This is a genomic window from Stenotrophomonas sp. FBCC-B152, from assembly GCF_059134105.1.
Genome location: NZ_CP101442.1, coordinates 1,288,559 through 1,518,764 on the forward strand (window position 1 = coordinate 1,288,559; position 230,206 = coordinate 1,518,764).

At 67.4% G+C, this 230,206-nt stretch carries 194 protein-coding genes, 1 tRNA gene and 1 pseudogene (2 of these 196 cut by a window edge); 113 read left to right on the forward strand and 83 right to left on the reverse strand.

Annotated elements, in window-relative coordinates:
- From queA to fabV, 6 genes are all read left to right on the forward strand, one after another.
- Nucleotides 1-585, forward strand: the 3' portion of a protein-coding gene (queA, locus tag NMB40_RS06290; protein ID WP_282247768.1) for a tRNA preQ1(34) S-adenosylmethionine ribosyltransferase-isomerase QueA. 483 nt of this gene lie to the left of the window's left edge; the window shows 585 of its 1,068 coding nt (coding positions 484-1,068); its start codon lies beyond the left edge, outside the window; the stop codon is at nt 583-585.
- Nucleotides 586-643: 58 nt separating this feature from the next.
- Entirely contained in the window at nt 644-1,774 is a 1,131-nt protein-coding gene (gene tgt / locus NMB40_RS06295; RefSeq protein WP_494360481.1) for a tRNA guanosine(34) transglycosylase Tgt, read from the forward strand.
- A gap of 152 nt (nt 1,775-1,926) precedes the next feature.
- A complete protein-coding gene (yajC, locus tag NMB40_RS06300; protein ID WP_068851197.1) occupies nt 1,927-2,271 on the forward strand; it encodes a preprotein translocase subunit YajC in 345 nt (114 codons plus the stop codon).
- Nucleotides 2,272-2,332: 61 nt separating this feature from the next.
- Nucleotides 2,333-4,189, forward strand: a complete 1,857-nt coding sequence (secD, locus tag NMB40_RS06305; RefSeq protein WP_494360482.1) for a protein translocase subunit SecD — start codon at nt 2,333-2,335, stop codon at nt 4,187-4,189.
- 16 nt (nt 4,190-4,205) lie between these two features.
- Nucleotides 4,206-5,186, forward strand: coding sequence for a protein translocase subunit SecF (secF, locus tag NMB40_RS06310; protein WP_068851203.1), 981 nt, complete (start codon nt 4,206-4,208; stop codon nt 5,184-5,186).
- A gap of 170 nt (nt 5,187-5,356) precedes the next feature.
- Nucleotides 5,357-6,613, forward strand: coding sequence for an enoyl-ACP reductase FabV (gene fabV, locus NMB40_RS06315; protein ID WP_494360483.1), 1,257 nt, complete (start codon nt 5,357-5,359; stop codon nt 6,611-6,613).
- Between the two features lie 459 nt (nt 6,614-7,072).
- On the opposite strand, the gene NMB40_RS06320 is transcribed toward fabV, so the two are convergent.
- From NMB40_RS06320 to NMB40_RS06330, 3 genes are all read right to left on the reverse strand, one after another.
- Nucleotides 7,073-9,142, reverse strand: coding sequence for a GGDEF/EAL domain-containing response regulator (locus NMB40_RS06320; protein WP_494360484.1), 2,070 nt, complete (start codon nt 9,140-9,142; stop codon nt 7,073-7,075).
- Nucleotides 9,143-9,232: 90 nt separating this feature from the next.
- Nucleotides 9,233-10,417: a BaiN/RdsA family NAD(P)/FAD-dependent oxidoreductase gene (locus NMB40_RS06325; protein WP_282247524.1), complete on the reverse strand. Its 1,185-nt coding sequence runs from the start codon at nt 10,415-10,417 to the stop codon at nt 9,233-9,235.
- Nucleotides 10,418-10,427: 10 nt separating this feature from the next.
- Nucleotides 10,428-10,982, reverse strand: coding sequence for a YaeQ family protein (locus NMB40_RS06330; RefSeq protein WP_282247525.1), 555 nt, complete (start codon nt 10,980-10,982; stop codon nt 10,428-10,430).
- Between the two features lie 42 nt (nt 10,983-11,024).
- Here NMB40_RS06330 and NMB40_RS06335 point away from each other — a divergent pair, with 42 nt between their 5' ends.
- The 5 genes from NMB40_RS06335 (at nt 11,025) to NMB40_RS06355 (ending at nt 15,506) form a co-directional block, all read left to right on the forward strand.
- A complete protein-coding gene (locus NMB40_RS06335) occupies nt 11,025-11,915 on the forward strand; it encodes a pseudouridine synthase (protein WP_494360485.1) in 891 nt (296 codons plus the stop codon).
- 407 nt (nt 11,916-12,322) lie between these two features.
- A complete protein-coding gene (locus NMB40_RS06340) occupies nt 12,323-12,532 on the forward strand; it encodes a cold-shock protein (RefSeq protein ID WP_068851222.1) in 210 nt (69 codons plus the stop codon).
- Between the two features lie 101 nt (nt 12,533-12,633).
- Nucleotides 12,634-13,326: a glutathione S-transferase family protein gene (locus NMB40_RS06345; protein ID WP_494360486.1), complete on the forward strand. Its 693-nt coding sequence runs from the start codon at nt 12,634-12,636 to the stop codon at nt 13,324-13,326.
- Between the two features lie 37 nt (nt 13,327-13,363).
- Nucleotides 13,364-14,929 (forward strand): protein adenylyltransferase SelO, encoded by a 1,566-nt coding sequence (locus NMB40_RS06350; RefSeq protein WP_494360487.1) that lies wholly within the window; start codon nt 13,364-13,366, stop codon nt 14,927-14,929.
- Between the two features lie 40 nt (nt 14,930-14,969).
- A complete protein-coding gene (locus NMB40_RS06355) occupies nt 14,970-15,506 on the forward strand; it encodes an adenine phosphoribosyltransferase (protein WP_282247528.1) in 537 nt (178 codons plus the stop codon).
- 32 nt (nt 15,507-15,538) lie between these two features.
- Here the strand turns inward: NMB40_RS06355 and dbpA are convergent, their stop codons facing one another.
- Nucleotides 15,539-16,915 carry an ATP-dependent RNA helicase DbpA gene (gene dbpA / locus NMB40_RS06360; RefSeq protein ID WP_494360488.1) on the reverse strand — a complete coding sequence of 459 codons (1,377 nt, stop codon included), beginning with the start codon at nt 16,913-16,915 and terminating at the stop codon, nt 15,539-15,541.
- Between the two features lie 193 nt (nt 16,916-17,108).
- Nucleotides 17,109-18,185, reverse strand: coding sequence for a YeiH family protein (locus tag NMB40_RS06365; RefSeq protein ID WP_494360489.1), 1,077 nt, complete (start codon nt 18,183-18,185; stop codon nt 17,109-17,111).
- A gap of 102 nt (nt 18,186-18,287) precedes the next feature.
- Between NMB40_RS06365 and NMB40_RS06370 the strand changes: the two genes are divergently transcribed.
- On the forward strand, nt 18,288-19,190 hold the full coding sequence (locus NMB40_RS06370; protein ID WP_494360490.1) for a LysR family transcriptional regulator: 903 nt from the start codon (nt 18,288-18,290) through the stop codon (nt 19,188-19,190).
- A 36-nt stretch (nt 19,191-19,226) separates the two neighbouring features.
- Nucleotides 19,227-21,122 carry an ATP-binding cassette domain-containing protein gene (locus NMB40_RS06375; protein ID WP_494360491.1) on the forward strand — a complete coding sequence of 632 codons (1,896 nt, stop codon included), beginning with the start codon at nt 19,227-19,229 and terminating at the stop codon, nt 21,120-21,122.
- A 206-nt stretch (nt 21,123-21,328) separates the two neighbouring features.
- Here NMB40_RS06375 and NMB40_RS06380 read toward each other — a convergent pair whose 3' ends face one another.
- Nucleotides 21,329-21,790 (reverse strand): c-type cytochrome, encoded by a 462-nt coding sequence (locus tag NMB40_RS06380; protein WP_282247531.1) that lies wholly within the window; start codon nt 21,788-21,790, stop codon nt 21,329-21,331.
- 8 nt (nt 21,791-21,798) lie between these two features.
- Nucleotides 21,799-22,194, reverse strand: a complete 396-nt coding sequence (locus NMB40_RS06385) for a c-type cytochrome (RefSeq protein ID WP_282247532.1) — start codon at nt 22,192-22,194, stop codon at nt 21,799-21,801.
- A gap of 206 nt (nt 22,195-22,400) precedes the next feature.
- Between NMB40_RS06385 and NMB40_RS06390 the strand changes: the two genes are divergently transcribed.
- From NMB40_RS06390 to NMB40_RS06400, 3 genes are read left to right on the forward strand one after another with little or no spacing between them, the layout of a single operon-like run.
- Nucleotides 22,401-23,549 (forward strand): efflux RND transporter periplasmic adaptor subunit, encoded by a 1,149-nt coding sequence (locus NMB40_RS06390; protein ID WP_494360492.1) that lies wholly within the window; start codon nt 22,401-22,403, stop codon nt 23,547-23,549.
- The gene (locus NMB40_RS06395; protein ID WP_494360493.1) at nt 23,546-27,061 is read left to right on the forward strand and encodes an efflux RND transporter permease subunit; all 3,516 of its coding nucleotides are present in this window, start codon (nt 23,546-23,548) and stop codon (nt 27,059-27,061) included. The genes NMB40_RS06390 and NMB40_RS06395 overlap by 4 nt, the downstream gene beginning before the upstream one ends.
- Nucleotides 27,058-30,153 carry an efflux RND transporter permease subunit gene (locus tag NMB40_RS06400; protein WP_494360494.1) on the forward strand — a complete coding sequence of 1,032 codons (3,096 nt, stop codon included), beginning with the start codon at nt 27,058-27,060 and terminating at the stop codon, nt 30,151-30,153. The genes NMB40_RS06395 and NMB40_RS06400 overlap by 4 nt, the downstream gene beginning before the upstream one ends.
- A gap of 57 nt (nt 30,154-30,210) precedes the next feature.
- Here NMB40_RS06400 and NMB40_RS06405 read toward each other — a convergent pair whose 3' ends face one another.
- The 6 genes from NMB40_RS06405 to ykgO form a co-directional block, all read right to left on the reverse strand.
- Nucleotides 30,211-31,446, reverse strand: coding sequence for a TraB/GumN family protein (locus NMB40_RS06405; protein ID WP_448142513.1), 1,236 nt, complete (start codon nt 31,444-31,446; stop codon nt 30,211-30,213).
- Nucleotides 31,439-31,969 carry a GNAT family N-acetyltransferase gene (locus tag NMB40_RS06410; RefSeq protein WP_210132333.1) on the reverse strand — a complete coding sequence of 177 codons (531 nt, stop codon included), beginning with the start codon at nt 31,967-31,969 and terminating at the stop codon, nt 31,439-31,441. The genes NMB40_RS06405 and NMB40_RS06410 overlap by 8 nt, the downstream gene beginning before the upstream one ends.
- Nucleotides 31,970-31,992: 23 nt before the next feature.
- On the reverse strand, nt 31,993-32,880 hold the full coding sequence (locus tag NMB40_RS06415) for a carbon-nitrogen hydrolase (protein ID WP_282248021.1): 888 nt from the start codon (nt 32,878-32,880) through the stop codon (nt 31,993-31,995).
- A 565-nt stretch (nt 32,881-33,445) separates the two neighbouring features.
- Nucleotides 33,446-34,483 carry an agmatine deiminase family protein gene (locus tag NMB40_RS06420; RefSeq protein ID WP_494360495.1) on the reverse strand — a complete coding sequence of 346 codons (1,038 nt, stop codon included), beginning with the start codon at nt 34,481-34,483 and terminating at the stop codon, nt 33,446-33,448.
- Nucleotides 34,484-34,527: 44 nt separating this feature from the next.
- Nucleotides 34,528-34,854, reverse strand: a complete 327-nt coding sequence (locus NMB40_RS06425; protein ID WP_282248445.1) for a hypothetical protein — start codon at nt 34,852-34,854, stop codon at nt 34,528-34,530.
- A 184-nt stretch (nt 34,855-35,038) separates the two neighbouring features.
- Nucleotides 35,039-35,164 (reverse strand): type B 50S ribosomal protein L36, encoded by a 126-nt coding sequence (gene ykgO, locus NMB40_RS06430; RefSeq protein ID WP_017355593.1) that lies wholly within the window; start codon nt 35,162-35,164, stop codon nt 35,039-35,041.
- A gap of 193 nt (nt 35,165-35,357) precedes the next feature.
- Here ykgO and cmk point away from each other — a divergent pair, with 193 nt between their 5' ends.
- From cmk to galU, 8 genes are all read left to right on the forward strand, one after another.
- On the forward strand, nt 35,358-36,038 hold the full coding sequence (gene cmk, locus NMB40_RS06435; RefSeq protein ID WP_068851276.1) for a (d)CMP kinase: 681 nt from the start codon (nt 35,358-35,360) through the stop codon (nt 36,036-36,038).
- Nucleotides 36,039-36,232: 194 nt separating this feature from the next.
- Nucleotides 36,233-37,918, forward strand: a complete 1,686-nt coding sequence (rpsA, locus tag NMB40_RS06440; protein ID WP_070209366.1) for a 30S ribosomal protein S1 — start codon at nt 36,233-36,235, stop codon at nt 37,916-37,918.
- An 89-nt stretch (nt 37,919-38,007) separates the two neighbouring features.
- Nucleotides 38,008-38,313 (forward strand): integration host factor subunit beta, encoded by a 306-nt coding sequence (locus tag NMB40_RS06445; protein WP_017355596.1) that lies wholly within the window; start codon nt 38,008-38,010, stop codon nt 38,311-38,313.
- Between the two features lie 37 nt (nt 38,314-38,350).
- Nucleotides 38,351-38,635 carry a hypothetical protein gene (locus tag NMB40_RS06450; RefSeq protein WP_282246968.1) on the forward strand — a complete coding sequence of 95 codons (285 nt, stop codon included), beginning with the start codon at nt 38,351-38,353 and terminating at the stop codon, nt 38,633-38,635.
- A gap of 6 nt (nt 38,636-38,641) precedes the next feature.
- Nucleotides 38,642-39,820 carry a lipopolysaccharide assembly protein LapB gene (gene lapB / locus NMB40_RS06455; RefSeq protein WP_282246967.1) on the forward strand — a complete coding sequence of 393 codons (1,179 nt, stop codon included), beginning with the start codon at nt 38,642-38,644 and terminating at the stop codon, nt 39,818-39,820.
- A 21-nt stretch (nt 39,821-39,841) separates the two neighbouring features.
- Nucleotides 39,842-40,798, forward strand: coding sequence for an MraY family glycosyltransferase (locus NMB40_RS06460; protein WP_494360496.1), 957 nt, complete (start codon nt 39,842-39,844; stop codon nt 40,796-40,798).
- A gap of 16 nt (nt 40,799-40,814) precedes the next feature.
- On the forward strand, nt 40,815-42,722 hold the full coding sequence (locus NMB40_RS06465) for a polysaccharide biosynthesis protein (RefSeq protein ID WP_494360497.1): 1,908 nt from the start codon (nt 40,815-40,817) through the stop codon (nt 42,720-42,722).
- Nucleotides 42,719-43,609 carry a UTP--glucose-1-phosphate uridylyltransferase GalU gene (gene galU, locus NMB40_RS06470; protein ID WP_494360498.1) on the forward strand — a complete coding sequence of 297 codons (891 nt, stop codon included), beginning with the start codon at nt 42,719-42,721 and terminating at the stop codon, nt 43,607-43,609. Before NMB40_RS06465 ends, galU begins: the two co-directional genes overlap by 4 nt.
- 99 nt (nt 43,610-43,708) lie before the next feature.
- Here the strand turns inward: galU and NMB40_RS06475 are convergent, their stop codons facing one another.
- The 3 genes from NMB40_RS06475 to NMB40_RS06485 all read right to left on the reverse strand — a co-directional run bounded on the left by NMB40_RS06475 (nt 43,709) and on the right by NMB40_RS06485 (nt 48,055).
- A complete protein-coding gene (locus NMB40_RS06475; RefSeq protein ID WP_068851296.1) occupies nt 43,709-44,917 on the reverse strand; it encodes an acetyl-CoA C-acyltransferase in 1,209 nt (402 codons plus the stop codon).
- A 32-nt stretch (nt 44,918-44,949) separates the two neighbouring features.
- Nucleotides 44,950-47,322: a 3-hydroxyacyl-CoA dehydrogenase/enoyl-CoA hydratase family protein gene (locus NMB40_RS06480; protein WP_494360499.1), complete on the reverse strand. Its 2,373-nt coding sequence runs from the start codon at nt 47,320-47,322 to the stop codon at nt 44,950-44,952.
- A gap of 70 nt (nt 47,323-47,392) precedes the next feature.
- Nucleotides 47,393-48,055, reverse strand: a complete 663-nt coding sequence (locus tag NMB40_RS06485; RefSeq protein ID WP_282246962.1) for a TetR/AcrR family transcriptional regulator — start codon at nt 48,053-48,055, stop codon at nt 47,393-47,395.
- A gap of 276 nt (nt 48,056-48,331) precedes the next feature.
- Between NMB40_RS06485 and ndk the strand changes: the two genes are divergently transcribed.
- The 14 genes from ndk to NMB40_RS06555 all read left to right on the forward strand — a co-directional run bounded on the left by ndk (nt 48,332) and on the right by NMB40_RS06555 (nt 63,797).
- Nucleotides 48,332-48,757 carry a nucleoside-diphosphate kinase gene (gene ndk / locus NMB40_RS06490; RefSeq protein ID WP_068851305.1) on the forward strand — a complete coding sequence of 142 codons (426 nt, stop codon included), beginning with the start codon at nt 48,332-48,334 and terminating at the stop codon, nt 48,755-48,757.
- Between the two features lie 10 nt (nt 48,758-48,767).
- A complete protein-coding gene (gene rlmN, locus NMB40_RS06495; protein ID WP_093534407.1) occupies nt 48,768-49,973 on the forward strand; it encodes a dual-specificity RNA methyltransferase RlmN in 1,206 nt (401 codons plus the stop codon).
- Complete coding sequence (gene pilW / locus NMB40_RS06500; protein ID WP_494360500.1) at nt 49,960-50,757, forward strand: type IV pilus biogenesis/stability protein PilW; 798 nt, start codon at nt 49,960-49,962, stop codon at nt 50,755-50,757. Before rlmN ends, pilW begins: the two co-directional genes overlap by 14 nt.
- 6 nt (nt 50,758-50,763) lie before the next feature.
- A complete protein-coding gene (locus NMB40_RS06505; RefSeq protein ID WP_494360501.1) occupies nt 50,764-51,624 on the forward strand; it encodes a helix-turn-helix domain-containing protein in 861 nt (286 codons plus the stop codon).
- Nucleotides 51,625-51,696: 72 nt separating this feature from the next.
- A complete protein-coding gene (locus tag NMB40_RS06510; protein ID WP_448142518.1) occupies nt 51,697-52,335 on the forward strand; it encodes a YfgM family protein in 639 nt (212 codons plus the stop codon).
- Nucleotides 52,335-53,543: an outer membrane protein assembly factor BamB gene (gene bamB / locus NMB40_RS06515; protein WP_282246958.1), complete on the forward strand. Its 1,209-nt coding sequence runs from the start codon at nt 52,335-52,337 to the stop codon at nt 53,541-53,543. Before NMB40_RS06510 ends, bamB begins: the two co-directional genes overlap by 1 nt.
- Nucleotides 53,544-53,555: 12 nt before the next feature.
- On the forward strand, nt 53,556-54,953 hold the full coding sequence (gene der, locus NMB40_RS06520; protein ID WP_282246957.1) for a ribosome biogenesis GTPase Der: 1,398 nt from the start codon (nt 53,556-53,558) through the stop codon (nt 54,951-54,953).
- Between the two features lie 124 nt (nt 54,954-55,077).
- Complete coding sequence (gene moeB / locus NMB40_RS06525) at nt 55,078-56,217, forward strand: molybdopterin-synthase adenylyltransferase MoeB (RefSeq protein ID WP_494360502.1); 1,140 nt, start codon at nt 55,078-55,080, stop codon at nt 56,215-56,217.
- 125 nt (nt 56,218-56,342) lie between these two features.
- The gene (locus tag NMB40_RS06530) at nt 56,343-58,169 is read left to right on the forward strand and encodes a monovalent cation:proton antiporter-2 (CPA2) family protein (protein WP_282246955.1); all 1,827 of its coding nucleotides are present in this window, start codon (nt 56,343-56,345) and stop codon (nt 58,167-58,169) included.
- Nucleotides 58,170-58,280: 111 nt separating this feature from the next.
- On the forward strand, nt 58,281-59,156 hold the full coding sequence (folD, locus tag NMB40_RS06535; protein WP_282246954.1) for a bifunctional methylenetetrahydrofolate dehydrogenase/methenyltetrahydrofolate cyclohydrolase FolD: 876 nt from the start codon (nt 58,281-58,283) through the stop codon (nt 59,154-59,156).
- 214 nt (nt 59,157-59,370) lie between these two features.
- Complete coding sequence (gene guaB / locus NMB40_RS06540) at nt 59,371-60,825, forward strand: IMP dehydrogenase (RefSeq protein WP_282245539.1); 1,455 nt, start codon at nt 59,371-59,373, stop codon at nt 60,823-60,825.
- A 110-nt stretch (nt 60,826-60,935) separates the two neighbouring features.
- Nucleotides 60,936-62,501: a glutamine-hydrolyzing GMP synthase gene (gene guaA / locus NMB40_RS06545; protein WP_339445369.1), complete on the forward strand. Its 1,566-nt coding sequence runs from the start codon at nt 60,936-60,938 to the stop codon at nt 62,499-62,501.
- A gap of 123 nt (nt 62,502-62,624) precedes the next feature.
- The gene (locus tag NMB40_RS06550; RefSeq protein WP_494360503.1) at nt 62,625-63,212 is read left to right on the forward strand and encodes a TetR/AcrR family transcriptional regulator; all 588 of its coding nucleotides are present in this window, start codon (nt 62,625-62,627) and stop codon (nt 63,210-63,212) included.
- 84 nt (nt 63,213-63,296) lie between these two features.
- Entirely contained in the window at nt 63,297-63,797 is a 501-nt protein-coding gene (locus NMB40_RS06555) for a hypothetical protein (protein ID WP_494360504.1), read from the forward strand.
- A 5-nt stretch (nt 63,798-63,802) separates the two neighbouring features.
- Here the strand turns inward: NMB40_RS06555 and NMB40_RS06560 are convergent, their stop codons facing one another.
- Nucleotides 63,803-64,795, reverse strand: coding sequence for a helix-turn-helix domain-containing protein (locus tag NMB40_RS06560; RefSeq protein WP_494360505.1), 993 nt, complete (start codon nt 64,793-64,795; stop codon nt 63,803-63,805).
- A gap of 168 nt (nt 64,796-64,963) precedes the next feature.
- Here NMB40_RS06560 and NMB40_RS06565 point away from each other — a divergent pair, with 168 nt between their 5' ends.
- From NMB40_RS06565 to NMB40_RS06605, 9 genes are all read left to right on the forward strand, one after another.
- Nucleotides 64,964-67,519: a TonB-dependent receptor plug domain-containing protein gene (locus tag NMB40_RS06565; RefSeq protein ID WP_494360506.1), complete on the forward strand. Its 2,556-nt coding sequence runs from the start codon at nt 64,964-64,966 to the stop codon at nt 67,517-67,519.
- Between the two features lie 11 nt (nt 67,520-67,530).
- Nucleotides 67,531-68,103, forward strand: coding sequence for an FMN reductase (gene msuE, locus NMB40_RS06570; protein ID WP_494360507.1), 573 nt, complete (start codon nt 67,531-67,533; stop codon nt 68,101-68,103).
- 160 nt (nt 68,104-68,263) lie between these two features.
- On the forward strand, nt 68,264-68,626 hold the full coding sequence (locus tag NMB40_RS06575) for a DUF3088 family protein (protein WP_448142524.1): 363 nt from the start codon (nt 68,264-68,266) through the stop codon (nt 68,624-68,626).
- 10 nt (nt 68,627-68,636) lie between these two features.
- Nucleotides 68,637-69,632: an MsnO8 family LLM class oxidoreductase gene (locus NMB40_RS06580; RefSeq protein ID WP_494360508.1), complete on the forward strand. Its 996-nt coding sequence runs from the start codon at nt 68,637-68,639 to the stop codon at nt 69,630-69,632.
- A gap of 17 nt (nt 69,633-69,649) precedes the next feature.
- Nucleotides 69,650-70,993 carry an LLM class flavin-dependent oxidoreductase gene (locus NMB40_RS06585; protein ID WP_494360509.1) on the forward strand — a complete coding sequence of 448 codons (1,344 nt, stop codon included), beginning with the start codon at nt 69,650-69,652 and terminating at the stop codon, nt 70,991-70,993.
- A 10-nt stretch (nt 70,994-71,003) separates the two neighbouring features.
- The gene (locus tag NMB40_RS06590) at nt 71,004-72,215 is read left to right on the forward strand and encodes a M20 aminoacylase family protein (RefSeq protein ID WP_494360510.1); all 1,212 of its coding nucleotides are present in this window, start codon (nt 71,004-71,006) and stop codon (nt 72,213-72,215) included.
- Nucleotides 72,212-72,757, forward strand: coding sequence for a GNAT family N-acetyltransferase (locus tag NMB40_RS06595; protein WP_494360511.1), 546 nt, complete (start codon nt 72,212-72,214; stop codon nt 72,755-72,757). Before NMB40_RS06590 ends, NMB40_RS06595 begins: the two co-directional genes overlap by 4 nt.
- Nucleotides 72,754-74,493: an amino acid ABC transporter permease/ATP-binding protein gene (locus NMB40_RS06600; protein ID WP_494360512.1), complete on the forward strand. Its 1,740-nt coding sequence runs from the start codon at nt 72,754-72,756 to the stop codon at nt 74,491-74,493. Before NMB40_RS06595 ends, NMB40_RS06600 begins: the two co-directional genes overlap by 4 nt.
- Nucleotides 74,494-74,515: 22 nt before the next feature.
- Nucleotides 74,516-75,484, forward strand: a complete 969-nt coding sequence (locus tag NMB40_RS06605) for an ABC transporter substrate-binding protein (RefSeq protein WP_494360513.1) — start codon at nt 74,516-74,518, stop codon at nt 75,482-75,484.
- A gap of 54 nt (nt 75,485-75,538) precedes the next feature.
- On the opposite strand, the gene NMB40_RS06610 is transcribed toward NMB40_RS06605, so the two are convergent.
- Complete coding sequence (locus NMB40_RS06610) at nt 75,539-78,604, reverse strand: galactose-binding domain-containing protein (RefSeq protein ID WP_494360514.1); 3,066 nt, start codon at nt 78,602-78,604, stop codon at nt 75,539-75,541.
- 280 nt (nt 78,605-78,884) lie between these two features.
- Between NMB40_RS06610 and NMB40_RS06615 the strand changes: the two genes are divergently transcribed.
- The 4 genes from NMB40_RS06615 (at nt 78,885) to NMB40_RS06630 (ending at nt 84,027) form a co-directional block, all read left to right on the forward strand.
- Nucleotides 78,885-79,409: a hypothetical protein gene (locus NMB40_RS06615; protein WP_494360515.1), complete on the forward strand. Its 525-nt coding sequence runs from the start codon at nt 78,885-78,887 to the stop codon at nt 79,407-79,409.
- A gap of 66 nt (nt 79,410-79,475) precedes the next feature.
- A complete protein-coding gene (locus NMB40_RS06620; RefSeq protein WP_494360516.1) occupies nt 79,476-80,687 on the forward strand; it encodes a helix-turn-helix domain-containing protein in 1,212 nt (403 codons plus the stop codon).
- Nucleotides 80,684-82,888 (forward strand): hypothetical protein, encoded by a 2,205-nt coding sequence (locus tag NMB40_RS06625; RefSeq protein ID WP_494360517.1) that lies wholly within the window; start codon nt 80,684-80,686, stop codon nt 82,886-82,888. The genes NMB40_RS06620 and NMB40_RS06625 overlap by 4 nt, the downstream gene beginning before the upstream one ends.
- Before the next feature lie 89 nt (nt 82,889-82,977).
- Entirely contained in the window at nt 82,978-84,027 is a 1,050-nt protein-coding gene (locus NMB40_RS06630; protein WP_494360518.1) for a phosphotransferase enzyme family protein, read from the forward strand.
- A 3-nt stretch (nt 84,028-84,030) separates the two neighbouring features.
- Here NMB40_RS06630 and NMB40_RS06635 read toward each other — a convergent pair whose 3' ends face one another.
- The 7 genes from NMB40_RS06635 to amaB are packed head-to-tail and all read right to left on the reverse strand — an operon-like array spanning nt 84,031 to nt 90,475.
- Nucleotides 84,031-84,918 carry a DMT family transporter gene (locus NMB40_RS06635; protein ID WP_494361049.1) on the reverse strand — a complete coding sequence of 296 codons (888 nt, stop codon included), beginning with the start codon at nt 84,916-84,918 and terminating at the stop codon, nt 84,031-84,033.
- Nucleotides 84,919-84,950: 32 nt separating this feature from the next.
- The gene (gene murB, locus NMB40_RS06640) at nt 84,951-86,000 is read right to left on the reverse strand and encodes a UDP-N-acetylmuramate dehydrogenase (RefSeq protein WP_494360519.1); all 1,050 of its coding nucleotides are present in this window, start codon (nt 85,998-86,000) and stop codon (nt 84,951-84,953) included.
- Entirely contained in the window at nt 85,997-87,052 is a 1,056-nt protein-coding gene (locus NMB40_RS06645) for a quinone-dependent dihydroorotate dehydrogenase (RefSeq protein ID WP_282245497.1), read from the reverse strand. The genes murB and NMB40_RS06645 overlap by 4 nt, the downstream gene beginning before the upstream one ends.
- 9 nt (nt 87,053-87,061) lie before the next feature.
- A complete protein-coding gene (locus tag NMB40_RS06650; RefSeq protein WP_494360520.1) occupies nt 87,062-87,832 on the reverse strand; it encodes a class I SAM-dependent methyltransferase in 771 nt (256 codons plus the stop codon).
- A 7-nt stretch (nt 87,833-87,839) separates the two neighbouring features.
- Entirely contained in the window at nt 87,840-88,124 is a 285-nt protein-coding gene (locus NMB40_RS06655; RefSeq protein ID WP_494360521.1) for a DUF4190 domain-containing protein, read from the reverse strand.
- Nucleotides 88,125-88,175: 51 nt separating this feature from the next.
- On the reverse strand, nt 88,176-88,943 hold the full coding sequence (locus NMB40_RS06660; RefSeq protein ID WP_494360522.1) for an SDR family NAD(P)-dependent oxidoreductase: 768 nt from the start codon (nt 88,941-88,943) through the stop codon (nt 88,176-88,178).
- Nucleotides 88,943-90,475: an L-piperidine-6-carboxylate dehydrogenase gene (gene amaB / locus NMB40_RS06665; protein ID WP_494360523.1), complete on the reverse strand. Its 1,533-nt coding sequence runs from the start codon at nt 90,473-90,475 to the stop codon at nt 88,943-88,945. Before amaB ends, NMB40_RS06660 begins: the two co-directional genes overlap by 1 nt.
- A gap of 179 nt (nt 90,476-90,654) precedes the next feature.
- On the opposite strand from amaB, the gene kdsA reads away from it, so the two are divergent.
- The 4 genes from kdsA (at nt 90,655) to NMB40_RS06685 (ending at nt 93,138) form a co-directional block, all read left to right on the forward strand.
- Nucleotides 90,655-91,500: a 3-deoxy-8-phosphooctulonate synthase gene (gene kdsA, locus NMB40_RS06670; RefSeq protein ID WP_093534453.1), complete on the forward strand. Its 846-nt coding sequence runs from the start codon at nt 90,655-90,657 to the stop codon at nt 91,498-91,500.
- Between the two features lie 124 nt (nt 91,501-91,624).
- Nucleotides 91,625-91,701, forward strand: a tRNA-Arg gene (locus NMB40_RS06675).
- A 545-nt stretch (nt 91,702-92,246) separates the two neighbouring features.
- Nucleotides 92,247-92,696, forward strand: a complete 450-nt coding sequence (locus tag NMB40_RS06680; protein WP_494360524.1) for a PA2169 family four-helix-bundle protein — start codon at nt 92,247-92,249, stop codon at nt 92,694-92,696.
- Between the two features lie 157 nt (nt 92,697-92,853).
- The gene (locus tag NMB40_RS06685) at nt 92,854-93,138 is read left to right on the forward strand and encodes a hypothetical protein (RefSeq protein ID WP_494360525.1); all 285 of its coding nucleotides are present in this window, start codon (nt 92,854-92,856) and stop codon (nt 93,136-93,138) included.
- Between the two features lie 6 nt (nt 93,139-93,144).
- Here the strand turns inward: NMB40_RS06685 and NMB40_RS06690 are convergent, their stop codons facing one another.
- Complete coding sequence (locus NMB40_RS06690; RefSeq protein ID WP_494360526.1) at nt 93,145-93,630, reverse strand: GNAT family N-acetyltransferase; 486 nt, start codon at nt 93,628-93,630, stop codon at nt 93,145-93,147.
- Between the two features lie 143 nt (nt 93,631-93,773).
- Between NMB40_RS06690 and NMB40_RS06695 the strand changes: the two genes are divergently transcribed.
- The 6 genes from NMB40_RS06695 (at nt 93,774) to thrC (ending at nt 100,648) form a co-directional block, all read left to right on the forward strand.
- Nucleotides 93,774-94,502 carry a helix-turn-helix transcriptional regulator gene (locus NMB40_RS06695; RefSeq protein WP_494360527.1) on the forward strand — a complete coding sequence of 243 codons (729 nt, stop codon included), beginning with the start codon at nt 93,774-93,776 and terminating at the stop codon, nt 94,500-94,502.
- 73 nt (nt 94,503-94,575) lie between these two features.
- Nucleotides 94,576-95,523 carry a DMT family transporter gene (locus NMB40_RS06700; protein ID WP_494360528.1) on the forward strand — a complete coding sequence of 316 codons (948 nt, stop codon included), beginning with the start codon at nt 94,576-94,578 and terminating at the stop codon, nt 95,521-95,523.
- Between the two features lie 126 nt (nt 95,524-95,649).
- Complete coding sequence (locus tag NMB40_RS06705) at nt 95,650-95,787, forward strand: hypothetical protein (RefSeq protein WP_481505684.1); 138 nt, start codon at nt 95,650-95,652, stop codon at nt 95,785-95,787.
- An 87-nt stretch (nt 95,788-95,874) separates the two neighbouring features.
- Entirely contained in the window at nt 95,875-98,397 is a 2,523-nt protein-coding gene (gene thrA, locus NMB40_RS06710; protein ID WP_448142544.1) for a bifunctional aspartate kinase/homoserine dehydrogenase I, read from the forward strand.
- Nucleotides 98,394-99,326, forward strand: coding sequence for a homoserine kinase (locus tag NMB40_RS06715; protein ID WP_494360529.1), 933 nt, complete (start codon nt 98,394-98,396; stop codon nt 99,324-99,326). Before thrA ends, NMB40_RS06715 begins: the two co-directional genes overlap by 4 nt.
- A 32-nt stretch (nt 99,327-99,358) precedes the next feature.
- Complete coding sequence (thrC, locus tag NMB40_RS06720) at nt 99,359-100,648, forward strand: threonine synthase (protein ID WP_494360530.1); 1,290 nt, start codon at nt 99,359-99,361, stop codon at nt 100,646-100,648.
- A gap of 28 nt (nt 100,649-100,676) precedes the next feature.
- Here thrC and NMB40_RS06725 read toward each other — a convergent pair whose 3' ends face one another.
- Nucleotides 100,677-101,426 carry a Crp/Fnr family transcriptional regulator gene (locus tag NMB40_RS06725; protein ID WP_282245461.1) on the reverse strand — a complete coding sequence of 250 codons (750 nt, stop codon included), beginning with the start codon at nt 101,424-101,426 and terminating at the stop codon, nt 100,677-100,679.
- Between the two features lie 142 nt (nt 101,427-101,568).
- Between NMB40_RS06725 and hisS the strand changes: the two genes are divergently transcribed.
- From hisS to NMB40_RS06795, 14 genes are all read left to right on the forward strand, one after another.
- A complete protein-coding gene (hisS, locus tag NMB40_RS06730; RefSeq protein ID WP_494360531.1) occupies nt 101,569-102,966 on the forward strand; it encodes a histidine--tRNA ligase in 1,398 nt (465 codons plus the stop codon).
- A gap of 806 nt (nt 102,967-103,772) precedes the next feature.
- The gene (locus NMB40_RS06735; protein ID WP_282247999.1) at nt 103,773-104,099 is read left to right on the forward strand and encodes a YerC/YecD family TrpR-related protein; all 327 of its coding nucleotides are present in this window, start codon (nt 103,773-103,775) and stop codon (nt 104,097-104,099) included.
- A gap of 11 nt (nt 104,100-104,110) precedes the next feature.
- A complete protein-coding gene (gene hisG / locus NMB40_RS06740) occupies nt 104,111-105,022 on the forward strand; it encodes an ATP phosphoribosyltransferase (protein WP_282248000.1) in 912 nt (303 codons plus the stop codon).
- A complete protein-coding gene (hisD, locus tag NMB40_RS06745) occupies nt 105,019-106,314 on the forward strand; it encodes a histidinol dehydrogenase (RefSeq protein ID WP_494360532.1) in 1,296 nt (431 codons plus the stop codon). Before hisG ends, hisD begins: the two co-directional genes overlap by 4 nt.
- The gene (hisC, locus tag NMB40_RS06750) at nt 106,311-107,399 is read left to right on the forward strand and encodes a histidinol-phosphate transaminase (RefSeq protein WP_494360533.1); all 1,089 of its coding nucleotides are present in this window, start codon (nt 106,311-106,313) and stop codon (nt 107,397-107,399) included. Before hisD ends, hisC begins: the two co-directional genes overlap by 4 nt.
- Complete coding sequence (gene hisB / locus NMB40_RS06755; protein ID WP_282248003.1) at nt 107,396-108,469, forward strand: bifunctional histidinol-phosphatase/imidazoleglycerol-phosphate dehydratase HisB; 1,074 nt, start codon at nt 107,396-107,398, stop codon at nt 108,467-108,469. Before hisC ends, hisB begins: the two co-directional genes overlap by 4 nt.
- Nucleotides 108,466-109,068, forward strand: coding sequence for an imidazole glycerol phosphate synthase subunit HisH (gene hisH / locus NMB40_RS06760; protein WP_494360534.1), 603 nt, complete (start codon nt 108,466-108,468; stop codon nt 109,066-109,068). The genes hisB and hisH overlap by 4 nt, the downstream gene beginning before the upstream one ends.
- On the forward strand, nt 109,065-109,799 hold the full coding sequence (hisA, locus tag NMB40_RS06765) for a 1-(5-phosphoribosyl)-5-[(5-phosphoribosylamino)methylideneamino]imidazole-4-carboxamide isomerase (protein WP_494360535.1): 735 nt from the start codon (nt 109,065-109,067) through the stop codon (nt 109,797-109,799). The genes hisH and hisA overlap by 4 nt, the downstream gene beginning before the upstream one ends.
- Nucleotides 109,793-110,569: an imidazole glycerol phosphate synthase subunit HisF gene (gene hisF / locus NMB40_RS06770; RefSeq protein WP_093534485.1), complete on the forward strand. Its 777-nt coding sequence runs from the start codon at nt 109,793-109,795 to the stop codon at nt 110,567-110,569. The genes hisA and hisF overlap by 7 nt, the downstream gene beginning before the upstream one ends.
- Nucleotides 110,559-111,182 carry a bifunctional phosphoribosyl-AMP cyclohydrolase/phosphoribosyl-ATP diphosphatase HisIE gene (hisIE, locus tag NMB40_RS06775; protein WP_494360536.1) on the forward strand — a complete coding sequence of 208 codons (624 nt, stop codon included), beginning with the start codon at nt 110,559-110,561 and terminating at the stop codon, nt 111,180-111,182. The genes hisF and hisIE overlap by 11 nt, the downstream gene beginning before the upstream one ends.
- Before the next feature lie 89 nt (nt 111,183-111,271).
- On the forward strand, nt 111,272-112,870 hold the full coding sequence (locus tag NMB40_RS06780; protein WP_494360537.1) for a calcineurin-like phosphoesterase C-terminal domain-containing protein: 1,599 nt from the start codon (nt 111,272-111,274) through the stop codon (nt 112,868-112,870).
- Nucleotides 112,871-113,094: 224 nt separating this feature from the next.
- Nucleotides 113,095-114,054 (forward strand): glucokinase, encoded by a 960-nt coding sequence (locus NMB40_RS06785; RefSeq protein WP_494361050.1) that lies wholly within the window; start codon nt 113,095-113,097, stop codon nt 114,052-114,054.
- A 23-nt stretch (nt 114,055-114,077) separates the two neighbouring features.
- Nucleotides 114,078-115,076, forward strand: coding sequence for a glycosylasparaginase (locus NMB40_RS06790; protein WP_494360538.1), 999 nt, complete (start codon nt 114,078-114,080; stop codon nt 115,074-115,076).
- A 2-nt stretch (nt 115,077-115,078) separates the two neighbouring features.
- A complete protein-coding gene (locus NMB40_RS06795; RefSeq protein ID WP_494360539.1) occupies nt 115,079-115,816 on the forward strand; it encodes a copper homeostasis protein CutC in 738 nt (245 codons plus the stop codon).
- A 629-nt stretch (nt 115,817-116,445) separates the two neighbouring features.
- On the opposite strand, the gene NMB40_RS06800 is transcribed toward NMB40_RS06795, so the two are convergent.
- The gene (locus NMB40_RS06800) at nt 116,446-119,526 is read right to left on the reverse strand and encodes a TonB-dependent receptor (RefSeq protein ID WP_494360540.1); all 3,081 of its coding nucleotides are present in this window, start codon (nt 119,524-119,526) and stop codon (nt 116,446-116,448) included.
- Between the two features lie 354 nt (nt 119,527-119,880).
- Between NMB40_RS06800 and NMB40_RS06805 the strand changes: the two genes are divergently transcribed.
- From NMB40_RS06805 to NMB40_RS06830, 6 genes are all read left to right on the forward strand, one after another.
- Nucleotides 119,881-122,343: a GH92 family glycosyl hydrolase gene (locus tag NMB40_RS06805; protein ID WP_494360541.1), complete on the forward strand. Its 2,463-nt coding sequence runs from the start codon at nt 119,881-119,883 to the stop codon at nt 122,341-122,343.
- A 72-nt stretch (nt 122,344-122,415) separates the two neighbouring features.
- Nucleotides 122,416-123,483 carry a LacI family DNA-binding transcriptional regulator gene (locus tag NMB40_RS06810; protein WP_494360542.1) on the forward strand — a complete coding sequence of 356 codons (1,068 nt, stop codon included), beginning with the start codon at nt 122,416-122,418 and terminating at the stop codon, nt 123,481-123,483.
- A 43-nt stretch (nt 123,484-123,526) separates the two neighbouring features.
- Nucleotides 123,527-124,837 carry an L-fucose:H+ symporter permease gene (fucP, locus tag NMB40_RS06815; protein WP_448142555.1) on the forward strand — a complete coding sequence of 437 codons (1,311 nt, stop codon included), beginning with the start codon at nt 123,527-123,529 and terminating at the stop codon, nt 124,835-124,837.
- Nucleotides 124,838-124,844: 7 nt separating this feature from the next.
- The gene (locus tag NMB40_RS06820) at nt 124,845-125,843 is read left to right on the forward strand and encodes a carbohydrate kinase family protein (RefSeq protein WP_494360543.1); all 999 of its coding nucleotides are present in this window, start codon (nt 124,845-124,847) and stop codon (nt 125,841-125,843) included.
- A complete protein-coding gene (locus NMB40_RS06825; protein ID WP_494360544.1) occupies nt 125,840-127,033 on the forward strand; it encodes an AGE family epimerase/isomerase in 1,194 nt (397 codons plus the stop codon). The genes NMB40_RS06820 and NMB40_RS06825 overlap by 4 nt, the downstream gene beginning before the upstream one ends.
- Before the next feature lie 24 nt (nt 127,034-127,057).
- Nucleotides 127,058-129,685, forward strand: a complete 2,628-nt coding sequence (locus tag NMB40_RS06830; RefSeq protein ID WP_494360545.1) for a beta-mannosidase — start codon at nt 127,058-127,060, stop codon at nt 129,683-129,685.
- A gap of 34 nt (nt 129,686-129,719) precedes the next feature.
- Here the strand turns inward: NMB40_RS06830 and mtnC are convergent, their stop codons facing one another.
- The 5 genes from mtnC to NMB40_RS06855 all read right to left on the reverse strand — a co-directional run bounded on the left by mtnC (nt 129,720) and on the right by NMB40_RS06855 (nt 134,886).
- Nucleotides 129,720-130,418, reverse strand: a complete 699-nt coding sequence (mtnC, locus tag NMB40_RS06835) for an acireductone synthase (protein ID WP_494360546.1) — start codon at nt 130,416-130,418, stop codon at nt 129,720-129,722.
- A gap of 3 nt (nt 130,419-130,421) precedes the next feature.
- Nucleotides 130,422-130,979 carry a 1,2-dihydroxy-3-keto-5-methylthiopentene dioxygenase gene (locus tag NMB40_RS06840; protein WP_494360547.1) on the reverse strand — a complete coding sequence of 186 codons (558 nt, stop codon included), beginning with the start codon at nt 130,977-130,979 and terminating at the stop codon, nt 130,422-130,424.
- Nucleotides 130,980-131,070: 91 nt separating this feature from the next.
- Complete coding sequence (locus NMB40_RS06845) at nt 131,071-131,709, reverse strand: methylthioribulose 1-phosphate dehydratase (protein ID WP_494360548.1); 639 nt, start codon at nt 131,707-131,709, stop codon at nt 131,071-131,073.
- A 272-nt stretch (nt 131,710-131,981) separates the two neighbouring features.
- Nucleotides 131,982-133,406 carry an amino acid permease gene (locus NMB40_RS06850; RefSeq protein WP_494360549.1) on the reverse strand — a complete coding sequence of 475 codons (1,425 nt, stop codon included), beginning with the start codon at nt 133,404-133,406 and terminating at the stop codon, nt 131,982-131,984.
- A 4-nt stretch (nt 133,407-133,410) separates the two neighbouring features.
- Nucleotides 133,411-134,886 (reverse strand): amino acid permease, encoded by a 1,476-nt coding sequence (locus tag NMB40_RS06855; RefSeq protein ID WP_494360550.1) that lies wholly within the window; start codon nt 134,884-134,886, stop codon nt 133,411-133,413.
- A 208-nt stretch (nt 134,887-135,094) separates the two neighbouring features.
- Between NMB40_RS06855 and NMB40_RS06860 the strand changes: the two genes are divergently transcribed.
- Entirely contained in the window at nt 135,095-135,679 is a 585-nt protein-coding gene (locus NMB40_RS06860) for an NUDIX hydrolase (RefSeq protein WP_193069370.1), read from the forward strand.
- Between the two features lie 411 nt (nt 135,680-136,090).
- On the opposite strand, the gene serA is transcribed toward NMB40_RS06860, so the two are convergent.
- Nucleotides 136,091-137,332, reverse strand: a complete 1,242-nt coding sequence (serA, locus tag NMB40_RS06865; protein ID WP_494360551.1) for a phosphoglycerate dehydrogenase — start codon at nt 137,330-137,332, stop codon at nt 136,091-136,093.
- 203 nt (nt 137,333-137,535) lie between these two features.
- Here serA and NMB40_RS06870 point away from each other — a divergent pair, with 203 nt between their 5' ends.
- From NMB40_RS06870 to NMB40_RS06885, 4 genes are all read left to right on the forward strand, one after another.
- The gene (locus NMB40_RS06870; RefSeq protein WP_494360552.1) at nt 137,536-138,924 is read left to right on the forward strand and encodes an FAD-binding oxidoreductase; all 1,389 of its coding nucleotides are present in this window, start codon (nt 137,536-137,538) and stop codon (nt 138,922-138,924) included.
- Between the two features lie 62 nt (nt 138,925-138,986).
- Nucleotides 138,987-139,283, forward strand: a complete 297-nt coding sequence (locus NMB40_RS06875; RefSeq protein WP_214905713.1) for a DUF2388 domain-containing protein — start codon at nt 138,987-138,989, stop codon at nt 139,281-139,283.
- Nucleotides 139,283-141,118 (forward strand): DUF7844 domain-containing protein, encoded by a 1,836-nt coding sequence (locus NMB40_RS06880; RefSeq protein ID WP_494360553.1) that lies wholly within the window; start codon nt 139,283-139,285, stop codon nt 141,116-141,118. Before NMB40_RS06875 ends, NMB40_RS06880 begins: the two co-directional genes overlap by 1 nt.
- A gap of 26 nt (nt 141,119-141,144) precedes the next feature.
- Nucleotides 141,145-141,882, forward strand: coding sequence for an MliC family protein (locus tag NMB40_RS06885; protein ID WP_494360554.1), 738 nt, complete (start codon nt 141,145-141,147; stop codon nt 141,880-141,882).
- 131 nt (nt 141,883-142,013) lie between these two features.
- Here NMB40_RS06885 and yeiP read toward each other — a convergent pair whose 3' ends face one another.
- From yeiP to NMB40_RS06915, 6 genes are all read right to left on the reverse strand, one after another.
- Nucleotides 142,014-142,580, reverse strand: coding sequence for an elongation factor P-like protein YeiP (gene yeiP / locus NMB40_RS06890; RefSeq protein ID WP_282245578.1), 567 nt, complete (start codon nt 142,578-142,580; stop codon nt 142,014-142,016).
- A gap of 38 nt (nt 142,581-142,618) precedes the next feature.
- Complete coding sequence (locus tag NMB40_RS06895) at nt 142,619-143,389, reverse strand: SDR family NAD(P)-dependent oxidoreductase (protein ID WP_494360555.1); 771 nt, start codon at nt 143,387-143,389, stop codon at nt 142,619-142,621.
- Between the two features lie 79 nt (nt 143,390-143,468).
- Nucleotides 143,469-146,033: a sensor domain-containing protein gene (locus NMB40_RS06900; protein WP_494360556.1), complete on the reverse strand. Its 2,565-nt coding sequence runs from the start codon at nt 146,031-146,033 to the stop codon at nt 143,469-143,471.
- The gene (locus NMB40_RS06905; protein WP_494360557.1) at nt 146,030-146,923 is read right to left on the reverse strand and encodes a hydroxymethylglutaryl-CoA lyase; all 894 of its coding nucleotides are present in this window, start codon (nt 146,921-146,923) and stop codon (nt 146,030-146,032) included. Before NMB40_RS06905 ends, NMB40_RS06900 begins: the two co-directional genes overlap by 4 nt.
- 155 nt (nt 146,924-147,078) lie before the next feature.
- Nucleotides 147,079-147,465, reverse strand: a complete 387-nt coding sequence (locus NMB40_RS06910; protein WP_494360558.1) for a VOC family protein — start codon at nt 147,463-147,465, stop codon at nt 147,079-147,081.
- An 11-nt stretch (nt 147,466-147,476) separates the two neighbouring features.
- Nucleotides 147,477-148,265, reverse strand: a complete 789-nt coding sequence (locus tag NMB40_RS06915) for an enoyl-CoA hydratase-related protein (protein ID WP_282245588.1) — start codon at nt 148,263-148,265, stop codon at nt 147,477-147,479.
- Nucleotides 148,266-148,382: 117 nt separating this feature from the next.
- On the opposite strand from NMB40_RS06915, the gene NMB40_RS06920 reads away from it, so the two are divergent.
- The 11 genes from NMB40_RS06920 to NMB40_RS06970 all read left to right on the forward strand — a co-directional run bounded on the left by NMB40_RS06920 (nt 148,383) and on the right by NMB40_RS06970 (nt 160,308).
- Nucleotides 148,383-148,637: a FeoA family protein gene (locus NMB40_RS06920; protein ID WP_093536239.1), complete on the forward strand. Its 255-nt coding sequence runs from the start codon at nt 148,383-148,385 to the stop codon at nt 148,635-148,637.
- Complete coding sequence (feoB, locus tag NMB40_RS06925; protein ID WP_494360559.1) at nt 148,634-150,490, forward strand: ferrous iron transporter B; 1,857 nt, start codon at nt 148,634-148,636, stop codon at nt 150,488-150,490. The genes NMB40_RS06920 and feoB overlap by 4 nt, the downstream gene beginning before the upstream one ends.
- On the forward strand, nt 150,490-150,744 hold the full coding sequence (locus NMB40_RS06930; RefSeq protein WP_494360560.1) for a DUF6587 family protein: 255 nt from the start codon (nt 150,490-150,492) through the stop codon (nt 150,742-150,744). The genes feoB and NMB40_RS06930 overlap by 1 nt, the downstream gene beginning before the upstream one ends.
- A 43-nt stretch (nt 150,745-150,787) precedes the next feature.
- The gene (gene dapB, locus NMB40_RS06935) at nt 150,788-151,516 is read left to right on the forward strand and encodes a 4-hydroxy-tetrahydrodipicolinate reductase (protein ID WP_494360561.1); all 729 of its coding nucleotides are present in this window, start codon (nt 150,788-150,790) and stop codon (nt 151,514-151,516) included.
- Between the two features lie 226 nt (nt 151,517-151,742).
- Nucleotides 151,743-152,873, forward strand: a complete 1,131-nt coding sequence (gene carA, locus NMB40_RS06940; RefSeq protein WP_494360562.1) for a glutamine-hydrolyzing carbamoyl-phosphate synthase small subunit — start codon at nt 151,743-151,745, stop codon at nt 152,871-152,873.
- A gap of 68 nt (nt 152,874-152,941) precedes the next feature.
- A complete protein-coding gene (gene carB / locus NMB40_RS06945) occupies nt 152,942-156,184 on the forward strand; it encodes a carbamoyl-phosphate synthase large subunit (protein WP_494360563.1) in 3,243 nt (1,080 codons plus the stop codon).
- An 8-nt stretch (nt 156,185-156,192) separates the two neighbouring features.
- Complete coding sequence (gene greA / locus NMB40_RS06950; protein ID WP_282245607.1) at nt 156,193-156,657, forward strand: transcription elongation factor GreA; 465 nt, start codon at nt 156,193-156,195, stop codon at nt 156,655-156,657.
- Nucleotides 156,658-156,664: 7 nt separating this feature from the next.
- Nucleotides 156,665-157,582, forward strand: a complete 918-nt coding sequence (locus NMB40_RS06955) for a phosphoglycerate mutase (protein ID WP_447785094.1) — start codon at nt 156,665-156,667, stop codon at nt 157,580-157,582.
- A 51-nt stretch (nt 157,583-157,633) separates the two neighbouring features.
- Nucleotides 157,634-159,367 (forward strand): single-stranded-DNA-specific exonuclease RecJ, encoded by a 1,734-nt coding sequence (gene recJ, locus NMB40_RS06960; RefSeq protein WP_494360564.1) that lies wholly within the window; start codon nt 157,634-157,636, stop codon nt 159,365-159,367.
- Between the two features lie 87 nt (nt 159,368-159,454).
- The gene (locus NMB40_RS06965; RefSeq protein ID WP_494360565.1) at nt 159,455-160,003 is read left to right on the forward strand and encodes a hypothetical protein; all 549 of its coding nucleotides are present in this window, start codon (nt 159,455-159,457) and stop codon (nt 160,001-160,003) included.
- A complete protein-coding gene (locus NMB40_RS06970; protein WP_494360566.1) occupies nt 160,000-160,308 on the forward strand; it encodes a hypothetical protein in 309 nt (102 codons plus the stop codon). The genes NMB40_RS06965 and NMB40_RS06970 overlap by 4 nt, the downstream gene beginning before the upstream one ends.
- Before the next feature lie 13 nt (nt 160,309-160,321).
- Here NMB40_RS06970 and NMB40_RS06975 read toward each other — a convergent pair whose 3' ends face one another.
- Complete coding sequence (locus tag NMB40_RS06975) at nt 160,322-161,371, reverse strand: DUF1176 domain-containing protein (protein WP_494360567.1); 1,050 nt, start codon at nt 161,369-161,371, stop codon at nt 160,322-160,324.
- A gap of 94 nt (nt 161,372-161,465) precedes the next feature.
- On the opposite strand from NMB40_RS06975, the gene NMB40_RS06980 reads away from it, so the two are divergent.
- The 6 genes from NMB40_RS06980 to NMB40_RS07005 all read left to right on the forward strand — a co-directional run bounded on the left by NMB40_RS06980 (nt 161,466) and on the right by NMB40_RS07005 (nt 171,695).
- Entirely contained in the window at nt 161,466-164,387 is a 2,922-nt protein-coding gene (locus tag NMB40_RS06980; RefSeq protein ID WP_494360568.1) for a DUF2135 domain-containing protein, read from the forward strand.
- Nucleotides 164,388-164,432: 45 nt separating this feature from the next.
- Nucleotides 164,433-165,344, forward strand: a complete 912-nt coding sequence (locus tag NMB40_RS06985; RefSeq protein WP_494360569.1) for a LytTR family DNA-binding domain-containing protein — start codon at nt 164,433-164,435, stop codon at nt 165,342-165,344.
- A gap of 55 nt (nt 165,345-165,399) precedes the next feature.
- Nucleotides 165,400-166,525 (forward strand): peptide chain release factor 2 gene (gene prfB, locus NMB40_RS06990; protein ID WP_494361051.1). Its coding sequence is split into 2 segments (ribosomal slippage): nt 165,400-165,474 and nt 165,476-166,525, totalling 1,125 coding nucleotides; the frame shifts between segments, so codons are not numbered across the junction.
- Between the two features lie 96 nt (nt 166,526-166,621).
- A complete protein-coding gene (gene lysS, locus NMB40_RS06995) occupies nt 166,622-168,139 on the forward strand; it encodes a lysine--tRNA ligase (RefSeq protein ID WP_494360570.1) in 1,518 nt (505 codons plus the stop codon).
- A gap of 201 nt (nt 168,140-168,340) precedes the next feature.
- Complete coding sequence (rpfG, locus tag NMB40_RS07000; RefSeq protein WP_282247201.1) at nt 168,341-169,480, forward strand: cyclic di-GMP phosphodiesterase response regulator RpfG; 1,140 nt, start codon at nt 168,341-168,343, stop codon at nt 169,478-169,480.
- Nucleotide 169,481: 1 nt separating this feature from the next.
- Nucleotides 169,482-171,695 (forward strand): ATP-binding protein, encoded by a 2,214-nt coding sequence (locus NMB40_RS07005; protein WP_494360571.1) that lies wholly within the window; start codon nt 169,482-169,484, stop codon nt 171,693-171,695.
- A 59-nt stretch (nt 171,696-171,754) separates the two neighbouring features.
- Here NMB40_RS07005 and NMB40_RS07010 read toward each other — a convergent pair whose 3' ends face one another.
- Nucleotides 171,755-172,624 carry a crotonase/enoyl-CoA hydratase family protein gene (locus NMB40_RS07010; protein ID WP_282247214.1) on the reverse strand — a complete coding sequence of 290 codons (870 nt, stop codon included), beginning with the start codon at nt 172,622-172,624 and terminating at the stop codon, nt 171,755-171,757.
- A 314-nt stretch (nt 172,625-172,938) separates the two neighbouring features.
- On the opposite strand from NMB40_RS07010, the gene NMB40_RS07015 reads away from it, so the two are divergent.
- On the forward strand, nt 172,939-173,265 hold the full coding sequence (locus tag NMB40_RS07015; protein ID WP_494360572.1) for a hypothetical protein: 327 nt from the start codon (nt 172,939-172,941) through the stop codon (nt 173,263-173,265).
- 64 nt (nt 173,266-173,329) lie between these two features.
- Here NMB40_RS07015 and NMB40_RS07020 read toward each other — a convergent pair whose 3' ends face one another.
- Nucleotides 173,330-175,006, reverse strand: coding sequence for a long-chain fatty acid--CoA ligase (locus NMB40_RS07020; RefSeq protein WP_448142579.1), 1,677 nt, complete (start codon nt 175,004-175,006; stop codon nt 173,330-173,332).
- 165 nt (nt 175,007-175,171) lie between these two features.
- Entirely contained in the window at nt 175,172-177,925 is a 2,754-nt protein-coding gene (gene acnA, locus NMB40_RS07025; protein ID WP_494360573.1) for an aconitate hydratase AcnA, read from the reverse strand.
- A gap of 233 nt (nt 177,926-178,158) precedes the next feature.
- On the opposite strand from acnA, the gene NMB40_RS07030 reads away from it, so the two are divergent.
- The 3 genes from NMB40_RS07030 (at nt 178,159) to acnB (ending at nt 181,436) form a co-directional block, all read left to right on the forward strand.
- Nucleotides 178,159-178,383 carry an AbrB/MazE/SpoVT family DNA-binding domain-containing protein gene (locus NMB40_RS07030; protein ID WP_494360574.1) on the forward strand — a complete coding sequence of 75 codons (225 nt, stop codon included), beginning with the start codon at nt 178,159-178,161 and terminating at the stop codon, nt 178,381-178,383.
- Nucleotides 178,384-178,390: 7 nt separating this feature from the next.
- Nucleotides 178,391-178,789 (forward strand): type II toxin-antitoxin system VapC family toxin, encoded by a 399-nt coding sequence (locus NMB40_RS07035; RefSeq protein WP_282247208.1) that lies wholly within the window; start codon nt 178,391-178,393, stop codon nt 178,787-178,789.
- 61 nt (nt 178,790-178,850) lie between these two features.
- Nucleotides 178,851-181,436: a bifunctional aconitate hydratase 2/2-methylisocitrate dehydratase gene (gene acnB / locus NMB40_RS07040; protein ID WP_282247209.1), complete on the forward strand. Its 2,586-nt coding sequence runs from the start codon at nt 178,851-178,853 to the stop codon at nt 181,434-181,436.
- Nucleotides 181,437-181,495: 59 nt separating this feature from the next.
- Here the strand turns inward: acnB and NMB40_RS07045 are convergent, their stop codons facing one another.
- Nucleotides 181,496-182,749 (reverse strand): LysR family transcriptional regulator, encoded by a 1,254-nt coding sequence (locus NMB40_RS07045; RefSeq protein ID WP_494360575.1) that lies wholly within the window; start codon nt 182,747-182,749, stop codon nt 181,496-181,498.
- A 100-nt stretch (nt 182,750-182,849) separates the two neighbouring features.
- On the opposite strand from NMB40_RS07045, the gene NMB40_RS07050 reads away from it, so the two are divergent.
- From NMB40_RS07050 to NMB40_RS07075, 6 genes and pseudogenes are all read left to right on the forward strand, one after another.
- A complete protein-coding gene (locus NMB40_RS07050; RefSeq protein WP_448142585.1) occupies nt 182,850-183,521 on the forward strand; it encodes a 4-carboxy-4-hydroxy-2-oxoadipate aldolase/oxaloacetate decarboxylase in 672 nt (223 codons plus the stop codon).
- A pseudogene (locus NMB40_RS07055) lies at nt 183,514-184,577 on the forward strand (4-oxalomesaconate tautomerase). Before NMB40_RS07050 ends, NMB40_RS07055 begins: the two are co-directional and overlap by 8 nt.
- 42 nt (nt 184,578-184,619) lie before the next feature.
- Nucleotides 184,620-185,933, forward strand: a complete 1,314-nt coding sequence (gene dctA / locus NMB40_RS07060; RefSeq protein WP_494360576.1) for a C4-dicarboxylate transporter DctA — start codon at nt 184,620-184,622, stop codon at nt 185,931-185,933.
- Nucleotides 185,934-186,012: 79 nt separating this feature from the next.
- Nucleotides 186,013-187,293: a carbohydrate porin gene (locus NMB40_RS07065; protein ID WP_494360577.1), complete on the forward strand. Its 1,281-nt coding sequence runs from the start codon at nt 186,013-186,015 to the stop codon at nt 187,291-187,293.
- Nucleotides 187,294-187,315: 22 nt separating this feature from the next.
- Nucleotides 187,316-188,338 carry an amidohydrolase family protein gene (locus NMB40_RS07070; protein ID WP_494360578.1) on the forward strand — a complete coding sequence of 341 codons (1,023 nt, stop codon included), beginning with the start codon at nt 187,316-187,318 and terminating at the stop codon, nt 188,336-188,338.
- An 11-nt stretch (nt 188,339-188,349) separates the two neighbouring features.
- The gene (locus NMB40_RS07075) at nt 188,350-189,225 is read left to right on the forward strand and encodes an amidohydrolase family protein (RefSeq protein WP_494360579.1); all 876 of its coding nucleotides are present in this window, start codon (nt 188,350-188,352) and stop codon (nt 189,223-189,225) included.
- An 8-nt stretch (nt 189,226-189,233) separates the two neighbouring features.
- Here the strand turns inward: NMB40_RS07075 and NMB40_RS07080 are convergent, their stop codons facing one another.
- From NMB40_RS07080 to fliF, 38 genes are all read right to left on the reverse strand, one after another.
- On the reverse strand, nt 189,234-190,301 hold the full coding sequence (locus NMB40_RS07080; RefSeq protein ID WP_282248260.1) for a protein-glutamate methylesterase/protein-glutamine glutaminase: 1,068 nt from the start codon (nt 190,299-190,301) through the stop codon (nt 189,234-189,236).
- The gene (gene cheD / locus NMB40_RS07085) at nt 190,298-190,894 is read right to left on the reverse strand and encodes a chemoreceptor glutamine deamidase CheD (protein ID WP_282248259.1); all 597 of its coding nucleotides are present in this window, start codon (nt 190,892-190,894) and stop codon (nt 190,298-190,300) included. Before cheD ends, NMB40_RS07080 begins: the two co-directional genes overlap by 4 nt.
- The gene (locus NMB40_RS07090; RefSeq protein ID WP_282248258.1) at nt 190,891-191,757 is read right to left on the reverse strand and encodes a CheR family methyltransferase; all 867 of its coding nucleotides are present in this window, start codon (nt 191,755-191,757) and stop codon (nt 190,891-190,893) included. The genes cheD and NMB40_RS07090 overlap by 4 nt, the downstream gene beginning before the upstream one ends.
- A 53-nt stretch (nt 191,758-191,810) precedes the next feature.
- Nucleotides 191,811-194,078: a methyl-accepting chemotaxis protein gene (locus NMB40_RS07095; protein ID WP_494360580.1), complete on the reverse strand. Its 2,268-nt coding sequence runs from the start codon at nt 194,076-194,078 to the stop codon at nt 191,811-191,813.
- A gap of 200 nt (nt 194,079-194,278) precedes the next feature.
- The gene (locus NMB40_RS07100) at nt 194,279-196,645 is read right to left on the reverse strand and encodes a methyl-accepting chemotaxis protein (RefSeq protein WP_494360581.1); all 2,367 of its coding nucleotides are present in this window, start codon (nt 196,643-196,645) and stop codon (nt 194,279-194,281) included.
- Nucleotides 196,646-196,739: 94 nt separating this feature from the next.
- Nucleotides 196,740-197,123: a hypothetical protein gene (locus NMB40_RS07105; protein ID WP_392917203.1), complete on the reverse strand. Its 384-nt coding sequence runs from the start codon at nt 197,121-197,123 to the stop codon at nt 196,740-196,742.
- A gap of 147 nt (nt 197,124-197,270) precedes the next feature.
- Entirely contained in the window at nt 197,271-197,762 is a 492-nt protein-coding gene (locus NMB40_RS07110; protein ID WP_068851606.1) for a chemotaxis protein CheW, read from the reverse strand.
- A 486-nt stretch (nt 197,763-198,248) separates the two neighbouring features.
- On the reverse strand, nt 198,249-199,025 hold the full coding sequence (locus tag NMB40_RS07115; protein WP_282248428.1) for a flagellar brake protein: 777 nt from the start codon (nt 199,023-199,025) through the stop codon (nt 198,249-198,251).
- A gap of 167 nt (nt 199,026-199,192) precedes the next feature.
- A complete protein-coding gene (locus NMB40_RS07120; protein ID WP_494360582.1) occupies nt 199,193-201,427 on the reverse strand; it encodes a methyl-accepting chemotaxis protein in 2,235 nt (744 codons plus the stop codon).
- 623 nt (nt 201,428-202,050) lie between these two features.
- Nucleotides 202,051-204,033, reverse strand: coding sequence for a chemotaxis protein CheA (locus NMB40_RS07125; RefSeq protein ID WP_494360583.1), 1,983 nt, complete (start codon nt 204,031-204,033; stop codon nt 202,051-202,053).
- Between the two features lie 48 nt (nt 204,034-204,081).
- Nucleotides 204,082-204,447 (reverse strand): response regulator, encoded by a 366-nt coding sequence (locus tag NMB40_RS07130; protein ID WP_038688521.1) that lies wholly within the window; start codon nt 204,445-204,447, stop codon nt 204,082-204,084.
- Nucleotides 204,444-204,752, reverse strand: coding sequence for an STAS domain-containing protein (locus NMB40_RS07135; RefSeq protein WP_095363812.1), 309 nt, complete (start codon nt 204,750-204,752; stop codon nt 204,444-204,446). Before NMB40_RS07135 ends, NMB40_RS07130 begins: the two co-directional genes overlap by 4 nt.
- A gap of 168 nt (nt 204,753-204,920) precedes the next feature.
- Entirely contained in the window at nt 204,921-206,081 is a 1,161-nt protein-coding gene (locus NMB40_RS07140; RefSeq protein WP_494360584.1) for a chemotaxis protein CheW, read from the reverse strand.
- Nucleotides 206,078-206,860, reverse strand: coding sequence for a ParA family protein (locus NMB40_RS07145; RefSeq protein WP_282248119.1), 783 nt, complete (start codon nt 206,858-206,860; stop codon nt 206,078-206,080). The genes NMB40_RS07140 and NMB40_RS07145 overlap by 4 nt, the downstream gene beginning before the upstream one ends.
- Before the next feature lie 4 nt (nt 206,861-206,864).
- Nucleotides 206,865-207,857 (reverse strand): flagellar motor protein MotD, encoded by a 993-nt coding sequence (motD, locus tag NMB40_RS07150; protein ID WP_494360585.1) that lies wholly within the window; start codon nt 207,855-207,857, stop codon nt 206,865-206,867.
- 1 nt (nt 207,858) lies between these two features.
- Nucleotides 207,859-208,599: a flagellar motor protein gene (locus tag NMB40_RS07155; protein ID WP_068851628.1), complete on the reverse strand. Its 741-nt coding sequence runs from the start codon at nt 208,597-208,599 to the stop codon at nt 207,859-207,861.
- A 112-nt stretch (nt 208,600-208,711) separates the two neighbouring features.
- A complete protein-coding gene (locus tag NMB40_RS07160) occupies nt 208,712-210,544 on the reverse strand; it encodes a chemotaxis protein CheA (RefSeq protein WP_494360586.1) in 1,833 nt (610 codons plus the stop codon).
- Between the two features lie 4 nt (nt 210,545-210,548).
- Entirely contained in the window at nt 210,549-211,163 is a 615-nt protein-coding gene (locus NMB40_RS07165) for a protein phosphatase CheZ (RefSeq protein WP_494360587.1), read from the reverse strand.
- A complete protein-coding gene (gene cheY, locus NMB40_RS07170) occupies nt 211,163-211,555 on the reverse strand; it encodes a chemotaxis response regulator CheY (RefSeq protein ID WP_282247230.1) in 393 nt (130 codons plus the stop codon). Before cheY ends, NMB40_RS07165 begins: the two co-directional genes overlap by 1 nt.
- A 16-nt stretch (nt 211,556-211,571) precedes the next feature.
- Nucleotides 211,572-212,318, reverse strand: a complete 747-nt coding sequence (locus NMB40_RS07175; protein WP_214903450.1) for an RNA polymerase sigma factor FliA — start codon at nt 212,316-212,318, stop codon at nt 211,572-211,574.
- Nucleotides 212,315-213,202 (reverse strand): MinD/ParA family ATP-binding protein, encoded by an 888-nt coding sequence (locus tag NMB40_RS07180; RefSeq protein ID WP_068851643.1) that lies wholly within the window; start codon nt 213,200-213,202, stop codon nt 212,315-212,317. Before NMB40_RS07180 ends, NMB40_RS07175 begins: the two co-directional genes overlap by 4 nt.
- Nucleotides 213,189-215,063 carry an AAA family ATPase gene (locus NMB40_RS07185; RefSeq protein ID WP_494360588.1) on the reverse strand — a complete coding sequence of 625 codons (1,875 nt, stop codon included), beginning with the start codon at nt 215,061-215,063 and terminating at the stop codon, nt 213,189-213,191. The genes NMB40_RS07180 and NMB40_RS07185 overlap by 14 nt, the downstream gene beginning before the upstream one ends.
- A gap of 151 nt (nt 215,064-215,214) precedes the next feature.
- Nucleotides 215,215-217,320, reverse strand: a complete 2,106-nt coding sequence (flhA, locus tag NMB40_RS07190; protein WP_494360589.1) for a flagellar biosynthesis protein FlhA — start codon at nt 217,318-217,320, stop codon at nt 215,215-215,217.
- The gene (gene flhB, locus NMB40_RS07195) at nt 217,317-218,447 is read right to left on the reverse strand and encodes a flagellar biosynthesis protein FlhB (RefSeq protein WP_494360590.1); all 1,131 of its coding nucleotides are present in this window, start codon (nt 218,445-218,447) and stop codon (nt 217,317-217,319) included. The genes flhA and flhB overlap by 4 nt, the downstream gene beginning before the upstream one ends.
- A gap of 100 nt (nt 218,448-218,547) precedes the next feature.
- Entirely contained in the window at nt 218,548-220,689 is a 2,142-nt protein-coding gene (locus tag NMB40_RS07200; protein WP_494360591.1) for a putative bifunctional diguanylate cyclase/phosphodiesterase, read from the reverse strand.
- A 208-nt stretch (nt 220,690-220,897) separates the two neighbouring features.
- Entirely contained in the window at nt 220,898-221,689 is a 792-nt protein-coding gene (fliR, locus tag NMB40_RS07205) for a flagellar biosynthetic protein FliR (protein ID WP_494360592.1), read from the reverse strand.
- 7 nt (nt 221,690-221,696) lie between these two features.
- Nucleotides 221,697-221,966, reverse strand: coding sequence for a flagellar biosynthetic protein FliQ (locus NMB40_RS07210; protein ID WP_017356083.1), 270 nt, complete (start codon nt 221,964-221,966; stop codon nt 221,697-221,699).
- Nucleotides 221,967-221,973: 7 nt separating this feature from the next.
- The gene (gene fliP / locus NMB40_RS07215) at nt 221,974-222,756 is read right to left on the reverse strand and encodes a flagellar type III secretion system pore protein FliP (protein ID WP_448142603.1); all 783 of its coding nucleotides are present in this window, start codon (nt 222,754-222,756) and stop codon (nt 221,974-221,976) included.
- 2 nt (nt 222,757-222,758) lie between these two features.
- A complete protein-coding gene (gene fliO, locus NMB40_RS07220; protein WP_068851659.1) occupies nt 222,759-223,160 on the reverse strand; it encodes a flagellar biosynthetic protein FliO in 402 nt (133 codons plus the stop codon).
- Nucleotides 223,157-223,498, reverse strand: a complete 342-nt coding sequence (gene fliN, locus NMB40_RS07225; protein ID WP_448142604.1) for a flagellar motor switch protein FliN — start codon at nt 223,496-223,498, stop codon at nt 223,157-223,159. Before fliN ends, fliO begins: the two co-directional genes overlap by 4 nt.
- Complete coding sequence (gene fliM, locus NMB40_RS07230) at nt 223,495-224,502, reverse strand: flagellar motor switch protein FliM (protein ID WP_282247238.1); 1,008 nt, start codon at nt 224,500-224,502, stop codon at nt 223,495-223,497. The genes fliN and fliM overlap by 4 nt, the downstream gene beginning before the upstream one ends.
- Nucleotides 224,503-224,511: 9 nt before the next feature.
- On the reverse strand, nt 224,512-225,045 hold the full coding sequence (locus NMB40_RS07235) for a flagellar basal body-associated FliL family protein (protein ID WP_494360593.1): 534 nt from the start codon (nt 225,043-225,045) through the stop codon (nt 224,512-224,514).
- 343 nt (nt 225,046-225,388) lie between these two features.
- Nucleotides 225,389-226,525 carry a flagellar hook-length control protein FliK gene (locus tag NMB40_RS07240; RefSeq protein WP_494361052.1) on the reverse strand — a complete coding sequence of 379 codons (1,137 nt, stop codon included), beginning with the start codon at nt 226,523-226,525 and terminating at the stop codon, nt 225,389-225,391.
- Complete coding sequence (gene fliJ, locus NMB40_RS07245; protein ID WP_494360594.1) at nt 226,525-226,980, reverse strand: flagellar export protein FliJ; 456 nt, start codon at nt 226,978-226,980, stop codon at nt 226,525-226,527. Before fliJ ends, NMB40_RS07240 begins: the two co-directional genes overlap by 1 nt.
- Before the next feature lie 3 nt (nt 226,981-226,983).
- A complete protein-coding gene (locus NMB40_RS07250; RefSeq protein WP_214903414.1) occupies nt 226,984-228,366 on the reverse strand; it encodes a FliI/YscN family ATPase in 1,383 nt (460 codons plus the stop codon).
- A complete protein-coding gene (locus tag NMB40_RS07255; RefSeq protein ID WP_095363804.1) occupies nt 228,363-228,998 on the reverse strand; it encodes a FliH/SctL family protein in 636 nt (211 codons plus the stop codon). Before NMB40_RS07255 ends, NMB40_RS07250 begins: the two co-directional genes overlap by 4 nt.
- Nucleotides 228,995-230,011 carry a flagellar motor switch protein FliG gene (fliG, locus tag NMB40_RS07260; RefSeq protein WP_282248265.1) on the reverse strand — a complete coding sequence of 339 codons (1,017 nt, stop codon included), beginning with the start codon at nt 230,009-230,011 and terminating at the stop codon, nt 228,995-228,997. Before fliG ends, NMB40_RS07255 begins: the two co-directional genes overlap by 4 nt.
- Nucleotides 230,004-230,206, reverse strand: partial view of a flagellar basal-body MS-ring/collar protein FliF gene (gene fliF / locus NMB40_RS07265; protein WP_494360595.1) — the final stretch only. Its footprint extends 1,444 nt past the window's final position; 203 of the gene's 1,647 nt are visible here — the last part of the coding sequence; its start codon lies off the right edge, out of view — the gene reads right to left on this strand; its stop codon occupies nt 230,004-230,006. The genes fliG and fliF overlap by 8 nt, the downstream gene beginning before the upstream one ends.

Below are 230,206 nucleotides of genomic sequence, written 5' to 3' on the forward strand. Positions count from 1 at the left end.
TACATCCAGCGCGAGCCGGGGCTGGACGACCGCGAGCGCTACCAGACCGTGTTCGCCCGCGAAGTGGGCGCGGTGGCTGCGCCGACCGCCGGCCTGCACTTCGACGAAGGGCTGCTGGCGGCGCTGGCCGCGCAGGGCGTGGGCTTCGGCCACGTCACCCTGCATGTGGGCGCGGGGACCTTCCAGCCCGTCCGTGCCGACGACCTGAAGGACCACGTGATGCACCGCGAATGGCTCAACGTGGGCCCGGAACTGGTCCAGCAGGTGCGCCGCACCCGCGCCGCGGGCGGCCGCGTGATCGGCGTGGGCACCACCGTGGTGCGCGCGCTGGAGAGCGCGATGCGCGACGGCGAGCTGCTGCCGTATGCCGGCGAGACCCAGATCTTCATCACCCCGGGCTACCGGATCCGCAGCGTGGACGCGATGGTCACCAACTTCCACCTGCCTGAAAGCACCCTGCTGATGATGATTTCCGCCTTCGCCGGGCAGGCGCGGGTGTTCGAGGCCTACCGCGCCGCGATCGAGGAAAAGTACCGGTTCTTCAGCTATGGCGACGCCATGTTGTTGTTCCCGCAGGGGGATTGAGCGCGTCGGCGGCGGTTTTCGGCGATAATCGGCAATTATTTGCCCGAATGCCCGCTCCATGTCCCGACTCCAGTTCCAGCTCCAGACCACCGACGGGCGCGCCCGCCGTGGCCGCCTGACCTTCCCGCGCGGGACGGTGGAAACCCCGGCCTTCATGCCGGTGGGTACCTATGGGTCGGTCAAGGGCATCCTGCCGGAGCAGATCCGCGCCCTGGGCGCCGAGATCATCCTGGGCAACACCTTCCACCTGTACCTCCGCCCGGGCCTGGACGTGATCGCCGACCATGGCGGCCTGCACGGCTTCGCGCGCTGGAACGGTCCGATCCTGACCGATTCCGGTGGTTTCCAGGTGTTCTCGCTGGCCCACCGCCGCAAGATCACCGAGCAGGGCGTCACCTTCGCCTCGCCGACCGACGGCGCCCGGGTGTTCCTAGGCCCGGAAGAGAGCATGAAGATCCAGAAGGTGCTCGATTCGGACATCGTGATGATCTTCGACGAGTGCACTCCGTACCCGGCCACCGAGCCTGTGGCACGCACCTCGATGGAGCTGAGCCTGCGCTGGGCCCAGCGCAGCCGCAACGCGCACGACGCACTGGGCAATGACGCGGCGCTGTTCGGCATCGTCCAGGGCGGGGTCCACCACGACCTGCGCAGCCGCTCGGCCGAAGGCCTGCAGCAGATCGGCTTCGACGGCTACGCCATCGGCGGCCTGGCCGTGGGCGAGCCCGAGCACGAGCGCAACGCGATGCTCGACCATATGCACCCGATCCTGCCGGCCGACCGCCCGCGCTACCTGATGGGCGTGGGCCGGCCGGAAGACCTGGTCGAAGGCGTCGCCCGCGGCGTGGACATGTTCGATTGCGTGATGCCCACCCGCAACGCGCGCAACGGCCACTACTTCACCTCGTTCGGCACCGTGCGCATCCGCAACGCCCGTTATGAACGCGACATGGACACGATCGAGCCGGGCTGCGGCTGCCACGCCTGCACCAGCGGCTACACCCGCTCGTACCTGCGCCACCTGGACCGCTGCAACGAGATGCTGGCACCGATGCTGGGCACCATCCACAACCTGTATTACTACGAGAAGCTGATGGCCGACATGCGCGCGGCCATCGCGGCGGGAACCTTCGAGGCCTTCCGCGAGTCCTTCTATGCGGCCCGGGGCATGGCCACGCCGCCGCTGTAAGCGGCCGGCCCGACCCCGATCCGGCGCGCGGACCCTGCCAAACGGCCCAAGGACGAACTCCCGGGGCCGTGGCATACTTCGCGGCTGACCCCTGTTTCGCGGCGACACCCGACCCCATAAGGGTAGGGCGCCTCCCAACCCAAGGACACACCATGAACCTGATCGCCTTCCTGATTCCCGCCGCCCACGCCCAAGCCGCTGGTGGCCAGCCGCAGGGCATGGGCCTGACCACGCTGCTGTTCCCGATCATCCTGATCGCGATCATGTACTTCCTGATGATCCGCCCGCAGATGAAGCGCCAGAAGGAACACAAGGCGATGCTGGAGAAGATCAAGATCGGCGACGAAGTGCTGACCAACGGCGGCATCGCCGGCACCGTCAAGGCCATCGGCGACAACTTCGTCACCATCGAAGTGTCCGACAACGTGAACATCCGCGTGCAGAAGGGCGCCGTGGGCAACGTGCTGCCGACCGGCACCCTGAAGTCGGCCAACTAAGCCACTCCCTTTCCGAAGCACAACCGCGGCGCCGGGACTGGCGCCGCGCAGGAACCTGGCAATGCTTGAATTTCCACGCTGGAAGTACGTCGTCATCCTGATCGTACTGGCGCTCAGCGCGCTGTACGCGCTGCCCAACATCTACCAGAAGGACCCCGCCGTCCAGATCACCGCCAACCGTGGCGGCCAGGTCGATGACGCCCTTCGCACGCGCGTGCTGGCCGACCTGAAGCAGGCCGGGATCAACACCATCGGCGCGGAGAAGGAAGGCGAGAGCCTGATCGTGCGCCTGCCGGACCTGCAGACGCAGGCCGCGGCCAGTGCCAAGCTGCGCGACAGCGTGGGCGAGAACTACACGGTGGCCCTGAACCTGGCCTCGACCGTGCCGGACTGGCTGCAGCGCCTGGGCGGTCGCCCGATGGTGCTGGGTCTGGACCTGCAGGGTGGCGTGCACTTCGTGCTGCAGGTGGACCAGAAGGCGGCCATCGACAAGCGCATGGATGCCTACGCCGAAGACGTGCGCGGCACGCTGCGCGAAGCGCGCGTTCCGTTCCAGTCGGTGGAGCGTCGTCCGGACAATTCGATCGTCGCCACGCTGAGCCCGTCGGCTGATGATGCCGCCGCCGAGCGTGCCCGCCTGGCGCTGGTCAAGGCGCAGCCCACCCTGGGCTATGACGTCTCGGGCAAGCGCCTCACCGTGACCGTGCCGGACGCCGAGCTGAGCCAGATCACCAACGGTGCGATCGAGCAGAACATCAACACGCTGCGCAACCGCGTAAACCAGCTGGGCGTGGCCGAACCGATCATCCAGCGCCAGGGTGCCGACCGCGTGGTCGTGCAGCTGCCGGGCGTGCAGGACACCGCCGAAGCCAAGCGCATGATCGGCGCGACCGCGACGCTGGAGTACCGCGCGGTGGTCGATGGCAACGCGCAGGATGCGATCGACACCGGCCGCATTCCGCCGGAAGCCAAGGTCTACAAGCGTCGCGACAGCGGCGTCCCGATCCTGCTGAACAAGCGCGTGATCGTCACCGGTGACCAGATGGTGGCCGCGCAGGCCGTGACCGACCAGACCACCGGTACCCCGTCGGTCAGCGTGACGCTCAACAGCGTCGGCGGCCAGCGCATGTTCGATTTCACCAGCGCCAATGTCGGCAAGCCGATGGCGGTGGTGTACACCGAGCGCGTGCCGACCGTGACCATGGTCGATGGCAAGGAAGTGCGCAGCTTCCGGGTCAACGAGGAAGTGATCTCGGTGGCCAACATCAACGGCGTGTTCGGCAAGAACTTCCAGACCACCGGCCTGGAAAAGAAGGAATCCGAAGACCTGGCCAAGCTGCTGAAGTCCGGCTCGCTGGCCGCGCCGATGGACTTCGTCGAAGAGCGCGTGGTCGGCCCGAGCCTGGGTGCGGAGAACGTGGAGCGTGGCATTACCGCAGTGGTCTACGCCTTCATGTTCACCCTGGTCTTCTTCACCATCTACTACCGCATGTTCGGCCTGATCACCTCGGTGGCGATGCTGTTCAACCTGCTGATCGTGGTGGCGGTGATGTCGCTGTTCGGTGCCACCATGACCTTGCCGGGCTTTGCCGGCCTGGCGTTGTCGGTGGGCCTGTCGGTCGACGCCAACGTGCTGATCAACGAGCGCATCCGCGAGGAACTGCGTGCGGGCATGCCGGGCAAGACCGCAATCGTGACCGGTTATGAACGCGCCAGCGGCACCATCCTCGACGCCAACCTGACTGGCCTGATCGTCGGTGTGGCGCTGTTCGCCTTCGGCACCGGTCCGCTGAAGGGCTTCGCCCTGACGATGATCATCGGCATCTTCGCCTCGATGTTCACCGCGATCACCGTATCGCGCGCACTTGCGACGCTGATCTACGGCCGTCGCAAGAAGCTCCAGAACGTGGCCATCTGACGGGACGACACGCACAATGAAACTGTTTCCGCTGCACATCCTCCCGAACGACACCAAGATCGACTTCATGCGTTGGCGCCATGTCGCCATGGCGGTAACGATCGCGTTGTTCCTGGCCTCGGTTGCCATCATCGGCATCAAGGGCTTCACCTTCGCACTCGACTTCACCGGCGGCACCCTGATCGAAGCGCGCTTCGATCGCCAGATGGACGTCGAGGAGGTCCGCTCGCGCCTGGAAGCCAATGGCTTCGAGGGCACCCAGGTGCAGAGCTTCGGTGGCAACACCGACGTGCTGATCCGCCTGGCCCCGCACGGCGAACATGCACCGGGTACCGGTGCGGCCAGCGCCGAAGACAAGGCCACCGGCGACGCGGTCCTCAAGGCGATCACCACCAGCGAGAATCCGGCCACGATCCTGCGCAACGAGTTCGTGGGCCCGCAGATCGGCAAGGACCTGGCGTTGAACGGTCTGTACGCGACGATCTTCATGCTGGCCGGCTTCCTGATCTACATCGGCTTCCGCTTCGAATGGAAGTTCGCGGTCACCGCGAGCATCGTGGCGTTGTTCGATCTGCTGGTGACGCTGGCCTACATGTCGCTGATGGGCCGCGAGTTCGACCTGAACCTGCTGGCCGGCCTGTTGTCGGTGATGGGCTTTGCGATCAACGACATCATCGTGGTGTTCGACCGTGTCCGCGAAAACTTCCGCAGCCTGCGTGCCGACCCGCTGGAAGTGCTGAACCGCTCGATCAACCAGACGCTGTCACGTACAGTGATCACCGCGGTGATGTTCTTCCTGTCGGCACTCGCCCTGTACATGTACGGCGGCGCCTCGCTGGAAGGCCTGGCCGAGACCCACATGGTGGGTGCGGTGATCGTGGTGCTGTCCTCGATCCTGGTGGCCGTGCCGATGCTGACCATCGGCTTCCTGCGCGTGAGCAAGCAGGACCTGCTGCCCAAGGCCAAGGACGTCGAAGCCCTGGAACGCCGTCCTTGATGGAGTGCCGGGCAGAGCCCCGGCACTACACCAGCGAAGACGCCGCGCCCTGCGCGGCGTTTTCGTTTCCACCGTACCGGGGCGTCGGTTGTGCTGTCTGGCCGTGCGCACTACGATTCCCGGGTTGCGTGCGGCCGTTCCCGAGGCCCACCATTCCCATCGAGGTCATCATGGTCATCAAACCGCGTGTGCGCGGCTTCATCTGCGTCACCACCCATCCGGTCGGCTGCGACGCAGCCGTCAAGCAGCAGATCGATTACATCCAGGCCCAGCCGAAGGTGCCGAACGGTCCCAAGCGGGTGCTGGTGCTGGGTGCGTCCACCGGTTACGGCCTGGCCGCGCGCATCACCGCGGCGTTCGGCAGTGGTGCGGCCACGCTGGGTGTGTTCTTCGAACGGCCGGGCACCGAAACCAAGCCGGGCACGGCAGGCTGGTACAACTCGGCCGCGTTCCAGAAGTACGCCGAGCAGGCGGGCCTGTACGCGCGCAGCGTGAACGGCGATGCGTTCTCGGACGAGGTCAAGGCCAAGGTCATCGAGCTGATCAAGCAGGACCTGGGCCAGGTCGACCAGGTGGTGTACAGCCTGGCGGCGCCGCGCCGCAAGCACCCGAAGACCGGTGAGGTGATCAGTTCCACGCTCAAGCCGATCGGCGCGCCGATCACGCTGCGCGGGCTGGATACGGACAAGGAAGTGATCACCGAAACCACGATCGAGCCGGCCACACCGGAAGAGATCGCGGGCACGGTGGCGGTGATGGGCGGCGAAGACTGGCAGATGTGGATCGACGCGCTGCTGGAAGCCGGTGTGCTGGCCGATGGCGCCACCACCACGGCCTTCACCTATGTGGGCGAAGAGATCACCCAGGCGATCTACTGGAACGGTTCGATCGGTGCGGCCAAGAAGGACCTGGACGAGAAGGTCGTGGGCATCCGTGCCAAGCTGGCGCCGATCAACGGTGACGCGCGCGTGTCGGTGCTCAAGGCGGTGGTGACCCAGGCCAGTTCGGCCATTCCGACCATGCCGCTGTACCTGTCGCTGCTGTTCAAGGTGATGAAGGAGCGCGGCACGCACGAGGGCTGCATCGAGCAGCTCGACACGCTGTACGACATCATCTACGGCGGCAAGGACAGCGGCGCTGCGGTCGAACGCCTGCGCCACCAGCTGCTGGCCGATGGCCGCACGGTGGAGCTGGTCGACGAAGCCGGCCGCCTGCGTGCGGACTACAAGGAAATGGCGCCGGACGTGCAGTCCGAAGTGGTTGCGCTGTGGCCGCAGGTCACCAACGAGAACCTGTACGAGATCAGCGACCTGGCCGGTTACAAGGCCGACTTCCTGCGCCTGTTCGGCTTCGGCGTGGACGGCGTGGATTACGAAGCGGACGTCGCTACCGATGTGGCCATTCCGAACCTGGTTGATCTGACCTGAGTTCGGTCTGCTGAAAGGCTGAAAAGCGAAATGCCGCCCGGTCTGGGCGGCATTTTCGTTTGTGGGTTCCGCGTAGAGCAGCGTCTCGATCCCTGCGAGTGGGTCGGCTGGCGGGCAGCCCTCTACGGGACACGCCGTAAACCCATCCATGGGGGCTTGGCAAAAACATCCATGTTTTTGACAGTCCCTACGAGGGCTGCCCGCCAACCGCCCCCGACAGATGGCCGCATGCGGTTGGGAGATCAAGATCAGGAGCAGCGACGCAGGGCGTCGCTCTACGGCTCCGCTCTTGGCCACCGACCAACCGTCAATGGGTCGGCGGGGGTGGGTTTGCGGGGGTGTGAGCCGCATGGATGCGGCGACCAAGCCCCCATGGATGGGTTTACGGCGCCCCCCGCAAACCCACACCCGCCGGCCCAATACAGTGAAACCGCAGGCCCCCGCCTTTGACGTCAGCAATCAACCAAAATCAAAGTTCATCGCAGGCGCGGCCGGCCCCACGAACTCACCCTGCACGTAATCAACGCCGGCACTGAACAGCAGGCTCATCGAGCCGTTGTCTGCCACGAACTCGGCGATCGTGCGGATGTTGGCTTCCTGCGCGCGGGTGGTGATTTCGGCGATCTTCTCGCTGTTCTCGCGGGTGCGGGCGAAATCGCTGGTGAAGTCGCGGTCCAGCTTGAGGAACTGCGGCTGGAAGTGCGCCAGCAGCTGGAACGAATCCAGGCCCGAACCGAACTGCTCCAGCCCGATCCGGCAGCCCAGCGGCGCCACGTCGGCCAGGAACTGCTGCGCGTTGCGCAGGTGGGTGAACACCTTCGCTTCCGGCGCGTGCAGCCACAGCCGCTCGCCCGGTACCCCGTGCGCCTGCAGCTCGCGGCGGATGGTGGCCACCATCTGCGGGTCGTTGAACGACTCCGGCGTGATCTTCACCATCATGTGCGTGGCATGGCCGGCGCGCTCGCGCTCGCCCAGCACGCTGATCGCGTGCGCCACCACCCAGCGGTTGATGTCCGCCAGCAGCCCGTGCTCCTCGGCGATGCCCAGGAAGGCGGTCGGGCTGAGCAGCTCGCCGTTGTTGTCCAGGCGCAGGTACGCCTCGTACAGCTCCAGCGCCTCGCCGCCCAGGTTCAGCACCGGCTGGTAGTGCAGCTGGAAGCCGTCGCCGGCCAGTGCCTCGTTGATCCGGGCCACCCAGCGCTGGATGCGTTCCTCTTCCACGCGGTCCACTGCCGCCGGATCGAAGATGCGGCTGGTGTTGCCCAGCTCCGATGCGGCCTGCTGGCATTCGGTGGCGCGCGCCAGCACCTGGCCGATGCTCGCGATCTTCTCGCCCACCTGCACGCCGCCGATGCTCACCGTGACGGTGGCCGAACGCTCGCCGATGCTGAACACCTGCGCCGCGAAGGCCTCGCGGATCCGGTCCGCCAGTGCCTCGGTGTGCGCGAACGCACCTTCGGTCAGCACTGCCAGGCTGTGTTCGCCGAAGCGGGCCACCTGCGCGGTGTCGCCGACCGTGTCGGCCAGCACCCGTGCCAGCGCCGCGATCAACGCATCGGCCGAGTCCAGCCCGATATCCGGCAGCAGGCGTGCGTAGTGGTCCGGTTCGACCAGCAGCAGGCCGAACCGGCCCTCGCTGCGGCCGGCCTGGGCCACCGCGTTTTCCACGTGCAGCATGAAGGTCTGGCGGTTGAGCAGGCCGGTGACCTGGTCGCGCTGGCGCAGGTCCTCGACCTCGCGGGCCAGCTCCGGGTCGAATTCCATGCGGCGGCGGAACACCACCTGCAGGCAGCTTTCGCCCTCATAAGTGGCCGGGGTGAATTCCATCGTGGCGGCGAATACCGCCCCGTCCTGGTTGCGCGCGTCCACCTGGTACTGCGGCGGCGGCGCCTCGCCCTTGCTGAGCGACTTGAGCAGCTGCTTGAAGCCGTCCACGTGCTGCGGGGCGACCATGTCCAGCAGCGAAATGCCTTCCACGTCGTCGAACGATTCGAACCCGAACATCTCCAGGTACGCCTCATTGGCGCGGATGTGCATGCCTTCATGGACGTAGGCGATCGGGTCGCGCGAGGAGGAGATCAGCGCGTCGCAGCGGCGCTCGGTCTCGCGCATCTGCGCCTCGATGCGGCGCAGGCCACGGCGTGCGTGCAGGTCGGTCCACTCGTTGCGCACCACCGCCAGCAGGTGCTCGGGGCGGCTGCGCAGGGCCACCGCACGGATGCCGTTGGCACTGGCTTCCACCCATTCGGATTCGTTGATGGTCTCGGCCAGCAGGATCATCGGAATGTCCTTGCCGCTGGCCGCGATCTGCTGGGTCACCTGCAGCAGCGGGATGCTCTGCGCTGGCGCGGCCAGCACCAGGTCGATCGGCTGGCCGCCGATGATCTGGCCCAGCTCCTCGGCGTTCTGCGGGCGCGCCGGGCGCACGGCAATGCCGCTGTTGCGCAGCATGCTGACGATGGTTTCGGCGTTCTCGCCGCTGTCATCCACGATCAGCAGGCGGACGGTGATGTCATTCGCGTTCTGCATTCACTACTCCCCGGACTGCAAACTTGATACACGATGCATGTGACTTCGTCCATGCCGGCGGCGGGCGCCGATCACGGAATGAAAGGACGGCTACACGACCTGGCCGGCGGCATGGCCGCTGGCCCAGGCCCACTGGAAGTTGTATCCCCCCAGCCAGCCGGTGACATCCAGCACTTCGCCGACGAAGTGCAGGCCCGGCACCCGTTGCGATTCAAAGGTACTGGACGACACCTTGCGGGTATCCACGCCCCCCAGCGTGACCTCGGCGGTACGGTACCCTTCGGTGCCGCTGGCCACCAGTGGGAAATCCTGCAGCAGGGCGGCGGCCTGGCGCAGCTCGCGCTCGTCGATCTGGCGCACCGGGCGGTCCGGCAGCCAGTGTTCGCACAGGCGCAGCGCCAGCCGGCGCGGCAGGACCTCGGACAGTACCGTGCGCAGCTCGGCCGCACCCCGGTCGCGTTTCATCGTGCGCAGCCAGTCTTCGGCGTCCTGGCCTGGCAGCAGGTCCAGGCGCAGGTCGTCGCCGGGCTGCCAGAACGAGGAAATCTGCAGGATCGCCGGACCGCTGATGCCGCGATGGGTGATCAGCATCGAGTTGCGGAACTCCACGTCGTTGCAACGCGCCGCGATCGGCAGCGCGACCCCGCTGAGGTCGTGGAAGCGCTCCTGGTGCTTGCCGCTCAGGGTCAGCGGCACCAGCCCGGCGCGGGTCGGCAGCACCTCGTGGCCGAACTGGCGGGCCAGCTCATAGCCGAAGCCGGTGGCGCCCAGGCTGGGAATGGACAGCCCGCCGGTGGCGACCACCAGCGAGGCGGCATGGAAGCGGCCCTGCGCGGTCTGCACGTGGAAGCCGTCCGCGCCGCGCTCGACCTTCTCCACCGCGCAGTCGGTGCGGATCTGCGCGCCGGCGGCGGTGCATTCGTCCACCAGCATGCGCACGATCTGCTTGGACGAGATGTCGCAGAACAGCTGGCCCAGTTCCTTTTCGTGGTACGCGATGCCGTGCCGCTCGACCATGTCGATGAAGTCCCACGGCGTGTAGCGCGCCAGCGCGGACTTGCAGAAGTGCGGGTTGGCCGACAGGAAGTTGGCCGGGGTGGTGCCGGTGTTGGTGAAGTTGCAGCGGCCACCGCCGGACATCAGGATCTTCTTGCCGACCTTGTTGGCGTGGTCGATCACCTGCACCATGCGCCCGCGCCGGCCGGCGGTGAGCGCGCACATCAGCCCGGCAGCGCCGGCACCGATCACCAGGACATCGCAGCGGATCGTACTCATCGGCGCGCGATCAGGCCTGCGGCTTGCGCTTGCGCCAGGTCGGGGTGACCGTCAGGTGTGCCTTGTCGGACATCAGCTGGACTTCCCCGTCTTCGATGATCACGCTCCAGGTCATGGTGCGCTCGATCAGCTTGCCCCACTCGGTGACGAAGTCACCCGGCAGGTCCATGACCTCAAGCGACGACAGCTTGTTCAGCGCTGCGCCATTGCGCTTCCACCAGGTGTCGGTGAGATTGCTGCTGCCAAACATCACCAGCTGCACTGCGCGGGCGCGGCCACTGGCCTTGCGCAGGCGCGATTCGTCGGGTTGCCCCACTTCGATCCACTGCTCGATCTCGCCGGTGTAGTCGCGGCGCCACAGGTCGGGCTCGTCGTCCACGCTCAATCCGCGGCCGAACTCCAGGCGCTCGTCGGCGTTCAGCGCGAAGGCCAGCAGCCGCACCATCAGGCGCTCGTCGTTCTCGGACGGGTGCTGGGCCAGGGTCAGGTTATGGGTGGCGTAGTAGCCGCGATCCATGTCGCTGATCTGAAGTTCGGCCTTGCGGATGGTGGCGGTGAGGGCCATGGGGGTACCGTAAACAAAGAGCGCCATGATAATGCGTGGGGTATGCACCCGTCCGATCCGATTACCGGCCACGTTGCCGCCAGCCGCCTGCAGTTGCCCCCGGGCGACTGGAGCTGCCTGTTGGAGGGGCTGTGCGCGCGGTTCCCGCGCATCGACCGCGGCCAATGGCAGGACCGGTTCGCGCGCGGCCGGGTGCGAGATGCGCAGGGCAGGGCGCTGGCGGCCGACCACCCCTGGCAGGTGGGGCTGGAGATCCACTACTTCCGTGAAGTAGTCGACGAGCTGGTGATCCCGTTCCAGGAGGCGATCCTGCATGTGGACGCGCACCTGCTGGTGGCCGACAAGCCGCACTTCCTGCCGGTGACCCCGGCCGGCGGGTACGTGCAGCAGACCCTGCTGGCCCGGCTGGTGGCGCGGACCGGCAATCCCGACCTGGTGCCCCTGCATCGGCTGGACCGGCTGACGGCGGGGCTGGTGCTGTTCTCTACGCGGCCTGGGACGCGCGATGCGTACCAGCGGCTGTTTCGTGAGCGGCGCATCGTGAAGGCCTATGAGGCCATTGCGCCGGCGCTGCCCGGACAGGCCTTCCCGCTGGAGCGGCACAGCCGCCTGGTGCCGGGCGAGCCGTTCTTCCGCATGGCCGAGGCCCCGGGCGAGCCGAATGCGCGGACCCGGATCGAGGTGATCGACGGAGAGGGGCCGTGGTGGCGCTATCGGCTGCACCCCGAAACCGGCCGCAAGCACCAGCTGCGCGTGCATATGGCCGCGCTGGGGGCGCCGATCCGGGGGGATGACCTGTATCCGGAGCTGAATACGGCCGGGCAGGGCGATGCGGCACCGGCGCTTCAGCTGCTGGCGAAGGCCCTGGCGTTCGAAGACCCGCTGACGGGAGAATCCAGACAATTCAGAAGCCAGCTGGCGCTTGGGCGGTAGAGCCACGCCCTGCGTGGGTGGTGGCGCCGGAACGAGGGGCAGCCACGCAGGGCGTGGCTCTACGGCAGATCTGCCCCGTTCCTTAGCCTCTGCCTGCCTGCCGTTTGGCTGCAATTAAGGCGGAAAATACATGAATAGGCCGTAGGAATTCGTGTAGCATTCCCCAATCCCTTGTCCTGTCAGGCGGGAGGGGGGAGGTGGCTGAATAACCCAGCTATCGCTTTTTCGGTAAAAGACGCGTATCGTCCCCCACACTGTGTTTGCTAGGGTCACCGTGAATCGTGGCCTGATGCGGTTGATCTCACGATCCGCTCATCGATCCGCTTTACCAACGCCTGCAACTCAGTCTCGGCTCCGGAAATCCGGTGGTCGCGATTATTTCAACTTATGTTTCAGGAGTTAGTTACATGTCTGATCGTCAGAGCGGTACCGTCAAGTGGTTCAACGATGCCAAGGGCTTCGGCTTCATCACCCCGGAAAGCGGCCCGGACCTGTTCGTGCACTTCCGTGCCATCCAGGGCACCGGCTTCAAGTCGCTGCAGGAAGGCCAGAAGGTGACCTTCGTCGCCGTGCAGGGCCAGAAGGGCATGCAGGCTGACCAGGTGCAGGCCGCCTAATAGGCGCCTGCCACCGCAAGGTGCCAGGAACGCCGGAAGCGAAAGCTTCCGGCGTTTTTTATTGGGGGTAGCATGGGCGTTTGCCCCCTGCGGACCTGTCGATGATCAAGGTGCACCATCTGGACCACTCGCGCTCCCAGCGCGTGCTGTGGATGCTTGAAGAGCTGAACCTGCCGTACCAGCTGGTTACCTACCAGCGCGACCCGAAGACCTGGCTGGCGCCGCAGGCGCTGCGCGACATCCATCCGCTGGGCAAATCGCCCGTGCTGCAGGACGATGCCCTGGTCCTGGCCGAATCCGGCGCGATCCTGGAATACCTCGCCGACCGCTACGACAGTGGCCGCCAGTTGTCGCCCGAGCCGATGCCGGCGCAGGCCGCCGAGCGCGTGCGCTACCGCTACTGGATGCATTACGCCGAAGGATCGGCGATGCCGCCCTTGCTGATGAGCCTGGTGTTCGCGCGCGTACGCAAGGCGCCGATGCCGTTTTTCGCCAAGCCGATCGCGCGCGGGATTGCCGACAAGGTGATGAAGGGCTTCGTAGGCCCGCAGTTGAAGCTGCACCTGGACTGGATGGAGCGCGAACTGGGCGGCTCGCCCTGGTTCGCCGGCGAGCGCTTCACGGCCGCCGACATCCAGATGAGCTTCCCGATCCAGGCCGCTGCCTCGCGCGCGGGCAGCATGGAGCGCTACCCGAAACTGCAGGCCTTCCTGGCCCGGATCGCGCAGCGACCCGCGTTCCAGCGTGCCGTGGAGCGCGGTGGTCCGCTCGACCTTGGGGCAGGCGCGGCCTGAGCTTGCAGGGGCGTGCCGGCGCCCCCACCTTGTCGTGATGAGCACTGAACCGCTGCGCTTCGATAACCGATTCATCCGCGACCTGCCCGGCGACGACGAAACCGGCCCCCGCGTGCGCGAAGTGCGCGGCGCGGCGTGGTCGGCGGTGATGCCGACGCCCGTGGCCGCGCCTACGCTGCTGGCGTACTCGCCTGGACTGGCCGCGCAGCTTGGACTGGATCAGGCGCTGCTGGACAGCCCGGATTTCCCCCGCGTGTTCGGCGGCAACGCCCTGTATGAAGGCATGCAGCCCTGGGCCGCCAACTACGGTGGCCACCAGTTCGGGCACTGGGCCGGCCAGCTCGGCGACGGTCGCGCCATCTCGCTGGGCGAGCTGGTGGCGCCGGAGGGGGCGCGCTGGGAGCTGCAACTGAAAGGGGCGGGGCGCACACCTTACTCGCGCGGGGCTGATGGCCGTGCCGTGCTGCGCTCGTCGATCCGCGAATTCCTGTGCAGCGAGGCGATGCATCACCTCGGGGTGCCGACCACGCGCGCGCTCAGCCTGGTGGCCACGGGTGACAGCGTGGTGCGCGACATGTTCTACGACGGCCATCCTGAAGCGGAACCGGGCGCGGTGGTGTGCCGGGTTGCGCCCTCGTTCCTGCGCTTTGGCAGCTTCGAACTGCCGGCGTCGCGCGGTGACGTGACGTTGCTGCGGCAGTTGGTCGACCTGTGCATCGCGCGCGATTTTCCCGAACTGGTCGATGCCGGCGAACAACGGTACGCCGCCTGGTTCGCGCAGGTCTGCGAGCGCACGGCGGTACTGATGGCGCACTGGATGCGGGTCGGTTTCGTGCATGGGGTGATGAACACCGACAACCTCTCCATCCTCGGCCTCACCATCGATTACGGTCCGTATGGCTGGGTGGACGACTACGATCCCGACTGGACCCCCAACACCACCGATGCGCAGGGCCGGCGTTACCGCTTCGGCACCCAGCCGCAGGTGGCGTACTGGAACCTGACCCGGCTGGCGCAGGCGCTGTCGCCGCTGTTCGAGGACGTCACCCCGCTGCACGATGGCCTGGCGCGTTTCCAGTCCGTGCATGCGCGTTGCGAGCGTGATGACATCGCCGCCAAGCTGGGCCTCGACCAGTGCCGGGATGCGGACCTGGCGTTGATGGCCGACTGGCTGACGCTCCTGCACGACGGCGAGATGGACATGACGCTCGCGTTCCGTGGCCTGATGGAACTCGATCCGCAGGCGCCCCGGCTCGCCGTGCTGGAAGCGGCGTTCTACAGCGAGGCACGGCGTGACGCCGTGCTGCCCGCGCTCGAGCAGTGGCTGCAACGGTACGCGGCCAGGCTGCAGGCCGATACGCTCGAACCGGTGCAGCGCCGGCAGCGGATGGCCGCGGCCAATCCGCTGTACGTGCTGCGCAACTGGCTGGCGCAGGAAGCCATCGAGCTGGCGGAGCAGGGCGACCTCAGTGGCGTGCACACGCTGCAGGAGGTCCTGCGTCGTCCGTATGAGGCGCAGCCCGGTCGTGAACACTACGCCGCCAAGCGGCCGGAGTGGGCGCGCGACAAGGCCGGCTGCTCGATGCTGTCCTGCAGTTCATGAGGCCGGGTTACCCTATGCCACCCATTCGCTGTCTCCCGCCATGACCGATCTTCCCGCCACGCCCGCCTGGGCCGGCCGCCTGCGCGACGTCGCTGATTTCCCCAAGCCGGGCATCCTGTTCAAGGACATCATGCCGCTGCTGGCCAACGGCGATGATTTCGCCGCCGCCATCGATGCGATGGTCGCGCCGTGGCGTGAGGCACGGCTGGATGCGGTGATGGGCATCGAGTCGCGCGGCTTCATCCTTGGCGCGGCGATGGCCCGCGTGCTGGGCGTGGGCTTCGTGCCCGTGCGCAAGCCGGGCAAGCTGCCCGGCCGCACGCTGAAACAGGACTACACGCTGGAATACCGCACCGACAGCATCGAAGTGCATGCCGATGCATTGCCCGCCGGCGCGCGTGTACTGGTGGTGGATGACGTGCTCGCCACCGGTGGCACGCTGCTGGCAGCGCTGTCGCTGGCCAGGCAGCTGCAGGTCGAGGTGCTCGGCGCCGCCGTGCTGGTCGAACTGGCCGGCCTGGGCGGCCGCGAACGCTGGACCAGCGATGTGCCGCTGGTCGCGAACCTGGTGTATTGACCACGCAGGACACGCATGGCGTGTCCCTGCCATTACATCCTGCGTACGCGGAAACGCCGGCCCTTGATCTTGCCGGCTTCCAGGCGGGCGATCGCCTTGCCCACGTGTTCGCGGGCGATCGCCACGTAGGAACGGGTGGCGTAGATGTCGATCTTGCCGATCACCTTGGCCGACAGCCCGGCATCGCCGGTCAATGCACCCAGGATGTCGCCCGGACGCAGCTTGTCGGTCTTGCCGCCGTCGATGCGCAGCGTCTCCATCGCCGCCTGCGGCAGGACCGCCGGGCGCGCGGTGGCCAGCGGGGTCTTCTGCCAGTCCAGCGGCTTGCCTTGGGCCGCTTCCAGCGCGTCGGCGCGGTTGCGCTCGCGGTGGGTCACCAGGCTGATCGCCAGGCCGGTGGCGCCGGCGCGGCCGGTGCGGCCCACGCGGTGCTCGTAGGTTTCAATGTCGGTGGGCAGCTCGTAATTAATTACCGCCGCCAGGTCCTGCACGTCCAGCCCGCGCGCGGCCACGTCGCTGGCCACCAGCACGTTGCAGCTGCGGTTGGCGAAGCGCACCAGCACTTCATCACGGTCGCGCTGTTCCATCTCGCCATGCAGCGGCAGTGCGGAGAAGCCGAACTGCTGCAGCGACACGGCTACGTCATCCACGTCGCGGCGGGTGTTGCAGAACACCACGGTCGATTCCGGCGTGTACTTCAGCAGCAGGCCGGCCAGCGCCTTCTGCTTGCTGGCCAGGTCCACTTCGCAGAACAGGTGGCGGATCGCCGGGGCGTGGTCGGCGCCTTCCACGGTCACTTCCACCGGATCGCGCAGCAGCACGCGCGCGATCTCGCGGATCTCGTCGGGGTAGGTGGCCGAGAACAGCAGCGTCTGGCGGTCCTTGCTGGTGCGCCCGGCAATTTCGCGGATCGGTTCTTCAAAGCCCATGTCGAGCATGCGGTCGGCTTCGTCCAGCACCAGCGTGGTCACCCCGCCCAGCTTCAGGGCGCGCTTGCGGCCCAGTTCCTGGATGCGTCCGGGCGTGCCCACCACCACGTGCGGGTCGTGCGCTTCCAGCGACGCCAGCTGCGGCGCCAGCGGCATGCCGCCGGTCAGCACCACCAGCTTGAGGTTGGGAATGCCGGTGGCCAGCTTGCGGATCTGCTTGCCGACCTGGTCGGCCAGTTCGCGGGTGGGGCACAGCACCAGCGCCTGCGCGCGGATCACCGCCGGGTCCAGGGCCTGCAGCAGGCCGAGCCCGAACGCGGCGGTCTTGCCGCTGCCGGTGGGCGCCTGGGCGATCAGGTCGCGACGGGCGAGGATGGCCGGCAGCGCCTGCGCCTGCACGGGAGTCATCTGGGTATAGCCCAGCGCGTCGATGCCCGCCGCCAGCGAGGCCGACAGGGGCAGTTCGGAGAATTCGTTCATGCCACATTCTACCCGTTGCGCCGGCCCGCCGCCGCCGCCACGACCAACGGTCGTGGCCTACCGGATTGCTCGGTATCGCCGCCGCCACGACCAACGGTCGTGGCCTACCGGATTGCCCGGGATCGCCCCCGCCACTGTCGATGGTATCTGCGTCATTCCAGCCGTCGGGGTAGGGCACGACCGTTGGTCGTGCCTAGCCGATCAGCCGGTGAACCCCGAGGTTGATCGCCAACCCACCGCCCAGCAGCCAGCCAAACAGCAGCAGCGCCAGCAGCAATGGCTTCGGCCCGGCCCGGCGCAGGGCGGAGACGTGGGTGGTCAGGCCCAGCGCGGCCATGGCCATGGCCAGCAGCACGGTATCCACCTCGATGGCCGCCCCGACCACGGCGGGCGGCAGCAGGTGCAGTGAGTTGATGCCCGCCACCGCCACGAACCCGAACGCAAACCACGGCACCACGATCTTCGCCCGTGCCACGCCGGGCTGCGCCGCACGGCCACGGGCCAGCAGCAGCGACAGCGCCACCAGGAACGGGGCCAGCATCATCACCCGCACCATCTTGGCGATCACGGCGGTATCGGCGGCGCCTTCGCTGACCGCGCGCCCGGCCGCCACCACCTGGGCTACTTCATGCACGGTCGAGCCGGTGAACACCCCATAGGCCTGTTCCCCCAGCGGCAGCCAGGCGTGCTCCAGGTTGAGCTGGTACAGCGCCGGATACAGGAACATCGCCAGCGTGCCGAACACCACCACAGTGGACACCGCCACGGTGGCCTGCTCGGCGCGACCCCGCACCACCGGTTCGGCGGCCATCACTGCGGCTGCCCCGCAGATCGCGCTGCCGGCGCCGATCAACATCGCGGTATCGCGGTCGATCCCGAACCAGCGGGTGCCGGCCCACCACGCCAGCCCGAAGGTGCTGGCCAGCACCAGTGCGTCGATCAGGATGCCGCCGGCACCGACCTGGCCGATGTCCTGGAAGGTCAGGCGCATGCCGTACAGGACGATGCCGGCCCGCAGCAGCCAGTGCTTGGCGACGCCCACGCCCTCTGCCGACGAGGCCGCCAGGTGCGGGTAAACGGTGTTGCCCACGGCGATGCCCAGCACGATCGCCAGGGTCAGCGCGCTGATGCCGTGCGCCTGCAGCCACGGCACGGACGACAGAGCGATGGCCGCCGTCGCCAGGCCGGCGGTCAGCAGCAGGCCGGGCGCGCGACCGCGCCAGCGTTGGAGGGCGCCCGGGATGGGCAGGCTTGCAGGGGAAGGAGTCACGGCGCGTTCTCGTCGAAACAGGACGACAGCGTGCGCTTGACCGATCAACTGGTAAAACGCATTCTCATCGTTGGATCAACCTATAAAGGTGGTTAATGCCCGATGCGCCTGACGCTCCGCCAATGGCAGGTGTTCGTGAGCGTGGCCGATGCCGGTTCCACCGCTGCGGCGGGCGCCCAGCTCCAGCTGTCGCAGTCGGCCACCAGCGCCGCCCTCAACGAACTGGAAGGGCAGTTGCCCGCACCGCTGTTCGACCGGATCGGGCGCCGGCTGGTACTCAACGCCACCGGGCGTGCACTGCTTGACCCGGCGCGTGCGCTGCTGGTGGCGGCGATGGAGTTGGAACGGCAGGCCGGGGCAGGGCAGGCGCACGCGGCCGGCACACTGCCCCTGCAGTTGCGGATAGGCGCCAGCACCACCATCGGCAATTACCTGCTGCCCACCCGGGTGGCCTCCCTGCTGGCGGCCAACCCGCAGGCCCAGGTGGACCTGCGGATCGGCAACAGCGCCGACGTGGTGGCGGCCGTGCAGCGGCTGGAGGTCGACCTGGGCCTGATCGAGGGCCCATGCCACGAAAGTGGCCTGGAGGTGTTGCCGTGGCAGCGCGATGCCCTGGTGATCGTGGCGGCTGCGGCCTCGCCGTTGCCCGATACGGTGGACGTGGCTGCCCTGGCCGCGGCGCGCTGGCTGCTGCGCGAACCCGGTTCGGGCACCCGCGAGGCCGTTGAACAGGCCCTGCTGCCGCACCTGCACCACTTCGGGCGCGCCATGCAGCTGGGCAGCACCGAGGCAATCAAACAGGCGGCGGCGGCGGGGTTGGGCCTGGCCTGCCTGTCCAGGCACGCGGTGGCCGACCTGGTCGCGCTGGGCAGCCTGCGGATCCTGCAGACCCCACTGCCGCCCCTGTCGCGCCAGCTCTGGGTGGTCCACCACCCGGGCAAGCGGGTGCCGGCGGAACTGGCCGTACTGCTGGAGCTGCCGGCATCCGCTTTTGCGTCCGGCTGAGCGACGCCGCAGGCCGCCAGCCCGTACAATGGCGGGATGCCTCTGATTACTCTGCAAAACGTCGACTTCAGCGTCGGCGGCCCGCTGTTGCTGGAAAAAGCCGAACTGTCGATCGAGCCGGGCGAACGCATCGCCCTGATCGGCCGCAACGGCGCCGGCAAATCCACCCTGCTCAAGTTGCTGTCCGGCGACCACAAGCCCGACGACGGAGAAGTGCGCGTACAGCAGGGGGTGCGCATCACCCGGCTGGAGCAGGAAGTGCCGCACGGCGCGGCCGGCAGCGTGTTCGACGTGGTCGCCGATGGCCTGGGCGAGCTGGGCCAGTGGCTGGCGGAATTCCACCACCTGAGCGTGGCCGACGAGTTCGATGGCGATGCGCTGTCGGCGGTGCAGGCCAAGATCGATGCCGCCAACGGCTGGGGCCTGGACCAGCGCGTGAGCGAAACGCTGACCAAGCTCGACCTGGACGGCGATGCCGAGTTCGCGCGCCTGTCCGGCGGCATGAAGCGCCGCGTGCTGCTCGGCCGCGCGCTGGTGTCCGCGCCGGACCTGCTGCTGCTCGACGAACCGACCAACCACCTCGACATCGAAGCCATCGACTGGCTGGAAATGTTCCTCAAGAACTGGAACGGCAGCGTGGTGTTCGTCACCCATGACCGCCGCTTCCTGCGTGCGCTGGCCACCCGCATCGTCGAGATCGACCGCGGCCAGGTCACCAGCTGGCCGGGCGACTGGGCCAACTACGAACGCCGCCGCGAAGAGCGCTTGAATGCGCAGGCGCAGGAAAACGCGCGCTTCGACAAGATGCTGGCGCAGGAAGAAGTCTGGATCCGCCAGGGCATCAAGGCCCGCCGCACCCGCGACGAAGGCCGCGTGCGCCGCCTGAAGGCGATGCGCAGCGAACGTTCGCAGCGCCGTGAACTCGGTGGCAACGTGCGCATGGAAGCCTCGCAGGCGGAGAATTCCGGCAAGAAGGTCATCGACGTCAAGGACATCTCGTTCGCCTTCGGCGATCGGGTGATGGTCAAGGACTTCAGCACCACCATCCTGCGCGGCGACCGGATCGGCCTGATCGGCCCCAACGGCAGCGGCAAGACCACGCTGCTCAAGCTGCTGCTGGGTGACCTGGCGCCGGACAGCGGCGAAGTGCGCGCCGGCACCAACCTGCAGATCGCGTACTTCGACCAGTACCGTTCGGTCCTGCGCGAAGACTGGACCGCGATCGAGAACGTGGCCGAAGGCCGCGATTTCCTCGAGGTCAACGGCAAGCGCAAGCACGTGCATGCATACCTGCAGGATTTCCTGTTCACGCCGGAACGTGCGCGCGCGCCGATCACCCGCCTGTCCGGTGGCGAGCGCAACCGCCTGCTGCTGGCCAAGCTGTTCGCGCAGCCGTCCAACCTGCTGGTGATGGACGAACCGACCAACGATCTCGATGTGGAAACGCTGGAACTGCTCGAAGAGCTGCTCGGCGATTACACCGGCACGCTGCTGCTGGTCAGCCATGACCGTGACTTCCTCGACAACGTGGTGACCTCCACGATGGTGATGGAAGGCGACGGCGTGGTCGGCGAGTACGTCGGCGGCTACACCGACTGGCAGCGCCATGTGGCGCGCGTGGAAGCGGCTGCTGCCGCCGCGCCGGCAGCGGTTGCCACGCCGCGCGCCGCTACGGCACCGGCACCGGTGGCCAGCGCCGAACCCGCCGCGCCCAAGCGCAAGCTCAGCTACAAGGACGCGCGCGAGCTGGAACAGCTGCCGCTGAAGATCGAAACGCTGGAGAAGGACGTCGAGGGCCTGACCGCCGCGATGAACGACCCGGCGTTCTACCAGCGCAGCGCGGCCGACATGGCCGCACACACCCAGAAGCTGGGTGCGGTGCAGGCCGAACTGGATGCCGCCTACGCGCGATGGGAAGAGCTGGACGCCTGATTTTGGCTTCGGATGGGTTAAACGTCGGCCCCATTGTTGGGGTCGGCGTTGGAATGCCTTCGGATGGATGTGCCGCGCTGCGCGCGGTTGACACGCATGGCGTGTCCCTACGAACTCTTACGTGCGCAGGACGATGGTGTTTTTCGCGTAGCGACACGCCATGCGTGTCCCACGTAACGCGTGGGATCACGCACAGCGTGCAACCATCATTTCACCCCGTGCAGGTCCCGCAACTGGCTCGGCCGGCTGCCGAAATACGCGGCCAGGTCGGCAATATCCTGGTCGCTCAGGTCGGTGGCCTGTGCGGTCATCAGAGGATGCTGGCGGTCGCCGGCGCGGTAGGCCTGCAGGGCGTGGGCCAGGTAATCGCCGTACTGCCCACCCAGTTTCGGGTAGGTCGGGTCGATCGGCTGGTTGCCGTCGGCACCGTGGCAGTCGATGCAGCTCTGCCCGGTCGCTTTGCCTTTGACCTTGGCCCGCGCCTCACCGGCGGCGATGCGGCCCGCCGGCAGGCCGGCGGAGGAGCCTGACCCGTGCTCGCCACTGGCGTGGCCCGGGTCGGCGGCGGAATCTGCGCTGTTTTCCACCTGCGACTGCGAACAGGCAGCCAGCAGCAGGGCAACGGACAGGGCGATGGCGTGACGCTTGAAGGGCGTGGCTTTCGTCATGAGCGCGCTTATTTGACGGTGGACAGGTAAACAGCGAGATCGGCGATCTCCTGTTCAGAGAAACTCATGGACTGCGCCTGCATCGTCGGATGCCGGCGCTTGCCGTGGCGGTACTCGCTCAGCGCCTGGCTGAGGTACTGCTGGGTCTGCCCACCGATCTTGGGCACCCGATAGCTGGGATACGCGTTCTTGTACCCGGTGATGCCGTGGCACCCCTGGCAGGTGTAGGCCAGTACGCGGCCATTGTCGAAGCTGCCGGTCAGGGCAGGCGGGGCGGCGGGCGCGGCTGCCGGGGCAGCGGCGGGTGACGCGGGTACGGCAGGAGCAGGTGCGGCCTGGGCGGCAACCCCGAAGGGCAGGAGGACGGCCAGAGCAAGACAAGCGGCGAGCGGCTGCGGGCGCATGATGTCGTTTCCGGTATACGGGTTCTGGTCGTTCCGGCGTGGGGTACGGAACTGACCCGAGTATAGCCTGCGTTTTCATCTAGCTGAAACCGGGGCCGGCCGACGGGCGGCCGCAGGTCACCATGACCTTTGGGATATGGTGTAGTCGTGACGTGGTGCATTACTTTGCTACCACACCTGCCCACGCATCCTTCAGGGACACGACGATGTTGCGAATCTCTCTTCTGCCCGGCCGCACCGGAACCTGCGCCGCGGCGCTGCTGATCACTACGACCCTGCTGCTGGGCGGTTGCGGCGCGGGTGGCCCCGCCGGCGATGCCGCGGCGGCCGAAAAGGATCCCAAGGCCGAAAAAGCCCCCGACGCCGTCCCGGTGGAGGCGGTGGCGGCCAGCCGCCGTGCGGTTGCCGCCAGTTACACCGGCACCGCCGCGCTGGAAGCGCGCGCCGAATCGCAGGTGGTGGCAAAGACGTCAGGCGTGGCCCTGGCGGTGATGGTCGAAGAAGGCCAGCAGGTCCGCGCCGGGCAGCCGCTGGTGCGGCTGGACCCGGATCGCGCACGGCTGGCCGTGGCCCAGAGCGAAGCGCAGATGCGCAAGCTGGAAAACAGCTTCCAGCGCGCCCAGAAGCTGGTGGGCCAGCAGATGGTCAGCGCCGCCGACGTCGACCAGTTGCGCTTCGACCTGGAAAACGCCCGCGCGCAATACCGCCTGGCGACCCTCGAACTGTCCTACACCACCGTGGTGGCACCGATCTCCGGCGTGATCGCATCGCGCTCGATCAAGACCGGCAACTTCGTGCAGATCAACACGCCGATCTTCCGCATCGTCGACAACTCGCGGCTGGAAGCCACGCTCAACGTACCGGAGCGTGAACTGGCCACGCTGCGTCCCGGCCAGCCGGTGACCCTGGTGGCCGATGCGCTGCCGGGTAAATCCTTCCCCGGCACGGTGGACCGTATTTCCCCGGTGGTCGATGCCGGCAGCGGCACCTTCCGCGTGGTCAGCGGCTTCGGCGAAGATGCCGCCGGCCTGCAGCCGGGTATGTTCGGGCGTATCCGCATCGACTACGACCAGCGCGCCGACGCGCTGGTGGTGCCGCGCCTGGCGCTGCTCGACGACGGCGACCCGGCCGTGTTCCGCGTGCGTGGCGGCAAGGTCGCCCGCGTGCCGGTCAAGCTGGGCTACGCCGAAGGCCCGTGGGTGGAAATCCGCGATGGCCTGGCGGTGGGCGACAAGGTGGTGACGGCCGGCAAGGTCGCCCTGCGCGATGGCACCGCCGTGCAGGTGATCGGCGACAAGCCGGCCACCGCGGTGGCCAGCAAGGCCGCCCCGGCCAAGGCGGAGACCCGTCAATGAGTTCGGCCGGCCACGACCACGGCAACGAACCGCGGCCGGGCGAAGGCCCGGCGGCGCCTGGCGGCGGCCTGGTGGAATTCGCCACCCGCCGCCGCGTCACCATCTTCATGTTCATGATCACCCTGGTGCTGTTCGGCCTGATCGCGCTGGGCAACCTCAAGGTCAACCTGCTGCCGGACCTGAGCTATCCGACGTTGACCGTGCGCACCGAATACACCGGCGCGGCACCGACCGAGATCGAAACGCTGATCACCGAACCGGTCGAAGAGGCCGTGGGCGTGGTCAAGAACCTGCGCAAGCTCAAGTCGATCTCGCGCACCGGGCAGAGCGACGTGGTGCTGGAGTTCGCCTGGGGCACCAACATGGACCAGGCCAGCCTGGAGGTGCGCGACAAGATGGAAGCGCTGAACCTGCCACTGGAGGCCAAGGCCCCGGTGCTGCTGCGCTTCAATCCGTCCACCGCGCCGATCATGCGCCTGGTGATCGCGGCCAAGGACGACCCGGCCAGCGATGCCGACGCCGTGCGCCAGCTCACCGCGCTGCGCCGCTATGCCGATGAAGACCTGAAGAAGAAGCTCGAACCGGTGGCCGGGGTGGCGGCGGTGAAGGTGGGCGGTGGCCTGGAAGATGAAATCCAGGTCGACATCGACCAGCAGAAGCTGGCCCAGCTCAACCTGCCGATCGATACCGTCATCAAGCGGTTGAAGGAAGAGAACATCAACATTTCCGGTGGGCGCCTGGAGGAAGGCTCGCAGCGCTTCCTGGTGCGCACCGTCAACCAGTTCGCCGACCTGGAAGACATCCGCAACCTGCTGGTGACCACCCAGGGCAGCAACGGCAGCGCTGCCGACGCGGCCATGCAGCAGATGTTCGCCATCGCCGCCTCGACCGGTTCGGATGCTGCGGTCGCCGCCGCGTCGGCCGCGCAGAGCGCCTCCAGCAGCAGCTCCACCACCGTGGCCAACGGCGTGCCGGTGCGGCTGAAGGACGTGGCCACGGTGCGCCAGGGCTTCAAGGAACGCGAAGCGATCATCCGCCTGGGCGGCCGCGAAGCGGTGGAACTGGCCATCTACAAGGAAGGCGATGCCAACACGGTGGCCACCGCCGAAGCACTGCGCGCCAAGCTGGAGCAGATCAAGGCGCAGATTCCCGGTGATGCCGAACTGACCACCATCGAAGACCAGTCGCGCTTCATCGAGCACGCCATCAGCGACGTCAAGAAAGACGCAGTGATCGGCGGCCTGCTGGCCATCCTGATCATCTTCCTGTTCCTGCGCGATGGCTGGAGCACGTTCGTGATCAGCCTGTCGCTGCCGGTCTCGATCATCACCACGTTCTTCTTCATGGGCCAGCTTGGGCTGAGCTTGAACGTGATGTCGCTGGGCGGGCTGGCGCTTGCCACCGGCCTGGTGGTGGACGATTCCATCGTGGTGCTGGAAAGCATTGCCAAGGCGCGCGAGCGCGGCCTGGGCATCCTGCAGGCGGCCATCACCGGTACCCGCGAAGTGAGCATGGCCGTGGTGGCGTCGACCCTGACCACCATCGCGGTGTTCCTGCCGCTGGTGTTCGTCGATGGCATCGCCGGCCAGCTGTTCCGCGACCAGGCGCTGACCGTGGCGATCGCCATCGCGATCTCGCTGCTGGTGGCGATGACCCTGATCCCGATGCTGAGCTCGCTCAAGGGCCGCCCGCCGCTGGCGTTCCCGGAAGAGCCCGCGCATGCCGCGTGGCAGCCGCAGCGCCGCTGGCTCAAGCCGGTTGCCGGGGGCCGTCGCGGCTTCGGCGCGCTGGTGCGCTGGACCGTGTTCGGCATCGCGTGGGCCATCGTGCGCGTGTGGCGCCTGCTGGTGGCGGTGATCGGCCCGGTGATGCGCAAGGCCAGCGACCTGGCCATGAAGCCGTATGCCGGCGCCGAGCGCGGTTACCTGCGCCTGCTGCCGAACGCGCTGGCCCACCCGGGCAAAGTGCTGGGCATGGCGGCACTGGCCTTCGTGGCCACGCTGGCCCTGGTGCCGATGCTGGGCGCGGACCTCATTCCGCAGCTGGCCCAGGACCGCTTTGAAATGACCGCCAAGCTGCCGGCCGGCACGCCGCTGAAGCAGACCGATGCGCTGGTGCGCGAACTGCAGCTGGCCCACGCCAAGGACGACAGCATCACCTCCCTGTACGGGGTGAGCGGCAGCGGCACGCGGCTGGATGCCAGCCCGACCGAAAGCGGCGAGAACATCGGCAAGCTCACCGTGGTGATGGCCGATGGCGGCAGCGCCCGCACCGAGGCGGCGATCACCGAGCGCCTGCGCGGTTCGATGCAGGGCCACCCGGGCGTGCAGGTCGACTTCGCGCGGCCGGCATTGTTCAGCTTCTCCACGCCGCTGGAAGTGGAGCTGCGCGGCCAGGACATGGCCACCCTGGAACGTGCCGGCCAGGCGCTGGCCGCCCGGTTGCGCAGCAACCCGCACTACGCCGATGTGAAGTCGACCGTGGAAGAGGGTTTCCCGGAAATCCAGATCCGCTTCGACCAGGAACGCGCCGGTGCGCTGGGCCTGACCACGCGGCAGATCGCCGACGTGGTGGTCAAGAAAGTGCGTGGCGACGTGGCCACGCGCTACAGCTTCCGTGACCGCAAGATCGACGTGCTGGTGCGCGCCCAGGAAGGCGACCGCGCCAGCGTGGAGAGCATCCGCCGGTTGATCGTCAACCCGGGCAGCACGCGCCCGGTGACGCTGGACGCGGTGGCCGACGTGGTGGCCACCAATGGCCCCAGCGAGATCCACCGTGCCGACCAGACCCGCGTGGCGGTGGTGTCGGCCAACCTGCGCGACATCGACCTGGGCGGTGCGGTGCGCGAAGTGCAGGACATGGTGGCCAACGATCCGCTGGGTGCCGGCGTCAGCATGCACATCGGCGGGCAGGGCGAGGAGCTGGCCGAATCGGCGCGCTCGCTGATCTTCGCCTTCGGCCTGGCGATCTTCCTGGTCTACCTGGTGATGGCCTCGCAGTTCGAATCGCTGCTGCATCCGTTCGTCATCCTGTTCACCATTCCGCTGGCGCTGGTCGGCGCGATCCTGGCGCTGATGCTCACCGGCAAGCCGATCTCGGTGGTGGTGTTCATCGGCCTGATCCTGCTGGTGGGGCTGGTGACCAAGAACGCGATCATCCTGATCGACAAGGTCAACCAGCTGCGCGAGGCCGGCGTGGCCAAGCATGAGGCGCTGGTGGAAGGCGCACGCTCGCGCCTGCGCCCGATCATCATGACCACCCTGTGCACGCTGTTCGGCTTCCTGCCGCTGGCGGTGGCGATGGGCGAGGGTGCCGAAGTGCGCGCCCCGATGGCGATCACCGTGATCGGCGGCCTGCTGGTGTCCACGCTGCTCACCCTGCTGGTGATCCCGGTGGTGTACGACCTGCTCGATCGCCGTGGCGATGCCTATTACCGCGAGCGCGGCCGCCATCACCATCGCGGCACTTCCGATGCCCACACCGCCGGCGGTGCGGCACAGGAGCCGGCATGAGCATTGCCGAGTTTTCCATCCGCCGCCCCATCACCACCATCATGTGCTTCGTCTCACTGGTGGTGGTGGGCCTGATCGCCTCGTTCCGGCTGCCGCTGGAGGCGCTGCCGGACATCTCCGCGCCGTTCCTGTTCGTGCAGGTGCCGTACACCGGCTCCACGCCCGAAGAAGTGGAGCGCACCATCATCCGGCCGAGCGAGGAAGCGCTGGCCACGATGACCGGGATCAAGCGCATGCGCTCCCAGGCCACCGCCGAAGGCGCCAGCATCTTCATCGAGTTCACCGACTGGGACCGCGACATCGCCATTGCCGCCTCGGATGCGCGCGAGCGCATCGACGCGATCCGCAGCGACCTGCCCGATGACCTGCAGCGCTACAACGTGTTCAAGTGGTCCAGCACCGACGAGCCGGTGCTGAAGGTGCGCCTGGCCAGTGCGTCGGACCTGACCGGTGCGTATGACATGCTGGACCGCGAGTTCAAGCGGCGGATCGAGCGCATTCCCGGCGTGGCCCGGGTGGAGATCTCCGGTGCGCCACCGAATGAAGTGGAAATCGCGATCGATGCCGATCGCCTGACCGCGCACAACCTGAGCATCAACGAGCTCAGCGACCGCCTGCGCACGCTCAACTTCTCGATCTCGGCCGGGCAGATCGACGACAACGGCCAGCGGGTGCGGATCCAGCCGGTCGGCGAGATCACCGACCTGCAGGAGCTGCGCGACCTGGTCATCGATACCAAGGGCCTGCGCCTGGGCGACATCGCCGATGTCCGGCTCAAGGCCGCGCGCATGAACTATGGCCGCCGCCTGGATGGCAATCCGGCGGTGGGCCTGGACATCTACAAGGAGCGCAGCGCCAACCTGGTGGAAGTCTCGCGTGGCGCACTGGCCGAGGTGGAAGCCATCCGCCGGCAGCCGTCGATGCGCGATGTGAACATCAAGGTGATCGACAACCAGGGCAAGACGGTGACGTCGTCGCTGCTGGAGCTGGCCGAAGCCGGTGCGGTCGGCCTGCTGCTGTCGGTGACGGTGCTGTTCTTCTTCCTGCGCCACTGGCCGTCGACGCTGATGGTGACCCTGGCGATCCCGATCTGTTTCGTGATCACCCTGGGTTTCATGTACTTCGTCGGCGTGACCCTCAACATCCTGACCATGATGGGCCTGCTGCTGGCGGTGGGCATGCTGGTGGACAACGCGGTGGTGGTGGTGGAGAGCATCTACCAGGAACGCGAGCGCATGCCCGACCAGCCGGTGCAGGCCTCGATCATCGGCACCCGCAACGTGGCCATCGCGCTCAGCGCCGGCACCCTGTGCCACTGCATCGTGTTCGTGCCCAACCTGTTCGGCGAAACCAACAACATCAGCATCTTCATGGCGCAGATCGCGATCACCATCTCGGTCTCGCTGATGGCCTCGTGGCTGGTGGCGGTGAGCCTGATCCCGATGCTGTCCGCGCGCATGCAGACGCCCAAGCTGGTGCACTCGCAGACCGGGGTGATCGCGCGCCTGCAGCGCCGTTACGCCCAGCTGCTGCAATGGACGCTGGAACACCGTGGCTGGAGCGTGTTCGGCATCATCATGGTGGTGCTGGTCAGCCTGGTGCCGATGAAGCTGACCAAGATCGACATGTTCGGCGGCGAAGGCGGAACCGATGTGTTCATCGGCTACAACTGGAAGGGCGCCTTCACCCGCGCGCAGATGTCCGACGAGATCCTGCGCGTTGAACAGTACCTGGACCAGAACCGCGAGAAGCTGCACATCACCCAGGTGTATTCCTGGTACAGCGAACAGGAAGGCAGCAGCACCATCGTGACCCTGGACGCCAAGCACGCGGGCAACATGGCCGCCGTGCAGGAGTCGCTGCGCAAGGGGCTGCCGCGTTCGGCGCGGGCCGACTACATCGTTGGCAACCAGGGCGGCGATGGCGGCGGTGGCGGTGGCAGCAAGGGCGTGGAGGTGCAGCTGGTCGGTGATTCGACCCAGATGCTGCAGGAGATCGGCGAAGACGTGGTGCCGTTGCTGGCCCAGCGCAAGGAACTGCGCGATGTGCGCATCGACAATGGCGAGAAGGGCAGCGAGCTGTCCATCCACGTCGACCGCGAACGGGCCGCCGCGTTCGGCTTCAATGCCGAGCAGGTCGCCAGCTTCGTCGGCCTGGCGCTGCGCGGTGCACCGCTGCGCGAGTTCCGCCGCGGTGACAGCGAAGTGCCGGTGTGGGTGCGCTTCGCCGGCGCCGAACAGAGCAGTCCGGAAGACCTGGCCAGCTTTACCGTGCGCACCGGCGACGGACGTTCGGTGCCGCTGCTGAGCCTGGTCGACGTCAGCATCAAGCCGTCCGCCACCCGCGTGGGCCGTACCAACCGCCAGACCACGTTGACCATCAAGGCCAACCTGGCCGAGAAGGTGACCGCGCCGGAAGGTCGCAAGGCGATGGAGGAAACGCTCAAGCCGATGAGCTTCCCGGCCGGCTACACCTTCACCTTCGACGGTGGCGACTTCGGTGACGACAACGAGGCCATGCAGCAGATGCTGTTCAACCTGATCATCGCGCTGGTGATGATCTACGTGGTGATGGCGGCGGTGTTCGAATCGCTGCTGTTCCCGGCGGCGATCATGAGCGGGGTGCTGTTCTCGATCTTCGGGGTGTTCTGGTTGTTCTGGCTCACCGGTACCTCGTTCGGGATCATGTCCTTCATCGGCATCCTGGTGCTGATGGGGGTGGTGGTGAACAACGGCATCGTGATGATCGAGCACATCAACAACCTGCGCCGGCGCGGCCTGGCCCGCACCCAGGCGCTGGTGGAAGGCTCACGCGAGCGCCTGCGCCCGATCATGATGACGATGGGCACGGCGATCCTGGCGATGGTCCCGATCTCGCTCACCGACACCCAGCTGCTGGGCGATGGGCCGCCGTACTACCCGATGGCGCGTGCCATTGCCGGCGGCCTGGCGTTCTCCACCGTGGTCAGCCTGCTGTTCCTACCGACCATCTACGCCATGCTCGACGACATGAGCATCAACGTGGCCCGCATCGTGCGGCGGGCGAGGGGGCTGCCGCCCAAGGGCAGCAATGCGGTGATCGAACCGGCATGAACGAAAAGGGCCACGCAATGCGTGGCCCTCTTCACAACAGACATCGGTTGGGCGTTATCAGCCGCCGACCTTGTTCCACACCTGGAAGCCGGTCAGCCACAAGCCCAGCATGCTGCCCAGGTTGGTCAGCATGAAGGTCAGCACCACCCGGGTGACGCGGTTGCGGTACCAGCCGCGCACGCTCTGCGCGTCATCGCGCAGCTTGAGGAAATCCTCGTACGCCGGCTTGCGCAGGCGCGCCTCGACCAGCGCGGCAAACGCGCCGGTCGGGATGCTCAGGCGGAACGGCTTGAACGGCGCCACCACGATCGCGGTGAGGATGCTCAGCGGATGGCTGCCGGCCAGCAGGCAACCCAACCCGGCCAGGCCACCGGTGTACATCGCCCACACCGCCAGCAGCTCGGTGCCCACGCCCAGCCCACCGCGATAGAAACCCACGGCAATACCTGCCAGCACCACCGCCAGGATGGTCAGCGTGATCCACGGAATGTTGCGCTTTTTCGGCACGTCTTCCAGCGATGCGCGCAGCGGGCCGGGCGCTTCGGTGTCCGATTCCAGGTACTTCGCCAGCCCGGCCAGGTGGCCGGCACCGACCACGGCCAGCACTTCGCGCTGCGCCGGATCATGCACTTCGCGCAGGCGGGTGGCCATGTAGCGGTCACGCTCGCCGATGATGGTTTCGTACAGCGCCGGGCTTTCGCTGGCGAACTCGCCGAAGCTCGCTTCCAGCATGTCACCCTGCTTGAGCTTCTCGATCTCGTCTTCGCCGACGTCTTCGGAGGCGAACAGGCCGGCACCCAGGCCCATGACCAGCTTGATCTTGCCGAAGAAGCCCAGCCGCTGCGAGGCGCGCTTGAAGGTCAGGCCCACTTCGCGGTCGATCAGGTGCACCGGCAGGTTGTGCGCGTTGGCCAGGCCGACCGCGCGTTTGAGCTCAGCGCCGGGCTCGATGCCCAGCTGTTCGGCCAGCCGCCGCTGGTAGGCGGCCAGGGCGAGGTTGGCGGCGAACAGCGCCACGCGGCCCTTGCGGATCACTTCGACCAGGTCCAGCTTGGCCAGTGCATCGGGATTGGTCAGCGCCTGCAGGCGCTGCGGATCCAGCTCCACCGCGACGGCATCGAAGCGGCCGCTGTTGATGGCCCGTTCCACCACCTCCACGCTGGCCTGCGAGACGTGCGCGGTGCCCAGCAGGGTGTAGCGCACGCCGTCGCGCTCGACCACGCGCACGGGCTGGCCGGCGAACAGGGTGTCGCCGTTGTCGTCCATCAGGTTTTCAGTCATTTCATCATTCATTCGAAGGGGCGCTGTCGACACCGTCGCCGAGCGCGCGCTGCATCTGCACCGTATCCAGCCAGCGCCCATGCTTGCGGCCCAGGCCACGGAAAATGCCGACCAGGTGGAAGCCGAAGCGTTCGTGCAGCTTGATCGATGCGGTGTTGGTCGGTTCGCCGATCACCGCCACCATCTGCCGGTAGCCACGCGCGACGCAGGCGTCGATCAGGCCCTGCATCAGTGCGGTGCCGACGCCCTTGCCCTGGAACGCGGCATCGACGTAGACGGAGTTTTCGACCGTCCACTGGTAGGCGATGCGGCCACGGTAGGTGTTGGCATAGGCGTAGCCGGCCACGTGGCCATCGACCTCGGCCACGATGTACGGAAAGCCGCGTGCGACGATGTCGTGCATGCGCCGCTGCATCTCGGCCGCATCCGGAACGTCGTACTCATAGGTGTTGACGAAGTCGGTTACTTCCACCGCATAGATCGCGGTGATGGCCGCAATGTCGGCATCGGTGGCGTCGCGCAGCAGCACGGTCACGGGGCAGGGTTCCTGTGGGGAAATCAGTCGATGTAGCGCTTGAGCAGGTCGCCGTAGGCGTCGATGCGGCGGTCGCGCAGGAACGGCCAGATGCGGCGCACGTGTTCGCTGCGCTGCAGGTCGACATCGCAGACCAGCACGGTGGGTTCGCCACCGGCTTCGGCGATGAACTCACCCTGCGGGCCCAGCACGTGGCTGTTGCCCCAGAACTGGATGCCGGAGGCGCCGATCGGCGAGGGCTCATGGCCGACGCGGTTGCAGCTCAGCACGGGCACGCCGTTGGCCACGGCGTGGCCACGGTGGCTGAGCACCCAGGCATCGCGCTGGCGGCCCTGTTCGTCCTTCTGGTCGTCCGGATCCCAGCCGATGGCGGTGGGGTAGAGCAGCAGTTCGGCACCCGCCAGCGCCATCAGGCGCGCGGCTTCGGGGTACCACTGGTCCCAGCAGACGAGCACGCCAAGGCGGCCCACCGAGGTATCAATCGGCTTGAAGCCGATGTCGCCGGGGGTGAAGTAGAACTTCTCATAGAAGCCGGGATCGTCCGGGATGTGCATCTTGCGGTACTTGCCCAGCAGGGTGCCGTCCTTCTCGAACACCACGGCGGTGTTGTGGTACAGGCCGGCGGCGCGGCGCTCGAACAGCGAGCCGACGATCACCACGCCATGCTTCTTCGCCAGCGCGCCGAGACGCTCGGTGCTCGGCCCGGGGATCGGTTCGGCCAGGTCGAACTCATCCACCGATTCGTGCTGGCAGAAGTACGCGCCGTTGTGCAGTTCCTGCAGCAGGACCAGCTTGGCACCCTGGGCAGCCGCTTCAGCCACGCGCGTTTCGATCACGGCCAGGTTGGCGGCCGCGTCACCGTGGTTGCGCTCCTGGATCAGGGCGACGGAAAGGGTGTGGCGTGAGCTCATCCGGGGCGGGTCCTGCAGGGGGAAAGACGCAGTTTATCGCGGATGGGTGTGTGCGGCGTGCTGGGTGATAAATGGGGTGCTTGGTTGGTCGCCAAGAGCAGCTGTTCACCTTTACGGGCTGGGCCAGCCGGCGGGCAGCCCACTACGGGACACGCCGTAAACCCATCCTTGGGGGCTTGGCAAAAACATCCATGTTTTTGACAGTCCCTACGTGGGCTGCCCGCCGGCCGTCCCCCACAGTGGGTCGCGCGCGGATGGAAGGGCAGCTACGCAGGGCGTGGCTCTACGCGGCTTCCACCAATTATTCATGACAAAGATCGGCGCCGCCGTTGATCTCCGTGGCCACCGACGCACTGTCGGGGGTCGGCGGGGGCGGGGGTACGGGGGCTTTGCGAAACATGGATGTTTCGCAAGAGCCCCCAGGGATGGGTTCACGGCGCCCCCCGTACCCCCGCACCCGCCGGCCCAGCTCAGACCAAGCGATGGCCACCGGCTGTTCGCCCAAAACCAAAAAGCGCCGGGCAAAAAGCCCGGCGCCAAGGAAACCATCGAATGCCGACGTGCTTTACGCAGCCAACAGTCCGGAAGGCAACTGCATGGTGATGCAATGCAGGCTGCCGTTCTGCCAGATCAGCGAGCGGCAGGGTACCTGCACGATCTCGTGGTCCGGGTAGGCCTGGGCCAGCACGTCGCGTGCCGCGTCGTCGGCCACGTCGCCGTAGGCCGGCATCAGGACTGCGCCGTTGAGGATCAGATAATTGGCGTAGGACGCGGCCAGGCGGCGGCCTTCGTCGATCACCGGGCGTGCCCAAGGCAGCGGGAACAGGCGGTACGGCTGGCCGTCGGCGGTGCGCAGCGCGGCCAGTTCGTTGCCCATCGCCTGCAGCTCGGCATGGTGCGAATCGGTGGCGTCATCGCAGGCCTGGTAGACGATGCTGTCCACCGAGGCGAAGCGCGCCAGCGTGTCGATGTGCGCGTCGGTGTCGTCGCCTTCCAGGTAGCCGTGGTCCAGCCACAGCACCCGGTCCTGCGCCAGCCAGCTCGCCATGTCCGCGCTCAGCGACGCCCGATCCCGGTCCGGGTGGCGTTCGTGCAGGCACTTCCAGGTGGTGAGCAGGGTGCCCGCGCCATCGGTCTCGATGGCGCCGCCTTCCAGCGCGAACGGAATGCTCTGCAGTTCCGCGTCGGCGAACAGGTTGGCGGCATGCAGCACGCCGACCAGCTGGTCGTCCAGGCTGGCCTCGAACTTGCCGCCCCAGCCGGTGAAGCGGAAGTCCAGCAGGCGGAAGCCGCCGTCGGCGCGGCGCAGCGTGATCGGGCCCGAATCGCGCAGCCAGGTGTCGTCGTACGGCGCGGTGACGAACCGCACGCGGTCCGTGTCGATGCGGTTGGAGCGCAGGCGCGCGTCGGCGTACGCCTCCAGGTCGTCGTCGGCCACGATGATCACCACCGGCTGGAAGCGGGTGATGGCCGCGACCAGCGCGATGTAGGTGTCCTCGACGTCACCCAGGCGGTCGGCCCAGTCGGTGTCGGCGTGGGGCCAGGCGATCAGGATGGCGGACTGGGATTCCCATTCGGCCGGAAAGCGGAGCGTGTCGTTCATGGTCTCGGTGCGATGGCCCGCCGGGCGGCGGGCGTTCTGGTGGATCAGCGGATCGGCGGCTTCGGGCCGACTTCGTTGGCGTCGGCCTTGTTGGCCACCACGTCGATCACCTTCTGCTTCTCGAAGTAGACGGTGAACATCGGGTAGACCCAGCGGTTGATGGTCGGCCACTGGCGCTTCTGGCCGCCGCGCGGTTCCAGCTTCTCGCTCGGTTCGCCGAAGGTGCTGAGCACCTGGCTGGCGGTCTGGCCGCGGACCGGCACCACCGGCGCGACCTGTTCCTTGGTGCGGTCGATCAGCAGGGTGTCGGCGTGGGCGCTGGCGCAGGCCAGCAGGGCAAGCAACGGCAGTGTGGTCAGGTAACGCTTCATCTCGATCTACTCCCCAGTTATCAAGAATGGGGTCACGACCAACGGTCGTGACCTACCGGCAAATCACCCACGACCGACGGTCGTGGCCTACCCGGCGATTACAACAAAATTGGCAATAAAAAACCGCCCGGAGGCGGCTTTTTATTCAGGCAGGTCGCGACCGGTGGCCGTGACGCCCTAAGGCTCAGCGCTGGCGAGCCTTGAAACGCGGGTTCGACTTGCAGATCACGAAGATCTTGCCGCGACGACGGACGACCTTGCAGTCACGGTGACGGGACTTGGCCGACTTCAGGGAAGACAGGACTTTCATTGCATACCTCGGCGTAAACGTGGATTCGGTTGGAGCGCGGCCGCGATATGCAGATGACAATCGGCAGGTGACGCCCGTTCAAGCCCGCCATTCTACCGGGCTTTTTTCCATCCTTTCAAGTGCTTGCACTAAAAATGTCTTGGACGGGGCCGGGCAGGGGCTAGAATGGGGGGTCAAATCCACAGGGAACCCCATGAACCAGCCTTCTCCCGTGCTCACCATCGACGGCCCGTCCGGGGCCGGCAAGGGGACCGTCAGCCGCATTGTCGCACGCCGGCTGGGCTGGCATTACCTGGATTCGGGCGCCCTGTACCGCGCCGTGGGCGTGGCCGCCAGCTGGGCCGATATCGACACCTCCGACGCCTCGGCGCTGGTCCGCTGCACCTTCGACACCCATGTCCGCTTCGTCGAGGCCGACGACGGCAGCCTGCGTGTCATCGTCAATGAGACTGATGCCACCGACGAGCTGCGACTGGAAACCACCGGTGCCCTGGCCTCGGCCATTGCCGCCATTCCCGAGGTCCGGGCTGCCCTGAAGGAGCGTCAACGCGCATTCAGGGTTCTCCCCGGCCTGGTGGCCGACGGCCGCGACATGGGGACCGTGATCTTCCCCGATGCCCCATTCAAGGTCTTCCTGACGGCCAGTGCCGAAGAGCGCGCCGAGCGCCGGCATAACCAGTTGAAAGACAAGGGGGTTTCTGTTAACTTTGATGACCTCCTGCGCGAGATCATGGCCCGCGACGCCCGTGATGCACAGCGCACAGTGGCGCCCCTGAAGCCGGCAGACGATGCCGTCGTCATCGACACCAGTGGTATCGGCATCGACGAAGTCGTCGCCAAGGTACTGGATCTGCTTCCGGTTTCGGGTGCCTGATCCGTTGCAAGGAGGCCGCCATTCCATCGGCGGTAGTCGCACCAGCGCAATGCAGTAAAAGCTCCGTCCCGCAATGATGCGTGGCGGTTTTCCTACTTCACACACGACCTGCGTTTCCGGGGTCGACCAACAGGCGGGCAGTAAACGGAACCCTCGCGGGGACCAATGCCCATGTGTCCAACAGAGTAAATCTAATGACCGAATCATTTGCCGAACTGTTTGAAGCCAGCCAGGCCAATCTGGCCAAGCTGAAGCCGGGCGCCATCGTCAGCGGTGTTGTCGTTGAAGTCCGCGGCGACGTCGTGGTGATCAACGCCGGCCTGAAGTCCGAAGGCATCGTGCCGATCGAACAGTTCCGTAACGACGCCGGCGAAATCGACGTCGCCGAAGGCGATGTCGTCAAGGTCGCCCTCGACTCGATCGAGAACGGCTTCGGTGAAACCGTCCTGTCGCGCGAGAAAGCCAAGCGCGCCATGGTGTGGGACGAGCTGGAAGAAGCCCTGGAAAAGAACGAAACCATCACCGGCCGCATCAGCGGCAAGGTCAAGGGTGGTTTCACCGTGGACATCAAGGATGTCCGCGCGTTCCTGCCCGGTTCGCTGGTGGATGTGCGCCCGGTGCGCGACCCGGCCTACCTGGAAGGCAAGGAGCTGGAATTCAAGCTCATCAAGCTGGACCGCAAGCGTAACAACGTCGTGGTCTCGCGCCGCGCTGTCGTCGAAAGCGAGCACTCGGAAGAGCGCGAGCAGCTGATGGACAAGCTGCAGGAAGGCGCGATCCTGAAGGGTGTCGTCAAGAACCTGACCGATTACGGCGCATTCGTGGACCTGGGCGGCATCGACGGCCTGCTGCACATCACCGACATGGCCTGGAAGCGCGTGCGCCATCCGTCCGAAGTCGTGAACGTCGGCGACGAGCTGGACGTGCGCGTGCTGAAGTTCGACCGCGAGCGCAACCGCGTTTCGCTCGGCCTGAAGCAGCTGGGCGAGGATCCGTGGGACAACATCGCCCGTCGTTACCCGGCCAACAGCCGCGTCTTCGGCAAGGTCTCCAACGTCACCGATTACGGCGCGTTCGTCGAGATCGAGCCGGGCGTCGAAGGCCTGGTGCACGTCTCCGAGATGGATTGGACCAACAAGAACGTCAACCCGTCCAAGGTGGTGCAGGTCGGTGACGAAGTTGAAGTCATGGTCCTGGACGTCGACGAGGAGCGTCGCCGCATCTCGCTGGGCATGAAGCAGGTTGCCGCCAATCCGTGGGAAACCTTCGCTGCCATCCACAAGAAGGGCGACAAGGTGTCGGGCCAGATCAAGTCGATCACCGACTTCGGCATCTTCATCGGCCTGGACGGCGGTATCGACGGCCTGGTGCACCTGTCCGACATCAGCTGGAACACCACCGGCGAAGACGTGGTCCGCAACTTCAAGAAGGGCGACAACCTGGACGCCGTCGTCCTGGCCGTCGATCCGGAGCGCGAGCGCATCAGCCTGGGCGTCAAGCAGCTGGAGCAGGATCCGTTCGGTCAGTACATGGCTGCCAACCCGAAGGGTTCGAAGGTCGAAGGCGTGGTCAAGGAAGTGGACGCCAAGGGCGCTACCATCGAACTGGCTGACGGCATCGAAGGTTACGTCTCGGCTCGTGACGTTGCCAACGAGCGCGTCGACGACGCGACCCAGTTCCTGAAGGTCGGCGACAAGGTTGAAGCGAAGTTCGTGGGCATGGATCGCAAGGGTCGTACCCTGCAGCTGTCGATCAAGGCCAAGGACGACGCGGAAATGCGCGAAGTGCTGGAGGAATACCAGTCCTCTTCGGCTTCCAGCGGCACCACCCAGCTCGGCGCGCTGCTGCGCGCCCAGCTGAACGGCAACAAGTCCGAGTAATCGGCCTTACCCGTAGCAGTAGTTTCCTGGACGGCCCGGACAATTGTCCGGGCCGTTTCAGGGTTTGAGACCCTCGACGCGAGTCCGCAATGACCAAATCCGAGTTGATCGAAATCCTGGCGCGCCGACAGGCGCATCTGAAGTCGGACGATGTCGATCTGGCGGTGAAGTCGTTGCTGGAAATGATGGGCGGGGCGCTGGCCGGCGGGGATCGCATCGAGATCCGCGGGTTCGGCAGTTTTTCGTTGCACTACCGGCCGCCGCGGCTGGGGCGCAACCCCAAGACCGGGGAATCGGTCGCACTGCCGGGCAAGCATGTCCCGCATTTCAAACCGGGCAAGGAACTCCGTGAGCGCGTAAGCGCCGTGGTACCGCTGGAAAGCGATCCGGCCTGAGGTACTCTTGACCCCTGAGGGAATGGGAGCTACCACAATGAAAGTCGCACGCCTGTTGATCCTGCTGGCCGTCCTGGTGGCCGGGCTCGTCATCGGTGCCCTCAATTCGCAGGACATGACCCTCAACCTGGGGTTCACTGCCATCCATTCGAGTACCGGCCTGGCCATTACCGTGGCCCTGTTGACCGGTGCGATCATCGGCGCCGGGCTGGTCCTGGTGGGCCTGGTGGTTCCGTTGTATTCCCGACTGCGCAAGGCGCAGAAAGCGGCTCCGGCCGCCGCCCCCGTGGCATCTTCTTCTTCACCTTTCGACGGACGTTGAGCGCCGATGGAATTTGTATCCGAGTGGTTCTGGTTTTTCCTGTTCCTGCCGCTGGCAGCGGTGTCCGGCTGGGTGATCGGCCGGCGCGGTGGCCAGCGCCATGGTGACAACCAGGTCAGCCATCTTTCCAGCACCTACTTCCGTGGCCTGAACTACCTGCTCAACGAGCAGCCCGACAAAGCCATCGAACTGTTCCTGCACATTGCCGAGCTGGACAAGGAAACCTTCGAGACCCAGGTCGCGTTGGGCCACCTGTTCCGCCGCCGTGGCGAGGTTGACCGCGCCATCCGCCTGCACCAGGGGCTGGTCAACCGTACCGACCTGAGCGATGCACAGCGCGTGCAGGCCCTGCTGGCGCTGGGCGAGGACTACATGAAGTCCGGCCTGCTCGACCGTGCTGAAACGGTCTTTACCGAGCTGGCCCAGATCGACCAGCGCGCCCCGCAGGCGCTCAAGCACCTGATCGGCATCTACCAGGCCGAACGCGACTGGGAAAAGGCGATCGACAACGCCACCCGCTACGAAGAAGTCACCGGCGAGCCGATGGGCAAGCTGGTGGGGCAGTTCGAGTGCGAACTGGCCGAGCGCTTCCGGGGTGCCGGCAAGATCGATGAAGCCCGCGCGGCCATTGCCCGCGCCTACCAGGCCGATGCGATGTCGGTGCGTGCCGGCATCATCGAAGGACGCCTGGAAACCGATGCCGGCAATGCCGAAGCGGCCGTGCGTGCGTTCGAGCGTGCCGCCCGCAACGACCCCGAATACCTGCCCGAGGTGCTGCAGCCGTTGATGCAGAACTACCGCAAGGTGGGCGACCTGGGCGGGGCGCGTGCGTTCCTGTCGGAAATGACCGAGCACTATCGCGGCATCGCCCCGGTGCTGGCCCTGACCCAGCTGATGGAAGAGCAGGAGGGCGTGGCCCCGGCGCGCGCCTACCTGGGCCGGCAGCTGAAGGATCGCCCGTCGGTGCGCGGCGAGTCGGCGTTGATCGACCTGACCCTGGCCGAGGGTGCCGATTCCACCGCCACCCTGCATGACCTCAAGCACATCACCGACCAGTTGCTGGTCCGCAATCCGGCCTACCGCTGCACGCGCTGCGGCTTCGGTGCGCGCACCCACCACTGGCAATGCCCCAGCTGCAAGGAGTGGGGCACGGTCAAGCCACTGCTGAACTACGCGGTGCTCTGAGCCATGCCGGCGGTGTGGTGGATGGGACTGCCGGCCGTGCTGGCAGTGGCGGCGGCGCTCACCTGGTGCGCCCGCCGGTACGCGCTGCGGCGCAAGCTGTTCGACCAGCCGGGGGAGCGCCGCAGCCATGTGGTGGCGACCCCGCGCGGGGGTGGCATCGCCATCGTGGTGACCCTGCTGCTGGCCTTGGCCGTGGCGGCGGTCGCCTGGCCGACCGCCCGGATGCCGTTGCTGGTGTCGGGGCTGGGCCTGGTGCTGGTGGCCGGGATCGGCTGGTGGGACGACCATCGGCCGCTGCCGGCCGTGCGCCGGTTGCTGGTCCACCTGCTGGCCGCCAGCCTGCTGGCGGGGCTGGTCTGGGACGCGACAGGCAACCCCTGGCAAGCCCTGTTGGCGCTGCTCTTCACGACATCCCTGATCAACATCTGGAATTTCATGGATGGGATCAACGGGATCGCGACCAGCCAGGCCATCCTGGCCGGTGCCGCGTTCGCGCTTGTCCTGCCGGGACCCCTGGCCTTGGCCGGTATTGTCCTGGCGTTGGCCTGCCTGGGCTTCCTGCCGTTCAATTTTCCGCGTGCAAGAATCTTCATGGGCGACGTGGGCAGCGGGGCGCTAGGCTATGCCGTCGCAGCGTTGGTCTGCCTGGCCAGCGTGGCCACCGACATATCCTGGCTGCTGCTGCTGTTGCCCCTGACCGCGTTCCTCGTGGACGCAGGCTTCACACTGCTTTCGCGCATGCTGTCGGGGCAAAGATGGATGGAGCCCCACACCCAGCATCTTTATCAGCGTGCCGTCAAAAGTGGTGCAACGCACACTTCGGTTACCGGGTCGTATTTTGTTTTTGGTCTGTTCAGTATTACAGTGTTTAATGCTTGCACGTACTTGCAGCCGAGGTGGGAGGCTGCCGTGGCCCTAGCGTGGATATTCTGCGCCAGCGGTCTTTGGCTACTCCTGCGCAAGGGAATGCGCCACTAGAAGGATTGTTTGGTTTATGACGCCTTGGCAGGACCGTTTCACGAGTCTGCTTCCCCGTGCCGCCATCGTGGCCCACGACCTCTTCATGGTCTGGGCGTGCTGGCAGTTGCTGCATGCCGGCCGCTATTCGATGCTGGCCGATGCCCCCTCGTTGCCGCTGTGGAACATCGACACCTCGCTGGTGCTGGTGATCCAGGCCATCGTGTTCTGGCGCGTGGGCCTGTACCGCGGCCTGTGGCGGTTCGCCAGCGTGGCCGACCTGCTGCACATCTTCAAATCCAGCTTCATCGGGTTGCTGGCCATCGTGGTGGTGCTGGCCTACAAGCGCTTCAATGGCGTGCCGATGTCGGTGCTGGTGATCTATCCGTTCGCGCTGTCGGCCCTGCTGGGCGCGCCGCGCCTGCTGTACCGGGCATGGAAGGACTACCAGGCGCTGCAGTCGGATGCGACGGCGCGCCGGGTGCTCATCCTGGGCGCCGGCCAGGCCGCCGAAGCGCTGGTGCGTGACCTGCGCCGGTCGGGCGATTTCGAACCGGTCGGCCTGCTCGACGATGCGCCGCACCTGCAGGGGGCCAAGCTGCAGGGCCTGCCGATCCTGGGCACGCTGGACGATGCCGCCTCGGTGGTACGCGAAACGGCGGCCAAGCTGCTGGTGATCGCCATCCCCTCGCTGGATGCCGCCGGCATGCAGCGGGTAGTGGCCATCTGCGAAAGCACCGGGGTGCCGTTCCGCATGGTGCCCAAGCTCAACGACGTACTGCTGGGCCACTCGCTGCCCGGTGAGCTGAAGGAAGTGGCGATCGAGGACCTGCTGGGGCGCAAGCCGATCCTGCCGGACTGGTCGCTGATCCGCGGCTGGCTGGGCGGGCGCACCGTGCTGGTGACCGGCGCCGGTGGTTCGATCGGCTCGGAACTGTGCCGCCAGTGCGCGCGCCACGGGGCAGGGCGGGTCGTACTGCTGGAGATGAGCGAGCTGCTGCTGCTCACCATCGAAGCCGAACTCAAGCGCAGCTTCCCAGACCTGTTGGTGGAGGCGGTGCTGGGTGACTGCGGCGACCCGGCGGTGATCCGCCACGCCTTGTCGCTGTCGCAGGTGGATGCGGTGTTCCATGCGGCGGCCTACAAGCAGGTGCCCGTGCTGGAGCGGCAGCTGCGCGAAGCGGTCCGCAACAACATCCTGTCCACCGAAACGGTGGCGCGGGCCTGCGTGGAAGCGCGGATCGAACATTTCGTGTTCATCTCCACCGACAAGGCGGTCGACCCGGTCAATGCGCTGGGTGCCAGCAAGCGCTACGCCGAGATGATCTGCCAGAGCCTGGACCAGAAGACCAGCCACACCCGCTTCGTCACCGTGCGCTTCGGCAACGTGCTGGCCTCGGCCGGCAGCGTGGTGCCGGTGTTCCGCGAACAGATCCTCAAGGGCGGGCCGGTCACGGTCACCGACCCGGAAGTGACCCGCTACTTCATGACCATTCCCGAAGCCTGCCAGCTGATCCTGCAGGCGGCGGCGTCGGCCTCGCACGGGGCGATCTATACGCTCGACATGGGCGAGCCGGTGCCGATCCGGGTGCTGGCCGAGCAGATGATCCGCCTGGCCGGCAAGCAGCCGTACAAGGACATCGCGATCATCTATACCGGTCTTCGTCCTGGCGAGAAGCTGCACGAGACCCTGTTCTATTCGGACGAGGACTACCGCCCGACCGCGCATCCCAAGATCCTGGAGGCGGGCGTGCGCACCTTTGCCCGCGAGCAGGTGCTGGGCAACGTGCCGCGGCTGCGCGAGGCGATCGCCAATTACGATACCGATGCCATCAACAGCATCCTGTTCGCGACCATGCCGGAATTTGCGCCGTTGCAACAGGAATCTCACGTCGAGTCGGCTAAGGTGCTTCCCTTTCCGGCACGAGAGGCCAACAGGCTGTGACGAACAAGCGTATTCGCAAGGCGGTTTTCCCGGTGGCGGGACTGGGCACCCGGTTTCTTCCCGCAACCAAGACGGTTCCCAAGGAAATGCTGCCGATCATCGACCGGCCGCTGATCCAGTACGCCGTGGATGAGGCGATCGAAGCAGGCTGCGACACCCTGATCTTCGTCACCAATCGCTACAAGCACGCGGTGGCCGACTACTTCGACAAGGCCTATGAGCTCGAGCAGAAGCTCGAGCGCGCGGGCAAGACCGAGCTGCTGGAACTGGTGCGCAACGTGCTGCCGGAAGGCGTGCGCGCGGTGTTCGTGACCCAGGCCGAAGCGCTGGGCCTGGGCCATGCGGTGCTGTGCGCCAAGTCCGTGGTGGGCGACGAGCCGTTCGCGGTGCTGCTGCCGGACGACCTGATCTGGAACCGCGGCGACGGCGCGCTGAAGCAGATGGCCGATCTGAACCAGGCCACCGGCGCCAGCGTGATCGCCGTTGAAGACGTGCCGCACGAGAACACCGCCAGCTACGGCATCGTGGCGACCGAGGCCTTCGACGGCCGCAAGGGCCGCATCGCGCAGATCGTGGAAAAACCCAAGCCCGAGGACGCGCCGAGCGACCTGGCCGTGGTCGGCCGCTACGTGCTCAGCCCGAAGATCTTCGACCTGCTCGAAGCCACCGGCAAGGGCGCGGGCGGTGAGATCCAGCTGACCGACGCCATCGCCGAGCTGCTGAAAACCGATGAGGTCAACGCGTACCGGTTCGAAGGCACCCGCTTCGATTGCGGTACCCACCTGGGCTTGGTGGAAGCCACCATCCGCTTCGCGCTGGAAAGCCACAAGCTGGGCAAGCCGGCGCGAGAGAAGCTGGCACAGATGCTGGCTGAAGACGAGGGCTGACCCTCCCGTCCAATGCACGCGCATGAAAAAGGCGACCCCAACGGGTCGCCTTTTTTATTGCCGACGGGAACCGGCCTGGACCGGTTCCCTCGCACTGCATTACAACGACTCGAAAATACCCGCTGCGCCCATGCCGGTGCCGATGCACATGGTGACCATGCCGTACTTCTGCTGGCGACGGCGCAGGCCGTGCAGCAGGGTGGCGGTACGGATCGCGCCGGTGGCGCCCAGCGGGTGGCCCAGGGCGATGGCGCCGCCCAGCGGGTTGACCTTGGACGGGTCCAGGCCGCAATCGCGGATCACCGCCAGCGACTGCGCGGCGAAGGCTTCATTGAGCTCGATCCAGTCCAGCTGGTCCTGGGTCAGGCCGGCCTGCTTGAGCGCCTTGGGAATGGCCGCGATCGGGCCGATGCCCATCACTTCCGGGCGCACGCCGGCGACCGAGAAGCTGACGAAGCGGGCCAGCGGCTTCAGGCCGTAGTCCTTGACCGCCTGTTCCGATGCCAGCAGCACCGCACCGGCACCATCGCTCATCTGCGAGGAGTTGCCGGCGGTCACCGTGCCGCCGAACTGGCCGTTGCGGAACACCGGGCGCAGCTTGGCCAGGCCTTCGGCGGACGAGTCCAGGCGCGGGCCTTCGTCGGTATCGACGATACGGTCGCGGGTGATGATGCGGCGGCCGTCGGCCAGGTCCGGCTGGCGGGTGCGCACATCGTACGGGCTGATCTCATCCTTGAAGTCGCCGTTCTGGATCGCGGCGATGGCCTTCTGGTGCGAGGCCAGCGCGAACGCATCCTGCTCTTCGCGGGACACCTTCCATTCCTCGGCGACCTTCTCGGCGGTGATGCCCATGCCGTAGGCGATGGCCACGTGGTCGTTGTCGAACACGCTCGGCGCCATTGCGATCTTGTTGCCCATCATCGGCACCATCGACATCGATTCGGTGCCGCCGGCCAGCATCAGGTCGGCATTGCCCAGGCGGATCTGGTCGGCCGCCATCGCCACGGCCTGCAGGCCGGACGAGCAGAAGCGGTTGACGGTCTGGGCGGCGATGGTGTCCGGCAGGCCGGCCAGCAGCACGCCGATGCGCGCCACGTTCATGCCCTGCTCGGCTTCGGGCATGGCGCAGCCGATGATGGCGTCATCGATGCGGTTGACGTCGATGCCCGGGGCCTGCGCGACCACGGATTTGAGCACGTGCGCGAGCATGTCGTCGGGACGGGTATTGCGGAACACGCCCTTGGGCGCCTTGCCAACCGGGGTGCGGGTGGCGGCGACGATGTAGGCGTCCTGGATCTGCTTGGTCATTGTGGCGATCTCTTGAATGTGGTTCGGGCCGATCAGTTACGCAGCGGCTTGCCGGTCTTGAGCATGTGCGCGATGCGGGCCTGGGTCTTTTCCTGCTGGGCCAGCTCGACGAAGTGCTTGCGCTCCAGGGTCAGCAGCCACTCTTCGTCCACCAGCGTGCCGCGGTCCACTTCGCCACCACACAGCACGGTGGCGATGCGCACGGCGATTTCGTAGTCGTACGGGCTGATGAAGCGGCCCTCGAGCATGTTCACCAGCATCATCTTGAAGGTGGCGATGCCCACGTCACCGGCGACCTGGATGCGGCGGGCCGGCATCGGCGGACGGTAGCCGCCTTCGGCCAGCGCCTGCACTTCGGCCTTGGCGATGTGCAGCGCTTCGAAGCTGTTGAACACCACCTTGTCGGTGGCGCGCATCAGGCCCAGTTCCTTGGCGTTGACCGCCGAGTTGGAGACCTTGGCCATGGCCACGGTTTCGAAGGTCTTCTTCAGTTCGGCGAACACATCACCGCCCGGGCCGGCGGCCTGGGAGGCGCGCACCGCCAGTTCCTTCAGGCCACCACCGGCGGGCAGCAGGCCGACGCCGGCTTCCACCAGGCCGATGTAGCTTTCCAGGGCGGCCACGCTCTTGGCGCTGTGCATCTGGAATTCGCAGCCGCCACCCAGGGCCAGCCCGCGCACGGCGGTCACCACCGGCACCAGCGCGTACTTGATCGCCTGGCTGGTGCGCTGGAAGTTGTGCACCATTTCTTCGAACTGGTCGACCTTGCCGGCCTGCAGCAGGCCGAGCGCGCCGGCCAGGTCGGCACCGGCGGAGAAGGGTTCCTTCTGCTGCCAGATCACCAGGCCCTTGAAGCCCTGCTCGGCGCGCTTGATCGCTTCCTGCAGGCCGTTGAGCACGTGGTCGGAGACGGTGTTCATCTTGGTCTTGAAGCTGACCACGGCGATGCCGTCGCCGTCGTGCCACATGCGCACGCCGTCGTTCTCGAACACGGTTTCGCCCGGGCTGAAGGTTTCGCCCAGCAGCGGATCCGGGAAGCGCTGGCGCTGGTACACCGGCAGCGCCGAACGCGGCAGCTTGGCGTTGCGGGTCGGGCTGTAGCTGCCTTCGGCGGCGTGCACGCCGTCGCGGCCATCGAACACCCAATCCGGCAGCGGGGCGTTGCTCATGCTCTTGCCTGCCACGATGTCATCGGCGATCCACTGCGCGACCTGCTTCCAGCCGGCGGCCTGCCAGGTTTCGAACGGGCCCAGCGACCAGCCGTAGCCCCAGCGGATGGCCAAGTCGACGTCGCGCGCGGTTTCGGCGATGTCGGCCAGGTGGTAGGCGCTGTAATGGAACAGGTCGCGGAAGGTCGCCCACAGGAACTGCGCCTGCGGGTGCTGGCTTTCGCGCAGCTTGGCGAACTTCTCGGCCGGGTTCCTGATCTTCAGGATCTCGACCACTTCCGGCGCGGCGGTGCGGTCAGCCGGACGGTAGTCCTGCTTTTCCAGGTCCAGCACCACGATGTCCTTGCCGACCTTGCGGAAGATGCCGGCGCCGGTCTTCTGGCCCAGTGCACCCTTGGCGATCAGCGCGTCCAGCCACTTCGGCGAGGCGAAGTACTGGTGCCACGGGTCGTTCGGCAGGGTGTCGCCCATGGTCTTGATGACGTGGGCCATGGTGTCCAGGCCGACCACGTCGGAGGTGCGGTAGGTGGCCGACTTCGGGCGGCCGACCAGCGGGCCGGTCAGGCCATCGACTTCATCGAAGCCCAGGCCGAACTGCTGGGTGTGGAAGATGGTGGACAGGATCGAGAACACGCCGATGCGGTTGCCGATGAAGTTCGGGGTGTCCTTGGCGTACACCACGCCCTTTCCCAGGGTGGTGACCAGGAAGCTTTCCAGGCCTTCCAGCACGGCGGCGTCGGTGGTGGTGGCCGGGATCAGCTCGGCCAGGTGCATGTAGCGCGGCGGGTTGAAGAAGTGCACGCCGCAGAAGCGGTGGCGCAGCTGTTCGGGCAGCACATCGGCGAGCTTGTTGATGCCCAGGCCGGAGGTGTTGGAGGCCAGCACGGCATGATCGGCCACGAACGGGGCGATCTTCTTGTACAGGTCCTGCTTCCAGTCCATCCGTTCGGCGATGGCTTCGATGATCAGGTCGCAGTCGCGCAGCTGCTCCAGGCCGGTTTCATAGTTGGCCGGGGTGATCGCTTCGGCGTAGGACTTGCTGGCGAGCGGGGCGGGGCTGAGCTTGCCCAGGTTGGCGATGGCCTTGAGCACGATGCCGTCGGCAGGACCTTCCTTGGCGGGAAGGTCGAACAGCACGGTGTCGACGCCGGCATTGGTCAGGTGGGCCGCGATCTGGGCACCCATGACGCCGGCACCCAGCACGGCGGCGCGGCGGACTAGCAGGGAATTGGACATGTCGATAAGCCTTTGTTGGTCTGGAAGCCGGGCAGGGCCCGGCTCTACGGGGGTGATATGGGGCCCGGCGTTACGGGGTGGCAAGGGGCGTCGCCGCAGCGGTGGTGGCCGCGCTGGCGCGGAAACCGGCTTCGGCGAAATGGATGAGTTCCTGGGCCGCATGGGCACGATGCGCCGCTTCGGTGACACCGGCGGGTCGCTTGATCAGCCCGAAGTCGGCCATGGCGTAGGTCAGCGCGCCGGCCAGGAAGTCCAATCGCCAATACAGCTCTTCCTTGCTCAGGCCCGGCACGCTGGCGGCGATTGCCTTGCCGAACTCGCGCAGGACGTGGCCGTAGTGGTCGGAGAGGAACTTGCGCAGGTTGTCGTTCTTTTCCGCGTAGGCGCGGGCGATGACGCGGACGAACGCGCCCCCGGTCTGGCGGTCCTGGGCCATGGCCAGCGCCGGTTCGACGAACGCCGCAAGCACCGGGCGCAGTTGCCCCGGGTGGTCGCGCCGGGCGTTGTCCAGCTGCGCGAGGCGGGCGGCGGTCATTTCGTCCATGCGCCGGCGGAACACTTCGTTGACCAGGTTTTCCTTGGAGCCGAAGTGGTAGTTCACCGCGGCGATGTTCACATCGGCCTGGCTGGTCACCTGGCGCAGCGACGTCCCGGCGAACCCGTGCAGGGCGAACAGCTCCTCGGCAGCGCCGAGAATGCGGTCCTTGGTGGAAAAGTGGGCAGGTTTGGCCATGGGCGGGGCAGGGGTTCAATCAAACGATTGTTTGATATTAGACCTCGGCATCGCCGCTGGCATGCTGCGGCGCACAAGAGTTTGCTGCCCGTTCATGCCTGCCAACCTGAACGGCGGGATGTCCTGCACGGCGCGGGGCTGTGACGCAGGGCGTGGCAAGACGTAACCAGAGGTTGTAGAATCACGCCACGTATATAGGCTAAGCCCGCGTTTCGACGCGGGTTTTTTTCATGTTACTCTCGGGCTGATCAGTGGCCCGCCCAACGGAGAATTCCCATGGCGCTGGAGCGCACCCTTTCCATCATCAAGCCGGACGCCGTCGCCAAGAACGTCATCGGTGAAATCTACGCCCGCTTCGAAAAGGCTGGCCTGAAGGTCGTGGCTGCCAAGTACAAGCAGCTGTCGCGCCGTGAAGCCGAAGGCTTCTACGCCGTGCACAAGGAGCGTCCGTTCTTCAACGCGCTGGTCGAGTTCATGATCTCCGGCCCGGTGATGATCCAGGCGCTGGAAGGCGACAACGCCGTGCTGGCCCACCGCGACCTGCTGGGCGCCACCAATCCGAAGGACGCTGCGCCGGGCACCATCCGCGCCGACTTCGCCGATTCCATCGATGCCAATGCCGCCCACGGCTCGGACTCGGTCGAGAATGCCGCGATTGAAATCGCGTACTTCTTCGCCGCGACCGAAGTGGTCTCGCGCTGAGAGTAATGCCGTGAACGAGGTCGTACAGCCCAACGCCATCCCCATCGTGCTCGCCCAGGGCGCGCCGGTGGCCAAGCAGAACCTGCTCGACCTCGATCGCGAGGGATTGGAGCGCTTCTTCGCCGAGACACTCGGCGAAGCGCGCTACCGTGCCCACCAAGTGATGAAGTGGATCCACCACCACTACGTCACCGATTTCGACCAGATGACCGACCTGGGCAAGGCGCTGCGCAGCAAGCTGCAGCAGCATGCCGAAGTCCGCGTGCCGAACATCGTGTTCGACAAGCCGTCGGCCGACGGTACCCACAAGTGGCTGCTGGCCATGGGCACCGATGGCAAGAACGCGATCGAAGCGGTCTACATCCCGGATAAGAACCGCGGCACGCTGTGCGTGTCGTCGCAGGTGGGCTGCGCGCTGAACTGCACGTTCTGCTCCACCGCCACCCAGGGCTTCAACCGCAACCTCTCCACCGCCGAAATCATCGGCCAGGTGTGGGTGGCGGCGCGCCACCTGGGCAACATCCCGCACAAGCAGCGTCGCCTCACCAACGTGGTGATGATGGGCATGGGCGAGCCGTTGATGAATTTCGACAACGTCGTGCGCGCCATGAGCGTGATGCGCGACGACCTGGGCTACGGCCTGGCCAACAAGCGCGTGACCCTGTCGACCTCCGGCCTGGTGCCGCAGATCGACCGCCTGTCCGCCGAAAGCGATGTGTCGCTGGCGGTGTCGCTGCATGCGCCCAATGACGCGCTGCGCGAGACCCTGGTGCCGCTCAACAAGAAGTACCCGATCGTGGAGCTGATGGCCTCGTGCGCGCGCTACCTGCGTGCCAACAAGCGCCGCGAATCGGTCACCTTCGAATACACCCTGATGAAGGGCATCAACGACCAGCCCGAGCACGCCCGCCAGCTGGCGCGGCTGATGCGCCAGTTCGACAATGCCGTGCAGGCCTCGCATTCGGGCAAGGTCAACCTGATTCCGTTCAATCCGTTCCCCGGTACCCGCTATGAGCGCTCCGGTGATGCGGAGATCCGCGCCTTCCAGAAGATCCTGCTGGACCAGCAGGTGCTGACGATGGTGCGGCGCACCCGTGGCGACGACATCGATGCCGCCTGTGGCCAGCTCAAGGGCCAGGTGATGGATCGTACCCGCCGCCAGGCCGAGTTCAACAAAACGCTCCAGGACGGGAAAAACCGGGATGCCGCTGCCTGACCGCCGATTGCCAGCCGTTCTTTTCGTCGCGCTGGCACTCGCCGGGTGTGGCAACAAAGGCGTCAAACCTCCGACCGCACCCTTGGGCGTCGCGCCCGAATACGTGGCGCGGGACAACGCTGACACCCGTCGCCGGGTCAGCTACCAGGACCAGATGACATTGTCGGCCGAGGCATTCCGCGCCGGGGCGATGGACGTCTCCGAGAAGCGCGCCAGGAGCGCACTCAAGCTGGATGCGGGCCGGCCGGATGCCTACATCATGCTGGCGGCGCTGGCCAACCGGCGCGGTGATGATGCCGCAGCCGGTCCGCTGTTCCAGAAGGCGGCCGAGTTGGCGCCGGACAGCGGCGAAGTGCTCAACAACTATGGCGCGTGGTTATGTGGTCATGGCCGCGCCACCGAAGCGCTGCCGCTGTTCGACCGGGCCGTTGCAGCGCCGGGTTACCGCACGCCGGCCGCGGCGCTGGCCAACGCAGGCGGCTGTGCGCTTGATGCCGGCCAGCCCGAGCGCGCCGTGCGTGACCTGCGCCGGGCGCTGGCGCTGGATCCGGCCAACCCCTATGCGCTGGAGGCCATGGCCCGCAACGAGCATGCCCAGGGCCGCTTTTTCGAGGCCCGGGCCTTCGTGCAACGGCGTCTTGCGGCTGCACCGGCCACACGTTCCGTGTTACAACTTGCCTCTCAAATCGAGGCGCAGCTTGGCGACACAGTGGCATCCGGTCGTTATCTGCAGCGAATTCGCGACGAATTTCCGCAGGATGCGGCTCCTAATTCCCGGGGTTGAAGCATTGTGATTGATGACCAGACTGTGAACGCTTTTGATACTGCGGCCGGCTGTGGAGCGCGTCTCCGGCAGGCGCGGGAAGCGGCAGGACTGACGCTCGAAGCAGTGGGGCAGCAGTTGCGCATGCCGGTGCAGGTGGTGAAGTCACTGGAAGCCGAGCAGTGGGATCGCCTCGGTGCGCCGGTGTTCGTCCGCGGCCAGCTCAAAAGCTATGCGCGCCTGCTCAAGGTCGACCTGGGCGACGTGCTGGACCAGGCCCACATCGGGCCGGTGGTGCCGCCGCAGCTGGTCAGCCACACCCATACCCCGCGGGCCCGCCGAATCGCCGAGAGCCTCGGCCGCCGTGCCCTGTATGTCGGCATCACCGCCGTGCTGGCCGTGCCGGTGTGGTTCGCCACCCGCGGCCATTTCGACAGTGCCTCGACCACCCCCAATACCGCGTCGCTGGATGTGATTCCCGCCGCCGTACCGGTGGCAGGCACCGCGCCGGCTGCCCAGGCGGCGCCGGTGGCGACGCCGGCGCCGTCGACGGCGCCGTCGGCCCCCTACCTGGCCTCGTTGACCCCGGTGCCCCGGCCCACGGCCGCCGCGCCGGCGCCGGCCGGTGCGCTCAGCCTGCAGTTCAAGGGCGACAGCTGGGTGGATATCGCCGCGCCCGATGGCAGTACCGTCGAGAAGGCCCTGATCAAGTCGGGCGAAACCCGCACCTTCAGCCCGGGCCAGGTCGCCCGCATGGTGCTCGGCAATGCGTCGGCGGTGGAGGTTCAGCAGGCCGGCACTATCGTCGACCTTTCGCCCTACCAGCGAGCCAACGTGGCACGCTTTACGGTATCCTCTGACGGCTCCGTGGCTCCGGTTTCACACTGAGCCGCGTTTCCCGATTCATTTCGACAATCCAATTCAAACAGTCCCTCCTGACGGGCAGGGGCGAGAGTACGCATGGCGATCGACGACCTGCTCGACGAGCACGAACAAAGTGAACGCGTCCGCAGCTGGCTGCGGAAGAATGGTGTCAGCATCATCGCCGGCGTGGCGATTGCCATCGGCGGCATCGCCGGCTGGCAGTGGTGGCAGAAAGAGCAGGGCAGCCACCTGGCGGGCGCCCACGGCGAGTACCAGGTGGTGCTCAAGCAGCTGCAGGACAAGAAGCTGGACGAAGCGGCCAAGGGCGTGAAGACGCTGGAAGGCGGCAAGGTCCAGGTCTATGGCGACCTGGCAGCGCTGCAGCTGGCCAAGGCGCAGGTCGATGCAGGCAAGAACGAGGAGGCCCTGGCCACCCTTCGTGCCATCAAGGCCGACCCGGAATACAAGGCTGCGATCGACCAGCGCATTGCGCGCCTGTTGATCGCCACCGGCAAGCACGATGAAGCCATCGCGCTGCTGGGCGGTGCCACCGACAGTGCGAGCCTGGAAATCCATGGCGACGCCTTGATGGCGCTGGGCAAGCGTGACGAAGCCCGCGGGCAGTATGAGAAGGCGCTCAAGACGCTGGATGTGGCAGCGCCCCAGCGGCGCGTGCTGGAAACCAAAGTGATGGATGCCGGTGGCACCGTCACCGAGCCTGCGGAGTCGGTGTAATGAAGCAGATGGTCATGATCAAGCGCGTAGCCACCCTGGTGTTGATGGGCGTGGCATTGTCCGGCTGCACCACCGTCAAGGGCTGGTTCGCCGGCAAGGACGCGGAGGCCAAGAAGGCGCTGGAACCGGCCGAGCTGGTCAAGTTCGAGCCGACCGCGAAGGTCGACCGGATCTGGAGCACCGGCCTGGGCAAGGGCGAGAAGCGCATCGGCGTGCGCCAGGGCCCGGTCGTGGCGGATGGCCGCGTGTACGCGGCTGCCATCACCGGCGGCGTGCATGCGCTGGACCTGCAGACCGGAAAGACGGTATGGACCTACGAACCGGCCAAGGTCAAGAAGCAGCCCAAGCTGCGCCTGTCCGGTGGCCCGGGCGTCGGCGAAGGCCTGGTGGTGATCGGTACGCTGGATGGCCAGGTCATCGCGCTGGACGCCAACGACGGCAGCGAAAAGTGGCGCGCCAAGGTGCCGGGCGAAGTGATCGCCGCGCCGGCGATCGCCCAGGGCATCGTGTTCGTGCGCAGCAATGATGGCCGGGTGACCGCCCTGGATGCCGGCAACGGCACCCAGAAGTGGTTCAACCCGCGTGAGCTGCCCATGCTGACCGTGCGCGGCAACGCGCCGGTGGTGGCCGGCCCGGGCGTGCTGTTCATCGGCAACGATGACGGCAGCGTCTCCGCACTGGGCATGCAGGACGGCCGCACCGTGTGGGACCAGATGGTCGCCAACGGCGAAGGCCGCACCGAGCTGGACCGCATGTCCGACGTGGACGGCGCCCCGGTGCTGGAAGGCAACACCCTGTTCGTGAGCAGCTTCAAGAACCAGACCATGGCGATCGAAGGCCCGACCGGCCGCCCGCTGTGGGCGCGTGATCATGGCGGCGCCGGTGGCGTGGCCCTGACCTCGGGCAATGTGATCGTCACCGACAACAAGGGCGGCGTGTTCGGCCTGGACAAGGCCAGCGGCAGCGCCATGTGGTCGCAGACGGGCCTGGCCCGGCGTTCGCTGACCGGGCCGGTCATCCACGGCGATTACGTTGTGGTCGGTGACTACAAGGGTTATCTGCACTGGTTGCGGACGGACAATGGTGAACTGGCCGCGCGCGCCAAGAGTGGCGGCGATGCCCTGCTGGCGCAGCCGGTGGTCGCCGATGGGATTCTGCTGGTGCAGAACGTTGATGGAAAGCTGACCGCATTCCGGTTGGCACAATAAGGAGTTACCGCGATGCTGCCCTTGGTCGCCCTGGTTGGACGGCCGAACGTCGGCAAGTCCACCATTTTCAATGCGCTGACCCGTACCCGTGACGCCCTGGTCCATGACCAGCCCGGCGTCACCCGGGACCGCAACTATGGTGTTTGCCGTCTGGACGAGGACAACCATTTCCTCGTCGTCGACACGGGCGGTATCTCGGAGGATGACGAAGGCCTGGCCGGCGCAACCGCCGACCAGGCGCGTGCTGCCGCCGGCGAAGCCGATCTGATCCTGTTCGTGGTGGATGCCCGTGACGGCACCTCCGCGCTGGATGACGAGATCCTGTCGTGGCTGCGCAAGCTGTCGCGGCCGACCCTGCTGTTGATCAACAAGATCGACGGCACCAACGAAGACACCGTGCGCGCGGAGTTCGCCCGCTACGGGTTCAGTGAAATGCTGACCGTGTCCGCGGCCCACCGCCAGGGCCTGGACGACCTGCTTGAAGAAGTGGTCCAGCGCCTGCCTGAAGAGGGCAGCGGCGAGGAGATGGACAACGATCCGAACCGGATGCGCATTGCCTTCGTCGGCCGCCCCAACGTGGGCAAGTCGACCCTGGTCAACCGCATTCTCGGCGAAGAACGGATGATCGCCTCGGAAGTGCCCGGAACCACCCGCGACTCGATCGCGGTGGACCTGGAGCGTGACGGCCGCGAATACCGCCTGATCGACACCGCCGGCCTGCGTCGCCGGGGCAGGGTCGAAGAGGTGGTGGAAAAGTTCAGCGTCATCAAGACCCTGCAGGCCATCGAGCAGTGCCAGGTGGCCGTGCTGATGCTGGACGCCACCGAAGGCGTGACCGACCAGGACGCTACCGTGCTGGGCGCCGTGCTGGATGCCGGGCGTGCGTTGGTGGTGGCCATCAACAAGTGGGATGGCCTGACCGACTACCAGCGCGAACAGGCCGAAGCGCTGGTCTCGCGCAAGCTGGGCTTCGTGCCGTGGGCGGAAACGGTGCGCATCTCGGCCAAGCACGGCTCGGGCCTGCGCGAGCTGTTCCGTGCGATCCACCAGGCGCATGCCTCGGCGACCCACGAATTCAGCACCAGCGAAGTCAACAAGGCGCTGGAAATCGCCTACGAGACCAACCCGCCGCCGGCGATCCGTGGTCACGTCTCCAAGCTGCGCTACGTGCACCCGGGCGGCTCCAACCCGCCGACCTTCATCGTGCATGGCACGCGCCTGAAGGAACTGCCGGAGTCGTACAAGCGCTACCTGGAAAACTTCTTCCGCAAGCGTTTCAAGCTGATCGGCACGCCGGTGCAGTTCATCTTCCGCGAGGGTGCCAACCCTTACGAGGGCAAGAAGAACGTGCTGAGCGAACGGCAGATTGCCAAGAAGAAGCGCCTGATCAAGCACGTAAAGGGTCGTTGATCCCACTCGCCGCCATCCTGGCGGCGAGCCCGTAGAGCCACGCCCTGCGTGGCTTCGCGGCGCCGGAACGAAGCGCAGCCACGCAGGGCGTGGCTCTACGCGGCGGGCGCGCGATAATGGGGCAATGAGCCCCATCCCTGAGATATCTCCCGACCAGGCGCGCCAGCGCGTCACCCACGGCGCCTTGTTGATCGATGTGCGTGAAGCGCACGAGCGCGCCACCGGCATGGCCGAGGGCGCACTGGGCATCGCGAAAGGCGAGCTCCAGGCAGATCCGTCTGCCCACCTTCCGTCAAACGACCGCGAGCTGATCCTGATCTGCCAGAGCGGCAAGCGCTCCCTGGAAGCCGCGCAGGCGCTGTTCGAGCTCGGCTACACCCACATCGCCTCCGTCCACGGCGGCACCACCGCCTGGCGTGCTGCGGGGCTGCCGCTCGTGCAGCCGCTGCAGAGCGACGACGAGCGCGATTTCAACGAACGCTACTCACGCCACCTGCTGCTGCCGCAGGTCGGGGTTGCCGGCCAGCAGGCGCTGCTCGGCGCCCGGGTGCTGCTGCTGGGCGCTGGCGGCCTTGGTTCACCGGCCGCCTTCTACCTGGCCGCCGCCGGGGTAGGGCACCTCCGCATCGCCGATGACGACGTGGTGGACCGCAGCAACCTGCAGCGGCAGATCCTGCATACCGAGGCCAGTATCGGCGAGCCCAAGGTGCATTCGGCCCGCGAACGGCTGCTGGCGCTCAATCCCGGGCTGGACGTCGAAGCGGTGCAGGCGCGGGTGACCTCGGACAACATCGATGCGCTGCTCGACGGCGTGGACGTGGTGCTGGACGGGTCGGACAACTTCCCGCTGCGCTACCTGCTCAACGATGCCTGCATCCAGCACGCGATCCCGCTGGTCTACGGCGCGGTGGAGCGTTTCACCGGCCAGGTGTCGGTGTTCGACGCCGGCCGCCATCGCGGTGAGGCGCCATGCTACCGCTGCCTGTTCCCGGAACCGCCACCACCCGAGTTCGCGCCCAACTGCGCCGAGGCCGGGGTGCTGGGCGTGCTGCCGGGCATGGTCGGCCTGCTGCAGGCCACCGAAGTGCTCAAGCTGCTGCTGGGGATTGGTGAGCCGCTGGTGGGGCGGCTGCTGACCTTCGACGCGCTGGGCATGCGGTTCCGTGAGATCCGCCTCGGGCCGGATCCCGCCTGCCCACTGTGTGCGCCCGGCCAGGGCTTCCCGGGTTACATCGACTACGCCGCGTTCTGTGCGGGTCCGTAGGACGATATGGTGATTTACTGACCGATCGTTCCATTCCCGGCACGATCATGCGCACCTGCGTGCTATGTCCCTGCGTCAACTTGTCCTATCGTGATGGCTGATCGTAGTTGCAAGGAACAGACCGCATGGCGGTGGAAGCAGGTGCCAGTGAACTGGTGAAAGTAGTCGCCCTGCTGGGTGCGGCAGTGGTGATGGTGCCGTTGTTCCGCCGGCTGGGATTGGGCTCGGTGCTGGGCTACTTCGCGGCCGGGTTGGCGATCGGTCCGTTCGGCTTCGGCTGGTTCTCCGATCCGCAGGCGATCCTGCATACGGCCGAACTGGGCGTGGTGATGTTCCTGTTCGTGATCGGACTGGAAATGCGGCCTTCGCACCTGTGGAGCCTGCGCAGGGAAATCTTCGGGCTGGGCACGCTGCAGATCGTGGTCTGCGGTGCCGTGCTCACCGGGGTGTGCATGCTGTTCGGGTTCCCGCTGCCGGTGGCCTTCATCGGTGCGGCCGGTTTCGTGCTGACGTCCACCGCAGTGGTGATGCAGCTGCTGGCCGAGCGCGGCGATATCGCGCTGCCGTCCGGGCAGAAGATCGTCTCGATCCTGTTGTTCGAAGATCTGCTGATCGTGCCGCTGCTGGCGGTGGTCGCCTTCATGGCGCCGGTGCAGGCCGATGCCGGTACCGGCTCGCGCTGGATCAGCGTGGCCATCGCCGCCGGCGCGATCATCGGGCTGGTGCTGGTCGGCCGCTTCCTGCTCAACCCGCTGTTCCGCATCCTGGCTGCCGCCAAGGCGCGCGAGGTGATGACCGCCGCCGCATTGCTGGTGGTGCTGGGCGCAGCGCTGCTGATGCAGCTGGGCGGGCTGTCGATGGCGATGGGCGCGTTCCTGGCCGGCGTGCTGCTGAGCGAGTCCACCTTCCGCCACCAGATCGAAGCCGACATCGAACCGTTCCGCGGCATCCTGCTCGGGCTGTTCTTCCTCAGCGTGGGCATGGCCCTGGACCTCACCGTGGTGGCCAACAACTGGCCGCTGATCGTGTCGGGCGTGCTGGCCCTGATGCTGGCCAAGGCGGTGTGCATCTATGTCGTGGCACGCATCCTGGGCAGCGACCATCGCCAGGCGCTGGATCGCGGCGTGGTGATGGCACAGGGCGGCGAATTCGCCTTCGTGCTGTTCTCGGCCGCGGCCACCGCCGGGGTGATCGGCATCGAGGTCAACGCCAACCTGACCGCCATCGTGGTGCTGTCGATGGCGCTCACCCCGCTGTTCGTGCTGCTGCACGACAAGCTGATGCCGGCGCGCGAGGTCTCGCTGGAAGGCGTGGACACCGCCGAGGGCATGTCCGGCAGCGTGCTGATGATCGGCTTCGGCCGCTTCGGCCAGGTGGCCAGCCAGTCGCTGCTGGCGCGCGACGTGGACGTGACCATCATCGACAACGACGTGGACATGATCCACAACGCCGAGCGTTTCGGCTTCAAGATCTACTACGGCGACGGCACCCGGCTGGACGTGCTGCATGCGTCGGGCGCGGCCACCGCGCGGGCCATCGCGGTGTGCGTCAACAACGCGCAGGATGCCGACCGCATCGTCGAGCTGGTCGCGCATGAGTTCCCGCAGGCCAAGCTGCTGGTGCGTTCGTTCGACCGCGAACATTCGCTGCGCCTGATCCATGCGGGCGTGGATTTCCAGATCCGCGAAACCTTCGAGTCGGCGCTGCTGTTCGGCCAGGCCGCGCTGGTGGAACTGGGGGCGGAGGAAGACGACGCACGCGACATCGCCGAGCAGATCCGCGAGCGCGACGCCGAGCGTTTCGAGCTGGAGATGGCCGGCGGCGACCTGCGTGCCGGCGCCCACATGGTGTTCGGTACCGCGCTGCCCGGCGTGCCCACGCCGACCCCGTTCACCGCACCCAAGCGCAAGGCGCGCACCCTCAACGCGGATGAAGTGCCGGAAGAGGAATGACGCGGGTGAGCGCGACCGCAGCGTAGGGCCGGGCCATGCCCGGCTGCGATGGTGTTCGGCGGCACGTTAATCGGGGACAATACCCTTCCGCCGCCCCACGCCCCGCATTCGATGAACGATTCCGCCCCCCGTCATTCCGCCCGCATCCTGGACGGACGCCGCATCGCCGAAGACCTGCTGGACAGCCTGAAGGTGCGCGTTGACGCCCGCCTGGCCGCCGGTGGCAGCCGGCCGGGGCTGGCCGTGGTGCTGGTGGGCGGCGACCCGGCCTCGACCGTGTATGTGCGCAACAAGCGCCGTGCCGCCGAGAAGGTCGGGATCGAGGCGTTCGATTACGACCTGCCGGCCGGCACCGGCGAAGCCGAGCTGCTGACCCTGATCGACCAGCTCAATGCGGACCCCAAGATCCACGGCATCCTGGTCCAGCTGCCGCTGCCGGGCATCCCCGACGCCAGCCGCCTGATCCACCGGATCGACCCGCGCAAGGACGTGGACGGCTTCCACCCGGAGAACGTCGGCCACCTGGCCCTGCGCGAGTTCGGCCTGCGCCCGTGCACCCCGCGTGGCATCACCACGCTGCTGGGCCACACCGACCAGCCGGTGCGCGGCCGCAACGCCACCATCGTGGGCGTGAGCAACCACGTGGGCCGGCCGATGGGCCTGGAACTGCTGATCGCCGGCTGCACCGTGACCAGCTGCCACAAGTTCACCCCCAAGGACGTGCTGGAGCAGTCGGTGCGCAACGCCGACATCCTGGTGGTGGCGGTAGGCCGCCCGGGCATCGTGCCGGGCGAATGGGTCAAGCCGGGTGCGGTGGTGATCGACGTGGGCATCAACCGCCTGGACGACGGCCGCCTGGTCGGCGACGTGGGCTTCGAGGCGGCGGCCGAACGGGCCAGCTGGATCACCCCGGTCCCGGGTGGGGTAGGGCCGATGACGGTCGCGACCCTCATGCAGAACACCATCGAGGCGGCTGAAGCGTCTTGACGCAGGCCCGCTGTGACGACCAACGGTCGTCACCTACCGGCCGGCCACCGCATTGACCGGAGGCGGTAGCGCACGACCGTTGGTCGTGCGGCCGGGCCGCCGAACCGCTGCATGAACGCGCCGCGCGGGCGCGACACAGCGTCGCATCCGCCCCCTGCCCAACGGGGCGAAATCAGGGTAAAATGTCGCGCTTCCCCACATCTCGGGTATGCCGATGCTGCGCATCCAGGCTGAAGCACTGACTTACGACGACGTCTCGCTCGTCCCCGCCCATTCCATCATCCTGCCCAAGGATGTCACCCTGGAAACGCGCCTGACGCGCGACCTGCGGCTGAAGCTTCCGATCCTGTCGGCTGCCATGGATACCGTCACCGAAGCACGCCTGGCCATCGCCATGGCCCAGCTCGGCGGCATGGGCATCATCCACAAGAACCTGAGCGTGGACCAGCAGGCCGCCGAAGTGGCCAAGGTCAAGAAGTTCGAAGCGGGTGTCATCCGCGACCCGATCACGGTCGGTCCGGAAACCACCATCCGCGACGTGCTGGCGCTGACCCAGGCGCGCAACATCTCCGGCGTGCCGGTGGTCGATGGCGGCCAGCTGGTGGGCATCGTGACCCACCGCGACATGCGCTTTGAAACCGAGCTGGACGATCCGGTCCGCCACATCATGACCAAGAAGGATCGCCTGATCACGGTCAAGGAAGGCGCCGCGTCCGAGGAAGTGCTGCAGCTGCTGCATCGCAACCGCATCGAAAAGATCCTGGTGGTCAACGATGATTTCGCCCTGCGTGGCCTGATCACCGTCAAGGATATCCAGAAGAACACCGATTACCCCAACGCCGCCAAGGACATCGCCACGCGCCTGCTGGTGGGTGCCGCGGTGGGCGTGGGTGGCGATACCGATCGCCGCGTCGAAGCGCTGGTCGCTGCCGGCGTGGACGTGCTGGTGGTGGACACCGCGCACGGCCACTCGCAGGGCGTGCTGGACCGCGTCAGCTGGGTCAAGAAGCACTTCCCGCAGGTGCAGGTGGTCGGTGGCAACATCTGCACCGGCGAAGCCGCACTGGCGCTGCTGGACAGCGGCGCGGACGCGGTCAAGGTCGGTATCGGCCCGGGCTCGATCTGCACCACCCGCGTGGTGGCCGGTGTGGGCGTGCCGCAGATCACCGCGATCGACCTGGTGGCCGAAGCGCTGCAGGACCGCATCCCGCTCATCGCCGACGGTGGCATCCGCTACTCCGGCGATATCGGCAAGGCGCTGGCCGCCGGTGCATCGACCATCATGATCGGCGGCCTGCTGGCCGGTACCGAGGAATCGCCCGGTGAAACCGAGCTGTTCCAGGGCCGTTCGTACAAGAGCTACCGCGGCATGGGTTCGCTGGCGGCGATGGAGAAGGGGTCCAAGGACCGCTATTTCCAGGACGCGTCCAGCGCCGACAAGCTGGTGCCCGAAGGCATCGAAGGCCGCGTGCCGTATCGCGGCCCGGTCGGCGGCATCATCCACCAGCTGATGGGCGGCCTGCGCGCCACCATGGGCTACGTGGGGTGCGGCACCATCGAAGACATGCGCAGCAAGCCGAAGTTCGTCAAGATCAGCGGCGCCGGCCAACGTGAGAGCCACGTCCATGACGTGCAGATCACCAAGGAACCGCCGAACTACCGGGCTTGATGGGCCGGTGAGCAAAGAGGAACGAGGAAGCTGATTCCCGTTCCTCTTTCTCTATCTGCCCTCCGTTCTGAATTCCGTCTCTCCGTTTTCAACCTGCATTTCCGGGCGCCATGACCAACATCCATAACGACAAGATCCTCATCCTCGATTTCGGCGCGCAGTACACCCAGCTGATCGCGCGCCGCATCCGCGAGCTCGGCGTGTACTGCGAAATCTGGGCGTGGGACCACAACCCGGCCGAGATCGCCGCGTTCGGCGCCAAGGGCATCATCCTGTCCGGTGGCCCGGAATCCACCACGCTGCCGGATGCGCCCGCCGCGCCGCAGGAAGTGTTCGACAGCGGCCTGCCGATCTTCGGCATCTGCTACGGCATGCAGACCCTGGCCGCGCAGCTGGGCGGCGCCACCGAAGCGGCCGACCAGCGCGAATTCGGCCATGCCGAAGTCAACGTGGTGCACCCCGATGCGCTGTTCAAGGGCCTGAGCGACCACGGCGGCGAGCCGCGCTTGAACGTGTGGATGAGCCACGGCGACCACGTGTCGGTGGCACCGCCGGGCTTCACCATCACCGCCACCACCGACCGCATTCCGGTGGCCGCGATGGCCAACGAAGAAAAGCGCTGGTACGGCGTGCAGTTCCACCCGGAAGTGACCCACACCCTGCAGGGCCAGGCGCTGCTGCGCCGCTTCGTGGTGGACGTGTGCGGCTGCCAGACGCTGTGGACGGCGGCCAACATCATCGACGACCAGATCGCCCGCGTGCGCGAACTGGTGGGCGATGACGAAGTGATCCTGGGCCTGTCCGGCGGCGTCGATTCGTCGGTGGTGGCCGCGCTGCTGCACAAGGCGATCGGCGACAAGCTGACCTGCGTGTTCGTCGACACCGGCCTGCTGCGCTGGCAGGAAGGCGACCAGGTGATGGCGATGTTCGCCGAGCACATGGGCGTCAAGGTGATCCGCGTGAACGCGGCGGACCGCTACTTCAGCAAGCTCGAAGGCGTGAGCGACCCGGAAGCCAAGCGCAAGATCATCGGCAACCTGTTCGTGGACATCTTCGATGAAGAGTCCAACAAGCTGAGCAACGCCAAGTGGCTGGCGCAGGGCACCATCTACCCCGACGTGATCGAGTCGGCCGGCAGCAAGACCGGCAAGGCCCACGTGATCAAGAGCCATCACAACGTGGGCGGCCTGCCGGAGCACATGAAGCTGGGCCTGGTGGAACCGCTGCGCGAACTGTTCAAGGACGAAGTGCGCCGCCTCGGCGTCGAACTCGGCCTGCCGCGCAGCATGGTCTACCGCCATCCGTTCCCGGGCCCGGGCCTGGGCGTGCGCATCCTGGGCGAAGTGAAGCGCGAATACGCCGAGCTGCTGGCCAAGGCCGATGCGATCTTCATCGACGAACTGCGCAAGGCCGACCTGTACGACAAGACCAGCCAGGCCTTCGCGGTGTTCCTGCCGGTGAAGTCGGTGGGCGTGGTCGGTGATGCCCGCGCGTATGAGTGGGTGATCGCGCTGCGCGCGGTGGAAACCATCGACTTCATGACCGCGCACTGGGCGCACCTGCCGTATGACTTCCTGGGCACGGTGAGCAACCGGATCATCAATGAGCTGCGCGGGGTGTCGCGGGTGGTGTATGACATCTCCGGCAAGCCGCCGGCGACGATTGAGTGGGAATGAGCTGAAAGAAGGGCGCCGCAAGGCGCCTTTCTTTATTGGGGAACCGGGTAGGTATCGACCGTTGGTCGATACGCGCTGCCCCGTCGCTTGACCTCTTGGTCTACCTACTAGTAGGATTGGTTAATGGATCCCGTCCTCTCCCCCAAAGCCGCTGAAATCGTCGCCCACGCCCGCACGTTGCTGGAGGCGGGCGGCTACAACGGTTTCAGCTATGCCGATATCTCGGCCAGGGTGAACATCAGCAAGGCCAGCATCCATCATCATTTTCCCAGCAAGGCCGAGCTGGTTCGTACGGTGGTGGCGCTGTACCGCGCCGAGGCCCGTGAAGGGCTGGCCATGCTGGACCGGCAGTTGAGTGATCCGCTGAAGGAGCTCAACGCCTACGTCGACTACTGGTCCAGCTGCATCGCAGGGGGCACGGCCTCGTTCTGCATCTGCGCGATGCTGGCGGCGGAGTCGCCGATGATCCCGCCGGAAATCGCCGAAGAAGTGCGCGGGCACTTCGAGGATCTCAGCGGCTGGTTGACCGCCACGCTGGAGAAGGGCGTGGCGCAGGGGCAGTTCCAGCTGCAGGGCGCACCGTCGGACGAGGCCAAGGCCTTCATGGCCTCCGTGCACGGGGCGATGCTGGCCGCGCGTGGGTTGGGTGATGCGCAGACGTTCGCAGCCCTGGCGCGGCTGTCGGTTGCGCGGGTGACTGCGCAGCGTTGAACCGTATTTCGTAAGCCCGCCTCGCGCGGGTTTTTTCATGGCCATCGCGCCTACCTACTAGTAGGTTTACTTGAGGACCCTCCAATGACACATCCGCTCTCGGCACTCGGTGTACTGCACACCGCCATCAGCCTCATTCCCGTCTTTGCCGGTCTGTACGGCTTCGTGCGCCACCGGAAGATCGACCCCGCCACCGGGGCCGGCAAGCTCTATCTGATCGGCCTGGTGCTTGCTGTGGCGACCTCGATCACCGTCTCCAGCACCGGTGGCCTCAATCCCGGCCACGCCTTCGGCATCGTGGTGCTGCTGGTGGCGTTCGGCGGGGTGCTGGTGAACAAACTGCGCTTCCTGGGGCGCCTGCGGCCTTACCTGTCCGCGTTCGCACTGTCCTTCAGCTTCCTGCTCGGGTTGGTGCCTGCCGTCAATGAATCGCTGACCCGACTGCCGGTGTCGCATCCGCTTGCCGCCGCACCGATGGCGCCGGTAGTGCTGCAGACCCTGCTGGGTTGCTTTGTCGTGTTCCTCATCGGCATCACCGCACAGGGCTGGATGATCCATGCGCGCAGTAAACGCGCGCAGCGCTGACGCCGTCAGCAGCCTGTCAACGCATAGGCGTTGGTGCTGCCGCGGTGCTGCTCGCGATACGTGGTGGGGCTGAGTTCGGTCTGCCCACGGAAATGCCGGCGGAACGACTCCTGTGAGCCAAACCCCGCCTGTTCGGCCACCCAGTGCAACGGGCGGTCGGTGGTTTCGAGAAGTTCGCGCGCGAAGGCCACGCGCTCGCGGATCAACCAGTCGATCGGTGACAGCCCGGTGGCTTCCAGGAACTGCCGCTGCAGCGTGCGCTGGCTGAGCGAGGCATGTTCGGAGAGGCTGCGCAGCGAGTGCTCTTCGCGCAGGTTGCGGCGGATCCATTCCATCAGGCGGGCCAGCCGCGTGGGCTCGCCGTTGGGAATCGAACGCACCACGCGCTGGCTGCGTTCGGCATCGCGCCACGGTGCCAGCACCAGCCGTTCGGCCACCCGATTGGCCACGTGCGCGCCGTAATCCTTGCGCACCAGGTGCAGCATCATGTCCATGCCGGTGGCCGAGCCTGCGGAGGTGATGACCGTGCCGGTGTCGACGTACAGCACATCCTCGCGCACGGTGATGGCGGGGAATTCGCGGGCGAGGGTTTCGGTCAGGCGCCAATGGGTGGTAGCGCTGCGGCCGTCGAGCAGGCCGGCCCAGGCGAGTACGAATGCGCCGGAGCAGATCGAGGCGATGCGTGCGCCGCGTCTGTGCGCGCGGATCAGTGCATCGAGCAGCGGCTGCGGCGGGCGTTCGCTGGGGTCGCGCCAGCCCGGCACGATGATGGTGTCGGCATGGTCGAGCGCTTCCAGTCCGTGTGGGAGCTGTACCTGGGTGCTGCCGAGCATGCGCAGGGCGCCGGGTTCTGCGGCGCAGAGCTGGGTGGTGTACCAGGGGACGTCGAGTTCGGGGCGGATCGGGGCGAACAGGCCTACTGCGCAGCCGAATTCGAAGAGGCCTTGGCCGTGGGCGGCGACGATGGCGATGGTGGGGGGCGCTTGGGGGGCTGGCATGAGGTGATGCTATCCAGCTCTACGTGGGACACGCATGGCGTGTCGCTACCTCGTTATTCCCTGTGGTCATGTGGGTGGCGGGATGTGGGGTGCGGGTGGCGTGTTGGTGGCTGTTGCCGGATGAGCGCTGTTTGTTGAATGGGGGCCTGTCCTCGATCAGGTCCCGACATGCTGCTGCGTCCGCTTTCCGTGATGATCGCCTTCGTCCTTGCCGCCCCTGCCATGGCCGCCGGTCCCGATACTCCGCCCGAGGCCTTGGCCAGCGCGTCAGTGGCTGCCGCTTCCACGCTGGATGCGGTGGTGGTGACCGGCTCGCGCACCAGCAACCGCACGGTGAAGAACAGCTCGACGCCGATCGATGTGGTGTCGGCCGAGGACCTGGTGGCCACCGGGCAGGCCAACCTGCTCGAAGCACTGCAGCGCAGCCTGCCGTCGCTGAGCCAGATCGGTGGCTACCAGAGCGACCAGGAAAGCCTCATTCGCGGCTACCAGCTGCGCAACCTGTCGCCGGGCTACACGCTGGTGCTGGTCAACGGGAAGCGCCGCAATGCCAGCGCTTATGTCAGTGGCGCCAACGGCGGCGGTTTCCCGGGCCACGCGTGGACCGACCTGGCGCTGATTCCGGTCGCCGCCGTGGACCACATCGAAGTGCTGCGCGATGGCGCGTCGGCGCTGTATGGCTCCGACGCGATCACCGGGGTGATCAACGTGATCCTGAAGTCACAGGCGCAGGGCGGCGATGTCTCTGTGGAAAGCGGGCAGAGCATCGATGGCGATGGCACCCGCACCAGCGTGCGCGCCAACATCGGCCTGCCGTGGGGCGCGGATGGCTTCGTGAACCTGTCCGGCGAATACACCCGCCAGCACCATGCGATCCGGCCGCGCCGTTACGTCGACGACTATCTGAGCTATCCGGCCATCGATGCCAACGGCAACCTGGTGGCGCTGCGCCCGAACAACCGGCTGCCGCCCAACACGACGGAGAACCCTGCCGAGGCCACGCGCAACCCGGAGGCCAACACCATCCTGAGTTCGCCGTCGTACACACTCAAGGCACTGGCGGCCAATGTCGGCCATGGCCTGGGTGAGAACGCGCAGTTTTACGCCACCGCCACGGCCAGCGACCGCACCGCGCAGGCGATCCAGAACTTCCGTCTGCCGGCGACGATCTTCGGCACCTACAAGGCGCCCACGGTGTTGAACGTCTGGCCGGATGGCTTCCTGCCGATCCTGCAGACCAAGGAAAAGCAGACCACCGGCACCGCCGGGGTGAAGGGCAGCTGGGCAGGATGGGAGTACGACACCAGCCTGACCGCCAACCGCAGCACGGTGCGCACCTACACCCGCGATTCGGCCAACTTCTCACTGATCTATCCCGGTGCACCCACCGACTTCTACGTGGGGCGCCTGGACTATCAGCAGCGCATCGCCAACCTCGACCTGCGCCGCGGGTTCGATGTCGCCGCGTTTGCCTCGCCGCTCCAGGTCAGCGCCGGTGCCGAGTACCAGCACGAGAAGTACGAGCGCGGGGCAGGGCAGTGGGAGTCGTACACGGGCTTTGGCGCAGCCGCCTTCGTCGGTTATTCCACCGCCGATGCGGTGGAGGCGACCCGCAACAGCAAGGCGGTGTACGCCGGCGCGGCCACCAACGTCACCTCGCGCTGGTACCTGGATGCGGCGGCGCGCTGGGAGGACCACTCCGACTTCGGCAGCGTGTCGACCGGGCGCCTCACCACGCGCTTCGACTTCACCGATGCGTTCGGCGTGCGCGCGACGGTGAGCAACGGCTTCCATGCGCCGAGCCTGGGTGCGCAGTACTACCAGGCTACCGGCAGCTGCCCGTGCGGCACCACGCTGGTGGCGCAGGTGTCATCGCCCGCTGCCATCGCGCTGGGTGCCACGCCGCTGCAGCCGGAAAAGGCGAACAACTACAGCCTCGGCGTGACCTGGGACCCGAACCCGGCCTTCCACTTGGCGCTGGATGCGTACCAGATCGACATCCGGGGCCAGCTCGGCCAGTCCAGCCAGATCGGCTACAACGCGCAGGACCCCAGCCGCATCACCGACAACAGCGGCACGGTACTTACGCCCGCGCAGATACAGACGATCGATACGCTGCTGGCCAGCGCCGGCATCAGCATCCTGCCGGGCGACGCGTTCTACGCCAGCTACTTCACCAACGTCGGCGACACCCGCACACGCGGCCTGGAACTGACCCTCGAAGCGAACCAGGAAACCGGCTGGGGCAAGCTGCGCTGGAGCTATGCCGCCAACGTCGGCCGCACCACGATCCAGAAGGTGCGTGACATCCCGGTGGTGCTGCAGGGCCTGCCCAACATCAACCTGCTGACCAGGTCGAGCGAGTACGCGCTGCGCTTCCGCACGCCGTCCTACACGCAGGTGGCGGGGTTGGGCTGGCAGCAGGGGCGCTGGCGCTCGAACCTGGATTTCACCTACTACGGCCCGATCAAGCGGCTCAACAACGGGGTGGAGTACCGGCAGCCGCCGGTGCTGGTCACCAACCTGTCCGGCGGGGTCGAACTGGGCGGCGGCTGGAGCGCGACGCTGGGCATCAACAACCTGTTCGATGAACGCACCCGCAAGGTGCCCGAGTACGCGCGCAGCGCCACCGACGTGGCCAGCATCGAAACCACCTGGGACACCGGCGATGTGCTGAGCACCATCGGCGCGTTCTGGTACGGCCGCGTCCATTACCGCTTCTGAGGGAGAGCTGCATGTCCACCGCCTTGAACGTTGTTGCCCTGGTCGGTTCGCCGACCTCCTCGACCACCTCGCGCACGCTGTTGCTGGTGCGCCACCTGCTTGACCAGCTTCGGCTTCGGTTGCACATGGACGTGCAGCTGATCGAACTGGCGCCCATCGCGCGGTCACTGGGCCAGGCGCTTACCCGTGACGAAGTGGAGCCGCGCATCGAGCAGGCGCTTGCGCGGATCGAAGCGGCCGACCTGCTGATCGCCGCCGCGCCTGTGTATCGCGGCTCGTACCCCGGGCTGTTCAAGCACCTGGTTGATTTCATCGGACTGGATGCGCTGGTGGATACCCCCGTGCTGCTGGCCGCCACCGGCGGCAGCGAACGCCACGCGCTGGTCATCGACCACCAGCTGCGGCCGCTGTTCAGTTTCCTGCAGGCGCACACACTTCCGATCGGGGTGTATGCCACGCCGGCTGATTTCGACGACGTCGAGATTCGCAGTGTCGCGCTGCAGGCACGCATCGAGCTGGCCGCCGAACGTGCGGCCAGCCACCTGCAGGCCGCACCGCCGGTGCTGCTGCGGCGGATTGCCTAGGCAACGCCATAACCGCCAGCAGTCTGGTTATGGCCAACGCGCATTTGCGTGGCCGGATCCGACCGCCGATTGTCGAATTGCGGCGCAGCCCCGCGCCGGTCCTTCTCTAGCATCGATAGTCCAACGGCACCGCAGTGCCGGCCAGATCGAGGAGCGTTTCGTGTCTGCACAGCCCACCCACAAGCCGATCCTGTTCCTGCTGGATCGTGAGTTCGAAGACGGCCAGCTGCCCGGGCAGCGCTTCTTCTGTCGGCACAGCCTGCTGCTGGAGGGGGCGCTGTCGAGCATTGATGGCCTGGATACCCAGCTGGATGTGCGCCGCATTGGCTTTGCCCGGCCGCGCCGCGAAGTGATCGCCGAGATCGGCGAGCAGGACCAGTCGCTGCCCAAGCTGGTGCTGCCGCAGGGCGTGCAGTCGACGCATGCCACCGGCACCCACCACGACCGCCAGGTGGTGTCCGGCGCCGAGCCGATCCTGGCCGCGCTCAACGGCCTGCTCGGCATTCCCGTGGCCCACCCCTGAGGACGATGCGATGAGCTACCTGATCAGCGTGCTCGACAAGAGCCCCGTGCGGGAAGGCGGCACCGCCGAGCAGGCGCTGCGCGACAGCCTGCGCCTGGCGTTGCATGCCGAGCACCTGGGCTACCACCGCTACTGGTTTGCCGAGCACCATGCCGCGCCACAGCTGGCCAGCCCCGCACCGGAAGTGCTGGCGGCCTGGGTACTGGCGCAGACGCGGCGGATCCGCGTCGGTACCGGTGGCGTGATGCTGCGCCACTACGCGCCGTACAAGGTGGCCGAAACCTTCAACCTGCTGGCCAGCCTGGCACCGGGGCGGGTGGATCTGGGCGTGGGCAAGGCACCGGGTGGGCTTCCCGCGTCCACGGCGGCACTGGCCGCGGGACGCCCGCCGGTGGGGCCGTTCGAACAGCAGCTGCACGATCTGGAAGGCTTCCTGTCGGGCACGCTGGCGGTCGATCACCCGCATGCCAACGCGCAGGCGCGGCCGCTGCCGCAGACCGGGCCGGCGCGGTTCCTGCTCGGGGCCAGCGCGCAGAGTGCGCGGCTGGCCGGGGAGCTGGGCTGGGGCTTCGTGTACGCGGCGCATTTCGATGGCGATCCGCGCAGCATCGAGACCGCCTTCAATGCCTATCGCGAGGTGTCATCCCAGGCACCGCTGCTGGCCACGGTGGCCTTCGCCGCGCGCAGTGCCGATGCCGCGGCCGCGCAGCTGGGCGCGCTGCGCATCTACAAGCTGCACCTCGGGCCGGGGCAGAGCGTGAACCTGCCCAGCGCCGAAGCGGCGGCCGAGTACGCCCGCCAGGTCGGCGTGGTCGACTACCGCATCGAGGAAACCCATCCCAGCGTGCTGTCCGGCGATGGCCACCAGGTGCGCCGTGCACTGGACGAGCTGCACCAGCGTTTCGGTGTCGGCGAATTCATCCTGGATGCGCCAGTGGCCGACGTCGATGCACGCCTCACTTCCCTTGAACTGCTGTCGCCCGCGCCGCGCGCGGCGGTGGCCTGACCCCCAGGAGCGTCGCCATGAGCAGGACCCCGCGTCCCATTCCCTTCGGCATCATGCTGCAGGGCCCCGGCAGCCACATGCATGCCTGGAAGCACCCCTCCAACGTGGTCGATGCCAGCGTCAATCTCGAGTACTACATCGACGTGGCGCGCACCGCCGAGAACCACGGCATCGCCTTTGGCTTCGTGGCCGATGGGCTGTACATCAACGAGAAATCCATTCCGCACTTCCTCAACCGCTTCGAGCCGATCACGCTGCTGTCGGCGCTGGCCACGGCCACCTCGAAGATCGGCCTGGCCGGCACGCTGTCCACCTCCTACAGCGACCCGTTCACCGTGGCGCGCCAGTTCGCGTCGCTGGACCTGATCAGCGGCGGGCGCGCCGGTTGGAACGTGGTGACCTCGCCACTGGAAGGCTCCGGCCGCAACTATGGGCGCGCGCACCCCGAGCACGCGCTGCGCTACCAGATCGCCGATGAGTACCTTGAGGTGGTGCAGGGCCTGTGGGATTCGTGGGACGACGATACCTTCGTGCGCGACCGCGACAGCGGCACGTTCTTCGATCCAGGTAAGTTCCGCTGTCTCGACCACAAGGGAAAGTTCTTCCAGGTCGAAGGCCCGCTCAACATCCAGCGTTCGCCGCAGGGCCAGCCGGTGATCTTCCAGGCCGGCGCCTCCGATGATGGCATCGCACTGGCCGGCAAGTACGCCGATGCGGTGTTCACCCATGCGCCGTCGCTGGAGGAAACGCGTGCGTTCACCCAGAAGGTGAAGAACGCGGCAATCGCGCATGGCCGCAGCGCGGCCGATGTGAAGATATTCCCCGGCATCGGCCCCATCGTGGGCCGCACCGCGGAAGAAGCCGAAGCGAAATACCAGGCCATTGCGGCACTGGCCACCCTGGATGACGCGCTGGCCTACCTGGGCCGCTTCTTCGACCACCACGATTTCACCCAGTACGCACCGGATGCGCCGTTCCCGGCGCTGGGCGACATCGGCAGCAATTCATTCCGCTCCACCACCGACAAGATCAAGCAGGATGCGCGCGAGCAGGGACTCACCCTGCGCCAGGTGGCGCTGCAGGTGGTGAGCCCGCGGCCGAACTTCATCGGTACGCCGGAGCAGGTGGCCGATGAACTGATCCGCTGGTTCGAGGCCGGGGCCAGCGATGGTTTCATTCTGGGCTTCTCCGTGCAGCGCGAGGGCCTGGATGATTTCGTCGGCCTGGTGCTGCCGATCCTGGCTGCGCGCGGTTACCACCGTGGCACGCTGGAAGGCGCCACGCTGCGCGATCACCTGGGCCTGCCGCGCAAGGCCAGCCGCTACGCGGCCGATGCCGTGCCCGCGCGCAAGGCCGGTTGAGGAGAGCGCAATGACCGTCCTGCACCGGCCCCCGTTGGATCTTTCCGCAACGACCGTTGGCGTCCTGCCGCAGATCGCGGCACGCATCGATGATGCCATCGCCATCCGCCACGATCTGCACCAGCACCCGGAGCTGGCCTTCGAGGAACACCGCACCAGTTCACGCGTGGCCGAGCTGTTGCAGCAGTGGGGCTACCAGGTCACCACGGGACTCGGTGGCACCGGCGTGGTCGGCACGCTGCAGCGCGGGCAGGGTACGCGCCGCCTGGGCCTGCGTGCGGACATCGATGCGCTGCCCATCCACGAAGACTCCGGGCTGGCCTATGCCAGCCAGCGCGACGGCTTGATGCACGCCTGCGGCCACGACGGGCACACCGCCATCCTGCTGTCGGCTGCCCACTACCTGGCACGGCACGGACGCTTCGAAGGCACCCTGCAGCTGGTGTTCCAGCCGGCGGAAGAGACCGGTTCCGGCGCCACGAAGATGATCGACGACGGCCTGTTCGAGCGCTTTCCGGTGGATGCGATCTACGGCCTGCACAACTGGCCCGGCGTGCCGGCCGGGCACTTCGGCTTCGTGGATGGACCGGCAATGGCGTCGGTGGACTGGGCGCAGCTGCGGGTGGTGGGCAATGGCGGGCATGGTGCCGAGCCGCAGCATGCGGTGGATCCGATCCTGGCGGCCGCGCACATCGTCACCGCCCTGCAGAGCGTGGTGTCGCGCAACGTGGATCCGCGCCAGATGGGCGTGGTGACGGTGGGCTCGATCCATGGCGGCAAGGCCGCCAACGTTATTCCCGACGTGGTGGAGCTGACCCTTACCGTGCGCGCCTACCTGCCCGAGGTGCGCGACACGCTGCGCCGGCGGGTGATCGACATCGCCGAGCAGACCGCTGCCGCGTTTGGTGCGCGTGCGGAGATTTCCTTCCCGCGTGGCTTCCCCAGCGTCATCAACCATCCTGAGCAGACCGCGCTGGTCCGCGACGTGGCACACGCCGCGTTCGGGCGCGGGCAGGTGGTGGAGGACTTCGCGCCGCGCACCGCGAGCGAGGACTTCGCATTCCTGCTGCAGGCACGGCCGGGCAGCTTCGTGTTCGTCGGCAACGGCGACAGCGCGCCCCTGCACAGCCCGCGCTACGTGTTCAACGACGCGGCGATAGCGCCAGCGGCCAGCCTGTGGGCGCGGCTGGCCGAACACTACCTGGTGGAGTCCACGACATGAGCGAGCGCTTCCTGTACACCTCGGTGAACGACCCGCTGGCGCAGCCGCTGTTCGACGGGCTGGAGCACGAGTACGAGACCCGCTACGCCGACGTGCAGCGCCGGATCGGCGGCACCGCCCGCGAGGAACTGCAGCGCTATCCGGCCGAGGCCTTCGCCGCGCCGGTGGGCGCCTTCGTGCTGCTGCTCCGCGATGGCCAGGCCATCTCCGGTGGTGCGTTCATGCCGCACCGCGACCCGGATACCGCCGAGTTCAAGCGGATCTGGACGCTGCCCGGCCTGCGCCGCCAGGGTATCGCGCGCCGGGTGCTGCAGGAGCTGGAGGACCAGGCACTGCGACAGGGCTACCGGCGCGTGTTCCTGACCACCGGCTTCCGCCAGCCAGAAGCGGTGGGTCTGTACCTGACCCACGGCTACACCGCGTTGTTCGACCTGCAGGCGGACCCGGAGACGGTGGCGCATCTTCCCTTCGAGAAGCATCTGGGCAAGGCGCAGCCGGTTGCCGCCGTTGCGCAGGCGCTCGAGCTTGCGGCACACGCATGAGCACTCCTTCGTCTGCGTTGGGCGGGGTGGCAACGGCGACCCCGTCGGCATTGCGCATCGTGCCCGCGCGGCACCCGCTGCAGCTGTTCGGCACGCTGCTGGCGCTGTCGCTGATCCTGCTTGCGGTGCAGTCGGTGCTGGGCAACCCGCGCTGGGGCTGGGGCACGTTCGCGGAATGGTTCTTTGCACGGCCGGTGTTGGAAGGCCTGGCGCGCACGCTGTGGTTGACCGCCCTGGGTACCGCATTCGGCTTCGCGCTGGGCACCCTGCTGGCGCTGGCCAGGGTCTCCGGTTCGCCGCTGCTGGCGGCGGTGTCGTGGGGCTATGTGTGGCTGTTCCGCTCGATTCCGTTGCTGGTGCTGCTGTTGCTGCTCAACAACCTGGGGTACCTGTACAGCACCATCGCGCTGGAGGTGCCGTTTACCGCGATCACCTTGTTCTCCTATCCCACCACGCAGTTGATCGGGGTGTTCACCGCCGCGGTGCTCGGCTTGACCCTCAACCAGGCCGCGTTTTCCGCCGAGGTCATCCGCGGCGGCATCCTGTCGGTGGATCACGGCCAGTACGAGGCGGCCGCCGCACTGGGGCTGCCCCGCGCGCGCCAGATCCGCCGCATCATCCTGCCGCAGGCAATGCGCTCGATCCTGCCGGCGGCGTTCAACGATGTGATCGGCTTGGCCAAGAGCACCTCGGTGGTCTATGTGCTGGCCCTTCCCGAGCTGTTCTACACCGTGCAGGTGATCTACCGGCGCAACCTGGAAGTGGTGCCGCTGCTGATGGTGGCCACGATCTGGTACCTGGTGATACTGACCGCGCTGTCGCTGGCCCAGCACCGCATCGAGCGGCGCTTCGCGCGCGGACAACTGCAGCGTGAGCGCAGCGTTTCGCGGGTGGTGTCACGACCGCGCAGCACGCCAGCGGCCACGCCGGGTGTCGCCACGCGGCGGGAGCATTCCGTCCCGGTGGCGGCCGGGCAGGGCGCGGCCGTGTCGGTGCAGGGCGTGAGCAAACACTTTGCTGAGACCACGGTGCTGGACGACGTGCGGCTGGAACTGAAGGCGGGCAGCGTCACCGTGCTGGTGGGGCCGTCGGGTGCCGGCAAGTCCACCCTGCTGCGGCTGATCAACCACCTGGAGCGCGCTGACGGCGGCGTCATCACCGTCGGTGGGCAACTGGTGGGCTACCGCCGTGATGGGGACACGCTGTACGAGCTGCCCGAAGCCGAAATCCGCCGCCGTCGTGCGGAGGTGGGCATGGTGTTCCAAGCGTTCAACCTGTTCCCGCACCTGACCGTGCTGGAGAACATCATCGAAGCGCCCATTGCGGTGCGTGGCATCCCGCGTGCGAAGGCCGAACAGCAGGCCCATGACCTGCTGGATCGGGTGGGGCTGTCGGAGAAGGCGAACGCCTACCCGCGCGAGCTCTCCGGCGGGCAGCAGCAGCGCGTGGCCATTGCCCGTGCGCTGGCGCTGCAGCCGAAGGTGCTGTTGTTCGACGAGCCGACCTCGGCGCTGGACCCGGAGCTGGTCGCCGAAGTGCTCGGGGTGATCGAAGAACTGTCGCAGTCGGGCACCACGCTGGTCATCGTCACCCATGAGCTGGGCTTCGCGCGGCGGGTGGCCGACCACGTGGTGATGATGGACCAGGGACGGGTGATCGAGCAGGGACCGCCGGAGCAGGTGTTCGACCGGCCGCGCCAGCAACGTACCGCCGAGTTCCTTGCCAAGACGCTATGACCGCCACCTTCGAGGAATCCCCATGAGCAGCACGCGAACCCGCCGTCTTCCCGTCAGCACCGTCGTCATCGCCACTGCATTGATTGCCGGTGTCGGCGCGATCGTCTATTCGCGCGTGACCGGCGCTCCGGAACCGACCGCAGCGGCTGCATCGCGACAGGCCGACTTGGCCGCACTGGTCGGTACGCCCGATCCCAAGGCACAGGCGTTGATTCCGGCCGGCTACGCATTCGTCACCCCGGGTACGCTCACCGTGGCCACCCATCCCGGGCAGCTGCCGCTCGCCGACTATGGTGCCGACAGCAGGCAAATCATCGGGGTCGAGCCGGACATCGCCAAGCTCATCGCCGATGGGTTGGGGCTGAAGCTGGTCCTGGTGCCGGTCGCCTGGGCGGATTGGCCGCTGGGGCTGGAGTCGGGCAAGTACGACGCGGTGCTGTCCAACGTGACGGTCACTGAAGAGCGCAAGAAGAAGTTCGATTTCTCGAGCTACCGTTTCGACCTGCTGGGTATCTATACCCGCACCGATGGACCGCTGCAGAAGATCGAGCGGCCCGCCGACGTGGCAGGGTTGAAGGTGGTGCTGGGCGCCAGCACCAACCAGGACCAGATCCTGCGCCAGTGGGACAGGCAGAACATCGCCGCCGGTCTGAAGCCGGTGGAGTACCAGTACTTCGACGATGCGGTGGTGGGCCGGTTGGCGGTGATCACCGGGCGCGCGGATGTGTCGTTTGAACCCAATGCCACCGGCGCGTACTCCGCGCGCGATGGCAAGGTGCGGCGCATCGGCCTGTTCCCCGGCGGTTGGCCGGACGCGGCGGCCATCTCGGTGACCACGCGCAAGGGTAGTGGCCTGGCCACCGCCATCACCCAGGCCCTCAACACGCAGATCGACTCCGGCACCTACGCCCAGGCGCTGAAGCGCTGGAACGTAGGCGAAGAAGCGGTAGCGCGCTCGGAAACCAATCCACCAGGTTTACGCACCTTGTGACGCACCCGCGTAGAGCCACGCCCTGCGTGGCTGCACCAACCGGTTCAAGCGCAATCACCACACCGCTTCAAGCGTCCGGAACGGCTTGCTGATCAACACGCTCTTCCCATCAAAGTCCTGCACAACCCGCCCATCCACCCGCACCTGCTTGGGCCGCGTACGCGAAGGCCACCACACCCGGACCGCAGCGTCTTTCCGCAGCCCCTTGCCCAGGGTCACCTTCAGCGTATCGCCACGCTGCACCGCGTCCATCTGCAGCGTGCCGAACGCGGTGGGCAGCCGCTCCACCGCCAACCCGTCGCCCACCAGCCACGACGGCGGCGTACCCGGCAGCAGCGACAGCGCATCATCGTCCTCGCGCATCAACATGCCGAACAACGTGCGCCCATACTCGGCGCCGATCCACGTATGTGGCATGTCGCCCAGGTAGCGCGGGAAGCGCAGCCGCGAGTGCACCACTTCGGCCAGTACCTGCCATTCCAGCGGGCGGCGGTCGCGCAGCAGGCCCTGCAGCAGCTCATCGGCGGCTTCGGGCTGGTCCAGGTGCACGTAGCTGAGCACGTTGCGGATTTCATACGGCGTGTAGGCGTACAGCGCGTCCGGCTGGTTGCGCTTGCGCACGTCATCCAGGTAGCGCGCGAAGGTGGTGCGCAGGGCCTGCTCGGGCAGTACGTCCTGCGCCCCGGTGGGGTCCAGCGCGATCGACACGCCGGTGGGGTCGCCATCGCCCAGGTCGGCGGAGGAGGGAATGAAGTCGATGCCCTTCCACGCCATGGTGGCGCGGATCGAAGCGGCCAGCGCATCGTGCAGCAGGCGGTACTGTTCGCGCGCCCACGCGGCGGTCTCGTGATCACCCAGCGATTCGGCCAGCCACGCGCCGTCGTGCCAGCCCTTCAGGCCCCAGTAGTCGTCCCAGTAACTGTGGGTCGGCGAAGGATAGCCTTCGTGACTGATCGACGGTGCCAGGATGCCGGCGAACCGCTCCGGCGCGGGCTGGCCGGCCATGTAACCGGGCACCAGCGTGCGCTCGCGCAGCTCCTGCAGGAAACGCAGCGCGGCCTTCACCTTCGGCAGGTAGGCGCGTACCGATTCCGGGCCGCCATCCAGCCGCGCAACATCGGCCACCAGCGCAACATACTGGCCCTGGCTGTCGTACTCGATATCCGAGCCGAACCCGGTGTTGACGCTGCCGTCGTTGTTGAGGATCGGCGACACCAGGCCGTTGGCGTGCACGCCGTGCCCGGTGTACCAGGCCAGGTAGTCGCGCGCGATGCGCGATTCGCCCATGCGCAGCAGTACCGCCGAGGTGGCCATGCCGTCGCGGATGAAGGAGCGGTTGTAGTTGCGTGGGCCGGGTTGCATCGCCGGGCCGGTCTGGTTGATCAGCATGTAGGCCGCCTGGGCGCGCAGCATGTCCACCAGGGAGGGGTCGGGCAGGCGCAGGCCGACCTGGCCCAGGCGCGCCTGCCAGTCGTTGGAAACGCGGGTAGCGAGGGCGTCGAAGATCGCATCCGGATCCTGCGTTTTCGTGCCGAAGGCTATCGCTGGCGGCTCCGGAAGCGCGCCGTCACCGTTGGCAGCCGCAGTACCCAGCGGGAACGCGACCACGATCGACTGGGTGGCACCCGGGGCGAGCTCGATGCGGTAGGCGAGGGCGGCCGCTGCCAGGCCATCCGGATCATCGGCCTGTTGCGCATTGGGCAGTTCGCCCTGCGCCACCGCGGTGGTGATCTCGGTACGGCCATCGGGGCCGAACGGCGCCACCCCCGATGCATCCACCGGCGTCAGCGAATGCAGCAGTGAGCGCCCGTTGACCCGCACCGTGGTGCCATCGATGGCCACCGAACGGATCGGCGAGAGGCCGCCGTTCTGCCACGGCGGATTCATCTGCATTGGACGCGTCACCAGCGACAGAGTGCCGGCGATGGGGGTCGTGCCAACGTTGTGCAGACGGTGGCGCACCAGCGTGACCGGCTGGCCGCCGAGTTCCACCGCAAATGCCTCGCTCTTCAGTTCCAGGCCAGGCTGCGGCTGCCACGTGACCGACGGCATCGGTTTCCAACCGTCGCGCAGCGCATGCTGCACCGGTTGGTCGGCGGCGCCGGCGGCGCTGCCATCGGCATTGCGCCAGATCGGCTGTACCAGCGGTGCGCCCTTGAACGCCTCGATGTTGCCGAACTCGTCAAAGATCGATTTCTGCAGGCCACCGTGCACGCCCACGGCCGTCCAGTAGGTCTGCTGCATGTGCAGGGAGGCCGGGAACAGGGCGCGCTGCGCGCCACTGGCGGCGGTCTGGTAGCGCTTCATCGGCGTCATCACCGCGGCCGGCCCGAGCAGGCGCAGCCGTGCGATCTTCGGTGCCTCGCCCTCCACCAGCAGACGCAGCGCATGTGCGTTGACCGGCGCGGTGCCGGCCAGCCAGCTCTGCTGGCGGCTGCCGGCCTGTGGGTCATGCGCCAGGTCGGTCCAGCGCCCCTGTGCGTCCTGTACCTGCAGCCGTGCGCTGCCGTGCGCGCCCGCCCAGTCCACTGCCAGGCCGGTGGTAGAGAGGGCCTTTGGCAGGGCGATGTTCAACACATGGCTGCCGTCCTTGTCCGCAGGAATGGCCACCGCGCTGCCGCCTTGCCACAGCGTCGCGGCTTGTGTGGCATCCAGCCCGGAAATGCGGGCCGTTGCGCGCCGGTCCAGTGGTTCGAGTTCGAAGATCGACACGCCCCAGTCCGAGGTGCGCTCCGGACTGGCCAGGCGCAGGTAGCGGGCCTGGCGCGGCGCGAAGTAGAGCGTCTCGATACCGCCCAGCGAATCGCGCATGGTGTAGGCGGTCTGCCACTGCCTGCCGTCCAGCGAGGTCTGCAGGCTGTAGCCCTCCGGATTGGACACATCCCAGGTCAGGCGTGCGCCGCTCAGGGTGCTGGGCTTGCCCAGATCGATCTGGAACCAGTGGCCGGGGCTGAAGGCGCCACCGGTGACGGTCTTTGGATCGCCGTCGATGAGGTGACTCACCGCCATGGCGGGCACCTGCTGGGAGGAGCTGCCGGCGCGCCATTGGCTGCGGTCAGGCACGTCCTGGGCGAAACAGGCTGAAGCAAACGCGAGGCCAAGCACGGGAAGCAGCACCATGCGCCGACGTACATACACCCCCATCAAAACAACCCTCCTGCTACGGCCTCGCCAGTGAGGCGGGCCAACCCTAGCAGTGGTTGTAACCGGTTACATGACGCATTGCAGTATGGCGTTCCCCGGATGCGCCCCGGAACGCCCGGTTGACGGATTGTCAGGTGCCGCAGGCCCCGACTTGACAGGCTGCCCGTTCAGCAACGAGGCGCAGCCACCCACACTGGATCCCGAAGTCACGGCGACCTGGCTGATGACGCAAACGACCACTTACGGGGAAAACCAGATGATCAGCATTCCAGTTTCAGACACCTCCCACGCCCGCCTGTCCCGCGTCTCCCGCTGGCTGTGCTGCATCGGCTATGCCGCGCTTGCGGTGTTCTTTGCCTGGTCGGCCCTGAGCGGGCATCGCCAGGCCGAAGCCATCCTCAAGGATGCGGTGACCGTGCAGGCACCGGTACAGGTCGACCACATCGAGGAAAAACGCCGCAAGGGGCGGGTGTCCTACCAGTACCACTTCCGCTACGACTTCAACGTCGATGGCGTTGAATATACCGGCCACTTTTCCACCTCCGAAGACAACGCAACGCCGTACCTGGGCGAAGCGCCGCAGGTCGACGTGGCTTACGCACGCAGCAACCCCGCGCAGTTTGATCGGCTTGATCGCCTTGAAGGCCAGAAGGGGCTGGGGTCGGTGCTGGGCCGGGTGATCGTGGCGCTGGGCATGCTGGCGATCCTGGCCTTCGTGGTGCACCTGCTGGTGACCCGCAAGCTGTTCGTGCGGCAGGGCGCTGCGGTTCCTGCGGCCTGAGCCATGGTTGACAGTCCATACGGTCACGGTAGGGTGTGCGACTCCCTCCCGTTCTGGTCGTTTCCCATGCCTGCCCCTGAGTTCGCGGACCTGCTGTCTCGACACATGCGGCGGATCCGGGCCAGTGCCGGCGGGGTGGCCGCCGAGATCGGCATCAGCCGCGAGGCGGTCAACAACTGGCGCGCCGGTACCTCGCGGCCCAGCCGGCGTCACCGCGACCGGGTACTGGCCTGCGCCAACTACCTGCGCCTGACCGAAACCGAATGCAATGCGTTGCTGCAGTCGGTGGGGTTTGAGCCGGAGTTCCCGGTGGAGGCGGTGTCGGAAAGGGATGAGCAGGGCGACCCCGGCGTTTCCGTGCCGCCCACCGTCACCCGGCTGTTCGACCGCCTGCAGTCGCTGCGCCCGTACCCGGTGAGCCTGCTGTTGACCCAGGCCCATTGGGGGCAGCCGCCCGAGCGCGCCGCGATCCTTGTTGAAGCAGCGGCGCGCTATGGGCAGGAGCGCGTGCTGCACCTGCAGCCACCGTTCCGGTCTGGCGAGGGCGACCAGGACTACTTTGCCTTGCTGGCCGCACAGTGCGGGCTGGAGGGCGTTGGATCGGACGCCAGTTTCGAAATGGCGCTGGCGCGCCGGCTGCAGCAGCCCGGTGCGCTGTTCTGCCTGGTCAGCCGCTTCGAGCAGGGGGCATCCGGGCCGCGCGATGTGCTGGCCGGGATCCTGCGCAGCCTCAGCGAGATGTACAGCGGCAAGCTGCACCTGCTGATCTGTGGCGGGGCCGCGTTGGCCGACCTGAAGTACCAGGGCGGCGATCTTTCGCTGCTCAACATTGCCGCCAGCGAGAGCTGGCCGGAGCTGGGAATCGAGGACCTGCGGCGCAGTGCCCCCGGCATTGGCGACGACACGCTTGCGCGCGCGCTGCGGTTGTCCGGCGGGCACCCGCTGTTGGCGCAGGCCGCGCTGACGTTGCTCGTTGACACCGCTCTCGACGACGAAGCGGTCACCGACACGTTGTCCAGCCATCCACGCCTGTGGGAGGCACTGGTACCTCTGTTGCGCGATGACGCTGCGCGTATCGCGGTGCAGGGATGGCTGACACACCAGGTGGTGGCACCGGCGCGGCCGTACCTGGCCGATCCGCTGCTGCGCCACCTGTACTGGAACAACCTGCTGGCCGCGCGCCCGCACCCGCAAGGGCAATGCCTGGAATGGCGCTGCGAGGCGATCCGCCGCGCAGTGCGACAGGTCATCGACGGCATGCAGGTGCAGACCGCATGAGCAGGCCACCGCGCGGGCAGCCGGTACTGCGCTGGTGGTGGCTGCTGCTGGTGGCCGGCCTGACCTGGTTCGTCGGCAGCTACCTGTTCGTGCCGTGGCTGAACCCGGTGCAGCTGCTGCGCATGCAGCGCGACCGCGAAAGCATGATGCTCATGCAGCAGGCCAACATCGACATGATGTTCCTGCGCGAAGAGGCGTTGTCGTATTGGCTGCAGCACGAAACCTGGCCGCAGCAGGTGGACGTGCCGGGCGTGCATGATCCGGAAGAAACCCTGGTGGTTGCCGAACTGCCGCAGCCGTTCGTGCTGCGCCTGCGCTTCACCGACCGCTTCCCGGCCAACAGCGGGCTGCGCGGTGCGGCCATCGAGCAGACGCTGGAGCCGCGCACCCAGTACTGGCGTTGTCGCCCAGGTGATCCTGCGCCACCGTCGCGCTGGTTGCCGGCCAACTGCCACGCGCAGGCGCCGTGGGGCATCGTGCAGTGGCTGTCGGTGGTGCTGGGATTGTCCGTACTGGGCCTGGCCGGGCTTGGCATGCTCTGGTACTGGGTGCGGCCGGCGGTGGCCGACATCGTGCGCGAGCCACAGCGGCTGCTTGCCCAGCCGCTGCAGGCGCTGCCCGTCATCGACCGCCAGCTGGGATGGTTGCGGCTCAAGGATCGCGTCCTGGCCGGTGCCGGGATTGCCACGGTGCGCTGGCGCGACGCGCTGCGGCACCTGCAGGCCACGCCAATGACACGTGCACTGCAACTGGCAGCGCGCATCGGTGCGATCGACGCGCCGGCACCGGGCTGGGCGCTGACCGGCCTGGTCCGCGAATGGACCCTGCCGGACAAGCTGCCGCTGGCCCTGGAACGGTTGTGGCTGTACCAGCCCGATCCGGCGCTGGCGGCCGATGCCATCGTGCAGCAGTTGCGCGCCATGCCCAATGGCCAGGACGTGGTGATGGTGGTGAGCCCGTCGCTGGCGGTCGAGGCCGAACTAGCTGCCTACGCCGACGATCCGGCCAACCTGTGCGTATGCCTTGGCCAGGCCGCACAGACCCGCTGGCTGCTGCAGCCGGGCGCGCTCGATGCGCTGGCAGGGCTGCTGGCCCGGCAGCTCCGGGTCACCCGCATCTCGCCCTACCAGACCCATGGCGGCATCACCCGCCCGGCGGCCTTCTTTGGGCGCGAGTCGCTGCTGGCGCGGGTGCTCAACCGCGAGCCCGGCAACTACCTGCTGGTGGGCGGCCGGCAGCTGGGCAAGACCAGTTTGATGAAGGCGATCGAGCGGCGCTTTGTCGGCCACCCGCGCGTGCACTGCGTGTACCTGTCGCTGCGCGACCATCGGCTGACGATGCGGTTGGCGCTGGAACTGGGCCTGGCCGAGGACACCGGGATCGATGCGCTGGTCGCCGAGCTGTCTTCGCGCGCGCAGGGGCGTGGCCTGCTGCTGCTGATCGACGAGACCGATCTGTTCCTGCGCGCTGAAGCGGCACACGGTTACCCGCAACTGGCGGCGCTGCGCGCGCTGAGCGAAGAGGGGCGCTGCCACTTCATGCTGGCCGGGTTCTGGGATCTGTACGAAGCGGTCACCCTGGATTTCGCCTCACCGCTGCGCAACTTCGGCGAAGTGATCCATATCGGTGGGCTGGAACAGGACGCCTGCCTGGCGCTGGCCACCGAACCGATGGCGCGCCTGGGCGTGCACTTCGCCAGCCCGGACCTGCCGCAGCGGCTGGTGGCGGCGTGCGGTCGCCGCGCCAACCTGGTCGCCATTGCCTGCCAGCAGCTGCTGGGCCAGCTGGACCGGGGCCAGCGCGTGCTGGATGCCACGCAGGTACATGCGGCGCTGGTCAGCGAGCCGATGTTCGATGCACTGGCCGGGTGGGCGCGGCTGAGTCCCGATCCCCTGGCGTGCCGCATCGACCGGATCGTGGTGTACCAGGTAGCGGGTGCGCAGCTGGTCGGGAGCGGCGAGCGTGGCATCACCCTGGTGGAACTGCTGGCTGCCTTCGATGCGGCGGGTGCGCGGGTCGATCCGGAGCAGGTCCGCCACGCGCTGGCCCGGTTGCAGCTGGCGTATGTCGTTCGCCGCGAGGCCGATGGGTTGCCGTACGTGTTTGCGGTGCCGGTGTTCGTTACCCAGTTCCAGCGCGAGGAAGTCCAAGCGCTGCTGCAGCGCGAACTGCAGGCGCTGGCGGCGGGCGCGGCGGTTTGACTCCGGTGTCAGGATAACGAATGAGAAATTGCGTCTCTTCGTGACGCAATTCCCTGTGTGTATCGACGCGATTCTGGGATAGTGGTGTGATGTTCGTGCGCCACGGCGGAGTAATGCTGCATCCACAGGAATTGTCTTCTTCGCAGATTGGCGCCGTGCTGGCGCAGGCCTATGGCCTGCACGTCAGCCATGTCATGCAGCGGCCGGCGGGGGCCGATGCGGGCGCCACGGTGTACCAGGTCACCTCCGATGACGGCACGCGGTGGTGGTTGAAGTGCCGCCGCTATGCCGTGGCCGATGCCGTGTGGGAGGTCGTGCAGCACCTGCGCGGCGCGCTCGGCCTGGACGAAGTGGTGGCCCCGCAGCCTGCGCTTGATGGCGCCCCGGCCACGCACGCCGAGGGCCTGCAGTGGACCCTGTTTGCCTATGTGGAGGGCGAGTCGGGGTTCGAAGTGGCCCTGTCGCAGGCGCAGTGGCACCGGCTGGGCCAGGTGTTGCGCCAGGTGCATGACACGACCTTGCCGGCCCGGTTGGCGTCTGGTCTGGCACAACCGGGATTCGACGATGACACGGCGGTGGAGCGGGTGGGTTCGTGGCTGCAGCGCGGCGATGAGCGCTGGCCCATTCCCGATGCCCTGGCCGAGGAATACCGGCGTGCCTGGCGGCAACGGCAGGCGCGGGTGGCCGAGGTCTGGCAGCACTGCGTTGCGCTGCGTGAGCGCCTGGCCGGGCAGCGCTGGTCGCGCGGGCTGTGCCATGGCGACCTGCACGCGGGCAACCTGTTGCTGCGCGCCGATGGCGGGCTGCACCTGATCGACTGGGACGACATGGTGCTGGCACCACGCGAACGCGACCTGATGTTCGTTGGCGCCGGCGTAGGCGGTCGCTGGGGGCGCGATGATCCGCCGCGGTTCCATGAAGGGTACGGCGCGATCGCCCTGGACCCGGTCCGGCTGGCGTATTACCGCCACTGGCGGATCCTGCACGACCTGCAGGAGTTCCACGACCTGCTGCTCGAACCGGGCGCGGCATCGCGTCCGCCCAGCCAGCGCCGGCAGGCGTTGCGTTTCATGGAGGAGCAGTTCGCGCCGGGTAACGTGATAGACGCGGCTGCGCGTAGCTGGACAGCCGTCCAGTGACGCTTACTCGCCAGGCTTGGCGCCGGCCGTAGCGGCTTTCGATGCCGCGCGCCGCACCAGTACTGCCTCGCGATGGGCGATGTAGGCGTTGGCGGCCAGAATGATGCCCGCCCCGATGACGGTCCAGCGGTCCAGCGTTTCATTGAACAGCAGCCAGCCCAGCAGGCTGACCAGTGGCAACTGCATGAAGCTGATCGGGGTCAGCGCCGAGACTTCGCCCAAGCGCAACGCGCGGGTCCACAACAGCTGGCCCAGCGTGCCCAGCACGCCGGTAGCGGCCAGCCAGACCCACGCAATGCCGCTGGGCCAGACCCAGCCGAACAGGGCGGGCACCAGCGACAGCGGTACCCAGAACACGTAGGTGTAGAACACCACGGTGTCGGCCCCGTCCACGCGGGTCAGCTGCTTGATCTGGATGGCCACCAGCGAACTGAGCACGGCGGCCAGCACCGCCACCAGCACGCCCGGGCTGAACGTGTCGGCGCCGGGGCGAACGATGATCAGCACCCCGATGAAGCCACAGACCACGGCGGCCCAGCGGCGCGCGCGTACCTTCTCGCCAAGGAACAGCACCGCGGCAATCGTGACGAACAGGGGCGTGGAGTACGACAGCGAGATCGCCTGCGACATCGGCAGGTGGCCGATCGCCCAGAACGCGCAGAGCATCGAAGCCAGCCCGATCAGGCTGCGCACGAAATAGCGGGGCAGCTGGGTCGTGCGGAACGGCGAACTGCCCGGGCGCAACAGGAACGGCAGCAGCGCCAGCAGGCCGAACGCATTGCGGAAGAACGCCACTTCCTGGGTGGGCACATAGCGGGTGGCATAGCGGATCGCCACGGCCATCAACCCGAATGCCATGGTGCTGCCCAGCATCAGCAGCGCCGCACGCATTGGTGTCGGCGCTGGAAGGGCGAGCTGGACGGTCACCACTGTGCGCCGATCAGGCGCGGCTCCGGTTCGATGGGTACGCCGAACGTCTCCAGCACCGAGGCGGAAATGCGCCGCGCCAGCGCGAGCAGTTCGGCACCGGTGGCGTTGCCGTGGTTGACCAGCACCAGTGCGTGCTGGGGCGCCACGCCGGCATCGCCCTCGCGGAAGCCCTTCCAGCCGCAGGCTTCGATCATCCAGGCCGCCGAGAGCTTGCGCCGGTCGTCCTGGTCGGCCGGGTACACCGGCAGGCCGGGGAAGTGCTGCAGCAGCACCTCCACCTGTTCCAGCGGCAGCACCGGGTTCTTGAAGAAACTGCCGGCATTGCCGAGCACGTCCGGGTCGGGCAGCTTGCGCCGGCGGATTGCGATCACCGCATTGGCCACGTCGGCGGCCACCGGCAACTCCACGCCCATCGCCTGCATCTCTTCGGCAATGCCCGCATAGCCCAGGCGCAGGTCATGCAGCAGCGGCAGGCGCAGCTCGATGGCGCTGATCAGGTAGCGGTCCGCATCGTGCTTGAAGACACTGTCGCGGTAGCTGAAGGCACAGGCGTCGGCGTCAAGCCGCACCCATTCGTTGTTCTGGCGGTCCCAGGCGTCCACCGCCTGGATGAACTCATCAACCTGCACGCCATAGGCGCCGATGTTCTGGATCGGCGCCGCGCCGGCCGTGCCGGGAATCAGCGCCAGGTTCTCCAGCCCGGACAGGCCGTTCTGCAGCGACCACATCACCAGCCCGTGCCAGTTCACGCCGGCGCCGGCACGCACCACGGTGTGGTCGGCACGGTGTTCCAGCACTTCGATGGAGCGGTTGGCGAACACCAGCACGGTGCCGGGCACGTCGTCGGCGATCAGCACGTTGCTGCCGCTGCCGAGCACCAGCAGCGGGTGGCCGGCCACCTGCGGCAGGGCCAGCACATCCGGCAGCAGGGTGGCGTCGTGCAGCTCCAGCAGCTGTTCTGCGACCGCGTCGACGTGGAAGGTGTTGAGGGCCTTCAGTGAGGCGTTTTCGGTCAGCGACCAGGCAGGCATTGCAGTACTCATAGGGGGGCCACCGCGCCACGGCTGGGGGCTTCGCGGCGTCGGCGGATCGCTTCGACGCAGTCGTGCACCAGCGCCGGGCCGCGGAAGATCAGGCCGCTGTAGCACTGCACCAGGGCAGCACCTGCGGCCATCTTGGCCACGGCATCGGCACCGGACAGGATGCCGCCGACGCCGATCAACGGGGTGGATTCGGGCAGGCGCGCGCGCAGGCGGCGCAGCACCAGGGTGGACTGGCCCAGCAGCGGCGCGCCGGACAGGCCGCCGGCTTCGCTGGCGTTACGGTCACCGGCCACCGCGCTGCGGTCGACGGTGGTGTTGGTGGCGATCACGCCGTCCACCTTCAGTTCGCCCAGCACGCGCGCTGCGGCATCGATGTCGCGGTCGCTCAGGTCCGGGGCGACCTTGACCAGCATCGGGACCCGCTTGCCATGCTTGGCGGCCAGTGCTTCCTGGCTTTCGCGCAGCTGCGATACCAGCTGGCGCAGCGCGGTTTCTTCCTGCAGTTCGCGCAGGCCGGCGGTATTGGGCGAGGAGATGTTGACGGTGATGTAATCGGCCAGCGGGTACACCTTCTGCAGGCAGTGCTGGTAATCGTCGAACGCCTGCTCGTTGGGGGTGTCCTTGTTCTTGCCGATGTTGATGCCAAGCAGGCCGCCCTGGCGCCGCGAACGTTCGACATTGCGCACCAGCGCATCCACGCCAAGGTTGTTGAAGCCCATGCGGTTGATGATCGCGTGGTGGGCAGGCAGCCGGAACAGGCGCGGTCTGGGATTGCCTTCCTGTGGCCGCGGCGTGATGGTGCCGATCTCCACGAACCCGAACCCCAGCGCGAACAGCGCGTCGATGTGCTCGCCATTCTTGTCCAGGCCGGCACCCAGGCCGACCGGGTTGGGGAAGCTCAGCCCGAACACGTTGGTCGGCAACGGGGCAGGGCGGCGTGCCACCAGCGGCGTGGTGCCGGTACGGTAGGCGAGCTCAAGCGCACTCAGGCCCAGGCCATGGGCGCGTTCGGCGTCCAGGGAAAACAGGAAGGGTCGGGCAAGCGAGTACATGGCGTCCAGTCAGTCCAGCGTGCCGACGAAGGCACGGGTTTGGTATTCAAAAGCAATTTTGCCATCGACCGCGTGCGCATCGAACAGCTGCTGCAGCGCCTCCAGCATCGGGGCGTGGCGCGGGTGGCCCGGCGGCGGGGCATACGATGACGACAGCAGGCGGCCGCGCAGGCCATCGGCGTCCATGTACTGCGCGTTCGGGAACCGGGCGATGCCGCGCAGGCCCGGGCCGAACCACGCGCGCATGGCATCGTCGTCCTGGTAGCGCTCGGCCACCTGCGTGTAATCGGTGCCGAACTCCAGCAGCAGCTGCTCATAGCCCACCAGGAACGGCGAGGCGTCTAGCAGGCGCGAGTTCCAGAACACCAGCGCCAGGCCTTCCGGGTGCAGGATGCGCTTCCATTCGGTGCGCACCGCGTCGGTGTCGAACCAGTGGAAGGCTTGTGCCGCCGCAACCAGGCCGACGCTGTCGTCGACCAGCGTGGTGGCTTCGGCGGTGCCGTCCACCAGCTTCAGGCGCAGGTACTCTTTGGCCAGCAGCGCTTCGGCCGCCTCGCGCATGGCCGCGTTGGGTTCCACCGCGATCACCGGATGCCCGGTGGCCAGGAACAGGCGCGTGGAGATGCCGGTGCCGGCGCCGATGTCGGCGACCAGGGTTTCGGTGGGCACGCCGATTTCGTGGTGCAGCCAGTCCAGCAGGGCCGGGGGGTAGTCGGGCCGGTAGCGCACATAGTCCGCCACGCGGTTGCTGAAACGCTCGGTTGCGTCCGATGGGCTCATGCGCACCTCAGGAGAATTGGGGGATCAGCAGGGTCAGTCCACCCAGGAACAGAATGAACAGCAGGACCGCGAGGAAGCTGGTCACCACCATCACATAGCCCAGGATCAGGCCGGCCAGCGCCATGCCGTCCCCTTCCAGCTCCAGCGGGCGGCGGCGGATCTCGGCGCGGGCCAGGTGGCCGGTGATGATGGCCGCCACGCTGCCCAGGAACGGCAGCGCGGTCCAACCCAGGATGCCGGCGATCAGGCTGATCAGGGCCATGGCGCTGGTTTGGCGGGGCGGGAGGCTCATGCGGCTCCTGGGGGAAGGTGGGACAAGGGAATCATAGGGCCAGCGAGGGGTTTATCCCATCAGGACCTGGCCGCCGTCGACATTCAAGGTATGCCCGGTGATCCAGCGCGCCATCGGCGAGCACAGGAACAGGGCGGCATCGGCGATTTCCCGTGGCTGGCCGAAGCGGCCGAACGGGATTTTGGCCAGGGTGCCGTGATAGAGGTCCGGGTCCTGCTCGCGCCGGCGTGCCCACAGCCCATCCTCGAACTCGATCGAGCCGGGGGCAATGGCGTTCACCCGGATCCGGTGCGGGGCCAGCGCCAGCGCCTGCGAGGTGGTGTAGTGCATCAGCGCGGCCTTGGCGGCGCCGTACGGGGCGGCGCCGGGGCGTGGCTGCTGGGCGGCGATCGAGGCCAGGTTGAGGATGCAGGCATCGGCCGACTGCTTCAGCCAGGGCAGGGCGAGGCGGGAGGCGCGCACCGCCGACATCAGGTCGACGCCCAGGCTGGCTTCCCAGCCGGCCTCGTCGTCGGTCATGCCGTAGCCGGTGGCGTTGTTGATCAGCACATCGATACCGCCGAGCGCGTCTGCCGCACTGGCCAGCCAGTGCTCGATATCGGCCAGGCGCGAGAGGTCGGCGACAGCGGTATGCAGCGACAGCCCCTGGGCAGCGGCGTCATCGCGCAGTGCGACCAGGCCGGCTTCGCCGCGGGCGCACACCGATACACGGGCACCCGCAGCGGCAAAGGCCAGTGCCATCGCACGGCCGATGCCTTTGCTGCCACCGGCCACCAGTATGCGGCGGCCGGTGTAATCCAGGCTGGGGCGTTCAACCATCACAGGTCGAACTTGATGCCCTGGGCCAGCGGCAACGAATCGGAGTAGTTGATGGTGTTGGTCTGGCGGCGCATGTAGACCTTCCATGCATCCGAACCGGACTCACGGCCACCGCCGGTGTCCTTCTCGCCGCCGAACGCACCGCCGATTTCCGCACCGGAGGTGCCGATGTTGACGTTGGCGATGCCGCAGTCCGAACCGGCGGCCGACAGGAAGCGCTCGGCCACCTTCAGGTTCTGGGTGAAGATCGACGAGGACAGGCCCTGCGGCACGCCGTTCTGCATGTCGATGGCTTCGTCCAGCGTGCTGTACTTCATCACGTACAGGATCGGCGCGAAGGTTTCGTGCTGCACCACTTCGTCGCTGTTCTTCAGCCCGGTGACAATGGCCGGCAGCACGAAGTTGCCGGCGCGGTCGATGCGGGTACCGCCGGTTTCGATGGTGCCGCCGCTGGCCTTGGCCTTTTCGATCGAGGCCAGGAACTGCTGAACGGCGCTGTCGCTGTTGAGCGGGCCCATCAGGTTGGCCGCATCGGTCGGATCGCCGATCTTGCCTTCCACCTGCTTGTACGCCTTGACCAGCGTGGCCAGCACGTTGTCATGGATCGATTCGTGCACGATCAGGCGGCGCGTGGTGGTGCAGCGCTGGCCGGCGGTGCCGACCGCACCGAACACGATGCCCGGGATGGCCAGCTTCAGGTCCGCGCTTTCATCCAGGATGATGGCGTTGTTGCCGCCCAGTTCCAGCAGGCAGCGGCCCAGGCGGTGGGCCACCTTCTCGGCGACCTGGCGGCCGACCTGGGTCGAACCGGTGAAGCTGATCAGCGGCACGCGCTTGTCGGCCACCAGCTTCTGCGACAGCTCGGTGCCGGCGTCGTTGACCAGGAAGAAGATGTCCGGGAACCCGGCGCCACGCAGCGCTTCATTGCAGATGCGCATGGACGCGATGGCGGTCAGCGGGGTCTTGTTGGACGGCTTCCACAGGCACACGTCACCGCAGATCGCGGCCAGGAACGAGTTCCAGGCCCACACCGCCACCGGGAAATTGAACGCACTGATGATGCCGACCAGGCCCAGCGGCTGGTACTGCTCGTACATGCGGTGGCCGGGGCGCTCGGAATGCATGGTGTAGCCGTACAGCATGCGGCTCTGGCCCACGGCGAAGTCGGCGATGTCGATCATCTCCTGCACTTCACCGTCACCTTCGGGCTTGCTCTTGCCCATTTCCAGCGCCACCAGCGAACCCAGCGCATCCTTGTTGGCGCGCAGTGCTTCGCCACACAGGCGCACGGCCTCGCCACGGCGCGGGGCCGGGGTGGTGCGCCACACCTTGAAGGCTTCCTGGGCACGGGCCACGATGGTTTCGTAGTCGGCGTCGGTGGTGGCGTGCACCTGGGCGATGGCCTCGCCGGTGGTCGGGTTGACCGAGGTGATCACGCCCGCGCTGGTGGCCGACGACCACTCGCCGTTGCCAAGGTAGGTGCCAGCGTTGGTCGCGTCGAGGCCGAGCGCCTTGAGCAGGTCAGAGGACATGCAAACTCCTGTTGCGGATCGAAAAAGGGCGCAGCCGCTGGCAGGGTGGGGGTGCGGCGTGCAGACCCGTCATTCTATCAGGAGCGCCCAGCCGGCATTGCCGCAACGCCACACGGCGCTGCCCGCCGGGTCGCGCCGACCGCTAGAATGGACACCATTGTTCGCCCCCAGGAATCTGAATGAACGTTACCGTTGCAGAAGGCGTGGTCGTTGGGAACCGTCTCCCGTTCGTGCTGTTTGGCGGCCTGAATGTGCTCGAAGACCTCGATTCGACCCTGCACGCGGCCGAACACTTCACCAAGGTCACGGCCAAGCTGGGCATCCCGTACGTCTTCAAGGCCTCGTTCGACAAGGCCAACCGCTCTTCGATCCATTCCTTCCGTGGCGTGGGCCTGGATGAAGGGCTGCGCATCTTCGAGGAAGTGAAGCGCCAGCTCGGCGTGCCGGTGATCACCGACGTGCATGAAGTGGCCCAGGCCGCCCCTGTAGCCGAAGTGGTCGACGTGCTGCAGATCCCGGCGTTCCTGGCCCGCCAGACCGATCTGGTGGTGGCCATCGCCCAGACCGGCCGTGCCGTGAACATCAAGAAGCCGCAGTTCCTCAGCCCCACGCAGATCAAGCACATCGTGTCCAAGATCCGCGAAGCGGGCAACGAGAACATCATCCTGTGCGAGCGCGGTTCGCAGTTCGGCTACGACAATCTGGTCGTGGACATGCTGGGCTTCCGCGAAATGATCGAATCCACCGGCGGGCTGCCGGCGATCTTCGACGTCACCCACAGCCTGCAGCGCCGCGATGCCGGCAGCGAAGCCTCCGGTGGCCGCCGCCGCCAGGTGGCCGAACTGGCCCGTTCGGGCATGGCGCTGGGCCTGGCCGGCCTGTTCCTGGAAGCGCACCGCGACCCGGACCACGCCCGTTGCGACGGCCCCAGCGCCCTGCCGCTGAGCGCGCTGGAACCGTTCCTGGCCCAGATCAAGGCCGTGGACGAGCTGGTCAAGGGCTTCGCGGAGCTGGAAATCCGCTGACCCCGGCGTACCCGCGCGGCGCCATCGGCCTTGGTCCTGTCGCTGAATGTGGGTATCCTTCACCGCTGCACGCACGCAATGTGCGCGCAGCCTGCGGCCAGGCACGCTCGCCTGGCCCGCACATGGCCCCGTAGCTCAGCTGGATAGAGCGTCCCCCTCCTAAGGGGAAGGTCGCCCGTTCGAATCGGGCCGGGGTCACCATCGCCCACTTTCGCGGATGACGAACCGACGGGGCCTGCACGCTGCCATCGCCGTGCATTGACGAGTTGCCTGTCAGGGTGCCTGCAACGCCACTGCGCAGGAACTCCCCCATGTCCATTGAACATCGCCTCGAGTTTCCGTGGCAGCCAACAGCGCAGGTGCCCGCGCCCGGTCCATCCCCCGAGGCACCGTCGCCGCCCGTGGAGTCGCCTCCGGCGCAGGATCCGCCCGCACAGGATCCTCCCAGCGAAATTCCACCGGAACGTGATCCTCCCGCCGAGCAACCTCCCTTGGAGGCGCCGCAGCCTTCGCAGCAGGAATGAATCAAACACGCCGCGCACTGCGCGGCGTTTTCGTTTTCCGGAGTACATCGCATGTGACGGTCGCGTCGCATGCCAAACACTGATCGACAACACCGCGTTTGCGCTGCGCAGACATCACTTAACACTGCAATTTCAAGCTCACGACAACTTCATTGCGAATGCGAAAAAGTGGATTCACCCCGACACGGGTCAACACGAAATTCTCTTCAGGAGTAGAAATCAGTGAGCACCGAATCCAAGACCGCGCACACCCTCAATGACCTCATCGAGATCGCCCGTGATGGCAAGGACTTCTACACCGAAGCCGCCACCAAGGTGAAAGATGCCGAGCTGTCCGCGCTGTTCACCCGCATTGCCGGCGTCAAGGCCGACATCGTCACCCGACTGAGCAGCACCGTGCGGGCGACCGGCGAAAAGCCGGCCGAACATGGCACCGTGGTGGGCACCATGCAGCAGTTCTACGGCAAGGTCCGCGCCACCCTGGGCGATACCCAGTATGGCTATGTCGCCGAACTGGAAGAATCCGAAGATCGCCTGCTGAAGGCCTTCAGGGACGCAGCGAATGACAGCGATACGCCGCCTGCCGCGCGCCAGGAAGTTACCAGCCTGCTGCCGATCGTCGAGGAAACCCACCAGGTCATGCGTACCCGCAAGCACGCCATGAAGCAGTAAGCGGCTGCGGCGGTTCCAGACCGCCAGCAACCGCCAGCAGACGCCCCGGCTCCGCCCGGGGCGTCTGCGTATCAGGGGCCTGCGCGATTCCGGACCCCGCCGTACGGGTGTTCTGGATATGGTGCATACTCGATCACAGGTACCGTTGGGATTGCTCATGGAACACATGCGTTGGCTCACGCTTCGTCTTGGCAACAACCAGTCCATCGGGCCATTGGTTCTCAAGGAACTATGGTCCAACGCGTGCGAGACGAACCAGTCGTCGGTGACCCGCGATACCGACGGCCGATCGACGGCCTATGCGCTGCATGCGCCGACGTCGCTTGCGTATCCGAAGCGGGCCGAGCTGCGCATGCGCGAGCTGCTGGAGAAGGCGGGTTACACCTTCACGATGGGCTCCCTGGCAGATCGCCCGGCGCCGCAGCCGGTGCGCTTCCGCTAAGCCAGGCTACCTTGCCTGGCGAGAGAGGGGCAGTACCCGGCGCATGATGCGCACTGGCACGCCCGTGCGATGTGTCTGCCGCTCCAGTGGCTCCCAGCCGAGCTGCGCATAGAGGCCGCCATCATCGTGCTCGGTCTGCAGGAACACTTCGCGCACGCCGTAGCCCTGCGCTTTCTGCATCAGTGCCGCTATCAAGTCGCTGGCGAGCGCATGCCCACGGTGCGACGGGCTTACGTAAACGCCACCCAGCCAATGCAGCCGTTCGGGGCGCTCAGTACGTTCGTGGAATTTGAGCTGTGCGGCGGCAACGGGCACGTCGTTGTCCGTGGCCATCAGCAGCACGGGCAGCTCGTTGTCGTGCAGGAACACTTCCAGCCGCTGCTGTTCGTCTTCCAGCGTCCAGCCGGGCACGCGGTGTCCCCAGGTGTCGAAATACCAGCGTGCAACAACGGGCAACAGGTGCGGGGCATGGCTCAGGGTCAGAAACGGCATCGGGTACTCCCTGTACGGCGCGACGGTACTTCCCATGACTACACCCCCGTTATACCACCGGGGTATTGGGCCCTTGCCGTGACGCGTTGCAGGTTTTGAGAACCGCGCGCAGACTTGGAACTTCGGTCACGCCTGTGCTCACGATGTCTTCACCCGCCTTCAACCTTCGCCGCTATGGCCGCTCGTCGAGCGTGGACCACCACGCGTTCGCCCAGTGGGTGGTGCCGGTGCGTGGCGAACTGGCGTTCGAGCTGGAGGGGCGGGGCGCGCGCCTGGATGCGCTGCAGGGCGCTTTCGTGGCGCCCATGGCCGGGCATGCGCAGACCGCCGGTGAAGACGACCGCTTCCTGATCGTGGACTGCCCGGCGGAGATGTTCGACGACGACACGCTCGAACGCCTGCATCGCCAGCCCGTATTGGCGCTTCCGGCACAGGTTCGCGCCATGGCACAGCGGGTCGGGGGAACGCCCAACGAACGCGTGAATGACGATACGGTTCGCTGCGAGCTGCCCGGACTGCTGCAGGCATTCTCGCTGGCGGGCAGTGCCACTCGCCTGCAGGCGGTGTGTGCGCGGATCGAGTGCGCACCCGGCCAGGCCTGGCCGGTGGAGCGCATCGCCAGTGAGGTCGGGGTGAGCGGCAGCCGCCTGCACGCGCTGTTCCGCCAGGCGTTCGGGCTCAGCCCGCAGGCCTGGCTGAGCGCCAGCCGGTTGCGCTGGGCCCGGGGGCGGCTGGCGGCCAGCGATGCGTCCATTGCCGACATCGCCCAGCACGCCGGCTATTCCGAGCAGAGCGCGCTGACCCGCGCACTGCGCCGGGAGTGGGGCATGACCCCGGCCGACTACCGCCGCCGCTACCGTCCCGCGCAGTAGTCTCGGTCAAGATCGTCCACCGCACGGCGCCTACACTGGCGCGGACTTTCTGTTGCCGGGCATGTGGTTGCTGATGAATCGTTCGATGGGCGTGGGTATCGCCAATGGCGTCGCTGCCGGCGCGCCGTGGGGCGTGGTGTTCCTGGCACCGGCGGTGCTGAGTCATTTCAGCGCCGTGCAGCTGTCAGCCGGCCGTTACCTGATTTATGGGCTGATCGCCGTGGTGCTGCTGGCGCCGCGCTGGCGCGAGCTGCGCGAGCGGATCGGCATGGCCGAATGGCGCGGCCTGCTGTGGCTGAGCCTGGCGGGCAACCTGGTGTATTTCGTGCTGCTGGCCCATGCGGTGCAGTGGGCGGGCGGGGCGGCGGCGTCGCTGATTGTCGGGCTGATTCCCGTGGTGGTGACGGTGGCCGGCGTGCGCGAGGAAGGCGCAGTGCCGCTGCGCCAGCTCGCGCCTGCATTGACCCTGTGCCTGTTCGGGGTAGGGCTGGTGGGCTATGAGGCGCTGCAGTCCGAGCATGCGCAGGGCTCGGCCAACCAGCGCCTGCTGGGCCTGCTGTGCGCGTTCGGTGCGTTGTTTTCGTGGGCGCTGTACTCCATCGGCAACAGCCGCTGGCTGGCGCGGCGCTCGGACATTTCCGGCCACGACTGGTCGCTGCTGACCGGCGTGGCCACCGGTGCGCTGGCGCTGCTGCTGGTGCCCAGCGCGTTTGTCGTCTCAGGCCCGTCGCACGCGCCGGTCGACTGGATGTGGTTCTGGGTCATCAGCGCCGGTGTGGCGGTGGTCGCCTCGGTATTTGGCAACGCCTGCTGGAACCGGGCCAGCCGCAACCTTCCGCTGACCCTGACCGGGCAGATGATCGTATTCGAGACGCTGTTCGCGCTGCTGTACGGCTTCGGCTGGCAGCGGCGCTGGCCGACCCTGATGGAAGCGGTGGCGATCGTCTGCCTGGTCTCCGGCGTGCTGTTGTGCGCGCATGCACACCGCCCGCCGCGGATGGTGGCCGAGCACGCCGGCTGATTCCGTTGTGGGGCCTGGATGGTCACATTCGCAACTTTTTGGCCGACATTGCCTGCTGTTCGTCGCGTTTGAATTTTTGCGCTGCAACACTTGACAAGCACCCGGTCGGCGTAGTTTTCTTGGTCCATGGTCCTTGCCGCCGCCACCGTCACGCTTCGCTCCACCGCCCTTACCGGCGGCATGCGCAGCGTTGCCCTGGCCACCGGTACCACCACCATTACCACCGTCACCACTCGCCTGGTGCGGCCCGTCGTCTTCGCGTAACTACCGAAAACAACGGCCCCGCACCAGATCAGGTTGCGGGGGATCTCCTTCAGCCTGAATGACGCGGGGCCTCGAATCGAGGTCAGCATGTCTTCTGTCGCCGCTTCACCCGATGCCGTTGCATCGCCTGCATCCTCCGCACCGCTGCGTGCGGCCACCTCGACGGTCGTGCACAAGTTCGGCGGCACCTCCGTGGCCGATGCCGACCGCTACCGCCACGTCGCCCAGCTGCTGCTGGCCCGCGACGAAGCGGTGCAGGTCACCGTGGTGTCGGCCATGAAGGGCGTGACCGACGCGCTGATCGCGCTGGCCGGTGCCGCTGCGGACAACGCGCCGCAATGGCGCGACGACTGGCATGCACTGCGCGCGCGCCATCGCGGTGCCGCGGTGGCCCTGTTGGGCGAGCACGCGGGCGACACGGTGGAATGGCTGGATGCGCGCTTCGACCACCTGGCCGAAGTGCTGGGCGCGCTGGCGGTGATCGGTGAGCTGCCCAACGAGGTGCTCGACCGCGTGCAGGGCCTGGGCGAGGTGTATTCGGCGCACCTGCTGGGCCACTACCTGCGCAGCATCGGCGAGGACTGCGCGGTGCTGGATGCGCGCGAGGTGCTGGTGGTGGACCGCGGCGAACTGGGCGTGGACGTGGACTGGGTGCAGAGCGCGCAGCGCCTGGCGGTTTGGCGCGACGCACATGCGGCCGCGCGCGTGGTGGCCACCGGGTTCGTGGCGCGCGACCGCCGTGACCGGGTGACCACGCTGGGGCGCAACGGCAGCGACTATTCCGGCGCGATCTTCGCGGCGCTGTTCAATGCCGACGAGCTGCACATCTGGACCGACGTGGACGGCGTGCTCTCGGCCGACCCGCGGGTGGTGCCCGAAGCCGTGCAGCTGGAGGCGCTCAGCTACGACGAGGCCTGCGAGCTTGCGTATTTCGGCGCGAAGGTGGTGCACCCGCAGACCATGTCGCCCGCCATCGAGCGCGGCCTGCCGATCATCATCCGCAATACCTTCCATCCGGATCACCCCGGGACCCGGATCACCGCCGAACGCACCAGCTCGGGCCCGATCAAGGGACTCACCCTGAGCCCGGAGCTGGCGCTGCTCAACCTGGAAGGCACCGGCCTGATCGGCGTGCCGGGCACGGCCGAACGCGTGTTCGCCGCGCTGCGCAATGCGCACGTATCGGTGGTGATGATCTCGCAGGGTTCGTCGGAACATTCGATCTGCTGCGTGGTACGCCAGGCCGAGGCGCAGCGGGCGCGTGATGCGCTGCTGCATGCGTTCGCGCACGAACTCAGCCTGGGCCAGGTGCAGCGCGTGCAGCTCACCGACAATGTCAGCGTGCTGGCAGCGGTGGGCGATGGCATGGCCGGGCAGCCGGGCGTGGCCGCGCGCCTGTTCGAATCGCTGGGACGTGCGCAGGTGAACATCCTGGCCATCGCGCAGGGCTCGTCCGAACGCAACATCTCGGTGGCCGTGGACAGCCGCCACGCGACCAAGGCGCTGCGCGCGGCACACGCCGGATTCTGGCTGTCGCCGCAGACCTTCTCGGTCGGCGTGATCGGTCCTGGCAACGTCGGCGCGGCGCTGCTGGACCAGTTGCTGGTCGCGCAGCCCACGCTGCTGACCCGGGCCAACGTGGACCTGCGGGTGCGGGCGGTGGCATCGCGCAGCCGCATGCACCTGGATGCGCGTGGCGTGCAGGGCGACTGGCGCGCCGCCTTGGCCGGGCAGGCGCAGGCGACCGACCTGGACCAGTTCACCGAGCACCTGCTGTCGGCGCACCTGCCGCACGCATTGATCGTCGACTGCAGCGGCAGCGCCGATGTCGCCGACCGCTATGCCGGCTGGCTGGCGGCCGGCATCCATGTGGTCACCCCCAACAAGCAGGCTGGCGCGGGTCCGTTGCAGCGCTACCACGCCATCCGCGAGGCCGCCGCCGCTACCGGCGCGCGCTTCCGCTATGAGGCGACGGTAGGCGCGGGCCTTCCGGTGATCACCACGCTGCGCGACCTGGTCGATACCGGGGATGAAGTGCTGGCGGTCGATGGCATCTTCTCCGGCACGCTGGCCTGGCTGTTCAACAAGTACGACGGCCAGGTGCCGTTCTCCGAGCTGGTCGCGCAGGCGCGCGGCATGGGCTACACCGAGCCGGACCCGCGCGACGATCTGTCCGGCGTGGATGTCGCGCGCAAGCTGGTCATCCTGGCGCGCGAGGCCGGCCGTGAACTGAGCCTGGAACAGGTCAGCGTGGAAAGCCTGGTGCCCGAGGCGTTGCGCCAGGCCAGCGTGGACGACTTCATGAGCGGGTTGGCATCGGTGGATGGCGCGTTCGCCGAACGGCTGGAGCAGGCGCGCGCACGCGGTGCGGTGCTGCGCTACGTGGCGCGGTTGTCAGCGGATGCCGCGGAGGTGGGGCTGGTGGAGCTGCCGCTCGGCCACGCGTTTGCCAACCTGCGCCTGACCGACAACGTGGTGCAGTTCACCACGCGCCGCTACTGCGAGAACCCCTTGGTGGTGCAGGGCCCGGGTGCCGGTCCGGAAGTGACCGCTGCGGGTGTGTTCGCCGATGTGCTGCGGGTCGCGGCGGGTGAAGGAGCGCGCCTGTGAGTCCAGACCAGGTGCGGGAAGCACGCGCGTTCTCACCGGCATCGGTGGGCAATGTCGCCGTAGGGTTCGACATCCTGGGGCATGTCATCGCGGGCGTGGGCGACACCGTGACCGTGCGCCGCAGTGACGCGCCGGGCGTGCGGATCCTGGCGATCCGGGGCACCACGGTGGATCTGCCGCTGGAAGCGGCCGACAACACCGCAGGTGCAGCGCTGCTGGCAATGATCGACGCGCTGGCGTTGCCGTTCGGCTTCGAACTGGAGATCGACAAGGGCATCGCGCTTGGCTCGGGCATGGGCGGCTCGGCGGCGTCGTGCGTGGCCGCGCTGGTGGCGGCCAATGCACTGCTGGATGCGCCGTTGTCGCGCGAAGCGCTGTATCCGTTCGCGCTGACCGGCGAGGCGGTGGCCAGCGGTGGCCGGCACGGCGACAACCTCGGGCCGATGCTGCTGGGCGGGTTGGTGCTCAGCACGGCGGATCGGCTGGTGAGCATTCCGGTGCCCGCCGGGTGGCACAGCCTGTTGGTGCATCCGGACGCCGTGCTGGAAACGCGTCGCGCGCGCGCTGCCCTGCAGGGCAGCTACGCGCTCTCCGAGTTCGTCACGCAAAGCGCGAGCCTGGCGCTGGTGCTGAGCGGTTGCTTCCGCAGTGATGCCGAGCTGGTGCGCGCCGGCCTGCGTGACGTGCTGGTGGAACCGCGCCGTGCCGGCCTCATCGAGGGATTCTCCGCCGCGCGCGAGGCCGCACTGGGTGCAGGTGCACTGGGTGCCAGCATTTCCGGGGCCGGCCCCAGCGTGTTCGCGTGGTTCGACAACCAGGCGGCCGCGCAGGCGGCACAGCGCGCCGTGCAGGATGCCTTCGCCGACGCGGGCTTCGACAGCCAGGGCTGGGTATCGCCGTTGAACGCGCCCGGGGCACAGCTGCTGTGAGCGCCGCTTCCACTCTTCTGCCAGGATCGTCCATGGAATTCGTTTCGACCCGCCACGCCGCACCCGCGGCCACCCTCAGTGCCGCCATCGCCGCCGGTCTTGCCCCCGATGGCGGGCTGTATGTCCCGCAACAACGACCGCAGCCGCAGCGCTGGCAGGCGCAGGGCAGCCTGGCGCGCAACGCCGAAGCGGTGCTGGCGCCGTTCTTCGCCGGCGACGCGCTCGCCCCGCACCTGTCCACCCTGTGCGAGGAGGCGTTCAACTTCCCGGCGCCGCTGCGTGCGCTGTCCACCCCGGGCGACCACGTGCTGGAGCTGTTCCATGGGCCGACCGCCGCGTTCAAGGACTTTGGCGCACGTTTCCTGGCGGCCAGCCTGGCCCAGCTCCAGCGTGACCGTGCCCGCCCGCTGACGATTGTAGTGGCCACCTCGGGCGACACCGGCGCGGCCGTCGCGGCGGCGTTCCATGGCCAGCCCGGCATCCGCGTAGTGGTGCTGTATCCCGATGGCCGTGTCTCGCCGCGCCAGGCGCACCAGCTGGGCTGCTTTGGCGACAACATCCACGCGCTGCGCGTCGCCGGTTCGTTCGACGATTGCCAGGCGATGGTGAAGCAGGCCCTGAGCGACCGTGAGCTGCAGGCAGAAGTGCCCTTGAGCTCGGCCAACAGCATCAGCCTGGGCCGCTGGCTGCCGCAGATGAGCTATTACGCCGACGCGGCGCTGACCCACCATGAGGCGACCGGCGAGGTGCTGAACCTGGTGGTGCCCACCGGCAACCTCGGCAACGCGATGGCGGCGGTGCTGGCACGCGCGATGGGCCTGCCGCTGGGCCAGATCGCACTGGCCACCAACGCCAATGACGTGCTGCCGCGCTTCTTCCACGGCGGCGAATACCGGCCGCTGCACAGTGTGGCCACCTTGGCCAACGCGATGGACGTCGGCGCACCCAGCAACTTCGAGCGGCTGCGCTGGCTGTATGAAGAAGACGACGACGCACTGCGCGCAGCGTTCCGTGTCGAGGCGGTGGACGATGCCGCGATCCGCGAACTGATTGCACGGCGCCATGCGGCAGCGGGCGAGGTCTTCTGCCCGCACACCGCTACGGCGGTGAAGGTGCTTGAACAGCTGCGTGCCGAAGGCGTGCAGGGCCATTGGGCAGTGGCCGCAACCGCGCACCCGGCCAAATTCGAATCGGTGGTCGAACCGCTGATCGGCCGCCCCCTCGAGGTGCCCCCGGCGCTAGCGGCGCTGCTGGAACGCCCCGCGCATGCCGAACCCTGCCCACCGCATTACGCGGCGCTGAGGGAATTCCTTGAGGCGTGATGGATGTGCGGCCGGGCAGGGCGCGGCGCTACGCGCCGCAGAGGATCTGCAGGCCGGCTTCGTCGAGGATCTCGACGGTGTTCAGATGGGGCAGGGCAATCAGGCCCTGCTGGCGCAGCTTGGTGAATGTCCGGCTCACCGTTTCCATCGTCAATCCAAGATGGTCGGCAATATCACTGCGCCCCATCGGCAGGGTCACCCGCAACCCATTCCCGCCCAGCCGCGCTTCGCGCGCGGCCAGCCGCAGCAGGAAATCGGCCAGCTTTTCGGCTGGCTGCAGGCGGCCCAGCGCCAGCGCGGCATCGGCCGCTTCGTCCAGTGCCTGGCAGGCGCGCTGCAGCAGCTTGCGCTCCAGGTGCGGATAGCGTGCGCGCAGGTCCTTCATCGGGGCCAGGCCCACGCGGCAGACCCGGCTGTCGGCAATGGCTTCGATGTCGTAGCGGTGGTTGTCGCTGCCGGTCAGGCCGAGATAGTCGCCGGGCAGCACGAACCCGCTGATCTGGCGGCGGCCATCGGCCAGGGTGCGGACCAGCCGCAGCGCACCTTCGGTCAAGGTATAGACATGTTGGCGGGCCTCGCCGGCGCGGGCCAGGGTGGCCCCCAGCGGCAGCGGCTGCGACACCGTGACCCGTTCCAGGGCCTGGACCTCATCAGGCGACAGCGCCGAACACACGGCCAGGTGGCGCACCGAGCAGTGCAGGCAGTCACGCAGCGGCGAGCAGCCCGGTGCGGGATCTTCTACAGCGGCAACAGCGGTTCCGGAGTGGGGCCGGGTCATGTCTAACCAGGGAGCGGGGCCTGCCTATGATACGTCATGCGGCGGTTGGCCCGGTTCGGCGCGGCCGATGACGGCCGCGCGGCCCGGCTGCGGCTAGAATATGCAGCTCGCTCTTCCCCAGTTCCCCGCAGGAGTCCCGCAAGTGATCAAGCCCCGTACGCCGCCCGGCATCATGGAATTGCTGCCGCGCGAGCAGATCGCGTTCCAGCGCATGCTGGACGTCATCCGCCGCAATTACGAGCGGTTCGGGTTCCTGCCGGTGGAAACCCCGGTGTTCGAGCTGTCCGACGTGCTGCTGACCAAGTCCGGTGGCGAGACCGAGCGCCAGGTGTATTTCGTGCAGTCGACCGGTGCGCTGGCCAATGCGGCCGAGGCGGGTGACAAGAGCCTGCCGGAGCTGGCGCTGCGCTTCGACCTGACGGTGCCGCTGGCGCGCTACGTGGCCGAGCACGAACACGACCTGACCTTCCCATTCCGTCGTTACCAGATGCAGCGGGTGTACCGCGGCGAGCGCGCCCAGCGCGGCCGTTTCCGCGAGTTCTACCAGTGCGACATCGACGTGATCGGCAAGGACAGCCTGAGCACGCGTTATGACGCGGAAGTGCTGGCGGTCATCCATGCGGTGTTCGCGGAGCTGCGCATCGGCGATTTCTCGGTGCAGCTGAACAACCGCAAGCTGATGCGCGGTTTCTTCGAAAGCCTGGGCGTGGCCGACGGCGAGCGCCAGATGGCGGTGCTGCGCGAGGTCGACAAGCTGGACAAGCGCGGCCCGGATTACGTGCGTGAAACGCTGACCGGCGAAGGCTTCGCGATTCCGGCCGAGCAGGTGGACCGGATCCTGGCGTTCGTGGCGGTGCGTTCGAGCAGCCATGCCGATGCGCTGGCGCAGCTGGATGCGCTGGTGGCCGATGGCGCTGCCAGCGAGACGCTGAAGCTGGGCGTGGCCGAGCTGCGCGAAGTGCTGCAGCTGGTGAAGGCGCTGGGCGTGCCGGAAACGGCGTACTGCCTGAACTTCTCGATCGCGCGTGGCCTGGATTACTACACCGGCACGGTGTACGAAACCACGCTGACGGACCATCCGCAGATCGGTTCGATCTGTTCGGGCGGCCGTTACGAGGACCTGGCCAGCCACTACAGCAAGTCCAAGCTGCCGGGCGTGGGCATCTCCATCGGCCTGACCCGCCTGTTCTGGCAGCTGCGCGAGGCGGGCCTGATTGCAGGCATCGAAGACAGCAGCGTGCACGCGCTGGTGGCGTTGATGGACGACAACGGCCTGGCCGATTCGCTGGATATCGCCCGTCGCCTGCGCGTGGGCGGCATCAACGCCGAAGTGCAGATGGAGCCGAAGAAGATCGGCAAGCAGTTCCAGTACGCGGCCAAGGCAGGCATCCGCTTCGTGGTGCTGGCTGGTGAAGACGAGCTGGCGCGTGGCGTGGTGGCGGTGAAGGATCTGCTGCGCGAGCAGCAGTTCGACGTTGCCCGCGATGAGCTGGCGAGTGCGTTGCAGGTGGAGCTGGAGCAGACGCGCGCGATGGCGTGAGTCTTCGCTTCCTTCTGCAGGCAACCACGGCACCTTTGGGTGCCGTTGTTGTTTTTGGGGGTCTAATTGCTTGGTTTCACTCTGCACCCGGCGTTGCCGGGTGCTTCATGCATTCGTGCGGAAAGCCTGTTATCACCCCATCCCTGGTTTGGCGGGACGGTGCGGGTTTGCGGGACACGCTGCAAGTACATCCATGTAAGCTCGTTCGCGCCATCCATGGCGCTCTACGGTCCCGCAAACCCGCCCCGTCCCACCTTCGACAGGTGGTTGGTGGCCAGGGAGAGAAGCGAAAGCGCCTTCGTTTTGGGGTCATGCGTTACCGCGTGTGGAGGGTTTCCGGGCAGTCGTCTGGCGACCGACCCTACCGCTGTGCTTCGGGCGTTATGGCTGGCAGCGGTAGGGTCGGTCGCCAGACGACTGCACTGGCCAATGCAGCGCCCGGTAACGCCTGAAAACCATCGAGCCCGGCCTTTGATCTCCCATGGCCACCAACAGACCGTCGAGGGTCGGCGGGGGCGGGTTTGCGGGACCGTAGAGCGCCATGGATGGTGCGAACGAGCCCCCATGGATGGGTTTACGGCGTGTCCCGTAAACCCGCACCCGCCGGCCCAGTTCAGGCCATGCGAAGGCCGCCGGCTGTTCGTCCAGATCCATCGCCAGCCGGGCGGCGCCCGGCGACAGACCGCGATGCGGGATCCCCGCGTGAACAAAGGCCTGAACCTGAACGGAGGGATCAGAGACCTCAGGTGGATTTGGCTTCAGCCCGCTTTTGCGCTAATGTAATAGCACGCTATTACATTGATACGATGAAAATCCGCCCTGTCCCCCGTGAAAAAGACCCCCAGGCCGACCTGGACAGCCTTGCCGGCGCCTTTGCCGGCCTGTCCAGCGCCGAGCAGGTCACTGCGTTCCTGCGCGACCTGTGCACCCCGGCCGAGCTGGAGGCGCTGTCCGACCGCTGGAAGGTGGTGCCGCTGCTGCGGCAGGGCGTGCCGTATCGCGAAATCCATGAATTGACCGGTGTCAGCGTGACCACCACCGGGCGCGTGGCGCGCTCGCTGGACCATGGCCACGGCGGCTATGCCGCCGCCATTGCCGCGACCGCCACGCCTGCATCCCCAGAATCCGAGTAGAGACCTCCCCCATGAGTGCAACCCAGACCGCCCCGGCACGTGACCGGCTGCGTATTGCCATCCAGAAGAGCGGGCGCCTGGCCGAACCGGCGCGCAGCCTGCTTACCGCCTGTGGGCTGAGCTGGCGGCAGAGCCGCGACAAGCTGTTCTGCTACGGCGAATCGCTGCCGGTGGACCTGCTGCTGGTGCGCGATGACGACATCCCCGGCCTGATCGCCGATGGCGTCTGCGATTTCGGCATCGTCGGCCGCAATGAACTGGACGAGCAGGGCGCAGCGCGCCGCCGCATCGGCCTGCCGGATGCCTACCAAGCCTTGCGCGGGCTGAACTTCGGCCAGTGCCGGCTGATGCTGGCCGTGCCCGAGGAATGGGATTGGCAGGGCGTGCAGCAGCTGGCCGGCAAGCGCATCGCCACCAGCTATCCGGCGATCCTGGCCGACTGGCTGGCCGAGCGCGGCGTGGATGCCCAGGTGGTGGAGTTGTCCGGTTCGGTGGAAATCGCGCCCCGACTCGGCACCGCCGACCTCATCTGCGACCTGGTCTCCAGCGGTGCCACCCTGGCCGCCAACCAGCTCAAGCCGGTGGAAACCCTGCTGGAAAGCGAAGCGGTGCTGGCCGGCCCGGTGAAGACCCCCGACGATGCCCGCGCCGGCCTGATGGCCATGCTGCTGCGCCGCCTTGACGGCGTGGTGAAGCTGCAGGACAGCAAGCTGCTGATGTTCCGCGCCGAACTGGACCGCGTCTCCGAACTGACGCGCCTGCTGCCCGATGCCGACCCGCTGGTGCAGCTGCCCGATGATGGCGGCAGCCTGCGTTTGCAGACCATGTGCCACGGTGCGTTGACCTGGCAGCGGTTGGAAGAGCTGGAGCGCGCAGGCGCCCAGGGGTTGATGGTGTTGAGCGTGGAGCGGTCGCTGGCATGAATCGTCTGCAATGGTCCCAGTTGAGCGACGCCGAGCAGGCACAGGCGCTGCAGCGCCCGGTGCAGGCGGTGGCCGCGCGTACCCGCGAATCGGTGGCCGCGTTGATCGCGGCGGTGCGCGACGATGGCGATGCCGCGTTGCGTGAGATCAGCCTGCGCTTCGATGGCGTGGCCCCGGCCTCGTTCGAAGTGAATGACGAAGAATTCGCCGCCGCCGAGCGCACGGTACCGGGCGAGCTGCGCCAGGCGATGACCGAGGCCGCCGACCGCATCCGCCTGTTCCATAAAGCGGGCATGAGCCAGGGCTATGCGGTGGACACCGCGCCCGGCGTGCGCTGCGAACGCATGGTGCGGCCGATTGGCCGGGTGGGCCTGTACGTGCCGGCGGGGAGCGCGCCATTGCCGTCCACCGCATTGATGCTCGGCGTGCCGGCGCAGCTGGCCGGCTGCCGTGAAGTGGTGCTGTGCACGCCGCCGCGCCGCGATGGCAGCGCCGATCCGGCGGTGCTGGTGGCCGCGCGGCTGACCGGCGTGCACCGCGTGTTCAAGCTGGGCGGCGCGCAGGCCATTGCCGCGATGGCCTATGGCACCGCCAGCGTACCGGCGTGCGACAAACTGTATGGCCCGGGCAACAGCTACGTGACCGAAGCCAAGCAGCAGGTCGCCCAGGATGGCGCGGCGGCGATCGACATGCCGGCCGGCCCGTCCGAAGTCCTGGTGATCGCCGATGCCGGCGCCAACCCCGCCTTCGTCGCCGCTGATCTGCTTTCGCAGGCCGAACACGGCCCCGATTCGCAGGTGCTGCTGCTCACCGATGATGCCGGCATGCTGGCGAAGGTCGAGGCGCAGGTGCAGGCGCAGCTGGCGCAGCTTTCGCGCGCCGACATCGCCGCGCAGGCGCTGCAGTCCTCGCGCCTGATCCTGGTCGATTCGCTGGTGCAGGCGTTCCAGATCAGCAACCGCTATGCACCCGAACACCTGATCCTGGCGCTGCGCGAACCGCGCGACTGGCTGGCGCAGGTGGAAGCGGCCGGGTCGGTGTTCCTTGGCGACTACACCCCCGAAGCGCTGGGCGACTACTGCAGCGGCACCAACCACGTGCTGCCTACCGCCGGTGCCGCGCGCGCTTACAGTGGCGTAAGCGTGGCCAGCTTCCAGAACATGATCAGCGTGCAGGCCGCCACCGCGCAGGGCATCGCCGCCATCGGCAACTGCGCGCGCGTGCTGGCGCGTGCCGAAGGGCTGGATGCGCATGAGAACGCGGTGGCACTGCGCATGGAGACCGCCGCATGAGCGCCGGTACCGTGCTCGATCTGGTCCGCAGCGACCTGCGCGCGTTCGCCGGGTACTCCTCGGCACGCAGCAGCGCGCTGGTGGGCGAGGTGTGGCTCAACGCCAATGAATCCGCGTGGACCAATCCGGCCGACGCGCAGGGCATTGCCCGCCGCTATCCCGAACCGCAACCGGAAGCGCTGCGTACGCGGCTGGCGGCACTGTATGGCTGCTCCCCCGACCAGCTGCTGATCGGACGCGGCAGTGATGAAGCCATCGACCTGCTGGTGCGTGCACTGTGCGAACCCGGCCGCGATGGCGTGCTGGTAACTCCGCCGGTGTTCGGCATGTACGCGGTGTGCGCGCGCCTGCAGAATGCACCGCTGCTGGAAGTGCCGCTGCGTGATGTGGGCACTGCGCTGGAGGCGGATATCGACGCCATCATCGCCGCCGCCCTGGCGGGTAACGCCAAGCTGGTGTTCCTGTGCACGCCGTCGAACCCCGCCGGCAGCACGATCTCGCTGGACGACATCGAACGCGTTGCCCGGGCGCTGCAGGGCAGGGCGCTGGTGGTGGTGGATGAGGCCTACGGCGAGTACGCCGAGCAGGCGTCGGCCACCAGCTTGCTGGCGCACCGTGACAACGTGGCGGTGCTGCGCACCCTGTCCAAGGCCCACGCCCTGGCCGCGGCACGGATCGGCAGCCTGATCGCCGCCCCCGCGTTGATCCAGACGCTGCGGCGTTGCCAGGCGCCGTACCCGGTGCCCGCGCCGTGTACGGCACTGGCCCTGGCCGCGCTGGAACCGGCAGCGCTTGAAATCACCGCGTCGCGCGTGGCCCAGGTCAAGACCGAGCGTACCCGCCTGGCGGCGGCCCTGCAGCAGGCACCCGGCGTGGTCCGCGTCTACCCCTCGCAGGGCAATTACCTGCTGGTCCGCTTCAGCGACGCCCAGGCCGCGTTCGACGCGCTGCTCGCCGCTGGCGTGGTGGTGCGCGACCAGCGCACTGCCCCGCAACTGCACGATGCGCTGCGCATCACCATTGGCAGCCCGGAGGAGAACGACCGCGTGCTCCAGGTACTCAGCGCCCGGAGGGCCGCCGCATGACCCCCATCCTGTTCGTCGACCGCGACGGCACCCTGATCGAAGAGCCCGCCGACTTCCAGATCGACGCGTACGAGAAGATCCGCTTCGTGCGCGATGTGATCCCGGCGATGCTCAAGCTGCGTGATGCCGGCTACCAGTTCGTGATTGTCAGCAACCAGGATGGGCTGGGCAGCGAAGGCTACCCGCAGGCGTCCTTCGATGGCCCCAACGACCTGATGCTGCAGATCTTCGCCAGCCAGGGCATCGTCTTCCGTGACGTGCTCATCGACGGCACCTGGCCGCACGACAACGCGCCCACGCGCAAGCCGGGAATCGGCATGATGCTGCCGTACCTGCAGGACCGCAGCATCGACTGGGCGCGCTCGGGCATGGTCGGCGACCGCCCGACCGACATCCAGTTCGCGCAGAACATGAACATCCGCGGCTTCCAGCTGCGCACCGACCAGTTCGGCGGCGAGTGGGACTGGAACGGCATCGCCCATGAACTGGCCGATGCGCCACGCCGCGCGACCGTGCAGCGCAACACCAGGGAAACCCGCATCCGCGTCGAGGTCGACCTGGACCGCAGCGCCGAACCGCAGACCCACACCGGGCTGCCGTTCTTCGACCACATGCTGGAGCAGATCGGCAAGCACGGCGGCTTCGCGCTCAGCGTGCAGGCCGAAGGCGACCTGCACATCGACGAACACCACACCATCGAAGACACCGGCCTGGCGCTGGGCCAAGCCCTGCGCGAAGCGCTGGGCGACAAGCGCGGGATCGGCCGCTACGGCTTCACCCTGCCGATGGACGAGACCCTGGCCAGCGCCGCGCTGGACTTCAGCGGCCGCCCGTACTTCGTGTTCGAAGGCGAGTTCAAGCGCGAGCGCGTGGGCGACATGCCGACCGAGCTGGTGCCGCACTTCTTCCGCTCGCTGTGCGATGCCTCTGGCCTGAACCTGCACCTGAGCGTGCGCGGCGACAACGACCACCACAAGGTCGAAGCCTGCTTCAAGGCCCTGGCCCGCGCACTGCGCCAGGCCCTGCCGCGCCAGGGCACCGCGCTGCCCAGCACCAAGGGGGCGCTGTGACCGACGTTGCCCTCATCGATGCCGGCGGCGCCAATCTCGGCTCGGTGCGCTACGCACTGGAACGGCTGGGTGCGCGCGTGCAGCTGGTGCGCGATGCGGCGGGCCTGCGTGGCGCATCGCGGGTGATCCTGCCGGGGGTGGGCGCTGCCCCACACGGCATGGCCCGCCTGCATGCGCAGGACCTGGTGCAGCCGTTGCGTGAGCTGCAGGTGCCGCTGCTGGGCATCTGCCTGGGCATGCAACTGCTGTTCGAACACTCCGAAGAGGGCAACGTGGAATGCTTGGGCCTGCTGCCCGGCGTGGTCCGCCACCTGCACCCGGCCACCGGCATCCGCGTCCCGCACATGGGCTGGAACCGGCTGCTCCCGCTGCGCCAGGCCGCGTTGATGGACGGCGTGGCCGACCGCGCCAGCGCCTACTTCGTGCACAGCTATGCCGCCCCCTTGAACGAACACACCGTGGCCGCCTGCGACCACGGCGGCCTGTTCGCGGCGGTGGTGCAGCGCGGCGGCCACAGCGGCGCGCAGTTCCACCCCGAGCGTTCCGCCGCCACCGGCGCGCGGATCCTGCGCAACTTCCTCGAGAACGAACCCGCATGAGTTTCACCGTCTATCCCGCGCTGGACATCCGCGAGGGGCGCGTAGTGCGCCTGCTGCAGGGCGACTACGCCCAGCAGACCACCTACGGCGACGATCCGCTGCCACGCGCGAACGCCTTCGCCGCAGCCGGCGCACGCTGGATGCACCTGGTCGACCTGGACGCCGCGCGTGCCGGTGGCTACACCCTGGCCCCGCTGCTCAGCGCGATTGCCCGCGAAAGCGGCCTGAGCGTGCAGACCGGTGGCGGCATCCGTCGCCGCGACGACGTGGCGCGGCTGCTGGACGCCGGCGCGGCGCGCGTGGTGGTGGGCTCGGTGTCGGTACGCGAGCCGGACACCGTGATCGGCTGGCTGCAGGAGTTCGGCGCCGAACGCCTCACCATTGCCCTCGACGCGCGCCAGGCCGACGACGGCCGCTGGCTGCTGCCGGTACATGGCTGGACCGAAACCGCCGACGTTACCCTGGACGTGCTGGCCCAGCGCTATGCGCAGGCCGGCATGCGCCACCTGTTGTGCACCGATATCGCCCGCGACGGCATGTTGTCCGGCCCCAACATCGACCTGTACCGGCACCTGTCCGCGCTGCTCCCCGGTGTCGCGGTGCAGGCCTCCGGCGGGGTGCGCAGCGCCGCTGACGTCGCCGAAGCCAAGGCCGTCGGCTGCGGCGGGGCGATCCTGGGCAAGGCGCTGCTGGAAGGCCGCATGACCCTGCAGGAGGCGCTTGCATGTTGAGCCGCCGGCTGATTCCGTGCCTGGACGTACGCGATGGCCGCGTCGTCAAGGGCGTGCGCTTCCGCGACCACGTGGACATGGGCGACATTGCCGAACTGGCGCTGCGCTACCGTGACCAGGGCGCCGACGAGCTGGTGTTCTACGACATCGGCGCCAGCCCGGAAGGGCGCGCGGTGGACGTGGGCTGGATCGAGCGCATCGCGCGGCTGATCGACATTCCGTTCTGCGTGGCGGGCGGCATCAGCGACGTGGAGACCGCCCGTCGCGTGCTGTACGCCGGCGCGGACAAGATCTCGATCAACTCGCCCGCACTGGGCCGCCCCGCGCTGATCGAAGAGCTGGCCGATGCCTTCGGCGTGCAGTGCGTGGTGGTCGGCATCGATTCGGTGCGCGAGCCCGATGGCGAGTGGCGTGTGCGCCGCTTCAGCGGTGACCCCGACAAGACCCAGGCGGTGCCGGTGCGGACGCTGGACTGGCTGGTGGAAGCCCAGCGCCGTGGCGCCGGCGAGATCGTGCTCAACTGCATGGACAGCGACGGCGTGCGCCGCGGCTACGACGTGGCCCAGCTGCGCCAGGCGCGGGCGCTGTGCAGCGTGCCGCTGATCGCTTCCGGCGGTGCCGGCGACATGCAGCACTTCGCCGATGTGTTCGACCAGGCCGATGTTGACGGCGCCTTGGCCGCCAGCGTGTTCCACAGTGGCGCCATTGCCATTCCCGCGCTCAAGCAGTTCCTGCGCGAGCAGCAGATCGAGGTTCGTGATGTCTATTGAAGTATTGCCGTCCCGTGAGTCGCTGGAACAGCTGGACTGGGCCAAGGGCGATGGGCTGTTGCCGGTGGTGGTGCAGGACGCCGACACGCTTGCGGTGCTGATGCTGGGGTATGCCAACGCCGAATCGCTGGCGCTGACCCTGGAAACCGGGCAGATGACCTTCTACAGCCGCAGCAGGCAGCGGCTGTGGACCAAGGGCGAATCGTCCGGCAACGTGCTGGCGGTGGTCGCCGTGCGCGTCGACTGCGACCGCGACACCCTGCTGGTGAGCGCGCGCCCGGCCGGCCCGACCTGCCATACCGGCAGCGAAAGCTGCTTCGCCCAGGCGCCGGGCAATTTCCTCGGTCGTCTCGACGCGCTGGTGCGCGAACGCGAACAGCAGCGCCCGGCCAACAGCTACACCACCAGCCTGTTCGAGCAGGGCCTGCGCCGGATCGCGCAGAAGGTGGGCGAAGAGGGCGTGGAGACGGCACTGGCTGGTGTGGTGCAGGACGATGGGGCCTTGCTCGGCGAATCGGCCGACCTGCTGTTCCACCTCACCTTGCTCCTGCGCGCCCGTGGGCTGTCGCTGCAGGACGCGGTGGGGGTGCTGGTGGCCCGCCACGCCGGTTGAGCGGACGGCGCGCCATTTAACGTCGTTGAAACGGGCCACAGGCGATCATGTGCGGCTTTACAATCGCCCACCTCCAACGGAACGCCTCGATGACCCGCACTGCTGCCTGGCTGGCCTGCCTGCTGTTGATGTCCGCACCTGCCTGGGCCAGCGAGGCCACCGTGACCGGCAAGGTCTACCAGGAGCGCGACGGCAAGCCCGGCCGCGGTCCGACCGACCCGGCGCTGGCGGGGGTGCAGGTCTCCAACGGTGAGCAGATCGTGCGCACCGCCGCCGATGGCAGCTACAGCCTGCCGGTCCGCGATGGCCAGACCGTGTTCGTGATCAAGCCCGACGAATTCCGCTTCCCGGCCGCCGCCAACGGCATGCCCAGCTACTGGCGGCACTACGCCCCGCAGGGGTCGCCGCGGCTGAAGTACGACGGCATCGCCGCCACCGGCGGCAATGTGCGCAACTGGGATTTCGCGCTGGAGCCGGTCAAGGACGCCGACGCCGCACGCGCCGGCTTCGAGATGCTGGTGTTCACCGATTCGCAGACCGCCAGCCGCCAGGACGTGGGCTACTACCAGCGCGCCATCGTCGAACCGATCATCGGCAAGCATCCGGCACGGCTGGGCACCACGCTGGGCGATATCGTCAACGACGACCTGTCGCTGTACCCGCAGATCAACAAGGCCACCGCACAGCTGCAGGTGCCGTGGTTCCATGTGCCGGGCAACCACGACCTGGACATGGATGCCGGCGACGACCGCCATTCGCTGGACAGCTGGCGCGCGGTCTATGGCCCGGATACCTACGCGGTGGAGGAGGGCGGCGCCAGCTTCGTGTTCCTGGACGACGTGGTCTACGACCCGACCGCCAAGCCGAAGTACGTTGGCGGCCTGCGCCCGGACCAGTTCACCTTCCTGGCCAACTACCTCAAGAGCGTGCCGCGCGACCGCCTGCTGGTGCTGGGCATGCACATTCCGCTGTTCGATGCCGCGCCCGGCCGCGAGACCTTCCGCCACGCCGACCGCACGCGCCTGTTCGCACTGCTCAAGGATTTCCCGAACGTGCTGGTGCTCAGCGGGCACAGCCACACCCAGCAGCACTACTACCACGGCGCGGCCGAGGGCTGGCAGGGCAGCAAGCCGCTGCATGAGTACAACGTGGGCGCGGCCTGCGGTGCGTTCTGGTCGGGCGTGAAAGACAGCAGCGGCATTCCCGATGCCACCATGAGCGATGGCACTCCGAACGGGTACGCGGTGCTGTCGGTGAAGCCCGGCGGCGAATACGGCCTGCGCTACTACGTGGCGCGCGCCCCGGATGACTACCAGATCGCCCTGCACGCACCCAAGGTGCTGCGCAAGGGCGCCTACCCGGCGTGGGGCGTGTACGCCAACGTGTTCATGGGCCAGGCCGACACGCTGGTGGAGTACCGCGTCGACGATGGCGCATGGCAGAGCATGAAGCGCGTCGAGCAGCTGGACCCGCGCCTGATGGTCGAAAACGTCGCCGACGACACCGCCGAACGCCTGCGCGGTTTCGACCGCTCGCCCGAAGCCACGCCTTCACCGCACCTCTGGCGCGGCGCGCTGCCGACCGATCTGTCCGCCGGTGCCCACAAGGTGGAAGTCCGCGCCGTCCACGCAGACGGCCCAACGGCAACGGCCAGCACCACCTACCGCCTCCAGGTGGCCAACCCGTAAGGGTCCCGTAGTGCCAGGCCCTGCCTGGCAACCAGGCGGTCCCGCTCCAGGACGCATTCTGCAATACGCCAAAGTATGGCAAACCGCAGCTTTGCAAAGCCAACACGATCACCGAAAATCCCGGCAATGACATCGAATCCACCCAAGGCCTGCGCGTGAGCGTTGTAACCGCGTTCCCGGACGCGCATCCGGTCCACCCGCGCCCGGGTTCCCAAGGCGACACGTTGATCGTCGCCGATGTCGGCGGCACCTATGCGCGGCTGGCGCTGGCCGACGTGGTGCCCGGCCAGGCGCCACGCATCCGCAACCTGCGTCGCTTTGCCTGCGCCGAATTCCCCAGCCTGGCCGCCATCCTCGCCGCGTTCCGGGCCTCGCAGCACCTGGCGCCGGCCACCGCCGTGGTGGCTATTGCCGGATTGCTGGAAGGCGACCATCTGGTCAACACCAACCTGCCGTGGCCGGTCTCCGTGGCGGCCACGCGGCGCGATGCCGGGCTCGCCACGCTCGACCTGATCAACGATTTCGAAGCCGTTGCCTATGCGATTCCGCACGTGGCACCGGAAACCCTGGTGGCATTGAATGGCGAACCGGCCGACGGCAGCCGCTGGCCGGCCTTGGTGCTGGGCCCGGGCACGGGGCTGGGTGGCGCACTGCGTTTCGAAGCCGGTGCACGCGCCGTGCTTGCCAGCGAGGCTGGGCATGCCGCGCTCGGCGCGGGCAACGCACTGGAACTGCAGGTGCTGCAGCAGATGCTGGAACGCTGGGAGCACGTGGACAACGAGCGCATCCTGTCCGGCAGCGGCCTGATGAACCTGTACCCGTGCCTGTGCGGCATCCGCGGGGTGGAACCACAGTGGACCACGCCGGAAGCATTGATCGCCGCCGCGCATGCGGGCGACGACGCGCTGGCGGTGGAGACGATGGACGTATTCTGCGGCTGGCTGGGCAGCCTGGCCGGTGACTTGGCGGTGACCTTCGGGGCGCGCTCGGTGTACCTGGCCGGCGGCATCTCCAGCCACGTGGCGCGCTTCCTGGACGACGGCCACTTCCGCACCCGTTTCCTGGCAAAAGGCGTGATGCGCCGGGTGCTGGAGCAGGTGCCGGTATGGCGGGTAGAGCACGGCGAACTCGGCGTGGTCGGCGCAGCCGTCTGGCATGCCGAACACCGCTGCGCGGCCGCATGAGCATGGCGTAGGGAGAGCAACGAGTGACTGATCGCAGGCAATTCCTCCAGGCCGGTGCATTGGCCGCAGGTGTCATGGCATTTCCGCGCGTGCAGGCCCAGGCCAGCGGACGCGCGCGCGTGGTCTCCACCTGGGATTTCGGCGTAGGGGCCAACCAGGCCGCGTGGAAGGTATTGTCCACCGGCGGCAGTGCGCTGGACGCGGTGGAAACCGGGGCGCGCTGGGCGGAAAGCGAGCTGTGCAATCCCACGGTGGGGCGCTGCGGCAACCCCGACCGCGACGGCGTGCTGAGCCTGGATGCCAGCATCATGGCCGGCGACGGCCGCTGTGGTTCGGTGGCGGCGCTGAGCGAGATCCTGCACCCGGTATCGGTTGCCCGCAAAGTGATGGAGCAGACCCCGCACGTGATGCTGGTGGGCGAGGGCGCTCAGCAGTTCGCGGTGCAGCAGGGCTTCAAGCGCGAAAAACTGCTCACGCCGGCGGCCGAAAAGGCCTGGCGCGAATGGTTGAAGACCGCGCAGTACACCCCCGAGATCAACGCCGAACGGCGCACGCGGCCGGGCGACAGCAGCAACCATGACACGCTGGGTATCCTCGCCATGGACACGCAGGGCCAGCTGGCCGGTGCCTGCACCACCAGCGGCATGGCGTGGAAGCTGCATGGGCGGGTAGGTGACAGCCCGATCATCGGTGCCGGCCTGTACGTGGACAACGAGGTAGGCGCGGCAACCGCATCGGGCGTGGGCGAGGAAATGATCCGCAACGCGGCGTCGTTCCTGGTGGTGGAACTGATGCGCCAGGGCCGCTCGCCGGCAGAAGCCTGCCGCGAAGCCATCGCACGGGTGGTACGCAAGCGCCCCGAAGCCAGCAAGACGCTGCAGGTCTGTTTCCTGGCCCTGGACCGCAATGGCGAGGTCGGCGCGTACGCGCTGCATCGCGGTTTTGTCTACGCAGTATGCGACAAGGACCGCCAGGAAGACCTGCGCGATTCGGCCTCGGTGTACACCAGCGAGCAGACCTGAGCATGCAGCGGCGCACCCTTGAGATCGCGTCGAACTCCGTTGCATCGGCCCTGGCGGCGCAGCAGGGCGGTGCTGACCGCATCGAGCTCTTCGACAACCTGGCCGAGGGTGGCACCACGCCCTCCCACGGCAGCATCGCAGTGGCGAGGGACCGCTTGCGGATTCCGCTGTTCGTGCTGATCCGCCCGCGCCCGGGCGACTTCCGCTACGACGCCCTGGAAACCGACATCATGCTGCGTGACATCGCGCAGTGCCGGCAGCTGGGCTGCGACGGCGTGGTGATCGGCGCACTGGACGCGGACGGCGACATCGACACCACGCTGTGCCGCGAGCTGATCGCGGCCGCCGGCCCCATGGGCATCACCTTCCACCGCGCCTTCGACGCCGCACGCGATCTGCCGGCGGCGTTGGAGCAGGTGATCGCACTGGGCTGCCAGCGGGTGCTGAGTTCCGGTGGCAAGGCCAGCGCGGAAGCGGGCAGTGACATGCTGGCCAGGCTGGTCGCGCAGGCAGGCGATCGCCTGTCGGTGATGGCTGGCGCAGGTATCGGGCCGGGCAACATCGCCAGCATCGCCACAACGACCGGGTGCCGCGAACTGCATGCGTCGGCCAAGGCGGTACGCGCCTCGGGCATGCGTTATCGCAATGCCGACCTACGTGGCCTGGACAACGACTGGACGCAGACGGATGCCAACACCGTGGCTGGGTTGCGCGCTGCGATGGACGGTTTCGTCTCGTAAGGCAACAGCAACAGCAACAGCAGCGTCTCCAATGCTACGAGCAGGGAGGCAGTCGGGCAGCCCCTTACGGGACACGCCGTAAACCCATCCATGGGGGCTTGGCAAAAACATCCATGTTTTTGACAGTCCCTACAGGGGCTGCCCGCCTGCCTCCCCGACGGATTGCGTGCGCGGTTGGGAAAAGCAGCCACGCAGGGCGTGGCTCTACGCATGGGCAATCGCGCATTGCGGTTGAATCGGGCCAATGCGGCGTGCACGCCACCGGTAGGGTCGGTTCCCAAACGACTGCCGTGAAATACACCGCGCCCGATAGCGCATGAGAATGATCGAAGCCGAATTTGATCTCCCTTGGCCACCAACACACTGTCAGAGGGTCGGCGGGTGTGGGGGTACGGGGGCTTTGCGAAACATGGATGTTTCGCAAGAGCCTACACGGATGTATTTACGGCGCCCCCCGTACCCCCACACCCGCCGGCCCTGCACGAAGGATCGGCAAATGGTGGCTTTTGCGTTGCGTACCGACCAACGGTCGGTACCTACCAAACCCAAAAAAAACGACAACCGCCTATGAAAGCGCGGTTGCCGTGGAGGAGCGTTTCCCCCGCCCGAAGGCGGGGTAGGGTTGACGCTTAGAACTTGTAGGTAGCGCCGAAGTACAGCTGGCGGCCCGAGTACAGGCTGGAGATCAGGCGGGCATCGGTATCGTTGCCCAGGTGGACGCGCTGCTCTTCCTTGGTGGCATTCAACACAGAGGCGGTGAAGGTCAGCGCATCGGTGAAGTTGTAGGCCACGTTCAGATCGAGCTGTGCATACGGCTCGGTGTACTCGGTCATGCCGCCGTTCAGGCCGCCGACCACTTCGCCGCGGCGGTTGTACGACGCGCGCGCCAGGAACTTCTCGTTCTCGTAGAACACCGTCACGTTGGCCTGGTTCTTGGCGCTGCCGACCAGCGGCGACGAACCGATGCTTTCACCGTCGAGCACGATCGAGGCCAGGTTGGTGTCGTTGTAGGTGTAGTTCGCCTGCACACCGAAGCCCATGTCGAACGTGTACTGACCGTACAGCTCCACACCCTGCGACACGCCATCGCGACCGTTGGCCTGCGTCTCGTAATCCTGCACCGTGACCGACTCGCCGCCGACCACCATCTGCACGTCACGCACCACCGGCACCGTGAAGTTGTCCACGTTCTTGCGGAACAGGCCGATACCCGCCACCGCGCCCGGCTGGAAGTACCACTCCAGGCCCACGTCGAACTGCGTCGCCTCGAACGGCTCCAGGTCCTTGTTGCTGCCGTGGCCCTGCCAGCCTTCCTGCGGCGCACCACCGGCCACGCGGCGGTCATTCACGTACTCGGCGCTGTAGTAGCTCAGCGCGCCCGGTGCCGCGATGCTGGTGTAGCTCGGGCGGGCAATGACCTTCGACGCCGCACCACGCAGCACCAGGTTGTCGGTGATGTCCCAGGCGATGTTGAAGCTCGGCAGGAAGTCGGTATAGGTCTTGTCCGTGCCGATCAGCTCGAACGACTTCTGGCGTGCCAGGCTGTCCGGCAGGCGCACGAAGCCACTCTCGCAGCCGTAGTTCGGGAATGCCGCTGCCGCCGGGTCGTTGCACGACATCGGCGCGCCCGAGGCGTTGTCCAGGAAGTAATCGTTGAAGCGCTCGATCGAATCGCTGGACTGCGCGAACTGCTCGGTACGCACCACGCGCACGCCCACGTTACCGCGCAGGCGCTCGGTACGGAAGTTGGCCTGGAAGTAACCGGCGTAGACCTTCTCGTTCACGTTGTAGACGAAGTCGTCTTCGGTGCGGTTGTGCGAACCGCCGTAGCGATCGTTGAGGTAGTTGATGTACGCCGGGTAATCGATGCCCGGGAACACGTTGGCGTCGAAACCACCACGGATGCCGGTGATCGGATTGGACAGGAAGAAGCCCGGCTGCGCGATGCCCGCCGTGTTGTCACAGCCCGCCTGGTAGCGGTTGTTGTCGTAGTCGGCCGGATCGGTGCCCTGGCAGACCCAGTACGTGTTGCCCGTATTGCGGTGGACCTTGCCATCGCTGTACTTGGCGCCGAACTGGAACGAATCCAGCCAGCCGGTTTCAAACAGCTTGGTGAAGTCGGCCTGGAAGTGGTTCTGCTTGACCTCGGTCTGCATCCAGGACGAATCGGTCGAGCCGGTGTCCACTTCCGCGATGCCGTTCATCAGCTGCTGCTGCAGGTCGGGCGAGAACGTGGCCGACGGGGTGCCGGTCAGGTCCCATGCCGAGTACTGGTTGCCGGTCTCCCACACGCCATCCACGCGGCGGCGCGGCTTGGCCGACATGCGGAAGTTCATCGACGGGCCGCCTTCAGACCACGTGCGGCCGCCGCCGAAGGACGCCTTCCACAGCGGGCTGATGTCCCAGTCGATGCTCAGGTCGGCCGTCTGCGACAGCGCCTTTTCGCGGCTGTAGCCGCCGGTCAGCTGCGGGGTGGGGATGGTGCAGTCGTCCGGACCCCAGCCACCCGGCGGCAGGCCGGCCGCTGCGGCCTCGTCTTCGCTGCAGTAGTACGCCTTGCCGGGAATCTTCTCGAACTGCGCGCCGGTGACGATGCTGCCGCTCGGGTCCATGGTCAGGCCGTTCAACAGGCGGCCACCGGCCCAGTTGCCGTCCTGGTTGTAGCGCGCCATGTTCCATTCCGGAATCTTCAGCATGTTCTGGGTGTAATCACCCTCCAGCTCGAAGCGGAAGTAGTTCGCGGTCAGCGTGACGTTGTCGGTCGGCTTGAACTGGAAGGTGAACTGGCCACCCTTGCGCTCGCGTTCTTCTTCCTTCACCGCGAAGTTCACCGAGGTGGGCATGAAGAAATCGGTGTAGTTGCGGCCGTTCTGGTCGTTGAAACCGGAGTTGCCCCACCAGTAGTTCACGCCGCCCTGGTTCATCGGGTTGCCGTTGACATCACGGGCGGTGGTGTCGGTGCCGTACCACTGGTAGTTCTCGGTGGTGGCTTCCATGGTGCGGCTGGTGCGCTTCTGCTGGGTCACGCCGACCAGCACGCCGAAGCGCTCGTCCTCGCTGTGCCACGAGTACAGCGCCGATGCCTGCGGATCCACGTCGTGGCTGGTGTCCGAGGAAGTGCCTTCCAGGGTCACGTAGCCGGAATTGGCTTCCATCTCCAGCGGGCGGCGGGTGTGCAGGATGACCGTGCCGCCGATGCCGCCTTCGTCGATGCGCGCTTCCGGCGACTTGAACAGCTCGGCGCTGGACAGCATGTTCGACGGAAGCAGGGTGTAGTTGAACGAACGGCTCGCCTCGTCGTTGGTTTCCGAGGTGGCGATGTAGTTGCCGTTCAACTGGGTCAGGGTCAGGTCCGGGTCCAGGCCGCGCACGCTTACGCTCTTGCCTTCGCCGCCGTCACGGGTGATCACCACGCCCGGCACGCGCTGCAGCGAATCGGCGACGTTCTTGTCGGGGAACTTGCCCACGTCTTCGGCGGTGATCACTTCGACCACGGCGTTGGCGTCGCGCTTCTGCTGCAGGCTCTTTTCGATCGCGTAGCGGTAGCCGGTGACCTGCACGCTGTCGAGCGTGGTCGCCGAGGGGGCCTCGGACGGGGTGGCCGCCTGCTGGGCGAACGCGGCGGCCGGCACGAAAGCGGCGGCGGCCAATGCGAAGGTGATGGCGGCCGACAACGCGTCGCGGCCGTGTTTGCGGGACATCTGGTTCATTCCACTCTCTCCCTTGGATTGAAACGTATGGCTGACACGTTGAATCGATCTAAATTCGGAGGCCGAATCGGCGTGGGTTCTGTGTGTCCCACGCCCGCCGTGGCCGGTTGTGTGACGGTTTGGAGTTGGATCGATCTAAACCGTTGGCGGCGAATTTTTAACACGGCCGGGCGCGGGAAGCATGCTGCTGCGCAATATGGACGGGGAGGGGGCAGATGTGCCTATGGCCCCTGGCGGGCGGGTGCTTATGTTGCGCCGCAGAATGCATCCCGCAATTTGTCCATGGTTTACTTAAATCGATCTAAATTCACGTCGTCGTGACTTTGGAGCGATCCAAACCATAGGACCCACTGCATGCGCCGATTGCCGTCCCGCCTTGCCCTTCCGCCCCTGCGCCGCCCGCTGGCGGGCCTGGCCTGCCTGGCCGTGCTGGCCTTCACCCCGATGCTGCAGGCCGCCCCGGCCGCGCTCGAGCGGGAGGTCAACACCTTCATCGGCAGCAAGGATGACGGCAATACGTTCCCGGGCGCCTCGGCCCCGTTCGGCCTGATCCAGGTCAGCCCGATCGGTGAACACTATGCCGGCTGGCGCTACGACGATCCGAAGATCCGCGGTTTCGGCCATTCCTTCCTGTCCGGCGCCGGCTGCTGGGAGCAGGGCGGCCAGGTCTCCGTACTGCCGGTGACCGGCACCATCGGCCCGGGCGGGGATTTCGATACCGACAACGCCAAGAGCTTCGACCACAAGGCCTACGCCTCCGGTTACACCCACGAAGGCGAAGTCGGCCAGGCCGGCTACTACAAGGTGCGCCTGACCAGCTACGGCGGCATTGATGCCGAAGCCACCGCGCGCACCCGCGCCGCCGCCGAGCGCTACACCTTCCCGGCCGACGCCGGTACCGGCCACGTGCTGGTCAACGTGGGCCAGGCCAACGAGCGCCATTCGGTGATCGGCAGCGTGGTCGACGTGGTCGGCGACCGCGTCGTGGAAGGCAAGCTGGTCACCAAGAGCTTCTGCGGTGGCCACCAGTACACCACCTGGTTCCGCATCGAATTCGACCGTCCGTTCAAGGCATACGGCACCTGGGGCGAGGGCGGTGGCCTGCCCGGCGCCCGCCACGGCATGGAAGGCGAGCTCAAGCCCAGCGGTGCCTGGCTGAGCTTCGATGTGTCCAAGGGCCGTGCAGTGACCGCAGTCAGCGCCATTTCGCACGTGGATGCCGAAGGCGCGCGCGCCAACCTGCGCAGCGATGGCATGCAGGACGGCCGCCTGCTCGGCTTCGAGCGCATGCGCAGCCTGTCGCAGCAGCAGTGGCGCAAGGAACTGTCCACCGTGCGCGTGGACAGCAAGCATGCCGACGACCGCACCGTGCTCTACACCGCGCTGTACCACGCGCTGCTGCAGCCGTTGACCGGCAGCGATGCCGACGGCCGCTACCGTGGCTACGACGACAACATCCACCGCGCCGAGGGCTGGACCTACTACGAGTATTTCTCGCTGTGGGATACCTACCGTGCGCAGAACCAGTGGCTGGCGCTGACCCGCCCGCAGGTGACCCGGGATATCGGCCGCAGCCTGCTGGCCATCAACGAGCAGGGCGGTTGGCTGCCGCGCTGGGGCTACGCGAACTTCGAAACCAACATCATGACCGGCGACCCGGTCACCCCCTTCATGGTCGACCTGTGGCGCTTCGGCGCGCTGGCCGGGCGCGAAGGCGAGGCCTACACCGCACTGCGCCGCAATGCGTTCGAACTGCCGCCGATGAACTCGCGGCATGCCGGCCGCTCGGGCAATCCGGGCTACGTGGAGAACGGCTACGTCGCCTACGACCGCGCCTTCCCCTCCAAGGGCATGGATGTCGATCCGCACCACGGCGGCTCGGCCACCCTGGAATACGCCCTGGCCGACTGCGCGCTGGCGCAGATGGCCGATGGCCTGGGCCATGCCGACGATGCCGGCGTGCTGCGCCAGCGCGGCCGAAACTGGCAGAAGGTGTGGGACCCGAGCGTGCGTGACGAGGACACCGGCATGAGCGGCTTCCCGCGCCCGCGCATGGACGATGGCAAGTGGTACCTGCCGGCCGACGGGCACTACAGCCCGCGCTCGCACCATGGGTTCCATGAAGGCACCGCGTGGCAGTACCAGTGGCTGGCCCAGCAGGACATCCCGGGCCTGGTCCAGGCGATGCATGGTCGCGAGAACGCCGGCAAGCGCCTGGATGCGTTCTTCGCCTATGACGCGCTGCTGCAGTCGCCGTTGCAGGCTGCCCGCAAGGAATGGGTGGTGGGCCCGTACAGCTACTACAACCAGTACCGCTACAACCCCAACAACGAGCCGGACCTGCACACCCCGTGGATGTACACGCTGATCGGCCAGCCGTGGAAGACCGCCACGGTGGTGCGCGCCGCGCAGCAGCTGTTCACCAATGCGCCCAATGGCGTCACCGGCAACGATGACCTGGGCACCATGTCGGCCTGGTACCTGTTCAGCGCGCTGGGCCTGTACCCGGCGGTGCCCGGCAGCGGCGAGTTCCTGCTGCACACCCCGCGCTTCGCCAAGGTCGAGGTCGACCTCGGCCAGGGCCGCACGCTGCGCCTGCAGGCACCCGGTGCCGACGGCCGCAAGCTGCAGTACGTGCAGGGCGTGCAGGTCGATGGCCAGGCGCATGCCCCGGTCTGGCTGGACTGGAACCGCCTGCAGCAGGGCGGCACCATCGCCTACACCCTGGGCGACACGGCGCCGGAAACCGGCTGGGGTACCCAGGTCGACGCCCTGCCGGTGTCGTACTGCGCCACCCCGGGGGCCGCGCTGGAATGAGCCCGCCGGCCGCGATCCGTTGACCGATGTGATCGTTTAGGCTTGCAGGACCATGAGGACGCCGACGCCACGATGAAAAAGGACACTTCCGCTGCCAAGGGGACCCGCGCCAGCACGCCCCGTGCCGGTGCCGCACGTGCGGTCACCGTGACCGACATCGCCGATGCCATCGGCGTGTCGCGCGCCACGGTGTCGCTGGTGCTGCGGGGCAGCCCGCTGGTCAATGTGGACACCCGCGCGCGGGTGGAGGCCGAACTGCGCCGGCAGCGCTATGTGTACAACCGCGGCGCGGCCAACCTGCGCCGCAGGACCTCGACCAGCGTGGCACTGGTCATCAACGACCTGTCCAACCCGTTCTTCGCCGAATTCGCGTCCGGCGTCGACGAGGCCCTGGGCGCGAAGGGCTACGTGACCCTGCTGGGCAGCACCGGTGAATCGCCGGTGCGCCAGCAGGCGGTGTTGACCACGCTGATGGAACACACCCCGGCCGGCCTGATCCTGTCGCCGGCCGAAGGCAGCGATGCCACCGAAGTGCGCCAGGCCGTGGGCTATGCCAACGTGCTGCTGTTCAACCGCGAGCTCAAGGGCGGCGACTGGGATTTCCTCACCCTGGACAACGAGCAGGGCGCTTACCTGGCCACCCGCCACTTGATCGAGCAGGGCCACCGCCGCATCGCCTTCTTCGGCGGCCATGCCGAGTCCAGCTCCTGCCACCAGCGCCGCACCGGCTATGCGCAGGCACTGGCCGAAGCGGGGTTGTCGGTGCAGCAGGACTGGCTGATCGAATCGGCGCCCAACCGGTTGGAAGCCGCGGCGCGGTCGGGCGAGCTGTTCGCCGGCGAAGTGCCCACCGCGGCGGTCTGCTACAACGACACCGTGGCCCTGGGCTTGATGCTCGGCCTGGCCTCGCGCGGCGTGCAGCCGGGCCGCGATTTCGCGGTGACCGGGTTCGATGACATCTCCGAAGCCGCGGTGGCATTGCCGCCGCTGACCACGCTTACCGTCAATCCGCGCGAGCGCGGCCGCCAGGCAGCCGAACTGCTGCTGCAGCGGCTGGACGATCCCACCGCTGCACCGCGCCATACCGTGGCACCGGTGCAGCTCCGTATCCGTGACAGCAGCGGCCCCGCCGTCAGCTGATTCCGTTCCCTTTCACCTGCCCGCACACTGAGGCGCGTTACGCATGCCCATCTCTCCAACGCATCGCCTGCCCACATCGTCATCCACCGCACCCGTGGTCAACACGCGCATGGCGTTGGCGGTGGCCACCACGATCTTCTTCATGTGGGGCTTCCTGACCTGCCTCAACGACATCCTGATTCCGCACCTGAAGGCGGTGTTCGAACTGAACTACGCCAAGGCGATGCTGGTGCAGTTCACCTTCTTCGGCACCTACTTCCTGATGTCGCTGCCGGCCGGCCGGCTGGTGGCGCACCTGGGCTACAAGAAGGGCATCGTGGCCGGCCTGGCCATCGCCGCCGTAGGCGCGCTGGGCTTCTGGCCGGCCGCCGAACTGCGCGTGTATGAAGCCTTCCTTGGCGCGCTGTTCGTGCTGGCCACCGGCATCACCGTGCTGCAGGTCGCCGCCAATCCGTACGTGGCGCTGCTGGGCCCGGAGCAGACCGCTTCGAGCCGCCTGACCCTGGCGCAGGCGTTGAACTCGCTGGGCACGGCGATCGCACCGATCTTCGGTGGCCTGCTGATCCTCGGCAACACGGTCAAGAGTGCTGACCAGCTGGCGGCGTTGCCCGCTGCCGAACAGGTCGCCTACCGCGTGCAGGAAGCGCAGTCCGTGCAGGGCCCGTACGTGGGCCTGGCGATCGCGCTGGCGCTGCTGGCGGTGTTTGTGTACCTGTTCCGCCTGCCGGCGCTGACCGAAACCACCGAACAGGCCGACAGCGGCCGGCATACGCTGCTCGACGCGCTGCGCCACAAGCATGTGCTGTTCGGCGTGCTGGCGATCTTCTTCTACGTGGGTGCCGAGGTGTCGATCGGCAGCTTCCTGGTCAACTACCTGTCGATGCCCAACATCGGTGGCTTCACCGAGCAGCAGGCAACCCATTACGTCTCGGCGTACTGGACGCTGGCGATGATCGGCCGCTTTGCCGGTTCGGCGATCATGACCCGGTTCTCGCCGCGCCTGCTGCTGACGATGTTCGCAATCGCCAACGTGGTGCTGCTGGGCCTGACCATGCTCGGTTCCGGCCAGGTGTCGCTGTATTCGGTGGTGGCGGTGGGCCTGTTCAACTCGATCATGTTCCCGACCATCTTCGCGCTCAGCATCGAGCGCCTCGGCCCGCTGACCAACAAGGCGTCGAGCCTGCTGATCATGGCCATCGTCGGCGGCGCCGTGGTGCCGTACCTGCAGGGCGTGCTGGCCGACCATATCGGGCTGCAGCCGTCCTTCATCCTGCCGCTGGTCTGCTACGGCTACATCATTTTCTACGGCCTCTCGGGTTCGCGCCCGAGCGCCGGTTTCAGCCAGGGGGGCTGAGCGCGTCATGACCAAGATTGTTTGTTTCGGCGAAATTTTGATCGATCTACTTGCGCAGCCGCCGGCCACGCCGGACACGCCGCGCGCGTTCCTGCAGTACGCCGGCGGTGCCCCGGCCAACGTCGCCGTGGCCGCCGCGCGGCTGGGGGCGGACACCCATTTCGCCGGCATGCTCGGCCAGGACATGTTCGGCGACTTCCTTGCCGAGAGCCTGGCCAGTGCCGGGGTCGCCACCGACTGCATCGTGCGCACCGACGCGGCCAAGACCGCGCTGGCGTTCGTGGCGCTGGACGCGCACGGCGAGCGCAGTTTCAGCTTCTACCGGCCGCCGGCCGCGGACCTGCTGTTCCGCGCCGAGCACTTCAGCCCGGCGTGTTTCGACGGCACCCGCAGCTTCCACGTGTGCTCCAACAGCCTGACCGAGGCGGCCATCGCCCAGGCCACGCTCGACGGCATGCAGCGCGCCCGCGCCGCCGGCGCCATGGTCAGCCTGGACCTCAACCTGCGCCCGGCGCTGTGGCCAGCTGATGTCGACCCGACCGCTCAGCTGTGGGAAGCACTGGTGCTGGCCGACCTGGTCAAGCTCTCGCGCGAAGAACTTGAATACCTGGCCGCGCCGCTGGGCGCCGACGGCAATACCGTGGTCATCCAGCGCCTGCTGGCGGCCCATGCGCAGGCCGTGGTGGTCACCGATGGCGCCGCCCCGATGCGTTGGCACACCCGCCACGGCAATGGCGTGGTCACCGGCTTCCAGGTGCCTACCGTGGACACCACCGCCGCAGGCGATGCGTTCGTGGGCGGGCTGCTGTTCGCGCTCGGTGAGCGCGGTGCCGATGGCGATGCATTCGTCGACTTCTGCCGCGACGCGGCAGGGCTGCAGGACGCCATTCGTTTCGGCGCTGCCGTCGGCGCGCTGGCCGTGACCCGCAAGGGCGCGTTCGCCGCGATGCCGAGCTTGGCCGATGTCCAGACACTGCTGCAGCAACAACAGGAAACCGCCGCATGACCACCGCCATTCCCGCCCAGCCTGATTTCCGTTCGCCGGAATTCCTGCGCGCGCACATCGCGCAGAGCATGGCGTTCTACCAGCCGCACGAGATCGACCCCAACGGCGGCTTCTTCCATTACTACCTGGACGATGGCACGGTCTACGACGCCGGCCACCGCCACCTGGTGAGCAGCACCCGCTTCGTGTTCAACCACGCCATGGCCTACCGTGAATTCGGCAAGCCGGACGACCTCAAAGCGGTCGAGCACGGCATCCGCTTCCTTCGCGAAGTGCACCGCAACCCGGCCACCGGCGGCTACGCGTGGACCCTGCGCGACGGCGTGGTCGAAGATGCCACCAACCACTGCTACGGCGTGGCCTTCGTGCTGCTGGCCTATAGCTGCGCGCTGAAGGCCGGCATCGGCGAAGCACGCGCGTGGATGGATGAAACCTGGGCGCTGCTGGAAGCGCGCTTCTGGGAACCGGAATTCGGCCTGTACAAGGACGAAGCGGACGCCGACTGGAACTTCAGCGATTACCGCGGCCAGAACGCCAACATGCACATGTGCGAAGCGATGCTGGCCGCGTTCGAGGCCAGTGGCGAAGCCCGCTACCGCGACCGCGCGCTGCTGCTGGCCGACCACATGACCCGCCGCCAGGCCGCGCAGGGCGAGGGGCTGGTGTGGGAGCACTACGACCCGCAGTGGCAGATCGATTGGAACTACAACCTCGACAACCCCAAGCACCTGTTCCGCCCGTGGGGATTCCAGCCCGGCCACCAGACCGAGTGGGCAAAGCTGCTGCTGATCCTGGACCGCCATGTGCAGGCCGACTGGCTGGTACCGACCGCGCGCCACCTGTTCGATACCGCCGTGGCACGCAGCTGGGACGAGGAACGTGGCGGCCTGTACTACGGCTTCGCGCCGGATGGCACGGTGTGCGACGACGACAAGTACTTCTGGGTGCAGGCCGAATCGCTGGCCACCGCCGCGCTGCTGGCCGCGCGTACCGGTGACCCGGTCTACTGGGACTGGTACGACAAGCTCTGGGCGTACGCCTGGCAGCACATGATCGACCACCAGTACGGCGCGTGGTACCGCATCCTGGATGCGGATAACCGCAAGTACAGCAACGAAAAGAGCCCGGCCGGCAAGACCGACTACCACACCATGGGCGCGTGCTACGAAGTACTCAACGTGGTGCGTTGAGTTGACCTTACAGTGAGGTGATGCATGAAGCGTTGGGCGTGGAGCGTAGGTCTGGTTCTGTTGCTTGCGCTTCATGCGCTCCCCGCGGGCGCAGCGCAGCTGCGGGCGCAGTGGTCGTTCCGGCTGCTGCCGGGCAACGCGCAGCTCAAGGCGCATCCCGAGGCGGGCCAGTGGCGGCCCGCGTCGGTGCCGGGGTCGGTGCATACCGACCTGCTGGCGCACAGACTCATTCCGGACCCGTATGCCGGCGCGCCCGAAGCCGGGCTGCAGTGGATCGGATTGGCCGACTGGGAATACCAGGCGCGCTTCGACGTGGACGCCGCCACCCTGGCCGACGCGCATGCCGAACTGGCCTTTGAAGGCCTGGATACGTTCGCGGACGTGAGCCTCAACGGTCGGGCGCTGCTGCGCGCCGACAACAGCCACCGCACCTGGCGGGCGCGGGTGGACGGACAGCTGCGGGCCAGCGGCAACGTGCTGCGCATCGTATTCCGTTCGCCGATCACCACGCTGCTGCCCGGCGTGCAGGCGATGCCGCACAAGATCGCCGGCAATTACCCCTCGCCGTATGGCGATGAACCGCGCGATGCGATGGTGGGCAACTTCGTGCGCAAGCCCGGGTACCACTTCGGCTGGGACTGGGGCCCGCGTTATGTGACGGCCGGGATCTGGCGCCCGGTGCAGCTGGAAAGCTGGAACGCGCAGCGGATCACCGACGTTGCCGTGCAGACGCTGGCGCTGGATGCGCGCCGCGCCGATCTGAAGGTCGAGGTGGACGTGGACAGCGCCGCAGCCGGCAGCGTGCCGCTCAGCATCTCCGTGATCGATCCGGACGGGCGCGTGGCCGCCACGGTGGAACAGACGGCGGCGCTGCAAGCGGGCCAACAGGTGATATCGGTGCCGGTTACGCTGGACCACCCGCGCCGCTGGTGGCCGGTTGGCCATGGCGAGCAGGCGCGCTACACCGTGCGCGTGGTTGCCGCGGCGGGTACCCCGGATGAAATGGGGTACGCCATGCGCACCGGGCTGCGCACCGTGGAGCTGCGGCGCGAGAATGACGCCAAGGGCGGGCAGGGCTTCGCCTTCGTCATCAACGGCGTGCCGATCTTCGCCAAGGGCGCCAACGTGATTCCGTTCGACATGTTCCCGGCCCGGGTCGATCCGGCGCGGATCCGCCGCGAGCTGACCGCCGCGCGCGACGCCAACATGAACATGCTGCGCAACTGGGGCGGTGGCTACTACGAGGACCACGCGTTCTACGACATCGCCGATGAGCTGGGCCTACTGGTCTGGCAGGACTTCATGTTCGGTGGCGGCATGCAGCCTGGGTACGATCCGGCGTTCCGCGCCAACGTGGTGGCCGAAGCGCGCGACAACGTGCGCCGGCTGCGGGAGCACCCCAGCGTGGTGCTGTGGTGTGGCAACAACGAAGAAGAAACCGCGTGGAAGGACTGGGGCCACGGCCGCGACCTGAAGGCGGCCGATCCGGCGTTTGCCGAACGCGTCTGGCAGGGCTATGTGGACCTGTTCGGCAACGACCTGCGCAAGGTGGTGGCCGAGGAAGGGCTGGGCGTGCCGTACTGGTCCAGCTCGCCGAGCAACGACCTGGACACGGTGGCCAACGACTCCACCCGCGGCGACAAGCATTACTGGCAGGTGTGGGGCAACCCGGCGCTGCCGGTGCAGGCCTACCTGCGTGAGACGCCGCGTTTCATGTCCGAATACGGCCTGCAGGCGTGGCCGGTGCTGCGCACGCTGGAGGGCATCATCCCGGCAGGCGAGCTGCGCGTGGACAGCGATACCGTGCGCGCGCACCAGAAGTTCATGGCCGGCGAGGGCAACCAGCGCCTGCTGCAGTACGTGGAGCGCGAGTTCGGCACGCCGCGCGATTTCCCCGACTTCGTCTACCTGAGCCAGGTGATGCAGGCAGAAGGCATCGCGCTGGCCGCGCTGCACCACCGCGCGTCGCGGCCGTACACGATGGGTTCGCTGTACTGGCAGCTCAATGACGTGTGGCCGGGCGCGTCCTGGTCCAGTATCGATTACGCCGGGCGTTGGAAGGCGCTGCATTTCCATGCGAAGCGGTTCTTTGCGGACCATGCGGTGGCGGCATTGCGTGACGAAGGCGTCACCCGGGTCAGCATGCTCAATGACCTGCAGCAGCCGCTGAAGGCGCAGTGGCGGTTGCGGGTGATGGATGTTGATGGGCGCCAGGTTTCGCAACAGCAACACGCGATCACTGTGCCCGCGCTGTCGGCATTGGAAGTCGGTCGCTTCGCTGATGCCGAGCTACTCGGCAATGCCGACCCCGCGCGTACCGTCGCGGTGGTGGAACTGCTGGAGGGCAAGCGTGTGCTGTCGCGCCAGGTGGTCTACTTCGCGGCGGCCAAGGACATGCAGCTGCCGAAGGTGCAGATCGACAGACGATGGACGCAGGACGGCGATGACATCGTGCTGGAGCTGCGCGCGCCGCAGCTGGCACGCGGGGTATGGGTCGAATTCGACGGGATGGACGCCACCCTGGACGACAACGCCATCGACCTGCTGCCCGGCGAACCGGTGCGGATCAAGGTGAAGGCAGATGCCGAACTCGAAATGCTGCGCAAGGCGCTGCGGATCCGCTCCGTAGCGGACGCGATGGCCACTCGGTAATGATTGCCGGTGCGGCCATCAACGGCCGCACGGCTTACAGCGTGATCTGCTGGAAATTTTCCACGCGGTCATGGCCGTGCGTGGCTTCGCCGGTGCGCGGCAGCGGGTAATCGTCCAGGCGGTCCAGCAGGCGGGTCTGCAGGCCCGCTTCACGGGCCGCATCCAGCTCTTCCACCACGTCCGACAGGAACACGATCTGCCCGGCCGGCACGCCGATGGCCTTGACGATGTTGCGGTAGCTTTCCGCCTCGCGCTTGCCGCCGATCTCGGTATCGAACCAGCCCGACACCAGCCCGGTCAGGTCACCGGCTTCGCTGAAGCCGAAGAACTGCTTCTGCGCCGGCACCGAGCCGGACGAGTACACGTACAACGGCTTGCCTTCCGCATGCCACGCGCTAAGCACAGCTGCTACCTCCGGATAGAAGTGCGCCTTGTACTCGCCGTTACGGTAGCCGTCTTCCCAGATCATTCCCTGCAGCGCCTTCAGCGCCGTGTGCTTGCGGTCCTGGTCGATCCAGCCCTGCAGCGTTTCCACGATCAGGCTGTCCTGGCAGGCACCGCCGATCTCCACCGCCACCACATCCAGCCAGCGACGCACCTCCGGCTGCTGGCCATGCGCGGCGACGAACGCCGGCAGCGCCTTGCGCGCATACGGAAACAGCACGTTCTTCACGAACGAAATGCTGCTGGTGGTGCCCTCGATGTCGGTGAGGATGACGGTGGGGTGGGGCATGGATCAGGACGCCTTGGTCGGAATGTAGCGGGGGAATTTCTGTGCGATGTCGGTGCCGGTGAAGTGCCCGACCCAGCCATCCGGCTCGGTGAAGAAGCGGATCGCCACGAAGCTGGGCTCATCGCCCATGTCGAACCAGTGCGTGGTGCCATCCGGCACCGCGATCAGGTCGTTCTTCACACACTCGATCTCGTAGACCTTGTCGTCCACGTGCAGCGTGAACAGCCCCGACCCGGCCACGAAGAAGCGGACCTCATCTTCCTTGTGGAAGTGCTCGTCCAGGAACTTCTTGCGCAGTTCGGCGCGGTTGGGGTTGTCCGGCGCGATCGAGGCCACGTCCACGCTCTTGAAGCCGTGCTGGGCCACCAGCCGGTCGATGTCGCTGCGGTAGGCGGCGAACACCTCGTCCTGGCTCGCACCCGGCGCCACCTCATGGGCCGCCTGCCAGCGTTCGAAGGTCACCCCGATCTTCTCCAGCTCGGTGGCAATCAGCGCGCCGTCCTGGGTATCCAGCAGCGGGGCATCGGGAACATCGTGATCGTAAATGCGCAGTCGGCTCATGGCGGCAGCTTGAACGGCGAGGGGGACCTGAAAGAGTATCAGCGGCCGGCCCTGAATGGGGGCGCGACCTGATGACGTTGCGGCATGTAGCTCAGGGCCCGCGCAGCTTGCGCAGCTCCAGCTCGCAATGCAGCAGGAACTCGAACGCCTCCAAGTGCCGGCGCGCCTCGGCCATGTCCCGGCCCCACGCGTACAGGCCATGCCCGTCGATCAGGTAGCCCCACATGCAGCCTTCATCCAGCTTGGCCTCGACCTTGGCGGCCAGCTCGTCCATGTCCTGGGTATTGGCAAACACCGGCACGTCCACCGCCGTCTCATGGGTGCTGTTGCCATGGAAGGCCTTCAGCAGCTCATACCCCTCCAACCGGATATGCCCATTGGCCGCATACAGCCGCGACGCAATGGTCTGCACCGGCGAATGGGTATGCAGCACGCAGCCAATCTCCGGGAACCGGCGATACAGCTGCGTATGCAGCAGCGTCTCGGCGGACGGACGCAGCGGCCGGCCCACGGCCTTGCCGTCGAAGTCCACCACCATGATGTCGTCCTCGATCAGGCGGCCTTTGTCCTTGCCGGACACCGTGATCGCCGCATGCCGGTCATCCAGCCGGTGCGAGAAATTGCTGCTGGTCGCCGGCGTCCACCCGGCCTGGGCCAGTTCGCGGATGTTGTCGATCAGCACCTGGGCCAGTTCGCTGAGCCGGGCCGTGTCATAGGGGGTGTCGTTCATGGCGGGCATTTTAACGGCGTAGCGCGTTAAAAGCAGGTTCCCGAGGTGGGCCGGGTGACGACCAACGGTCGTCACCTACCGGTTTGCGGTGTTTTTTGCCTTCGGCACCGTCACCTGTGGCGCGTCAAAGGGTGGGGCGGGTTGGGTTTGCGGGGGTGTGAGCCGCATGGATGCGGCGACCAAGCCCCCAAGGATGGGTTTACGGCGTCCCCCGCAAACCCAACCCGACCCGCCCAAACCGACGGTAACGGCAGAGCCGACGCTGTTGCCGTTCAGCCGCGCAGGCGGCTGTGCTTGAAGCTGTAACCGAAGTAGATGGCGAATCCGATCACCGTCCAGATGCCCATCAGCATCCAGTTGTGCATCGTCATCGCCGACAGCAGCGCCAGGCAGCTCAGCACGCCCAGGCTGCAGATCAGCCAGGCCGCCGGAATGCGGAACGGGCGCGGCAGGTCCGGTTGCGTGCGGCGCAGGATCAGCACGCCCGCGCAGACCGCCGCGAACGCGATCAGCGTGCCCATCGACGTCAGCTCGCCCAGCACGTCCAGCGGGAACAGCGCCGCCAGCAGCGCAATGCCGATACCCGTGATCACCGTATTGATGTGCGGCGTGCGGTACTTCGGGTGGATCGTCGTGAACACCTTCGGCAGCAGACCATCGTTGGCCATGATCATGAAGATGCGGGGTTGCGCGATCACCATTACCAGCACCACCGACGACAGCCCGATCAACGCGCCGATCTCCACCACCACCCGCAGCCAGCCCAGCGTCGGGTGCGCCGCCACCGCCGTCACCACCGGCTCGTCCGTGCCCAGCAGCGTGTACGGCACCAGCCCCGTCATCACCGCCGCCATCGCGATGTACAGGATCGTGCAGATCACCAGCGACAGCAGCATCCCGATCGGCATGTCCCGCTGCGGCCGGTGCGATTCCTGCGCCGCCACCGACACCGCCTCGAAGCCGATGTAGGCGAAGAAGACCATCGCCGCACCGCGCAGCACCCCCTCGAACCCGAACTTGCCCGGGCCCTCGTTGGCCGGGATGAACGGCGTCCAGTTGGCCGGGTCCACATACTTCCAGCCGACCACGATCACCAGGATGATCAGGCCCGTCTTCAGTACCACCATCGCCATGTTCATTGCCGACGACTTGCTGATGCCCACGTAGCACAGCCACGTCAGCAGCAGCACCAGGATCGCCGCCGGCAGGTTCGCGATCGCCCCGGTGGGGCGCAGCTGCCCATCCAGCGGCGCGCTGACCAGCGCCGATGGCAGGTAGATGTCGAAATGACTGAGCAGGCTCAGGAAGTAGCCGGTCCAGCTGACCGCCACCGCCGACGCCGACACCCCGTATTCCAGCACCAGCATCCAGCCGATGAACCACGCCGCCAGCTCCCCGAAGGTCGCATAGGTATAGGTATAGGCGCTGCCCGAAACCGGCACCATCGACGCGAATTCCGCATACGCCAACGCGCAGAACGCACAGCAGATCGCCGCCAGCACGAAGCTCAGCATGATCGCCGGCCCCGCATGGTTGGCCGCCGCCTGCCCGGTGATGACGAAAATGCCGCCGCCGATCACCGCGCCGATACCCAGCGCGGTCAGGCCCCAGGGGCCCAGGGTGCGCTTCAGGCTCAGCCCGTTGGCGTCTTCATGGGCGGCGTGCGGGTGCTTGGTGGCCCACAGTTGCTTCAGCATGGGATCACGACACCTTGTTGAGCTTGCTGTGGCGGATGCCGTAGCCGAAATAGATCAGCAGGCCCAGTACCGTCCAGCCCACGAACAGGTGCCAATGCACCACGAACGCCTGCCAGAACAGGAACAGGCACGACAGCGCGCCCACCGGGCAGATCACCCACACCAGCGGCACCCGGAACGGACGGGTCAGTTCCGGGCGCGTGTAGCGCAGCACCAGCACGCCGATGCAGACCGTGGCAAAGGCCAGCAGGGTGCCCATCGAGACCAGCTCGCCCAGCACGTTCAGCGGCATCAGGCCGGCCAGCGCAGCCGCCAGCACGCCCACCACGATCGTGGCCCAGTACGGGGTGCGGAAGCGCGGGTGGACCTTGCCGAACAGCTTGGGAATCAGGCCATCGCGCGAGATCGTGTAGGCGATGCGGGTCTGGCCCATCATCATCACCAGCACCACCGAGGACAGGCCGGCGATGGCGCCGATCTCCACGGCGGTCTTCAGCCAGGACAGGCTGGCGTACGGTTCCAGCGCGGTGGCCACCGGCTTGTCGGTGCCCAGCAGGTTGTACGGCATCATGCCGGTGAGTATCGCGCACACGATGATGTACACGATGGTGCACACCGCCAGCGAGCCGAGCAGGCCGATCGGCATGTTGCGCTGCGGGTCCTTGGTTTCACCGGCCGCGGTGGAAACCGCATCGAAGCCGATGTAGGCGAAGAACACGATGGTGGCCGCGCGGAACACGCCGCTCCAGCCGAACTCGCCCGACACGCCGGTGTTCTCCGGGATGAAGGGGGTCCAGTTGGCGACATCGATGTGGTGCGCGCCAAAGCCGATGAACAGGCAGATTACGGTGACCTTGATGGCCACGATGATCGCGTTGACGAACGCCGACTGGGTCACGCCCACGTACAGCAGGCCCGACACCGCCGCCACGATCAGCACCGCCGGCAGGTTGAACAGCTTGCCGGAGGAGATGAACTCCTGCCCGGTCCAGCTGATCGGCGCCGCGCTGAGCGCGTCCGGGAACGGCATGTGCAGCGTGGTGGTGATGAAGCTGATGAGGTACGCCGACCAGCCCACTGCGACCGAGGCCGAGGCGAACAGGTATTCCAGCACCAGGCACCAGCCGATGAACCAGGCCATGCCTTCGCCCAGGGTGGCGTAGGAGTAGGAGTAGGCGCTGCCCGAGACCGGCATCATCGCCGCGAACTCGGCGTAGCACAGGCCCGCCAGGGCGCAGGCGAAGCCGGCGATCACGAACGACAGCATGACGGCCGGGCCGGCGTGGTTGGCGGCCGCCTGGCCGGTCAGCACGAAGATACCCGCGCCGATCACGGCGCCGATACCCAGCATGATGAGATGTTTCGCCGTGAGGGTCCTTTTCAGCGAGGCTTCGCCGTCCAGGCTGCCTTCAATCGGTTCGCCGGCATCGACGTGCCCGGCCGGCTCGACCGGTTTGACCCTCAACAGAGACTTCAGCATGCAGTGCTTCCCAGGTGGACGTTGGTGCGGGGCAGGCCCCGCGAAATAAAAAGGTAAGTGGGCGATACGTTGCCGCGCACTTGATTGGTGACCGGCCGCCCCAAAGGAACGGCCCGCTGTACCTTAGCCAAAGCTGAAGCCTGCGCACAAGCGCAAATGCAGCATGCCGGGCGATAATCTGCCAAATCCGCCTGATTGCCCGGTTGCCATGTCGTCAAACCCTGAATCCGTTGTAGCACTTGACGCCGCCCTGCGCGGCCAACTGGCCGATTACGCCCGCCGGCACCCCGAACACGCCGCCTTGGCTGACGAATTCAGCACATTGCTGGACGACCCGGAAAACCCTTTCCTGCGTGACCGGCTGGCCGGCCATTTCACCGGCAGCGCCTGGCTGGTCAGCGCCGATGGGGCGCGGGTGCTGCTGACCCACCACCGGAAGTTGAACCGCTGGCTGCAGCTGGGCGGGCATGCCGATGGCGTGCGCGACCTGGCCAAGGTGGCGCTGACCGAGGCGGAGGAGGAATCCGGCCTGGCCGGGCTGGTGCTGGAGGACGGGGCGGTGCTGTTCGATATCGACAAGCACTGGATTCCGGAACGGCATGACGTGCCCGGCCATTGGCACTACGACGCCCGCTACGTGGTGCGGGCGGTGGGCAGCGAAGCCTTCGCGATCAGCGAGGAATCGCTGGCGCTGGCATGGCGTGAGGTCACCGACGTGGCCAATGCCGCGATCGAGACGCCGGACGGCGACGATTCGTTGCCGCGAATGGCCAAGCGCTGGCTCGCACGTTGACCCGGTAGGGTCGCATCCCGATCGACCGCCGACCGTGTTCGAACGTCCGGTTGTTGCATGACCGTTGGCGGAAAAAACGCGTTTCGTTCGGAGGTCATGCCTTCGTCGCGCCGATCACCGTTATCGGCGGTCGATAGGGATGCGACCCTACCAATGACTCGCCGAACGTGATCGACCAGGACGCAGTGCGCCGGTAGGGTCGCATCCCGATCGACCACCGGCCGTGTTTCCACGTTCGGTAGGGCATGACCATTTGGCGAAGAAGCGCGTTCCGCCCAGAGGTCATGCCGCCATCGCGCCGATCACCATTATCGGCAGCGGATGCTCCTCCGCATCCTGCGGCCGCACCACTTGTGCATCCATGCACGTCGTCGATTGGGATGCGACTCTACCCGTGGGCCGGCTACTGCCTCAATACAGAACGCGCGTGCGCAGCGTGCCCGGAATCGCGGCCAGCTCTTCGCGCACGGCCGCGGCCTGGGCTTCGCTGGCGGTGATATCGATCACCACGTAGCCCACCTTCGAGTCGGTGCGCAGGAACTGGCCGTCGATGTTGACGTTGTGGCGCGAGAAGATCTCGTTGACCTTGGACAGCACGCCCGGCACGTTCTGGTGGATGTGCAGCAGGCGCAGGCTGTCGGCATGCTCGGGCAGGGTCACTTCCGGGAAATTGACCGCCGACAGCGTGCTGCCGTTGTCGCTGTAACGCACCAGCTTGGCCGCCACTTCCACGCCGATGTTGTCCTGCGCTTCCAGGGTGCTGCCGCCCACGTGCGGGGTGAGGATGACGTTGTCGTGCGCGGTGAGCGGCGACACGAAGGCATCGCCATTGCCCTTGGGCTCCACCGGGAACACGTCCAGTGCCGCGCCGCCGATATGGCCCGAACGCAGTGCTGCATCCAGCGCATCGATGTCGACCACGGTGCCGCGTGCGGCATTGATCAGGTGTGCGCCCGGGCGCATGCGCGCCAGTTGTGGCGCGCTGATCAACCACTGGGTGGCCGGGGTTTCGGGCACGTGCACGGTGACGATATCGGCGCGGGCGAGCAGGTCGTCCAGGTCGATGGCGGCGCGGGCATTGCCCAGCGACAGCTTGGTTTCGATGTCGTGGAAGATCACCTGCATGCCCATGGCCTCGGCCATCACGCCGACCTGGGTGCCGATATGGCCGTAACCGATGATGCCCAGGGTCTTGCCGCGCACTTCGTGGCTGCCGGCGGCCGACTTGGACCAGCCGCCGCGATGGCATTCGGCATTCTTCTGCGGAATGCCGCGGGTGAGCATGATCGCTTCGGCAATGACCAGTTCGGCCACGCTGCGGGTATTGGAGTAGGGCGCGTTGAACACCGGAATGCCGGCCAGCTCGGCCGCTTCCAGGTCCACCTGGTTCGTGCCGATGCAGAAGCAGCCCACCGCCATCAGGCGCTTGGCGTGGGCCAATACCTCGGCGCTAAGCTGGGTGCGCGAGCGGATGCCCACGATGTGCGCTTCGGCGATGCGCGCCTTGAGTTCGTCTTCGGGCAGGGCCTTGCTGTGCAGTTCGATCTGCGAATAGCCGGCCGCACTGAACACGTCGATGGCCGTCTGGCTCACCCCCTCCAGCAACAGCACGCGGATATCCTGCTTCGGGAATGAGGTCTTCTTCGGCGACATGGGCAAGCGGCAGCATGTTGGGCGGGAGCTGCCCACTATGCCAGATCGGGGCAGGGATGGTGCGGTGCGCCATGGGGTGGTTTGACGGTTTCAGATGCGACCAATCGGGGGTGGGGCGCACGACCAACGGTCGTGCACTACCAGCGGTCGCGTGGCCAACGAGCGTGCGATACCCTTTGGGATTGTCCGCCTTCCTTGTTGCCATGACCGATCCGCGCCTTGAATTGCTGTTGCAGGACTGCCCCGGGCTGCGGCTCACCACCGAGCCGGCCGAGCTGGAGCATTACGGACGCGACTGGACCCGGCGCTGGACGCCGGCCCCGCTGGCCATCGCGCTGCCGGGCAGCGTGGAACAGGTGCAGGCCATCCTGCGCTGGGCCAGTGCCCAGGGCGTAGCGGTGGTGCCTTCCGGTGGCCGTACCGGCCTGAGCGGCGGCGCGGTCGCGGCCAATGGCGAGCTGGTGCTCAGCCTGGAGCGGATGAACAAGCCGCTGGCCTTCGATGCGGTCGACCGCACGCTGACCGTGCAGGCCGGCATGGCGCTGGAGGCGGTACACAACGCGGCGCTTGAACACGGCCTGATCTACCCGGTCGACTTCGCCGCACGCGGCTCCTGCTCGATTGGCGGCAACATCGCCACCAATGCCGGCGGCATCCGGGTGATCCGCTACGGCAACACCCGCGAGTGGATTGCCGGCCTGAAGGTGGTCACCGCCAACGGCGAACTGCTCGAGCTGAACAAGGGGCTGATCAAGAACTCCAGCGGCTACGATTTCCGCCAGCTGCTCATCGCCTCCGAGGGCACCCTGGGCGTGATCGTGGAAGCCACGCTCAAGCTCACCGATCCGCCGCCGGCCAGCAACGTGATGCTGCTGGCGCTGCCGTCGTTCGAGGTGCTGATGCAGGTGTTTGCCGCCTTCCGCGAGCGCATGCAGCTGCAGGCCTTCGAATTCTTCACCGACCGGGCGCTGGAACACGTGCTGGCGCATGGCGCGCAGGCGCCGTTCGCCGAGGTGCATCCGTTCTATGTGGTCACCGAGTTCGCCGCCGGCGATGAGGTGCAGGAGGCTGCGGCGATGGCCGCGTTCGAGGCCTGCATGGAGCAGGGCTGGGTGAGCGATGGCGTGGTCAGCCAGAGCGATGCGCAGGCCGCCCAGCTGTGGCGCCTGCGCGAAGGCATCACCGAGGCGGTGGCGCGCTACAAGCCCTACAAGAACGATGTGTCGGTGCGCATTTCGGCCATGCCGGCGTTCATGGCGCGCACCCAGGCGCTGATCGGCGAGGCCTACCCGCACTTCGATGTGGTCTGGTTCGGGCATATCGGCGACGGCAACCTGCACATCAACGTGCTCAAGCCCGATGCCACCGATGATGCGCAGTTCCTGCAGCAGTGCGAGCACGTGACCAAGCTGCTGGCGCAGGTGCTGAAGGACTTCGATGGCAGCATTTCGGCCGAACATGGCATCGGCCTGGTCAAGAAGGGCTACCTGGACAGCACCCGGGGCGAGGCGGAAATCGCGCTGATGAAGGCGGTCAAACGTGCGTTTGATCCCCAAGGGTTGCTGAATCCGGGCAAGGTATTTGACCTGTAGCAGGCGACAGAATTTCACGCAGCCGATACGCTCTGCGCTTTCCTGTCTTGAATGACCCGAACATGATGCGATCGATCCTGCTCCTTGCCGTGCTCGCCCTGCCGCTGTCGGCCTTCGCCTCCAGCTTCGCTGGTTCCTCGGCCGGTTCCGCTTCCGGCGCGTCTTCGGCCGGCTCGTCCAGTTCGGACGACGACAAGGTGGTGGTCGACGCCCGCGAAGACGCGGCGGCGTTCGTGGCCACCGACGGTGCCATCCGTGGCGCCCGCCTCGAAGCGGCCCTGCTGCACCTGCGCGAAACCGGCGCCGCCCAGCGCGACGCCAGCGACATGCAGCTGGCCCAGGCCCTGCTGGCCCGCTGATGCAACTGCGCCGCCGGGCCCTGCGCCGATGCGCGGCGGTCCTGGCGGCGTTGCTGGCCGTCCCGACCGCCCAGGCCGGCCTGCAGCTTCAGCTGCAGGCGGACGGGCTTGATCCTGGCCAACGCGCGAACGCCGAGCAGGTGCTGCAGCAGGCACCTGCGCTGCTGCCCGCGGCATGGCAGGCGCGCTTCGCCGCCCCAGTGACCATTTCCTGGTCGGACCGGCTACCCGATTCTGTGCATGGCCGTGCGCGCAGGAACGCGATCACCCTGCGGCGCACCCTGCTGGATGAGGTGCAGCCCGGCCAGCCGCTGCCGCGCGCGGTGCAGGCGGCGCTGATCCATGAATTGACCCACGTGCTGGACCGCGCCGTTGATGGCCGCTGGTCCAACACCGCCCGCTGGCGTGACCTGGCCGGCTGGCAGCAGCACCCGTGGCGATGGGGACGCGGCGACAACGCGTTCACCGAACGCAGTCCCGACCCGTACGAGCGCCACAGCCCGGCCGAATACCTGGCGGTGAATGCCGAGCATTACCTGCTCGATGCCGATTTCGCGTGCCGCCGCCCGGCGCTGGCGGCGTGGTTCGCAGACCACATTGGCCCCGGGCCGCAGGCCGCATGCGACCCGCGCGTTGCGCTGGTGCAGGCCGGCGATGTCACCGGCGAAGCCTCGCTGCTGGAGCTGGATCCGCAGCGGGTGTATGCAGTCGATTACCTGTTGGCCGAGGGCAACGACCAGCTGATGAGCCGCTGGGGCCACAGCATGCTGCGGCTGGTGATCTGCGCGCCGGGGCGCCCGCGCGGCCCGGATTGCCGGTTGGATCTGGCCCAGCACCGGGTGCTGTCGTTCCGCGCGTTCGTCGGCGATGTGCAGATTTCCAGCTGGCGCGGGCTGACCGGCGCGTATCCGTCGCGGCTGTTCGTGCTGCCGCTCAACCAGGTGATCAACGAGTACACCCAGCTGGAGCTGCGCGGGTTGCAGTCGGTGCCGCTGGCGCTTGATGAAAGCGACATCGCCAGCCTGCTGGAACGGGTGGGCCAGGTGCATTGGAGCTATGACGGGCGCTACCGCTTTGTCAGCAACAACTGCGCGGTGGAAACCGGCAAGCTGCTGCAGGAAGGCGTGCCGCGCTGGGCCGACCCTGGCCTGAACCGCCTCAGCCCCGGTGGCCTGCTGCGTCGACTCGAGCGGCAGGGCCGTGCCGATGGCGCGGTGCTGGACGACCGCCGCGAGGCGATGCGGTTGGGTTACTACTTCCCGTCGGCGCAGGCGCATTACCAGCAGTTGTTCGATGTGGCGCGTGCGGAACTGGCATTGCCGACGGAGAAAGTGACCGCGTGGTTGGAATTGCCGGCGGCGCAGCGTGCGCAATGGGCGGACCGTGGCGGATTGCGTGCGACCTCCGCGTTGTTGTTGCTGGAGCAGGCGGCGCGGTACCGGGAAGAGCTGCGCGCGCGCGATGGGCTGAAGCGGGCGCTGGGGGGTGCGGATGCAGGCGGCGATGAAGCGCACGCGGCGTTGCTCGCGCTGCTGGACGATGCCGGGCAGCTGGTGAATCCAGCCGGGTTGGTGGGCGGTGACGGGTATGGCTTGCCGACCATGGAGGAACCCACCATTGCGGCCGAGGCTGCAAACCAGATCAGTGCACGCGGGGTGCCGGCATGGACGGCGTTGCAGGCGCAGATGCGTGCGCGGTTGCCGGCGGCGCAGCAGCAGGAGCTGGCCACGATCGATGACACGCTGGCCCGATTGGGAAGCCGCATGCGTCAATTGGCGCGCGAGCGGGCGTATTTCACCGCCGGTCACGCGGGCAGGGCTACGATCCCCGGTTGAACCAGAACATCGGCAAGGAGTCGAACATGCGCGCATCTCCCCTCATTCTCAGCCTGGCCATCGCCACCGGCCTGGCCGCGTGCCAGCCGGCGCAGCAGGCCGACAGCGCGACCTCCGGCCCCGTCGCGGCCGGCAACGAAACCCCGCCGCCAGCGGCCGCACCGACCTCGGATGAACGCGTATATGCCTTCCAGTGCGGCGACCTGCCGGTGCAGGCGACCTATCGCGGCCAGGATTCGGCCACGGTGGTGGTCGGCGGGCGCACCTTCGTGATGGCCTCGGACACCGCCGCCTCGGGCGCGAAGTTCAGCGACGGGCAGGGCAACGGGTTCTGGACCAAGGGCACCACCGAAGGCACGCTGACCCTGAAGGGCGAGCCGGACCGCAGCTGCACCGGATCGGGCAAGGAAGGCGAGATTGCTGCCGCCGCCGCGAGTGCGGCAGCGCCGCCCGAGTTCCGTGCCACCGGCAACGAGCCGGGCTGGCTGGCCCAGGTCAGCGCCGGCGAAAACCCGGTGCTGCGCGTGGAGACCGGTTACGGCGAGCATAAATTTGAAGTGGTCGCGCCGACCCAGGGCAAGGATGGCTGGTCGGGCAAGGCCGCCGATGGCACCGACATCAAGGTCAGCTTCCAGCGCACGGTCTGCCATGACGACATGAGCGGGCAGGCATTCGGCGCCACCGTGATGCTCACGGTGGGCGCGCGCCAGTACCACGGCTGTGGTGATTTCGCCGGGGCGCCGGCGCTTTCCGAGCGCCCCTGACGACGTAACGATTCGGGTAGAGCCACGCCCTGCGTGGCTGCGGTTTCCGTCCGACATCGCAGCCACGCAGGGCGTGGCTCTACGGTTCAGCGGACCGGGTCAGTGCCCGGTCGCCGAATCGGTGCAGGTTTTCAGTCCGCGCGGCCGGCGAATTCGCCGGTCGCGGTGTTGACCAGCACGCGCTCGCCGTTGGAGATGTACTCCGGCACCATGATTTCAATGCCGGTGCTGAGCTTGGCCGGCTTCGGGCGCTTGGTGGCGGTGCCGCCCTTCAGTTCCGGCGGGGTCTCCACCACTTCCAGTACCACGCTGCTCGGCAGCTGCACGGCCACCGGCTGGTCATCGATGACCTGCACGTAGATGCCGGTCAGGCCGTCGGTGATGTAACCGGCGTCGTCGCCGATGACATCGGCATCGAGGGTGTACGGGGTGTAGTCCTCGTCATCCATGAACACGAACGCATCGCCGTCCTTGTACGAATAGGTGGACTGGCGGCGCAGCAGTTCGACTTCCGGCAGGTTGTCGTCGGCGTCGAAGCTGGCGTCCAGCTTGTTGCCACCCGGCACGCTGTACATGATGAAACGGAAGCGGACGTTGCCGCCGCGACCCTGCGGCGAGCTGCGCTCGATGTCGCGGATCTGGTAAACGCCGCCGTTGTATTCGACGACGTTGCCTTTCTTGATGTCGTTGGCTTTCATGTAATGAAGGTCGGTTCGTGGGAGGTAATGGTGCTTGCTTACTTGGGTGCCAGGCGCACCGCACCGTCAAGGCGGATGGTCTCGCCGTTGAGGTAGGTGTTGGTCAGGATGTGGCCGACCAGGCCGGCGAAATCTTCCGGCTTGCCCAGCCGCGGCGGGAACGGGATGGAGGCGGCCAGCGATTCCTGCACGGCCGGCGGCATGCCATCGACCATCGGGGTCCAGAAGATGCCCGGGGCGATGGTCATCACGCGGATGCCGAAGCGCGACAGCTCGCGCGCCATCGGCAGGGTCATGCCGACCACGCCACCCTTCGAGGCGGCATAGGCGGCCTGGCCGATCTGGCCTTCATAGGCGGCCACGCTGGCGGTGTTGATGATCACGCCGCGCTCGCCATCGTCGCCGGCGGTGTTGTGCTGCATGCGGTTGGCCGCGGCCTTGGCCACGTTGAAGCTGCCCACCAGGTTGACCATGACGGTGTTCTGGAAGGTGGCCAGCGGCATCGGCGCCTCTTTGCCGAGCACGCGACCGGCGCCGAGGATGCCGGCGCAGCTGACCACGGCGTTCAGGCCGCCCAGGAACGCGTGCGCGGCGTCGATCTGCGCGGCCACGGCGGCTTCGTCGCTGACATTGGTGCTGAAGTAGCGGGCGTTGGCGGCGCCCAACTCGGCCACGGCGACGGCGCCCTTGTCGTCATTGAGGTCGAACAGGGCCACCTTGGCGCCGTGGGCGACCAGGTGCTGGGCCACCGAGAGGCCGAGGCCGGAAACACCGCCGGTAACGACGGCGCGGACGGAAGACAGCTGCATTGCACGATCCCGCAGGTTCAAGAGCCGCCGATTCTAGCGGATGCCGGCCCGTTCGCCGTTGTGCAGCGCAGGCGGGCGCTCAGCGGCGCGGCGGCAGGCGGCGGGCGAATTCGTCCGGGGACAGTCCGGGCGCGAACAGGAAGCCCTGGCCGACGGTCACCCCCATGTCGTGCAGGAACCGGCGCTGCTCCTCCGACTCGATGCCTTCGGCGACCAGGCCCAGCCCCAAGCTGCGGGCGATGCCGCACACGGCCTCGCACACGGCCACGTCCGAGCGGTTGCCGGGCACGCCTTCGACGAACATCTGGCTGAGCTTGAGCCCGTGGATGGGCAGGCGGCGCAGGTAGTTGAGCGCGCTGTAGCCTTCGCCGAAGTCGTCGATGGTCAGCAGCACCCCCATCTCGCGCAGGCGGGCGAAGGTCTGCAAGGTGTCGGGCGCGTCCTCGATCAGCACCCGCTCGGTGAATTCCAGCTCCAGCGCGCTGCCGGGCAGGCTGTACTGGTCCAGCGCCTGGCGCACGTTGCGGGCCAGGTCCTCGCCGACGAACTGGCGGTAGGACACGTTCACCGCCACCCGCACGATGCCCAGCCCGTCGTCCTGCCACTGGCGCACCTGGCGGCAGGCCTCGTTGAGCACCCACAGCCCGATCCGCACGATGTCGCCGGTGCTTTCGGCGTGGCCGATGAAGATGTCCGGGCGAAGTTCCCCCAGCTGCGAGTTGCGCCAGCGGATCAGCGCTTCGGCCGCCACCAGCTGGCCGGTATGCAGGTTCACCTGTGGCTGGTAGACCAGGTGGAATTCGTCATCGTCCAGCGCGCGGTGCAGGCGGCTTTCGATCTGCAGGCGGTCGTGCTGGCGCTGCGCCAGCTCCGGCGAAAACACCTGCCAGCCGTTGCGGGTGCGCCGCTTGCAATCGTACATGGCGATGTCCGCGTTCTGGATCAGCTGCTGCGGGCGCAGCCCGTCCTGCGGCGCTCGGGCGATGCCGATGCTGGTGGTGACCGAGAACTCGTCGCTGCCGAACCGGAACGGGGTGGAGAAGGCGCGGGTGATCGCCTCGGCCAGGCGCTCGGGCTGGTCGGGCTGGTCGCGGGTATCGCAGACCACCAGGAACTCGTCGCCGCCAAACCGCGCCACCAGCCCTTCGGTGCCGATCGCGGTGGAAATGCGGCGCGTTGCATCGATCAGCAGTTCATCACCGGCGTTGTGGCCGAGCAGGTCGTTGACGGTCTTGAAGCGGTCCAGGTCGATGTACAGCACGCCCACCTTGCAGTGGGTGGGGCTGCCCATGCGGGTGGCCAGGTCGGTGAGCACCGCATCGCGGTTCATGATGCCGGTGAGCGGGTCGGTACGGGCCTGGATGCGCAGGGTTTCCTCGGCGTGCTTGCGCGAGGTGATGTCCTGCACGGTGCCGGCGATGCGCGCGGCGTTGACGTCGCCGGCCTCGGTCTCGCCGATCATGCGCACCCAGAACGAATGCCCATCGCCGCGCTGGCCCTGCAGTTCCAGTTCGAACGGCACCTGGCGGTCGATCACGTCCAGCAGCGCCTGCTGCAGCTGCGAGCGGTCGTCCAGGCGCAGGCAGTCCATCAGGTGTGCCATGTCCTGCAGCGGCAGCTCCTGGCCGAGGATGCGCGCGGCTTCATCGGTGAGGTACAGGCGCTGCAGGCCGCGGTCCCACTCCCAGCCGCCGATGTGCGCCAGCGACTGCGCGCGGTCGAACAGGGTGTTGTTGCGCTTGAGTTCGGTGATGTCGCTGAACAGCCCGAACACGTGGTCGGGGCAGTCGCGTCCATTGCCGTACATCGGCACGTTGGTGGTGGAAATCCAGATCATGCGCCCACGTGGGCGGTGGTACAGGCCGACGATGGTGCTGCGGACGATGCGCCCGCGCAGCAGCGCTTCCGCTGCCGGCCATTGGTCGCGGGTGAGTGGATGGCCGTGTTCGTCCACACTGATCCAGTCGTCCGGGCTCAGCATGGCGGCCAGGCTGCCGCCATTGCCCTGCGTGCCCAGGATGCGGTGCGCGGCCGGGTTCGCCGAGATCACATGCAGGTCGCGGTCGAACAGGATCACGCCCTTGTCGATCGATTCCATCAGCAGCCGGTAGCGCGATTCGGCCTGCCAGCGGCTGCTCAGGTCGCGCGCCACCGCCACGATGCAGTGCTCGCCCTGGTGCTCGAAGCCGGCCGAATGCACTTCCACCGGGAAGCGGCTGCCGTCACCGCGCATGTTGGTGACTTCGATGACGTAGGTTTCGCCCCGGCGCAGCGCTTCCCAGACCGGATCGAGGTGATCGTTGGGCAGGTCCGGATTGAGCAGCTCGATCGGCTGGCCGATGATGTCTTCGCGGGCACGGCCATACGCGCGTATGCCGGCCTTGTTGAGGTCCAGCACCACGCCGGATTCGCTGAGGATGCTGACCGGATCGGGTACCGCATCGAACAGTGCCGCGTATCGGCGCAGCGCCAGCTGGCGCTCGTCCATGGCTTCCTGGAGGGCCTGCTGCACATCGCGCAGCAGGGCGTGCAGGTCGTCGCCGGGCGGTTGCGCCAGCGCCTGTTCCAGGGCCGCCAACGCGTCGACGTGCCCGGTGAGGTGATCACCGACCGCAGCATCCGTGCGCGGGCGGCGTCGGCTCATGTCGCGGCCAGGGCCCTGCCGGCCTTGCTTCCGGTGTCGCGGCCGAGCCGCGCGGCCAGCCAGCGGCCGGTGGCGGCCAGCGCCGGCAGGTCGATGCCGGTGCGCATGCCGATGCCATGCAGCAGGTACACCACGTCTTCGCTGGCCACGTTGCCGCTGGCGCCCTTGGCATACGGACAACCGCCAGCGCCGGACACGGCCGAATCGACGACGCGCACGCCTTCGTCCAGGCACGCATCGATGTTGGCCAGCGCCTGGCCGTAGGTATCGTGGAAATGCACGGCCAGGGCGGGCATCGGCACTTCGCTGGCCACCGCGCGCAGCATGGCGCGGGCCTTGCGAGGCGTGCCCACGCCGATGGTGTCGCCCAGCGAGATTTCGTAACAGCCCATCTCGTGCAGCGCGCGTGCGACGCGCACCACCTCGCTGACGGTGACCTCGCCCTGGTAGGGGCAGCCGAGCACCGTGGACACATAGCCACGCACTTTCACCCCGTCGACGCGGGCGCGCTCGAGGATCGGTGCGAAGCGGGCCAGCGATTCATCGATGCCGGCGTTGGTGTTGGTGCGGTTGAACGTTTCCGAGGCGGCAGTGAACACCGCCACTTCCTCCACGCCCACCGCGCGGGCACGGTCGTAGCCCTGTTCGTTGGGTACCAGCACCGGGTAAGCGATACCCGGGCGGCGTTCGATGCCGGCATAGACCTCGGCGGCATCGGCCAGCTGCGGTACCCAGCGCGGGCTGACGAAACTGGTGGCTTCGATGGTGCGCAGGCCGGTCAGCGAGAGCTGGCGGATCAGCTCGATCTTGTCGGCGGTGGCCACCGGCTGGGCTTCGTTCTGCAGTCCGTCGCGCGGACCGACTTCGACGATGCGTACGAAATCATCCATGCCGATGCTCCCCATGGAAGGGAAGACGCACAGCCTGCAGTGGACGGGTGGGGGATGGGGTCACGAAAGTTCCTGGCGAAGTGGAGCGACCCAGGTTTCCCTGTGGGCCATGAAAGGGGGATACGCGGGATGGGCGGCAAAGCGGCCAGCGCGGGTCAGGCGGGGCGGTGGCAGACCGCTTCGACATTGTTGCCATCCGGATCCAGCACGAACGCCCCGTAGTAGTCGGGGTGGTAGTGCTCACGGATGCCGGGTAAGCCATTGTCGCGGCCGCCAGCGGCCAGCGCGGCGCGATGGAACGCCTCCACCTCGTCGCGGCTGCCGGCGCTGAAGGCCACGTGCACGCCGCCGTGGGCGCCGGGCGTGCTGCTGATCCAGAAATCCGGCTTGCCGGTGCGGCCGAACCCGGCGTGGGCGTCCGCACCGGTCTGTTCAGCGCTGACTTCCATCACCACGCGGATGCCGAGCGGGGCCAGCGCCTGCTGGTAGAACGCCAGGCTGCGCGCGAAATCGCTGCAGCGGATACCGATATGGTCGAGCATGGGGACCTCCCTCAGTCCTGGGTAACCCAATGGGGAGCGCGCTTGTCCAGGAAAGCGCCGAGGCCCTCCTGGCCTTCCTCGGAAACCCGCAGGCGGGCGATCAGGGCGGCATTGTCGCGGTCGGTTGCGTCGCGGTCGCGTCCGATCGTCACCCGGCGCACCAGTTCCTTGGCCGAGGACGAAGCGATCGGGCCGGCCTTGTCGAGCAGGCCCAGCTGGCGCTGGACCGCCTCATCAATCCGTTCAGGTTCGATCAGCTGGTGCACCAGGCCGATGCGCAGGGCGGTGTCGGCGTCGAAATGCTCGCCGGTGGCGAACCAGCGCCGCGCCTGGCGCGGGCCGATCGCATCGATCACATAGGGGGAGATCACGGCCGGCAGCAGGCCCAGCCGGCTTTCGGTCAGGCCGAAACGGGCGGTGGTGCTGGCAATGGCGATGTCGCAGCAGGCCACCAGGCCCACGCCGCCGCCGAACGCCGCCCCGTGCACCCGGGCGATGGTGGGCTTGGGCAGTTCATCCAGCGTGCGCATCAGCCGGGCCAGCGCCAGCGAATCCTGGCGGTTGTCTTCCTCGCTGGCGGCGGCCATGCCGCGCATCCACTGCATGTCGGCACCGGCCGAGAACGAGGCGCCGGTGGCGGCCAGCACCACCGCGCGGACCTGCTCGTCGCGGCCGGCCGCTTCCAGCGCGGCGGTGAGCTGGGCGATCAGCCCGGCGTCGAAGGCGTTGTGCAGGGTAGGGCGGTTCAGCCACAAGGTCAGCACGGCCGCGCTGCGTTCAATTCGTAAAGCGTCACTCATCGGGGGCCTGCGCCTGCTCCATACATGTATGGATCATAGCGGCCCATGGGCCCCGGGCCATGACGCGGCGCGGCGATGCTAATATTGATAACCATTCTTATCGACCGAAGGCGACCTGTGACGTTGTCCGATCTGCCGCTGCACGGCTCCGCTCTGGTGGAGTCGGTGCGCGACCTCCATGCAAACGACGCCATCGCCCGGCGGCTCAGGGAACTGGGTTTCGTCAAGGGTGAAGATGTGCGTCTGGTAGCCCGCGGTCCCATCGGCGGCGAGCCGCTGCTGGTGCAGGTCGGGTTCACCCGTTTCGCCCTGCGGATTTCCGAAGCCAAGCGCATCGACATCACCGCGGTTGCAGACGGAGCGGCCGCATGAGCGCCGCCGCCACCCTGCGCGTTGCCCTGGTCGGCAACCCCAACAGCGGCAAGACCGCGCTGTTCAACCAGCTCACCGGCAGCCGCCAGAAGGTCGCCAACTACACCGGCGTGACCGTGGAGCGCAAGGAAGGCCGCCTGCGCGCGCCGTCCGGGCGTGAATTCGCCGTTCTCGACCTGCCGGGCGCCTACAGCCTGCAGCCGGCCAGCCTGGACGAAGCGATCACCCGCGACCTGTGCCGGGGTTTCTACCCGGGCGAGGCCGCCCCCGACGTGCTGCTGTGCGTGATCGACGCCACCAACCTGCGCCTGCACCTGCGCTTCGCGCTGGAACTGCGCGAGCTGGGCAAGCCGATGATCGTGGCGCTGAACATGGTGGACGCGGCCGAGCGCCGTGGCATCAAGATCGACGTGCCGGCGCTGGAACAGGCGCTGGGCGTGCCGGTGGTGGAAACCGTGGCCGTGCGCCGCAACGGTGCCCACGCGTTGGTCGAACGGCTGGACGCGATGGTGCCGCACCTGGATGCGCCCGTCGCCGCCCCCGCAGGTGAGACGGACTACCACGCCCAGGTACGCGGCATCCTTGCCGCAGCGGTCAGCATGCCCACCCGCACCGCGAAGATCGACGACGCACTGGACCGCTGGCTGCTGCACCCGGTATTCGGCTTGATGACCCTGATCGTGGTCATGTTCCTGATCTTCCAGGCGGTGTTCGCCTGGGCCACCCCGATGATGGACGGCATCGAGGCCGGCTTCGGCTGGCTCGGCGAAGTGGTAGGCGCCAACCTGCCGCCCGGCCCGCTGACCAGCCTGCTCACCGACGGCATCATCGCCGGCGTCGGCGGGGTGGTGGTATTCCTGCCGCAGATCCTGATCCTGTTCGCCTTCATCCTGGCCCTGGAAGAATCCGGCTACCTGCCGCGCGCCGCGTTCCTGCTCGACCGCATGATGGCCTCGGCCGGCCTCTCGGGCCGTTCGTTCATCCCGCTGCTGTCCAGCTTCGCCTGCGCGGTGCCCGGCATCATGGCCACCCGCAGCATCCAGGACCCGCGCGACCGCCTCGCCACCATCCTGGTGGCCCCGCTGATGACCTGCTCGGCGCGCCTGCCGGTGTACGCCCTGCTGATCGGCGCGTTCATCCCCCAGAAGACCCTGTGGGGCTTCGTCAGCCAGCAGGGCCTGATCCTGTTCGCCCTGTATGCGGCAGGTATCTTCAGCGCCCTGGCGATGTCGTGGGTGATGAAGAAGTGGCGCCGCGACAAGAGCGAGCACCCGCTCATGCTCGAACTGCCGTCCTACCGCATCCCGCACCCGCGCGACCTGGCCGTGGGCCTGTACGAGCGCGGCATGATCTTCCTCAAGCGCGTGGGCGGCATCATCCTCTCGCTGACCATCCTGCTGTGGGTGCTGCTGTCGTTCCCGGGCGCCCCCGAAAACGCCACCAACCCCGCCATCGACTACAGCTTCGCCGGCCAGATCGGCCACGCCATGGCCGTGTTCTTCGCCCCGCTGGGCTTCAACTGGCAGATCTGCATCGCCCTGATCCCCGGCATGGGCGCCCGCGAAGTGGCCGTCTCCTCCCTGGCCACCATCTACGCCCTGTCCGCCGCCGACGATGACGCCGCCATCCAGGCCCTGACCCCGGTGGTCGCCAACGGCTGGTCGCTGGCCACCGGCCTGTCCCTGCTGGTGTGGTTCATCTACGCCCCGATGTGCATTTCCACCCTGGCCACCATCAAGCGCGAAACCAACTCCTGGAAGCAGGTCGGCTTTGCCACCTTCTACCTGTTCGCGGCCGCCTACCTCGCCGCACTGGTCACCTACCAGGTGACCGTGGCCCTGGGCGGCGGCTGATGAGCACCGGCCTGCTCATGCAGTACATCGTGGTCGCGCTGATCGTCCTGATCAGCGCCTGGGTAGTGCTGAAAAAGCAGTTCCCCGGCACCGTGCGCAAAGCGCGCGGCGCAATAGCGCTGGGGCTGATCAGGCCCGAGCGCGCCAACTGGCTGCAGGCACTAGGCCGAAAGATCGCACCACCGGCCACCGGCGGTGGCAGTGCTTGTGGCGGTTGCGACAGCTGCGGCCCAACGCCGCCCAAGCAGCATTGACGTTGACGTTGCCCAAACCAAGCCCATTCGCTAGCCTGCGGGCATGACTACTCCCCCGATCCGTTTGCTCATCCACGGCGCCTCCGGCCGCATGGGCCAGGCCCTGCTGCGCCTGGCTGCCGAGCGCGACGACCTGCAGGTCGTTGCCGCCGTCACCCGCCGCTCGCCCGCCCAGCGCGTGGTCGACGGCGTCCCGCATTTCGCCGCCAGTGAACTCCACGGCGCGCCCCAGTTCGACGTCGCCATCGACTTCAGCCTGCCTGAAGGCTTCGACCCCGTGCTGGCCCTGTGCGTCGAGCGCGGTGCAGGGCTCGTATCCGGCACCACCGGCATCAGCGAAACCCAGCGCCAGGCCCTGATCCAGGCCGCCACCAGGATCCCGCTCGTGTGGGCGTCCAACTTCAGCCTCGGCGTGGCCGTGCTCGATGAGCTCGTCGAGCGCGCCGCCGCCGCCCTGGCCGGCTGGGACTGCGACATCGTCGAATCCCACCACGTCCACAAACAGGACGCCCCGTCCGGCACCGCGCTCACCCTCGGCGCCGCCGCCCAGAAGGGGGGCGCCCAGCCGCACTACGCCAGCCTGCGCGCCGGCGACATCGTCGGCGAACACCTCGTCCAGTTCACCGGCCTTGGCGAGCGCATCGAACTGACCCACCGTGCCACCAACCGCGACATCTTCGCCCGTGGCGCCCTGTTCGCCGCCGTGCAGCTGAACGGGCGCGCCCCCGCCAGCTACCGCGTCCGCGACCTGCTCGCCGCCAGCACAACCTGAACACGCGCACCGGCCACGCCTGAACCCCAGGGTGGCCGGACGCTCCCGTACGCTGACGATTGCAAGCAAACGCTGGCGTTGGAGGGGGGTTGCCTTTACAATTCCCGCTCGCCGAATCACGACAGCCGGACCGGTCCCGCACCGCAGTCCGCGCTTTTTTGCAACCGCTTTTCCGTGAAGCGTGGCGTGACTTCGGTGACCCCTCGGTAGCCAAAGTGAGATTCCCGTGACCCAAGCCGCAATCCTCGTCCTCGAAGACGGCACCGTATTCGAGGGCGAATCCGTAGGCGCGCCCGGCCTGTCCGTCGGTGAGGTGGTGTTCAACACCGCCATGACCGGTTACCAGGAAGTGCTGACTGATCCCTCCTACGCCCGGCAGATGGTCACGCTGACCTACCCGCATATCGGCAATACCGGCCTCACCGACCAGGACGACGAAGCCCACAAAGTGTGGTCGGCCGGCCTGATCGTGCGCGACGTGCCGCGCCGTCCCAGCAACTGGCGCAGCCAGGTCTCGCTGCAGGACTGGCTGCTGCAGCGTGGCGTGGTCGCCATTTCCGGCATCGACACCCGCAAGCTCACCCGCATCCTGCGCGAGCGCGGCGCGCAGAACGGCGCGCTGATGGCCGGTGACGACATCAACGTCGACGTTGCCCTGGAAGCGGCACGCAAGTTCCCCGGCCTGAAGGGCATGGACCTGGCCAAGGTGACCAGCACCGACAAGGCCTACGGCTGGAACGAGGGCCAGCTCGACCTGGATTCCAACACGTTCGTCAGCGCCGCCCCGCAGTACAAGGTGGTGGCCTATGACTTCGGCGCCAAGCTCAACATCCTGCGCATGCTGGCCGAACGTGGCTGCGACATCACCGTGGTGCCGGCCCAGACCCCGGCCGCCGAAGTGCTGGCGATGAACCCGGACGGCGTGTTCCTGTCCAACGGCCCGGGCGACCCGGAACCGTGCGACTACGCCATTGAAGCGATCAAGGTGTTCCTGGACAAGAAGGTGCCGGTGTTCGGCATCTGCCTGGGCCACCAGCTGCTGGCGCTGGCCTCCGGCGCCAAGACCGTCAAGATGGGCCACGGCCACCACGGTGCCAACCACCCGGTGCAGGACCTGGACGACGGCCGCGTGATGATCACCTCGCAGAACCACGGTTTCGCGGTGGATGAAGCCACGCTGCCGGCCACCCTGCGCGTCACCCACCGCTCGCTGTTCGACGGCACCAACCAGGGCATCGCCCGCACCGACGTGCCGGCGTTCTCCTTCCAGGGCCACCCCGAAGCCTCGCCGGGCCCACACGACGTCAGCCCGCTGTTCGACCGCTTCATCACCCTGATGGCGCAGGCCAAGGCCTGATTCGAGACGCCGCTGCCTTCGGCGCGGCGCTGCGACCCCTGACACGCTGTACTGACTTAGAGAAGACAATGCCCAAGCGCACTGACCTAAAGACCATCCTCATCATCGGTGCCGGCCCGATCGTCATCGGCCAGGCCTGTGAGTTCGATTACTCCGGCGCCCAGGCCTGCAAGGCCCTGCGTGACGAGGGGTACCGCGTGGTGCTGGTCAACAGCAATCCGGCCACCATCATGACCGACCCGGAGATGGCCGACGCCGTCTACATCGAGCCGATCAACTGGCAGACGGTCGAGAAGATCATCGCCAAGGAAAAGCCCGACGCCCTGCTGCCGACCATGGGTGGCCAGACCGCGCTGAACTGCGCCCTGGACCTGGCCGACAACGGCGTGCTGGAGAAGTACAACGTCGAGCTGATCGGCGCCAAGCGCGAAGCGATCCGCATGGCCGAAGACCGCGAGCTGTTCCGCGTGGCCATGGGCGAAATCGGCCTGGAATGCCCGAGCGCGGCCGTGGCGCACACGCTTGAAGAAGCCATCGAGATCCAGACCCGCGTCGGCTACCCGACCATCATCCGCCCCAGTTTTACCCTGGGCGGCAGCGGTGGCGGCATCGCCTACAACCGCGAAGAGCTGGTCGATATCGTGACCCGCGGCCTGGAACTGTCGCCGACCACCGAAGTGCTGGTGGAAGAATCGGTGCTGGGCTGGAAGGAATTCGAGATGGAGGTGGTGCGCGACACCGCCGACAACTGCATCATCGTCTGCTCGATCGAGAACCTGGACCCGATGGGCGTGCACACCGGTGACTCGATCACCGTGGCCCCGGCCCAGACCCTGACCGACAAGGAATACCAGCGCCTGCGCGATGCCTCCATCGCCGTGCTGCGCAAGATCGGCGTGGATACCGGCGGTTCGAACGTGCAGTTCGGCATCAGCCCGACCACCGGCCGCGTCGTTGTCATCGAAATGAACCCGCGCGTGTCGCGTTCGTCGGCGCTGGCCTCCAAGGCCACCGGCTTCCCGATCGCCAAGGTCGCCGCCAAGCTGGCGGTCGGTTACACCCTGGACGAATTGAAGAACGAAATCACCGGCGGCCTGACCCCGGCCTCGTTCGAACCGTCGATCGATTACGTCGTCACCAAGATCCCGCGCTTCGCCTTCGAGAAGTTCCCGGCCGCCGATGCCCGCCTGACCACCCAGATGAAGTCGGTGGGCGAGGTGATGGCGATGGGCCGCACCTTCCAGGAATCGCTGCAGAAGGCACTGCGTGGCCTGGAAACCGGCAAGATCGGCCTCGACCCGACCGGCCTGGACCTGGCCAACGAAGACGACATCACCACCCTGAAGCGCGAACTCAAGGCCCCGGGCCCGGAGCGCCTGTTCTTCGTGGGTGATGCATTCCGCGCCGGCTTCAGCGTGGAAGACGTGTTCGCGCTGTCGCACATCGACCCGTGGTTCCTGGACCAGATCGAAGAGATCATCCAGGCCGAAACCCAGCTGGCCGCCGATGGCCTGGATGCACTCGACGCCGCCCGCCTGCGCAAGCTCAAGCGTGCTGGTTTCTCCGATGCGCGCCTGGCCGAGCTGACCGGCACCAACGAAGCGGGCGTGCGCGCGCTGCGCCGTGCGCTCAAGGTGCGCCCGGTGTACAAGCGCGTGGATTCCTGCGCCGCCGAGTTCTCCACCAGCACCGCCTACCTGTATTCGACCTATGAGGACGAGTGCGAAGCGGCGCCGAGCAACCGCGACAAGATCATGATCCTGGGCGGCGGTCCGAACCGCATCGGCCAGGGCATCGAGTTCGACTACTGCTGCGTGCACGCGGCGCTGGCGCTGCGCGATGATGGGTTCGAAACCATCATGGTCAACTGCAACCCGGAAACCGTCTCGACCGACTACGACACCTCCGACCGCCTGTACTTCGAGCCGCTGACGCTGGAAGACGTGCTGGAAATCGTCGAGCTGGAACAGCCCAAGGGCGTGATCGTGCAGTACGGCGGCCAGACCCCGCTGAAGCTGGCGCGTGCGCTGGAAGCCAACGGCGTGCCGGTGATCGGCACCTCGCCGGACTCCATCGACCTGGCCGAAGACCGCGAGCGCTTCCAGCAGCTGGTGGACACGCTGGGCCTGAAGCAGCCGCCGAACCGCATCGCCCGCAACGACCAGGAAGCCCTGCTGCTGGCCCGCGAGATCGGCTACCCGCTGGTGGTGCGCCCGAGTTACGTGCTGGGCGGCCGTGCGATGGAAATCGTCTACGGTGAGTCAGACCTGGCGCGCTACGTGCGCGATGCGGTCAAGGTCTCCAACGATTCGCCGGTGCTGCTGGACCGCTTCCTGGACAACGCCGTGGAAGTGGACGTGGACATCATTGCCGACAAGGATGGCAACGTGCTGATCGGCGGCGTGATGGAGCACATCGAGGAAGCCGGCGTGCATTCGGGCGATTCGTCCTGCTCGCTGCCGCCGTACTCGCTGTCGGCCGAGACCCAGGCCGAGCTGCGCCGCCAGGTGGTGGAGCTGGCCAAGGCCCTGAACGTGGTCGGCCTGATGAACACCCAGTTCGCGATCCAGGCCGGCGAGAACGGCGAGGACATCGTGTACCTGCTGGAAGTGAACCCGCGTGCCTCGCGCACCGTGCCGTTCGTGTCCAAGGCCACCGGCATGCCGCTGGCCAAGATCGCCGCACGCTGCATGGCCGGCAAGACCCTGGCCGAGCAGGGCGCGACCAAGGAAATCGTGCCGGACTACTACTCGGTCAAGGAAGCGATCTTCCCGTTCGCCAAGTTCCAGGGCGTCGACCCGATCCTCGGGCCGGAAATGCGCTCCACCGGTGAGGTGATGGGCGTGGGCCGCAGCTTCAGCGCCGCCTTCGCGCGTGCGCAGGAAGCCAGTGGCATCAAGGCACCGCCGCTGGGCAAGGCCTTCGTGTCGGTCCGTGACCCGGACAAGAAGCGCGTGCTGCCGGTCGCACAGGCACTGCTCGAGCGCGGTTACAGCCTGGTGGCCACCCGTGGCACCGCGGCGTGGCTGCAGGAGCACGGCATGCAGTGCGAGATCGTCAACAAGGTTGTCGAAGGCCGCCCGCACATCGTCGATTCGATCAAGAACGGCGAGATCGTGTATATCGTCAACACGACCGAAGGACGTGCGGCGATCAACGACTCGTTCTCGATCCGTCGCGAGGCGCTGCAGCACCGCGTCACCTATTCGACCACCATTGCCGGCGCCAAGGCGCTGGTGCAATCACTGGAATTCCGCGGTACCGGCCCGGTCTGGTCGCTGCAGGAGCTGCACAAGGAGTTGAACGCATGAGAGCACCGATCACCCTGAAGGGCGCGCAGCGTCTGCGCGAAGAGCTTGACCACCTGAAGTCGGTCAAGCGCCCCAAGGTCATCGCGGCCATTGCCGAGGCACGTGAACACGGCGATCTCAAGGAGAACGCCGAGTACCACGCCGCGCGCGAAGAGCAGGGCTTCATCGAAGGCCGCATCAAGCAGCTGGAAGGCGAGCTGTCGCATGCCGAGATCATCGACATCACCAAGCTCAACGCCGGCAGCAAGGTCGTGTTCGGCGCTACCGTCGAACTGGCCGATGTGGAAAGCGATGAAGAGAAGCGCTACCAGATCGTGGGCGACCTGGAGGCCGACATCAAACTCGGCCTGATCGCGATTTCCTCGCCGGTGGCGCGTGCCATGATCGGCAAGAACGAGGGCGACAGCATCGTGATCGACGCTCCGGCCGGGCAGCGCGAGTACGAAATCGTCAGCGTCCAGTACCTGGACTGACCTGACCATGGCCACGGCAACCCTGTTGCTGCCGGCGCGCAGCCGCTTCCCGGCGGCGGCGTTGCCTGATGACGTGGCCAAGGCGCTCGGCCGTGCCGAGCGCAGCCGGGTCGATGCCGGCGAACGGGCCCAGCTGCAGCGGCATTTCCAGCTGCAGCCGGCCGATTGGCCGGTGGCGGCCCTGACCCGCCAGCTCGACGTGGGCGATGCCCACGACGGCGTGTGGCTGCGTGCGGACCCGGCCAACGTGGTGCCGGACATGCACGGCGCGCGGATGATGGGCCACGGCGACACGCTGCGGCTTGAGGCCGACGACGTGGCGGCGTTGCTGCCGGCGCTGCAGCCACTGTTCGCCGGGTATGGATTCACCCTGGATGCGCCGACGCCGTCGCGTTGGTACCTGCGCCTGCCGCCGGGCACCACGCTGCCGGCGTTCGCCGCACCCGATGACGTGCTGGGCGATGACCTGTTCGCGCACCTGCCCGAAGGCGACGCCGGGCGTCGCTGGCGGGCGTTGTTGACCGAAGCCCAGGTGGTGCTGCACCAGCATCCGTGGAATGTGCAGCGCCTGGCGGCCGGCAAGCGGGCGGTCAATTCGCTGTGGTTCTGGGGCGGTGGTGAACTGCCCGGGGCGGTGCGAACGGCGCACGCGCAGGTGCGCAGCCGCGATGCGCTGCTGCAGGCGTTGGCCAAGGCGGCGGGCGTGCAGGCCGATGGTGACCAGCAGGTGGACGCGCTGGTGGACCTGCGCCAGCTGCGTTCGCTGGAACAGCTGGGCAATGACGCGATCCGGCCCTTGCTGTCGGCGCTGCAGCGCGGCGAACTGCGCCGGCTGGTGCTGGATTTCGAAGATGGCGCCCGGTTCGAGCTGGACAAGGCCCAGCGCTGGCGGTTCTGGAAGAAGCCGGTACAGCTGCACGATTGATGCCGCGTATCATGGTGGCCATCGGCGTTCGCGCTGTTTATCGAGCCCGCTTTGACTTCTCCTGATTCGCTCCAGATCCAACGTCGTCCCGTTGCCGCCCTCGGCGAGTGGCCGGGCGACATGCTGCCGCTGCTGCAGCGCCTGTACGCGGCGCGCGGGGTTACCGATGCGGCGCAGGCGCAGCCGAAGCTGGCCCAGCTGCACGCGCCGGAGCTGATGGGCAGCATGCAGGCGGCCGTGGACCTGCTTGCAGCGGCGATTGCGGCCGATGAGCGCATCCTGGTCGTAGGCGATTTCGATTGTGATGGCGCCACCGCCTGCGCGGTCGGCGTGCGTGGCCTGCGCATGCTCGGCGCGCGCGACGTCGTGCATGCGGTACCCAACCGCATGCTGCACGGCTACGGCCTGTCGCCGTCGCTGGTGGCCGAGCTGGCGCCGCTGCAGCCCGGGCTGCTGGTCACGGTCGACCACGGCATTGCCTGCCATGCCGGCGTGACCGCGGCCAAGGCGCTCGGTTGGAAGGTGCTGGTCACCGACCACCACCTGCCGGGCGAACAGCTTCCGCCGGCCGATGCGATCGTCGATCCCAACATCAACGGCGATGCGTTCCCGAGCAAGGCGCTGGCCGGGGTCGGCGTGATCTTCTATGTGCTGATGGCCCTGCGCCGGCACCTGCGCGTGCAGGGCGCGTTCGCCGCGGGTGCCGAGCCCGACCTGCTGACCCTGCTGGACCTGGTCGCGGTTGGCACCGTGGCCGACCTGGTCGCCCTGGATGCGAACAACCGGGCGCTGGTGTCGGCCGGCCTGCGCCGGCTGCGTGCCGGCCACGGCTGCGTGGGCCTGCAGGCGCTGATTGAAGCCAGTGGCCGCGATGCGGCGCGGCTGAGTGCCACCGATATCGGCTTCGCCCTTGGCCCACGCCTGAACGCGGCCGGCCGGCTGGAAGACATGGCACTGGGTATCGAACTGCTGCTCACCGAAGACCGCAGCCAGGCCCGCGAGATCGCGCAGACGCTGGAGCAGATCAACGCCGAGCGGCGTGCCGTGCAGCAGCTGATGACCGATGACGCAGAGCTTGCCGTGTCCCGCGCGGTGCTGACCGCCGAAGGCGAGCGCCCGATTGCGGCCTGCCTGTTCGATGCCGAATGGCACCCGGGCGTGGTGGGCCTGGTGGCATCGAAGATGAAGGACCGCCTGCACCGGCCGGTGATTGCGTTTGCGCCGTCCGAACCCGGCAGCGATTCGCTGCGGGGTTCGGCGCGCTCGATTGCTGGCTTCCACATCCGTGACGCGCTGGCGCTGGTCAACGCCGCCCACCCGGGCCTGATCGACAAGTTCGGCGGCCACGCGATGGCCGCCGGCCTGAGCCTGCCACACGCGCGGCTGCAGGAGTTCCAGCACGCCTTCGTGGCCGTGGTCGAGGCCAGCATGGATCCGGCCGCGTTGCAGCAGCTGCTGATGAGCGATGGCGAACTTGCCCCGGCCGAGCTGGATTTCCAGCACGCCGAAGCGCTGCGCCTGGCCGGGCCTTGGGGGCAGGGCTTCCCGGAGCCGCTGTTCGATGGCCATTTCCAGGTGGCGCGCTGGCAGGTGCTGAAGGAAAAGCATCTCAAGCTCAGCCTGCGCGTGCCCGGCCGCACCGAACCGATCAACGCCATCCACTTCAGTGGCTGGCGCGGCAACGCGCCGGCCAACAACGTGCATATCGCCTATCGCCTGGTCAGTGACGATTACCGGGGCGGTGGTGCGATCCAGCTGATCATCGAGCACTGCGCCGACGCGTGATTGGGACTGCGCCTACTGTGGCGCCGGATCGAGGCACGTAGTGTCACGCCATTGCCCGCCATGTTGGCTTGGGGAGTGGCGAAAGACATGTCGCATGTTCGCTGGACCTACCTGGTTGCCACGCTGCTGGTCTGCGCAGCGCTCGTCCATCTGAAAGGCGACTGGGGCACTTCCGACAGCATCAACCTCTTCAATTACTGGTGCGGAGGCGCAACATTGGTTGCGCTGGTCGTTGCCATCGGTGAGATCGTGCATGCCGGAACCGCTGGAAATGCAGTAAGGAAGGCCTTCGCGCGTGCCGCACACCAGCAAGCAAAGGTTCTGGCTATCGAAGTCATCTCTTTGATAGATGACGTGAGCTCGAAGGTTCAGCGAAAAGACTATAGTGCGGCCTTGAGGGCCCTGCAGATGGCGCGCCGCTTCCTGGCGCGGCTGGATGCGCGGTACGCGAAGGACCTCACCCAGCACCCTTCGCTCACGCCCCTGTTGAACGATGCGGAAATGATCATCCTGAAGGCGATCCATAACACTTCAAGCGCGACGATGAGCCGGGAGGCCCGCCACACGCTCAGTGACTATCTGGTCAGGATCAAATCAAGCGTGGAGACGCTGGAACGAAGAGGAGTAGAGGAATGATGTTGCCGACCTGTCTATTGACGTTCCTGGAGAAAGTCCTGCTCAAGACCGAGGCGGGCGAGCTGGCGTGGCTGTTCGATGCGGAGGGCGACGATGTCTCGGTGGGAACACCGGAGTTCAGCATGACGGTGCGGCATGACTTCAACCGGAACCTGGAAGCCAACCAGTTCATGGTGTTCTATCGCGGTGGAGCGGATCAGCAGGCCCATCGCTTTGTCACCAACGACAGTGCCGAGGGTGACTATCGATTGCTGCAGAAGCTGTTCAACGCCGCGCAGGCATCCTCGGCCGTGTTTCCGTTCTGAGCCTGCGGGCGGCTCAAGGAGCTTCCTTCACCTCAGTCACCAGTGTCGGCAGGTCCCAGGCACCGCCTGCGGCGACCAGCCGGCACAGGCCGGTGGTGCTGTCTGATGTCTGGACGTAAGTGGTGCCGTTCCACGCCCAGCTGGCGCTGGACCAGCAGTCGCCCAGGCCGCGGCCCTTGTGCGAGGACGAGATGGTCAGTGCGTCATCGTCCACGCCCAGGTTGGTGATGTAAGCGGGCTGGTAGGGCGCGCGGTCGTTGACTACCCAGTAGCCGCTGCCCGCGTTGTAGGCGCCGCGCCAGCAGGTCATGGACACCAGCAGCCGGCGGCTGTCCAGGCGCTTGACCTCGATTGCCTGGGGGTCTTCGTCCGCATAGGTGCCCTCGCTGGGGTGCAGTGCTTCGCAGTTGTCCTGCGAGGTCGCGGCGGCCAGCGCGGCACGGAGCGTCGGGGCGTTGGCCAGGGCTTCGTCGGCCGGGCGCGTGGCCACGCGCCGAGGCAGGGTCACCACCGGTACCGGCAGCGAGGCCGGCACGCTGGCTTCGGCGTGGCTGCCTTTGCGCAGGATCGCGCCCGGCGTGCCGAGCCGACCCTGGAACTCGTCCATCTTCAGCAGCACCGCCGATGCACCGCGGTCGGACAGGGTCCACTGGCGGCCGTTGTCGCCGATCAGCTCGATGCGGCTGTCCTTCACCAGGGCCTTGAGGAGTGCCGTCACCTGCGCCGCAGAGAACCGGGTGGTGTCCGCCACGGTGCCCAGCGCGGTGCCGTTGATGCGCAGGGTGACGGCGGCCGGCAGGTCGCTTTCCTCGTAATCGCCCAGCATCAGCTCGGCCCCGATCGGCTGGTCCGGGCCGCCACGTCGGGTGAGCAGGACGGAGACGGGGTCGCCGCCAGCGTCCTCGTCCTGGTAGCCGGCGGCCCGGCAGGTGCGGGTGTTGTCGCAGGCCAGCGTCCAGTCCTCATGGCTGAATGCCACGCCGGGAGTAATCGCGCTGGCCGGTGCAGCGTGCGCGGCCGGGAACAGGCCGGCGAGCAGCAGGGGGATCAGGGAAGGGCGCATGGGGAGGGATCGTGGACCAGCGGGGGGCGTGCTGTCCAACCCCTTTTCCGGTGCTGGTGCGTTCAACCCTTCGTCATCGGATCAGGAGCGTCACATGGACAGCGTGCTGCGTGGTATCGGCTTGGGGTTGTTGCTGTGGGTGGGTGGGGGAGCGGGCATGCCGACGGCGGCAGCGCAGCGCCTGGTCGAGCCGCTGCTGAAGGTAGCCGGTGCGGAACAGCCGGTGCAGCTGGAACAGGCGCGCATCGACAGCCATGTGGCGGCCGGCCTGGCCGAAACCCGTATCGAACTGGTGTTCCGCAACCCGAACCGGCGCGTGCTGGAAGGCGCGCTGGAATTCCCGTTGGCCGACGGCCAGCAGGTAACCGCCTTCTCCCTGGATATCGATGGCGTGCTGCGCGATGCGGTGCCCGTGCCCAAGGCGCAGGGACGCCAGGTGTTCGAGGCGATCGAGCGGCGCCGTGTTGATCCGGGCCTGTTGGAGCAGACGGCGGGCAACCAGTTCCGCCTGCGGATCTACCCCATTCCTGCGCTGGGCACGCGTCGGGTGGCATTGACGGTGCGTGAGGCGCTGCCGGTGAGCAGGGAGGGCCTGCGCTGGACCCTGCCGTTGCAGTTCGTGGGGCAGGCCAGGTCGGTACAGCTGCGCCTGGACGCGATGGCTACCGGTGTGCCGGTGATTCACGGACCGCCGACGCTGGCCCTGGCGCTGCGCGACGGTGCCTGGCGCGCCGAGTGGCAGGGCAGCGGTGGGCAGCTGCCGGATCAACTGGGCTGGACCCTGCCGCTGCCGCGCGGGGTGGATGCAGTGCGGGGCGGCTTCGATGGCGAGCGCTATGTGATGGTGCAGGTGCCTGTGCCGGTGCAGACCCGCCAACGCGCCTTGCCCCATCGTGTGGGCCTGCTCTGGGATGCATCCGGCTCCGGGCGGAATCGCGATACTGCAGCGGAGCTTGCGGTGCTGGAGCGCTACTTCGGCGCCATCGGCAACGGCGAGGTGCAGCTGACCGTACTGCGTGACCGCGCCGAGCCGATCCGTCGCTTCGCCATCCGCAACGGTGACTGGAGCGCACTGCGCCGGCACCTGGAGGCGTTGGCCTACGACGGCGCGAGTGCGCTGGGTGACTGGACCGCGCAAGCCGACATCGACGAGTACCTGCTGGTCAGCGATGGGCTGGCCAACTATGGCAGGCGCGACCGCCCCGCATTGCGTGCGAACCAGCGCCTGTATGCGCTCAGTGGTGCCGGTGCACGCACCGACGGCGACCGGCTGCGTGCGTGGGCGCGTGCAGGGCAGGGGCAGCTGCTGGTGGTGAACGGCAGCCAGGATGTGGCGTCCATGACGGCACGCCTGCTGCGCGACAACCCGGGCAACGTGCAGGCCGAAGGCGATGGGCTGGCCGACCTGATCGTGGATGCCGAACGCGCCGACCAGGGCTGGGTGCGCGTGCTGGCCCGGATGCAGCACGCAGACGGCGTACTGCGGGTGCACCTGCCGGCTGCAGACGGCACGCGGCAGGCGCTGACGATTCCGCTGGCGCAGGCACGCGATACCGGCGGTGCATTGGTCGCCCATGCCTGGGCGGAGGCCCGGCGCCGCGAACTGGCCGCAGATCCCGTGGGCAACCGTGGCGCGATCCAGGCGCTGTCGCAGCGCTTTGGCCTGGTCGGCGCCGATACCTCGCTGCTGGTGCTGGAAACGCTGGACGACTACCTGCGCTATGGCATCCGCCCGGCTGGACCGCTGCAGCAGGACTACGACCGCCTGCACGCGGTGACGCTGGATGACGAGGCCGGCGCCCGCCGCGCGCGCCTGGACAAGCTGGCCCTGCAGTTCGCCGAGCGCGAACAATGGTGGAACCGGGCCTGGCCGAAAGGCGCACCTCCGGCGGCGGCGTCGAGCAAGCAGTTGATGGCACCGATGCCGGCCGCCGCACCGGCACCGCCCGCGCCGGCCATGATGCTGGCCGCCGAAAGCGCGCAGCGCGAGCGGGCGGAGGCGGCTTCCACCACGCTGGATCGCGTGGAGCTCACCGCGTCCCGGCGCACGCAGGCCGATGCTGCAGCCGATATGGCGGTGGAAACCGATGCCGATGACCGGGCGAACCAGGGCGCGCTGCGCATCACCGTCGCCGCCTGGGCACCGGACTCGGCGTACGCACGCCGGTTGCGCGCGGCACGGCCGGAGGCGGTGTATGCGCTGTACCTGCAGGAGCGCGAACAGCACGCCGACAGCAGCGCCTTCTACCTCGACGTGGCCGACATCCTGTTCGCCCACGGCCAGCGCGACCTGGCGCTGCGGGTGCTGTCCAACCTGGCCGAGATGCAGCTGGAAAACCGCCACGTGCTGCGCGTGCTGGGCTACCGGCTGATGCAGGCCAAGGCACCGGCACTGGCGGTGCCGGTGTTCCGTGACGTGCTGGCATTGGGCGAGGAGGAGCCGCAGAGCTTCCGCGACCTGGCCCTGGCGCTGGAAGCGGACAACCAGCCGCAGGCGGCGCTGGCCGCGTTCAACGAGGTGGTGGTGCGGCCGTGGGACGAACGCTTCGACGGCATCTCGCTGATCGCGCTGGATGAGCTGACCACGCTGGTGGCGCGCACCGGGGTGGATGCCCGCGCGGTGGACCCGCGGCTGCGCCGGCCGATGCCGCTGGACCTGCGCGTGGTACTCAGCTGGGACAGCGACAACAGCGACATGGACCTGTGGGTGACCGACCCCAACGGCGAGCGCGCCTACTACGGCAACCGGCTGACCTGGCAGGGCGGCCAGATGTCGCGCGACTTCACCGGTGGCTACGGTCCGGAACAGTTCTCGCTGCGCCAGGCCAAGCCCGGCCGCTACAAGGTGGAGGCGAACTACTTCGGCAGCCGCGAGCAGCTGGTGACCGGGGCCACCACGCTGACCCTGCGCCTGAGCACGCACTGGGGCAGCCGCCGCCAGCAGGACCAGCAGGTGACCATGCGCCTGAAGGACAGTGCCGACACCGTGCTGGTGGGCGAGTTCGACGTGCGCTGAGCCGCAGCCCGTAGAATCGGGCGCTGATTCCCCGGCGCCCGATGCATGGACCCGAACGTGCCCCACCGAAGTTCCCCGCGCTGGCGGCCCACCAGCCGCCTGCTGGTCTGGGCCGCCATCCTGCTCGGCAGCGGCGTGGCCAATGCCGTGGTCGAGGTGATGGATGCCCAGCGCCGGGGTGAGGCGCTGGCGCTGTGGGAGCCGATGACGTGGGAGCTGAGCAGCGCCGGCATGATCCTGCTGACCCTGCCGCTGCTGTGGTGGGGCTGCCAGCGCTGGCCGCTGCATGCCGATACCTGGAAGCGGCGGCTGCCGCTGTACCTGCTGGCCAGCGTGGGCTGGTCGCTGCTGCACGTGGCCGGGATGATGCTGCTGCGCCACCTGGCCTATGCCAGCGTGGGCGAGCGCTACGTGGACGGCTCGGCCTGGCCGACCCGGATCCTGTACGAGTACCTCAAGGACGTGCGCGCGTTCTTCAGCTTCGTGGCGCTGGAGCACTTCTTCAGCTGGTTCGGCCGCCGCCGGCAGGGCGAGGCGCACCTGCTGGCCGCGCCCGACGATGCCCCGCCGGAGGAGCCGGTCGAGCGCCCGCAGCGCTTCCTGGTGCGCAAGCTGGGCCGGGATTTCCTGGTGGCCACCGCCGACATCGAGTACGCCCAGGCCGCCGGCAACTACATGAACCTGCACGTGCGCGGCCATGAGTACCCGCTGCGCAGCACGATGGCGGCCCTGGAGGCACAGCTGGACCCGGCCCGGTTCGTGCGCATCCACCGCAGCTACGTGCTCAACCTGGGCTTCCTGGTCTCCATCGAGCCGCTGGACAGCGGGGAGGCCCGGGCCCACCTGAAGGATGGCAGCATGCTGCCGTGCAGCCGCCGCCAGCTGCCGGTGCTGCGCGCCGCACTGGGGCAGGGGCCCGCACCGGCCGAGCCTGCCGCGACGCCGACAGCAACATGAACAAGCGCTCTGGGCTACAATTCCGGTCTTGTCCCAAGCCTTCATTACCGCCGATATGATCGAGCTCAATCCCGTGCGCCAGCGAATCACCGATCTCACCGATCGCGTGCTCTCGCTCAGGGGGTATCTTTGACTACGACGCCAAGAAAGAGCGTCTGGAAGAAGTAACCCGGGAACTGGAAAACCCCGATATCTGGAACAACGCCGAATATGCCCAGACCCTGGGCCGCGAGCGTTCCAGCCTGGAAAAGACCGTGGGCGGCATCGCCACCATCCTGGATGGCCTGGCCGAATCCGGCGAACTGCTGGAACTGGCTGAAAGCGAACAGGACGAAGATACCGCCCTGGCCGTGGTCGCCGACCTGGACAAGTACCAGAAGCACGTGGAACAGCTGGAATTCCAGCGCATGTTCTCCGGCAAGATGGACAACGCCCCGGCGTTCGTCGACATCCAGGCCGGTGCCGGTGGTACCGAAGCCCAGGACTGGGCCGAAATCCTGCTGCGCATGTACCTGCGCTGGTGCGAATCGCGCGGCTGGAAGACCGAACTGATGGAAGTGTCCGGTGGCGATGTTGCCGGCATCAAGTCGGCCACGCTGCGCGTGGAAGGCGACTATGCCTACGGCTGGCTGAAGACCGAAACCGGCGTGCACCGCCTGGTGCGCAAGTCGCCGTTCGATTCGGACAACCGCCGCCACACCAGCTTCACCTCGGTGTTCGTGTCGCCGGAAGTCGACAACAACATTGAGATCGACATCAACCCGGCCGACCTGCGTACCGACGTGTACCGTTCGTCCGGCGCCGGTGGCCAGCACGTCAACAAGACCGAATCGGCGGTGCGCATCACGCACATCCCGACCAATACGGTCGTGGCCTGCCAGACCGGCCGCAGCCAGCACCAGAACCGCGACAACGCGATGAAGATGCTGGCCGCCAAGCTGTACGAGCTGGAAATCCAGAAGCGCAACGCCGAGCGCGATGCGGTGGAAGCGACCAAGTCCGACATCGGCTGGGGCAGCCAGATCCGCAACTACGTGCTCGACCAGAGCCGCATCAAGGACCTGCGTACCGGCATTGAGCGTTCGGACACCCAGAAGGTGCTCGATGGCGACCTCGACGAGTTCGTCGAAGCCAGTCTGAAGTCGGGCCTGGAAGTCGGTTCCAAACGCCTCGACGCCTGACGGTCGGGCCGCCACGTGCGGCCCGATCCGCTCCACCCCGGCACGCCCCGGGTTTCGTACTCCCCGTCCATATCCCCCCAGACATAGACCCACGCCATGAACGATCAGATCCCCGCGCCGCAGCCCCCCGTCGACGAGAACAGCCTCATCGCCGAGCGCCGCGCGAAACTGACCGCGCTGCGCGGGCAGGGCATTGCCTACCCGAACGATTTCCGTCGTGAAGACTTCGCCGGCAAGCTGCAGGATGAGTTCGCCGACGCCGAGCAGTGGACCGCCGAAGCGCTGGAAGCCACCGACCGCCAGGTGAAGATGGCCGGCCGGCTGATGGCCAAGCGGGTGATGGGCAAGGCCAGCTTCGCCCAGATCCAGGACGAATCCGGCCGCATCCAGCTGTTCCTGCAGGGCAGCACCCTGGGCGATGCCTACACCGCCTTCAAGGGCTGGGACGTGGGCGACATCATTGCCGTGGAAGGCGGGCTGACCCGGACCAAGACCGGCGAGCTGTCGGTCAAGGCCACCAGCATCCGCCTGCTCACCAAGTCGCTGCGCCCGCTGCCGGACAAGTGGCACGGCCTGGCCGACGTGGAGCAGCGCTACCGCCAGCGCTACGTGGACCTGATCGTGACCCCGGAGTCGCGCGAGGTGTTCATCAAGCGCTCGCGGATCATCCGCGCCATGCGGGCCTGGCTGGACAACCGCGACTTCCTGGAAGTCGAAACGCCGATGATGCATTACATTCCCGGCGGCGCCACGGCCAAGCCGTTCACCACCCACCACAACGCGCTGGACCTGGACCTGTACCTGCGCGTGGCCCCGGAGCTGTACCTCAAGCGCCTGGTCGTGGGTGGCTTGGAGCGCGTGTACGAGATCAACCGCAACTTCCGCAACGAAGGCGTCAGCACCCGGCACAACCCAGAATTCACCATGATGGAGCTGTACGAGGCCTACGCCACGTACAACGAAGTGATGGACCTGACCGAAGGCGTGATCCGTGACGTGGCCAGCAAGGTGCTGGGCACCACCACGGTGGAGTGGGATGGCGCCACCATCGACCTGGCCCCGGCGTTCCGCCGCTGGCGCATGGATGAAGCGGTGCGCCACCACAACCCGGAGATCAGCCTGGCCGACTGCACCGACCGCGAGGCGCTGCTGCGCCATTGCGAGCGCCTGAAGATCCGGGTCAAGCCGTCCTACGGCTGGGGCAAGCTGCTGCTGGAGATCTTCGAAGCCACCGTCGAGCACACCCTGGTGCAGCCGACCTTCATCACCGACCACCCGGTCGAGGTGTCCCCGCTGGCCCGCGCCAACGACGACCAGCCCGGCTACACCGACCGCTTCGAGCTGTTCATCAACGGCAAGGAGCTCGCCAACGGCTTCTCCGAGCTGAACGACCCGGAAGACCAGGCGGCCCGCTTCCAGGCCCAGGTCACGGCCAAGGAAGGCGGCGACGACGAAGCCATGCATTACGACGCCGATTACATCCGTGCGCTGGAGTACGGTATGGCCCCGACCGGCGGCCTGGGCATCGGCATCGACCGCCTGGTGATGCTGCTGACCGGCAGCAGCTCGATCCGCGATGTGCTGCTGTTCCCCTACATGCGTCCCGAAAACTGAGACGTAGGTCCGGATGGCCCCTCGGGGGCCGTCCCGGCGGGCTTCCGCTGCGGTGGCCGGACGCGTATGGTTTCCCCGTGGCCCTAGATGGCGCAATGCGCGCCGGCCATGGAGCATGAGGATGGGACGGGGCATGCGTGACACGCGCATCACACTGTGACCACGATCATGAACTGGGGAATCGTGACCGGAGGTGGTCCCATGCAAGGTGCCGGTATGCAGAGCGGCGGGGTATCCTTACCGCAGCATGTGCCAGTGTGGTCCAGGAAGACGACGGAATCAGCCTTGAATATTGTCATCGTTGACGATCAGACGTCCGCGCGCACCATGCTGCGGCATGTCATCGAGGACATCGCGCCGGAATTGAGCGTGCATGATTTCGGCGACCCGCTCACCGCCCTTGCCTGGTGCGAATCGCACGGGGTGGACCTGCTGCTGCTCGATTACCGCATGCCGGAAATGGACGGGCTGGAATTCGCCCGGCGTTTCCGCCGCCTGCCCAAGCACCGCGACATTCCCGTGATCCTGATCACCGTGGTTGGCGACGAGCCGATCCGGCAGGCGGCGCTGGAAGCGGGTGTCATCGATTTCCTGGTCAAGCCGATCCGCCCGCGCGAGCTGCGCGCGCGCTGCTACAACCTGCTGCAGCTGCGCCAGCAGTCGGAAAACGTGAAGCAACGCGCGCTGTCGCTGGAACAGCGGCTGCTGGCCAGCATGCACGAGGTCGAGGAACGCGAGCGCGAGACGCTGTCGCGGCTGGCCCGCGCGATCGAGTTCCGTGATGCCGGTACCAGTGCCTATCTCGAGCGCATGGCGCACGTAGCGGGGCTGATTGCCGAGCAGCTCGGGCTGCCGGAAGAAGAAGTCAAACTGATCGAGATGGCGGCGCCCCTGCACGACATGGGCAAGATCGCCATTCCCGATGCCGTGCTGCTCAAGCAGGGGAAACTCAACGACGAGGAGCTGGCCATCATGCGCCGGCACCCGCGTATCGGTTACGAGCTGCTCAGTGGCAGCCAGAACCGTTTCATCCAGGTCGGCGCGTTGATCGCGCTGCGCCACCACGAACGTTACGACGGCAGCGGGTATCCCGACGGTCTGGTCGGTGAAGCCATCCCGCTGGAAGCGCGGATCGTGGCCGTTGCCGATGTCTTCGATGCCCTGATCTCGCCGCGCCCATACAAGGAAGCATGGACGATGGAAGCCACCCTGGCCTATCTGTACGCACAACGCGGACGCCTGTTCGACCCGCGCTGCGTGGACGCGCTGCTGCGCGGCCGCGTGCAGCTGGACGATATCTGCGCGCAGCATTCCGTTGCGTCCTCCCGCCCGGGGATGTGACATGGCCGGTCTGTTCCAGGTGTTGAAGCAGCGGTTTGGCGCGCTCCCGGGCCTGGCGCTGCTCAGGCGCCAGCTGGGCAACCGCCCCGACAGTGAGCATGGCCAGGCGATCGTACGCATCGTGCTGATCGTGCTGATCCTGGGCTACGTGCTGATGCCGGGGGTGCGCAACGATCTGCCGCACCACCAGTACCAGGTGGTGCTGGGCATCGTGCTGACCGGGCTGACGCTGTCGGTGCTGCTGTTCTCGTGGCTGCTGGCGCGCCCCGGCCGTTCGGACCCGCGCCGGGTGGCCGGCATGCTGGCCGATTACGGACTGATCGCGGCCGGCATGGTGCAGATGGGCGAGCCGCTGTCGTGGGTCTACATCGTGGTGATGTGGGTCACTGTCGGCAACGGCATGCGCTACGGCAACAAGTACCTGTACACCGCGGTGGGCATGGCGCTGGTCAGCTTCGGCGTGACGGTGCTGGCCACCGGCTACTGGCAGGCCAACGCGCGGCTGGGCTTCGGCCTGTGGCTGGGGCTGGCGGCGGTGCCGCTGTACTTCGCCACGCTGCTGCGCCAGTTGACCCATGCCATGGACGAGGCGCGCCGCGCCAGCGAGGCCAAGAGCCGTTTCCTGGCCAACATGAGCCACGAGTTCCGCACCCCGCTCAATGGCCTGTCGGGCATGACCGAGGTGCTGGCCACCACCACGCTGGATGAAGAGCAGCGCGAGTGCGTCAACACCATCCAGGCCTCTTCGCGCAGCCTGCTGGCGCTGGTGGAAGAGGTGCTGGACATCTCGGCCATCGAAGCGGGCAAGCTGCGGGTGGTGGCCGAAGACTTCTCTCTGGACGACGTGGTGCAGTCGATCGGCCTGATCCTGATGCCACAGGCGCGCCTGAAGCGGCTCGATTACCAGGTGAAGGTGGCCGTTGGCGTGCCGCGCCTGCTGCGCGGTGACCTGGGCCACCTGCGCCAGATCCTGCTCAACCTGGCGGGCAACGCGGTCAAGTTCACCGAACACGGCAGGATCGAGATCCGGGTGTCGCAGGTGGGCGAGGAAGGCCATGGCCAGGTCCGGCTGCGCTTCGACATCCTCGACACCGGTATTGGCGTGGGTCCGGAAATGCGTTCGCGCCTGTTCCAGGCCTTCGAGCAGGCCGACGTCAGCCTGGGCCGCCGCCACGAAGGCAGCGGGCTGGGCACCTCGATCTCGCGCGGGCTGGTGGAAGCGATGGGGGGGCAGATCGGCTATGCCGAGAACCCGCCGCAGGGCAGCTGCTTCTGGTTCGAACTGCCGTTCGCATTGCCACCGGTCGTGGCTGGCGAGTTCACCCCGGCCGTGCTCGGCAACGGCCTGCAGGGTGCGCAGGACAATGTAATCGCTTTCGCCGACCCGTTCCTGCGCCATCGCGCCCGCGTGCGCAGCATGAAGGTGCTGGTGGCCGATGATCACCAGGCCAACCGGCTGGTGCTGCAGCGGCTGCTGCAGAAGGCAGGGCACAAGGTGGTCTGCGTCAACGGCGGTGAAGCCGTGCTCGATGCGATGGCCGAGAGCGACTACGACGTGGCCATCGTCGACCTGCACATGCCGGGCATGAGCGGGCTGGACATGCTCAAGGAGCTGCGCGTGCTGCAGGCCGGTGGCGCCCCGCGCACGCCGGTGCTGGTGCTCAGCGCCGATGTCACCCCCGAATCGATCCAGCAGTGCACCCAGGCCGGTGCGCACACCTTCTTCGGCAAGCCGGTGGTGCCGGTGAAGCTGCTGGACACGCTGGCCGAGATTGCCGCCAACGATGGCCTGAAAGCCCGTACCGCCGTGGTGCCGTCCACGCCGGTGGCAGTGGGCGTGCTCGATACCGGCGTGCTCGATGAACTTGCCGCGCTGGGCATGGGCGAGGGCTTCGAGCAGGAGTTCATCCGCCAGTGCCTGGCCGACGCCACGCAGTGCGTGGGCGTGGCCATGGAAGCGGGCGAACGTGGCGACTGGGTGCACCTACGCGAGCAGGCGCACGCCATCAAGGGCGTGGCCAGCAACCTGGGCCTTGTGCGGGTGGCTTACCGTGCCGGCGAGGTGATGCACATGGCCGACTGGCAGCTCAAGAGCGAGTGGCGCGAGCGGATGAAGCTGATCCGCACGGCGGTGAAGGAAGGCAAGCAGGCGCTGGAAGAACGCAGGCGCCCGGGTGCTTCCTCCACGGACGACGGCGGCATCGACATGCGTTGAAAAAAAGCCCGGTTCCTACCGGGCTTTTTTACTGGAACCCCCTGCTTGCGATGGCGCAGTTACGCGGCATCGGACTGGGCACGACGGGTCTGCGCCTTGATCAACCGATCCATGGTGCGCAGCGACTTGTCTTCCAGGGCCAGTGCCGAATCCACCCAGATCTTGGTGATTTCCAGCAGTTCGTCATAGCCCACCGCCTGGGCCAGGTTGCGTGCAGCGTTCATCGCCAGGTAGGTGCGCGGGGTGCGCTGCTGCTGGCGGATCAGGTCTTCGGCGGCCTTGATGCCCTGGCCCTTGGGCACCAGCACGTCGACCACGCCCATGGCGTACATCTCTTCGGACGAGTAGACGCGGCCTTCCAGGATGATCTTCTCGGCCAGCTGCGGGGCCACGCGGCGGCACAGGAACGAGTACGCGCCCATGCCCGGGAACAGCCCGAACAGCACTTCGGGCAGGCCCATGCCACAGCCTTCCTCGGCAATGATGGTGTGGCAGGCCAGCGCCATTTCCAGGCCGCCGCCCAGTGCATCGCCCTGGATCAGCGCGATCGAGCGCACGTCGCCACCGAAGCCGGTGTGCAGGTGGTGCACGCCTTCCACGCAGCGCTGGGCATAGGCGAGCAGGCGGTCGCGGTTGCCTTCGCGGATCAGCTGGGCGAACAGGGCCAGGTCGCCGCCCAGGTTGTAGGCAGTGGCATCGGAGGCCAGCACGAAGTGGCGCAGGCGGCCGCTGTTGCGCTCGGCCGGGGACAGCGTGATCTGACTCATGACGCTCCACATTTCATCGAGCATGTCCTTGCGGCAGCAGGGACGGATGCCGGTGGCGGCATCGGCGTGCATGAAGAGCCAGTGGGCGGCGTCGTCGGGGGTCGACTCGGTGCGGATGGTCGCGTAGCCGCGGGAATACGGAAGCTTTTCGATGGATTGCATGGTGATTGCCTCGGCGGGGTTGGCCTGCAGGGAGGACGGTGGGCGGCAGGCCGGACGGGTCCACACGCCGCGATCCTACACCGCCAACCCGGGCCGGAATGCAAACGCCCTGCATAATGTCCGCGGCCGCCCGGAATACCGGCCAGAATCTCGTTCAGCCTTATGCCGCAAGGGAATCCAGCGATTCACATCGCGCTGCGTGGCCGCAGGTGATGGTGACGGGTCAATATAGGAATTCGACGAATATCCAGCACCACGCCCTGCGTGGCTGCAGTAACTCACTTCAATTTCTGGCGGGACTGGAGGATTTCCAAATGAACGCTGCCGTCGGAATGATGGTGATGCTGGTCCTGGCAATAGGCACCGCAGGTGCCCGGACGTCGAACGGGTACGGCCAGACATCGCCGCCGGTTTCCGTGAAGTGCCTGCAAGTGGTCCAGGAACACGTAAAGAAGACGCGCGGGTGGGATGCGACCGCATACGTGGTCGATGCCGAGGACGTTGGAGGTTCGGGGCGCGGCTTCTCTGTCCTGTTGCTGGCGGAGATGAGCGCGCGGCTGCCTGCAGGTGGCGCCGAGTCGTTCCATGTGGACACGGACCTGACGTGCTCGCGGGTGACGGGTGAGTTGGGGTATCAGTGAGCGCGGCAGGCAGAAAGCAGAACGCCCGCGAGGCGGGCGTTCTGGTGGTGCTTGATGCCGGCAGTTACGCGGCGGGTGCGTCGCGCAGTTCGCGGCGCAGGATCTTGCCGACGTTGGTCTTCGGCAGTTCCTTGCGGAACTCGACGATGCGCGGGTGCTTGTAGCCGGTCAGGTTGGCGCGGGCGTGTTCCTTGACCATTTCGGCGGTCAGGTTCGGGTCCTTCTTGACGATGACCACCTTGACGATCTCACCGGACTTTTCATCCGGCACGCCCACGGCGGCCACTTCCAGCACGCCGGGCATCATCGCGATGACGTCTTCGACTTCGTTCGGGTACACGTTGAAGCCGGACACCAGGATCATGTCCTTCTTGCGGTCCACGATGTAGAAGAAGCCGTGCTCGTCCATGCGTGCCATGTCGCCGGTGTGCAGCCAGCCCTCGGCGTCGATCGCCTTGGCGGTTTCTTCCGGGCGCTGCCAGTAACCCTTCATCACCTGCGGGCCACGGATGCACAGCTCGCCGACGTCGCCGGCCGGCAGGGTGACGCCGTTGTCGTCCTTCACGCAGGCGTCGGTGGACGGGATCGGCAGGCCGATCGCGCCGTTGTACTCGGCCAGGTTGAGCGGGTTGATGCAGGCCGCCGGCGAGGTCTCGGTCAGGCCGTAGGCCTCGACCAGGGTGATGCCGGTGGTCTTCTTCCAGCGCTCGGCCACGGCACGCTGCACCGCCATGCCGCCGCCCAGGGTGACCTTGAGCGAGGAGAAATCCACCTCGTCGAAGCCGGGGGTGTTGAGCAGGCCGTTGAACAGCGTGTTGACGCCGGTGATGGCGGTGAAGCGGGTGGACTTGAGCTCCTTGACGAAGCCCTTCATGTCGCGCGGGTTGGTGATCAGGTGGTTGCAGCCACCGAACTTCATGAAGACCAGGCCGTTCGCCGTCAACGCGAAGATGTGGTACAGCGGCAGGGCGGTGATGATCCACTCCTTGCCCATCTCGATGCCCGACGCGGAGATCCACGCCGAGGCCTGCTGCATGTTGGCCACCAGGTTGCGGTTGGTCAGCATGGCGCCCTTGGCCACGCCGGTGGTGCCGCCGGTGTACTGCAGGAAGGCCACGTCGTCGTGGTCCAGCTCCACCTTCGGCAGGGTGTGGCCGCTGCCCAGCTTCAGTGCCTGGTTGAAGCGGATCGCACCGCGCAGGGTGTAGTTGGGCACCATCTTCTTGATGTACTTCAGCACGAAGTTCACCACCACGCCCTTCAGGCCGAGCATGTCGCCCAGGCCGGTGGTGATGACCTGCTTGACCTGCGTATCGGCGATGACCTGCTGCACGGTGTCGCCGAAGTTGTCCACCACCACCAGCACGGCGGCGCCGGAATCGACCAGCTGGTGCTTGAGCTCGCGGGCGGTGTACAGCGGGTTGACGTTGACCACGGTCAGGCCGGCGCGCAGCACGCCGAAGGTGGCCACCGGGTACTGCAGGCAGTTGGGCATCATCAGGGCGACGCGGTCGCCCTTCTTGAGCTTCAGCTCGCCCAGCAGGTAGGCGGCGAACTGCTCGACCAGGGCATCGGTTTCACCGTAGGTGAGGACCTTGCCGAAGCTGGAGTAGGCGGGACGGTCGCGGAACTTGGCCACCGACGTATCGAACACGGCCGACACCGAATGGAACTCGTTGACGTCGATTTCGGCGGGCACGCCGTTGGGATAGCTCTGCAGCCAGGGACGTTCCAGACTCATTATTCCCCCTCCAGGAAACGTTGATGGTGTGATGCTGACGGAGAGTATCCGTCGTTTCGGTCCCCGGCAGCATACCGGTCCGAATGGAAAACGCGAAGAACCTGTGAACATCGCGTGCAGGGGGCGTCGAAACGCCCCCCGCATGGGGGAGGGGCCGGGGCCGGCTCAGCGGGCCGCCAGCTGGCGCAGCACGTACTGCAGCAGGCCGCCGTGCTTGAAGTACTCCACTTCCTTCGGGGTGAGCAGCATCACGTGGGCCTGGAAGGTCTTTGCGGTGCCGTCGGCCTTGGTGGCGGTGACGGTGGCGGTCTTGCTGGCGCCATCGGCCAGGCCGGTGATGTCGACCGTTTCCGAGCCGTCCAGGCCCAGGCTCTGGGCGTTTTCGCCGGCCTGGAACTGCAGCGGCAGCACGCCCATGCCGACCAGGTTGGAGCGGTGGATGCGCTCGAAGCTTTCGGCCATCACCGCCTTCACGCCCAGCAGGTTGGTGCCCTTGGCCGCCCAGTCGCGCGAGGAGCCGGTGCCGTACTCCTTGCCGGCGAAGACCACCAGCGGTACGCCCTCGGCCTTGTACTGCATGGCCGCATCGTAGATGGCCAGCTTCTGCGGCTCGCCGCCCGCCTTGGGGAAGTACAGGGTGTTGCCGCCTTCCTCGCCGCCGAACATGAGGTTCTTGATGCGGATGTTGGCGAAGGTGCCGCGCACCATCACATCGTCGTTGCCGCGGCGGCTGCCGTAGCTGTTGAAGTCGGCCGGCTGCACGCCGCGCTCCTGCAGGAAGCGGCCTGCCGGTGAATCCTTCTTGATGTTGCCGGCCGGGGAGATGTGGTCGGTGGTGATCGAATCGCCGAACAGGCCCATCACCCGCGCCCCGTGCACGTCCTCGATATGGCCGACCTGCATGGTCATGCCGTCGAAGTAGGGCGGGTTCTTGATGTAGGTGGAGCTGCCATCCCATTCGTACAGGTCGCCATCGGGCGACTGGATGGTGTTCCAGCGGCTGTCGCCCTTGAACACGTCGGCGTAGTTCTGCTTGAACATCTCCGGGCCGATGGTGGCCGCGATGACATCGCCGATTTCCTTGTTGCTCGGCCAGATGTCGCGCAGGTACACCGGCTGGCCATCGCTGCCGGTGCCCAGCGGCTCGGTGGTCAGGTCGATGTCGGTGGTGCCGGCAATGGCATAGGCCACCACCAGCGGCGGGCTGGCCAGGTAGTTCATCTTCACTTCGGGGTGCACGCGGCCCTCGAAGTTGCGGTTGCCCGAGAGCACCGAGGTGACCACCAGGTCGCCACTGGCGATGGCGGCGCTCACTTCGGTGGGCAGCGGGCCGGAATTGCCGATGCAGGTGGTGCAGCCGTAGCCGACCACGTAGAAGCCGACCTTTTCCAGCTCGGTGAGCACACCGGCCTTCTCAAGGTAGTCGGTGACCACGCGCGAGCCTGGGCCGAGCGAGGTCTTCACCCACGGCTTGCGGTCCAGCCCCTTGGCCGCCGCATTGCGGGCCAGCAGGCCGGCACCGATCATCACCGCCGGATTGGAGGTGTTGGTGCAGGAGGTGATGGCGGCGATGACCACCGCGCCGTCCTTGAGCCGGTAGCGGGTGCCGTCATGCTCGACATCGGCATAGCCCTTGGCCAGCTGCTCGTTGCCGACCGCCGCGCCGCCGCCTTCGTTGACGAACGTGGCGATATCTTCGTTGCGCTTGTCGCGGTTGGTGGTCAGCCCGCCCAGGTTGTCGCGGTAGTTCTGCTTGACGTCTTCCAGCAGCACGCGGTCCTGCGGACGCTTGGGGCCGGCCAGCGACGGCTTGACCTCGCCCATGTCCAGTTCCAGCGTGGCGCTGTAGCTGGCGTGGGCGGTGTTGGCGTCGTGCCACAGGCCCTGGGCCTTGGCGTAGGCTTCCACCAGTGCGATCTGTTCCTCGCTGCGGCCGGACAGGCGCAGGTAGGTCAGCGATTCGTTGTCGATCGGGAAGATGCCGCAGGTGGCGCCGTATTCGGGGGCCATGTTGCCGATGGTGGCGCGGTCGGCCAGCGGGAGGTGCTGCAGGCCTTCACCGAAGAACTCGACGAACTTGCCCACCACGCCGTGCTTGCGCAGCATCTGGGTGACGGTGAGCACCAGGTCGGTGGCGGTGGCGCCTTCGGGCAGGCGCCCGGTGAGCTTGAAGCCGACCACCTGCGGGATCAGCATGGAGGAGGGCTGGCCCAGCATGGCCGCCTCGGCCTCGATGCCGCCCACGCCCCAGCCCAGCACGCCGATGCCATTGATCATGGTGGTGTGGCTGTCGGTGCCGAATACCGTATCGGGGTAGGCCACCTGCTTGCCGCCCTTCTCGGCGGTCATGACGACGCGGGCGAGGTTTTCCAGGTTCACCTGGTGGACGATGCCGGTGTTGGGCGGCACCACCTTGAAGTTGTCGAACGCCTTCTGGCCCCAGCGCAGGAAGCCGTAGCGCTCCTGGTTGCGCTGGAACTCGATCTTGCCGTTCAGGTCCAGCGCGTCGGGGGTGCCGAACACATCGACCTGCACCGAGTGGTCGATGACCAGTTCGGAGGGAATCTGCGGGTTGATCTGCTCCGGGCGACCGCCCAGCTTGACCACCGCATCGCGCATGGCGGCCAGGTCGACCACGCAGGGCACGCCGGTGAAGTCCTGCAGGACCACGCGGGCGGGCATGAAGGCGATTTCGATGTCCGGCTCGGCCTTGGGATCCCAGCGCGCCACCGCTTCGATGTGGTCCTTGCCGACGGTGACCCCGCCGTCCTCGTGCCGGAGCAGGTTCTCCAGCAGGATCTTCATCGAATAGGGCAGGTGGGAAATGTCGAACTGCTGTCCGAGCCTGGGCAGGCTGAAGTAGTCGTAGGTGGTGCCGCCGACGTCCAGCTGGCTGCGGGTGGAGAACGAATCGCTCATGCGGGGTGACTCCTCTTGCGGATGGCTTGCAGTGGCCCGTGGGGGCCTGCTTGCGGTTGCCGGTGTCCCGACGGCCCGGCAGTCGGCGTCAGTATGAACGATTCAGCCGGGCGGCGGTCTGCGGCAGGCTCTCAGGCTACCTATGAATATGTATCGCCGGTGTCATGGGTATGGCAGTGGAAGTATGCCCGGGGAAGTATGTATAATTTGTGCATACTTTGGAGGGCCTACCGATGGAAGCCACCGTTGCAGAACGCGGACAGATCACCTTGCCCAAGGCGGTCCGCGACGCGCTCGGCCTGACCAAGGGCACCCAGTTGAAGGTGGAGCTCGACGGCAGCCGCATCATCCTGCGCAAGAGCGTGGACGATGCCATTTCGCGTGCCCGCGGCAAGTTCGCGCTGGATGGCTTCGAGTCGGCCGAGGCGGCCGTGCTCGCCGTGCGCGACGAGGAATGAGCGCTGCATGATCGCCGTTGATTCCCCGGTCCTCATCGAGCTGCTCAGCAACGGCCCCCAGGCCGATGCGGTGGAAGCCTGCCTGCGCCAGAGCCTTGTCGGCGGCCGCGTGGTGATCTGCGGGGTGGTGCTGGCCGAGATCTGCGCCGCGCTGCGCGGCGGCGCCGAGGTGCAGGAAGCACTGGAAGAGATGGGCGTCCGCTTCAGCCCGCTGGAAGCCAAGTCGGCGCTGCGTGCCGGCGAGATGCACCGCCGCCACCGCCAGCGCGGGACCGGCAGGCGGGGCATCGACGATTTCATGGTCGGCGCGCACGCGCTGCTGCAGTGCGACGGCCTGATCACCTGGAACGACACATTTTACCGCGACTACTTCAAGGGCCTGAAGCTGATCGTGCCGCACGCCTGAGCCCGTTACTCAACCGCCGTATTCAACCGAAGTCTTTTCAAAGAATTTCCCGGGAGTTGTCATGTTGGAAGCCTACCGCCACCACGTAGCCGAGCGCGCCGCGCTTGGCATCCCGCCGCTGCCGCTGAGCGCCCAGCAGACGGCCGACGTCATTGAGCTGCTGAAGAACCCGCCGGCGGGCGAGGCCGAGTTCCTGCTCGACCTGCTCACCCACCGCGTGCCGGCCGGCGTCGATGATGCCGCCAAGGTCAAGGCCTCGTACCTGGCCGCCATTGCCTTCGGCAGCGAAACCAACGCGCTGATCCCGCGCGAGCGCGCCACCGAACTGTTGGGCACCATGCTGGGCGGCTACAACGTCGCGCCGCTGGTGCAGCTGCTGGACGATGCCGCCGTCGGCGCGATCGCCGCCACCGCGCTGAAGAACACCCTGCTGGTGTTCGATGCCTTCCACGACGTGCAGGAAAAGGCCAAGGCCGGCAATGCCAACGCCCAGGGCGTGCTGCAGAGCTGGGCCGATGCCGAGTGGTTCACCAGCCGCCCGGAAGTGCCGCAGAGCCTGACCATCACCGTGCTCAAGGTGACCGGCGAAACCAACACCGACGACCTCTCGCCGGCCCCCGATGCGACCACCCGCCCGGACATCCCGCTGCACGCCCTGGCGATGCTGAAGAACAAGCGCGATGGCATCGAGCCGGAAGAAGACGGCAAGCGCGGCCCGGTCAAGTTCATTGAATCGCTGAAGGACAAGGGCCACCTGGTGGCCTACGTGGGCGACGTGGTGGGTACCGGTTCGAGCCGCAAGTCGGCCACCAACTCGGTGCTGTGGTTCACCGGCGAAGACATTCCGTTCATTCCGAACAAGCGTTTCGGTGGCGTGTGCCTGGGTTCGAAGATCGCCCCGATCTTCTACAACACCATGGAAGACGCCGGCGCGCTGCCGATCGAGCTGGACGTGTCGCAGATGAACATGGGCGACGTGGTCGAGCTGCGTCCCTATGACGGCAAGGCCCTGAAGGATGGCCAGGTCATCGCCGAGTTCCAGGTGAAGTCCGACGTGCTGTTCGACGAAGTGCGCGCCGGTGGCCGCATTCCGCTGATCATCGGCCGTGGCCTGACCGCCAAGGCGCGCGAAGCGCTGGGCCTGGCCCCGACCAACCTGTTCCGCCTGCCGATGGACCCGCCGGATACCGGCAAGGGCTTCTCGCTGGCGCAGAAGATGGTCGGCCGCGCCTGTGGCCTGCCGGAAGGCCAGGGCATGCGCCCGGGCACCTACTGCGAACCGAAGATGACCTCGGTGGGCTCGCAGGACACCACCGGCCCGATGACCCGCGACGAGCTGAAGGACCTGGCCTGCCTGGGCTTCTCGGCCGACCTGGTGATGCAGTCGTTCTGCCACACCGCTGCCTACCCGAAGCCGGTGGACGTCAAGACCCACCACACGCTGCCGGAGTTCATCTCCACCCGTGGCGGCGTCTCGCTGCGCCCGGGCGATGGCGTGATCCACAGCTGGCTCAACCGCATGCTGCTGCCCGACACCGTCGGCACCGGCGGCGATTCGCACACCCGTTTCCCGGTGGGCATTTCGTTCCCGGCCGGCTCGGGCCTGGTTGCCTTCGCGGCGGCCACCGGCGTGATGCCGCTGGACATGCCCGAATCGGTGCTGGTGCGCTTCAAGGGCACGATGCAGCCGGGCGTGACCCTGCGTGACCTGGTCAACGCGATTCCGCTGTACGCGATCAAGTCCGGCCTGCTGACCGTGGCCAAGGCCGGCAAGAAGAACATCTTCTCCGGTCGCATCCTGGAAATCGAAGGCCTGCCGGACCTGAAGGTCGAGCAGGCGTTCGAACTGTCCGATGCCTCGGCCGAACGTTCGGCCGCCGGTTGCTCGGTGCACCTGAACAAGGAGCCGATCATCGAATACCTCACCAGCAACATCACGCTGCTGAAGTGGATGATCGCCGAGGGTTACCAGGACGCCCGTTCGCTGGCGCGCCGCATCGAGAAGATGGAAGCCTGGCTGGCCAACCCGGAGCTGCTGCAGCCGGATGCCGACGCCGAGTACGCCGCCGTCATCGAGATCGACCTGGCCGACATCCACGAGCCGATCGTGGCCTGCCCGAACGATCCGGACGACGTCAAGACGCTGTCGGACGTGGCTGGTGCGGCCATCGATGAAGTCTTCATCGGTTCGTGCATGACCAACATCGGCCACTTCCGTGCGGCTGCGAAGCTGCTGGAAGGCAAGCGCGACATCCCGACCAAGCTGTGGGTGGCCCCGCCGACCAAGATGGATGCCTCGGAGCTGACCAAGGAAGGCCATTACGGCACCTTCGGCACCGCCGGTGCACGCATGGAAATGCCGGGCTGCTCGCTGTGCATGGGCAACCAGGCACAGGTGCGCGAAGGTGCGACGGTGTTCTCGACCTCGACCCGCAACTTCCCGAACCGCCTGGGCCGCAACTCCAACGTATACCTGGGTTCGGCCGAGCTGGCCGCGATCTGCTCGCGCCTGGGTCGCATCCCGACCAAGGAAGAGTACATGGCCGACATCGGCGTGCTGGATGCCAGCAGCAAGGACATCTACCGCTACATGAACTTCGACCAGATCGAGGACTACCAGGACGTGGCCAAGACGGTTGCCGCCTGAGCCTGATCGGCTGATGTGTTGAACGAAAACCCCCGGTGAGAACCGGGGGTTTTTGTTTGTCAGCGTCGTGGATAGCGGAACGGCCAGGCGTTGGTGGCGTCGTTGCTGCGTTCGGCGCAGACGGCGCGGAAGGTTTCCACGAACGCCTGCTGCAGGCGGGTGGGGTGCCAGTCGGCGCGGGTGGTGAGGCCGATGCGGCGGCGCAGGTCGTCGCCGGCGCTGCCGATTTCGCTGAGCAGGCCCGCGCGGCGTTCGATCACGAACTGATCGCGTGACATCAGGGTGAGCCAGTCGTCTTCCAGCAGCAGGCCGCGGGTGATCAGCACCGAGCCGCATTCGATGCGCAGGCGCGGCGGTTCATGGCCATGCTGGCGGAACATGCGTTCCCAACGGGCGCGCACAGGCGCGCCGGTGGCGGCGATCACCCAGGGAAACGCCAGCAGCCGGTCGAAGTCGAGCGGGCCGCTGCCGGCCAGCGGGTGCCCGCTGCGCGCGACGATCACCGGGTCATCGTCGAACAGGCCTTCCTGCGCGACATCGCGCACGGGCAGGGTGTCGCGCATCGCACCGTTCAACAGGTCCAGGCTTCCGGCGCGAAGATCGCCCAGCAGTTCCGCGTAAGGGCCTTCGATCACATTGACCGATGCGCCCGGGTGGGCGCGGGCAAAGCGCGCCAGCACCTGTGGCAGCAGGATCGCGCGGGCAAGCGGCATCACGCCGAGCGTGACTTTGCCGCCCTGCTCGGAGCGCAGCAGGGTAACTTCGTCCAGGCCCGCTGCCAGTTCGGACAGCGCCAGCCGCACCAGCCGCAGCATGCGTGTGGCGGCCGGGGTGGTCTGCACGGTCTTGCCGTGACGCTCGGTCAACGGCGTTTCAATGGCGGTGCCCAGCTCGTGCACGGCGCGGTAGATCGCCGGCTGGGAGATGCCGGCGCGCGCTGCGGCCAGGGTGAAGCTGCCGGCGTCGTCCACCGCCACGAGCGCGCGCAGCTGCCCGAGCGTGACGCGTCGCTCAACGGCAGGCAACGCAGGCAGGCGCTGTGCACGCCGTGCCACCCGCACGCCATCGGCGATGTAACCCAGTGCGCGCTCGATGCGGGGCACCAGCAGTTCCGCTGCTTCCGTGGGTGCCATGCCGCCGGGCTGGCGGTCGAACAGGGGTGCGTCCAGTTGGCTCTCCAACCGCGCGATGGCTTGGGTCAGTGCCGGCTGGGAGAGATTCACGTGTGGCGCGGCGGCGCTGATGCCGCCGTGGTGGTGCACCGCGACCAGCGCATGCAGATGCTTCAGGTTCAGCTCGAAGGGCCGGTTCATGGATCAACTATAACCAAACCCAATGGCTGTTGCGGAAATCGATCTTGAGGGGTGGGCGCTGGCGGACAAGACTGCATCATCGTCATTGAAGGATGGATGGATGTCCCGCGTCGTCACCCGTGTCGAACGCGCCGCTGCCGGCGCACTCCAGGTCCTGGCCCAGGCAGGCGTGGCCACCGCGCATGAGTCGCAGGGCCGAAGTGGCCTGCTGCACCCGCGGCTGCGCCCGATCTACAGCGGCGCCCGCATTGCCGGCAGCGCCATCACCGTGTCGGTGCCGCCCGGCGACAACTGGATGATGCACGTGGCCATCGAGCAGCTGCGCGAAGGCGATGTGCTGGTGGTGGCGCCGACCAGCGACTGCACCGACGGCTACTTCGGCGACCTGCTGGCCACCTCCGCGCAGGTGCGTGGCTGCCTGGGGCTGGTGATCGATGCCGGCGTACGCGATGTGCGCGACCTGACCGCAATGGGCTTCCCGGTCTGGAGCCGGGCGATCCATGCGCAGGGTACGGTCAAGGAGACGCTGGGCTCGGTGAACGTGCCGGTGGTCTGCGGCGGTGCGCTGGTCCACCCCGGCGACGTGGTGATCGCCGACGATGACGGCGTGGTGATCGTGCCGCGCGCCGATGCGGTGCGGGTGGCGGCCGAATCGCAGGCGCGCGAAGCGCGCGAGGCGGAGAAGCGTGAACGCCTGGCCAAGGGCGAGCTGGGCCTGGACATCTACGCCATGCGCGAACGCCTGGCGGCCAAGGGCCTGCGCTATGAGTAAGGGTGTGCCGGCCATGTGGATGCGCGGTGGCACCTCCAAGGGCGGCTACTTCCTGGCCACCGACCTGCCGGCCGATGCGGCCGCGCGCGATGCGTTCCTGTTGCGCGCGTATGGCTCGCCGGACCCGCGCCAGATCGATGGCATGGGCGGCGCCGACCCGCTGACCTCCAAGGTCGCGGTGGTATCGCCCTCCCGCCCTCCCGCCACCCCGGCGCGGACGTGGATTACCTGTTCCTGCAGGTGTTCGTCGACCAGGCCGTGGTGAGCGATGCGCAGAACTGCGGCAACCTGCTGGCCGGGGTCGGGCCGTTCGCCCTTGAACGCGGGCTGGTGCAACCCACCGGCGAAAGCACCGATGTGCGCATCTTCATGGTGAACACCGGCAAGGTGGCCACCGCCAACGTACAGACCCCCGGCGGCCAGGTGCGCTACGACGGTTCGGCGCGGATCGACGGTGTGCCGGGCACGGCGGCGCCGATTCCGCTGACCTTTGCTGACATCGCCGGCTCCAGCTGCGGCGCGTTGCTGCCGACCGGCAACGCGGTGGATGTGATCGGGGGGATGGAGCTCACCCTGATCGACAACGGCATGCCCTGCGTGGTGCTGCGCGCCAGCGATGTAGGCGTGAGCGGGTACGAGGACCGCGCCACGCTGGATGCCGACGATGCGTTGAAGGCGCGCCTGGAGGCGATCCGCCTGCAGGCGGGGCCGTTGATGAACCTCGGCGATGTCAGCGCGCAGTCGGTGCCCAAGATGATGCTGGTGGCGGCCCCGCGCGACGGCGGCGCGATTTGCGTGCGTTCGTTCATCCCGCACCGCTGCCACGCCTCCATCGGGGTGCTGGGCGCGGTCACCGTGGCCACGGCCTGCCTGCTGCCCGGATCGCCGGCCCATGCGCTCGCGGTGGTGCCCGACGGCAGCCGCCTGCAGCTGGACATTGAACACCCCAGCGGCAGCACCGGCTGCGTGCTGGAGCGCGACGCGCACGGGCAGGTGGCCGCTGCGGCCATCCTGCGCACCGCCCGAAAGCTGTTCGACGGCGTGCTGTTCGACTGAATACGCACGACGTCTCTATTCTTGTGACCTGGGAGGGTTGTTATGACTGTTGTTGAGAAGCGGCAGGGCCGCTTCGGCGTCTTTGGCCAGTTGTGGTTCCAGGTGCTGGCCGGCACCATCATCGGCGTCGTACTGGGTTGGCTGCAGCCGGATTGGGGTTCGGCGATGAAGCCGTTCGGCGATGCCTTCATCAAGCTGATCCGCATGATGATCGGCCCGATCATCTTCGTGACGGTGGTGCACGGCATCGCCGGCATGCGCGACATGAGCAGCGTGGGCCGGCTCGCGCTGAAATCGCTGATCTATTTCGAGGTGATCACCATCCTGGCGCTGATCGTCGGGCTGGTTGCGGTCGATCTCTGGCAGCCCGGCGCCGGCATGAACATCGACCCGGCCACCATCGACATGGCCAGCATCCAGGGTTACGTGCATACCGCGCACGACCAGTCGATCGTGTCCTACATCATGGCGATCATTCCCAACACGCTGGTCAGTGCGTTCACCGAGGCGCACGTGCTGCAGGTGCTGTTCGTGGCGGTGCTGTTCGGCGTGGCGCTGGCCTCGATCGGTGAGCGCGGCGCGCCGGTGATGAAGGTGATCGAAGGCACCTCGTCGGCACTGTTCAAGATCATCGGCTACGTCATGTACTTCGCGCCGATTGGCGCGTTCGGCGCCATCGCCTTCACCGTGGGCCAGTTCGGCGCGGGGTCACTGCTGTCGCTGGGCGAGCTGATCATCGAGTTCTTCGTGGTCTGCGCGGCGTTCACGGTGTTCGTGCTCGGCGCGGTGTGCTGGTGGACCGGCGCCAGCCTGTGGCGGCTGCTGGCTTACCTGCGCGATGAAATCGTGATCGTGGCGGCCACCACCTCCACCGAAACGGTGCTGCCGCGCCTGATCGAGAAGATGAAGAAGCTGGGCTGCGAAGAAGGCGTCGTCGGCTTCGTGATTCCGGCCGGCTACTCGTTCAACCTGGATGGCACCTGCCTGTACCTGACCACGGTGGCGCTGTTCCTGGCCCAGGCGACCAACACCGAGCTGACCGTGTGGCACCAGCTGGGGCTGATCGCGGTACTGCTGCTTACGTCCAAGGGCGCCGCCGGCGTGGCCGGTGCAGCGTTCGTGGTGCTGGCAGCGACGCTGGGCACCACCGGCACCATCCCGGTGGCCAGCATCGCGCTGATCCTGGGCATCCACCGCATCCTGGCTGAAGGCCTGACCTTCGTGAACCTGGTCGGCAACGCGATTGCGGTGCTGGTGATCGCCAAGTGGGAAGGCAAGCTGGACGAGAAGGTGATGGCCGCGCAGATCGGCACCCGCCGCGCCCGCCTGCGCCACCTCGGCGTGCGCGAAGCCTGACCGACGCGCCGCGGGCTGCCCGCGGCGCCCCCCCGAATGCATTGAACCCGCTGCCCACGGCAGCGGGGAGGGAGTTTTCATGTCCATCTTCCGCCACACCCCGCTGGCGCTGCTGCTCAGCGCTGCACTGGCCGCCCCGGCCGCCGCCGAAGGCACCCTGCCCAAGGGCGTCGACCTGACCCTGGATTTTGTCGGCAACGTTGCCTCCAACCCCGTGGGCGGGGTGGAGCAGGGCACCGAAGGCTCGTACTGGATCATGGCCCAGTCGAAGTTCGACCTGGACGCGTTGTTCGGCGTGCACAACACCGACGTGGACGCGCAGTGGGCCTGGTTTGCGGGGCGCAACCTGGCGCGCGAGAAGATCGGCAACTCGATCAGCGCGCAGCAGACCTGGCGGCCGGTGGCCGGTGGCCGCCTGACCCGGCTGACCGTGCGCCACCGCTTCGACAACGGGCTGAGCATCACCGCCGGCCGTGCGCCGGTAAACAGCTACTTCAACAACTCCGCGCTCAACTGCGTGTTCATGAGCAATGCGATGTGCCTCACTCCGTATGGCGCGATCACCGACCTGGGCATCACCGCATTCCCGAACTCGTCCTGGGCCGGCATCCTGCGCTACGACGTGAATGATCGCTGGTATGTGCAGGGCGGGGCGTTCGACTACAACAACGAGCTGAACAAGGCCGGCAAGAACGGCCTGGACTTCTCGGTGGGCGAGGGCACCGGCACCATCACCGCCTATGAGGCCGGCTACCAGACCAGCTTCGCCAACGACCGGCTGCCGCGCACCTACCGCGTGGGCATGTACCGCAACACCGATGGCGGCAAGAGCTCCTACTTCGACGCCAACGGCAACTCGGCCGCGCTGACCGGCAAGCCCACGGTGATGCAGGAGGGCGCACGCGCGGGCTGGTACGCAATGGCCGACCAGACCGTGTGGCGCGGCGAGGGCAAGCGCAACCTGGCGCTGTTCGCCCGCGCCTACGTGAACACCGGCAATGAAGCGCCGGTGGACCAGTTCGCCGCGGTCGGCTTCGTCAAGACCGGCACCTTCGCCGGCCGCGACCAGGACACCTTGGCGATGTTCGTCTCCAACACCCACTTCAGCGATGAGCAGATCGCCTTCCTGCGCGACCGCCGCGCACGCAATGGCGGCAGCGGTGCGCCGAATGCCGACGAGATCATCGCCGAGCTCAGCTATGGCTGGGCGGTGCACAAGGGCATCCGGCTGATGCCCAACCTGCAGTATGTGATCAACCCCGACCCGATCTACGCGCCGACCCGTACCACCGACATTCCCGACGCGCTGATCGTCGGGCTGCGCGTGGATGTGCATTTTGCCCAGCTGTTCGGCTGGTGATTCCTCCCCCACGAGGCCCCTGATGATCATCGATTGCCACGGTCACTACACGACCGCCCCCGCCAGCCACGATGCGTTCCGCAAGGCGCAGGTGGCCCATTTCAACGACCCCTCGCTGCCGGCGCCGGTATACCCGGTGATCAGCGACGACGAACTGCGCGAGAGCGTGGAAGGCAACCAGCTGCGCCTGCTGCGCGAGCGCGGCGCGGACATGACGATCTTCTCGCCGCGCGCCAGCACCATGGCCCACCACATCGGCGATGAAGCAGTGAGCGCGGAATGGACCCGGCGCTGCAACGACCTGATCGCGCGGGTGGTGGCGCTGTACCCGGAGACCTTCATCGGCGTGTGCCAGCTGCCGCAGTCGCCCGGCGTGCCCATCGCCAACTCGATCGCCGAACTGGAGCGCTGCGTCAACGAGCTGGGCTTTGTCGGCTGCAACCTCAATCCGGACCCTTCTGGCGGCCACTGGAACGGGCTGCCGCTGACCGACCGCGCCTGGTACCCGTTCTTCGAGAAGATGGTGGAGCTGGACGTGCCGGCCATGGTGCATGTCTCGGGCAGCTGCAATGCCAATTTCCACGCCACCGGCGCGCACTACCTCAATGCCGACACCACCGCGTTCATGCAGTTCCTGCAGGGCGACCTGTTCCGTGACTTCCCGGAACTGCGCTTCATCATTCCACACGGCGGCGGCGCGGTGCCCTATCACTGGGGTCGCTTCCGTGGCCTGGCCGACATGTTGGGCAAGCCGCCGCTGAACGAGCATGTGATGAAGAATGTGTTCTTCGACACCTGCGTTTACCATCAGCCGGGTATTGACCTGCTGTTCAAGGTGATCGACATCGACAACATCCTGTTCGGCTCGGAAATGGTCGGCGCGGTGCGTGGCATCGACCCGGAAACCGGGCAGTTTTTCGACGACACCCTGCGCTATGTGGAAGCACTGGGGCTGTCGGCGGCGGATCGCAGCAAGGTGCTGTCGGGCAACGCGCGCCGGGTGTACCCGCGGCTGGATGCGCAGCTGAAGGCGAGGGGGCTGTAATGGCGGATTTCGTGAAAGATGCCGATTGGCTGGATTTCTGCCCGGACCCGAGCCGGCCGGTATTCGTGCCGCCGCCGGGCGCGGTGGATGCGCATTGCCACGTGTTCGGCCCGGGGGACCAGTTTCCGTATGCGCCTGAGCGCAAGTACACGCCCTGCGATGCGGGCAAGGCGCAATTGTTCGCGTTGCGCGACCATCTGGGCTTTGAGCGCAACGTGATCGTGCAGGCGACCTGCCACGGTGCCGACAACCGGGCCCTGGTGGATGCGCTGCGCAGTGCCGACGGCCGCGCGCGCGGCGTGGCCACGGTGCGCGATACGGTCACCGACGACGAACTGCGCGAGCTGCATGAGGCCGGTGTACGCGGGGTGCGCTTCAATTTCGTGAAGCGGCTGGTGGACCCGAAGCCGGATGCGTACTACCACGCCATCATCGAGCGGATCGCGCCGCTGGGCTGGCATGTGGTGGTGTATTTCGAGGCGGCCGACCTGGCCGAGCGTTGGGATTTCTTTACTTCGCTGCCGACCACGGTGGTGGTGGACCACATGGGCCGGCCGGACGTGACCCAGCCGGTGGACGGGCCGGAGTTCCAGCGTTTCGTACGTTTGATGCGCGAGCATCCGAACGTGTGGAGCAAGGTGAGCTGCCCGGAGCGGCTGTCGCAGTCGGGCCCACCGAATTACGACGATGTGGTGCCGTTCGCCCGGCACCTGGTGGAGCAGTTCCCGGACCGGGTGTTGTGGGGCACCGATTGGCCGCACCCGAACCTGAAGTCGCACATGCCCGATGACGGCAAGCTGGTGGACTTCATTCCACGGATTGCGGTGACCGCCGACCAGCAGCAGAAACTGCTGGTGGACAACCCTATGCGGTTGTACTGGGCGTAAGCGCGGGATCAACCCCGCGCGAGTGCCATCAGGCGTTCGGCGATCCGCTCGAGCGGGACCTGCTCGTCGGTGGCGCCGAGTTTGAAGGCGGCGCCCGGCATGCCCCAGACCACGCTGGTGGCTTCGTCCTGGACCAGGGTGGGTGCGCCGACGTTCTTCAGTTCCAGCAGGCCACGCGCGCCGTCGTCGCCCATGCCGGTGAGGATCGCGCCGATGGCGTTGGCACCGGCACTTTCGGCCACCGAACGGAACAGTACGTCCACCGCCGGCTTGTGCCGGTTCACGGCCGGGCCGTCATCCACCCGGCAGCGCCAGCGCGCACCGTCACGGATCACCCGCAGGTGCTTGCCGCCGGGTGGCAGGTAAGCGTGGCCAGGCAGCACCGCTTCGCCGTCGCTGGCTTCGCGCACGGACATCGCCGAGTGGCGGTCCAGGCGTTCGGCAAAGGCGGTGCTGAAGGTGGCGGGCAGGTGCTGGGTGAGCACCACCGCCGGGGCATCGGCCGGGAGGCCTTCGAGCACCACGCGCAGCGCCTCGGTACCGCCGGCCGAGGCGCCGATGGCGATCAGGCGGTCGGTGGTACGGAACTGGATCGACCGCGCGGGCGAGGGCGCCACGGCGTCCAGGGTGATGCGCGGGGTGATCGGGCGGGCCAGGGTGCGCACGCGCGATCGCGCCGCCATCTTGACCTTGCCGATGATCTCTTCGGCATAGCCCTGCAGGCCTCGCGCCACGTCGAACTTGGGCTTGGAGATGAAATCCACCGCGCCCAGCGCCAGCGCCTGCAGGGTGGTGTCCGCGCCGCGCTCGGTCAGCGACGAGATCATCACCACCGGCAGCGGGTGCAGGCGCATCAGGTTTTCCAGGAATGCCAGCCCGTCCATGCGCGGCATTTCCACATCCAGCGTGATCACGTCCGGGGCCAGGCGCTTGATCTTCTCGCGCGCCAGCAGCGGATCGGCCGCGGTGCCGACCACTTCGATGCCGGGGTCGCTGGCGAGGATCTCGCTCAGCATCTGCCGCACCACCGCCGAATCGTCGACGATCAAAACCCTGCAGGGTGAACCGTTGATCATTCGAACAGCTCCACGCCACCGGTGACCGGGGCCTTGGACAGGCGGGCACGCACGGCCGATTCGGTCGCGGCCACTTCAGCTTCGTGGGCGTGCGGCAGGCGCTGCACCACTACGCGGCCGGTGTCGGCGAAGAACCACACCTTGCGCGGGTGGATGCCGCACAGGTCTTCGGCCAGCACGGGAATATGTTCGGCCTGCAGGTACTGGCGCACGAACTCGGCGTTGCGGGTACCCACCGGGTTGCTGGTGAAGCCCTTGAGCACGTTGGCGCCGCCGAACACCTTGGCCTCCAGGCGCTTGCGGTGCGCACCACGCTTGAGCAGGTCGTTGATCAGCAGTTCCATGGCGTAGCTGCCGTAGCGCGCCGGGGCACCATCGCCGACGTTGCCCTCGGGCAGCAGGAAATGGTTCATGCCGCCAATCTTCAGCACCGGGTCGCGCAGGCACGCGGCCACGCACGAGCCCAGGGTGGTGGTCAGCGCGGTGTCGTCGTCCACCACCAGGTACTGGGTGGGCAGCAGCTTGGCGGCGGTGACCTTGAAGCGGCTGTCGAAGTAACGCATCACATCGTCGGGGCGGGCGGCCAGGTTCATGCCGGGGCTCCGGGCGCGCGCTTGTACAGGGTGCGACCACACGGCTGGATCAGGTCGGCGGCGTGCAGGTAGTTCTCCGAGTGGCCGGTGTAGAGCAGGCCATCGTCGCCCATGTGCTGGATCAGCCGCGACAGGATGCCGCGCTGGGTGGGCTTGTCGAAATAGATCATGACGTTGCGGCAGAACAGCGCGTCGAACGGGCCGCCCACGTCGTAGCGGGGGGCCAGCAGGTTGAGCGGGCGGAAGTCGATCAGCTCGCGCAGCGCCGGATGCACGCGGCACTGGCCTTCATTGGGGCCGCTGCCACGCTGGAAGTACCGCTTCTTGATCGCCGGGTCCAGGCCCGATACGCGGTCGATGGCATACACGCCACGGCTGGCGGTGGCCAGCACCTGGGTGTCCACATCGGTGGCGAGGATGCGCACCGGCGGCTTCAGCGTGCCGAACGCTTCGCAGGCGGTGATCGCCATGGAGTAGGGCTCTTCGCCGGTGGAGGCCGCGCACGACCACAGCTGCAGGGTGCCGTGGCCGGCACGCGCGCGCAGCTCGGTGTCGAGCTTCTCGAAATGGTGCGGTTCGCGGAAGAACGCGGTGAGGTTGGTGGTCAGCGCGTTGGTGAACGCCTGCCACTCATCGCCGCCGTGGCTTTCCAGCTGGTCCAGGTACTCCTGGAAACTGCGCAGGCCGAGCGTGCGCAGCCGGCGCGAGAGCCGGCCGTAGACCATGTCGCGCTTGGCCGGCGCCAGCGAGATGCCGACGCGCTGGTAGATCAGGTCGCAGATGCGGCGGAAGTCGCGGTCGGCGAACTCGAATTCGCGGCCGGTCGTAGATGCAGCAGAGGCAGGTGCGGTGGGCGTGGTCACGGGCGAACTCGATCAAAGGGAGAAGGCGGCGGCCGTGCGGCCGCCGCGTGCGCTCAGAACTCTTGCCAGTTGCCATCGTCGGCGGTGGTGCGCGGTGCGCGCGCCGCCGGGGCCGGCTTGCGGGCGACTGCCTTCGGCGCGGCCGCAGGCGTCACGGCGCGCTGCGGCGCCGGGGTGGCGATGCGCGCGGTGACGGCACTGACGGCGGCAGCCACCTGGTTGTCGAGGCGGAAGATCGACACCGCATCGGCCAGCTGGGTGGCCTGTTCTTCCATGGCGCGGGCGGCGGCGGTGGCTTCTTCCACCAGCGCGGCGTTCTGCTGGGTGGTTTCGTCCATCTGCACCACGGTCTGGTTGACCTGTTCGATGCCGGCCGACTGTTCCTGCGAGGCGGCCGAGATCTCGGCCATGATGTCGGTCACGCGCTGCACCGAGGCGACGATCTCACCCATGGTGGTACCGGCCTTGTGCACCAGGGCCGAGCCATCGGACACGCTGGCGACCGAATCGTCGATCAGGCCCTTGATCTCCTTGGCGGCGGCAGCAGAGCGCTGGGCCAGGGTGCGCACTTCGGAGGCGACCACGGCGAAGCCGCGGCCCTGTTCGCCGGCGCGCGCCGCTTCCACCGCGGCGTTCAGCGCCAGGATGTTGGTCTGGAAGGCGATGCCGTCGATCACCGAGATGATCTCGGCGATGCGCTTGGAGCTGGCTTCGATGGCGCTCATGGTGGTGACCACCTGGCCGACGACGTCGCCGCCCTGCGAGGCCACGCCGTGTGCGCCGATCGCCAGCTGGTTGGCCTGGCGGGCGTGTTCGGCGTTCTGGCGCACGGTGGAGGTCAGTTCCTCCATCGAGGCGGCGGTTTCTTCCAGGTTGGCGGCCTGCTGTTCGGTACGGCGCGACAGGTCGCTGTTGCCGGTGGCGATTTCGCCGGCGGCCAGGTTGATGTTGCCGGCCGCTTCCTGGATCTGGCCGACGATCTGGGTCAGCTGGGTCACGGTGGCGTTGGCGTCGTCGCGCATGGTGGCGAACACGCCCTGGTACTCGCCGTGCATGCGCGCGGTGAGGTCGCCTTCGGCAATGGCCGAGAGCAGCTGCGAGAGCTTGCCCAGGTTGTCGTCGCTGACCTGCATCATCGCGTTGAGGCTGGCGATCATCTGGCCGAAATCGTGGTCGAAGCGGGCCGCGTCGCCGCGCTGGGTGAAATCACCCGCTGCCGCGGCAGCGCCCAGGCGCTTGATCTCGGCGTTGATGCTGGCCAGGTTCTGCTTGACGGTGTCCACGGTGGTGCTGATGGCGGCCTTGTCGCCCGGATAGCGGGCGATGTCGGCGCTCAGGTCGCCCACGGCGTAGCGCTGCACCACGGCCAGCACGTCCTGCATGGTCTGCACGTGCGCGCCGACCAGGGTGTTGGTTTCATGCACCATCAGGCCGTATTCGCCCGGGAACGCGGATTCGTCCATGCGGAAGCTGGTCTGGCCGGCATCGTGCTGGCTGGCCATTTCACGCTGGGCGCCGATCACCGCGTGCAGCTGCTGCTGCATGCGGCCCATGCTTTCCAGCAGGCGGCCCGGTTCGTCCTGCGCCTGCGCGCCGATGCGGGTGTCGAGCTTGCCGCGCGCGATGCTGTCGGCCACGCCGGTGGCCTGGCGCAGCGGCCCGGTGATGCGGTTGCCGATCAGCCAGCTCAGGGCCAGCACCACCAGCACCAGCGCGCCGCCGGTGGCGGCCATGATGCCGGTGAAGGCCAGCGCGTCGGACTGCACATCGTCCATGTACACGCCACTGGTGACCACCCACTGCCACGGCGCATACATGCCGGCATAGGTGGACTTCTCGATCAGCTTCTCGCCCGCGCCGGGCTTGGTGGTCGAGTAATAGGTGTAGCCACCGCCGGTCTTGGCCATGTCCACCTGCTGCAGGTACAGCGGCACGCCGTCCTTGGACAGGTAGTCCTTCTGCACCTTGCCGACCCGGTCCGGGGCGAACGGGTGCATGAGCAGGGTGTAGTCGGTGGCCAGCACGTTGTAGTACGCGCTCTCGCCGTCGGCGCGCATGCTGTGCAGCGCCTGCAGTGCCGCCGCCTTGGCCGCCTCTTCGGTGAGTTCGCCGGTACCGGCCAGTCGCTTGTAGTGATCCAGGATGCCGTAGGTCAGTTCGACTTGGGTCTTGAGGGCATCCTTGCGGGTCTCGGCCAGGTCCAGGTACTGGATGCGCGCGGCGATGATGGCCAGGGCGACCACGCCGATGGCGATCAGGGCGGTAAGCAGGTTCAACTTGCCGCGCACGGACAGGTTGGAGAAGCGACTGGAAAGATTCATGGGCGGGGGGGCCTTCTCTAGCGGGGGCGTACAGCGCAAGCCGACGTCGACGAACGTGTCGAGGCAATGGAGTTATCGGCAGAAACCGGCGCCGATTTAGCGGCGCGAGCTGAGCGCATTCAGCTTCAGACATGAAAAGGCCCCGATGCCGGAGCATCGGGGCCTGTGTGTTTCACCGCTGCGCGGATGCGCGGGGCGGCTTAGAACTCCTGCCAGTCACCCTCGGCGACCTCGGCAGCGACCGCACGGCTGGCCGGCTTGCGCGCCGGTGCCGGCGCGGCGGCCGGGCGGCTGACCGCACGCGGTGCCGGTGCGAACACCGGTGCGGCGGGCGCCACTTCCTGCTCATCCAGGCGGAAGATCGACACGGCATCGCTGAGGTGGCCGGCCTGTTCTTCCATCGAGCGGGCGGCGGCGGTGGCTTCTTCCACCAGCGCGGCGTTCTGCTGGGTGGTTTCGTCCATCTGCACGACGGTCTGGTTGACCTGTTCGATGCCGGCCGACTGTTCCTGCGAGGCCGCCGAGATCTCGGCCATGATGTCGGTCACGCGCTGCACCGAGGCGACGATCTCGCCCATGGTGGCCCCGGCCTTGTGCACCAGCGCCGAACCGTCGTTGACCTTGCCGACCGAGTCGTCGATCAGGCCCTTGATTTCCTTGGCGGCACCGGCCGAACGCTGGGCCAGGGTGCGCACTTCGGAGGCGACCACGGCGAAGCCGCGGCCCTGTTCACCGGCACGTGCGGCTTCCACCGCGGCGTTCAGCGCCAGGATGTTGGTCTGGAACGCGATGCCGTCGATCACCGAGATGATCTCGGCGATCTTCTTGGACGAGGTCTGGATCGCGCTCATGGTGGTCACCACCTGGCCGACCACGTCACCGCCCTGCGAGGCGACGGTGTGCGCGCCGATGGCCAGCTGGTTGGCCTGGCGGGCGTGTTCGGCGTTCTGGCGCACGGTGGAGGTCAGTTCCTCCATCGAGGCGGCGGTTTCTTCCAGGTTGGCCGCCTGCTGTTCGGTACGGCGCGACAGGTCGCTGTTGCCGGTGGCGATTTCGCTGGCGGCCGAGCTGATGGCCTGGCTGGACTGCTTGATGCGGGTAACGATGCCGCTGAGCTGTTCGGCGGTGGCGTTGGCGTCATCGCGCATGGTGGCGAACACGCCTTCGAACTCGCCGTGCATGCGCACGGTCAGGTCGCCCTGCGACAGTGCGGTGAGCAGGCCGGAGATCTGTTCGATGCTGGAGGCGTTGGCGTCGAGCAGGCCGTTGATCTGCTGGGCCAGCTGCAGGAAGAAACCATCCTTGCCTTCGGCGCTGATGCGGCCGGACAGGTCGCCGGCGGCGGCCTGGGCGATGACGCGCGCTACTTCGGCTTCGACCAGCGCTTCGGGGGTACGGTCACGCCATTCGACCACGTGGCCGACGCTCTCGCCTTCTTCGTTGCGGATGGTGGAGACGACCTGGGCGAACTGGGCATCGCCGAACTGCATGGCGCGGCGGGCCACGCCGTGCTGCTTGAGGTTGGCCAGCAGGCTGGCGTCCATCTCGCCGCGGTGCTCGAGCACGGTCAGCGGGCGGCCGACCAGCGAAACGGAGGCGTCGAAGTCCGGCAGGTTGCGGCGCAGGTCGTCCTGGTACTGGGACAGGGTCTGTTCCAGCGCGCGGTTGGCGTAGACGATGTTGAGGTTGTTGTCGGTCAGGTACACGCCGGTGGAGCTGTAATCCAGCGCGGTACGGATGCGCAGGTTTTCGCGTGCCACGGCCTGTTCGGTTTCGGTGCGGTCGCGCAGGTCGCGCTGCATGCGCTGCATGGCCTGCATCAGGTCGCCGACTTCATCCTTGCGGGTGACGTCGATATGGCCGTCCAGCTTGCCGCCGGCCACTTCATTGGCCACCGACACGGCGCCGCGGACGCTGCCGACCAGCGAGCGGGCGAACAGGTACACCAGCACCAGGCCCATGGCGGCGCCGCCGAGCAGGGCGATGATGGTCAGGGTGGCGGAGGTGGCGTAGGTGGATTCAGCCTCTTCGCGCGAGGCGCGGGCAAGGCGGTTGTCTTCGGCGATCAGGGTTTCAAGGGCAGTGGCGGCCTTGAGGTGCTTGGTGCGGGTTTCACCAACGAAGGTATCGATGGCATCGTCCGGCAGGTCCAGCTCCAGCATTTCGGTGACCGAATCGTAGGAGGCCAGCGAATCGGTCCAATCCTTGGCGAAGGCGTCGAACAGCTTCTTCTGCTGCGGGCTGTCGATCAGGGCGGGGTACTTCTTGATCGAGGCGTCGATCTTGGTGCGCAGGTCGGCGGCGCGGGTCTTGGCTTCGGCCTTGACGTCGTCGCTGGCGCGGATCAGGCCCTGGTAGGCCGAGTTGCGGTATTCACCGAGCATGCCACGCATTTCGCCGGCCATGCGGATGCTTTCCATCCGGTTGCCGGCCAGTTCGGTGGTCACGTTGTTGAGGGAGTGCAGGCCGCGGTAGGCGACCACGCCCTGCAGCAGCATCACCAGCAGGATTACACCGAAAGTCAGCATCAACTTCGGCATCAGTTTGAGGTTGTTGATCCATTGCATGGTGGTGCACTCTCCGGTGGCAGACGCGTCCGGGCGTGGCGCCCGGTTGCAGCGGCCACGCCGGCCTGTGCCGGCGTGGCGGGGCGTGGGGCGATTACTTGATGTTGGCCAGCTTCAGGCCAGCCGGCGAGCTGACTTCGATTTCAGCGCGCGAGGCGTCGCGGGCGATCTTGCCGATCACGCAGACGGTCTTGCCTTCCAGGGTTTCCAGCGGGAAGCTGAACTTGCCGCGGTTCTCGCCGGCGATGCGGGCCGAGAAGGTGTGGCGCGGGAAGGCGCCGCCCATGTACAGGAAGGTCGGCTGGCCTTCGGAACCTTCGGCGTAGCGGGCCTTTTCGACCTTGCCGCAGACCATGCCATCCTTGCCAACGGCGCGCGCGGCCAGCTCCGGCGGGATCATTTCAGCCGACTGGGCGAAAGCGGACGAGGCGGACGTGGCGAGGACAGCGACCGAAAGCAGTGCAAGCAGGGACTTCATCGGGAGATTCTCCGGGGGATATGGATAAGTGGTCCGGGGCGTGGCGGGGCCGCGCGTCCGGTTCCTGAATCCAGCTATCGGCCAGTTGCGACACAACTTAAGGACTTTGTTGAACGAAAGTCGTTCCGGTCTGTCGCAGGGGCCGGATCAGGCGGCAGCGTCTTCGACAACGGCCGGCTGGCCCATGTCGGCGCTGTCGAGCAGGGTTTCGATATCGAGCAGGATCAGCATGCGATCGTCCTGGGTGCCGATGCCGGAGATGAAGCGGGTATCGACGGCGGCGCCGAACTCGGGGGTGGGGCGGATCTGGTCGGCGTTGAGCGGGATCACGTCGGAGACGCTGTCCACGACGATGCCGACCACGCGGTTGTCGACGTTGAGGACGATCATGACGGTGAAGGCGTCGTAGCGTGCTTCATCCAGGCGCAGCTTGAGGCGCAGGTCGATGACGGGAACGATGGTGCCGCGCAGGTTGATCACGCCCTTGATGTAATCGGGGGCATCGGGCACGCGGGTGACGGAGTCGTAACCGCGGATTTCCTGCACCTTGAGGATGTCCACGCCGTAGTGCTCGGCGCCGAGGGTGAAGCTGAGGTACTCGCCACCGCTGCTGGCGGCGTTGGGGTTGCTGTCGTTCATGGAAGGAATCCTGGGTCGGGCGTGGCGGTCGGAAAACCGGGGCGTCACGCTGGATATCGGCCTGGGATGTCGCGACTTTAGAGGCGCAGGGCGTAGAGCAAGAGCGTCTGGTCTGCGGGTGTCCCTGGCTTGGGCTGGCGGGGGTGGGTTGGCGGGACACGCCGCAAGTACGTCCGTGTAGGCTCGTTCGCGCCATCCATGGCGCTCTACGGTCCCGCCAACCCACCCCCGCCAACCCTTTGACGCTGTGTCGGTGCACACAGGAAAAGCGGTAGGTACCAACCGTTGGTTGGTACCGCTCTTGCTCTCTTTGAGGCGCCGGCCGAGGGTCGGCGGGTTGGTGGCGGTAGGTTTGCGGGGGTGTGAGCGGCATGGATGCCGCGACCAAGCCCTCATGGATGGGTTTACGGCGCCCCCCGCGGGCCTACCGCCACCGGCCCGGAAGCGATCAGCTCACCGCGGCTCTTGCTGTTGCTGTTGCCTCAGCTACTCGCCGTTCTTGCGGGCGCTGCGTTGGCGGTCGATGCGGAAGATGTAGCGCTGGATGGCGCTGTCGCCGCCGCGCGGGAGGCCATCGAAACGCATGCCGATGCGCTTCATCTCCACACCGCTGGGCAGCTTGACCGCCAGCTGGTTGCAGACGATCAGCGAGATCTGCAGCGGGCCGCTTTCGGGCATGTCCAGGCGGGCGTCGTAACGCTTCTGGATGCTGAAGACGTTGCAGTCCACCGGCACGGTCACGGCCAGGCCGCCGCCGCTGATGTCCACCACGCGCAGGTGCAGGGCTTCGCTGCGGTCTTCGTTGATCGGGAACAGCAGGTGAGGGGAGTCGGTGAACGGGGTTTCCAGCCGATAGAGTTCGCGGCGCTGCAGGTGCACCAGTTCGGTCGGGAAGGGCACGCGGAAGGCGACGTGGCGGTGGCCGCCGGTGCGTTCCAGGTGGTCCAGGCGGAAGCGGACCATCACCCGGTCCAGCTGCGCGAAGCAGAGAAGGTGGCCGGCGTCTTCGGCGGCGCGGTTGGCCGGCTCGGACGGGCTGCCGTCGAGCAGCAGCCAGTCGTCGTCCTCGTCCAGTTCCAGGATCGCGGTCGGGAACGACTGGTCGCGACCGCCCAGGTGCGCGTTGATCAGCGAGCGCTGGTCGATCAGCGCCTGCAGCAGCTGGCGGATCTGCCGGGGGTTGCGGACCAGGTAACGATCGTCCGTGCCGTCTTCGTGGGCGGCATGGGATGCGTCATGGGGGTCAAGGCTGCCTTCGGACATGGACTCTGCTGCGTTGGGCGGGTACGGATATCGTGCGATATCAGGTCTCTGTCCGTTTATCGGCAGCAGTTCACAATAATGTAGGGCCAATGTGTGTAGCGGTGCGATCGCCGAAAAAAACCACCCCGCCGGAGCGGGGTGGTGTCAGGGGCGGACGGTGGCGAGGATCAGAACTCCTGCCAGTCGCCTTCGTTGGCCAGTACCGGCTCGCGCACCGCCGCGCGACGGACCGGGGCGGCCGGTGCACGCGGGCGGGCCGGGGCGGCGTGGCGCGCTGCCGGTGCGGCGGCGACGACCGGGGCGGCCTGGCCCTCGAGCTTGAACAGCGACACCGCATCGGTGAGGTGGCCGGCCTGTTCTTCCATCGAACGGGCCGCCGCCGTGGCTTCCTCCACCAGCGCCGCGTTCTGCTGGGTGGTTTCGTCCATCTGCATCACGGTCTGGTTGACCTGCTCGATGCCGGCCGACTGCTCCTGCGAGGCCGCCGAGATCTCGGCCATGATGTCGGTCACGCGCTGGACCGAGGCGACGATTTCGCCCATGGTCGCACCGGCCTGGTTGACCAGCGCCGAGCCTTCGGCGACCTTGCCGACCGACTCGTCGATCAGGCCCTTGATCTCCTTGGCCGCGCTGGCCGAACGCTGGGCCAGGGTGCGCACTTCGGAGGCGACCACGGCGAAGCCACGGCCCTGTTCACCCGCGCGGGCCGCTTCGACGGCCGCGTTCAGGGCCAGGATGTTGGTCTGGAAGGCGATGCCGTCGATGACGGTGATGATGTCGGCGATGCGGCGCGAGGACGCGTCGATCTCGTGCATGGTGCTGACCACCTTGCCGACCACTTCACCCCCCTGCGAAGCCACCGAGTGCGCGCCGATGGCCAGCTGGTTGGCCTGGCGGGCATGTTCGGCGTTCTGGCGCACGGTGGAGGTCAGTTCCTCCATCGAGGCGGCGGTTTCTTCCAGGTTGGCGGCCTGCTGTTCGGTGCGGCGCGACAGGTCGTTGTTGCCCGATGCGATTTCGCCGGCGGCGGTGCTGATGCTGCCCGAGGCGTGCTGGATGCGGCTGACGATCTGGGTCAGCTGGGCCACGGTGGTGTTGGCATCGTCGCGCATGCTGGCGAACACGCCGTGGAACTGGCCCTGCATGCGCGCGGTAAGGTCGCCGTTGGCGATGGCCTGCAGCAGGTGCGACAGCTGCGACAGGTTGCCGTCGGCCACTTCCATCATCGTGTTGAGGTGCTCGATCATGACCCGGAAGTCGTGGTCGAAGCGCAGTGCGTCGCCGCGCTGGCTGAAGTCGCCGGCGGCCGCGGCCTGGGCCAGGCTCTGGATCTGGGTGTTGATCGCCAGCAGGCTGGCCTTTGCCGCGTCCATCGATTCGTGCAGGATCGCGCGGGTGCCGGGCAGGCGGCGCGCGTTCTGCGACAGGTCGCCGGCCGCGTACTGGTTGAGCACGTTGATGGCGTCCTTGATCGAATCCAGGTGCTCGAAGATCACCGTGTTCACGCCCACGGCCAGCTGGCCGTACACACCCGGGAAGTCTTCCGGGATGCGGTGGCTGATGTCCGGGCCGGCGTGCATTTCCACCATCTGCTGGGTTTCGCTGGAGAAGCGGCGCAGCATCAGGGTCATGTCGCGGGTGGCCGCCAGCATGCGGCCGGCTTCATCGGCGGTGGTGCTGGAGGCGATGTTCACCGACAGGTCGCCGCGGGCCACCGACTGGATGGCGTGCATGGCCTGGCGGATCGGGCCGGTGATGGCGCGCGAAATCACCACGCCCATGGCAATGGCCAGCAGCGAGAGCAGGCCGATGGTGACCAGGATGGCCACCACGCTGGTGCGGTGGGTGGCGTTGGCGTCGGCGATCTTGGCCTGCATCAGGTTGCTGCTGAAGGCGCCGAGTTCCTTGAGGTCGTCGAACATCTTGCGGCGCGCCGGGCGCGACTTCTCATCGGAGATCTGCTGGGCCAGCACGCCATCGGCGGCGGCCACGGCTGTACGCATTTCGGCATTGGCGGCGAAGTAGACCTCCAGGTCGGCGGCGACCTTCTTGTACAGCGCCTTCTCCTGGTCACCGGCCGGCAGCGCGGCGTAGGCCTGCAGCTCGTCGCGCACGGCCTTGGCCGTGGTGTCCATGCGCTTGTTGTAGTCGGCCACCTTGTCGGCCTGGTCCAGCATGGTCAGCTGGGCCAGTTCGAAGGTGCGGAATTCACCGAGCTGCGCGCGCACTTCGCCCAGGTGCTGGACGGAGGGAATGTCATTGCTCGCCATTTCGGCGAGTTCGGCATTCACGCTGTTCAGGCGCACCAGGGCAAACACGCCCAGCGCGATCGTCATCAGGGTGGTGAGGGCAAACCCGACCGCGAGCTTGCGGCTGATGGGCAGATCATGGAACCACTTCATGCGGGAAACTCCGGGCAGGGCGGGGGCGCACAGCCGTGGGGTGCTGGGCGAAAGGTCGAAGCAGCAAGGCGGTGGGGCGTCAGGCGGGCAATGAACGTCTCATCGCTATTGCGGATAACGGCGGCGCATGGCGGTTTCTTGAGTGCGCGATGTCACATTTTTTCGCGGCCCACGCAGCGGCGCGGATTCCGGCCGATGGTTGCGAAAGCAAGCAATACCAATGGTTTCGCCATGCGGTGGCGAATGGGTCACCGATACGCGACCGTATCGGCCCCGACCGACATCACGGTTTGCAACCAGGCGTTCATGGCGCCGGAACGAAGAGCATCCACGCAGGGCGTGGATCTACGCATTCGGTTACATCGGTCGCGCAGGGCGCAAAGGCGTCGCGCCCGTTTTTGACGTTGATTACGTGATCGTCCTGCGCACGTAACAGTTCGTAGGTCCACGCCCTGCGTGGACACCGCGCGCAGCGCGGCCCAAGCGTCCGAAGCCGACGCGCGAACGGTTGCCACAACGGGTCCAACGTTTAGAGCGAACCGAAGCCGCCCATCATGCGTGCAGAACAAAAAACGCCCCCGTCATCAAGCGGGGGCGTTTCGAGCGGGCAGGGCCCGTGGCGCTTACGCCGCCTGCGGCACCCGCAGCGAACGCACCAGGCCGCCGATATCCACGATCAACGCAACGCGGCCGTCGCCCAGGATGGTCGCACCGGACACACCGCTGATACGCCGGTAGTTGTTCTCGATGTTCTTGACCACCACCTGCTGCTGGCCGACCAGTTCGTCCACTTCCAGCGCGATCTTCTGGCCATCGCCTTCCACCACCACCACCAGCGAATCATCGTGGGTGCGGCGGCCGAAGCCGTAGTACTCGCTCAGCGACAGGATCGGCAGGTATTCACCGCGCACGCGCAGCACACGGCCTTCGCCGGCCATCGAACGCACGTCTTCCGGCTGCGGCTGCAGTGCTTCCAGCACATATGCCAGCGGCAGGATCACGGTTTCGCCCGCCACCGCCACGGTCATGCCGTCGAGGATGGCCAGGGTCAGCGGCAGGCGGATCAGCACGCGGGTGCCATTGCCGGCCCTGCTTTCCAGCTGCACTTCGCCACCCAGCGCCTGGATGTTGCGGCGGACCACGTCCATGCCCACGCCACGACCGGACAGATCCGTGACGGCATCGGCGGTGGAGAACCCGGGCTGGAAGATCAGGTCCCAGACCTGCGCATCGGTGGGGTTGTCGGGCACGGCCAAGCCGCGTTCGAGGGCCTTGGCCAGGATCTTGTCGCGGTTCAGGCCGCGGCCGTCGTCGCTGACTTCGATCACGATATGGCCGCCCTGGTGCGATGCGGCCAGGGTAATCGTGCCGGTTTCGTCCTTGCCGGCGTCGCGGCGGACGTCGGGCATTTCCAGGCCGTGGTCGATCGAGTTGCGGACCAGGTGGACCAGCGGATCGGCGATCTTTTCGATCAGGCCCTTGTCCAGCTCGGTGCCTTCGCCAATGGTGCGCAGGCGCACGTGCTTGCCCAGGCGCGAGGAGAGGTCGCGGACCAGTCGCGGGAAGCGGCGGAACACCGCGTCCACCGGCAGCATGCGCACGCCGATCACCGCTTCCTGCAGGTCGCGGGTGTTGCGTTCCAGCAGGTCCAGGCCAGCAAACAGCTGTTCGGCATGCACCGGGTCCAGCGCGTGCGAGACCTGCTTGAGCATGGCCTGGGTGATGACCAGTTCGCCGACCAGGTTGATCAGCGCGTCGACCTTTTCCACGGCGACGCGGATGGAGGTTTCTGCTTCGCTGGTGGCCGCAGGTGCGGCTGCTGCCGCAGGTGCTGCCGGTGCGGCGGCCACGGCTGCGGCAGGCGCGGCGGCTGCCGGGGCGCTGGTGGCCAGGCTCGGCGGTGCGGCCGGACGGATGTCCAGTTCGCAGTCGTCCACGACCCAGGCGAAGGTGTCTTCGATCTTGCTGCGCGGCACCTTGCCGACCAGGCCCAGGTCCCACGCCAGGTGGGCTTCGAGCGGGTCGAGCTGGTCGAAGCCGGGCAAACGGTCCAGTCGCGCGGCCACCTGCAGCGAACCCAGGTGTTCCAGTTCGCGGATGATGCGCAGCGGATCGTTGCCGCTCATGAACAGCGACGGCGCCGGTACGAAACCGATCTGCCACGCTTCGGGGGTGTCATCGACCTTGGCGGCAACCGGCGCGGCGGCGCTCGGCGCCTGGCCGGACAGCACCGCTTCCAGGCGTGCCTTGACCGCGGCCACGGCCTGCGGATCGGCCGGCTGGCCGTGTTCCGCTTCGCGCAGCAGGGCGCGCAGCACGTCCACCGAGGACAGCATGGCATCCACGGCCGCCGCTTCCAGCGCGCGCTTGCCGGCGCGCAGTTCGTCCAGCAGCGTTTCGAGTACGTGGGTCAGCGCGGCGATGGCGTCGAAGCCGAAGGTGCCGGCGCCGCCCTTGATGGAGTGCGCAGCGCGGAACACCGAGTTGATGATTTCCGGATCCTGCTGGCCCGATTCAAGTGCCAGCAGGCCCGCTTCCATCGCGTCCAGGCCCTCGCGGCTTTCCTCGAAGAAGGTGGCGTGGAAGCGTTGCAGGTCCATGCTCATGGGCGTTCGGGTCCGGTTACCAAAGGGGGAGGGGAAGGCGGGTGGGGATCAGCCCAGGACTTTCTGGACGGTCGCGACCAGCTGTTCCGGGTTGAACGGCTTGACCAGCCAGCCGGTGGCACCGGCCGCCTTGCCTTCGGACTTCTTGTCGGCAGCCGATTCGGTGGTGAGCATCAGCATCGGGGTGAACTTGTAGTCCGGCAGCTGGCGCAGCTCGCGGATCAGCGAGATGCCGTCCATGTTCGGCATGTTCACGTCGGTCACCACCGCGTTGAAGCGCTGGCCCTTGGCCCGACCCAGTGCGACGGCGCCGTCTTCGGCTTCCTCGACGGAAAAGCCGGCCGAGGTGAGGGCGAAGGAAACCATCTGGCGCATTGACGCCGAATCGTCCACCACCAAGATACGTGCGCTCATGCCGCGTTCTCCACAGATTTCAGGTTGTCATGGGTTGCGTCCAGGCCCAGGGCCTGGGTGACACCGAGCAGGCGCGCGGCATCGCGGAAGGTGGCCGTGCAGCCGTCGAACGCGGTCGGGTGGCCGGCCTGGCGGCGGGCCTCGACGAACGCGCACAGGACCTGCACCGACGCGGTATGGATACGGCCCACCTGGCTGGCATCCAGCGTCAGGTCGCCGCCCTGGTCCACCAAGGGGGCCAGGCGTGTTTTGAGCTCGGTGCTGGTCTCGATTCCGAGATCATCACCCAGGGCCACAGTGCTCATCGTTGCTCCGGACAAACGGTTCCGAGGTCTATAACGGCGTATTTCTGGAAACCTTTAGGGCGGGGGTTGTTCCGAAGCCGCCGGGCATCCCGCGGACACGCATGGCGTGTCCCTACGCCGCCGTAGCGACACGCCATGCGTGTCCCACGTAGCCACGGACACATCCAATCAATTCAACAACTGCGTGGCATCCAGCAGGATCATCGGCTGGGCGGTTACCCGCGCCACGCCACGGAACAGATCGTTGGAGATCTGGCAGATGCGCGCGGTGTCGGGCGGTTCGATCTGCGAATCGGTGAGGTTGGCCACGTCTTCCACGGCCGATACGCGCAGGCCCATGGTTTCGCCGTCCTCTTCCAGCACCACGATGCGGGTGTTGGCGTCGTCGCGGGCGGGGCCGGTGCCCAGGTGGATGCCCAGGTCCATCACCGGCACCACCTGGCCGCGCAGGTTCATGATGCCCAGCATGGCCGACGGAGTGCCGCGCAGCGGCAGCAGCGGTACCGGCAGCACCACCTCCTGCACCTTCAACAGCTCCAGCGCGTAGGCCTGTGGGCCGCAGCGAAGGCGCAGCCAGCGCGAGGTGCGCTCGCTGGCGCGGCGGTCACCACGGGGGCTGGAGGCGGGGTTGCGGGCCTGTGCCTGCAGTTCCTGCCAGCTGCTCGGGCGACCAGAGGAGGCGGGAGCGGGAGCGGGAGGCGCCGGGCGCGGTGCGGCCACGGGTGCCGGCGGCGGTGCAGCACGTGCGACCGGTGCGGGGACGGCGGCCGGGACCGCCGCGCGCACAGGAGCGGCCACGGCCACCGGCAGGGTGTCGTGGAGCGCTTCGGCCGGCAGGTCGTCCCAGCTGGGGCGCGAGGCGTCCGGCGTCGCGGCGACCTCGACCGGGCCCAGGGCCGGGTCGTTGAGCAGTTCGTCCAGCAACGCAAGGTTGGCCGGTGCGCCGGGTGAGGTGGGCGTTTCGAACGCCGGCGCAGCCGCGACGGGGCCCAGCGCTGGGTCGTTGAGCAGCTCGTCCAGCAGCGCCAGCGCGGCAGGCGCGCCCGGCGAGGTGGGCGTATCGAACACCGCAGCCGCAGGAGCAGCCTCCACCACGGGCCCCAGCGCCGGATCGTTCATCAACTCGTCCAGCAGCGCCATGGCGGCCGGTGCGCCCGGTGAGGTCGGGGTGTCGAAGGCGGGTGCGTCGTTGTCAGCGGTGAATTCCGCGCGGATCGCTTCGGCCACGTCGCTGGCGTCTTCGGTGTCGGCGATCGCCACGGCAGTCACGGGCACGGCATCGCCGAGCAGTTCCTCGAGATAGTCGTCGAGTACGCCGGTGCTGTTCATGCCGCGCGCTCCATCTGCAGCGCGTCGTCGGCCAGGATCCATTCCAGCGCACGCCGGTACGCGGCCAGGCCACGGCCGGGGTAGTCATCGGAGGTCGCCGGCACGGTCAGGCTGGCGGCGTTGCAGATGCGGGTATCCACCGGGATCGCGTCTTCCCAGACGCGGTGGCCGTGGCGGTCCTGCATCTGCTTGAGCGTTTCGTTGCCGGCGCGGGTGCGGCGGTCGAACAGGGTGGGCAGGATCGACATCGGCAGCGGACGGCGGCGCGAACGCTCGACCATCTCGCCGGTACGCACCATGCCATCCAGGCCGTGCAGGGCCAGCGGCTCGGCCTGGGTCGGAATGATCAGGCGGTCGGCCGCAGCCAATGCGTTGATCATCAGCAGGCCCAGGGTGGGCGCGCAGTCGAGCAGGATGTAGTCGTGCTGGCCCTGGTGGCGCGCCATCGCGTGCTGCAGGGCCAGGCCGAGGCCGGGCTGGTTGGCGCTGCGCCGTTCCAGCGTGGCCAGCGCGGCCTGCGCGCAGATGAAGTCCAGCCCGGGCACCTGGCTGTGGTGGGCCAGGCTGCCCAGTTCGGCCGGCGGGGTGCCGAACAGCTCCAGCACGCCGGCCGGCGGCGGATCCAGCGGCACGCCGAAGGCGCGGGTCAGCGAGGAATGCGGATCGAGGTCGATCAGCAGCACGCGGTGGCCCAGGGCGGCCAGGCCGCGGCCGAGCGCGAGGGTGGTGGTGGTCTTGCCCACGCCGCCCTTCTGGTTGGCGATTGCCCAGATACGCATCGGCTTACTCCTTCATTGCGGGGGGAACGGCGGCGCCAACGCGGCTGCCGGCCGGCACCGGTGGCAGCTGCACCGGCGCGAGGGGGGAAACGGGGGAGGGCGTGGCCGGTGCCGGCGCGGTGCCGGTTTCGGCGGTGAGCTGCGGGCCCAGCGGGTCCACGCCCTGCGCGGTGTCGGCCAGGATGATGACCATCACCCGGCGGTTGCGGTTGCGGCCCTGCACGCTGGTGTTGTCTTCGCGCGGGCGGAACTGGCCGTAGCCGACCATCGCCAGCCGCGCCGGCTGCACGCCCTGGTCGGCGAACAGGTGCACCACGCTGGCCGCACGCGCGGCCGACAGTTCCCAGTTGGACGGGAACAGCGCGGTGGCGATCGGCACGTCATCGGTGTGGCCTTCCACGCGCACGCCGTTGGGCGCGTCGTGCAGCACTTGCGCCAGCGAGGACAGGGTGTCGCGTGCGTGCACGTCGAGCGTGGCCGAGCCGGTGGTGAACAGGATGTCGCTGTTGATCTCCACTTCGATCCACAGCTCGGTGCGGCGCACGGTGATCATGCCGCGGTCGATCAGCGGTGCCAGCGTAGCGGTCAGGCGGTCGGCGATGCTGTTGAGCTGGCGCTCGGCGGCCTGCAGCTGTTGCTGGTTGTGCACCGATACCGGCATGCGCATCTGCGAGGCCATCGCCGGCAGCAGGGTGGGGTCGTTGCTGGGCGACGGTGCGGAAGGGCCGACGCGGTTGCCGGCCTTGATCACCGACGGGCTGTCCCAACCGCCGCCCTGCACCTGCTGGTTGCCGACCTGCACCGGGTTGATGGTGCGCGGCGCGCCGCCGAATGCAGTGGTCAGCGCGTCGGCCATGACCCGGTACTTGCCTTCGTTGAGCGAGGAGATGGCGTACATGACCACGAAGAAGGCAAGCAGCAGCGTCATGAGGTCGGCGTAGGGAATCGCCCAGGCCTCATGGTTGGCATGCTCTTCGTGGGCTTTGCGGCGGGCCATGTCAGTGCAGGAACCCCGACAGGTTGGTCTCGATGTTGCGCGGGTTCTCGCCCTGGGCAATCGAGATCAGGCCTTCGATGATCATTTCGCGGTCGCGGCTGTTGTGGTGGATCACGCTCTTGAGCTTGGCCGACACCGGCAGGAACAGCAGGTTGGCCGAGGCGATGCCGTAGATGGTGGCGGTGAACGCGGCGGCGATGCCGTGGCCGAGCTTGCTGGGGTCGGCCAGGTTCTTCATCACCGCGATCAGGCCCAGCACGGCGCCGATGATGCCCAGCGTAGGCGCGTAGATGCCCATGCCTTCGAACACCTTGGACGCGGCCAGGTCCTGGCTTTCTTGGCTGCCCAGTTCGATTTCCATCATGTGCCGGATGGTTTCCGGCTCCACGCCGTCCACCAGCAGCTGCAGGCCCTTGCGCAGGAACGGGTCGTCCTGGGCATCGACCTGGGCTTCCAGGCCGAGCAGGCCCTGGCGGCGGGCGATGTTGCTCCATTCCACGATCTGGCGGATCAGCTCGGCGCGGTCGCTGGCCGGCGGGCGCACGACCCAGCGCACGATCTTGAAGGCGTGCTTGAACACGGCCGGCGAGGTGTGCAGCAGGATGGCGGCGAGGGTACCGACGATGACGATCACGAAGGCGGCAGGGGACCACAGCGAGGCCAGCCCGGCACCCTTGAGGATGCTGCCGCCGACCAGCGAGGCCAGGGCGAGGAAAAGTCCAATGAGGCTGAGTCTGTCCATTTGTCCGATATCGGCTTGCGTGGGGGGTACTTGAGTTGCGGGGCTATCGGGGGTTCAGCCACGCAGGGCGTGGCTCTACGCGGGGGGGGCCTTGGCGATTCGGTGCCCTGGTTCAATCGTGGGGGGTGCGCAGGCCGTCCACGTCGAGGATGAGGGACATGCGGCCGTCGCCGATCAGGGTGGCGCCGGCGTAGCCGCGCAGGCCGCGCAGGGCCTTGGGCAGCGGCTTGATCACCACTTCCTCGCGGCCACGCACCTGGTCCACCACCAGCCCGAAGCGTGCTTCACCGGCCTGCAGCACCACGATGGTGAGCAGCGGGGAGGGCGCCGGATCCACGTCCAGCCAGTGGCGCAGGTCCACCAGCGGCAGGGTGTGGGTCTTGCGGTCGAGCACGGCGCGGCCGTCGAACCAGCCCAGCGAGGTGTTGGGTGCGTGCAGCACTTCCATCACACGCGCCAGCGGCAGCGCGTAGACATCCTCGCCGGCCTGCACCAGCAGGGTCGGCAGGATCGCCAGGGTGAGCGGCACGCGGATCATGAAGCGGCTGCCACGGCCAAGTTCGGACTGGATCTGGATCTGGCCGCTGAGTTCGCGGATGCGCGACTGCACCACGTCCATGCCCACGCCACGGCCGGAGATATCCGTGACTTCCTGCTTGGTCGAGAAACCGGGCAGGAACACCAGGTGCAGGCATTCCTCGCTGGTCAGGCGGGCGGCGGCTTCGGGATCGATCAGGCCCTTTTCGCGTGCCTTGGCACGCAGGCGTTCGGGATCGATGCCGGCGCCGTCATCCTGCACTTCAATGCTGACGTAGTCGCCTTCCTGCTGTGCGGACAGGCGCACGTTGCCGCTGCGGCTCTTGCCCTGGGCTTCGCGCAGCTCCGGCATTTCAATGCCGTGGTCGATCGCGTTGCGCACCAGGTGCACCAGCGGGTCGGCCAGGGCCTCGACCAGGTTGCGGTCCAGTTCGGTTTCCGCGCCGATCAGTTCCAGCTCCACTTCCTTCTTCAGGTTGCGGGCCACGTCGCGGGCGACCTTGGGGAAGCGCGAGAACACCTTGCCGACCGGCTGCATGCGGGTGCGCATCACCGCCGACTGCAGGCGTGCGGTGGCGATGTCCAGGGTGGACACGGCGCGGTCCAGTTCTTCGTCGTGCAGGCGCGCGCGCAGGGTCTTGAGCCGGTTGCGCGACAGCACCAGTTCGCCGATCAGGTTGACGATGGCATCCAGGCGCTTGGTATCCACGCGCACGGTGTGCTCGGCTTCGGCCACCGGCTTGTTGGCGGCCGGCTTGGCCGGTGCCGGAGCGGCGACCGGGCGCGGTGCGATGGCCGGGGCGGGTGCGGGGGCAGCCACTGGCTGCGCGCCGGGGGCGGCGCCGCCATGCAGCTGGTCGAGCAGCGCTTCGAATTCATCTTCGCCGATCAGGCCGTCGTCTTTCTTTTTCGTCACGGCGGTCGGTGCCGCGCCGCCGTGCAGCGTATCCAGCAGGGCCTCGAACTCATCGTCGGTGATCAGCTCGCCGCTGGAGGCGGCGGCCGCCGCGACCGGGGCCGGCGTGGCCGGTCCGTTGACGTCGAACTGCGCGATCAGCTCCGGCGGGGCATAGCCCGGCTCGGTGCCGGCGGCCACCGAATCGAGCATGGACTGCAGGTAATCCAGCGATTGCTGGCCGGCGTCGAAGTGGTGGGCCTGCAGCACGGCCTGGCCCGAACGGGCCATGCCCAGGGTTTCTTCGGCGGCGTGGCACAGCTCGACCATGGCCTGGATGCCCAGGAAGCCGGCACCGCCCTTGAGCGTGTGGAACCCGCGGAACACCGCGTTGAGCTGGTCGCTGTCCTGGGGCGACTGCTCCAGCGACACCAGCTGTTCGCCGAGGCGATCCAGGATCTCCTGGGCCTCGAGGATGAAGTCTGCAGCAATGTCGTCTGGAACAGCACTCATGGTTTCAAAGCCCCAAATCGGAAAGCAGGTCGTCGGCGTCCACCTGCGACACCTGATGGCGGTCCAGGCCGCTCACGGCCGGACCGGCCAGGCCGTTGTCGCGCTTGTGGGTGCTGTCGTCCGGCGGCGGCAGGCCGAGCGCGCCGAAGCCTTCGTGCACGCGGCGCACGATGCCCACCACGCGGCGGATGATCTGCCCGGTGAGATCCTGGTAGCTCTGGGTGAGCGCGATCTCGGTGAGGTTGTGGCGGATGCGGTCCAGCTGCTGGTCCTGGTCCGGGCTCAGCCCGTTGGCGCGCAGCTGCTCGGTGAGCGCGCGGCATTCCTCGGCCAGGTCCAGGGTGCGGTGGGTGGCCTGTTCGGTCATCGCCACCACGTGGTCCAGGCGCGCGCAGGCATCGTCCAGCTCGCCGGCTTCGCTGGGCAGGGTGGGCAGTTCGCCCAGCGCCTGGCCCAGCTCGCGGGCGAGCCGGTTCAGCCCGGCCATCATCGGCTGGGTGCGCAGCGCGGCCAGGGCGTCGATTTCCCGGCGCCAACCGGCTTCGTCACCGCTTTCCAGCGCGGCCAGGGCATCCTGCAGGCGCTGCACCAGCGCCGATTTGTCGCGAAGGGTTTCCATCAGGCGCTGGCCGCCAGGCGCTCGAAGATCTTGCCGAGCTTCTCTTCCAGGGTCGCAGCCGTGAACGGCTTGATGATGTAGCCGTTCACGCCGGACTGGGCGGCTTCGATGATCTGCTCACGCTTGGCTTCTGCGGTGACCATCAGCACAGGCAGGGTCTTGAGCTTGGCGTCGGCGCGGATCGCCTTGAGCAGGTCGATACCGGTCATGACCGGCATGTTCCAGTCGGTGACCACGAAATCGAACGGCTGGCTCTGCAGCAGGGCCAGCGCGGCATGCCCGTCCTCGGCTTCGGCCGTATTGGTGAAGCCCAGATCGCCCAGCAGGTTCTTGACGATACGACGCATGGTCGAGAAGTCGTCGACGATCAGGATACGCATGTTCTTGTTCAAAGCACTTTCCTCGGTATCAAGTGTTCTCGAGGCCGGCGTCGGCCGCCTCGAAGATCTTCAGTCGGCCACGCAGGCGCAGCACTGCCTGGCCATGGATCTGGCAGACGCGCGACTCGCTGACGCCGAGCACCGCGCCGATCTCTTTCAGGTTCAGTTCCTGCTCGTAGTACAGCGACAGCACCAGCTGTTCGCGTTCGGGCAGCAGGCCGATCGCATTGCCCAGTTCGCGGCCGAACTCACCGCGCTCCAGCACCTGCTGCGGGGTCGGGCCGCCCTGGGCGACGGTATCCAGCTCGCCCTGGTCTTCGATCCGCGATTCCAGGCTCAGCACCTGGCCACGCGCGGCGTCTTCCATCAGGCGCAGGTAATCGGGCAGCGGCATGTCCATCGCGGCGGCCACTTCGGTGGCGCTGGCGGCACGGCCGGTGCTCTGCTCCAGCCGGCGGATGGTAGAGGCGGCGTCACGGGCACGGCGGTGCACCGAACGCGGCACCCAGTCGCCCCGGCGGATCTCGTCGATCATCGAGCCGCGGATGCGGATCGAAGCATAGGTTTCGAACGAGGCGCCCTGGTCGGCGTCGTAGCTGCGCGAGGCCTCGATCAGGCCCATCATGCCGGCCTGGATCAGGTCGTCGACTTCAACGCTGGCCGGCAGGCGTGCGGCCAGGTGGTGGGCGATGCGCCGGACCAGGTCCGAGTGCTGGGCAATGCACTCGTTGGCTGCGGCGCGCTGCACCTCTTTGTATTGTGCGGCGCCTTTCATGCGGTCACCCCGCGTTGCTTGAGGATGCGTTCCAGGAAGAATTCAACGCCGCCGCGCGGCTCGGTCGGGGCCTGCCAGCGCGCGGTGCGGCGGGCGATCTCGGCGATCGCCTGCGCCGACGGGCTGGACGGGTAGGCCTTCACCACCGGCTGCTGGCGCTGCACCGACAGGCGCAGCCAGTCGTCCTGCGGCACGCAGCCCAGGTAGTTCAGCGAGACATCGGCCAGGAACTTGTCGCAGACCCGGCTCAGCTTTTCATACAGCACGCGGCCTTCGTTGGGGTCGCGCACCATGTTGGCCACCACCTGGATGCGGTCCACGCCACGTTCGCGCGAGAGCACCTTGATCAGGGCATAGGCGTCGGTGATCGAGGCCGGCTCGTCGCAGACCACCACCACGGTGTCCTGGGCGGCCTGGCAGAAGGTGAGCACGCCGTCGGTGATGCCGGCGGCGGTGTCGACCACCATGAAGTCCAGGTCGCGTTCCAGTTCGGAGAACACGTTGACCAGGCCCACGTGTTCGGCCGGCTGCAGTTCGGCCATGTGGCGGCGGCCGGACGCGGCCGGCACCACCAGCACGCCGCCGGGGCCTTCCAGGATCACTTCATCCAGCGTGCAGCGCCCGGCGACCAGGTCGGCCAGGGTCAGCTTGGGCTGCAGGCCCAGGATCACATCGATGTTGGCCAGGCCCAGGTCGGCATCCAGCAGCAGCGTGCGCTTGCCCATGTCGGCCAGCGCCACGGCCAGGTTGGCCGACACGTTGGTCTTGCCCACGCCGCCCTTGCCGCCGGTGACGGCGATGGTGCGGACCGGGCCCAGCGGCTGGCTGCGGGTGGCCGACAACGGGAAGGTCCTGGTCAGGTTTTCATACTCACGCGACGGCATGGTTCAACTCCGGGTTGCAGGGCATATCGGCCGCGCGGCGCAAATCTTCAAGGCGAAGTACAAGATTGGCAGCACTGGCCCGGTGCAGGTCTTCGGGAACGTCCTGGCCATCGGTGACCCAGGTGATCGGCAGGCGGTGGTCGACGGCCACCGACAGGGCGGTGCCGAAGCGGCCGGTCTCGTCCAGCTTGCTCAGCACCACGCCCTGCGGGTTGGCGCCGCTGAAGCGGCGGACCACCTCGTCCATGTCGCCGAAGCTGGTGTTGGCCGGCAGCACCAGCAGGGTGCGGATCTGCGGCGCGGCGCGCAGCCACTGCAGCTGGGCGGCCAGGGCGCGGTCACGCGGGCCCAGGCCGGCGGTGTCGATCAGCACCAGCTTGTAGTCCTTCAGGCGCTCCAGCAGCTGGGCCAGGTCGCTGCCGCTGTTGGCTTCATGCACGGCGATGCCAAGCTGGCGGCCGAAGCCGTACAGCTGCTCGCGGGCGCCGATGCGGGCGGTATCGGTGGTGACCAGGGCCACGTCGCGGGCGGCGTGGGCTTCGGCGAAGCGCGACGCGAGCTTGGCGATGGTGGTGGTCTTGCCGGCACCGGTGGGGCCGACCAGGGCGATCACGCCGCCGGCCTCGAGCGGGTCGACCGGGGCGATCGGCAGCTTCTTGGACAGCAGGCCCAGCATCAGGCCGCGGCCGCGGTGGGCTTCGGTGTCCAGCGGGATCTGCAGGGCCACGTCGCGGCAGATGCCGGCGTCGAAGCCGTATTCGTCCATCAGGTCCAGCGCGGCGGCACGCACCGCCGAACCGCGCAGGCGCTCGTCGGTGAAGCGGTTCATTTCGCGCTCGATGACGGTGCGCATGCCGGCCACTTCATGGCGCAGCTGGCGCAGTTCCTCGTCGTCGCGGACCAAGGTCACCGGGGCGGCGACGGCAGCCACCGGGGCGGTGATGACCTCGGCGGGCACCGTCGGTTCGTTGGCGGCCTGCAGCGACGGCTCGACCGGGGCAGCAACCGTCATCGCAGCGACCGGCGCGGCGAAGTCCTCCACAGCCACCGGAGCGGGTGCGGCAAACACCGCCGAATCGTCGATCTGGATGGCCGGGCTGGCGGCGGCCGGGACCACCGGCACGGTTTCCCACAGCGGGGCGGCCGGGGTTTCGAGCGGAGCGCGCTGCATCTGCTGCGCCGGCATCTGCGGCAGCTGCGGCGGCACGCTGGTGCGGCCGGCCGGGGCGTGCATCTCAAACAGCGGTGCTTCGTCCAGCGGCGGGTCGATGATGAAGCGGGCGCGGTTGGCCGGGGCCGGCGCAGCGGCGCGGACCGGTGCTTCCACTGCCACCGGCGCGGCTTCGGCGACCGGCGCAGTCACGGCGCGTTCGGCGGCGGCAGCCTGTTCGACATTGAACGGGGCGAAGATCTGTTCCGGCAGCGGGTTGGCCGGCTGCACGTTGGCACGGGCCAGGGTGGCGGCAAAGCCGCTGCTGCCCGGCGGCGGCACGATTTCGTTGGCGCTGTCCAGGGTGCGGCCGGTGGCGCCCACGGCGGCGCGGGCCAGGGCGGCCACGGCCGAGGTGGTGGCCGCCACCGGTTCCGGCGCGGTGGCCGGTGCCTTGCGGCGGGTCACGGCGGCGATCACCGCATCGGCGGCATTGCGCGGGCGCGGGGCCGGCGGCGGCGGGGCCACGTCCTTGCGCGCCGCTTCCAGTGCACGCTGCACCGCGCCTTCGTCATAGTTCGCCGCGGCCACGATTTCCACGCCTTCCTCGATCCGGCGATTGGACAGGATCACGGCATCCGGACCGTGTTCCTTGCGCACCAGGTTCATGGCAGAGCGCATATCGGGAGCGACGAAGCGTTTGATTTTCATGCTGTGGTACCGGGACTGGGGCGGCTGGGGGGTGGAAGGGAAGCGCTGGTTGTCGGTGGTCTGCACGGTCCGGGGTTCCCTTCTTGTCCTGCTGCGGTGATTGCGAAATGGGGGTGTCTGTTTTCTGACGCGTTGCTGTCGGAGTTCCGGCTCAGCTGATCGTGCCGACCAGCTTCAACCGCTTGTCCTCGGGTACCTCGCTGTAGGCCAGCACGGACAGCGACGGAACGCTGTGGCGTACCAGCCGGGCCAGCGCGGCACGTACCGGACCGGGTACCAACACCACCGCAGGCTCGTTCTTCGCTTCCTGCTTGCTGACACATTCGGCCAGGCTCTGGTGCAGTCGCTCAGCGAGTCCGGGTTCCAGCGCGGCGCCGTTCCCTTGGGTGGACTCCTGCAAGACGCGTTCCAGTTGCGGGTTGAGGGTGAACACCGGCAGCTCGGCGGACATGCCGGCGATCTCCTGGACGATGAAACGGCCCAGCGCGTTGCGCACGGCGGCGGTGAGCACGCCGGGGTCCTGGCTCATCGGCGCGTTCTCGACCAGCGATTCGGCGATCTTGCGCAGCTGGCGCACCGGGATCCGTTCGATCAACAGGTTCTGCAGCACCCGCACCACCACCGACAGCGGCAGCGCCTTGGGGGTGAGGTCTTCAACCAGCTTGGGCGCGCTCTTGGCCAGGTTGGCCAGCAACTGCTGAACTTCCTCGTGGCCCAGCAGTTCCGGGGCGTGTTCGCGGATCAGGTGCGAGAGGTGGGTGGCGACCACGGTGGCCGGGTCGACCACGGTGTAGCCCATCGATTCGGCGTGCGCCCGCTGGTGTGGCTGGATCCAGGTGGCATCCAGCCCGAACGCGGGGTCCTTGCCGGCAATGCCTTCCAGCGCGCCGAGCGCGCTGCCCGGGTCCAGCGCCAGTTCGCGGTCGGGGTGGATCTCGGCGGTGGCCACCGGCACGCCATGGATGAGCAGCCGGTAGGCGCTGGCGCCCAGTTCCAGGTTGTCGCGGATGTGCACCGACGGGATCAGGAAGCCGATGTCGTGGGTGAGCTTGCGGCGCACGCCCTTGATGCGCGCCATCAGTTCGCCGCCCTGGTTCTTGTCCACCAGCGGAATCAGCCGGTAGCCCACTTCCAGGCCGAGCGGATCGACCGGGCGCAGTTCGTCCCAGGTCAGTTCGGCGGTGGGCGAGGGGCTGCTGGCGCCGGGCAGGCCCAGCGCATTGGTCGGGCCGGCGGCCGGCGCGGCGGCGGCGCGTTCGGCGGCCACGCTCTTCTTCCACAGCCTCCAGGCGATGAAGCCGAGGATCGCCGACAGCGTCAAGAAGGCGACGTTGGGCATGCCCGGGACCAGGCCGACCAGTCCCAGGATCGCCGCGGCGATGGTCAGTGCGCGGTGCTGGCCGAACACCTGGCCCATCATGGCCTGGGCCATGTCCTGTGAACGCGAGGCGCGGGTGACCAGCATGGCCACCGCCGAAGACACCAGCAGCGCCGGCAGCTGCGCCACCAGGCCGTCACCGATCGACAGCAGGGTGTAGGTAGCCGCCGCTTCGCCGAACGGCATGCCGTGCTGGAGCACGCCGACCGCCAGGCCGCCGATCATGTTGATGAACAGGATCAGGATGCCGGCGATGGCATCGCCGCGGATGAACTTGCTGGCACCGTCCATGGCGCCGTAGAAGTCGGCTTCCTCGCGGACTTCTTCACGGCGCAGCTTGGCTTCCTCACGCGTCAGCAAACCGGCGTTGAGGTCGGCGTCGATCGCCATCTGCTTGCCGGGCATGGCGTCCAGGATGAAGCGCGCGGTCACTTCGGACACGCGGCCGGCGCCCTTGGTGATCACCACGAAGTTGATGATGGTCAGGATCGCGAAGACCACGATGCCCACGGCGTAGTTGCCGCCGATCACGAATTCGCCGAACGCGGCGATCACCTTGCCGGCCGCCTCATGGCCGTTCTGGCCGTTGAGCAGGATCACGCGGGTGGAGGCCACGTTCAGCGCCAGCCGCAGCATGGTGGTGATCAGCAGCACGATCGGGAAGATGGTGAAATCCAGCGGGCGCTTCACGTACACCACCGCCAGCAGCACCATCAGCGAGATGGCGATGTTGAAGGTGAACAGCGCGTCCAGCACCGGGGCGGCCAGCGGCACCACCACCATGGCCAGCAGGGCCAGCACGATCAGCGGGGCGCCAAGACCCTGGCGGATCATGTCCAGGGCGCGGCGGGTGTTCATGCCGGCGGGCTGGGCGCTCATGCGCGGCCTCCCTTGCCGAACTCATCCACGTCGATGCTGGGCGCGGCCGGCATCGGGCCACCCCGCCAGGTACGCAGCTGGTAGACGTAGGACAGCACCTGGGCAACGGCCGAATACAGTCTCACGGGAATTTCCTTTCCAAGTTGACCTTCCCGATACAAGGCGCGTGCCAAAGGCGGGGCCGAGACGATGGCGACCTTGTTGCCGTCGGCCACCTGGCGGATGCGCAGGGCGGTTTCGTCCACGCCCAGGGCCACCACGGTGGGGGCGCCCATCTTGCCGCCGTCGTATTTGAGGGCCACGGCGTAGTGGGTGGGGTTGACCACCACCACGTCGGCGGTGGGCACCGCTTCCATCATCCGGCGGTTGGACATCTGCTGCTGCAGCTGGCGGATGCGGCCCTTCACTTCCGGGCTGCCCTCGCTTTCCTTCATTTCCCGGCGCAGCTCTTCGCGGGTCATCTTCAGCTTGCGCATCCAGTTCCAGCGCTGGTACGGGGCATCGATGGCGGCCAGCAGCATCATGGCCCCGCCGGTGGCCAGCATCAGCTTCAGGGTGAAGCCCAAGCCGTGGACCATGGCCGCTTCCAGCGGCTGGTGGACCAGGTCGCGCAGCCCGCGGATGCCGTGCCATACCACCAGCCCGGCGGCGGTGCCGACGAACACGATGCGCAGCAGGGATTTGGTGAATTCGCCGATGGCCTCGGCGCCATACAGGCGCTTCATGCCGGCCATCGGGCTGAGCCGGCTGAACTGCGGCATCAGCGATTTGTTCGACCAGCGCAGCCCGCCCATGGCCACCGGGGCCAGGAAGCTGGCCAGCAGGCAGACCAGCAGCAGCGGCCACAGGGCCAGCATCAGCTGCAGGAACAGGTGCCCGAAATGGTTGAACAACCCCAGCGGCTCGAAGCGCAGGCCCGGTTCCGGGGTCAGGGCCAGCTTCATCCAGTCCTTGGCGCTGCTGGCCATGCCGCCGGAAAACGCCATCAGCGCCAGCACCGAGGCGCCGAACACGGCGGCGGTGGCCAGCTCGCGCGAACGCGGGATGTTGCCCTGTTCACGGGCGTCGCGCAGGCGTTTTTCGGTAGGTTGTTCGGTTTTTTCGCCGGCTTGTTCTTCGTCGGACATCGGGAGCAGGGCACCGCGGGGATTACCCGGGGTGGTGCAAGAACCGTTCCGTTACAGGCGCCAGCCGGTAGAGCCACGCCCTGCGTGGCTGCGTGTGCGGCTAATCCAGGAAATGCCCGCCCTGCGAGGCTTTGTGGTCCTGGGATACCACCATCCTGGGGCGCGGCAGGTCGTGCAGCTGCAGGAAGCGTTCGGCGTCGACCGGGCGGCCGAGCAGGTAGCCCTGCAGGAAGTCACAGCCCAGCCGCTCCAGGCAGGAACGCTGGCCAGCGGTTTCCACGCCTTCGGCCACGATGTCCATGTCCAGCGCATGCCCCAGCGCCACGATGGCCGAGACGATCACCACGTCTTCGGAGCTGTTTTCCAGGTCGCGTACGAAGGCATGGTCGATCTTGATCTCGGTGGCCGGCAGGCGCTTGAGGTACAGCAGGCTGGAATAACCGGTGCCGAAATCGTCGATGGAAATGCCCACGCCCAGCCGCGCCAGTGCCTGCAGCAGGCGCAGGCTGGTTTCGGTATCGCGCATCACCGCACTTTCGGTGATCTCCAGCACCAGCCGCCTCCGCTCCACCCGGTGCAGTTTCAGCGCATCGCTGATCTCGTTGAGCAGGTTCGGGGAGCCGAACTGCAGCGGCGAGAGGTTCACCGATACCGACCAGCCGTCATGGCCGGCATCGTGCCAGCGCCGCAGCTGGCGGCAGGCTTCGTTGAGCACCCACCGCCCGATCTCGTGGATCACGCCGCTGCGCTCGGCCAGGCGGATGAAGCGATCCGGCGGTATCAGGCCGTGCTCGGGGTGGTTCCAGCGGATCAACGCCTCGGCACCGCAGACCTGGTGGGTGCTCACCCGCACCTTGGGCTGGTAGTGCAGGAACAGCTGGTTGGCCTGGATCGCGCGGCGCAGGTCGGCCAACAGCCGGAACTGCTGTTCAGCGCTGTCGCTCATCCACTCGGCGAACACCACGAACGCGTTGCGTCCGGCCTCCTTGGCCTGGTACATCGCCGCGTCGGCATACCCCATCAACTGGCGTTCGGTGGTGGCGTGGTCGGGGCAGATGGCGATGCCGATGCTGGCGGTGACCTGCAGCTCATGCCCGGGCAACAGGTTGCCGGTACCCACGGCCTGGATGATGCGGCCGGCCAGGGTGGACACGTCCTCGTCGTTGTCGATGCCCACCACCAGCACGAATTCGTCGCCGCCCAGGCGCGCCATCACATCGGCGGCGCGCAACAGCTGGCGGGTGCGCGTGGCCACGGCGACCAGCAGGGCATCGCCGGTCTGGTGGCCGTAGGCATCGTTGACCTGCTTGAAGCCGTCCAGGTCCATGAACATCACCGCGAAGCGCCCGCCGCGCTGTTCGGCATCCACCAGGGCCTGTTCGATGCGCTGCTGCAGCAGCAGGCGGTTGGGCAGGTGGGTCAGCGGATCATGCAGTGCGGCCTGGCTGAGCTCGGCGTGCGCATCGTCCAGCGAACTGCGCAAGTGCTGGTTGCGCAGGCGCAGCAGCTGCGCCTGCTGGCGCTGGTCCAGCCAGGACACCAGCAGCACCACGGCCAAGATGGCGATGGTGAGCACCATCACCAGCGCGGCCAACCACTGGGTCTGCAGGCCGGTGCCGGCGGCGGCGCCACAGATGCTGTCGGCCGGGAACCGTGCCGCGGCCATGCCGGTGTAGTGCATGCCGACGATGGCCGCGCCCAGCACCACCGCCGGTGCCACGCGATGTTGCAGCCGGGTTTCGTTGTGGCGCAGGCGGAAGGCAACGTACAGCGCGACCCACGATGCGGCCACCGCGATGATCAGCGACAGCGTGAACCAGCCCGGATGGTATTCGATGCCGGGGCGCATGAGCATGGCGGCCATGCCCAGGTAATGCATGGTTGCGATGCCACTGCCCATCAGCAACGCGCCCAGCGCCAGCCGCGAATGCGGCAGCGTGGCGCGTGAGACCAGCCACAGCGCGAAGATCGAGGAGGCCATCGCGGCCAACAACGACACGGCGGTCAGTTCAAGGTCGTAGCCCAGTGGGATGGGCAGCTTGAAGGCCAGCATGCCGATGAAGTGCATGGACCAGATACCCAGGCCCATGGCGCAGCCGCCGCCCAGCAGCCACAGCACGCTGATCCTGGGCGAGGGCGCGGTGGTGACCCGGTTGGCCATGTCCAGCGCAGTGAAGGACGCCATGATGGCGACCAGCAGCGAAACCACGACCAACCATGGGGTGTAGCTGCCGACGAGCATCATGACTCTCCCTGGCGTACACAGCTGCAATCTAAAAAGACTGGACCGCGCTTCTGCGCGGACTGCTCAGGCACGTTCCCCCTGCCGTAAGCGCATGGTAACGACACAGGTGGGGGCGAAAGCAAGCGCAAATCTGGCCAAATTTCATGCGGCCATCACGTGACCGTCACCCGTTCTGCATACGGGCGCGTACGCGAAAGGGCCGGCGCTAGCGGGTAAGGCCGTCGGCGGCCTGGAACGCGGCGTCGAACAGGCGCTGCACCGGGGGACCCATTTCACCGGCCAGCACGGTGAGCAGGAACAGGCCCAGCAGCAGGGCAACCGGCAGGCCCAGCTGGATCGGATTGAGGGCGGGTGCAGCACGCGCCAGTACGCCGAACGCCAGGTTCACCGCCAGCATGGCGACGGTGATCGGCAGCGACAGCGTCAACGCACCGCGCAGCACCTGCAGCAGGAAGGTGGGCGCGGCGCTGATGAACGCATCGATGTCGGGCAGCGACGCGCCGATCGGCACCGCCTTGTAGCTGTCCATCACCAGTGAGATCAGCGCGAGATGCCCGTTGGCGGCAAAGAACAGCAGGCCGAACAGAAGATAGAACCACTGACCAATCACGCCCGAGGTGCCGCCGCGCATGGGATCGCTCATCTGCGCGAAGGCCAGGCCGGTACCCTGCGAGACCAGTTCACCGGCCATGGCGCCGGCTTCGAACACCAGCCGCAGCAGGAAGCCGATGGACACGCCGATGGCCAGTTCGCGCGCGATGCTGAGCACGGTGGCGGCATCAAACCCGGTCCACGCCGGGACCGGCGGCAGCATCGGCGACAACGCGATGGCCAGTGCGCCGGAGAGCATCACGCGCACCCGGTTCGGCACCGCGCGGCTGCCGACCAGCGGCATGGCCATGATCATGGCGCCGATGCGCAGCATGGTCCACAGCACGGTGCCGATCATGCCGAAGGCATTGAGCCCATCGGCGGCCATCTGGGTTGCCGAATCCATCGCGCGGCTACCCGATCAGGTGCGGTATGCGCTGGAACAGCAGCGTGGTGTACTCGACCAGGTGGCCGATCAGCAGGCTGCCCAGCGCGAACAACACGGCGGTGAGCGCGGCGGCCTTGGCCACGAAGGCGATGGTGGGTTCGTTGAGCTGGGTGGCCGCCTGCACCACGCCGACCACCACACCGACGATCAGCACGGTCAACAGCAGCGGGCCGGCCACCCACAGCACGGTGATCAGGCCACCGCGCAGTTCGGTCAGGGCAAGTTCGGGCGTCATGGCGACCTCAGACGGCGTTGAAGCTGGCGGCGAGCGTGCCGACCACCAGCACCCAGCCGTCGACCAGCACGAACAGCAGGATCTTGAAGGGCGCCGAGACCAGCATCGGCGAGAGCATCATCATGCCCATCGACATCAGCACGCTGGCCACGACCAGGTCGATGATCACGAACGGGATGAAGATCAGGAAGCCGATCTCAAAGGCGGTCTTCAGTTCGCTGGTGACGAACGAGGCGACCAGCACCGGGAACGGAATGGCATCGGGGCTGGCGTAGGTGCCATGCCCGGCCATGCCGGCGAAGGTCATCAGGTCGGTTTCGCGGATCTGGGCCAGCATGAAGGCGCGCAGCGGCTGGGTGGTCAGGGTCCAGGCGGTCTGGAAATCGATCTCGCCGTTGAGGTAGGGCGCCATGCCGCTGCCCCAGGCCTTCTGCCATACCGGCAGCATCACCATGGCGGTCAGGAACAGGGCCAGGCCGAGCAGCACCTGGTTGGACGGGGTCTGGCCGGTACCCAGTGCCTGGCGCAGCAGGCCGAGCACGATGATGATGCGGGTGAAGGCAGTGAGCACCAGCAGCATCGACGGGATCAGGGTGATCGCGGTCATCAGCAGCAGGGTCTGCAGCGGCAGGCTGACCGGCTGGCCGCCGATCTTGCCGACATTCACGTCCGGCAGCGCGGGGCTGCCGGGCAGGCCGGGCGCGGCCATGGCCAGCGCGGGCAACGCGCACAGCAGCAGGGTCAGCAGCAACGGCAGGTAACGGGTCCAGGATGCACGGGGGCCACGCATGATCATTTTTCCTTGCGCAGCCGCTGTTGCAGGAGCTGGGCGAAATTCGGCAGGTTCTTGAAATCCGGCAGGCGCGCCGGTTCCGGGGTGGGCAGCGGTTCGGGCAGGCGGTGCAGGGTGTTGATGCCACCGGCGGTGACGCCGAGCAGCAGCTGTTCGCCGTTGATGTCGACGACGACGACGCGTTCCTTGGCACCCACGTTGAGGCTGGCCACCACGCGCAGGCCGTCGGCGGGCTTGAAGCCGCTGCCGGGCATGCGCTTGAGCACCCAGCCCAGGCCGACGATCAACGCCAGCACGGCCAGCAGTGCGAGCACGGCGCCGAACATGCTGGGGGCCGCGGCGGCGTGCTGGCCAACCTTGGCCGCCGGTGCACCGGCGGCAATGAGTGCCAGGGAAATCAACGCAGTCTCCGGATCCGTTCGCTGGGGCTGACGACGTCGGTCAGGCGCACGCCGAAGCGGTCGTTGATGACCACGACTTCGCCGTGGGCGATGAGGGTGCCGTTGACGAACACGTCGAGCGATTCGCCGGCGCCACGTTCCAGCTCGACCACCGAGCCCTGGTTGAGCTGCAGCAGGTTTCGGATCGGCAGGCGGGCGCGACCGACTTCCAGCGACAGGGTGACCGGTACGTCGAGGATCACGTCGAGGTTCAGATCCGGGCCGCCGCCAGTCTCGTCGGAGTGCAGGGTGGTGAACTGCGCCGGTGCCGGTTCGTTGGTTTCGATGTCGTCGTTCATTGCGGGTCTTCCTGGATAACGGGAGCGCGCGGGCGGGTGCCCGGGGGGTGGGTGGCGGTGATCTTGACGGCGTTCATGCCGTTGGCGACGCCGAACTGGCCGGTGAACACGGGAATGTTCTCCACGCACAGGGGCACCTGCGGGGGCAGGTCGATGGGCAGGATGTCGCCGATCTTCAGCTGGGTCAGGTCACGCAGGCTCATGCGCTTGGTGGCCAGCACGCTGGAGAGGGTGACTTCGGCGATGTTGAGCTGTTCGCGCAGCATGGTGCCCCAGCTTTCGTCGCGGTCGTTGCGGTCGCTCTGGATGCCGGCGTCGAGCAGTTCGCGGATCGGTTCGAGCATCGAGTAAGGCAACGTGACGTGGATGTCGCCGCCACCGCCGTCGAGTTCGACATGCAGGCGGCAGACCACGACGTATTCGCGCGGGGTGACGATGTTGGCGAAGTGGGGGTTGATCTCGGAGTTGATGTATTCAAGCTCGACATCCATCACCGGCGCCCAGGCTTCGCGCAGGTCGGCGAAGGTCTGCTTGAGCAGGAGGTGGATGACGCGCATTTCGGTGGCGGTGAATTCGCGGCCTTCGATGCGGGTGGGGTAGCGCCCGTCGCCGCCGAAGAAGTTGTCGACGATGGCGAACACGAGGGTGGGCTCGAAGACGATCAGGCCGGTGCCGCGCAGGGGCTTGAAGCGGATCAGGTTGAGGTTGGTCGGTACATACAGGGAGTGCATGTAGTCGTTGAACTTGATCAACTCGATGCCGCGCACGGACAGTTCGGCGGAGCGGCGGATCAGGTTGAACAGGCCGATGCGCCAGAGGCGGGCGAAGCGTTCGTTGACCATCTCCAGGGTCGGCATGCGGCCCCGGATGATGCGGTCCTGGCTGGCAAAATCGTAGTTGCGCGCTTCGCCGGGGGCGATGGCGTCGACTTCGGTTTCGACGGCGCCGGAATCGACGCCATGCAGCAGGGCATCGATTTCGTCCTGGGAAAGCAGGTCATTCATGGGATGCCCTTACTGGGTGACGAAGCTGGTGAACAGCAGTTCGTCGACGCCCTTGTTGCCGGTTTCGGCTTTGAGCAGTTTCTGCACTTCGGCCAGGGAGTCGGCCTGCAGGCGTTCTTTGCCGGCGCGGTCGGCGATCTGGGCCGGTTCGACCTGGGAGAAGAGCATGAGCAGTTTGGCGCGGATGGCGGGGGCGTGAAGCTTGATGGCTTCAAGCGCGGCCGGGTCGCGGGTCATGAGCTGGACTTCGACCTGGAGGTAGCGGGGGCCGTCGAAGCTGCTGCTGAGGTTGACGACGAACGGCGGTTCGAGGCCGAAGTACTGGGCGGGGGCGGGCACGGCCGTTTTGGCGGCGGCGGCCTTGGCGGGGGTCTTCTCGTCGTGGGACTGGGTGAAGTACCACACGCCGCCACCGGCGGCGCCAGCGGCGACGACGGCGATCAGGGCGGTGACGAGGAGGGGGCTGCGCGGCTTGGCGGCCTTGTCCTTGTCGGTGGATTTCTTGGTTTTGTCAGCGGCTGCGGCCACGAGGGGAAGCTCCATAGGATTGCTTCCTGGCTACATGCAAAGGGCGTGCCGTAATGCGCCGGTGTTTCGTTGTCGGGAATTTGACGGTTGAACGTCAACGTCAACGTCAAAGGCGTCGGCTGTGCGCTGTCTGAGGGCTTGGCGGGTCGGTGCCGGTTTGCGGGGGGCGCCGTGAACCCATCCATGGGGGCTTGGTCGCGGCATCCATGCCGCTCACACCCCCGCAAACCGGCCCCGACCCACCTTTGTCGGTGTCCCATTGACGGTGGGGAAAACCAATGCAAAACCGGGGCGCCGCTCCCGGGGTATCTCGATTGATGTGCCTTCCGGTAGGGCCCGACCGTTGGTCGGGCCGGCTTTACGCGTATGCGTCCAACAATCCGCGCTGGCGCATCAATTGCGATGGGGAAATCGTCGTTTCGACCAATGCCGGGTCGCCGTCGGTGGTTCCGTGACCTGCCTGGCCGCCGTTTGCCTTGCCGTCCTGTGCGGTCTGTTGGTGTCCGACGTCGGCGTTGCCTAGCTGGAAGCCTTGTTCGTTCAGCATTTCGCGCAGGCGCGGGATGCTGGATTCGAGGGCGTGGCGGACGTCGGCGTGGGCGCTGCTGAAGCTGGCGTGGACCTTGTCGCCGTCCATCTGGAGGCGGACTTCGATCTGGCCAAGGTCGTGCGGGGTGACTTTGATGGTGGCGTGGCCGATTTTCTGGTCGGCCAGCCAGCCGATGCGGGCGCTGATGGCGTCGTCGAAGTCGTCGCTGCCCACGTGCGGGGTGGCGGTGGGGTCGCCCTGGAACGGGGTGCTGGCGGTGGCGGCGGCCTTGAGTTCGGCGGCGGCGTGCAGGGCGTGCAGGAGCGGGGTGGTGGGGGCGTCGGTGTCGCCGCCGGCGTTGGCAATGGCGTCGGTGAGGGCCTTGGGCAGGGCGGTGTCTTCGGCAACCTCGGCGTCCAGCGGCAGGGCGATGGGGGCGGGGTTGCTGTCGGCGGCTGCGGGTGCGCCTGGCAACGCTGGCGTTGCCGGGGTGGTCGCGGCGGTCGGCAGGGTGGGCAGGGCGGGATCTGCCTTGGCCAGTGCGGCGGCGTCTGCGTTGGCGGCGGGGGCTGCCATGACGGTGACCGGTTCGAGGCCGGCCAGGGCCAGGCCGGCGAGGCCGAGCGGGGGCCAGGGGGCGGCGTCGGTGTCGTCGGTGGGCTCGGTGGTCGCGGTTTTCTCGGTGGCGGCCGTTGCGGTTGCGGCCGCTGGGTCGGCGGCGTCGGTGGGTTCGTCAGTGGCCGGGCGGCGCTTGGCGTCGCCCGAGGCGTTGCCGCCGGTGTCGGCGGTGCCGGGCTTGTTGGGGGTGGCTTTGGTGGGGGTGTCCTGGCTGCCGCTGTCGGGCTTGAGCAGGGCGTCAAAGTCCCGTCGGTCGCTGCCGCTGGTGCTGCGCGCGCTGGAGGTGTTTAGGGTGGCGCTGCTGCTGGCGGTGGGGCCGGCGCTGCTGCCGAGCAGGCTGGGGGGCATCACGGGGTGTCTCCGCTGTCGGTGTCTTCGGCGCGGGCCAGGCGGCTGCGGCGGGCGCCGAGGTCGTCCATTTCGCGCTGGTCGCGGCGGTCGACCAGCACTTTTTCCTGGGCGCGGTAGCTGGCGGCAAGCTGTTCGAGCACGGCTTTGTCGCGGCTGGCCAGGATCAGGCGGGCGCGTTCGGCCTCGACTTTTTCGCGGTTGCTGTCGACGGTCTGGCGCTGCTGGGCGACGGCGGTGTCGAGGCGGTCGAGGAAGGCGCGGCGGTTGAGCAGCTGGGCCGGGCTGGTGGCGGCCATCTGCGCGTTGGCGTATTCCTCGGCATAGCGGCGCAGTTCGTCCAGGCGCGAGAGATGGGTGTCGAGCATGCGCTGGCGTTCGGCGAGGTCGCGGGCGACTTCGTCTTCGTGGTCCTGGGCCCGCTTGAGCAGGGGGTCGATGCGCTTGGATTGCATGGTTTAGCCCTCAGGTTCCACCAGGCGCTTGAGCGCGGCCTGGCTGTGCGGCAGGTCGGCGGCTTTGCCGACGTCCTGGCCGAGGAAATCGACGATGTCCGACCAGCGTTCCAGTGCTTCGTCGGTGGCCGGATCGTTGCCGCGCTGGTAGGCGCCGATGGCGATCAGGTCGCGGTTGCTCGAATACGCGGAGACCAGGCGCTTGAGCTTGCGGATGCGCAGGCGCCAGGGTTCGTCGGCAATTTCGGTGACGACGCGGCTGACCGAGGATTCGACGTCGATGGCGGGGTACAGGCCGCTGTCGGCCACGCGGCGCGAGAGCAGGATGTGGCCGTCGAGGATGGCGCGGGCGGCGTCGGCGATCGGGTCCTGTGGGTCGTCGCCTTCGGTCAGGACGGTGTAGAAGGCGGTGATCGAGCCGCGGCCCTTGGCGCCGTTGCCGGCGCGTTCGACCAGGGCGGGCAGCTTGGCGAACACCGAGGGCGGGTAGCCGCGGGTGGTCGGCGGTTCGCCGACCGACAGGCCGATTTCGCGCTGGGCCTGGGCAAAGCGGGTCAGCGAATCCATCAGCAGCAGCACGTTCAGGCCCTGGTCGCGGAACCATTCGGCAATGGCGGTGGCGCGGTAGGCGCCGTGCAGGCGGGCCAGCGGCGGGCGGTCGGCCGGGCTGGCCACCACCACGGCGCGGCGCAGGCCTTCTTCGCCGAGGGTGCTTTCGACGAAGTCGCGCACTTCGCGGCCACGTTCGCCGATCAGGCCGACCACGATCACGTCGGCGGCGGTGTAGCGGGTCATCATGCCGAGCAGGGTGGACTTGCCGACGCCGGAACCGGCGAACAGGCCCACGCGCTGGCCACGGCCGATCGGCAGCAGGGCGTTGATGGCGCGCACGCCGACGTCGAGCGGCTGGGTGATCGGTTCGCGGGCGAGCGGATTGATCGAGACGCCGGCCATGCCGACGGTGCCTTCGGCGCGGATCGGGCCCTTGCCGTCCAGCGGCACGCCGTCGCTGTCGATGACGCGGCCGAGCAGGCCTTCGCCGACTTCCACGCCGCCACGGCCCAGCGAGGGCACCACGCGGGCGTTGGGCAGCAGGCCGTGCAGTTCGGCGCTGGGCATCAGGTAGGTACGCTCGCCGGCGAAGCCGACTACTTCGGCATCGACCCAGCCGCCGTCGGCGACTTCAACCTTGCAGCTGGCGCCCATCGGCGATTCGCAGCCAACCGCTTCCAGGGTCAGGCCGACCGCGCGGCGCAGTACGCCTTCGCGGATCAGGCCACGGCCGTGTGCGCCATCCGGTTGGATGCCGTCCAGGCGCGCGGCCAGGCGCAGGTTGCGTGCGGCCGACCAGTCCGCCGCCGGCGGGGGCAGGGGTTCGGTGTTCATGCGCTGGCTCCGGATTTGCGCAGCACCGCATCCAGCGCGCCGCGCAGGCGCGCTTCGAGGGTGCCGTCGATGCGCACGGCTTCGGCGTGCACGCGCAGGTCGCCACGGCTCAGGGTGAGGTCGGCGGTGAGGCGCTGGGTGGGCGAGAGCTGCAGCAGCGGAGCAAGCGCGGCGATGTCGTCAGGGTGCAGGCGCACTTCGACCTCGCGGTTGGCACCGCCCACTGCGTCAACCGCTTCGCCGACCAGCTGCGCGAGCAGGGCCGGGTCGGCCTCGTAGGCGCGGCCGACCAGGGTGCCGGCAATGCGCACGGCCAGTTCGCCAAGCGCGGCCACCACTTCGTTTTCCAGCCGCGCCAACGGGCGGCCGAAATTGTCGAGGATGCCTTCGATCTGGGCCACCAGGCGGCGCACTTCGGCCTGGCCCTGGGCCTGGCCGTCGGCATGGCCCTGTTCGAAGCCGTCCTTTTCCGCGGCGTCCTGGATCGCCTGGATTTCCTCCAGGGTGGGCAGCTGCAGCAGCGGTTCGGGCTCGTGTTCGGCGACCGGTTCGTCGAGGTCGTAATGGTCGTCCTGCGGGGCGGCAGGGGCTGCCAGCAGGTCCGGGGCAAGCCAGCGCACGGCGTGGTTCACAGCATGGCCTCCGCGTTGCCGCCGATGGTGACGGTGCCTTCATCGGCCATGCGCTTGACGATGGCCAGGATTTCGCGCTGCGCGGTTTCCACGTCCGACAGGCGCACCGGACCGCGTGCTTCCATGTCTTCCAGCAGGATTTCGGCGGCGCGCTGGGACATGTTGCGGGTGATCTTGTCGCGCACCTTGATGTCGGCGCCGCGCAGGGCCAGGCCCAGGCGTTCGCCGCTGACTTCGCGCAGCACCAGCTGCAGTTCGCGGTCTTCCAGGTCGATCAGGTCGTCGAACACGAACATCTTTTCCTGGATGCGCGCGCTCAGTGGCGCATCTATACGGGAAATTTCGCCCAGGATGGCCTGGTCCTGGCCGCTGTCCATGAAGTTGAGGATGTTGGCCGCGCACTGCACGCCGCCGATGTTGGACGACTTCAGGTTCTGGTTGCCGGCGAACTGGCGCTCCATGATTTCGTTGAGCTCGTTCAGCGCGTTTGGCGGAATGCCGTCCAGGGTGGCGATGCGCAGCAGCACGTCGACCCGGGTGCGTTCGGGCAGCAGCTTGAGCGCGTCGGCGGCCTGGTCGGTTTCCAGGTGGGCCATCACGATGGCGATGATCTGCGGGTGCTCGTTGCGGACCAGGTCGGCCACCGCACGCGGGTCCATCCACTTCAGCGCGTCCAGGCCGGTGGTGTTGCGGCCAAGCAGGATGCGGTCGATCAGGTTGCCGGCTTTTTCAGTGCCCAGCGCCTGCACCAGCATGTTGCGGATGTAGTCGTCCGAGCCGACGCCGAGCGAGGTCTTGGAACCCAGTTCGGTGCTGAACTGGTCCATCACGCGTTCGACCTGCTCGCGGGTGATATCGCTCATGGTCGCCATGGCGATGCCGATCTTCTGCACTTCCTTGGGTTCCATGTGGCGCAGCACGTCGGCCGCTTCCACTTCACCCAGGGACAGCAGCAGCACGGCGGCGCGCTGGACGCCGCTGAGCGGGGCCGGGGGGGCGGCGGGATCAATCATTGGCCACCCAGCCCTTGACCACCTGGGCCACGCGCTTGGAATCGGTCTTTACAGCTTCACGCGCCATGCGCAGTCGTTCCTCGTAGGAGTCCACCGGCAACGCCAGCGGCTCTTGGCCTGAAAGGTGTACCCGGTCCGAACCGAGCTGGGGCAGGCCTTCGCCATCGTCCACCAGCTGCACGTCGGCGCTGTGCG

Bases quoted from the DNA above. Each gene is read 5' to 3' on its own strand.
- NMB40_RS07200 (WP_494360591.1), bottom strand. From the start codon at position 220,689: ATGCTCGTCGGCAGCTACACCCCATGGTTGGTCGTGGTTTCGCTGCTG.
- NMB40_RS06985 (WP_494360569.1), top strand. From the start codon at position 164,433: ATGGACCCGAACGTGCCCCACCGAAGTTCCCCGCGCTGGCGGCCCACC.
- NMB40_RS06450 (WP_282246968.1), top strand. From the start codon at position 38,351: ATGAAAGTCGCACGCCTGTTGATCCTGCTGGCCGTCCTGGTGGCCGGG.
- lapB (WP_282246967.1), top strand. From the start codon at position 38,642: ATGGAATTTGTATCCGAGTGGTTCTGGTTTTTCCTGTTCCTGCCGCTG.
- NMB40_RS06530 (WP_282246955.1), top strand. From the start codon at position 56,343: ATGGCGGTGGAAGCAGGTGCCAGTGAACTGGTGAAAGTAGTCGCCCTG.
- NMB40_RS06685 (WP_494360525.1), top strand. From the start codon at position 92,854: ATGGAACACATGCGTTGGCTCACGCTTCGTCTTGGCAACAACCAGTCC.
- thrA (WP_448142544.1), top strand. From the start codon at position 95,875: ATGTCTTCTGTCGCCGCTTCACCCGATGCCGTTGCATCGCCTGCATCC.
- NMB40_RS07015 (WP_494360572.1), top strand. From the start codon at position 172,939: ATGAACGCTGCCGTCGGAATGATGGTGATGCTGGTCCTGGCAATAGGC.
- NMB40_RS06395 (WP_494360493.1), top strand. From the start codon at position 23,546: ATGAGTTCGGCCGGCCACGACCACGGCAACGAACCGCGGCCGGGCGAA.
- NMB40_RS06855 (WP_494360550.1), bottom strand. From the start codon at position 134,886: ATGCTGAAGTCTCTGTTGAGGGTCAAACCGGTCGAGCCGGCCGGGCAC.
- NMB40_RS06325 (WP_282247524.1), bottom strand. From the start codon at position 10,417: ATGAGTACGATCCGCTGCGATGTCCTGGTGATCGGTGCCGGCGCTGCC.
- NMB40_RS06405 (WP_448142513.1), bottom strand. From the start codon at position 31,446: ATGAATGATGAAATGACTGAAAACCTGATGGACGACAACGGCGACACC.
- NMB40_RS06605 (WP_494360513.1), top strand. From the start codon at position 74,516: ATGAGCAGCACGCGAACCCGCCGTCTTCCCGTCAGCACCGTCGTCATC.
- ndk (WP_068851305.1), top strand. From the start codon at position 48,332: ATGGCGCTGGAGCGCACCCTTTCCATCATCAAGCCGGACGCCGTCGCC.
- NMB40_RS06690 (WP_494360526.1), bottom strand. From the start codon at position 93,630: ATGCCGTTTCTGACCCTGAGCCATGCCCCGCACCTGTTGCCCGTTGTT.
- NMB40_RS06330 (WP_282247525.1), bottom strand. From the start codon at position 10,982: ATGGCCCTCACCGCCACCATCCGCAAGGCCGAACTTCAGATCAGCGAC.
- NMB40_RS07145 (WP_282248119.1), bottom strand. From the start codon at position 206,860: ATGCGTATCTGGGCAATCGCCAACCAGAAGGGCGGCGTGGGCAAGACC.
- yajC (WP_068851197.1), top strand. From the start codon at position 1,927: ATGAACCTGATCGCCTTCCTGATTCCCGCCGCCCACGCCCAAGCCGCT.
- cmk (WP_068851276.1), top strand. From the start codon at position 35,358: ATGAACCAGCCTTCTCCCGTGCTCACCATCGACGGCCCGTCCGGGGCC.
- yeiP (WP_282245578.1), bottom strand. From the start codon at position 142,580: ATGAAAGCCAACGACATCAAGAAAGGCAACGTCGTCGAATACAACGGC.
- tgt (WP_494360481.1), top strand. From the start codon at position 644: ATGTCCCGACTCCAGTTCCAGCTCCAGACCACCGACGGGCGCGCCCGC.
- NMB40_RS06445 (WP_017355596.1), top strand. From the start codon at position 38,008: ATGACCAAATCCGAGTTGATCGAAATCCTGGCGCGCCGACAGGCGCAT.
- NMB40_RS07180 (WP_068851643.1), bottom strand. From the start codon at position 213,202: ATGCCGTCGCGTGAGTATGAAAACCTGACCAGGACCTTCCCGTTGTCG.
- hisIE (WP_494360536.1), top strand. From the start codon at position 110,559: ATGTCTATTGAAGTATTGCCGTCCCGTGAGTCGCTGGAACAGCTGGAC.
- guaB (WP_282245539.1), top strand. From the start codon at position 59,371: ATGCTGCGCATCCAGGCTGAAGCACTGACTTACGACGACGTCTCGCTC.
- NMB40_RS06650 (WP_494360520.1), bottom strand. From the start codon at position 87,832: ATGAGCCCATCGGACGCAACCGAGCGTTTCAGCAACCGCGTGGCGGAC.
- NMB40_RS06825 (WP_494360544.1), top strand. From the start codon at position 125,840: ATGACCACCGCCATTCCCGCCCAGCCTGATTTCCGTTCGCCGGAATTC.
- NMB40_RS07095 (WP_494360580.1), bottom strand. From the start codon at position 194,078: ATGAATCTTTCCAGTCGCTTCTCCAACCTGTCCGTGCGCGGCAAGTTG.
- NMB40_RS06820 (WP_494360543.1), top strand. From the start codon at position 124,845: ATGACCAAGATTGTTTGTTTCGGCGAAATTTTGATCGATCTACTTGCG.
- fabV (WP_494360483.1), top strand. From the start codon at position 5,357: ATGGTCATCAAACCGCGTGTGCGCGGCTTCATCTGCGTCACCACCCAT.
- NMB40_RS06555 (WP_494360504.1), top strand. From the start codon at position 63,297: ATGACACATCCGCTCTCGGCACTCGGTGTACTGCACACCGCCATCAGC.
- murB (WP_494360519.1), bottom strand. From the start codon at position 86,000: ATGAGTACTGCAATGCCTGCCTGGTCGCTGACCGAAAACGCCTCACTG.
- secF (WP_068851203.1), top strand. From the start codon at position 4,206: ATGAAACTGTTTCCGCTGCACATCCTCCCGAACGACACCAAGATCGAC.
- rpsA (WP_070209366.1), top strand. From the start codon at position 36,233: ATGACCGAATCATTTGCCGAACTGTTTGAAGCCAGCCAGGCCAATCTG.
- moeB (WP_494360502.1), top strand. From the start codon at position 55,078: ATGAGCCCCATCCCTGAGATATCTCCCGACCAGGCGCGCCAGCGCGTC.
- NMB40_RS06860 (WP_193069370.1), top strand. From the start codon at position 135,095: ATGTCGTCAAACCCTGAATCCGTTGTAGCACTTGACGCCGCCCTGCGC.
- feoB (WP_494360559.1), top strand. From the start codon at position 148,634: ATGAGCGCCGCCGCCACCCTGCGCGTTGCCCTGGTCGGCAACCCCAAC.
- NMB40_RS07030 (WP_494360574.1), top strand. From the start codon at position 178,159: ATGGAAGCCACCGTTGCAGAACGCGGACAGATCACCTTGCCCAAGGCG.
- NMB40_RS06655 (WP_494360521.1), bottom strand. From the start codon at position 88,124: ATGAGCCTCCCGCCCCGCCAAACCAGCGCCATGGCCCTGATCAGCCTG.
- NMB40_RS06465 (WP_494360497.1), top strand. From the start codon at position 40,815: ATGACGCCTTGGCAGGACCGTTTCACGAGTCTGCTTCCCCGTGCCGCC.
- NMB40_RS06340 (WP_068851222.1), top strand. From the start codon at position 12,323: ATGTCTGATCGTCAGAGCGGTACCGTCAAGTGGTTCAACGATGCCAAG.
- NMB40_RS07115 (WP_282248428.1), bottom strand. From the start codon at position 199,025: ATGTCCGAAGGCAGCCTTGACCCCCATGACGCATCCCATGCCGCCCAC.
- NMB40_RS06830 (WP_494360545.1), top strand. From the start codon at position 127,058: ATGAAGCGTTGGGCGTGGAGCGTAGGTCTGGTTCTGTTGCTTGCGCTT.
- dapB (WP_494360561.1), top strand. From the start codon at position 150,788: ATGACTACTCCCCCGATCCGTTTGCTCATCCACGGCGCCTCCGGCCGC.
- NMB40_RS07065 (WP_494360577.1), top strand. From the start codon at position 186,013: ATGTCCATCTTCCGCCACACCCCGCTGGCGCTGCTGCTCAGCGCTGCA.
- NMB40_RS06735 (WP_282247999.1), top strand. From the start codon at position 103,773: ATGAAAATCCGCCCTGTCCCCCGTGAAAAAGACCCCCAGGCCGACCTG.
- hisC (WP_494360533.1), top strand. From the start codon at position 106,311: ATGAGCGCCGGTACCGTGCTCGATCTGGTCCGCAGCGACCTGCGCGCG.
- NMB40_RS06870 (WP_494360552.1), top strand. From the start codon at position 137,536: ATGACCGATCCGCGCCTTGAATTGCTGTTGCAGGACTGCCCCGGGCTG.
- NMB40_RS06630 (WP_494360518.1), top strand. From the start codon at position 82,978: ATGTTCGTGCGCCACGGCGGAGTAATGCTGCATCCACAGGAATTGTCT.
- acnB (WP_282247209.1), top strand. From the start codon at position 178,851: ATGTTGGAAGCCTACCGCCACCACGTAGCCGAGCGCGCCGCGCTTGGC.
- NMB40_RS06850 (WP_494360549.1), bottom strand. From the start codon at position 133,406: ATGCTGAAGCAACTGTGGGCCACCAAGCACCCGCACGCCGCCCATGAA.
- NMB40_RS07155 (WP_068851628.1), bottom strand. From the start codon at position 208,599: ATGGACAGACTCAGCCTCATTGGACTTTTCCTCGCCCTGGCCTCGCTG.
- kdsA (WP_093534453.1), top strand. From the start codon at position 90,655: ATGAACGTTACCGTTGCAGAAGGCGTGGTCGTTGGGAACCGTCTCCCG.
- NMB40_RS07120 (WP_494360582.1), bottom strand. From the start codon at position 201,427: ATGAAGTGGTTCCATGATCTGCCCATCAGCCGCAAGCTCGCGGTCGGG.
- NMB40_RS06905 (WP_494360557.1), bottom strand. From the start codon at position 146,923: ATGGATGATTTCGTACGCATCGTCGAAGTCGGTCCGCGCGACGGACTG.
- NMB40_RS07140 (WP_494360584.1), bottom strand. From the start codon at position 206,081: ATGAACAGCACCGGCGTACTCGACGACTATCTCGAGGAACTGCTCGGC.
- NMB40_RS06380 (WP_282247531.1), bottom strand. From the start codon at position 21,790: ATGACGAAAGCCACGCCCTTCAAGCGTCACGCCATCGCCCTGTCCGTT.
- NMB40_RS06320 (WP_494360484.1), bottom strand. From the start codon at position 9,142: ATGCAGAACGCGAATGACATCACCGTCCGCCTGCTGATCGTGGATGAC.
- NMB40_RS06355 (WP_282247528.1), top strand. From the start codon at position 14,970: ATGACCGATCTTCCCGCCACGCCCGCCTGGGCCGGCCGCCTGCGCGAC.
- motD (WP_494360585.1), bottom strand. From the start codon at position 207,857: ATGGCCCGCCGCAAAGCCCACGAAGAGCATGCCAACCATGAGGCCTGG.
- hisD (WP_494360532.1), top strand. From the start codon at position 105,019: ATGAATCGTCTGCAATGGTCCCAGTTGAGCGACGCCGAGCAGGCACAG.
- NMB40_RS06585 (WP_494360509.1), top strand. From the start codon at position 69,650: ATGAGCAGGACCCCGCGTCCCATTCCCTTCGGCATCATGCTGCAGGGC.
- NMB40_RS06700 (WP_494360528.1), top strand. From the start codon at position 94,576: ATGAATCGTTCGATGGGCGTGGGTATCGCCAATGGCGTCGCTGCCGGC.
- NMB40_RS06795 (WP_494360539.1), top strand. From the start codon at position 115,079: ATGCAGCGGCGCACCCTTGAGATCGCGTCGAACTCCGTTGCATCGGCC.
- NMB40_RS06705 (WP_481505684.1), top strand. From the start codon at position 95,650: ATGGTCCTTGCCGCCGCCACCGTCACGCTTCGCTCCACCGCCCTTACC.
- NMB40_RS06955 (WP_447785094.1), top strand. From the start codon at position 156,665: ATGGCCACGGCAACCCTGTTGCTGCCGGCGCGCAGCCGCTTCCCGGCG.
- bamB (WP_282246958.1), top strand. From the start codon at position 52,335: ATGAAGCAGATGGTCATGATCAAGCGCGTAGCCACCCTGGTGTTGATG.
- hisA (WP_494360535.1), top strand. From the start codon at position 109,065: ATGAGTTTCACCGTCTATCCCGCGCTGGACATCCGCGAGGGGCGCGTA.
- NMB40_RS07235 (WP_494360593.1), bottom strand. From the start codon at position 225,045: ATGGAGCTTCCCCTCGTGGCCGCAGCCGCTGACAAAACCAAGAAATCC.
- fucP (WP_448142555.1), top strand. From the start codon at position 123,527: ATGCCCATCTCTCCAACGCATCGCCTGCCCACATCGTCATCCACCGCA.
- NMB40_RS06400 (WP_494360494.1), top strand. From the start codon at position 27,058: ATGAGCATTGCCGAGTTTTCCATCCGCCGCCCCATCACCACCATCATG.
- dctA (WP_494360576.1), top strand. From the start codon at position 184,620: ATGACTGTTGTTGAGAAGCGGCAGGGCCGCTTCGGCGTCTTTGGCCAG.
- NMB40_RS07105 (WP_392917203.1), bottom strand. From the start codon at position 197,123: ATGAAGTCCCTGCTTGCACTGCTTTCGGTCGCTGTCCTCGCCACGTCC.
- NMB40_RS06375 (WP_494360491.1), top strand. From the start codon at position 19,227: ATGCCTCTGATTACTCTGCAAAACGTCGACTTCAGCGTCGGCGGCCCG.
- rpfG (WP_282247201.1), top strand. From the start codon at position 168,341: ATGCAAGGTGCCGGTATGCAGAGCGGCGGGGTATCCTTACCGCAGCAT.
- NMB40_RS06910 (WP_494360558.1), bottom strand. From the start codon at position 147,465: ATGCTCGACCATATCGGTATCCGCTGCAGCGATTTCGCGCGCAGCCTG.
- NMB40_RS07135 (WP_095363812.1), bottom strand. From the start codon at position 204,752: ATGAGCACTGTGGCCCTGGGTGATGATCTCGGAATCGAGACCAGCACC.
- NMB40_RS06970 (WP_494360566.1), top strand. From the start codon at position 160,000: ATGATGTTGCCGACCTGTCTATTGACGTTCCTGGAGAAAGTCCTGCTC.
- NMB40_RS06345 (WP_494360486.1), top strand. From the start codon at position 12,634: ATGATCAAGGTGCACCATCTGGACCACTCGCGCTCCCAGCGCGTGCTG.
- NMB40_RS06420 (WP_494360495.1), bottom strand. From the start codon at position 34,483: ATGAACGACACGCTCCGCTTTCCGGCCGAATGGGAATCCCAGTCCGCC.
- serA (WP_494360551.1), bottom strand. From the start codon at position 137,332: ATGTCGCCGAAGAAGACCTCATTCCCGAAGCAGGATATCCGCGTGCTG.
- NMB40_RS07100 (WP_494360581.1), bottom strand. From the start codon at position 196,645: ATGCAATGGATCAACAACCTCAAACTGATGCCGAAGTTGATGCTGACT.
- NMB40_RS06725 (WP_282245461.1), bottom strand. From the start codon at position 101,426: ATGACCCGGCCCCACTCCGGAACCGCTGTTGCCGCTGTAGAAGATCCC.
- NMB40_RS06370 (WP_494360490.1), top strand. From the start codon at position 18,288: ATGCGCCTGACGCTCCGCCAATGGCAGGTGTTCGTGAGCGTGGCCGAT.
- NMB40_RS07185 (WP_494360588.1), bottom strand. From the start codon at position 215,063: ATGAAAATCAAACGCTTCGTCGCTCCCGATATGCGCTCTGCCATGAAC.
- NMB40_RS06615 (WP_494360515.1), top strand. From the start codon at position 78,885: ATGATCAGCATTCCAGTTTCAGACACCTCCCACGCCCGCCTGTCCCGC.
- NMB40_RS07125 (WP_494360583.1), bottom strand. From the start codon at position 204,033: ATGAGCATGGACCTGCAACGCTTCCACGCCACCTTCTTCGAGGAAAGC.
- flhA (WP_494360589.1), bottom strand. From the start codon at position 217,320: ATGAGCGCCCAGCCCGCCGGCATGAACACCCGCCGCGCCCTGGACATG.
- der (WP_282246957.1), top strand. From the start codon at position 53,556: ATGCTGCCCTTGGTCGCCCTGGTTGGACGGCCGAACGTCGGCAAGTCC.
- NMB40_RS06930 (WP_494360560.1), top strand. From the start codon at position 150,490: ATGAGCACCGGCCTGCTCATGCAGTACATCGTGGTCGCGCTGATCGTC.
- NMB40_RS06550 (WP_494360503.1), top strand. From the start codon at position 62,625: ATGGATCCCGTCCTCTCCCCCAAAGCCGCTGAAATCGTCGCCCACGCC.
- NMB40_RS06620 (WP_494360516.1), top strand. From the start codon at position 79,476: ATGCCTGCCCCTGAGTTCGCGGACCTGCTGTCTCGACACATGCGGCGG.
- NMB40_RS07045 (WP_494360575.1), bottom strand. From the start codon at position 182,749: ATGAACCGGCCCTTCGAGCTGAACCTGAAGCATCTGCATGCGCTGGTC.
- NMB40_RS07175 (WP_214903450.1), bottom strand. From the start codon at position 212,318: ATGAAAGGCGCCGCACAATACAAAGAGGTGCAGCGCGCCGCAGCCAAC.
- NMB40_RS06660 (WP_494360522.1), bottom strand. From the start codon at position 88,943: ATGGTTGAACGCCCCAGCCTGGATTACACCGGCCGCCGCATACTGGTG.
- NMB40_RS06845 (WP_494360548.1), bottom strand. From the start codon at position 131,709: ATGAACGACACCCCCTATGACACGGCCCGGCTCAGCGAACTGGCCCAG.
- NMB40_RS06900 (WP_494360556.1), bottom strand. From the start codon at position 146,033: ATGAGCCGACGCCGCCCGCGCACGGATGCTGCGGTCGGTGATCACCTC.
- NMB40_RS06560 (WP_494360505.1), bottom strand. From the start codon at position 64,795: ATGCCAGCCCCCCAAGCGCCCCCCACCATCGCCATCGTCGCCGCCCAC.
- flhB (WP_494360590.1), bottom strand. From the start codon at position 218,447: ATGTCCGACGAAGAACAAGCCGGCGAAAAAACCGAACAACCTACCGAA.
- dbpA (WP_494360488.1), bottom strand. From the start codon at position 16,915: ATGAACGAATTCTCCGAACTGCCCCTGTCGGCCTCGCTGGCGGCGGGC.
- NMB40_RS07010 (WP_282247214.1), bottom strand. From the start codon at position 172,624: ATGCAATCCATCGAAAAGCTTCCGTATTCCCGCGGCTACGCGACCATC.
- NMB40_RS06480 (WP_494360499.1), bottom strand. From the start codon at position 47,322: ATGTCCAATTCCCTGCTAGTCCGCCGCGCCGCCGTGCTGGGTGCCGGC.
- NMB40_RS06590 (WP_494360510.1), top strand. From the start codon at position 71,004: ATGACCGTCCTGCACCGGCCCCCGTTGGATCTTTCCGCAACGACCGTT.
- NMB40_RS06565 (WP_494360506.1), top strand. From the start codon at position 64,964: ATGCTGCTGCGTCCGCTTTCCGTGATGATCGCCTTCGTCCTTGCCGCC.
- hisG (WP_282248000.1), top strand. From the start codon at position 104,111: ATGAGTGCAACCCAGACCGCCCCGGCACGTGACCGGCTGCGTATTGCC.
- NMB40_RS06880 (WP_494360553.1), top strand. From the start codon at position 139,283: ATGCAACTGCGCCGCCGGGCCCTGCGCCGATGCGCGGCGGTCCTGGCG.
- NMB40_RS06810 (WP_494360542.1), top strand. From the start codon at position 122,416: ATGAAAAAGGACACTTCCGCTGCCAAGGGGACCCGCGCCAGCACGCCC.
- amaB (WP_494360523.1), bottom strand. From the start codon at position 90,475: ATGTCCTCTGACCTGCTCAAGGCGCTCGGCCTCGACGCGACCAACGCT.
- NMB40_RS06635 (WP_494361049.1), bottom strand. From the start codon at position 84,918: ATGCGTGCGGCGCTGCTGATGCTGGGCAGCACCATGGCATTCGGGTTG.
- NMB40_RS06800 (WP_494360540.1), bottom strand. From the start codon at position 119,526: ATGAACCAGATGTCCCGCAAACACGGCCGCGACGCGTTGTCGGCCGCC.
- NMB40_RS06780 (WP_494360537.1), top strand. From the start codon at position 111,272: ATGACCCGCACTGCTGCCTGGCTGGCCTGCCTGCTGTTGATGTCCGCA.
- guaA (WP_339445369.1), top strand. From the start codon at position 60,936: ATGACCAACATCCATAACGACAAGATCCTCATCCTCGATTTCGGCGCG.
- NMB40_RS06415 (WP_282248021.1), bottom strand. From the start codon at position 32,880: ATGAGCTCACGCCACACCCTTTCCGTCGCCCTGATCCAGGAGCGCAAC.
- NMB40_RS06390 (WP_494360492.1), top strand. From the start codon at position 22,401: ATGTTGCGAATCTCTCTTCTGCCCGGCCGCACCGGAACCTGCGCCGCG.
- thrC (WP_494360530.1), top strand. From the start codon at position 99,359: ATGGAATTCGTTTCGACCCGCCACGCCGCACCCGCGGCCACCCTCAGT.
- NMB40_RS07130 (WP_038688521.1), bottom strand. From the start codon at position 204,447: ATGAGCGCACGTATCTTGGTGGTGGACGATTCGGCGTCAATGCGCCAG.
- NMB40_RS06980 (WP_494360568.1), top strand. From the start codon at position 161,466: ATGGACAGCGTGCTGCGTGGTATCGGCTTGGGGTTGTTGCTGTGGGTG.
- NMB40_RS07080 (WP_282248260.1), bottom strand. From the start codon at position 190,301: ATGATCAACGGTTCACCCTGCAGGGTTTTGATCGTCGACGATTCGGCG.
- folD (WP_282246954.1), top strand. From the start codon at position 58,281: ATGAACGATTCCGCCCCCCGTCATTCCGCCCGCATCCTGGACGGACGC.
- pilW (WP_494360500.1), top strand. From the start codon at position 49,960: ATGCCGCTGCCTGACCGCCGATTGCCAGCCGTTCTTTTCGTCGCGCTG.
- mtnC (WP_494360546.1), bottom strand. From the start codon at position 130,418: ATGCCCCACCCCACCGTCATCCTCACCGACATCGAGGGCACCACCAGC.
- NMB40_RS07050 (WP_448142585.1), top strand. From the start codon at position 182,850: ATGTCCCGCGTCGTCACCCGTGTCGAACGCGCCGCTGCCGGCGCACTC.
- hisB (WP_282248003.1), top strand. From the start codon at position 107,396: ATGACCCCCATCCTGTTCGTCGACCGCGACGGCACCCTGATCGAAGAG.
- NMB40_RS06610 (WP_494360514.1), bottom strand. From the start codon at position 78,604: ATGGTGCTGCTTCCCGTGCTTGGCCTCGCGTTTGCTTCAGCCTGTTTC.
- lysS (WP_494360570.1), top strand. From the start codon at position 166,622: ATGAACGATCAGATCCCCGCGCCGCAGCCCCCCGTCGACGAGAACAGC.
- fliP (WP_448142603.1), bottom strand. From the start codon at position 222,756: ATGCGTGGCCCCCGTGCATCCTGGACCCGTTACCTGCCGTTGCTGCTG.
- cheD (WP_282248259.1), bottom strand. From the start codon at position 190,894: ATGAACCTGGCCGCCCGCCCCGACGATGTGATGCGTTACTTCGACAGC.
- fliJ (WP_494360594.1), bottom strand. From the start codon at position 226,980: ATGCAATCCAAGCGCATCGACCCCCTGCTCAAGCGGGCCCAGGACCAC.
- NMB40_RS06475 (WP_068851296.1), bottom strand. From the start codon at position 44,917: ATGACCAAGCAGATCCAGGACGCCTACATCGTCGCCGCCACCCGCACC.
- NMB40_RS06645 (WP_282245497.1), bottom strand. From the start codon at position 87,052: ATGTACTCGCTTGCCCGACCCTTCCTGTTTTCCCTGGACGCCGAACGC.
- NMB40_RS07165 (WP_494360587.1), bottom strand. From the start codon at position 211,163: ATGGAAACCCTTCGCGACAAATCGGCGCTGGTGCAGCGCCTGCAGGAT.
- fliR (WP_494360592.1), bottom strand. From the start codon at position 221,689: ATGGATTCGGCAACCCAGATGGCCGCCGATGGGCTCAATGCCTTCGGC.
- NMB40_RS06460 (WP_494360496.1), top strand. From the start codon at position 39,842: ATGGGACTGCCGGCCGTGCTGGCAGTGGCGGCGGCGCTCACCTGGTGC.
- NMB40_RS06335 (WP_494360485.1), top strand. From the start codon at position 11,025: ATGCACCCGTCCGATCCGATTACCGGCCACGTTGCCGCCAGCCGCCTG.
- NMB40_RS07250 (WP_214903414.1), bottom strand. From the start codon at position 228,366: ATGAACACCGAACCCCTGCCCCCGCCGGCGGCGGACTGGTCGGCCGCA.
- NMB40_RS07070 (WP_494360578.1), top strand. From the start codon at position 187,316: ATGATCATCGATTGCCACGGTCACTACACGACCGCCCCCGCCAGCCAC.
- ykgO (WP_017355593.1), bottom strand. From the start codon at position 35,164: ATGAAAGTCCTGTCTTCCCTGAAGTCGGCCAAGTCCCGTCACCGTGAC.
- NMB40_RS07020 (WP_448142579.1), bottom strand. From the start codon at position 175,006: ATGAGTCTGGAACGTCCCTGGCTGCAGAGCTATCCCAACGGCGTGCCC.
- NMB40_RS06350 (WP_494360487.1), top strand. From the start codon at position 13,364: ATGAGCACTGAACCGCTGCGCTTCGATAACCGATTCATCCGCGACCTG.
- NMB40_RS06805 (WP_494360541.1), top strand. From the start codon at position 119,881: ATGCGCCGATTGCCGTCCCGCCTTGCCCTTCCGCCCCTGCGCCGCCCG.
- NMB40_RS06600 (WP_494360512.1), top strand. From the start codon at position 72,754: ATGAGCACTCCTTCGTCTGCGTTGGGCGGGGTGGCAACGGCGACCCCG.
- NMB40_RS06385 (WP_282247532.1), bottom strand. From the start codon at position 22,194: ATGCGCCCGCAGCCGCTCGCCGCTTGTCTTGCTCTGGCCGTCCTCCTG.
- fliG (WP_282248265.1), bottom strand. From the start codon at position 230,011: ATGATTGATCCCGCCGCCCCCCCGGCCCCGCTCAGCGGCGTCCAGCGC.
- NMB40_RS06425 (WP_282248445.1), bottom strand. From the start codon at position 34,854: ATGAAGCGTTACCTGACCACACTGCCGTTGCTTGCCCTGCTGGCCTGC.
- secD (WP_494360482.1), top strand. From the start codon at position 2,333: ATGCTTGAATTTCCACGCTGGAAGTACGTCGTCATCCTGATCGTACTG.
- hisF (WP_093534485.1), top strand. From the start codon at position 109,793: ATGTTGAGCCGCCGGCTGATTCCGTGCCTGGACGTACGCGATGGCCGC.
- msuE (WP_494360507.1), top strand. From the start codon at position 67,531: ATGTCCACCGCCTTGAACGTTGTTGCCCTGGTCGGTTCGCCGACCTCC.
- fliN (WP_448142604.1), bottom strand. From the start codon at position 223,498: ATGAACGACGACATCGAAACCAACGAACCGGCACCGGCGCAGTTCACC.
- NMB40_RS06895 (WP_494360555.1), bottom strand. From the start codon at position 143,389: ATGCAGCTGTCTTCCGTCCGCGCCGTCGTTACCGGCGGTGTTTCCGGC.
- NMB40_RS07005 (WP_494360571.1), top strand. From the start codon at position 169,482: ATGGCCGGTCTGTTCCAGGTGTTGAAGCAGCGGTTTGGCGCGCTCCCG.
- NMB40_RS06915 (WP_282245588.1), bottom strand. From the start codon at position 148,265: ATGAGTGACGCTTTACGAATTGAACGCAGCGCGGCCGTGCTGACCTTG.
- NMB40_RS07035 (WP_282247208.1), top strand. From the start codon at position 178,391: ATGATCGCCGTTGATTCCCCGGTCCTCATCGAGCTGCTCAGCAACGGC.
- NMB40_RS07210 (WP_017356083.1), bottom strand. From the start codon at position 221,966: ATGACGCCCGAACTTGCCCTGACCGAACTGCGCGGTGGCCTGATCACC.
- NMB40_RS06595 (WP_494360511.1), top strand. From the start codon at position 72,212: ATGAGCGAGCGCTTCCTGTACACCTCGGTGAACGACCCGCTGGCGCAG.
- NMB40_RS07160 (WP_494360586.1), bottom strand. From the start codon at position 210,544: ATGAGTGCTGTTCCAGACGACATTGCTGCAGACTTCATCCTCGAGGCC.
- fliM (WP_282247238.1), bottom strand. From the start codon at position 224,502: ATGAATGACCTGCTTTCCCAGGACGAAATCGATGCCCTGCTGCATGGC.
- NMB40_RS06965 (WP_494360565.1), top strand. From the start codon at position 159,455: ATGTCGCATGTTCGCTGGACCTACCTGGTTGCCACGCTGCTGGTCTGC.
- NMB40_RS06625 (WP_494360517.1), top strand. From the start codon at position 80,684: ATGAGCAGGCCACCGCGCGGGCAGCCGGTACTGCGCTGGTGGTGGCTG.
- NMB40_RS06875 (WP_214905713.1), top strand. From the start codon at position 138,987: ATGATGCGATCGATCCTGCTCCTTGCCGTGCTCGCCCTGCCGCTGTCG.
- NMB40_RS06840 (WP_494360547.1), bottom strand. From the start codon at position 130,979: ATGAGCCGACTGCGCATTTACGATCACGATGTTCCCGATGCCCCGCTG.
- NMB40_RS06975 (WP_494360567.1), bottom strand. From the start codon at position 161,371: ATGCGCCCTTCCCTGATCCCCCTGCTGCTCGCCGGCCTGTTCCCGGCC.
- NMB40_RS07240 (WP_494361052.1), bottom strand. From the start codon at position 226,525: ATGCCCCCCAGCCTGCTCGGCAGCAGCGCCGGCCCCACCGCCAGCAGC.
- NMB40_RS06510 (WP_448142518.1), top strand. From the start codon at position 51,697: ATGGCGATCGACGACCTGCTCGACGAGCACGAACAAAGTGAACGCGTC.
- acnA (WP_494360573.1), bottom strand. From the start codon at position 177,925: ATGAGCGATTCGTTCTCCACCCGCAGCCAGCTGGACGTCGGCGGCACC.
- NMB40_RS06885 (WP_494360554.1), top strand. From the start codon at position 141,145: ATGCGCGCATCTCCCCTCATTCTCAGCCTGGCCATCGCCACCGGCCTG.
- NMB40_RS06485 (WP_282246962.1), bottom strand. From the start codon at position 48,055: ATGGCCAAACCTGCCCACTTTTCCACCAAGGACCGCATTCTCGGCGCT.
- NMB40_RS07110 (WP_068851606.1), bottom strand. From the start codon at position 197,762: ATGAACGACAGCAACCCCAACGCCGCCAGCAGCGGTGGCGAGTACCTC.
- NMB40_RS06580 (WP_494360508.1), top strand. From the start codon at position 68,637: ATGAGCTACCTGATCAGCGTGCTCGACAAGAGCCCCGTGCGGGAAGGC.
- NMB40_RS06695 (WP_494360527.1), top strand. From the start codon at position 93,774: ATGTCTTCACCCGCCTTCAACCTTCGCCGCTATGGCCGCTCGTCGAGC.
- carB (WP_494360563.1), top strand. From the start codon at position 152,942: ATGCCCAAGCGCACTGACCTAAAGACCATCCTCATCATCGGTGCCGGC.